Origin of the sequence: Agrobacterium leguminum (assembly GCF_005144435.2) — a bacterium.
Lineage (GTDB): Bacteria > Pseudomonadota > Alphaproteobacteria > Rhizobiales > Rhizobiaceae > Agrobacterium > Agrobacterium leguminum.
Genome location: NZ_CP120212.1, coordinates 344,384 through 573,108 on the forward strand (window position 1 = coordinate 344,384; position 228,725 = coordinate 573,108).

204 protein-coding genes, 1 pseudogene and 1 riboswitch (2 of these 206 running past the window's edge) are annotated in these 228,725 nt (G+C 60.7%); of the genes and pseudogenes, 84 read left to right on the plus strand and 121 right to left on the minus strand.

The annotated features are described in order from the left end of the window. Positions 1 to 368, plus strand: partial view of a hypothetical protein gene (locus CFBP4996_RS16095; protein ID WP_035262271.1) — the 3' portion only. Its footprint begins 127 nt before the window's first position; the window shows 368 of its 495 coding nt (coding positions 128-495); its start codon lies beyond the left edge, outside the window; the stop codon is at positions 366 to 368. 78 nt (positions 369 to 446) lie between these two features. On the opposite strand, the gene CFBP4996_RS16100 is transcribed toward CFBP4996_RS16095, so the two are convergent. The 4 genes from CFBP4996_RS16100 to CFBP4996_RS16115 all read right to left on the minus strand — a co-directional run bounded on the left by CFBP4996_RS16100 (position 447) and on the right by CFBP4996_RS16115 (position 5,064). After that, entirely contained in the window at positions 447 to 1,757 is a 1,311-nt protein-coding gene (locus CFBP4996_RS16100) for an O-antigen ligase family protein (RefSeq protein ID WP_080854557.1), read from the minus strand. 7 nt (positions 1,758 to 1,764) lie between these two features. Then, positions 1,765 to 3,021, minus strand: a complete 1,257-nt coding sequence (locus tag CFBP4996_RS16105; RefSeq protein WP_080854556.1) for a polysaccharide biosynthesis/export family protein — start codon at positions 3,019 to 3,021, stop codon at positions 1,765 to 1,767. A 194-nt stretch (positions 3,022 to 3,215) separates the two neighbouring features. Next, on the minus strand, positions 3,216 to 3,896 hold the full coding sequence (locus tag CFBP4996_RS16110) for a sugar transferase (RefSeq protein WP_003523803.1): 681 nt from the start codon (positions 3,894 to 3,896) through the stop codon (positions 3,216 to 3,218). Positions 3,897 to 4,515: 619 nt separating this feature from the next. After that, on the minus strand, positions 4,516 to 5,064 hold the full coding sequence (locus CFBP4996_RS16115) for a cupin domain-containing protein (protein ID WP_003523802.1): 549 nt from the start codon (positions 5,062 to 5,064) through the stop codon (positions 4,516 to 4,518). Between the two features lie 145 nt (positions 5,065 to 5,209). Here CFBP4996_RS16115 and aptA point away from each other — a divergent pair, with 145 nt between their 5' ends. Further along, positions 5,210 to 6,544, plus strand: a complete 1,335-nt coding sequence (gene aptA / locus CFBP4996_RS16120; protein WP_059758580.1) for an omega-aminotransferase AptA — start codon at positions 5,210 to 5,212, stop codon at positions 6,542 to 6,544. A 52-nt stretch (positions 6,545 to 6,596) separates the two neighbouring features. Here the strand turns inward: aptA and CFBP4996_RS16125 are convergent, their stop codons facing one another. The 3 genes from CFBP4996_RS16125 to CFBP4996_RS16135 form a co-directional block, all read right to left on the minus strand. After that, positions 6,597 to 7,382 (minus strand): L,D-transpeptidase, encoded by a 786-nt coding sequence (locus CFBP4996_RS16125; protein ID WP_080854554.1) that lies wholly within the window; start codon positions 7,380 to 7,382, stop codon positions 6,597 to 6,599. 19 nt (positions 7,383 to 7,401) lie between these two features. Continuing rightward, positions 7,402 to 8,457, minus strand: a complete 1,056-nt coding sequence (locus tag CFBP4996_RS16130; protein WP_162936098.1) for a L,D-transpeptidase family protein — start codon at positions 8,455 to 8,457, stop codon at positions 7,402 to 7,404. A gap of 205 nt (positions 8,458 to 8,662) precedes the next feature. Continuing rightward, the gene (locus CFBP4996_RS16135; protein WP_162936097.1) at positions 8,663 to 9,046 is read right to left on the minus strand and encodes a hypothetical protein; all 384 of its coding nucleotides are present in this window, start codon (positions 9,044 to 9,046) and stop codon (positions 8,663 to 8,665) included. A gap of 97 nt (positions 9,047 to 9,143) precedes the next feature. Between CFBP4996_RS16135 and CFBP4996_RS16140 the strand changes: the two genes are divergently transcribed. Then, the gene (locus CFBP4996_RS16140) at positions 9,144 to 9,725 is read left to right on the plus strand and encodes a DNA-3-methyladenine glycosylase (protein WP_080854552.1); all 582 of its coding nucleotides are present in this window, start codon (positions 9,144 to 9,146) and stop codon (positions 9,723 to 9,725) included. Here CFBP4996_RS16140 and CFBP4996_RS16145 read toward each other — a convergent pair. The 3 genes from CFBP4996_RS16145 to CFBP4996_RS16155 all read right to left on the minus strand — a co-directional run bounded on the left by CFBP4996_RS16145 (position 9,694) and on the right by CFBP4996_RS16155 (position 11,503). Beyond that, positions 9,694 to 9,888 (minus strand): hypothetical protein, encoded by a 195-nt coding sequence (locus CFBP4996_RS16145; protein WP_080854899.1) that lies wholly within the window; start codon positions 9,886 to 9,888, stop codon positions 9,694 to 9,696. The genes CFBP4996_RS16140 and CFBP4996_RS16145 overlap by 32 nt on opposite strands. A gap of 229 nt (positions 9,889 to 10,117) precedes the next feature. Beyond that, positions 10,118 to 10,315: a hypothetical protein gene (locus CFBP4996_RS16150; RefSeq protein WP_003523793.1), complete on the minus strand. Its 198-nt coding sequence runs from the start codon at positions 10,313 to 10,315 to the stop codon at positions 10,118 to 10,120. A 174-nt stretch (positions 10,316 to 10,489) separates the two neighbouring features. Further along, entirely contained in the window at positions 10,490 to 11,503 is a 1,014-nt protein-coding gene (locus tag CFBP4996_RS16155) for a substrate-binding domain-containing protein (RefSeq protein WP_020811486.1), read from the minus strand. A gap of 268 nt (positions 11,504 to 11,771) precedes the next feature. Here CFBP4996_RS16155 and CFBP4996_RS16160 point away from each other — a divergent pair, with 268 nt between their 5' ends. The 6 genes from CFBP4996_RS16160 (at position 11,772) to CFBP4996_RS16185 (ending at position 17,844) form a co-directional block, all read left to right on the plus strand. Continuing rightward, the gene (locus CFBP4996_RS16160; protein WP_065656297.1) at positions 11,772 to 13,037 is read left to right on the plus strand and encodes an ABC transporter substrate-binding protein; all 1,266 of its coding nucleotides are present in this window, start codon (positions 11,772 to 11,774) and stop codon (positions 13,035 to 13,037) included. Positions 13,038 to 13,101: 64 nt separating this feature from the next. Beyond that, positions 13,102 to 14,076 carry a carbohydrate ABC transporter permease gene (locus CFBP4996_RS16165; RefSeq protein WP_059758565.1) on the plus strand — a complete coding sequence of 325 codons (975 nt, stop codon included), beginning with the start codon at positions 13,102 to 13,104 and terminating at the stop codon, positions 14,074 to 14,076. Continuing rightward, positions 14,073 to 14,906, plus strand: coding sequence for a carbohydrate ABC transporter permease (locus CFBP4996_RS16170; protein WP_003523786.1), 834 nt, complete (start codon positions 14,073 to 14,075; stop codon positions 14,904 to 14,906). Before CFBP4996_RS16165 ends, CFBP4996_RS16170 begins: the two co-directional genes overlap by 4 nt. A 10-nt stretch (positions 14,907 to 14,916) precedes the next feature. Further along, positions 14,917 to 15,945 (plus strand): ABC transporter ATP-binding protein, encoded by a 1,029-nt coding sequence (locus CFBP4996_RS16175; RefSeq protein WP_080854551.1) that lies wholly within the window; start codon positions 14,917 to 14,919, stop codon positions 15,943 to 15,945. A gap of 57 nt (positions 15,946 to 16,002) precedes the next feature. Continuing rightward, the gene (locus CFBP4996_RS16180) at positions 16,003 to 16,788 is read left to right on the plus strand and encodes a ThuA domain-containing protein (RefSeq protein WP_046801358.1); all 786 of its coding nucleotides are present in this window, start codon (positions 16,003 to 16,005) and stop codon (positions 16,786 to 16,788) included. A gap of 6 nt (positions 16,789 to 16,794) precedes the next feature. Beyond that, entirely contained in the window at positions 16,795 to 17,844 is a 1,050-nt protein-coding gene (locus CFBP4996_RS16185) for a Gfo/Idh/MocA family protein (RefSeq protein ID WP_080854550.1), read from the plus strand. Positions 17,845 to 18,037: 193 nt separating this feature from the next. Here the strand turns inward: CFBP4996_RS16185 and queE are convergent, their stop codons facing one another. The 3 genes from queE to queC are packed head-to-tail and all read right to left on the minus strand — an operon-like array spanning position 18,038 to position 19,856. Continuing rightward, positions 18,038 to 18,793 carry a 7-carboxy-7-deazaguanine synthase QueE gene (gene queE / locus CFBP4996_RS16190; protein ID WP_080854549.1) on the minus strand — a complete coding sequence of 252 codons (756 nt, stop codon included), beginning with the start codon at positions 18,791 to 18,793 and terminating at the stop codon, positions 18,038 to 18,040. After that, positions 18,790 to 19,146 carry a 6-carboxytetrahydropterin synthase QueD gene (gene queD, locus CFBP4996_RS16195; RefSeq protein WP_080854548.1) on the minus strand — a complete coding sequence of 119 codons (357 nt, stop codon included), beginning with the start codon at positions 19,144 to 19,146 and terminating at the stop codon, positions 18,790 to 18,792. The genes queE and queD overlap by 4 nt, the downstream gene beginning before the upstream one ends. Further along, positions 19,146 to 19,856 (minus strand): 7-cyano-7-deazaguanine synthase QueC, encoded by a 711-nt coding sequence (gene queC / locus CFBP4996_RS16200; RefSeq protein ID WP_080854547.1) that lies wholly within the window; start codon positions 19,854 to 19,856, stop codon positions 19,146 to 19,148. Before queC ends, queD begins: the two co-directional genes overlap by 1 nt. 224 nt (positions 19,857 to 20,080) lie before the next feature. Here queC and CFBP4996_RS16205 point away from each other — a divergent pair, with 224 nt between their 5' ends. Beyond that, the gene (locus CFBP4996_RS16205) at positions 20,081 to 20,218 is read left to right on the plus strand and encodes a hypothetical protein (RefSeq protein ID WP_162934174.1); all 138 of its coding nucleotides are present in this window, start codon (positions 20,081 to 20,083) and stop codon (positions 20,216 to 20,218) included. After that, on the plus strand, positions 20,211 to 20,381 hold the full coding sequence (locus CFBP4996_RS16210) for a hypothetical protein (protein ID WP_020811473.1): 171 nt from the start codon (positions 20,211 to 20,213) through the stop codon (positions 20,379 to 20,381). Before CFBP4996_RS16205 ends, CFBP4996_RS16210 begins: the two co-directional genes overlap by 8 nt. Before the next feature lie 97 nt (positions 20,382 to 20,478). On the opposite strand, the gene CFBP4996_RS16215 is transcribed toward CFBP4996_RS16210, so the two are convergent. From CFBP4996_RS16215 to CFBP4996_RS16240, 6 genes are all read right to left on the minus strand, one after another. Then, complete coding sequence (locus CFBP4996_RS16215) at positions 20,479 to 21,612, minus strand: Gfo/Idh/MocA family protein (protein WP_080854546.1); 1,134 nt, start codon at positions 21,610 to 21,612, stop codon at positions 20,479 to 20,481. 23 nt (positions 21,613 to 21,635) lie between these two features. Beyond that, entirely contained in the window at positions 21,636 to 22,400 is a 765-nt protein-coding gene (locus CFBP4996_RS16220) for a sugar phosphate isomerase/epimerase family protein (protein ID WP_080854545.1), read from the minus strand. Between the two features lie 59 nt (positions 22,401 to 22,459). Then, the gene (locus tag CFBP4996_RS16225; RefSeq protein WP_080854898.1) at positions 22,460 to 23,548 is read right to left on the minus strand and encodes an ABC transporter ATP-binding protein; all 1,089 of its coding nucleotides are present in this window, start codon (positions 23,546 to 23,548) and stop codon (positions 22,460 to 22,462) included. Between the two features lie 5 nt (positions 23,549 to 23,553). Further along, positions 23,554 to 24,495, minus strand: coding sequence for a carbohydrate ABC transporter permease (locus CFBP4996_RS16230; protein WP_003525110.1), 942 nt, complete (start codon positions 24,493 to 24,495; stop codon positions 23,554 to 23,556). After that, the gene (locus CFBP4996_RS16235; protein WP_080854544.1) at positions 24,488 to 25,390 is read right to left on the minus strand and encodes a carbohydrate ABC transporter permease; all 903 of its coding nucleotides are present in this window, start codon (positions 25,388 to 25,390) and stop codon (positions 24,488 to 24,490) included. Before CFBP4996_RS16235 ends, CFBP4996_RS16230 begins: the two co-directional genes overlap by 8 nt. 143 nt (positions 25,391 to 25,533) lie before the next feature. Then, the gene (locus CFBP4996_RS16240) at positions 25,534 to 26,766 is read right to left on the minus strand and encodes an ABC transporter substrate-binding protein (protein WP_080854543.1); all 1,233 of its coding nucleotides are present in this window, start codon (positions 26,764 to 26,766) and stop codon (positions 25,534 to 25,536) included. Positions 26,767 to 26,987: 221 nt separating this feature from the next. Between CFBP4996_RS16240 and CFBP4996_RS16245 the strand changes: the two genes are divergently transcribed. Beyond that, positions 26,988 to 27,710 carry a CPBP family intramembrane glutamic endopeptidase gene (locus tag CFBP4996_RS16245; RefSeq protein WP_080854542.1) on the plus strand — a complete coding sequence of 241 codons (723 nt, stop codon included), beginning with the start codon at positions 26,988 to 26,990 and terminating at the stop codon, positions 27,708 to 27,710. A 66-nt stretch (positions 27,711 to 27,776) separates the two neighbouring features. Here CFBP4996_RS16245 and CFBP4996_RS16250 read toward each other — a convergent pair whose 3' ends face one another. Both CFBP4996_RS16250 and CFBP4996_RS16255 read right to left on the minus strand, forming a co-directional pair. Beyond that, complete coding sequence (locus CFBP4996_RS16250) at positions 27,777 to 29,207, minus strand: mannose-1-phosphate guanylyltransferase/mannose-6-phosphate isomerase (RefSeq protein WP_080854541.1); 1,431 nt, start codon at positions 29,205 to 29,207, stop codon at positions 27,777 to 27,779. Between the two features lie 283 nt (positions 29,208 to 29,490). After that, positions 29,491 to 31,920, minus strand: a complete 2,430-nt coding sequence (locus CFBP4996_RS16255; protein WP_080854540.1) for a glucose/quinate/shikimate family membrane-bound PQQ-dependent dehydrogenase — start codon at positions 31,918 to 31,920, stop codon at positions 29,491 to 29,493. Positions 31,921 to 32,245: 325 nt separating this feature from the next. On the opposite strand from CFBP4996_RS16255, the pseudogene CFBP4996_RS16260 reads away from it, so the two are divergent. The 8 genes and pseudogenes from CFBP4996_RS16260 to CFBP4996_RS16295 all read left to right on the plus strand — a co-directional run bounded on the left by CFBP4996_RS16260 (position 32,246) and on the right by CFBP4996_RS16295 (position 42,123). Beyond that, positions 32,246 to 33,222, plus strand: a pseudogene (locus CFBP4996_RS16260) (LysR family transcriptional regulator). Between the two features lie 159 nt (positions 33,223 to 33,381). Further along, positions 33,382 to 35,670 carry an NADP-dependent malic enzyme gene (locus tag CFBP4996_RS16265; RefSeq protein ID WP_020813293.1) on the plus strand — a complete coding sequence of 763 codons (2,289 nt, stop codon included), beginning with the start codon at positions 33,382 to 33,384 and terminating at the stop codon, positions 35,668 to 35,670. 399 nt (positions 35,671 to 36,069) lie between these two features. Then, positions 36,070 to 36,906, plus strand: a complete 837-nt coding sequence (locus CFBP4996_RS16270; protein WP_080854539.1) for a transporter substrate-binding domain-containing protein — start codon at positions 36,070 to 36,072, stop codon at positions 36,904 to 36,906. 195 nt (positions 36,907 to 37,101) lie between these two features. Beyond that, positions 37,102 to 37,845, plus strand: a complete 744-nt coding sequence (locus tag CFBP4996_RS16275; RefSeq protein ID WP_003524557.1) for an amino acid ABC transporter permease — start codon at positions 37,102 to 37,104, stop codon at positions 37,843 to 37,845. Then, positions 37,842 to 38,624: an amino acid ABC transporter permease gene (locus CFBP4996_RS16280; protein WP_080854538.1), complete on the plus strand. Its 783-nt coding sequence runs from the start codon at positions 37,842 to 37,844 to the stop codon at positions 38,622 to 38,624. The genes CFBP4996_RS16275 and CFBP4996_RS16280 overlap by 4 nt, the downstream gene beginning before the upstream one ends. Positions 38,625 to 38,636: 12 nt before the next feature. Further along, complete coding sequence (locus tag CFBP4996_RS16285; RefSeq protein ID WP_080854537.1) at positions 38,637 to 39,437, plus strand: amino acid ABC transporter ATP-binding protein; 801 nt, start codon at positions 38,637 to 38,639, stop codon at positions 39,435 to 39,437. A gap of 4 nt (positions 39,438 to 39,441) precedes the next feature. Next, positions 39,442 to 40,788 (plus strand): MmgE/PrpD family protein, encoded by a 1,347-nt coding sequence (locus tag CFBP4996_RS16290; protein WP_080854897.1) that lies wholly within the window; start codon positions 39,442 to 39,444, stop codon positions 40,786 to 40,788. 18 nt (positions 40,789 to 40,806) lie between these two features. Beyond that, a complete protein-coding gene (locus CFBP4996_RS16295) occupies positions 40,807 to 42,123 on the plus strand; it encodes an LLM class flavin-dependent oxidoreductase (protein WP_162936096.1) in 1,317 nt (438 codons plus the stop codon). Between the two features lie 83 nt (positions 42,124 to 42,206). Here the strand turns inward: CFBP4996_RS16295 and CFBP4996_RS16300 are convergent, their stop codons facing one another. Continuing rightward, positions 42,207 to 43,943 (minus strand): methyl-accepting chemotaxis protein, encoded by a 1,737-nt coding sequence (locus CFBP4996_RS16300; protein WP_080854536.1) that lies wholly within the window; start codon positions 43,941 to 43,943, stop codon positions 42,207 to 42,209. A gap of 318 nt (positions 43,944 to 44,261) precedes the next feature. Here CFBP4996_RS16300 and CFBP4996_RS16305 point away from each other — a divergent pair, with 318 nt between their 5' ends. After that, complete coding sequence (locus CFBP4996_RS16305) at positions 44,262 to 45,515, plus strand: NAD(P)/FAD-dependent oxidoreductase (protein ID WP_080854535.1); 1,254 nt, start codon at positions 44,262 to 44,264, stop codon at positions 45,513 to 45,515. A gap of 15 nt (positions 45,516 to 45,530) precedes the next feature. On the opposite strand, the gene CFBP4996_RS16310 is transcribed toward CFBP4996_RS16305, so the two are convergent. Then, positions 45,531 to 46,064, minus strand: coding sequence for a hypothetical protein (locus CFBP4996_RS16310; protein WP_170988580.1), 534 nt, complete (start codon positions 46,062 to 46,064; stop codon positions 45,531 to 45,533). 69 nt (positions 46,065 to 46,133) lie between these two features. Further along, a complete protein-coding gene (locus tag CFBP4996_RS16315) occupies positions 46,134 to 46,358 on the minus strand; it encodes an aa3-type cytochrome c oxidase subunit IV (RefSeq protein WP_003524572.1) in 225 nt (74 codons plus the stop codon). 414 nt (positions 46,359 to 46,772) lie between these two features. On the opposite strand from CFBP4996_RS16315, the gene CFBP4996_RS16320 reads away from it, so the two are divergent. Together CFBP4996_RS16320 and CFBP4996_RS16325 are read left to right on the plus strand one after the other, a co-directional pair. After that, entirely contained in the window at positions 46,773 to 47,312 is a 540-nt protein-coding gene (locus tag CFBP4996_RS16320) for a TRAP transporter small permease subunit (protein ID WP_020813285.1), read from the plus strand. 32 nt (positions 47,313 to 47,344) lie between these two features. Continuing rightward, positions 47,345 to 48,814 (plus strand): TRAP transporter large permease, encoded by a 1,470-nt coding sequence (locus CFBP4996_RS16325; RefSeq protein ID WP_003524574.1) that lies wholly within the window; start codon positions 47,345 to 47,347, stop codon positions 48,812 to 48,814. Between the two features lie 385 nt (positions 48,815 to 49,199). Here CFBP4996_RS16325 and CFBP4996_RS16330 read toward each other — a convergent pair whose 3' ends face one another. Continuing rightward, the gene (locus CFBP4996_RS16330; RefSeq protein ID WP_003524575.1) at positions 49,200 to 50,297 is read right to left on the minus strand and encodes a TRAP transporter substrate-binding protein; all 1,098 of its coding nucleotides are present in this window, start codon (positions 50,295 to 50,297) and stop codon (positions 49,200 to 49,202) included. A 304-nt stretch (positions 50,298 to 50,601) separates the two neighbouring features. On the opposite strand from CFBP4996_RS16330, the gene CFBP4996_RS16335 reads away from it, so the two are divergent. After that, positions 50,602 to 51,357 carry a gamma-glutamyl-gamma-aminobutyrate hydrolase family protein gene (locus CFBP4996_RS16335; RefSeq protein WP_020813283.1) on the plus strand — a complete coding sequence of 252 codons (756 nt, stop codon included), beginning with the start codon at positions 50,602 to 50,604 and terminating at the stop codon, positions 51,355 to 51,357. Between the two features lie 81 nt (positions 51,358 to 51,438). Here the strand turns inward: CFBP4996_RS16335 and CFBP4996_RS16340 are convergent, their stop codons facing one another. The 3 genes from CFBP4996_RS16340 to CFBP4996_RS16350 form a co-directional block, all read right to left on the minus strand. Continuing rightward, complete coding sequence (locus CFBP4996_RS16340; protein WP_003524582.1) at positions 51,439 to 52,470, minus strand: ABC transporter permease; 1,032 nt, start codon at positions 52,468 to 52,470, stop codon at positions 51,439 to 51,441. A 32-nt stretch (positions 52,471 to 52,502) separates the two neighbouring features. After that, positions 52,503 to 54,044 (minus strand): sugar ABC transporter ATP-binding protein, encoded by a 1,542-nt coding sequence (locus CFBP4996_RS16345; RefSeq protein ID WP_059753249.1) that lies wholly within the window; start codon positions 54,042 to 54,044, stop codon positions 52,503 to 52,505. Between the two features lie 239 nt (positions 54,045 to 54,283). After that, positions 54,284 to 55,213: a sugar ABC transporter substrate-binding protein gene (locus tag CFBP4996_RS16350; protein ID WP_003524584.1), complete on the minus strand. Its 930-nt coding sequence runs from the start codon at positions 55,211 to 55,213 to the stop codon at positions 54,284 to 54,286. A gap of 94 nt (positions 55,214 to 55,307) precedes the next feature. On the opposite strand from CFBP4996_RS16350, the gene CFBP4996_RS16355 reads away from it, so the two are divergent. Beyond that, positions 55,308 to 55,511, plus strand: a complete 204-nt coding sequence (locus tag CFBP4996_RS16355; protein ID WP_121490340.1) for a hypothetical protein — start codon at positions 55,308 to 55,310, stop codon at positions 55,509 to 55,511. 218 nt (positions 55,512 to 55,729) lie between these two features. Here the strand turns inward: CFBP4996_RS16355 and CFBP4996_RS16360 are convergent, their stop codons facing one another. The 16 genes from CFBP4996_RS16360 to CFBP4996_RS16435 form a co-directional block, all read right to left on the minus strand. Then, on the minus strand, positions 55,730 to 57,172 hold the full coding sequence (locus CFBP4996_RS16360) for a M20 family metallopeptidase (RefSeq protein ID WP_080854533.1): 1,443 nt from the start codon (positions 57,170 to 57,172) through the stop codon (positions 55,730 to 55,732). 126 nt (positions 57,173 to 57,298) lie between these two features. Beyond that, complete coding sequence (locus CFBP4996_RS16365) at positions 57,299 to 58,843, minus strand: ABC transporter substrate-binding protein (RefSeq protein WP_121490339.1); 1,545 nt, start codon at positions 58,841 to 58,843, stop codon at positions 57,299 to 57,301. A 36-nt stretch (positions 58,844 to 58,879) separates the two neighbouring features. Further along, positions 58,880 to 59,716 carry a serine hydrolase gene (locus tag CFBP4996_RS16370; protein ID WP_162936094.1) on the minus strand — a complete coding sequence of 279 codons (837 nt, stop codon included), beginning with the start codon at positions 59,714 to 59,716 and terminating at the stop codon, positions 58,880 to 58,882. A 13-nt stretch (positions 59,717 to 59,729) separates the two neighbouring features. Beyond that, a complete protein-coding gene (locus tag CFBP4996_RS16375) occupies positions 59,730 to 61,364 on the minus strand; it encodes an ABC transporter ATP-binding protein (protein ID WP_080854531.1) in 1,635 nt (544 codons plus the stop codon). Next, positions 61,361 to 62,179, minus strand: coding sequence for an ABC transporter permease (locus tag CFBP4996_RS16380; protein ID WP_080854530.1), 819 nt, complete (start codon positions 62,177 to 62,179; stop codon positions 61,361 to 61,363). The genes CFBP4996_RS16375 and CFBP4996_RS16380 overlap by 4 nt, the downstream gene beginning before the upstream one ends. Continuing rightward, positions 62,176 to 63,120 carry an ABC transporter permease gene (locus CFBP4996_RS16385; protein WP_003524593.1) on the minus strand — a complete coding sequence of 315 codons (945 nt, stop codon included), beginning with the start codon at positions 63,118 to 63,120 and terminating at the stop codon, positions 62,176 to 62,178. Before CFBP4996_RS16385 ends, CFBP4996_RS16380 begins: the two co-directional genes overlap by 4 nt. A 180-nt stretch (positions 63,121 to 63,300) precedes the next feature. Beyond that, positions 63,301 to 64,206 (minus strand): LysR family transcriptional regulator, encoded by a 906-nt coding sequence (locus tag CFBP4996_RS16390; RefSeq protein ID WP_080854529.1) that lies wholly within the window; start codon positions 64,204 to 64,206, stop codon positions 63,301 to 63,303. 115 nt (positions 64,207 to 64,321) lie between these two features. Continuing rightward, complete coding sequence (locus CFBP4996_RS16395) at positions 64,322 to 65,266, minus strand: isoaspartyl peptidase/L-asparaginase family protein (RefSeq protein WP_080854528.1); 945 nt, start codon at positions 65,264 to 65,266, stop codon at positions 64,322 to 64,324. A 45-nt stretch (positions 65,267 to 65,311) separates the two neighbouring features. Further along, on the minus strand, positions 65,312 to 66,850 hold the full coding sequence (locus CFBP4996_RS16400) for a hydantoinase/oxoprolinase N-terminal domain-containing protein (protein WP_080854527.1): 1,539 nt from the start codon (positions 66,848 to 66,850) through the stop codon (positions 65,312 to 65,314). Next, on the minus strand, positions 66,847 to 67,923 hold the full coding sequence (locus CFBP4996_RS16405) for an S-methyl thiohydantoin desulfurase family protein (protein WP_080854526.1): 1,077 nt from the start codon (positions 67,921 to 67,923) through the stop codon (positions 66,847 to 66,849). Before CFBP4996_RS16405 ends, CFBP4996_RS16400 begins: the two co-directional genes overlap by 4 nt. 117 nt (positions 67,924 to 68,040) lie before the next feature. Further along, positions 68,041 to 69,636 (minus strand): ABC transporter substrate-binding protein, encoded by a 1,596-nt coding sequence (locus tag CFBP4996_RS16410; RefSeq protein ID WP_162936093.1) that lies wholly within the window; start codon positions 69,634 to 69,636, stop codon positions 68,041 to 68,043. A 43-nt stretch (positions 69,637 to 69,679) separates the two neighbouring features. Continuing rightward, entirely contained in the window at positions 69,680 to 70,813 is a 1,134-nt protein-coding gene (locus CFBP4996_RS16415) for an S-methyl thiohydantoin desulfurase family protein (protein ID WP_059753279.1), read from the minus strand. After that, positions 70,806 to 72,362, minus strand: a complete 1,557-nt coding sequence (locus CFBP4996_RS16420; protein ID WP_080854893.1) for a hydantoinase/oxoprolinase N-terminal domain-containing protein — start codon at positions 72,360 to 72,362, stop codon at positions 70,806 to 70,808. Before CFBP4996_RS16420 ends, CFBP4996_RS16415 begins: the two co-directional genes overlap by 8 nt. Before the next feature lie 17 nt (positions 72,363 to 72,379). Beyond that, entirely contained in the window at positions 72,380 to 74,026 is a 1,647-nt protein-coding gene (gene nikE / locus CFBP4996_RS16425) for a nickel ABC transporter ATP-binding protein NikE (RefSeq protein ID WP_080854525.1), read from the minus strand. A gap of 4 nt (positions 74,027 to 74,030) precedes the next feature. Next, positions 74,031 to 74,912, minus strand: coding sequence for an ABC transporter permease (locus CFBP4996_RS16430; protein WP_080854524.1), 882 nt, complete (start codon positions 74,910 to 74,912; stop codon positions 74,031 to 74,033). Continuing rightward, on the minus strand, positions 74,912 to 75,940 hold the full coding sequence (locus CFBP4996_RS16435; RefSeq protein ID WP_059753288.1) for an ABC transporter permease: 1,029 nt from the start codon (positions 75,938 to 75,940) through the stop codon (positions 74,912 to 74,914). The genes CFBP4996_RS16430 and CFBP4996_RS16435 overlap by 1 nt, the downstream gene beginning before the upstream one ends. Before the next feature lie 136 nt (positions 75,941 to 76,076). Between CFBP4996_RS16435 and CFBP4996_RS16440 the strand changes: the two genes are divergently transcribed. Next, positions 76,077 to 78,428 carry a helix-turn-helix transcriptional regulator gene (locus CFBP4996_RS16440; RefSeq protein WP_162936092.1) on the plus strand — a complete coding sequence of 784 codons (2,352 nt, stop codon included), beginning with the start codon at positions 76,077 to 76,079 and terminating at the stop codon, positions 78,426 to 78,428. Between the two features lie 3 nt (positions 78,429 to 78,431). On the opposite strand, the gene CFBP4996_RS16445 is transcribed toward CFBP4996_RS16440, so the two are convergent. The 10 genes from CFBP4996_RS16445 to CFBP4996_RS16490 are packed head-to-tail and all read right to left on the minus strand — an operon-like array spanning position 78,432 to position 89,336. Beyond that, positions 78,432 to 79,142, minus strand: a complete 711-nt coding sequence (locus tag CFBP4996_RS16445; protein ID WP_020813265.1) for a ribonuclease activity regulator RraA — start codon at positions 79,140 to 79,142, stop codon at positions 78,432 to 78,434. Positions 79,143 to 79,176: 34 nt separating this feature from the next. After that, positions 79,177 to 79,974, minus strand: a complete 798-nt coding sequence (locus CFBP4996_RS16450; protein ID WP_080854523.1) for an NAD-dependent epimerase/dehydratase family protein — start codon at positions 79,972 to 79,974, stop codon at positions 79,177 to 79,179. An 11-nt stretch (positions 79,975 to 79,985) separates the two neighbouring features. After that, positions 79,986 to 81,710 (minus strand): L-arabinonate dehydratase, encoded by a 1,725-nt coding sequence (gene araD, locus CFBP4996_RS16455; protein ID WP_080854522.1) that lies wholly within the window; start codon positions 81,708 to 81,710, stop codon positions 79,986 to 79,988. A gap of 37 nt (positions 81,711 to 81,747) precedes the next feature. Continuing rightward, positions 81,748 to 82,827, minus strand: coding sequence for an ABC transporter ATP-binding protein (locus tag CFBP4996_RS16460; protein WP_080854521.1), 1,080 nt, complete (start codon positions 82,825 to 82,827; stop codon positions 81,748 to 81,750). A 22-nt stretch (positions 82,828 to 82,849) separates the two neighbouring features. Then, the gene (locus tag CFBP4996_RS16465) at positions 82,850 to 83,893 is read right to left on the minus strand and encodes a carbohydrate ABC transporter permease (RefSeq protein WP_003524615.1); all 1,044 of its coding nucleotides are present in this window, start codon (positions 83,891 to 83,893) and stop codon (positions 82,850 to 82,852) included. Continuing rightward, positions 83,886 to 84,854: a carbohydrate ABC transporter permease gene (locus CFBP4996_RS16470; RefSeq protein WP_003524617.1), complete on the minus strand. Its 969-nt coding sequence runs from the start codon at positions 84,852 to 84,854 to the stop codon at positions 83,886 to 83,888. The genes CFBP4996_RS16465 and CFBP4996_RS16470 overlap by 8 nt, the downstream gene beginning before the upstream one ends. Positions 84,855 to 84,911: 57 nt before the next feature. Beyond that, entirely contained in the window at positions 84,912 to 86,183 is a 1,272-nt protein-coding gene (locus CFBP4996_RS16475) for an ABC transporter substrate-binding protein (protein ID WP_080854520.1), read from the minus strand. Positions 86,184 to 86,204: 21 nt separating this feature from the next. Continuing rightward, positions 86,205 to 87,278, minus strand: coding sequence for a Gfo/Idh/MocA family protein (locus CFBP4996_RS16480; RefSeq protein WP_080854519.1), 1,074 nt, complete (start codon positions 87,276 to 87,278; stop codon positions 86,205 to 86,207). Continuing rightward, positions 87,275 to 88,291 carry a Gfo/Idh/MocA family protein gene (locus CFBP4996_RS16485; RefSeq protein ID WP_080854518.1) on the minus strand — a complete coding sequence of 339 codons (1,017 nt, stop codon included), beginning with the start codon at positions 88,289 to 88,291 and terminating at the stop codon, positions 87,275 to 87,277. The genes CFBP4996_RS16480 and CFBP4996_RS16485 overlap by 4 nt, the downstream gene beginning before the upstream one ends. Beyond that, positions 88,284 to 89,336: a Gfo/Idh/MocA family protein gene (locus CFBP4996_RS16490; protein WP_080854517.1), complete on the minus strand. Its 1,053-nt coding sequence runs from the start codon at positions 89,334 to 89,336 to the stop codon at positions 88,284 to 88,286. Before CFBP4996_RS16490 ends, CFBP4996_RS16485 begins: the two co-directional genes overlap by 8 nt. Positions 89,337 to 89,439: 103 nt before the next feature. Here CFBP4996_RS16490 and CFBP4996_RS16495 point away from each other — a divergent pair, with 103 nt between their 5' ends. Further along, positions 89,440 to 90,153 carry a GntR family transcriptional regulator gene (locus tag CFBP4996_RS16495; RefSeq protein ID WP_035240481.1) on the plus strand — a complete coding sequence of 238 codons (714 nt, stop codon included), beginning with the start codon at positions 89,440 to 89,442 and terminating at the stop codon, positions 90,151 to 90,153. A 33-nt stretch (positions 90,154 to 90,186) separates the two neighbouring features. Then, the gene (locus tag CFBP4996_RS16500) at positions 90,187 to 91,107 is read left to right on the plus strand and encodes an SMP-30/gluconolactonase/LRE family protein (protein ID WP_162936091.1); all 921 of its coding nucleotides are present in this window, start codon (positions 90,187 to 90,189) and stop codon (positions 91,105 to 91,107) included. Between the two features lie 24 nt (positions 91,108 to 91,131). Here the strand turns inward: CFBP4996_RS16500 and CFBP4996_RS16505 are convergent, their stop codons facing one another. From CFBP4996_RS16505 to CFBP4996_RS16550, 10 genes are all read right to left on the minus strand, one after another. Further along, complete coding sequence (locus tag CFBP4996_RS16505; RefSeq protein WP_080854516.1) at positions 91,132 to 92,445, minus strand: HlyD family type I secretion periplasmic adaptor subunit; 1,314 nt, start codon at positions 92,443 to 92,445, stop codon at positions 91,132 to 91,134. Then, positions 92,432 to 94,279: a type I secretion system permease/ATPase gene (locus CFBP4996_RS16510; protein ID WP_080854515.1), complete on the minus strand. Its 1,848-nt coding sequence runs from the start codon at positions 94,277 to 94,279 to the stop codon at positions 92,432 to 92,434. The genes CFBP4996_RS16505 and CFBP4996_RS16510 overlap by 14 nt, the downstream gene beginning before the upstream one ends. Before the next feature lie 14 nt (positions 94,280 to 94,293). Then, a complete protein-coding gene (locus CFBP4996_RS16515; RefSeq protein WP_080854514.1) occupies positions 94,294 to 95,049 on the minus strand; it encodes a hypothetical protein in 756 nt (251 codons plus the stop codon). Positions 95,050 to 95,153: 104 nt separating this feature from the next. Continuing rightward, positions 95,154 to 97,925, minus strand: a complete 2,772-nt coding sequence (locus CFBP4996_RS16520) for a TonB-dependent receptor (RefSeq protein WP_080854513.1) — start codon at positions 97,923 to 97,925, stop codon at positions 95,154 to 95,156. Positions 97,926 to 98,074: 149 nt separating this feature from the next. Beyond that, positions 98,075 to 99,070 (minus strand): FecR family protein, encoded by a 996-nt coding sequence (locus tag CFBP4996_RS16525; RefSeq protein ID WP_080854512.1) that lies wholly within the window; start codon positions 99,068 to 99,070, stop codon positions 98,075 to 98,077. A 111-nt stretch (positions 99,071 to 99,181) separates the two neighbouring features. Beyond that, on the minus strand, positions 99,182 to 99,682 hold the full coding sequence (locus CFBP4996_RS16530) for an RNA polymerase sigma factor (RefSeq protein ID WP_003524633.1): 501 nt from the start codon (positions 99,680 to 99,682) through the stop codon (positions 99,182 to 99,184). A 188-nt stretch (positions 99,683 to 99,870) separates the two neighbouring features. Further along, complete coding sequence (locus CFBP4996_RS16535; protein WP_003524635.1) at positions 99,871 to 100,623, minus strand: ABC transporter ATP-binding protein; 753 nt, start codon at positions 100,621 to 100,623, stop codon at positions 99,871 to 99,873. Beyond that, entirely contained in the window at positions 100,617 to 101,684 is a 1,068-nt protein-coding gene (locus CFBP4996_RS16540) for a FecCD family ABC transporter permease (protein WP_020813248.1), read from the minus strand. Before CFBP4996_RS16540 ends, CFBP4996_RS16535 begins: the two co-directional genes overlap by 7 nt. Next, the gene (locus CFBP4996_RS16545) at positions 101,681 to 102,820 is read right to left on the minus strand and encodes an ABC transporter substrate-binding protein (RefSeq protein ID WP_080854511.1); all 1,140 of its coding nucleotides are present in this window, start codon (positions 102,818 to 102,820) and stop codon (positions 101,681 to 101,683) included. Before CFBP4996_RS16545 ends, CFBP4996_RS16540 begins: the two co-directional genes overlap by 4 nt. A gap of 96 nt (positions 102,821 to 102,916) precedes the next feature. Beyond that, positions 102,917 to 104,050 carry an ABC transporter substrate-binding protein gene (locus CFBP4996_RS16550; protein WP_035262089.1) on the minus strand — a complete coding sequence of 378 codons (1,134 nt, stop codon included), beginning with the start codon at positions 104,048 to 104,050 and terminating at the stop codon, positions 102,917 to 102,919. A 113-nt stretch (positions 104,051 to 104,163) separates the two neighbouring features. Here CFBP4996_RS16550 and CFBP4996_RS16555 point away from each other — a divergent pair, with 113 nt between their 5' ends. Then, a complete protein-coding gene (locus CFBP4996_RS16555) occupies positions 104,164 to 104,994 on the plus strand; it encodes a class I SAM-dependent methyltransferase (RefSeq protein WP_080854510.1) in 831 nt (276 codons plus the stop codon). A 117-nt stretch (positions 104,995 to 105,111) separates the two neighbouring features. Here CFBP4996_RS16555 and CFBP4996_RS16560 read toward each other — a convergent pair whose 3' ends face one another. The 5 genes from CFBP4996_RS16560 to CFBP4996_RS16580 form a co-directional block, all read right to left on the minus strand. Next, complete coding sequence (locus CFBP4996_RS16560; RefSeq protein WP_080854509.1) at positions 105,112 to 105,591, minus strand: pseudoazurin; 480 nt, start codon at positions 105,589 to 105,591, stop codon at positions 105,112 to 105,114. Beyond that, positions 105,588 to 106,388, minus strand: coding sequence for an ABC transporter ATP-binding protein (locus CFBP4996_RS16565; protein ID WP_080854508.1), 801 nt, complete (start codon positions 106,386 to 106,388; stop codon positions 105,588 to 105,590). The genes CFBP4996_RS16560 and CFBP4996_RS16565 overlap by 4 nt, the downstream gene beginning before the upstream one ends. Then, a complete protein-coding gene (locus CFBP4996_RS16570; protein WP_080854507.1) occupies positions 106,385 to 107,413 on the minus strand; it encodes a FecCD family ABC transporter permease in 1,029 nt (342 codons plus the stop codon). Before CFBP4996_RS16570 ends, CFBP4996_RS16565 begins: the two co-directional genes overlap by 4 nt. Further along, complete coding sequence (locus CFBP4996_RS16575) at positions 107,410 to 108,441, minus strand: ABC transporter substrate-binding protein (RefSeq protein WP_080854506.1); 1,032 nt, start codon at positions 108,439 to 108,441, stop codon at positions 107,410 to 107,412. The genes CFBP4996_RS16570 and CFBP4996_RS16575 overlap by 4 nt, the downstream gene beginning before the upstream one ends. A 158-nt stretch (positions 108,442 to 108,599) precedes the next feature. Continuing rightward, positions 108,600 to 108,834, minus strand: a riboswitch (cobalamin riboswitch). A gap of 39 nt (positions 108,835 to 108,873) precedes the next feature. Beyond that, positions 108,874 to 109,752 carry a GNAT family N-acetyltransferase gene (locus tag CFBP4996_RS16580; protein ID WP_080854505.1) on the minus strand — a complete coding sequence of 293 codons (879 nt, stop codon included), beginning with the start codon at positions 109,750 to 109,752 and terminating at the stop codon, positions 108,874 to 108,876. 203 nt (positions 109,753 to 109,955) lie between these two features. On the opposite strand from CFBP4996_RS16580, the gene argE reads away from it, so the two are divergent. The 9 genes from argE (at position 109,956) to CFBP4996_RS16625 (ending at position 121,139) form a co-directional block, all read left to right on the plus strand. Continuing rightward, positions 109,956 to 111,080, plus strand: coding sequence for an acetylornithine deacetylase (gene argE, locus CFBP4996_RS16585; RefSeq protein ID WP_080854504.1), 1,125 nt, complete (start codon positions 109,956 to 109,958; stop codon positions 111,078 to 111,080). Between the two features lie 23 nt (positions 111,081 to 111,103). Next, positions 111,104 to 112,027 (plus strand): 2-hydroxyacid dehydrogenase, encoded by a 924-nt coding sequence (locus CFBP4996_RS16590; RefSeq protein WP_080854503.1) that lies wholly within the window; start codon positions 111,104 to 111,106, stop codon positions 112,025 to 112,027. A 26-nt stretch (positions 112,028 to 112,053) separates the two neighbouring features. Further along, positions 112,054 to 112,410: a cupin domain-containing protein gene (locus CFBP4996_RS16595; RefSeq protein WP_035264219.1), complete on the plus strand. Its 357-nt coding sequence runs from the start codon at positions 112,054 to 112,056 to the stop codon at positions 112,408 to 112,410. Continuing rightward, the gene (locus tag CFBP4996_RS16600) at positions 112,407 to 112,862 is read left to right on the plus strand and encodes a GNAT family N-acetyltransferase (RefSeq protein WP_080854502.1); all 456 of its coding nucleotides are present in this window, start codon (positions 112,407 to 112,409) and stop codon (positions 112,860 to 112,862) included. The genes CFBP4996_RS16595 and CFBP4996_RS16600 overlap by 4 nt, the downstream gene beginning before the upstream one ends. Before the next feature lie 128 nt (positions 112,863 to 112,990). Then, positions 112,991 to 115,033, plus strand: coding sequence for a hydantoinase/oxoprolinase family protein (locus CFBP4996_RS16605; protein ID WP_080854501.1), 2,043 nt, complete (start codon positions 112,991 to 112,993; stop codon positions 115,031 to 115,033). Between the two features lie 3 nt (positions 115,034 to 115,036). Further along, on the plus strand, positions 115,037 to 117,004 hold the full coding sequence (locus CFBP4996_RS16610) for a hydantoinase B/oxoprolinase family protein (protein ID WP_080854500.1): 1,968 nt from the start codon (positions 115,037 to 115,039) through the stop codon (positions 117,002 to 117,004). Positions 117,005 to 117,145: 141 nt separating this feature from the next. Beyond that, complete coding sequence (locus tag CFBP4996_RS16615) at positions 117,146 to 118,609, plus strand: aldehyde dehydrogenase family protein (RefSeq protein WP_080854499.1); 1,464 nt, start codon at positions 117,146 to 117,148, stop codon at positions 118,607 to 118,609. A gap of 13 nt (positions 118,610 to 118,622) precedes the next feature. Next, a complete protein-coding gene (locus tag CFBP4996_RS16620; RefSeq protein ID WP_080854498.1) occupies positions 118,623 to 119,666 on the plus strand; it encodes a tartrate dehydrogenase in 1,044 nt (347 codons plus the stop codon). Positions 119,667 to 119,681: 15 nt separating this feature from the next. Next, on the plus strand, positions 119,682 to 121,139 hold the full coding sequence (locus CFBP4996_RS16625; RefSeq protein ID WP_080854497.1) for an NAD-dependent succinate-semialdehyde dehydrogenase: 1,458 nt from the start codon (positions 119,682 to 119,684) through the stop codon (positions 121,137 to 121,139). A gap of 226 nt (positions 121,140 to 121,365) precedes the next feature. Here the strand turns inward: CFBP4996_RS16625 and CFBP4996_RS16630 are convergent, their stop codons facing one another. From CFBP4996_RS16630 to CFBP4996_RS16640, 3 genes are read right to left on the minus strand one after another with little or no spacing between them, the layout of a single operon-like run. Then, positions 121,366 to 122,640, minus strand: a complete 1,275-nt coding sequence (locus CFBP4996_RS16630; protein WP_080854496.1) for an NAD(P)/FAD-dependent oxidoreductase — start codon at positions 122,638 to 122,640, stop codon at positions 121,366 to 121,368. A 15-nt stretch (positions 122,641 to 122,655) separates the two neighbouring features. After that, the gene (locus tag CFBP4996_RS16635; RefSeq protein ID WP_080854890.1) at positions 122,656 to 123,324 is read right to left on the minus strand and encodes a haloacid dehalogenase type II; all 669 of its coding nucleotides are present in this window, start codon (positions 123,322 to 123,324) and stop codon (positions 122,656 to 122,658) included. A 7-nt stretch (positions 123,325 to 123,331) separates the two neighbouring features. Continuing rightward, positions 123,332 to 123,682, minus strand: a complete 351-nt coding sequence (locus CFBP4996_RS16640; RefSeq protein WP_137396266.1) for a hypothetical protein — start codon at positions 123,680 to 123,682, stop codon at positions 123,332 to 123,334. On the opposite strand from CFBP4996_RS16640, the gene CFBP4996_RS16645 reads away from it, so the two are divergent. The 7 genes from CFBP4996_RS16645 to CFBP4996_RS16675 all read left to right on the plus strand — a co-directional run bounded on the left by CFBP4996_RS16645 (position 123,647) and on the right by CFBP4996_RS16675 (position 132,095). Further along, entirely contained in the window at positions 123,647 to 124,483 is an 837-nt protein-coding gene (locus tag CFBP4996_RS16645; RefSeq protein WP_080854495.1) for a GNAT family N-acetyltransferase, read from the plus strand. The genes CFBP4996_RS16640 and CFBP4996_RS16645 overlap by 36 nt on opposite strands. Positions 124,484 to 124,498: 15 nt before the next feature. Beyond that, complete coding sequence (locus CFBP4996_RS16650; protein WP_080854494.1) at positions 124,499 to 125,872, plus strand: aspartate aminotransferase family protein; 1,374 nt, start codon at positions 124,499 to 124,501, stop codon at positions 125,870 to 125,872. 256 nt (positions 125,873 to 126,128) lie between these two features. After that, positions 126,129 to 126,842 (plus strand): HAD-IA family hydrolase, encoded by a 714-nt coding sequence (locus CFBP4996_RS16655; protein WP_080854493.1) that lies wholly within the window; start codon positions 126,129 to 126,131, stop codon positions 126,840 to 126,842. Between the two features lie 93 nt (positions 126,843 to 126,935). Beyond that, positions 126,936 to 128,546, plus strand: a complete 1,611-nt coding sequence (locus tag CFBP4996_RS16660; RefSeq protein WP_080854492.1) for an ABC transporter substrate-binding protein — start codon at positions 126,936 to 126,938, stop codon at positions 128,544 to 128,546. Between the two features lie 92 nt (positions 128,547 to 128,638). Beyond that, on the plus strand, positions 128,639 to 129,589 hold the full coding sequence (locus CFBP4996_RS16665; protein ID WP_003524664.1) for an ABC transporter permease: 951 nt from the start codon (positions 128,639 to 128,641) through the stop codon (positions 129,587 to 129,589). Continuing rightward, a complete protein-coding gene (locus CFBP4996_RS16670) occupies positions 129,589 to 130,440 on the plus strand; it encodes an ABC transporter permease (protein ID WP_059753371.1) in 852 nt (283 codons plus the stop codon). The genes CFBP4996_RS16665 and CFBP4996_RS16670 overlap by 1 nt, the downstream gene beginning before the upstream one ends. Beyond that, a complete protein-coding gene (locus CFBP4996_RS16675; protein WP_080854491.1) occupies positions 130,440 to 132,095 on the plus strand; it encodes an ABC transporter ATP-binding protein in 1,656 nt (551 codons plus the stop codon). Before CFBP4996_RS16670 ends, CFBP4996_RS16675 begins: the two co-directional genes overlap by 1 nt. Before the next feature lie 217 nt (positions 132,096 to 132,312). Here CFBP4996_RS16675 and CFBP4996_RS16680 read toward each other — a convergent pair whose 3' ends face one another. Next, positions 132,313 to 132,789 (minus strand): Lrp/AsnC family transcriptional regulator, encoded by a 477-nt coding sequence (locus tag CFBP4996_RS16680; protein ID WP_003506856.1) that lies wholly within the window; start codon positions 132,787 to 132,789, stop codon positions 132,313 to 132,315. Between the two features lie 230 nt (positions 132,790 to 133,019). On the opposite strand from CFBP4996_RS16680, the gene CFBP4996_RS16685 reads away from it, so the two are divergent. Continuing rightward, positions 133,020 to 134,345 carry an NAD(P)/FAD-dependent oxidoreductase gene (locus CFBP4996_RS16685; RefSeq protein ID WP_080854490.1) on the plus strand — a complete coding sequence of 442 codons (1,326 nt, stop codon included), beginning with the start codon at positions 133,020 to 133,022 and terminating at the stop codon, positions 134,343 to 134,345. A gap of 7 nt (positions 134,346 to 134,352) precedes the next feature. Here CFBP4996_RS16685 and CFBP4996_RS16690 read toward each other — a convergent pair whose 3' ends face one another. From CFBP4996_RS16690 to CFBP4996_RS16700, 3 genes are read right to left on the minus strand one after another with little or no spacing between them, the layout of a single operon-like run. Beyond that, positions 134,353 to 135,504, minus strand: a complete 1,152-nt coding sequence (locus CFBP4996_RS16690; protein ID WP_080854489.1) for an NAD(P)/FAD-dependent oxidoreductase — start codon at positions 135,502 to 135,504, stop codon at positions 134,353 to 134,355. Beyond that, the gene (locus CFBP4996_RS16695; RefSeq protein WP_080854488.1) at positions 135,497 to 136,879 is read right to left on the minus strand and encodes an FAD/NAD(P)-dependent oxidoreductase; all 1,383 of its coding nucleotides are present in this window, start codon (positions 136,877 to 136,879) and stop codon (positions 135,497 to 135,499) included. The genes CFBP4996_RS16690 and CFBP4996_RS16695 overlap by 8 nt, the downstream gene beginning before the upstream one ends. Further along, complete coding sequence (locus CFBP4996_RS16700) at positions 136,858 to 137,169, minus strand: (2Fe-2S)-binding protein (RefSeq protein WP_080854487.1); 312 nt, start codon at positions 137,167 to 137,169, stop codon at positions 136,858 to 136,860. Before CFBP4996_RS16700 ends, CFBP4996_RS16695 begins: the two co-directional genes overlap by 22 nt. A 113-nt stretch (positions 137,170 to 137,282) precedes the next feature. On the opposite strand from CFBP4996_RS16700, the gene CFBP4996_RS16705 reads away from it, so the two are divergent. Continuing rightward, positions 137,283 to 138,206, plus strand: a complete 924-nt coding sequence (locus tag CFBP4996_RS16705) for a LysR family transcriptional regulator (protein WP_080854486.1) — start codon at positions 137,283 to 137,285, stop codon at positions 138,204 to 138,206. 67 nt (positions 138,207 to 138,273) lie between these two features. Here the strand turns inward: CFBP4996_RS16705 and CFBP4996_RS16710 are convergent, their stop codons facing one another. From CFBP4996_RS16710 to CFBP4996_RS16740, 7 genes are all read right to left on the minus strand, one after another. Beyond that, positions 138,274 to 139,209: an ABC transporter substrate-binding protein gene (locus tag CFBP4996_RS16710; RefSeq protein ID WP_020809916.1), complete on the minus strand. Its 936-nt coding sequence runs from the start codon at positions 139,207 to 139,209 to the stop codon at positions 138,274 to 138,276. A 125-nt stretch (positions 139,210 to 139,334) separates the two neighbouring features. After that, on the minus strand, positions 139,335 to 140,273 hold the full coding sequence (locus tag CFBP4996_RS16715; protein ID WP_020809915.1) for an ABC transporter substrate-binding protein: 939 nt from the start codon (positions 140,271 to 140,273) through the stop codon (positions 139,335 to 139,337). Between the two features lie 23 nt (positions 140,274 to 140,296). Continuing rightward, on the minus strand, positions 140,297 to 142,093 hold the full coding sequence (locus CFBP4996_RS16720; RefSeq protein WP_080854485.1) for an amino acid ABC transporter permease/ATP-binding protein: 1,797 nt from the start codon (positions 142,091 to 142,093) through the stop codon (positions 140,297 to 140,299). Between the two features lie 13 nt (positions 142,094 to 142,106). Next, positions 142,107 to 142,664 (minus strand): GNAT family N-acetyltransferase, encoded by a 558-nt coding sequence (locus CFBP4996_RS16725; protein ID WP_080854484.1) that lies wholly within the window; start codon positions 142,662 to 142,664, stop codon positions 142,107 to 142,109. 21 nt (positions 142,665 to 142,685) lie between these two features. Then, positions 142,686 to 143,873, minus strand: coding sequence for a M20 aminoacylase family protein (locus tag CFBP4996_RS16730; RefSeq protein WP_080854483.1), 1,188 nt, complete (start codon positions 143,871 to 143,873; stop codon positions 142,686 to 142,688). A gap of 82 nt (positions 143,874 to 143,955) precedes the next feature. Next, positions 143,956 to 145,296: an LLM class flavin-dependent oxidoreductase gene (locus CFBP4996_RS16735; RefSeq protein WP_080854482.1), complete on the minus strand. Its 1,341-nt coding sequence runs from the start codon at positions 145,294 to 145,296 to the stop codon at positions 143,956 to 143,958. 22 nt (positions 145,297 to 145,318) lie between these two features. Next, a complete protein-coding gene (locus CFBP4996_RS16740; RefSeq protein ID WP_162936090.1) occupies positions 145,319 to 146,323 on the minus strand; it encodes an LLM class flavin-dependent oxidoreductase in 1,005 nt (334 codons plus the stop codon). A 302-nt stretch (positions 146,324 to 146,625) separates the two neighbouring features. Here CFBP4996_RS16740 and CFBP4996_RS16745 point away from each other — a divergent pair, with 302 nt between their 5' ends. Further along, positions 146,626 to 147,075, plus strand: a complete 450-nt coding sequence (locus CFBP4996_RS16745; RefSeq protein ID WP_059753414.1) for an RrF2 family transcriptional regulator — start codon at positions 146,626 to 146,628, stop codon at positions 147,073 to 147,075. Between the two features lie 31 nt (positions 147,076 to 147,106). Here CFBP4996_RS16745 and CFBP4996_RS16750 read toward each other — a convergent pair whose 3' ends face one another. The 7 genes from CFBP4996_RS16750 to CFBP4996_RS16780 all read right to left on the minus strand — a co-directional run bounded on the left by CFBP4996_RS16750 (position 147,107) and on the right by CFBP4996_RS16780 (position 153,635). Continuing rightward, on the minus strand, positions 147,107 to 148,051 hold the full coding sequence (locus CFBP4996_RS16750) for an acyl-CoA dehydrogenase family protein (protein WP_080819230.1): 945 nt from the start codon (positions 148,049 to 148,051) through the stop codon (positions 147,107 to 147,109). A gap of 50 nt (positions 148,052 to 148,101) precedes the next feature. Continuing rightward, on the minus strand, positions 148,102 to 148,647 hold the full coding sequence (locus CFBP4996_RS16755) for a flavin reductase family protein (RefSeq protein WP_080854480.1): 546 nt from the start codon (positions 148,645 to 148,647) through the stop codon (positions 148,102 to 148,104). A 189-nt stretch (positions 148,648 to 148,836) separates the two neighbouring features. Further along, complete coding sequence (gene ssuD / locus CFBP4996_RS16760) at positions 148,837 to 150,006, minus strand: FMNH2-dependent alkanesulfonate monooxygenase (RefSeq protein ID WP_080854479.1); 1,170 nt, start codon at positions 150,004 to 150,006, stop codon at positions 148,837 to 148,839. A 167-nt stretch (positions 150,007 to 150,173) separates the two neighbouring features. Then, positions 150,174 to 150,371, minus strand: a complete 198-nt coding sequence (locus CFBP4996_RS16765; protein ID WP_080854478.1) for a hypothetical protein — start codon at positions 150,369 to 150,371, stop codon at positions 150,174 to 150,176. Positions 150,372 to 150,579: 208 nt separating this feature from the next. Further along, positions 150,580 to 151,761, minus strand: a complete 1,182-nt coding sequence (locus CFBP4996_RS16770; protein WP_080854477.1) for a YeeE/YedE family protein — start codon at positions 151,759 to 151,761, stop codon at positions 150,580 to 150,582. Positions 151,762 to 151,839: 78 nt separating this feature from the next. After that, positions 151,840 to 152,769 carry a sulfurtransferase gene (locus tag CFBP4996_RS16775; protein WP_080854476.1) on the minus strand — a complete coding sequence of 310 codons (930 nt, stop codon included), beginning with the start codon at positions 152,767 to 152,769 and terminating at the stop codon, positions 151,840 to 151,842. A 263-nt stretch (positions 152,770 to 153,032) separates the two neighbouring features. Beyond that, on the minus strand, positions 153,033 to 153,635 hold the full coding sequence (locus CFBP4996_RS16780; protein ID WP_080854475.1) for an alpha/beta hydrolase: 603 nt from the start codon (positions 153,633 to 153,635) through the stop codon (positions 153,033 to 153,035). 400 nt (positions 153,636 to 154,035) lie between these two features. On the opposite strand from CFBP4996_RS16780, the gene CFBP4996_RS16785 reads away from it, so the two are divergent. Then, a complete protein-coding gene (locus CFBP4996_RS16785) occupies positions 154,036 to 155,106 on the plus strand; it encodes an LLM class flavin-dependent oxidoreductase (RefSeq protein WP_080854474.1) in 1,071 nt (356 codons plus the stop codon). Between the two features lie 60 nt (positions 155,107 to 155,166). Here the strand turns inward: CFBP4996_RS16785 and CFBP4996_RS16790 are convergent, their stop codons facing one another. From CFBP4996_RS16790 to CFBP4996_RS16800, 3 genes are all read right to left on the minus strand, one after another. Next, the gene (locus CFBP4996_RS16790; RefSeq protein WP_080854473.1) at positions 155,167 to 156,345 is read right to left on the minus strand and encodes an acyl-CoA dehydrogenase family protein; all 1,179 of its coding nucleotides are present in this window, start codon (positions 156,343 to 156,345) and stop codon (positions 155,167 to 155,169) included. Next, positions 156,342 to 157,373, minus strand: a complete 1,032-nt coding sequence (locus CFBP4996_RS16795) for an ABC transporter substrate-binding protein (protein ID WP_080854472.1) — start codon at positions 157,371 to 157,373, stop codon at positions 156,342 to 156,344. Before CFBP4996_RS16795 ends, CFBP4996_RS16790 begins: the two co-directional genes overlap by 4 nt. A gap of 69 nt (positions 157,374 to 157,442) precedes the next feature. After that, positions 157,443 to 159,050 carry an ABC transporter substrate-binding protein gene (locus CFBP4996_RS16800; protein ID WP_080854471.1) on the minus strand — a complete coding sequence of 536 codons (1,608 nt, stop codon included), beginning with the start codon at positions 159,048 to 159,050 and terminating at the stop codon, positions 157,443 to 157,445. A 269-nt stretch (positions 159,051 to 159,319) separates the two neighbouring features. On the opposite strand from CFBP4996_RS16800, the gene CFBP4996_RS16805 reads away from it, so the two are divergent. From CFBP4996_RS16805 to CFBP4996_RS16835, 7 genes are all read left to right on the plus strand, one after another. Continuing rightward, positions 159,320 to 160,309 (plus strand): ABC transporter permease, encoded by a 990-nt coding sequence (locus tag CFBP4996_RS16805; RefSeq protein WP_080854470.1) that lies wholly within the window; start codon positions 159,320 to 159,322, stop codon positions 160,307 to 160,309. Continuing rightward, positions 160,306 to 161,301 (plus strand): ABC transporter permease, encoded by a 996-nt coding sequence (locus tag CFBP4996_RS16810; RefSeq protein ID WP_035221195.1) that lies wholly within the window; start codon positions 160,306 to 160,308, stop codon positions 161,299 to 161,301. Before CFBP4996_RS16805 ends, CFBP4996_RS16810 begins: the two co-directional genes overlap by 4 nt. After that, entirely contained in the window at positions 161,298 to 162,296 is a 999-nt protein-coding gene (locus CFBP4996_RS16815) for an ABC transporter ATP-binding protein (RefSeq protein WP_080854469.1), read from the plus strand. The genes CFBP4996_RS16810 and CFBP4996_RS16815 overlap by 4 nt, the downstream gene beginning before the upstream one ends. Next, the gene (locus CFBP4996_RS16820) at positions 162,274 to 163,209 is read left to right on the plus strand and encodes an ABC transporter ATP-binding protein (protein WP_080854468.1); all 936 of its coding nucleotides are present in this window, start codon (positions 162,274 to 162,276) and stop codon (positions 163,207 to 163,209) included. Before CFBP4996_RS16815 ends, CFBP4996_RS16820 begins: the two co-directional genes overlap by 23 nt. 18 nt (positions 163,210 to 163,227) lie before the next feature. Beyond that, positions 163,228 to 164,283, plus strand: coding sequence for an aldo/keto reductase (locus CFBP4996_RS16825; protein WP_003524705.1), 1,056 nt, complete (start codon positions 163,228 to 163,230; stop codon positions 164,281 to 164,283). A 69-nt stretch (positions 164,284 to 164,352) separates the two neighbouring features. Next, positions 164,353 to 165,591 (plus strand): acyl-CoA dehydrogenase family protein, encoded by a 1,239-nt coding sequence (locus CFBP4996_RS16830; protein ID WP_080854467.1) that lies wholly within the window; start codon positions 164,353 to 164,355, stop codon positions 165,589 to 165,591. Between the two features lie 37 nt (positions 165,592 to 165,628). After that, entirely contained in the window at positions 165,629 to 166,600 is a 972-nt protein-coding gene (locus tag CFBP4996_RS16835) for a LysR substrate-binding domain-containing protein (RefSeq protein ID WP_080854466.1), read from the plus strand. Between the two features lie 16 nt (positions 166,601 to 166,616). On the opposite strand, the gene CFBP4996_RS16840 is transcribed toward CFBP4996_RS16835, so the two are convergent. From CFBP4996_RS16840 to CFBP4996_RS16880, 9 genes are all read right to left on the minus strand, one after another. Continuing rightward, the gene (locus CFBP4996_RS16840) at positions 166,617 to 167,969 is read right to left on the minus strand and encodes an LLM class flavin-dependent oxidoreductase (protein ID WP_080854465.1); all 1,353 of its coding nucleotides are present in this window, start codon (positions 167,967 to 167,969) and stop codon (positions 166,617 to 166,619) included. Positions 167,970 to 168,017: 48 nt separating this feature from the next. Further along, positions 168,018 to 169,613, minus strand: a complete 1,596-nt coding sequence (locus CFBP4996_RS16845; RefSeq protein ID WP_080854464.1) for an ABC transporter substrate-binding protein — start codon at positions 169,611 to 169,613, stop codon at positions 168,018 to 168,020. A gap of 39 nt (positions 169,614 to 169,652) precedes the next feature. After that, positions 169,653 to 170,003 carry a DUF3088 domain-containing protein gene (locus CFBP4996_RS16850; protein ID WP_080854463.1) on the minus strand — a complete coding sequence of 117 codons (351 nt, stop codon included), beginning with the start codon at positions 170,001 to 170,003 and terminating at the stop codon, positions 169,653 to 169,655. Positions 170,004 to 170,098: 95 nt separating this feature from the next. Then, a complete protein-coding gene (locus CFBP4996_RS16855) occupies positions 170,099 to 170,305 on the minus strand; it encodes a hypothetical protein (RefSeq protein WP_137396268.1) in 207 nt (68 codons plus the stop codon). 140 nt (positions 170,306 to 170,445) lie between these two features. Further along, positions 170,446 to 172,035: an ABC transporter substrate-binding protein gene (locus tag CFBP4996_RS16860; RefSeq protein ID WP_162936089.1), complete on the minus strand. Its 1,590-nt coding sequence runs from the start codon at positions 172,033 to 172,035 to the stop codon at positions 170,446 to 170,448. 34 nt (positions 172,036 to 172,069) lie between these two features. After that, positions 172,070 to 173,269: a M20 aminoacylase family protein gene (locus CFBP4996_RS16865; protein ID WP_080854461.1), complete on the minus strand. Its 1,200-nt coding sequence runs from the start codon at positions 173,267 to 173,269 to the stop codon at positions 172,070 to 172,072. 91 nt (positions 173,270 to 173,360) lie between these two features. After that, the gene (locus tag CFBP4996_RS16870; protein WP_035221209.1) at positions 173,361 to 174,545 is read right to left on the minus strand and encodes an LLM class flavin-dependent oxidoreductase; all 1,185 of its coding nucleotides are present in this window, start codon (positions 174,543 to 174,545) and stop codon (positions 173,361 to 173,363) included. After that, the gene (locus tag CFBP4996_RS16875; RefSeq protein ID WP_080854460.1) at positions 174,536 to 175,426 is read right to left on the minus strand and encodes an NmrA family NAD(P)-binding protein; all 891 of its coding nucleotides are present in this window, start codon (positions 175,424 to 175,426) and stop codon (positions 174,536 to 174,538) included. The genes CFBP4996_RS16870 and CFBP4996_RS16875 overlap by 10 nt, the downstream gene beginning before the upstream one ends. Before the next feature lie 7 nt (positions 175,427 to 175,433). Beyond that, complete coding sequence (locus CFBP4996_RS16880; RefSeq protein WP_080854459.1) at positions 175,434 to 176,501, minus strand: ABC transporter substrate-binding protein; 1,068 nt, start codon at positions 176,499 to 176,501, stop codon at positions 175,434 to 175,436. A 360-nt stretch (positions 176,502 to 176,861) separates the two neighbouring features. Between CFBP4996_RS16880 and CFBP4996_RS16885 the strand changes: the two genes are divergently transcribed. Next, positions 176,862 to 178,169: an NtaA/DmoA family FMN-dependent monooxygenase gene (locus tag CFBP4996_RS16885; RefSeq protein WP_080854458.1), complete on the plus strand. Its 1,308-nt coding sequence runs from the start codon at positions 176,862 to 176,864 to the stop codon at positions 178,167 to 178,169. A gap of 86 nt (positions 178,170 to 178,255) precedes the next feature. Here CFBP4996_RS16885 and CFBP4996_RS16890 read toward each other — a convergent pair whose 3' ends face one another. Then, positions 178,256 to 179,284 carry an LLM class flavin-dependent oxidoreductase gene (locus tag CFBP4996_RS16890; RefSeq protein WP_080854457.1) on the minus strand — a complete coding sequence of 343 codons (1,029 nt, stop codon included), beginning with the start codon at positions 179,282 to 179,284 and terminating at the stop codon, positions 178,256 to 178,258. A gap of 434 nt (positions 179,285 to 179,718) precedes the next feature. Here CFBP4996_RS16890 and CFBP4996_RS16895 point away from each other — a divergent pair, with 434 nt between their 5' ends. The 3 genes from CFBP4996_RS16895 (at position 179,719) to CFBP4996_RS16905 (ending at position 183,183) form a co-directional block, all read left to right on the plus strand. After that, a complete protein-coding gene (locus CFBP4996_RS16895) occupies positions 179,719 to 180,867 on the plus strand; it encodes a mandelate racemase family protein (RefSeq protein ID WP_059753476.1) in 1,149 nt (382 codons plus the stop codon). A gap of 6 nt (positions 180,868 to 180,873) precedes the next feature. Next, on the plus strand, positions 180,874 to 181,503 hold the full coding sequence (locus tag CFBP4996_RS16900; protein ID WP_080854456.1) for an SGNH/GDSL hydrolase family protein: 630 nt from the start codon (positions 180,874 to 180,876) through the stop codon (positions 181,501 to 181,503). Positions 181,504 to 181,584: 81 nt separating this feature from the next. Further along, positions 181,585 to 183,183: an ABC transporter substrate-binding protein gene (locus CFBP4996_RS16905; RefSeq protein WP_080854455.1), complete on the plus strand. Its 1,599-nt coding sequence runs from the start codon at positions 181,585 to 181,587 to the stop codon at positions 183,181 to 183,183. Between the two features lie 386 nt (positions 183,184 to 183,569). On the opposite strand, the gene CFBP4996_RS16910 is transcribed toward CFBP4996_RS16905, so the two are convergent. Genes CFBP4996_RS16910 through CFBP4996_RS16925 form a run of 4 tightly spaced genes read right to left on the minus strand, consistent with a single transcriptional unit; the run spans position 183,570 to position 187,078 of the window. Then, positions 183,570 to 184,328: an ABC transporter ATP-binding protein gene (locus CFBP4996_RS16910; RefSeq protein WP_080854454.1), complete on the minus strand. Its 759-nt coding sequence runs from the start codon at positions 184,326 to 184,328 to the stop codon at positions 183,570 to 183,572. Further along, on the minus strand, positions 184,328 to 185,164 hold the full coding sequence (locus tag CFBP4996_RS16915; RefSeq protein ID WP_080854453.1) for an ABC transporter ATP-binding protein: 837 nt from the start codon (positions 185,162 to 185,164) through the stop codon (positions 184,328 to 184,330). Before CFBP4996_RS16915 ends, CFBP4996_RS16910 begins: the two co-directional genes overlap by 1 nt. 4 nt (positions 185,165 to 185,168) lie before the next feature. Beyond that, positions 185,169 to 186,056 carry an ABC transporter permease gene (locus CFBP4996_RS16920; protein ID WP_080854452.1) on the minus strand — a complete coding sequence of 296 codons (888 nt, stop codon included), beginning with the start codon at positions 186,054 to 186,056 and terminating at the stop codon, positions 185,169 to 185,171. Beyond that, the gene (locus CFBP4996_RS16925; RefSeq protein ID WP_080854451.1) at positions 186,056 to 187,078 is read right to left on the minus strand and encodes an ABC transporter permease; all 1,023 of its coding nucleotides are present in this window, start codon (positions 187,076 to 187,078) and stop codon (positions 186,056 to 186,058) included. Before CFBP4996_RS16925 ends, CFBP4996_RS16920 begins: the two co-directional genes overlap by 1 nt. 316 nt (positions 187,079 to 187,394) lie before the next feature. Between CFBP4996_RS16925 and CFBP4996_RS16930 the strand changes: the two genes are divergently transcribed. Continuing rightward, positions 187,395 to 188,027 (plus strand): LysE family translocator, encoded by a 633-nt coding sequence (locus CFBP4996_RS16930; RefSeq protein ID WP_080854450.1) that lies wholly within the window; start codon positions 187,395 to 187,397, stop codon positions 188,025 to 188,027. Positions 188,028 to 188,044: 17 nt separating this feature from the next. Here CFBP4996_RS16930 and CFBP4996_RS16935 read toward each other — a convergent pair whose 3' ends face one another. Both CFBP4996_RS16935 and CFBP4996_RS16940 read right to left on the minus strand, forming a co-directional pair. Further along, entirely contained in the window at positions 188,045 to 188,776 is a 732-nt protein-coding gene (locus CFBP4996_RS16935) for a FadR/GntR family transcriptional regulator (RefSeq protein ID WP_080854449.1), read from the minus strand. 96 nt (positions 188,777 to 188,872) lie between these two features. Further along, a complete protein-coding gene (locus CFBP4996_RS16940) occupies positions 188,873 to 189,859 on the minus strand; it encodes a GlxA family transcriptional regulator (RefSeq protein ID WP_080854889.1) in 987 nt (328 codons plus the stop codon). Positions 189,860 to 189,989: 130 nt separating this feature from the next. Here CFBP4996_RS16940 and CFBP4996_RS16945 point away from each other — a divergent pair, with 130 nt between their 5' ends. The 7 genes from CFBP4996_RS16945 (at position 189,990) to CFBP4996_RS16975 (ending at position 194,880) form a co-directional block, all read left to right on the plus strand. After that, positions 189,990 to 190,817, plus strand: coding sequence for an alpha/beta fold hydrolase (locus CFBP4996_RS16945; RefSeq protein WP_003524728.1), 828 nt, complete (start codon positions 189,990 to 189,992; stop codon positions 190,815 to 190,817). Positions 190,818 to 190,843: 26 nt separating this feature from the next. After that, entirely contained in the window at positions 190,844 to 191,635 is a 792-nt protein-coding gene (locus CFBP4996_RS16950) for an SDR family NAD(P)-dependent oxidoreductase (protein ID WP_080854448.1), read from the plus strand. A gap of 13 nt (positions 191,636 to 191,648) precedes the next feature. Next, the gene (locus CFBP4996_RS16955; RefSeq protein WP_080854447.1) at positions 191,649 to 192,134 is read left to right on the plus strand and encodes a hypothetical protein; all 486 of its coding nucleotides are present in this window, start codon (positions 191,649 to 191,651) and stop codon (positions 192,132 to 192,134) included. A gap of 265 nt (positions 192,135 to 192,399) precedes the next feature. Beyond that, positions 192,400 to 193,695, plus strand: coding sequence for a bifunctional sulfur transferase/dioxygenase Blh (gene blh / locus CFBP4996_RS16960; RefSeq protein WP_080854446.1), 1,296 nt, complete (start codon positions 192,400 to 192,402; stop codon positions 193,693 to 193,695). Further along, positions 193,689 to 194,042 carry a sulfite-sensing transcriptional repressor BigR gene (gene bigR, locus CFBP4996_RS16965; RefSeq protein ID WP_080854445.1) on the plus strand — a complete coding sequence of 118 codons (354 nt, stop codon included), beginning with the start codon at positions 193,689 to 193,691 and terminating at the stop codon, positions 194,040 to 194,042. Before blh ends, bigR begins: the two co-directional genes overlap by 7 nt. Next, positions 194,039 to 194,446, plus strand: coding sequence for a YeeE/YedE family protein (locus CFBP4996_RS16970; RefSeq protein WP_121490338.1), 408 nt, complete (start codon positions 194,039 to 194,041; stop codon positions 194,444 to 194,446). Before bigR ends, CFBP4996_RS16970 begins: the two co-directional genes overlap by 4 nt. Then, entirely contained in the window at positions 194,443 to 194,880 is a 438-nt protein-coding gene (locus CFBP4996_RS16975; protein ID WP_080854444.1) for a YeeE/YedE family protein, read from the plus strand. Before CFBP4996_RS16970 ends, CFBP4996_RS16975 begins: the two co-directional genes overlap by 4 nt. 75 nt (positions 194,881 to 194,955) lie before the next feature. Here CFBP4996_RS16975 and gpmI read toward each other — a convergent pair whose 3' ends face one another. From gpmI to CFBP4996_RS17005, 6 genes are all read right to left on the minus strand, one after another. After that, entirely contained in the window at positions 194,956 to 196,473 is a 1,518-nt protein-coding gene (gpmI, locus tag CFBP4996_RS16980) for a 2,3-bisphosphoglycerate-independent phosphoglycerate mutase (protein WP_080854443.1), read from the minus strand. A gap of 347 nt (positions 196,474 to 196,820) precedes the next feature. Beyond that, positions 196,821 to 198,071: a dihydrolipoamide acetyltransferase family protein gene (locus CFBP4996_RS16985; protein ID WP_080854442.1), complete on the minus strand. Its 1,251-nt coding sequence runs from the start codon at positions 198,069 to 198,071 to the stop codon at positions 196,821 to 196,823. A gap of 2 nt (positions 198,072 to 198,073) precedes the next feature. Beyond that, entirely contained in the window at positions 198,074 to 199,087 is a 1,014-nt protein-coding gene (locus CFBP4996_RS16990; RefSeq protein ID WP_059753514.1) for an alpha-ketoacid dehydrogenase subunit beta, read from the minus strand. A gap of 2 nt (positions 199,088 to 199,089) precedes the next feature. Next, positions 199,090 to 200,328 carry a 3-methyl-2-oxobutanoate dehydrogenase (2-methylpropanoyl-transferring) subunit alpha gene (locus tag CFBP4996_RS16995; RefSeq protein ID WP_080854441.1) on the minus strand — a complete coding sequence of 413 codons (1,239 nt, stop codon included), beginning with the start codon at positions 200,326 to 200,328 and terminating at the stop codon, positions 199,090 to 199,092. A gap of 44 nt (positions 200,329 to 200,372) precedes the next feature. Further along, the gene (locus CFBP4996_RS17000) at positions 200,373 to 201,500 is read right to left on the minus strand and encodes an acyl-CoA dehydrogenase family protein (protein WP_080854440.1); all 1,128 of its coding nucleotides are present in this window, start codon (positions 201,498 to 201,500) and stop codon (positions 200,373 to 200,375) included. Between the two features lie 12 nt (positions 201,501 to 201,512). Then, positions 201,513 to 202,676, minus strand: a complete 1,164-nt coding sequence (locus tag CFBP4996_RS17005) for an acetyl-CoA C-acyltransferase (protein ID WP_080854439.1) — start codon at positions 202,674 to 202,676, stop codon at positions 201,513 to 201,515. 183 nt (positions 202,677 to 202,859) lie between these two features. Between CFBP4996_RS17005 and CFBP4996_RS17010 the strand changes: the two genes are divergently transcribed. The 8 genes from CFBP4996_RS17010 to panB all read left to right on the plus strand — a co-directional run bounded on the left by CFBP4996_RS17010 (position 202,860) and on the right by panB (position 211,749). Then, a complete protein-coding gene (locus tag CFBP4996_RS17010) occupies positions 202,860 to 203,333 on the plus strand; it encodes an Lrp/AsnC family transcriptional regulator (protein ID WP_035221263.1) in 474 nt (157 codons plus the stop codon). An 80-nt stretch (positions 203,334 to 203,413) separates the two neighbouring features. Further along, positions 203,414 to 204,586 carry an isovaleryl-CoA dehydrogenase gene (locus tag CFBP4996_RS17015; protein WP_080854438.1) on the plus strand — a complete coding sequence of 391 codons (1,173 nt, stop codon included), beginning with the start codon at positions 203,414 to 203,416 and terminating at the stop codon, positions 204,584 to 204,586. Positions 204,587 to 204,595: 9 nt separating this feature from the next. After that, complete coding sequence (locus CFBP4996_RS17020; protein WP_080854437.1) at positions 204,596 to 206,197, plus strand: carboxyl transferase domain-containing protein; 1,602 nt, start codon at positions 204,596 to 204,598, stop codon at positions 206,195 to 206,197. Positions 206,198 to 206,204: 7 nt separating this feature from the next. After that, on the plus strand, positions 206,205 to 208,196 hold the full coding sequence (locus CFBP4996_RS17025) for an acetyl/propionyl/methylcrotonyl-CoA carboxylase subunit alpha (RefSeq protein ID WP_080854436.1): 1,992 nt from the start codon (positions 206,205 to 206,207) through the stop codon (positions 208,194 to 208,196). Between the two features lies 1 nt (position 208,197). Then, the gene (locus CFBP4996_RS17030; protein WP_080854435.1) at positions 208,198 to 209,124 is read left to right on the plus strand and encodes a hydroxymethylglutaryl-CoA lyase; all 927 of its coding nucleotides are present in this window, start codon (positions 208,198 to 208,200) and stop codon (positions 209,122 to 209,124) included. Then, the gene (locus tag CFBP4996_RS17035; RefSeq protein ID WP_080854434.1) at positions 209,114 to 209,884 is read left to right on the plus strand and encodes an enoyl-CoA hydratase-related protein; all 771 of its coding nucleotides are present in this window, start codon (positions 209,114 to 209,116) and stop codon (positions 209,882 to 209,884) included. The genes CFBP4996_RS17030 and CFBP4996_RS17035 overlap by 11 nt, the downstream gene beginning before the upstream one ends. Before the next feature lie 150 nt (positions 209,885 to 210,034). Continuing rightward, on the plus strand, positions 210,035 to 210,913 hold the full coding sequence (panC, locus tag CFBP4996_RS17040) for a pantoate--beta-alanine ligase (protein ID WP_080854433.1): 879 nt from the start codon (positions 210,035 to 210,037) through the stop codon (positions 210,911 to 210,913). Then, a complete protein-coding gene (gene panB / locus CFBP4996_RS17045; RefSeq protein WP_065657128.1) occupies positions 210,910 to 211,749 on the plus strand; it encodes a 3-methyl-2-oxobutanoate hydroxymethyltransferase in 840 nt (279 codons plus the stop codon). Before panC ends, panB begins: the two co-directional genes overlap by 4 nt. A 173-nt stretch (positions 211,750 to 211,922) precedes the next feature. Here panB and rhaI read toward each other — a convergent pair whose 3' ends face one another. Both rhaI and CFBP4996_RS17055 read right to left on the minus strand, forming a co-directional pair. Further along, positions 211,923 to 213,215: an L-rhamnose catabolism isomerase gene (gene rhaI, locus CFBP4996_RS17050; protein WP_080854432.1), complete on the minus strand. Its 1,293-nt coding sequence runs from the start codon at positions 213,213 to 213,215 to the stop codon at positions 211,923 to 211,925. Between the two features lie 233 nt (positions 213,216 to 213,448). Further along, positions 213,449 to 215,545, minus strand: a complete 2,097-nt coding sequence (locus CFBP4996_RS17055) for a bifunctional rhamnulose-1-phosphate aldolase/short-chain dehydrogenase (protein WP_080854431.1) — start codon at positions 215,543 to 215,545, stop codon at positions 213,449 to 213,451. Positions 215,546 to 215,745: 200 nt separating this feature from the next. Here CFBP4996_RS17055 and CFBP4996_RS17060 point away from each other — a divergent pair, with 200 nt between their 5' ends. The 7 genes from CFBP4996_RS17060 to CFBP4996_RS17090 all read left to right on the plus strand — a co-directional run bounded on the left by CFBP4996_RS17060 (position 215,746) and on the right by CFBP4996_RS17090 (position 223,111). Continuing rightward, positions 215,746 to 216,576, plus strand: a complete 831-nt coding sequence (locus tag CFBP4996_RS17060; RefSeq protein WP_003522575.1) for a DeoR/GlpR family DNA-binding transcription regulator — start codon at positions 215,746 to 215,748, stop codon at positions 216,574 to 216,576. 47 nt (positions 216,577 to 216,623) lie between these two features. After that, the gene (gene rhaS, locus CFBP4996_RS17065; RefSeq protein WP_080854430.1) at positions 216,624 to 217,634 is read left to right on the plus strand and encodes a rhamnose ABC transporter substrate-binding protein; all 1,011 of its coding nucleotides are present in this window, start codon (positions 216,624 to 216,626) and stop codon (positions 217,632 to 217,634) included. Between the two features lie 213 nt (positions 217,635 to 217,847). Next, positions 217,848 to 219,383, plus strand: a complete 1,536-nt coding sequence (locus CFBP4996_RS17070; RefSeq protein WP_162936088.1) for a sugar ABC transporter ATP-binding protein — start codon at positions 217,848 to 217,850, stop codon at positions 219,381 to 219,383. 13 nt (positions 219,384 to 219,396) lie between these two features. After that, positions 219,397 to 220,398 carry an ABC transporter permease gene (locus CFBP4996_RS17075; protein WP_059753699.1) on the plus strand — a complete coding sequence of 334 codons (1,002 nt, stop codon included), beginning with the start codon at positions 219,397 to 219,399 and terminating at the stop codon, positions 220,396 to 220,398. Continuing rightward, positions 220,395 to 221,405, plus strand: a complete 1,011-nt coding sequence (locus CFBP4996_RS17080) for an ABC transporter permease (protein ID WP_080854429.1) — start codon at positions 220,395 to 220,397, stop codon at positions 221,403 to 221,405. Before CFBP4996_RS17075 ends, CFBP4996_RS17080 begins: the two co-directional genes overlap by 4 nt. Before the next feature lie 3 nt (positions 221,406 to 221,408). Further along, complete coding sequence (gene rhaM / locus CFBP4996_RS17085) at positions 221,409 to 221,732, plus strand: L-rhamnose mutarotase (RefSeq protein WP_080854428.1); 324 nt, start codon at positions 221,409 to 221,411, stop codon at positions 221,730 to 221,732. Further along, the gene (locus tag CFBP4996_RS17090) at positions 221,729 to 223,111 is read left to right on the plus strand and encodes an FGGY-family carbohydrate kinase (protein WP_080854427.1); all 1,383 of its coding nucleotides are present in this window, start codon (positions 221,729 to 221,731) and stop codon (positions 223,109 to 223,111) included. Before rhaM ends, CFBP4996_RS17090 begins: the two co-directional genes overlap by 4 nt. Positions 223,112 to 223,166: 55 nt before the next feature. On the opposite strand, the gene CFBP4996_RS17095 is transcribed toward CFBP4996_RS17090, so the two are convergent. The 4 genes from CFBP4996_RS17095 to CFBP4996_RS17110 form a co-directional block, all read right to left on the minus strand. Further along, complete coding sequence (locus tag CFBP4996_RS17095; protein WP_035262524.1) at positions 223,167 to 224,003, minus strand: alpha/beta fold hydrolase; 837 nt, start codon at positions 224,001 to 224,003, stop codon at positions 223,167 to 223,169. 247 nt (positions 224,004 to 224,250) lie between these two features. After that, positions 224,251 to 224,946, minus strand: coding sequence for an FkbM family methyltransferase (locus tag CFBP4996_RS17100; RefSeq protein ID WP_003522567.1), 696 nt, complete (start codon positions 224,944 to 224,946; stop codon positions 224,251 to 224,253). A gap of 161 nt (positions 224,947 to 225,107) precedes the next feature. Next, positions 225,108 to 227,030: a putative bifunctional diguanylate cyclase/phosphodiesterase gene (locus CFBP4996_RS17105; protein ID WP_233283561.1), complete on the minus strand. Its 1,923-nt coding sequence runs from the start codon at positions 227,028 to 227,030 to the stop codon at positions 225,108 to 225,110. A gap of 21 nt (positions 227,031 to 227,051) precedes the next feature. Continuing rightward, complete coding sequence (locus CFBP4996_RS17110; protein ID WP_003522565.1) at positions 227,052 to 227,558, minus strand: putative pterin-binding protein; 507 nt, start codon at positions 227,556 to 227,558, stop codon at positions 227,052 to 227,054. 617 nt (positions 227,559 to 228,175) lie between these two features. On the opposite strand from CFBP4996_RS17110, the gene CFBP4996_RS17115 reads away from it, so the two are divergent. Continuing rightward, positions 228,176 to 228,725, plus strand: partial view of an NAD-dependent succinate-semialdehyde dehydrogenase gene (locus CFBP4996_RS17115; protein ID WP_080854426.1) — the 5' end (the start) only. 887 nt of this gene lie beyond the right edge of the window; 550 of the gene's 1,437 nt are visible here — the first part of the coding sequence; it begins with the start codon at positions 228,176 to 228,178; the stop codon falls past the right edge of the window.

The window sequence follows — 228,725 nt, forward strand, 5'->3', positions numbered from 1 at the left end:
TGTTCCTGACGCTCAACACCACGCGGGCGCGCATGGATCTGATCGAGCGCCTGGCGAAGCTTCCCTCCACCGATGCGAAGGACCGCAAGACCATCCTCTCCATCATGGCGCGGCTGAAGAAGGAAGCGAAGACGCGCAACAAATATAATCACTGCATCTATTCCTTCGACGAAAAAGGCGAAATCGCCAGCACGCAACTCATGCGGCTGGTGGAGGATGACAGCCAGGTGCGCTATGGCAAGGTGGAGCGCATGGACGAGAAGGAAATCGGACAGCTCGAAAAATCGATCGCCGACATCGTCGAGGTCAGCAAGGACATGTGGAGTTTCATCCATGCCAGTCCGCATGTCTCGGCGGATTATCTCTAAAACCACCTCGCCTTCATCATTCCGGCCTTGAGCCGGAACCTAGCCGACGCGGCTTGCGCGCGGCGAAGACGAGTTCCTTCAGCCCAAGGACTTGGGCTGGCTGGATTCCGGCTCAAGGCCGGAATGACGGAGAGAGAAACCGCCACGAACTCCAGTTAGGTGAACGCTGCCCTCCGCAGCCCTTGCCGGAAGGCACAGTTTACCGGCTGCGAAGTAAAGCAGGAACGAGCCGATCTGGTAGGGGAAGATGATGTCGATCTCCACGAAGGAACGCACGACAAACAGGGCGCATATCGCAAAAAGGATGACGCCCTGCGGATCGCTCTTGCGCATCAGCACCGAGCGCAGATGCCCGAGCAGCGTTCCGTAAAGCACTATGCCAAGCAGCAGCATGCCGACGAAGCCGTTTTCCACCACGGTTTCGATATAGGTATTATGGAAATGGAAGCCGCTGCGGCCGGTAATGAAGAAATCGTTCCACAGACGTTCGGCATCGGGAAAACCCGCGACCCAGAACCCCTGATAACCGACGCCGAGGATCGGCGTCTGTTTCGCCGCCTCGATGCCCTGCTGCCAGAGGTAAGTTCGGCCGGTCAGCGTCGAATCCTTGCCGAAAATGCCGAGAATTGCGTCCAGCAGGCCGAATTGCAGGGATGCGACAGCCAGCAATGCGCCGAGACCACCGAGCACAAAAAACGTCATCTTTCGGTTCGCCGGCGAAAGCATGCCGATGGGAATGAAACCGATGATGAGCGCGACCACCGCCGCCGTGGTAATAGTGGATGTGGCCGATTGGGACGCAAGGAGGCTATAGGCCGACAGGAGCCCGGTGACGCCGGCAATCGGCAACCAGATGCCCCTTTGCTTGAGCACCAGCACCGATGCGGCGGCGAAAATGACACCGAGCGAGGCATAAAAGCCGAGCTGGTTCTTGGAAGAAAAAGCGCCGACGAAACTATAGGTGCCATCCAGCGCATCGAAGAGATAAATGCCGAATAGCAGCGAATAGAGCAGAACGACGGCGATGCCGATCAGCGCACCGCGCGTCAGCGTCCGGATGGAGATCACCCGCATGGCGATCAGCGCGCAGACGATATGCGTCATATACTGGATGGAGGCGCGCATGGTCACCGACGCCGCTTCCGACCAGAAGCTGGACAGAACCGTCAAGATGCCGAAGGCGAATATCCAGAGATAGCGCGGATAATTGCCGAGCACGCGCCGGTAATCGACCACCACCAGCGGCAGCCACATGCCATAATAGGCCAGAACCGAGATTTGCCCGAAACGCGACGAGTAGGCGAAGACGAAGAATGACAGCGCAACCGCCGCCATTCCGTAAATCTCATTGCGTTCGGGATCGATCAGCGCCGATTTGGCGATCCGCATTGAAACCTCACTGCATCAGGATTTCAGACGAGACCTTGATGACATCGCCGGGCTGGAGCATGGCGTTTTCATCCACCTTCAGCTCCTTCGGCTTGCCGTTTTCCTCACGCACCACGACATAGCCGATCGTCGCGGACTTGCCCGACGGGTCGAAACGGATCGCTTCGGCCGATTGCGCCAGCGCTTCCGACATCAATTCACGGCTGGTGGTCAGTTGCAGATTGAGCTTGTCCAGCTCCGCTTCCGTGTCCTGCAATTCCTTGGAGCGCTGCGCCACCCAGTCGTTACGCAGATTGATCTCGTCCTGGGTCGCCTTGTTGATATCCTGTTTGGCGCGCAGCGACTGCGTATCGATATCGAGCAGGTTGGATTCCACTTCCGCCGCGCGTTCTTCCGCGGAAATACGCCGCTGCGACAGCGCAAGCCCCTGCTCGTTCAGCCGGTTGACGCGGTCGCGGTCCTCGTTGGCAAGCTGGAGCTGACGATTCTGCGTCTCCGATTTCTTCTTCAGGGATTCGACTTCGCTCTGCAGAAGGGCGTGCAGGTCCGTCAGCGCCTTGAGCTGCAGGGTGTAACGTTCGGTGCGCGATTTCATCAGCGCGCTTTCGCTGGCCAGCAGCACGTCGATCTCGCCGATCTTTTCCATTTCAGGCGTCTTGGCGATGGTCGCGTCACCCTTGACCTCGGCGACCAGCCGCGCCTGGCGGGCGAGCAGCCTTGCACGCTGGTTGTCATAGACGGCGGCGTCACCACGGGCATTGATGAAGTCGCGGGCAAAACGCTGCCCGGCATCGGAGCGCCGCAGGCCGCCGGCAAGGCTGACCGCCTTCAGCACCGTGAGATTGGCGGCATAGGGATATTCGCCCGGCGTCTGCACGTCGCCGCTCAAGAAGATCGGCCGGAACTGCGCGATCTCGACGGAGGCCGAAGGCAGGTTGCGAAGGGCGAACTTGCTCTGAAGCTGGGCTCCAATTTGCTCGCTAACCTCCGATGGGGTCTTGCCCGCAACATCCAGCTGACCGATGAAAGGCAGAGACAGCGCCCCCGACGGACCGACGGAATAATCGCCGTTGATCACATCCCAGTTGCGGATGCTGCCATCCGCCGGCTGCCATTCGGCAACGCGGATACGCAGCTTGTCAGCGGTACCGAGCTTATATTGAGCGCCATCCGCAGCCATGGCGGAGAGCGGCGCGGCAAGAGCGACGGAAGCGGCAAATACGAAGGCCACAAACGGGCGGCGGGCGGCAGACAAGCCGTTCATCGGGAAACTCCCTGTTAGCGGATCGCCACATGGGCGATCCGGCCGTCGCGCAACTGGGCAAGGCCGGCTGCACAGCGCCGCGAAAAGCGGCCGGTATGATTAGCACCAATGACGCACCCAAAGACCGGACTTGGGATCCCGGTCGGGGTGCGTGTCGAAACGAAGATCGATAAAGCCGAACTCAATATCGGTTTTCAGTAGCTTCCGCGTGAAAGGCACACGGCGGGAATGGTCTTGACGATGATGAAGACATCCTGCCGCATCGACCAGTTCTGCACATAGTGCGTGTCGAAAGCGACGCGGGTCTTGTAAGATACGTCGTTGCGGCCGCTGATCTGCCACAGGCCGGTCAGGCCAGGGCGGGTGCTGAGATAATAAGCGGCAGCGCTTTCATAGTAGCTCAGTTCCTCATCGACGACCGGGCGTGGGCCAACCACGCTCATTTCGCCGCGAATGATGTTGAGGAGCTGCGGCAGTTCGTCGAGCGAGAGCTTGCGCAGCACGGCGCCGACAGCGGTAACACGCGGGTCGTTCTTGAGCTTGCGGGTGGCGCGCCATTCTTCGGCGGCTTCCGGATTGGCGGCAAGATATTGCCGCAGAATCTCATCGCCGTTCATCGCCATCGTCCTGAATTTCAAGCAATGGAAATAGCGGCCATTATGTCCCACACGCCGGTGGCCATAAAAGATCGGGCCGGGATCAGACAATTTCACCAGCGCGGCGATCAACAGGAATATCGGGCTGAAGATGAGCAGCGCAAGCGCAGCCGATGTCATATCGAAGCTGCGTTTTGCGATGCCCCCGATAGGGAAACTGACATCGAAGTCTTCGGAGCTGCTGAGTGTCTGTTCAGCCGATTGGGTCGCGGACTTCATAGAGAGAACTCCATTTATGTTTTGCGATTGGTCGGTGCCCGGAGGCGCGTCTTTCCGTCTAAAAGAGATAACAAGTCTGTGTTCGGAATTTGATGCTAATGGATTTTTTGTAAGGCACATTGGCCATGACCGTCTATGCGATTTCTTGCGCGAGCGGCCGATCAACGTCCGGGCAATATTAACGGTTGCATAAAAAAGCAACAAATGTGCCGACGGCCATGTGTTGAGAGCATGGGTACCGCCCCGGCATGTATTGGGTTTTGTGCCAGCGACAGTCTTTTCTTATGTGTTTCTTATGACTTGGCGAGATGAGACAGGAACGTTAAGAACAGCCCCGTCTGTAACAGAATATAAAAATTTTTTGCATCGCAGCAAGATTGTGGCAATGCATATAAAATTTGACATATCCGTAGGGATTTTTTTGCCTGACATTGCCAGGCCGCCAAGAAAAAGCGATGGAAAAATTGCTAAAAGGGCGCAAACACGGCAAAAGAGTGGCGAGAAACTGCATTCTAGTCATGGCAGCCACGCAAAATTGCCGTAGCTGCCGGCCATTTTTTACCGAATTGCCCCGACTTGACCGTTCTAAGAGCGTTACGAGGCGCAAAAACCGCTGGAATCAGAAGGTTGGCGGTGTGCAGGCGCTGATGACCTCACAGGGCACGGGACCGACGCAACGGAAACGATGCGGCCTGCGGCTTTCGAAATAATAGGCATCCCCCGGCCCGAGCACCCGTCTCTCCTCATCGACCGTCACCTCCAGCCGTCCGGAGAGGATGATTCCTCCTTCCTCGCCATCGTGAACCAGCGGCACCTTGCCGGTGTCCGCTCCCGGCTGGTAGCATTCCTTGAGGATTTGCAGGCTGCGGCCGAAGACATTCTCACCCACCTGCCGGAAGGAGATCGGCCCCTTGCCGATTTCAACCAATTCATCCGCCCGGTAAAAAGCCTTACGGCTCGTCTCCGGCTCGAAAGCGAAAAACTCGGCAAGGCCGATCGGTATGCCGTCAAGAATGCGCTTCAGCGCGCCGACGGAAGGGTTCGAGGTATTGGATTCGATCAGAGAAATCGTCGAATTGGTGACACCGGCACGCCTCGCCAGTTCCCGCTGGGAAATATTGTGGCGCAGCCGCAAATGGCGCAAACGCCCGCCTATATCCACCGACATGCCTGAGCCCCCGTTGCCCTTGTTCGAAATATCGAAAACCCGAGTTCAGGCCTATAGCATTTTCAATGGCTTGGCCACAGAGAGAAAAGGGCTTGTTCAGTCGCGAAAATAGCATTCAATCACCGGCAACGAACAGGAGACCACCATGGACAACCCGAGCCGATCCAATTCCACCTCTCTCGACAGCTACTGGATGCCGTTTACCGCCAACCGGCAGTTCAAGGCCAATCCCCGCCTGCTGACGAGCGCCGAAGGCATGTATTACACCAGCAATGACGGCCGCCAGGTTCTCGACGGCACGGCTGGCCTTTGGTGCGTCAATGCCGGCCACGGCCGCCAGCAGATCGCGTCTGCCGTCAAGCACCAGCTTTCGACGATGGATTACGCGCCCTCCTTCCAGATGGGCCACCCGGTTGCCTTTGAATTCGCCGAGCGGCTGGCGGAGATTGCGCCCGGCCCGGAAGGTGCGAAACTGGACCGTGTCTTCTATACGGGCTCCGGGTCGGAATCGGTCGATACGGCGCTGAAGATCGCCATCGCCTATCAGCGCGCCATCGGCCAGGGCACCCGCAGCCGGTTGATCGGTCGTGAGCGCGGTTATCATGGCGTTGGTTTCGGCGGCATCTCCGTGGGCGGCCTCGTCAACAACCGTCGCGTTTTCCCGCAAATCCCCGCAGACCACCTGCGTCATACCCATGATCCGGCGAAGAACAGCTTCGTGAAGGGCCAGCCCGAGCACGGCGCCGAGCTTGCGGACGATCTGGAACGTCTGGTCGCCCTGCATGGCGCGGAAACCATCGCAGCCTGCATCGTCGAACCGGTCGCCGGCTCCACCGGCGTGCTGGTGCCGCCGAAGGGTTATCTGGAGCGCCTGCGCGCCATCTGCGACAAGCACGGCATCCTCTTGATCTTCGATGAGGTCATCACCGGTTTCGGCCGCATGGGCTCCACCTTCGCCACCAACTATTTCGGCGTTACGCCCGATATCGTCACCACCGCCAAGGGACTGACCAACGGCGCAATCCCGATGGGCGCGGTCTTCACCAGCCGCAAGGTGCACGATGCGCTGATGCATGGGCCGGAAAACCAGATCGAGCTGTTCCACGGCTATACCTATTCCGGTCACCCCGTCGCCTGCGCCGCCGGTATCGCGACGCTCGATATCTATCGCGATGAGGGCCTTTTCACCCGCGCGGCCGAATTGCAGGATGTCTGGCACGACGCCATCCATTCCCTGAAGGGCCTGCCGAACGTCATCGATATCCGCACCATCGGCTTTATCGCCGGCATCGAGCTGCAATCGCGCGACGGTGCTGCTGGCGCACGCGCCTATGATGTCTTCGTGGATTGCTTCGAGCGCGGCCTGCTTATTCGCGTTACCGGCGACATCATCGCCCTTTCGCCGCCGCTGATCGCCGAAAAATCCCATTTCGACGATATCGTCTCGATCCTCGGCGATGCGCTGAAGCGCGCGCAGTAAAGACCATGCAAACAAAAAGGCCGCGCCTGGAAGCGCGGCCTTTTTTACCTTGTCAGTAGGCCTGCATCGGTTGCGAGAGGCCGTCGCCGATCACGCCGTTACCATATTGCGCCACGGGCACACCTTCCTGGCCAATCGGCGCGCCCTGCTGTGCGGGGCCGAGCGCCGTCACCACGATCGGCGTGCCATCGGGCACACGGTTATAAAGGTCGATGATATCCTGGTTCAACAGGCGCACGCAGCCGGAGGATACCGACTTGCCGATGGTCCACCATTCCGGCGAGCCGTGCAGGCGGTAGATCGTGTCCTTGCCATCCTTGAAGATATAGAGCGCACGCGCACCGAGCGGGTTCTTGAGGCCCGGCTCCATGCCGCCATTGCGGCTGCTATAGGGTTCCAGTTCCGGCTGGCGCGCGATCATCTCATCGGGCGGCGTCCAGCGCGGCCATTGCCGCTTATACTGGATGACGCCGCGACCGGCCCATTCAAAGCCCGCGCGGCCGAGGCCGACGCCATAACGCATGGCCTGATTGTTCTCATAGGTGAGATAGAGGAAATGATTGGCGGTATCGACAACGATGACGCCGGGGCGTTCACCCGTCGGGTTCGCCACCATCTGCCGCAGGAACTGACGCGGAATCCGCTTGTAGGGGATTTCCGGCAGCGGGAACTGCTCGTCCGGCTTGGGGCCGTACATCAGGGCATACATCGGATCGTCAGCGGGTGCTGCAGGCCGGGCGGCCTCACGCGCGGTTGTGTTGCAGCCCGCAAGGCCGGCAAGCGCCAGTCCACCTGCTCCAAGCAGGAAACCCCGCCGGGTCGTCGTCGTCTCGTTCAATTGAAAAACCTCATTTACGTCATCTCACGCCGGCAAAGGGATCTGCCAGCGCCGCCTCTGGGCGGCTGATAGGGTACTTCGTGCCGGAAACCTGCGATGCCATGGCCTTGGCGCCGTTCGATTTCAAAATGGCCCGGAAGCTCGGATGCATACCGCCGTCTACATACGCGCTGAGCGGGCTGGAAGTTCCCTCACTCATGGCGGCGGCAAATTTTTGTTGCTCTTCGGCCAGTTTCGAAGCCACCAGCGGATCCTGCTGGTTGATGGCCGGCGGGCAGGCCGCCAGCGGATCGGCAGGCTCGCCTTCGGCAAATTCACTGTTGAAGACATAACGACGGCCGCAGACGGAAACCTTGGGCTGCCGGCGCGTCACTTCGAAATAGTCGTAGCCTTCCTTCAGCGTCTTCCAGAACGGCATGTTGGGGTCGTCCCGATGTGCCACCATGTTCCTTGCGCTCATGCGGAAGGGATAGGCCTGCACCTGAAAGCGGTCCTGCCCGCCCTGAAGCGCACGCGCGACGATGGCGTAAATCTCGCCCACCTGGGCATCCGTCATGGCATAGCAGCCCGAAGAGGAGCAGGCGCCATGCACCATCAGCGCCTCACCGGTGTAACCGAGCGCCGATTCCAGCCGGTTGGGATAACCGAGATTGAAGGAGACGTAATATTGTGAGTTCGGGTTCAGCATGCCGGCCGAGACATGATAAAAACCTTCGGGCGCCTGCCGGTCGCCCGTCTTCATCTTGGGGCCGAGCTTTCCGGACCAGCGGCACATGGGATAGGCCTTGAGCAACGCGTAATTTCCGGCCTTGTCGACCTTCCAGACCTCAAGCTCGCTTTCCTGCTTGAAAATGCGAACGAGGACAGGGCTTTCCGGGCGCATGCTCTTGGCCGACATCTGCGCCATCATCTTGGACGACAGTTTCGGCGGGTCTTTCTTGACGCTATCGAGCCCCATGGAAGTGCACGCGGCAAGGCTGCCACCGATCGCAAAGATCGCAGCCATTCTTGCCCCTGCCCTTACCTTTCGCCGCAACCCCGCAACCGCGAAATCCAGCAATGCCTGCATGCCCATGGATCGTTCTGCCCGCCTGATTTGCCCGCCTTTCCGGCAGACGCTTAACTATCGAAGGTGGCCACAACACGGCAACCTCGCCCATGGACAAAGTCTCGTGAACAGACGTTACCCATTCGTTAATCATAAGGACACAAGCCCGTGAGGAGCTTGCAATCCTTGCGCCAATGCCGGAACCGGGCGTGATGTGCTCCTGAAACAAATGTCACGACCCTGCTTTTCGGGAGGCGATCGAAGTGACCGTCGCCGAGACGGGGTCGCTCGCCGGAAAACTGTCCTCAAGCCCCTCTTCCAGTTCTTCCTCCAGAACCGCGCGATCCCTGGCGGTGCGGGCGCTCGCCAGCCCGTGCGGCCCCTCCTCCTGCGCCGTTCCGAGAGCGGAAAATTGCGAAGGCGCATCCGCACCATGGCGCGTTCCGAACGCGGTCAGTTGCACCATCACCGCGCTCGCCCGCTTGATGGCCTCGGCATCGTCGATCCCTTCAAGACCGTCGGCGAGGCGAACCGAGACCTGCTCGCCGTCGTTGCCGACGAACTCGACGGAGATAACCCCGTTATTGCGTTTTACATAGGTCGTCGAAAGTTGCATGACATGCCCTCCGGCTTGGAAAGCACCGGTACGAATCCGATGCTGGAAAACGGTTAGAACCTGAATTCACAACGACGGCAGAGCGGAAGGGTTCCAGATGGATCAGGCCTTTGGCCCGGAAATGCAGGAGAGTTTCTTCCTGCACGATGCGCTGGATGTGGCCCGCGCCCTCATCGGCGCGGAGTTCCGCATCGGCAATACCGGCGGCATCATCGTGGAGACCGAAGCCTATCATCCGGACGACCCAGCATCCCACAGTTTCAACGGGCAGACCCCGCGCAACAGGGCAATGTTCGGCCCGGCCGGCCGTCTTTATGTCTACCGGTCCTATGGTATTCACTGGTGCGCCAACTTTGTCTGCGCCCCGGGTTCCGCCGTGCTTCTGCGCGCCATCGAACCCCTGACCGGCATAGACATGATGAAACTGCGACGGGGAACTGACAAGCCGAAACTTCTCTGCTCAGGTCCGGGCAGGCTCTGTCAAGCGCTGGCGATTACGGGGGAGATGGACGGCGCGCCGTTGAACGCAGCGCCGTTTTTCCTGCGGTTGCCGAAAGAAGCCGCCGCCGTCACCAGCGGCAGACGAATCGGCATCAGCCGCGCGACGGAATATCCGTGGCGCTTCGGGCTCAAGGGCTCGGCTTTCGTCAGCAAGAAATTCGAGAACGGAGAGGCATAAAAGACGAGAGCACCTTTGGCGGCCCGTCATTTTCGTCGGGGTTGGGTGTCGGCGCCTCGTCCGGCAACCGGTCAGGTTCCGGCTCTTCCACCGGCGGAATATCCGGCTGCGGCGGCACGGGCATCGGCGGTTCGGGATAGGGTTCGACGGGAACGGCTGGCATCGCGGCCTCCTGATAAACACGCTTTGCCACAATCGGCACAAGCTGCGTTTTTATCTCGTGGGACAGCGCCTTTGCGCTGTCGCCAATCAGGCGGCGCAACACCCAATTCGCCCATCGGTCAAATGCCGGTCAGGTCCCTTCGGTCCGGTTGCGCCGCCCTGCGGGTCGTACAGGGAAAACGCGGGCACGGCCTGTCCGTTCCGTTTTTTAGGAAGGTTTTTGCGATGGCTCAGGCGAAACCGAGCGCGCTGCGGGAAATATCGCGATTTTCGCAATAGTCGCGGGAGTGGGCCTCGTGACCATGCTCGCGAGCGGTCGAACGGTTAAGTTCCGGGCTCGGAACGTTGAGCAGCGCATCGGCATAGGTGCCGGTCGCCTCGACATCATCGATCACAGTCTGCTGTTGCGGTTTTAAAAATTCAAACATCCGTCCACCTCCTTCGACACGTCCCCTCAACGCGCCGGCCCGGGTCCTGTTCCATAACGCCCGTGACTGTTCCGATTATACATGAGACGGCGCGGACGTATAGATGACGAAAGGCGAACGTTATCAACTGACGTTCACAAAATGGAGTGGAATCAGTGAGCTATGCCGACAAGTTCAGGCAGGGCCGACCGATTCCCGCAAGATCAGCTCGACCGGCCACAATTCCTGAACCTCGCGGACGGGACGGCCGCCGATGATTTGCAAAAGCAGGTCCGTCACCCGCATGCCCGCCATGCGCATGGGCGAGCGGGTGGTGGAAAGCGGCGGCATCATGCTTTCCGGCGTAAGGTAAGGAAACACGTCGTCATGGGCGATGACGGAGACATCCCTGCCGATCGTCAGCCCCATCTGCGTCGCGGCGCGATAGACACCCTGCGCCGTCATCATTGCACCCGCCACAAAGGCCGTTGGGCGCGGCGTCTGTTCCAGCAGCGAGCGGGCGAAACGAAAGGCCGTCTCTTCGCTGAAGTGCTCGTTCATCATGAAACGCGGATCCGGCGTAATGCCGTGCGTCGCCAGCGCCTCGCGAAAACCCTGCTCGCGGTCCTGCACGAAGGTGCGGCCGACCGGACCATTGATAAGGGCGATGCGCCTGTGTCCGCGCTCCAGAAAATGAATCGTCGGACGATAGGTGACGTCGTGATTGTCGATATCGAGCCAGGCATGTTCGAAAGGCGTCTTTGAGCGGCCATGCACGATGAAGGGCACGCCCAACCGGTTGAGCAGCGCGATACGCTCATCCTCGGGGCGGGGGGAATGCACGATGATGCCATCCACCCGGCCGCTCGACGCCAGCCGGCTGAAAATCGCCAGTTCCTCATCGAGATTATTGTCGACGGTGACGCTGACGAGAATGTCGGTCTCTTCCCGTTCCAGCCGGGTCGCCATGCCGCCCATGAATTCGGAAAAGAAATGCCCGCCGCCCGATCGGCCCATGACAACGCCGATGGCGCCTGCCCTGCCCGTCGCCAGCCTGACAGCGTTTGCATTCGGCCGGTAGCCGTATTTCAGCGCAGCCTCCATCACCCGCTGGCGCGTTTCCTCGCGCACCTCGGGGTAGCCGCCCAGCGCCCGGCTGACGGTGGTGGGCGAGAGCCCGACTTTCTCTGCGAATTCCTTGAGCTTCATAATTTTTTGCCAATTTGCCCCTGCATGCGTCGCCGCCGCGGATTTTTCAAGCCGACAAAAATTGAAAACGATTTCAATTTTCCCCACCTGAAACCTTACAGTTGATCATTCCCAAAGGCAAACGCCGAAAAATTGCAGGCGAAAACAGCCGATTTCCGGAGGATTAGAAAGAGTATTGACAGATTGCTCGGCTTTTGAGAGCCTCGCGTCAGTCAAAAGCGCTTTCAATTTTGAGGACAATCGGAAGCGTCAACGGAGGAGTTTGACAATGAATATTTCCATGAAGACTTTGTTCCTGTGCGGAGTGGCGTTTTCCGCCGCCGTTTCGGCCGAGGCGGCCGAGCTTTCCATCGCCGCCAATTCGACCGGCAAGAACGTCGCGTTCTTCCGCGAACGGATCGCCGCCTTCGAGAAAGAGACCGGTCACAAGGTCAATCTCGTCACCATGCCGTCATCGTCCAGCGAACAGTTCAGCCAGTACCGGCTGTGGCTTGCCGCCGGCAACAAGGATGTCGACGTCTACCAGACGGACGTGATCTGGGCGCCACAGTTGGCCGACCAGTTCGTGGATCTGACCGCAGCGACAAAGGATGTCATCGGCGATCATTTCCCTTCCATTGTCGCCTCGCAGACGGTTGACGGCAAGCTCGTCGCCATGCCGATGTTCACCGACGCGCCGGCGCTCTTCTACCGCAAGGACCTTCTGGAAAAATATGGCAAGCAGCCGCCGAAGACCTGGAAGGAACTGAGCGAGACCGCCAAGGAAATCCAGGACAAGGAGCGCGAAGGCGGACAGAAGGACCTCTGGGGCTTCGTTTTCCAGGGCAGCGCCTATGAGGGCCTGACCTGCAACGCGCTGGAATGGATCGCTTCCGCCGGCGGCGGCCATATTGTCGAGACCAACGGCGATATCTCCGTCAACAATGAGAAGGCCGCAGCCGCCATCGAAACCGCCAAGGGCTGGGTCGGCACCATCGCGCCGCAGGGCGTACTCGCTTATAAGGAAGAGGAAGCGCGCGGCGTCTGGCAAACCGGCAATTCCGTCTTCATGCGCAACTGGCCTTATGCATATGCACTGGGTAATGGCGACGACAGCGCCATCAAGGGCAAGTTCGGCGTCACCCCGCTGCCAGCTGGCGCGGAAGGCGAAGCCCCTGCTTCGACACTCGGCGGCTGGAATCTCGCCGTTTCGAAATATTCCGACGATCAGGAAGCGGCCATTCAGCTCGTGAAATTCCTGGCGTCGAAAGACACCCAGAAGATGCGCGCGATCCAGCTCTCCAACATGCCGACGATCGCATCCCTCTACGACGACAAGGATGTCGCCGCCGCGCAGCCCTTCATGCCGACATGGAAGCCGATCTTCCAGACCGCCGTTCCCCGTCCTTCCGCCTCGGCGAAGGTGAAGTATAACGAGGTTTCCGCCAAGTTCTGGGGCGCGGTGCACAACACGCTCTCCGGCAACGGCACGGCGGCTGAAAATCTCGAACTTCTCGAGGTTGAACTGACCGATCTCAAAGGCAACGGCTGGTAATCCGGCCCGCGCGGGAGGCGGTCTCGCCTGATCGTTTCCCGCGCCCCAACCGCGAGATATCCCCATGAACGACATAGCCCTTCAAAGACCGGTCGCGGCATCCGGCACCGGCTCCGACCTGCAGTCGGAACGACTGAAATCTGCCTGGCTGTTCCTTGCCCCCACATTTCTGGTGCTGGCGCTGGTGGCGGGCTGGCCGCTGGTGCGCACCGTGTGGTTCAGCCTCACCGACGCCTCGCTCACCAATCTCGACGGGGCGCAGTTCGTCGGCCTCAAGAACTACCTCACCTGGATCACGCTCAGCAGCGGCCGCACCATCTATCGCGGCCTGCTTGCCGATCCCGCATGGTGGGGCGCGGTTCTCAACACCCTCAAATTTACCATCCTTTCCGTCAGCTTCGAAACCGTGCTCGGTCTCATCGTCGCGCTGGTGCTGAATGCCGAATTCAAGGGACGCGGCCTCGTGCGCGCCGCGATCCTCGTGCCCTGGGCCATTCCCACCATCGTTTCGGCGCAGATGTGGGCGTGGATGCTGAACGACCAGTTCGGCATATTGAACGACCTGTTCCTCAATCTCGGGCTGATCTCCAGCAAGATCGCCTGGACTGCCAATCCCGAGACCGCGATGATCGCCGTGCTGATCGTCGATATCTGGAAGACCACGCCCTTCATGGCGCTGCTCATTCTCGCCGGCCTGCAAATGGTGCCGAAGGACATGTATGAGGCGGCAAAGGTGGATGGCATTCATCCCGTCAAGGTATTCTTCCGCGTCACTTTGCCGATGATCCGCCCGGCCCTCATGGTCGCCGTCATCTTCCGCATGCTGGATGCGATGCGCGTCTTCGACCTCATCTATATCCTGACGCCCAACAACGCCCAGACCCGCACCATGTCGGTGCTGGCGCGCGAGAACCTGTTCGATTTCGACAAGTTCTCCTACGGTGCTGCAGCCTCCACCATGCTGTTCCTCATCATCGCCTCGATCACCGTCATCTACATGTGGCTCGGGCGCGTCAACACCGATGGAGCCGCGCGATGACCCTGCCAAGCATCCTGAAAACCACCGCTTTTTATGCGCTGGTCGCCATCATCATGGTGATTTCGGTATTCCCTTTCTATTATGCGATCCTGACGAGCCTGAAATCCGGCTCGGCGCTGTTCCAGGTCAATTATTGGCCGCGTGATTTCTCGCTGACCAATTACAGCTTCGTCATCGGCAACGGCACTTTCCTGCGCAATCTCGGCAATTCGCTGTTCGTTGCATCTTCCGTCGTCATACTCTCGCTGTTCCTTGCGGTAACGGCGTCCTATGCTCTTGCCCGCGTCCGCTTCCGGGGTCGCGCGCTGCTTCTGCTCACCATCCTGTCGGTTTCGATGTTCCCGCAGATCGCCGTTCTCGCCGGCCTGTTCGAACTGATCCGCTGGGCGGGCATCTTCAACACGCCGCTCGCGCTGATCTTTTCCTACATGATCTTCACCCTGCCCTTCACGGTCTGGGTGCTGACAACCTTCATGCGTGACCTGCCGATCGAGATCGAGGAAGCGGCTATCGTCGATGGTGCAACGCCGTGGGTCATCATCACCCAGGTGTTCATGCCGCTGATGTGGCCGGCACTCGTCACGACAGGGCTTCTCGCCTTCATCGCGGCGTGGAACGAGTTCCTCTTTGCGCTCACCTTCACCTCATCGAACGAGCAGCGCACGGTGCCTGTCGCCATCGCGCTTCTGTCGGGCGGCTCGCAGTTCGAAATCCCCTGGGGAACGATCATGGCCGCATCCGTCATCGTCACCGCACCCCTCGTTGTCCTCGTTCTGATCTTCCAGCGACGCATCATCTCCGGCCTCACCGCCGGCGGCGTCAAAGGCTAGGAGAAAACAAATGACCACCATTCAACTGCGCGATCTTCGCAAATCCTTCGGCGCCTTCGATGTCATCAAGGGCATCGACATGGACATCCGCTCCGGCGAATTCATGGTCTTCGTTGGACCTTCCGGCTGCGGCAAGTCCACGCTTTTGCGCCTCATCTGCGGGCTGGAGGAAATTACCGGCGGCACGCTTTCCTTCGACAGCGAGACGGTGAACCGCCTGCCGCCCGCCAAGCGTGGCGTCGCCATGGTCTTCCAGTCCTATGCGCTTTATCCGCATATGACCGTGTTCGAAAACATGGCCTTCGGCATGAAACTGTCAGGCGCGGACAAGGAACAGCGCAGGAAGCGCGTCGAAGCCGCCGCCGAGATGCTGCAGCTCACGCCCTATCTGGAACGTCTGCCGAAGCAGCTTTCCGGCGGCCAGCGCCAGCGTGTCGCCATCGGCCGCGCCATCGTGCGCGATCCGAAGGTCTTCCTGTTCGACGAACCGCTCTCCAACCTCGATGCGGCATTGCGCGTCGCCACGCGTCTCGAAATCGCCAAGCTGCATCGCTCGATGCATGACACGACGATGATCTACGTCACCCACGACCAGGTGGAGGCGATGACGCTCGCCGACCGTATCTGTGTGCTGCGTGACGGCCGGGTCGAGCAGATCGGCACGCCGCTGGAGCTTTACGAAAGTCCGGTCAACACCTTCGTCGCCGGCTTCATCGGCTCTCCGAAGATGAATTTCCTCACCGGCAAATATGCGGAGGCCGAAGGGGCGAAAACCATCGGCATCCGTCCTGAACACATCACCATCGCCACCGATGGCAGCGGCTGGAGCGGCGAGATCGTGCATTCGGAAATGCTGGGATCGGACAGCTACATCTATGTCGAGATCGGCGCGGATGAACCCGTCGTCGTTCGTGAAGAGGGCGTGACCGGCCGCACGGCCGGTGAACGCATCGCCATCGCGCCGGATGCGACGCAGATACATCGTTTCGACGCCGAGGGCCGGGCGCTTGCCCGCAACCCTGCCCGGGGTGCCGCCTGAACATTCAACTTTCGCCGGGCTCACCCAAGGTCCCGGCTTTCACCGAGGAGCATGACAATGACCATCAACACCGTTGTATGGGGCGAAAATATCCACGAACACATCAATGAGACGGTGCGTTCGATCTATCCGAACGGCATGCACAACACCATTGCCGACGCGCTGAACCAGAATCCTGAGATCAACGCCACCACCGCCACGCTGCAGGAGCCGGAACACGGGCTTTCGCAGGAGCGCCTCGACAAGACCGACGTTCTCGTCTGGTGGGGCCACAAGGACCATGGCGCGGTGCAGGACGAGATCGTCGAGCGTGTCGCCAAGCGCGTCTGGGAAGGCATGGGCCTCATCGTCCTGCATTCCGGCCATTTCTCCAAGCCGTTCAAACGCCTGATGGGCACGCCCTGCGCGCTGAAATGGCGTGAGGCGGGTGAACGCGAGCGCCTGTGGACCATCAATCCGCGCCACCCGATCGCCGCCGGCCTGCCGGAACATTTCGAGCTGGAAAACGAGGAAATGTATGGCGAGCAATTTTCCGTGCCGGAGCCTCTGGAAACCGTCTTCATCTCCTGGTTCCAGGGCGGCGAAGTCTTCCGGTCCGGTCTCACCTGGCGTCGCGGTGCGGGCAATATTTTCTATTTCCGCCCCGGCCACGAGACCTATCCGACCTATCACGACGCCAATGTCCAGAAGGTCATCAGCAACTCGGTGAAATGGGCCTATAATCCCGTTGGCGCACTGAAAAGCATTCACGACGCCCCTAATGTTCCCGTAGACAAGGCTCTGGAGCCCATCGAAGAACGCGGCCCCAAGCTGCACAAGGCAGGCGAAGCAGGTTACAGGTAACAAGCCATGAGACTTCTCATTCTCGGAACCGGCGGCATGGCCAACAACCATGCCACATATTTCTCTGAAATCCCCGGCGTCGAACTCGTCGCAGCGGTGGATGTGGACGATGTGGTGGTGCGGGGCTTTGCGCTGCGCCACAGCATTCCGCTCTCCTTCACCTCGCTGGATGATGCGATTGCTTGGGGTGAATTCGACGCGGCGGCAAATGTCACGCCGGACGCGATCCACCATCCCACCAGCCTGAAGCTTCTGGCGGCCGGCAAACATGTCTTCTGCGAAAAGCCGCTGGCGGAAAACTACGCCAAGGCCGCCGAAATGGCCGATGCCGCCGAAAAGGCCGGCCTCGTCGCCATGGTCAACCTCACCTATCGCAACGTCGCACCCTTGCAGGCGGCGCGCGAGATGGTGCTAGCCGGCAAGATCGGCAAGGTGCGACATCTCGAAGCCTCCTATCTCCAGAGCTGGCTCGTTTCCAAAGCCTGGGGCGACTGGATGACGGAGAGCAAGTGGCTGTGGCGGCTTTCCACCAAGCATGGCTCGAACGGTGTGCTGGGCGATGTCGGCATCCACATTCTCGACTTCGCTTCCTATGGCGCGGGCAGCGATGTGGAGCGCATCTTCACGCGGCTGAAGACCTTCGACAAATATGAAGGCAACAAGATCGGCGTCTACGACCTCGATGCCAATGACAGCTTCACGATGACCGCCGAACTGGAAAACGGCGCCATGGGCGTCATCCACGCCAGCCGCTGGGCGACGGGGCATCTGAACGAACTTCGCCTGCGCATCCATGGCGACAAGGGCGCATTGGAAGTGATCCACACGCCGGATTATTCCAGCCTGCGCGCCTGCATCGGCGAGGATGTGGAAAAGGCGATCTGGAAGACAATCGATGTCGACCCCGTGGCAACGAATTACGAAAAATTCGCCAGGGCCGTCATGGAAGGCGGCCCCGCCGATCCGGATTTCCGTCATGCGGCCAATCTGCAGAAGGTGCTCGATCTGTCGATCATCGCGGATCGGGAGAGGCGCGAGCTGGCCGTTTCGGCCTGATTTGCGAAAGTGCGGCGGCACAAGCCGCCGCATGGATTGCTGCAAAGGGCTCCTCGCTCTCCGTCACCCCGGACTTGATCCGGGGTCCAGCGCGATCAAGTCTTTGATCGCAATAGACTCTTTTCACGGCTCAGACGCGCCGTGGCTGGATGCCGGATCAAGTCCGGCATGACGGAGGGAGCTTATAACTGCCTCAAACCCCGCGCTTATTCCCCCACAACAGCACATGAAGCTGCGGCAGCACCCGGGCGGAAAACCAGCGATCTTCGCTGACCTTGCCCACCAGCCACAACATCCGGTCCATCACCCCATCGATATCCACACGTGCATCGTCGTCATCGGGCGGCGGCGGGGTGTGGTTGCCGGGCTGGAGATAGACCGGCAGATGCGGGAAACGCGCGGATGCCGCCTTGGCATAGGCATAATCCGCATCGTCGAACACCACGATCTTCAGCGCCACCTGCGGTCCATCGCCGGCGGCGGCAAGACAGTCTTCGAAGGCCTGCCAGTCCGTTTCCATGCCGCTCGATGGCGGCTTGGGGCTCAGCACCAGATGGTCGAGAGCAGCAAACCAGTCTTTGGCGATGCTGCCCTGCGTTTCCAGCGCGAAACGATACCCCTCGCCCTGCCCCTTCGCGATCAAGGCCGCGAACGGTTGAATGGCCGGATTGCCGCCTGAGAGCGAGACCGTCAGCGGCACGCCGCCGGAAAGCCGTCGCACCTCCTGCCAGATCACCTCGACCGGCATCGGTTTCCACGTGTCGCGGTACTCGCTGTCAACGGCATGCAGCGTATCGCACCAGGAGCAGCGGTAATCGCAGCCGCCGGTACGCACGAAGACTGTCGGCAGACCGATCAACACGCCTTCGCCCTGAATGGTCGGTCCGAAGATTTCGCTGATGCGGATCGTGGTTTCCTTCGCTGCAATCTTGTGTGCAGCCGCCGTCATGGCCGGTATTCCGCCCAGGTCTTGGCGGTTTCGCTGACGCGCACGGCGCTGGTTTCCGGCAGGCGGCCCTTGCACCAGTCATAAAAATGCTTCGCCAGGCATTCCGCCGTCACCCGGTCATGGCCGAGAACGTCGTTCAGGTGGCGATGGTCGAAATGATCGTCGATATAACGCTTCAGCGGTGCAAGCTCGTGATAGTCGCGCACGAAACCATGCTCGTTCAACGCTTCGCCCGCAAGCTCGATCTCGACGATGTAATTATGCCCGTGGAGGCGATTGCACTGGTGATCCGACGGCAGGCTTTTCAACTGGTGCGAGGCGGAGAAGTGAAATTCCTTGGTGATGCGGAACATCAGCGCACCTCCTGCGCCGCATAGGCATGGGTGGCCGCCACCCAGAAATCCGGGTCCTCATAGTCGGTCGGATCGGTGACACCGGCCAGATGAAAGGCCTCGCGCCGTTCCACGCAGGTGCCGCAGCGGCCGCAGTGGCGCAAGCCGCCCTTGTAACAGGACCATGTTTCGCCAAAGGGCGTGCCGTATTTCGCACCATCGGTCACGATCGCCGCCTTGGAAACGGTGACATAGGGGGCAAAGAGCTTGACGTCGGCATAACCTTCCAGCGCATGCGCCTGCATGGCGTTGAAACTGTCGATAAAGCCCGGCCGGCAATCGGGATAAATGAAGTGATCGCCGCCATGCACGGCAATCGCCACCGCATCCGCCTGCTGCGCGGCGGCCAGCCCGAATGCGATGGTGAGCATGATGGCGTTGCGGTTCGGCACCACGGTGGAGCGCATGGTCTCTTCCGCATAATGCCCGTCCGGCACCTCCACGTCATCGGTTAGCGCCGAACCGGTGAGATGGGCGCCGATGGTTCTGATATCGATGACATGATGCGGCACGCCGAGACGCCTTGCGCAATCGGCCGCGTATTCCAGCTCCTTCCTGTGGCGCTGGCCATAATCGAAGGAGACGAGAGCGAGAAGTTCGTGTTCCGCCGCGATTTTATGCGCAAGCGAAACGGAGTCCAATCCGCCGGAGCAGATGACGATGGTTTTCATAATTTGGGATCCCTTGTTTTGACCGGGTGGGCTGCGACCGGATTACGGGGAGCGGCTTTAAACCAAACCGACGGGCTTGTGAAGGGCCTTGCGGAAATCGCGCAAAGCCGCGCCATCACGAAAATGCCCCGCGGCAGCAACAAGACGAAACAATCGGGACATATGCGGGAAACCGGCACGATTTAGAACGATGCAAAATCTGCTGTTTTTGAAGGGTCTTGCCAATGGTGGCGGCTGATACATTTCTGTTTTCGCTGAGCAACCTCAGCTCTCTCGGCACCGGCCTGCTGATGGCGATGGCGGGCATGCTTTATGTCACGCTCACCATTCGCGGGCTGATCACCGCCATACGCCATGGATAGAGCACTCGAGCCGAAACGTCACCGGTTCAGGCGCAATCTCACAACCGGCCTCCTCGTCGCTTCTGCAGCGCTCGTCACCGCCACCGGCATAGCTTCGTTCGTGTTCCTGATCTGGATGGTCAGGACCGTTGCGCGCTGGCTGGGTCTTTTTGTCGGCCTATGAAAATCTGATGAACACGCGACGCTCGCCACTAAATGGCTGAGCGGAAAAGGCCCGGCGAACTGGCAGTGCGCCGGGCCTTTTTTCGTTGGCTTTGGGCTCAGCGCAGCAGCGCCTGCGCCTCCTCGATACCGAGTGCTGCCGGCTGGGTGCAGGTCGTCGTCATTTCGATGAAACGGCCCTCCTCCCCGGATTTGAGGATCGAGGTCATCACATCGATGCCGTGCAATGAGCGGTCAAGTGAGCAGCGGGCATCACGCCCCTCCAAAATCGCAATAGCCATATCGGCAAGGCCCGCCGTGCGGTAATTGGCGCGCGGGCCATTGGGGCTTTCCTGATTGGCGATGCCGAAAGGATGCGCCCAGTCTTCCAGCGGCTGGATGTTCTTGTCCCGCCCGCTCGCTTCCACCACACCGCCGAAGAAGTTCGGGTCCGGCACGTAGATCGAGCCTTCCGTGCCATAGAGCTCCATATTGGCGTGGCGATGCGACCAGACATCCCAGCTTGCCGAAAGCGTGATCGTCGCACCGTTCACGAATTCCAGAAGGGCATGAATATTGGTCGGTGTTTCAACTGGGATGATTTCGCCGTTCAGCGGCTGGCTGGTCACCGTACGGGTCGGATTGGCCATGGTTGTCAGCGCGCCGACGCGCTTCACCGGACCGATGAGGTTGATGAGATTGGCGACGTAATAGGGGCCGAGATCGAGGATCGGCCCGCCGCCCTTCAGGAAGAAGAAGCCCGGGTTCGGGTGCCACATTTCCATGCCGGGGCTCATCACATGGCAGGTGCCGGAAGTGATGCGCCCGACCTTGCCGTCATCGATATATTGCCGGGCAAGCTGATGCGCGCCGCCAAGGAAGGTATCCGGCGCGCAGCCGACGGAGAGGTTCTTCTCCCGGGCGATGCGCCGCAGCTCCTCGCCTTCCTCCAGCGAAAGCACCAGCGGCTTTTCCGAATAGACGTGCTTGCCCGCCTCAAGGGCGGCTTTCGACACCGGAAAATGCGCGGCGGGAATGGTGAGGTTCACCACCACATCGATATCCTTGTTGGCGAGCAGTTCCTCGATGGACTGCGCGACAACACCGAATTCTTCCGCCCTCAGCTCCGCCGCATTGCGGTTGAGGTCGGCGCAGGCAAGCACCTTGATGCCCTTGAAGAGCGGTGCCAGCGAGAAATAAGCAGACGAGATATTGCCGCATCCGATGATGCCGACGCCAAGATCCCTGGCCATGATGCAAACTCCGAAATTGAAACTTAGTAGGTTTTGAAAGATGCGATCGAGCGGGTTATCAGCCGGTCGATATCCTTCGGGTTGTCGTGCTCAACCACAAAATGTTTCGTGGCGGATTTCGCCTTCAGCGCCGCGACGAGGCCCTTCCAGTCAACTGTACCGTGGCCGACATCGGCCCAGCCATCCTCATCCGCATTCTCGCCTGCTGGTGCGATATCCTTCACATGTACCGCAGTAATGCGTTTGCCATAGCTTTCGATCCATGCAAGCGGATCGGCATTACCTCTGATAATCCAGGCGATATCCGCCTCCCATTTCAAATCCGGCCCACCGGCAAATATCTGCTCCTGCGGTGTGGAGCCATCGCCAAGCGTCTTGAACTCGAAATCATGGTTATGCCAGCCGAAGGTCAGCCCTGCATCCACGAAGGGCTTTCCGGCTTCCTGCAGGCGCTTGCCGAAAGCAAACCAGCCTGCGGCATCTGTAGGGCGCTGGTCAGGCATCAGATAAGGGCAATAGATCGCCTCCACGCCCAGAACCCTGGCAATATTGAGCGCCTTTTTCGGATCGCCTTCCAGAAGATCAAGGCCGAAATGACCGGTCGGCATGGCAAGGCCATTGGCGTCGAGTTCGGCGCGCAGGCCTTTCAAACCGGCGTCATCCAGCGAAGCGTACATCGCGCCATAACCTTCGACATGTTTATAACCCGCCGCCGAAAGCTTCTTCAGAATATTGGAAAAAGGCTGGAAATTACGGGCGCTGTAAAGCTGGAAACCGAGTTCTGTCATTGTCTCCTCCATAGAGATCTGGGTCTTGGGATTGTGTGTGGGGGTAAATCGAAGCTGTTCTAGAGCCGGTCCTCGCTTTGCGCGTCGAACAGTGAGGCCATCGTCATGTCGAGACCGAGGCGCACCTTGGTGCCGGGTGAAAACCGCCTGTGACCGCCGACACGCACGGACATGGTATACCCGGCATGTTTCAGCCAGATCAGATTGTCCGCACCCATCGGTTCTTCGATATCGACCACCGCCTCATGCACTTCGCCGCCAACGATATCGGCATCGACGCGCACATGTTCGGGGCGGACACCCAGAACCACGGCACGGCCGGCGGCGAGCGTCGTTTCCGGATGATAACCGTCCAGCGCGAAAGTCACGCCATTGGTGGTGAAGACCACCTTGCCGTCCTTTTCGATCAACTCGCCGCGCAGGAAATTCATCGACGGCGAGCCGATGAAACCGGCAACGAAGAGGTTTCGCGGCTTGTTGTAGATAGTGACAGGATCGGCGAGCTGCTGGATGACGCCGCTTTTCATGATGGCGATGCGATCCGCCAGCGTCAGCGCCTCGATCTGGTCATGCGTCACATAGATCATGGTGTTCTTCAGCGACTGGTGCAGCCGCTTGATTTCGACGCGCAGTTCCGAGCGCAGCTTGGCATCGAGGTTGGAGAGCGGCTCGTCGAACAGGAAAACATCCACATCCCGCACCAGCGCCCGGCCGATGGCCACGCGCTGACGCTGGCCGCCGGAAAGCTCGGCGGGCTTGCGTTTCAGCAGCGGCTCGATCTGGAGTATGCCGGCCGCCCTTTTGACACGGCGGTCGATCTCCTCCTTCGGCACCTTGGCGACCTGAAGGCCGAAGGACAGGTTTTTCTCCACCGTCATCTGCGGATAAAGCGCATAGGACTGGAACACCATGCCAATGCCGCGATCCTTCGGCTCTTCCCAGGTGACGTTGCGGTCCTTGATGAAGATTTGTCCGTCGGTCGGCTCCAGAAGGCCGGCAATGCAATTGAGAAGGGTCGACTTGCCGCAGCCGGAAGAGCCGAGCAGCACGAGGAATTCGCCGTCGTAAATATCGAGATTGAGGTCTTTCAGCACGGTAACGGCGCCGAAGGACAGGGAAAGATCGCGAATGGAAACGCTTTTGTTCATATAGCTCAACCTTTTACTGCGCCAGCAGCAATGCCGCGGACGAAAAGCCTGCCGGAGACGAAATAAACGATCAGCGGCACGGCCCCGGTCAGAAGCGTGGCGGCCATGTTGACGTTATATTCCTTCACGCCCTGCACGGAGTTGACGATATTATTGAGCTGCACCGTCATCGGGTAATATTCCGGCCGCGTGAACACCACGCCGAACAGGAAGTCGTTCCAGATGCCGGTCACCTGCAGGATCATCGCGACAACGAAGATCGGCAGCGACATGGGCAGCATGATGCGGAAATAGATCTGCCAGAAATTGGCGCCATCGATGCGCGCCGCCTTGAAAAGTTCCTCCGGCAGCGAGGCGAAATAATTGCGGAACAGCAGCGTCAGGATCGGCATGCCGAAGATGGTGTGCACGATGACGAGGCCGGTCAGCGTGCCATAAACGCCCATTTCGCGCAGCACGATGACGATCGGATAGATCATCACCTGATAGGGAATGAAAGCCCCGATGATGAGGATCGAGAAGAACAGCTCCGATCCCTTGAACTTCCAGTTCGCCATGGCGTAGCCGCTGACGGAAGCGACGACGATCGAGATCACCACCGAAGGCACGAGGATGCGCACCGAATTCCAGAAGCCGCGTGAAAGCCCGTCGCAGTTCAAGCCCGTGCAGGCATTGGCCCAGGCCTTCACCCAGGGTTCGAAAGTGATTTCCACCGGCGGTGCAAAAATGTTGCCAAGCCGGATTTCCGGCATGCCCTTCAGCGAGGTGACGACCATTACGTAAAGCGGCAGCAGGTAATAGGCGGCAGCAACGAACAGCGTGCCGTAAAGAATGATGTTGCGGCGCGAAAAGGTTTTCCTCGGCTTTCTGCCGCGCGGGCCGGAAAGGTCTTTGGCAACCGCATCGGTGGCGGCCACGACCGTGTTTAATGTGCTGATATTAGCCACGCTTCTTGCCTCCGAATTCGAGGTAGGCCCATGGAATGATGATGATCGCAACCGTCAGAAGCATCATGGTCGAGGCCGCGAAACCCTGCCCCAGATTCTGCGCCTGAAACATATAGTCATAGACATATTTCGCCGGTACTTCGGACGCGATACCCGGCCCGCCGCTCGTTTGCGCCACCACCAGATCGTAAACCTTGACGATGCCGCTGGCGATGATGACCAGCGTGGTGATGAAGACCGGCCGCATCATGGGAATGATGATGAGAATATAAGTCTTCCACATCGGAATGCCGTCGACACGCGTCGCCTTCCAGATGTCCTCATCGATACCGCGAAGACCGGCCAGCATCAGGCACATGACGAGCCCCGTGCCCTGCCAGAGCGCCGCGATCAGAATGCCATAAATGACGATCTGGGAATTATAGAGCGGATCGAAGGTAAAGCTCTCCCAGCCCATCGAGCGAACCACGGACTGGATGCCGAATTCCGGGTTCAGCAGCCATTGCCAGACGAGGCCTGTGACAATGAAGGACAGGGCGAAAGGATAGAGGAAAATGGTGCGGAAGGTGTTTTCGAAACGGATTTTTTGATCCATCAGCGCCGCCAGCACGAAGCCTATGACGAGGCTGAAGATCAGCGACAAAATGCCGTAGATCGCCAGATTCTGGATGGACACGATCCAGCGTGGTGCTGCCCACAAACGCTCATATTGATCGAAACCGATGAAGCTCGCGCGCGGCAGAAGCTTTGAATTGGTGAAGGAATAAACCACGGTCCAGATCGTTCCGCCGAGGAAGATCACCATGGCGGTCAGTATCATGGGAATGGAGGCAATCTTGGAATTGAGATTGCGGAAAAGCTGGTTGGGGCGCCCCGAGCGCGCTTGACCTGCCATGTTACCTCCTCCTGTAACGTTACAGTCAACGGTCAGGCAAAAGCCTCACCGCATGAAACCCCTGCCCGTGCTGATGATTGTTGCACAGGCAGGACGCTGGAAAGGAAAGCGGCGAACCGCTTTCCCACCCGGAGAGATCACACTCAGTCCGCCGAACCGATAATGTCCGCGAAGCGCTTCTGCCCGTCTTCCGCCGACATCGAGCCCGCGAAGAATTCCGCCATCAGGTCTTCCTTCTGTTTCTGCGTATCGGCAGAAATCAGCTGGTCGGTGCTGGTCAGCGCATTGCCCTTGGCCAGAATTTCGAGACCCTTCTTCATGCAGTCATTGGCGGCGTTGAGATCGACGTCGCCACGGATCGGCAACGAACCCTTCTTGAGGTTGAAAGCAACCTGGGTTTTCGGATCGACGATGGTTTCGGCCAGCACATCCTGCGCCTTGGATTTCGCCTCATCCTTCAGGAGCGGGAAATAGAAAGCGTCGCCGCCGGTGGTGATGTAGTCGTTGAGGCCGAGACCCGGCAGGCAGGTGTAATCCGTGCCGGCCTTCTGGTTTGCAAGCTGGAACTCACCCTGCGCCCAGTCACCCATGATCTGCCCGCCAGCCTTGCCGGTGATGACCATGTTGGTGGCCTGGTTCCAGTCCTGAACATTGGTGCCCTTGGCCATATCGCGCGCCTCGACGGCAGCCGTGAAAATCTTCGCCATCTCGGGTCCGGCTGCCGCTTCGGCATCCTTGTCGCCATAGACTTTCTGATAAAGGTCCTTGCCGCCGATCGAAAGCGTCAGCGTGTCGAACAGGCCGTTGGCCTGCCATGCCTGCCCACCGAGCGCGAGCGGCTGGATGCCAGCCTTTTTCAGCGCCGGCGCGGCGGCAACGAATTCCGTCCAGTTCTTCGGAACTTCGACGCCCGCCTTCTTGAAGGCTTCATTGGAAAGCCACAGCCATTGCCAGGAATGGATGTTTACCGGCGCGCAGTAAATCTTGCCGTCGATAGTGCAGCTGTCGAGCAGGCTTGCCGGCTTGATGACGTCCTTCCAGTTGCCCTTTGCGGCAACATCGGACAGGTCGCGCATCAGGCCTGCCTGAACAAGCTCTTCCGCCTGACGACCGTGGTTGAACTGGGTCGCGCCCATCGGGTCGCCACCGGTGATGCGGCTGATCATGATCGGACGGGCCGTACCACCCGAACCGGCAATCGCGCCATCCACCCATTTGTTACCGGTTGCGTCGAAAGCCTTGGCCAATTCAGCCACCGCGGCGGCTTCGCCGCCCGATGTCCACCAATGGGTCACCTCAAGATCGGTGGCCCCGGCGATACCCGCCGGAATCATGACGCTGGCCAAAAAGGCCGCAGAAATAACACGCATTCGCATGAGTCTCCTCCCTCACTGAAACGTTGCAGTTGGAACGTATGCGAAGATTTTTGATTAGGCAACCGCCTAAAATACGAATCTCACAGCGCCCTCAGGAGGCATTTCGAACGATTGGAAAATGCGCCGGACAAGCTTGCGACACAGGGGATTGCGCTGCGTAATCCACACGCAATGCCAGTCGCTTACAAAACGTCGCAGCGAGGAAAACAGGTGAAGAGACTATGAAGCGCTGGCATATTCTTTTGGTCATTGGACTAGCCGGCGTCGCATCGCTTTTATTGGCGACATTTGAGCAGCTTGTACCGGGACAGCAACTTTCATTCGGAATGCGCCTGCTGATCCTCATCCAGCCGGCAATGCTGACCATTGCGGCGGTTGCAACAGGTCAGGCTCTGGCCGCAAAACTCGGACTTGGCGCGCCCTTGGTCGATAGCTGGCTGACGGGCGGCAACCCGCGAGCGGTGCTGCGAACACAGGTGCCGCCCGCGCTGGCGGTGGGCATTGCCGTCGGCCTGCTGATGATCGCCTATTCATCGGCGATCCTGCCAGCGGTCGCGGATGCGGCCGCCGTGGCAAAAATGACCGCTTTTAATGTCCCGCTGGTGACCCGGATTCTCTATGGCGGGATCACGGAAGAGCTATTGACCCGATGGGGCCTGATGTCGTTTTTCGCCTGGGCGTTCTGGCGCATGACAGGAAGAGGACAGATTCGACCGGTGATTTTGTGGGCCGCCATTCTTATGGCGGCGGCACTCTTCGCCTCAGGTCATCTGCCGTTTCTGTTTGCGATTGTCGCTCAGCCTCAAACGGCGCTGATCCTTGCAGTCCTGCTCACCAATTTCATTCCCGGCCTGCTGTTCGGATGGCTGTTCTGGCGTCGGGGGCTGGAGGCGGCGATGCTTTCCCATGCCCTTGCCCATTGCGTGAACGCGCTGATCGCCTGAGCCGAAAAAGCGAGCCGAACAACTATCCGCCTCACCTTCTCCAAACCTTAAGCGCTGGCGGCAATTCTATTGCCTTTTATAATCGTCCTCGATGCGGATGACATCGTCCTCGCCGATATAGGCTCCGGTCTGGATTTCGACCAGTTCGAGCGGGATCTGCCCCTCATTGGCAAGCCGGTGCGGCTGGCCGATCGGGATATAGACCGACTGGTTCTCCGTCAGCAACTTCGTCTCTTCGCCGATCGTCACCGTCGCCGTGCCCTTGACGACGATCCAGTGTTCCGAGCGGTGATAATGTTTCTGGAACGAGATGCGGTGGCCGGGATCGACCGTGATGTGGCCAACCCGGTAACGCTCGTCCACATACATGTGTTCGATATAACCCCAGGGGCGATAGACGCGCTTGTGGCTTTGCGTCTGCGGTGCGTGTTCGCCGTCCTTCAGCGTCTCCACCAGACCCTTCACATCCTGCACCCGGTTTTTCGGCACCACCAGGACCGCATCCTTGGTGGCCACCACCACCATGTCCTTCGCGCCCACCACCGTCGTCAGCAATTGCGTCGAATGGATGAGGCAGCCTTCGGAATCGATGAAGACGCCGTTGCCTTCCAGCGCATTGTCGTTGCCGCGCTTGTCGGCAATTTCCCAGATCGCGTCCCAGCTGCCGATATCCGACCAGCGGAAATGGCCATGCACCACCGCCATGCGTTTGGTCTTCTCGATCACCGCATAGTCGATGGAGTTCTTCGGCGAGGCCTCGAAGCTTGCCTGATGCAGGCGCACGAAACCGAGGTCGCTTTCATATTGCTCGACCGCCTGCGTCACCGCCGCAAGAATCTCCGGGGCGAAGGCCTTCAGTTCGGCGATCATCACATCGGAGCGGAACAGGAAGTTGCCGGAATTCCAGAGATAACCCTTTTCCAGATAGGAGATCGCCGTCTTCATATCCGGCTTTTCCACGAAGGCGTCGACGATGCTGAGGTCTTTTTCGCCATCGATCGCCTCGCCCGGCTTGATATAACCGTAGGAAGTGCGCGGTTCGGTCGGCACCAGGCCGAAGACGACGATATTGCCCTGATCGGCGGCTTTTGCGCCAAGCTTCACGGCGTCGGAGAACTTGTCGGCATCGAGCACCACATGATCGGCGGCAAGCGCCAGCACCAGGCATCTGGGCTCACGGCGCTCGGCCAGCACGGCGGCGGCGGCCATGGCGGCGGCGCTGTCGCGGCGGGCGGGCTCCAGCACCACGGTTGCCGGCAGATCGATCTCTTCGGCCTGACGGCGGGCGAAGAAACGGAAATCCTCATTGGTGATGACGAGCGGCTCGGCATAAAGGCCCTTGTCGCCCACCCGCTGCAGCGTCTGCTGATAGGTCGAAAGATTGCCGACCAGCGGCTGAAACTGCTTGGGCAACTGATCGCGCGATACCGGCCAAAGCCGCGAACCAGCACCGCCGGCCAGAAGAACCGGCGTGATCTTTCGAGAGTGTTCCTTCACAACAAAACCTTTCCAACTCTAAAAATTTCCCGGCGCGCCGGACAATATACATATTTCGAAATACCGCCATCATCGGTTCACGGGCGGACAAGCGCAAGCTCATAAATTCGCCTTGTGAAAGCTTGGTGAACGGCGGGGAGTATTTGCCGGCAGGCCCGTTTTCCTAACGCAAGGGGGAGTGCGAGGTTCCGCACGGAATGGCCGCTCCGCCGGTCAAGGGCAAAGAAAAAGCCCCGGGGGATCATGCCCCGGGGCTCCTTTTCAAAACGATGAACCGTCCAGATCAATCCGGCAGCGCATAGGCGATCACATAATCGCCGCGATCAGGCGACTGGCGTGCGCCGCCAGCCGAGATGACCACATATTGCTTGCCGGTCTTCGGAGACTTGTAGCTCATCGGGCCGCCCTGGCTGCCGACCGGAAGGCGGGCCTTCCAGACTTCCTTGCCGGTCGCCGTATCGAAGGCGCGCAGATAATAATCCTGCGTGCCGGCAATGAAGACGAGACCGCCCTGTGTGGCAAGCGTGCCGCCGAGCGTCGGCATACCGATCGGGATGGGCAGACCCATCTTGATGCCGAGCGGACCCGTATCTTCAACGGTGCCAACAGGCACCTGCCACTTGATTTTCTGGGTATTCATATCGATGGCCGTCATCGTGCCATAGGGCGGAGCCTGGCAGGGAATGCCGAGAGCCGAAAGGAAACGGTTCTTGTCGACGGCATAGGGCGTGCCCTTCATCGGCACGAGGCCCATGCCGGTATTGACGCTTTCGCCGCCGCTTGCCGTCGCCTTGCTGGGCGCGGCTTCCTTCATCTGAATCCAGAGGCCGAGGCGCATGTCATTGACGAAAATGGTGTTCGTCGTCGGGTCCGTCGAGAGACCGCCCCAGTTCATGCCGCCGAGCGAGCCCGGGAACGACAGGGAGAGGTCCGTACCCGGCGCCGTATAAAGCCCTTCGTAGCGCATGCCCTTGAAGGCGATACGGCAAAGAAGCTGGTCAAATGGGGTAGCACCCCACATGTCCGCTTCCGTCAGAGTCTGCGCGCCGATCTCGGGCATGCCGACCGAGCGCGGCTGTGTGGGCGCGTAGGGCTCGTTCGGAATATTGGCAGGCTTGACGGGAACCTCTTCCACCTTGGTCAACGGTTGGCCGGTCGCCCGGTCGAGGACATAGATCTGCGCCGCCTTGGTGCCGAAAACCAGTGCCGGAACAGTCGTTCCATCCGCTTTCGGGAAATCGATGAAGCTTGGCTGCATCGGCACGTCGAAATCCCAGAGGTCGTTATGAACCGTCTGATAGACCCATTTTTCCCGACCGGTGGTGGCATCGAGCGCCAGCATCGAAGCACCATATTTATGGTCGAGCGGCGTGCGCGTCGCGCCGTACAAATCCACCGAAGGGCTGCCGACCGGCATGAAGACGGTGTTCAGCTCCGGATCGTAGGACATGGATGCCCAGACGTTGGGTGTGGAGCGCGTGTAGGTCTGCCCTTCGGGCGGCAGTCCGGTGATCTCCGGGTTGCCGGGGTCGAAGGCCCAGCGAAGCGCGCCGGTCACCACATCGAAACCGCGCATCACGCCGCCGGGCATGTCCACCTGCACATTGTCAGCGATACGGCCGCCGACAACGACGGTTGTTCCCGCCAGCGTTGGTGCGGAGGTCAGAACATATTGCGGGTCCGGCGCGTTTCCGAGGCCGATCTTCAGGTCGACGCGGCCATTGGTGCCGAAATCCGGGCAAAACGCGCCGGTGTCTGCATCGAGCGCGATCAATTCGGCATTGATGGTGTTCATCAGAATGCGGCGCTGGCAAAGCGCGCCTTCAGCCACCACCGCTGGCGTGACAGGTGTTGCGCCGGGCGCGGTCGGCTGCTTCAGCGGCGCCTTCGCATCGAAATAGGCAAGACCGCGGCAACGCATCCAGACGGAGGATTTCGCGTTGATTTCCGTCTTCCACTTCTCAGCGCCGGTATCGGCATCGAGGGCGATGACATTATTGTGCGGCGTGCAAAGGAACACGGTGTCGCCAACCTGCAGCGGCGTTTCCTGATCTTCCGCACCATTCGCGCCGGGGCTGATCGGGGTGTCGCCGGTATGATAGGTCCATGCGACTTCAAGGTTTTTGACATTGTCCCGTGTGATCTCGTCAAGCGCGACAAAGCGGCTGCCGCCGGATGTATTGCCGTAATGTTCCCAGTTCTTCTGCTCCGTTTCCGGGGTTACCGGCGTCAGCGCGGCCGCCTCGCCATTGAAGGCGACGGTCGGATGCGGCACGAACATGCCGGCAAAACCGGCACCGGAAGCGATGGCGAGAATGGCGGCGATGGCGAAAGAAGAGCCATATGCCGGGGCCTTGCCTGCCGCGCGGCGCAAGAGCGGATAGGAGAGCGCAACGACCGTGGCGCCGACACCCATCGCCAGAAGACGGGAAATGAGCGGCCAGAAGTGTAGCCCGACTTCCCACACCGCCCAGACGCCGGTGAGAACGAAGACAAGGCCGAAGAGAAGCGCACCGGCAGGCTTGCGCAGCAGGATGAGCAGGCCAGAGACAATCAGCCCGATACCCGCCGCGATGAAATAAAGGCTGCCGCCGAGGGCCACGAGCTGGCCGCCGCCAATGGCAAAGAACAGGCCTGCGGCAACGATGACCGCGCCGAGCACCAACAGCCATAATCTGGCCGGGAACGATAATGAAGTTGCTGGATTACCCATGAAAGAATGTCCGTTTGGAAGAGCCGCCTAGAAGGCTGAAGCCCGATGATCGTTCAATGTCCGGCAAAGCCGGACAGTCCGCCGCCACTGCGGCCAGACGAAGATGCGCCAGAGGCGGCGCGGCTGAACGGGGAACAATGGTGGGGAAGACTTCCGTCGTGACTGTCATTTTGACCCATTCACTGCAGGTAACCGCCGGCCTCATGGACGGCGGACAAGGTGCTTGAACAAATCCTCCCCGGTTCGCATCGCCAAAATCCCGCATAAGCGGCAAAGACGACCGAAACACTGGCTGCGGTATAACGTCGCCTGCGACAAGATGACAATGCGCAAGATGGGCAATTTTGATAAGCTATACTTATACCATATCAAGCCCCTCAATACAAAGACCTGTCCGCCGATGGATATTCGCCAGCTCACAATATTCGTGGAAGCCGCAAGGGCCAGGAACTTTCGCGCCGCCGCCCTGCAGCTCGGCATCGCCCAGCCCGCCGTGACCCAGCGTATCCGCCAACTGGAGGAAAATCTGGGCTTCACAAGCTCTTTCACCGCATCAATCGCGGTGTCGAACTCACCCCGGCCGGTCAGTCCATGCTCATCGAGGCCGAAGAAATCCTCGCCCGCACCAAAGGCGCGCTGGAAAAGGCGCAGCAGATCAGGCGCGGCCAGCTCGGCACGCTGCGCATCGGTTACGGCACCAGTGTCATGGCGGAGCGCAAACTTCCGGCGCTGATCACCCGTTACGGCGATGAACACAGGGATGTGACGCTGGAACTGCTGCCCGGCATGACGATGGAACAGCTGATCGAGCAGGTGGCGACACGCAAGACTGACGTCGCCTTCATCCGTGCCCCTCTCCCCTCGCTGCCGCAGACCCTGCGGGCCATGCCCTTCGATCGCTCGAGGCTTTGCGTCGCCCTGCCGGAACGTCACGCACTCGCCGGACGCTCCCGGATTTCGGTCAACGATATCGTGCGGGAAAAACTGCTGCTGCCGGTTGACGAGATCGGCCTTGGCCTCAGCAGCAGCGCACTTTCGCTTTTCGAGGATGCCGGCTGTGCGCCGGAAATCGGCATGCGCATCGCCAACGTCAATACGATCCTCGCGCTCGTGGAGGCCGGTGCTGGCATTTCCATCCTGCCGGAAACCACGGTGCGCTCCACACGGGGCATTGTCGGCTTGCCGCTGGAAAGCGCCGATGCATGGTCCGATTGTGTGCTGATCGTCAGACGCGGCACCCTCGCCCTGCATGTCGAAGCCTTCGTGAACATGGCCCGCCAGGCCTATCGTCCGAGCCTCTGATGCGAACAAGGAGAATTAATCGATTGAATCGGCCGCAAATTTCATCACGCTTAAATTTGCTGCACTGAACAACATTCAAGACTTGGCAGGCGCGCGAAAAATACAATAACAACGGCGGATATTTTTACACTGTTATCGACACGAAAGCACGCTCAGCCCATGTCCGACACGACGAAACCCGCCAGCACAAGAACATCGGTTACGGATCAGGAAGCCCTGGATTTCCACGCGGAAGGCCGACCGGGGAAACTGGAAATCACCCCGACCAAACCGATGGCGACGCAGCGGGACCTGTCGCTCGCCTATTCGCCGGGCGTGGCCGTGCCGGTGAAAGCCATCGCCGAAAATCCGGCGACCGCTTACGACTATACCACGCGCGGCAACATGGTTGCGGTCATTTCCAACGGCACCGCCATCCTCGGTCTCGGCAATCTCGGCGCGCTCGCCTCCAAGCCGGTCATGGAAGGCAAATCCGTTCTCTTCAAGCGGTTCGCCGATGTCGATTCCATCGATCTCGAGGTCGATACCGAAGACGCCGATGAGTTCATCAATTGCGTGCGTTACCTCGGACCCTCCTTCGGCGGCATCAATCTGGAAGACATCAAGGCGCCGGAATGTTTCATCATCGAAAGCCGCCTGCGCGAGCTGATGGACATTCCCGTTTTCCATGACGACCAGCACGGCACCGCCATCATCGCCGCTGCCGGCCTCATCAACGCCATCGAGCTGACGGGCCGCGACTTCAAGACCACCAAGCTGGTCTGCAACGGCGCGGGTGCTGCGGCAATCGCCTGTATGGATCTCATCAAGGCCATGGGGTTCAACCCTGAAAACATCACGCTCTGCGATACCAAGGGCGTGATCTATCAGGGCCGTACCGAAGGCATGAACCAGTGGAAATCCGCCCACGCGGTGAAAACCAACAACCGCACGCTGGCGGAAGCCATGAAGGGCGCTGACGTGGTATTCGGCCTGTCGCAGAAGGGCGCTTTCAGCGAAGAAATGATCCGCTCCATGGCGCCGAAGCCGATCATTTTCGCCATGGCCAATCCGGACCCGGAAATCACCCCCGAGGAAGTGTCGCGCATCCGCGACGACGCCATCATGGCGACCGGGCGTTCGGACTACCCGAACCAGGTCAATAACGTCCTCGGCTTCCCCTATATCTTCCGCGGTGCTCTCGATGTTCGCGCCAGCCAGATCAACGACGCGATGAAGATCGCGGCGGCACAGGCGCTCGCCGATCTTGCCCGCGAAGACGTGCCTGACGATGTGGCCGCCGCCTATCAGGGCAACCGCCCGCGCTTCGGATCGCAATATATCATTCCGGTTCCCTTCGATCCGCGCCTGATCTCGGCCATTCCGGTGGCCGTGGCGAAAGCCGCAATCGAAACCGGCGTCGCCCGCCGGGAGTTGCCCGATCTCGACGCCTATGCCCGCGAACTTTCCGCCCGCCGCGACCCGATGGCTTCCACCACGCAGCGCCTTTACGAGCGGGTGCGCCGCTCACCGAAGCGGGTTGTCTTTGCGGAAGCCGAAGAAGAACAGGTTATGCGCGCGGCGATTTCGTTCACCGCGCAGGGCCTCGGCACCGCCATCCTGCTCGGCCGTGACGATATCATCAAGGCCAATGCGGAACGCGCGGGCATCGATCTCGACCGCGCCAATATCGAGATCACCAACGCCCGCCTTTCCAGCCGCGTCGATGCCTATGTCGATTATCTTTATGCGCGTCTGCAGCGCGGCGGTTTCCTGCTGCGCGACGTGCAGCGTCTGGTCCACAACGACCGCAACCATTTCGCCGCCTGCATGGTGGCGATGGGCGATGCGGACGCCGTGGTCACCGGCGTTACCCGCAACTACTCCACGGCGCTGGAGGATATCCGCCGCTGCATCAACACCAAGCCCGGCCATCGCGTCATCGGCGTTTCGCTGGTCGTCTCACGCAACCGCACCGTCTTCGTGGCCGATACCGCCGTGCACGACATGCCGAATGCAGAAGACCTTGCCGATATCGCCGAAGAAGCAGCCCACCTTGCCCGCCGTTTCGGTTACGAGCCGCGCGTTGCCATGCTCGCCTATTCCACCTTCGGCCAGCCGACCGGCGAACGCTCCGACAAGGTGCGCGAGGCGGTGAAAATCCTCGACAGGCGCAACGTCAATTTCGAGGTCGACGGCGAAATGTCGGCCGATGTGGCGCTGAACCATCACCGCATGCAGAGCCAGTATCCCTTCGCCCGGCTTTCCGGCCCGGCCAATGTGCTGGTCATGCCCGCCATCCATTCCGCCTCCATCTCCACCAAGATGCTGCAGGAACTGGGCGGCGCGACCGTCATCGGCCCGCTTCTCGTCGGCCTCGACAAGTCGGTACAGATCACCTCGATGGGGGCGAAGGACAGCGATATCGTCAATATGGCGGCAATTGCGGCCTATAATGCCGGACGGTGACGGCAGGGGCGGAACGTTTCTTCTCCCCGCCGGGGAGAAGGTGGCCCGAAGGGTCGGATGAGGGGGCGACGTTAGCGATAAACCGAGAGCTTGCCCCCCTCATCCCGCTGCCGCGGACTTCTCCCCGGCGGGGAGAAGAAACAAGCGGCATTCGCTCGCTCTCCCTGTGGCCATTTGGCCCACACACGGCGTCTTGATTATCCTCCCGCCCTCACGGCCAGACATAAAATAGCGGAAGCAAAGAACAAGATTCTACGATCTCAAATTATTAGGATAATTTTTCCCTCCAAAAGATTTATTGGAACCGGATTTTATTCATACTATTTTTCACGCAATGCCAATTCTCGCTCTTGGCGGGTGCCTCATGTAGTTTCCACCTACAATCAAAAGGAAATACCCATGGCCCTCTCTTTCTCCAAATTTGCCGCAAAACTCATTGCCGGAACCGTCGTCATCGCTTCGATGGCCACTGCCGCTTACGCGGATGCAACGCTCGACCGGATCAAGGGTCGCGGCAAGCTCACTGTCGGTGTTATCCTTTCCGGCGCGCCTTTCGGCTTTATCGATCCGAAGACGCAGGAGCAGAAGGGTCTCAACATCGACGTCGCCAAGGCGCTGGCCGCCGGCCTCGGTGTCGAGCTGGTCACCGAAACCGTGACCCCGCCCAACCGCGTGCAGTTCCTGCAGCAGGGCAAGGTCGATATTCTGATCGCCAACATGCAGTACACGGAAGAGCGCGCGAAAACGCTCGATTATGTTCCGACCCCCTATGACCGCCAGGGTGGCGCCGCCATCGGCCGCAAGGACAGTGGCATCAAGGACTGGCCGGACCTGAAGGGCAAGATCGCCTGCGTTTCGCAAGGCTCGAACTACACCCAGCCGCTGATCGAACAATATGGCGCGCAGGTTAAGGCGCTGCCGAGCCAGCCGGAATCGCTGCTGGCGCTCAAGGGCGGCAATTGCGACGTCTCCGTTCACGTCAACGGCACGCTCAGCCTGATGCTTCAGGACCGCGCCGATGAGTGGAAGGATTACGGCATCCTCATCCCGACCGACCTCATCCCGTCTGATTCCGTGATCTGGCTGCGCAAGGGCGAAAGCGACACGCAGGCCGCTCTCGACAAGATCGTCAAGGAATTGCACGCCTCCGGCAAGATGCTCGAATTCGCCAAGGCCAACCGTCTGCCGAGCATCGGCTATATGGAAGAGCAGCAGAAGAAGCTTTCGGCGCAGTAAGACAGGCGCAGGGTCTCTCCGTTCCTTGCCTGTCCTCACCGCAGGGTGAGGATGATGCCGAACAGGCGGAGTGATTTCCTATGACCATCAGGAACGGCCGGTTTCGCCCGCCGTTCTTTTCTGCTTTAAAGCAAGACAGGTCATTCTGGCGCCGCCTGCAGGGCGGCGCACCCGCGACAACAGCATGGATTTCCGATGCAGGATGGATTTACAGCGCGCTTCATAGAACTGGCCGCGCATCTCGGCCTCAACTATGACTTTCTGAACAGCGGTTACGAGGTTCAGATCTGGCTCGACGGCATGAAGATGACGCTGATCCTCGTCGCCGTCACTTTGCCGCTCAGCCTCGTCTTCGGCTTCATTTTCGCGGCCATGCTGACATCGGGCAAGGTCTGGCTCGCCGGCCCCGTGCGCGCCTATGTGGAACTGACGCGCAACACGCCGACGCTGGTGCAGCTGATGTGCGGTTTCCTTGTGCTCAACATGCTGATTTCCAATGCGCTGGGCGGCGCGCAGAACAATCCGCTGACACCCTTTTTCTGGGTCGTCGCCATTACCGGCCTGCACATTGCCGCTTTCCACGCGGAGGCCTTGCGCGGCGGTATCGAAGCGGTACCGGCCACCACCATCGAGGCGGCGCGCGCGATCGGTTTCAGCTCCTTCGAGATTTTACGCTATGTGGAGTTTCCGCTGGCCATCCGCACGGCGCTGCCCTCCATCATCAACAACCTCGTCAATCTGGTGAAGCTCACCACGGTCGGCTCGGCAATTGCGGTGGGTGAAATCACCTATGCCTCGATCCTGATCTGGACGCAGCGCGACAATGTGGTCGAGCTGATGATCGTCATCCTGATCTTCTTCAGCGTCATCAATTTTATCGTCGCAAGGGCCGGTCTCTGGCTTGAACGGCGTCTTGCGGTTCCGGGGTTCGGTCAATGAGTGCGGTGGTTTCTCCAACACAGGCGGTGAAGAAGCCGCCCTTCGGCACCATTCTGTTGCTCGGCGTGCTGATTGCCGTCATTCTGTGGCTGATCCTCGATCCTTCGCTCGGCCAGGTGCTGCTGCAATGGCTGCCCTATCTGGCCAAGGGTTTTGCCATGAACGTGCTGATCAGCATCCTTGCGATCGCCATCGGCACCTTCATCGGCGTCCTCCTCGGCATCATGGAGCTTGCGCCCTATCGCCTCGTGCGCGCGCCGGCGCTCACCTATGTGCAGATATTCCGCAACGCCCCGCATCTGGTGCTGATCTTTGCCGCGACCTACATCTTCCCCTTCGAGATCGTCGCCTTCGGCAACTACATTCCCTTCCCGGACTGGATCAAGGCCGTGGTCGGTCTCGCCATTCCGGCTAGCGCCCATATCGCCGAAATCACCCGCGGCGCCATCCAGTCCATTCCGACGGCACAATGGGAAGCGGCGCAGGGGCTGGGTTTTTCGCGCAACCAGACACTGCGCTGGATCATCCTGCCGCAATGCGTGAAGCGCTCGCTGCCGCCATGGATGAACCTTTATGCGTCGATCACCATGGGTACGGCGCTCGCCTCGCTGGTCGGCGTTCATGAGCTTCTTCATGCCGCGACGGACGCCAGCACCGCCGTTCAGCGCAACGATTTCACCGTCGTGGTCTATCTCACCGTTCTGATGGCGTTCTTCCTGTTCTGCTATCCCGTCTCCCGTTTCACGCAGCGCCTCGAGCGGCGCTTCGCTTCCCGCTGATTGGAACAAGCCATGTCCGCACCCGCACCACAAACCGCCGCAAAAGCTCTGGTTGAACTGGAAGGCATACACCTGTCCTTCGGTGACAATCAGGTCCTGAAGGGCATCGACCTTACGGTGAACAAGGGCGACGCCGTCTCCATCATCGGCCCTTCCGGCTCCGGCAAGTCCACCATCCTGCGCTGCATCAACGGCCTGCTCATCCCGCAATCGGGCAAGATCACCGTCGGCGGCACGCGGGTGGACCAGCTTAAGACCGAGGCTGAGCGCATCGCGCTGCGCAAACGCATCGGCATCGTGTTCCAGCAGTTCAACCTCTTCCCGCATCTAACGGTGATGGAAAACATCACCATCGCGCCGATCAAGATTCTCGGCACGCCGAAGGTGGAAGCCGAGCGCCATGCCCGCGAATTGCTGGAAAAAGTGCGTCTTTCCCAGAAGGTCGATGCCTATCCCGGCCAGCTTTCCGGCGGCCAGCAGCAGCGCGTGGCGATTGCCCGCGCGCTTGCCATGCGGCCGGAACTGGTGTTGTTCGATGAGGTCACTTCCGCGCTCGACCCCGAAACCGTGGGCGAAGTGCTCGCCGTTATCCGCGATCTCGTCAATGATGGCATGACCAGCATTCTCGTCACGCACGAAATGCGTTTTGCCGAAGAAATCAGCGATAATGTCGTCTTCACCGAAAACGGCCTGATCGTCGATCAGGGCACGCCGGAGCACATCTTCTACAAGTCGACCAATCCGCGCATCAACGCCTTCGTCAAGGGTCTTGGCGGACAGGTGGCACGGGTCAATGACGGCGAAGGAATCTGATGCCATGGCCGTCGACGAAAAACTCACCCTTCATCTCGCCGAAGCGATTGCCGCTTCCGATCCCCTGCGTGACGAGGAGGCGGTGGCCATCGCCCGCACGGCGCTGATCGATTTTTTCGCCTGCGTACTGGGCGGCGCTGCCGACAGAAGCACGAAAATCCTGATCGACAGCTTCACACCCGGCACGTCAGGCACGGCGGGCATTATCGGCCACGATCTGCGCACGGATGCCTTTACCGCCGCCCTCATCAACGGCCACGCCGGGCATGTGCTTGATTATGACGATGTCCATGGCAGTGTGCGCGGCCATCCGACCGTTGCCATCATTCCCGCTTTGCTGGCTATCGCGGTCGAAGAGGGCTCCACGGCCGATGCCTTCATCGCCGCCTATATCGTCGGGCTGGAAACCATGGCGCGTCTCGGCCTCTCGCTCGGCACCAGGCACTACGAAAACGGCTTCCACGCCACCGCCACGCTCGGCCCCATTGGCGCCGCGGCGGCGATTGCCCATCTCCTGAAATTCGATCCGCAGACCACGGCCGTGGCGCTCGGGCTTGCCGCCACCCAATCGGCCGGGCTTCGCCTGCAATTCGGTTATGACGCCAAGCCGCTGCATGCCGGGCTTGCCACGCGCGCCGGCCTTACCGCCGCGCGGCTGGCGCAATCGGGCTTTCAGGGCGCGCCGGATTTTCTGGAAAACCCCATCGGCTTTTATTCCGCCTACGCCTTCGGCGCCGAGCAGCCGAAACGTGTTCTCTCCGGCTGGGGCGCACCTTGGCAGATCGTCTCGCCCGGCCTCACCCTCAAGGCCTTTCCCTGCTGCACCGCCAGCCATCCCGTTGCCGTCGGCGCGCTGGCGCTGCGCAACAGCCATGATCTGACGCTGGACGAGATCGAGACGGTCACCATCACCTTCCCGCCGGGCGGCGACGCCGCCCTCGTTGGGCCCGCCACACCCACGACCGGCATCGACGCCCGCTTCAGCGCCGAATATGTCTTTGCCGCAGCGCTGACGGATGGAGCACTCGGCATCGGCCATTTCGATGAGCGCCCGACGCGCACCGATCTGCTTGCCCTTTCCGCCAGAGTCTCACGCCGGCATGACGAAACCGCCCGCCGCCTCTCGCCCGATCCGACCACCCGGTTCGTGGTCATCGACGTGACGAAGAAGGACGGCACGGTGCTGTCGCGCCGTGTCGACGGCCTTCCTGGCATCGATGACCCGACGGAAAAATTTGCCGACGCGACCGGCGGCAATGAGAAATTCGCCGGCATTCCGGCACTGGTGCGGTCCATGAAGACCGCAGCCGACCTCAGAAAGCTCGAAACGCTTCTGGTATCGCAAATATAACTCGACCGACATGAAGGCATGATCCCCATGACCACCACGACACGCAAAAGACAGATGCATCTCGGCCTTTTCCTGCAGGGCGCCGGGCACCACGTTTCCGGCTGGCGTCACCCCGATGCCGAAGCCGGCAGCGAGAATTTCGATCTGCTCACCCGTGTGACGAAAATGGCCGAAGCGGCGAAGTTCGACATGGTATTCCTCGCCGATGGCCTGACCAGCGGCGTCGACGCCCATCCCTCGATGATCGCGCGTTTTGAGCCGCTGACCCTGCTTGCCGCACTGGCCATGGTCACCAACAAGATCGGGCTCGCCGCCACCGCCTCCACCACCTATGGCGAGCCCTACCACACCGCCCGCGCCTTCGCTTCCATTGATCATCTCAGCCACGGCCGCGCGGCGTGGAACATCGTCACCACATCCTATGCCCGCACGGCGGCGAATTTTTCCAAGGACCATCCCGAGCATGACGAACGTTATGCGGTGGCGGAAGAATATGTGAATGTCGTTCGCGGCCTGTGGGACAGCTGGGATGATGACGCCTTCGTCAAGGACAAGCAGGCGGGCCGTTATGTCGATCCGGAAAAGGTCCATATCCTCAACCACGAAGGCAAATATTTCACGGTCAAGGGACCGCTCAATATTCCGCGTTCGCCGCAGGGCCACCCGGTTCTCATCCAGGCCGGATCTTCCGGTCCGGGGCAGGATCTCGCCGCCCGCACCGCCGATATCGTCTTCACCGCCCAGCAGGCGATTTCCGAAGCGCAGGCCTTCTATAAAAGCCTCAAGGCGCGCGTGGAGAAGTTCGGCCGCGACCCGGCCAGCGTCGCCGTGATGCCCGGCTTCATGCCGATCATCGGCAGCAGCTTCGAAGAGGCCGGCGAAAAGCTGAAAGAATTGAACCGGTGGACGGACATCAAGAGCGCAATGCCGCTGCTTGAAGAACGCATCGGCCACAACCTCACTGATTACGATCTCGACGGCCCGCTGCCGGACCTGCCGATTTCCGACCAGCTGCGCAGCCGCGCCGAACTTCTGACCGAACTGGCGCGCCGCGAAAAGTTGACGATCCGGGAGCTTGCGCTGCGCGTCGCCGCCGGCCGCGGCCACCATATCGTCATGGGCACAGCGAAGGATGTGGCGGACCGAATGCAGGAATGGTTCGAAAACGGCGCGGCCGACGGCTTCAACGTCATGCCGCCCTTCTTCCCCGGCGGGCTGGAGGAATTCAATCGCGAGGTCGTTCCGCTCCTGCAGGAGCGCGGCCTGTTCCGCAAGGACTACGAAGGCTCGACGCTGCGCGACCATCTCGGTATTGAACGACCGGCGCTGCGGTGAAAAAGCCATGCGGATGCCCGTTCAAAGGCATCCGCATCCACCGAATCTCATTTTCAAGTTGAAGCGGGCCTGAGCCTGCTCCTTTACGCCGCCGCCCGTGCCGACGTTTGGTCGCGCCGGGCCGTATTCGGGGTATCCGAGCGGGTGGACGATCCGTCTTCCCGTTGAACCGTACGGCGGTTCAGCTTGAACAGGCTGACAAGCTGCGCCAGCGCATCCGCGCCCTGCGCCAGCGTCGTGCTGATCACCGTGGTGCGGGCGCTCATCGCCGCATTCTCCTGGGTCATCCGGTCGAGCCGGTTGACCGCCTTGTTGATCTCGCTGATGCCGACGGCCTGCTCGTCCGCCGCCTTGGCGATCATGTCGACATTGCCGTCAATGTGCCTGACCAGCGCGTCGATCTGCTTCAGCGCTTCGCCGGTTTCGCCCACCAGCCTGACGCCTTCCAGAACCTCGGTGCCGGAATTGTTGATCAGCGCCTTGATTTCCTTCGCGGCATTGGCGGAACGCTGCGCCAACTCGCGCACTTCCTGCGCCACCACCGCAAAACCCTTGCCCGCTTCACCCGCACGTGCAGCTTCCACGCCGGCATTCAGCGCCAGCAGGTTCGTCTGGAAGGCGATTTCGTCGATCACACCGATGATCTGGCTGATTTCCCGCGAAGCCGTCTCGATACGCTGCATGGCATCGACGGTTCGCTCCACGACCTCGGTGGAGGCCACGGTGGATGTCCGCGCGCTCTGAACGAGCTTGCGTGTCTCTTTCATATTTTCTGTCGACGAACGGACCGTCGCGGTGATTTCTTCGAGTGCTGCCGAAGTTTCCTCAAGCGCCACCGCCTGCTCACGCGAACGTTCGGCGAGATTGACGGAGGCTTCGCTGACTTCCTGGCTGCTGCGGGTCAGGTCTCCGGTCTGCCCGAGAACGTTTTCCAGCGTCTTCTGGAATTCGGCGATGGATTTATTGAAATCGCAACGCAGCCGTTCGAACTCGCCGACAAAAGGTTTGTCCAGCGTAATACGGATATTGCATTGGGAAAGCCGCTCGAGCGCAGCACCAAGTTCCTCGACCGCATGCATCCGGTCCGTCACATCGAAAGCGAATTTCACTACCTTGAAGACGCGGCCCCGATCATCGATGATCGGATTATAGGAGGCCTGAATGAAGACGCGTTTGCCATCCTTGCCAAGGCGCATAAACTGCCCCGTCGAGAAATGGCCCTTTCCGAGTTCCTTCCAGAAATCCCGATAGTCCTGGGACTGGACATAGGCCGGCTCGCAGAACATCGAATGATGTTTGCCGACGATGTCTTCCGCCGTGTAACCGAGCGTCGAGAGGAAATTTTCGTTGGCGCTGAGGATTTTTCCGTCCGGCGTAAATTCGATCATGGCCTGCGCGCGGGAGAGCGCCGCCAGTTTCCCGTCATCCTCGGCGCTCTTGCGCTTGATCGAGGTGATGTCGGTTGCAATCTTGACCACCTTGTAGGGCTTACCGAAACGGAACACCGGATTGTAGGAAGCTTCGATCCAGATTTCGTCGCCATTCTTGGCCCGACGTCGATACTGACCCTGATCGTATTCGCCACGCGACAGCTTCGCCCAGAAGCTCTTGTATTCAGGCGAGGCCGCATCTTCGGGAGACAGGAACATGCTGTGGGTACGCCCAACGATTTCAGACTGCTGATAGCCGACGGCCTTGCAGAAATTATCGTTCGCTTTCAAAATCTTGCCGGTCAGATCGAACTCGATGATGGCCTGTGAGCGGCTCAGCGCATCAAGCACCGCAGAAGCATCCAGACCGAGTTTGGAAAAGTGAGACATCTTTTTGAACCCTCAAACAGTAATCCATATGCAGACCTGTTCCACCCTCGAAATATAGAGATGAAAAACGGTCGGCCCGCCTGCACGCGAAACTAGCCGGACACCGTTAAATTGCGATTAATAATGAACTATAACTATTGATCCGGAGCCTCAATCGACTGCCGGTATGCTTCATCACGAATATATTCGCCTTGTCTATTTCGGACCGCTTATTTGCCACAGTGCTGATATTTCTGCGCCGGCAACACGATACGGCCTTTCATCGGGGCGGCATTCATTGTTATGCGGGGTTGAAAGATTTGTGTTGCAGGAGCGCCGATGACCAAAACCCTGAAATGCGATGTGCTGGTGATCGGCACCGGCATTATCGGTTCCATGGCGGCGCTTTATCTGCAGAATGCCGGACGCGAAGTGGTGCTGCTGGAACGCGGCGAGGTTGCCCGGGGCGCGAGTTCCGGCAATGCCGGCATTCTGGCCTTCCCCGAAATCATCCCCATTCCCGCTCCCGGCATCATGAAAAAAGCGCCGCGCTGGCTGTTCGATCCGCTCGGCCCGCTCAGTGTGCCGCCCGCCTATGCGGCAAAGATCGCACCCTGGCTGTGGCGTTTCTGGCGCGCGAGCGCCGAGCGTAATTTTCGCCATGGGCTGAAGTCACTCACCGACATCAACCGGCTGGCTGCCGTGGAAATGACCCATGTCGCTGCGATGCCGGAACTTTCGCACCTCGTTTCGAAAACCGGCACGCTCGATCTTTATGACAGCGAGGCAAGTCTCAATGCCGCCCGCAGGGACTGGGACGAAAAGGAAAGCGCAGGCTTCACCTTTCAGCGAGTCAGCCGCCCCGAAATCGAGGAACTGCAGCCGGGTCTCGCGCCCCAGTTCCGCCATGCCATCTTTTCACCGGATGGCCTGCAAGTCTCCGACCCTTACGATTTCACCCGCGCCATTTTCGATCTGGTAATCGCCCGCGGCGCCAGCCTGCGCAAGGGCGAGGCCGAACGCATCGACGCCGTCGGCGAAAGTACGATCGTAACGCTGGAAAATGGCGACAAGATCGATGCCGACAAAGTGGTGATCGCCTGCGGCGCCTGGTCGAGAAAACTCGCCGCGACGCTTGGCAACATCGTGCCGCTGGAAACCGAACGTGGTTACAATACCACGCTTTCCCCCGAGGCTTTCAACTTGACGCGCCAGCTTTATTTCAACGACCATGGCTTCGTCGTCACCCCGCTATCGACGGGTATCCGTATTGGCGGCGCGGTCGAACTCGGCGGGCTGGAACTGAAGCCGAATTTCCGCCGTGCGGAAGCCATGCTGAAGAAAGCAGGACGCTTCCTGCCCGGCCTCAAACTGGAAGGCGGGAAACAATGGATGGGGTTCCGCCCGTCCATGCCGGACTGTCTTCCCGTCATCGGCACGGCACGCGCCACGCCCTCCGTCATCTATGCCTTCGGCCATGGCCATCTGGGGCTGACACAATCGGCAGCAACCGCCCGTCTGGTGACGCAACTGGCCAGCGGCGAGGAGACGGAAATCTCGGTCGATCCTTTCCGGCCGGGACGTTTTTCCTGAGTTCAGGAAGACGGGCTACTTCACCGGCTGCATGGAACCGTCGGGAAACACCACCTCGGCGAAGGACGGATAGACCTTGCGCAGGATCGTGACCTGCTGCTGGTCGCTTACCCGCAGCAAATACCAGTCGGCACCGTCCATCAGCGCCAGCGTGTGGGATTTCGCCTCGATCGTCTGGCCGCCGGTTTCCATCACCGTCCTGGTCGGAATAAGTGCATAAGGCGTTCCATCAGACGTTTGCGCAAGGCTGATCGCCTGCGTATCCATGGTGAACTCGGTTATCTTGACCGCCGCGAGCGCCATCTGCATCTGCGCGGTCAAAGCACCGCGCAATTGCTCCACGGTAATACCCGCTTCGCCTGCGATGAATTCAAAGATTTTCGGCGGCACCGTCTTGCCGACGACATCGAAATCCTGTGCACTCAAAGCCGTCTGAAATCGCTCTATCTGCGTGCGAAGACTATCCTGCTCGGCAGGTGAGAGATCGCGTGACAAAGCGGGATGCGCAATCGCCACCAGCAGAAACAGACAATAGAACAGACGCTTCATGGCTTGGCCTTTCCGGTTATCCGGCATCGCCCGGTCCCCGCAACAGGAACCGCTCATGAACGGGATCGTTCAGCGCAGCAAGAAGAAACCCGCAGCCGACAGCACGACGAAGACGACCAGGCCACCAAGGAAGCCGGCGGTGGTGAAGAAACCCGCGACCATGGCCAGCATCAGCACGCACAGCATCATGGTGCCGTACTTCGTCAAGGCCAGAAAACCGTTATAGGTCTTTTCGTGCTCGGCGTAGTTCATCTCGGCGCCGACTTCGACAGGACCCGTGTGGTGTTCGCTCATTCCGCTTCCCCTTGTGCTCCATCCGTCATGCCCGTTGTGCGGGAAAATCTGCCCGCGAACGATCACGGGCCCATGCCGGATTCTCCGTAGCCAGAGGTAACATGAAGTCGCCGAAAAGCGCAATGCGTTCTCAGCGAAAGAACGGCAGCGCATGCATCGCGGCCGCTCAACCGGGCAAAACATGTCATAGGGCAACATTCTTTCGCAAACGGTTGAAAAGGGCGGTCCGCCAAGCCGTTTCATGGTGGTTTTGGTTGCTTTTCGAACCGCCTGACCATACACGGGATTCTGTGGGGAGGAACTCTGGAACCTGTGGCAGCGGAAGCACGTGGAGGCGTGGCCGCAGCAGGGGTGCCGGGCTTTGCTCTCCGCCATAAACCCGCAAAGGGCCCGAAAAGGGAAGAGGGGAAAGTTATGAAATCGCTTTTAAAACTAAGTGCGCTGATAGACCTTGCAAGCGAAGCTCTGGGCAAGGTTGCCGGTTATCTCGTGCTCATCTGCTGCCTCGTCAGCGCCGGCAATGCCATGGTCCGTTACGCCCTGAACTACAGTTCAAACGGCTGGCTGGAAATCCAGTGGTACATGTTCGCTTTCATCGTGCTGATCGGCGCATCCTACACGCTGCGCATGAATGAACATGTGCGAGTGGACATCATTTATGGCGCGATTTCACCGCGCAGCCGCATCTGGGTGGACATTATCGGCATCGTGCTGTTTCTGCTTCCCGGCTGCTTTTACCTCGCCTGGCTTTCCTGGCCCATGTTCACGCTATCCTGGCATCAGAGCGAAATGTCCTCCAATGCCGGCGGCCTCATCCGCTGGCCGGTGAAATTCATCATCTTCGCCGGTTTCGCCCTTCTGGTTCTTCAGGGTTTTTCCGAACTCATCAAGCGCATAGGCGCCCTCAACGGGCTTTATGCGCTCGATACGAAGTACGAAAAACCCCTGCAATGATCGCACCGATCTGAACCTTCAGGATATTTCCCATGTTCGAATATGGTATTCTTCCGCCACTGATGTTCCTCGGCATGATCATCTTCATGCTTTACGGATTTCCGGTTGCTTTCTCGCTCGCCACCGTCGGTCTCGTTTTCGGCGTCATCGGCATCTTCACGGAGCATTTTTCGCCGGCCTTTCTTCAGGCCCTGCCGCTGCGCATCTTCGGCATCGTCTCGAACGACCTTCTGCTGGCCATCCCCTTCTTCACCTTCATGGGCGCGATCCTCGAGCGATGCGGGCTTGCGGAAGATTTGCTTGAAGGGACGGGCAAACTGTTCGGCGCCATTCCCGGCGGCCTCGCTTATGCCGTCATCATCGTCGGCGCGATCCTCGGTGCGATTACCGGCACGGTTGCGGCTTCCGTCATCACCATGGGCGTCATCTCGCTGCCGATCATGCTGAAATATGGTTACAATCCGCGACTTGCCACCGGTGTCATCGCCGCATCGGGAACGATCACGCAGGTCATCCCGCCTTCGCTGGTGCTGATCGTGCTTGCCGACCAGCTCGGCAAATCCGTGGGCGACATGTATCTGGGCGCCATCGGCCCCTCGATCCTGCAGGTCGCCATCTTCATGCTCTTCATCCTGTTCATGTCGGTCGTGCGGCCGAAGGACCTGCCGGCGCTGCCGCCGGAAGCGCGGGGAGAACTCAACCGGGCGCTGGTGTTCCGCGTGCTGGCAGGCATGATCCCCTCCATCGTGCTGATCTTCCTCGTGCTCGGCACCATCTTCCTCGGCCTCGCAACGCCCACCGAAGCCGGTGCGCTCGGGGTCGTGGGCGCCATGGCGTTGGCCGCCGCGCACCGCCGCCTCACCTGGGACCTCATCAAGCAGGGCATGCATTCCACCATGCATATCACCTCCATGGTGGTGTTCATTCTGGTCGGCGCCACCTGCTTCTCCCTCGTCTTTCAGGGCATGGATGGTTCGCTCTGGATCGAGCATATGCTGTCGGGCATTCCGGGCGGCCCCATCGGCTTCCTGATCTTCGTCAACATCTTCATCTTCTTCCTCGCCTTCTTCCTCGATTTCTTCGAAATCGCCTTCATCGTCATTCCGATGCTGGCGCCGATCGCCCAGTCGCTCGGCATCGACCTCATCTGGTTCGGCGTTCTGATCTGCATCAACATGCAGACGAGCTTCATGCACCCGCCCTTCGGATTTGCTCTGTTCTACCTGCGCTCCATCGCGCCGCGCACGGTCAAGACATCGGATATCTACATGGGCGCCATCCCATGGCTCGGCATGCAGCTCATCCTCGTCGCCATCGTGATCTTCTGGCCGGAATCCGTCACCTACTGGCTGGACAAGGCGCCCGAGGTCGATCTGAATTCCATCAAGATCGAAGTGCCCGCCTTTGGCAATCAGGGTGGCAACACCATGCCCAATTTCGGCCAGCCGGGTGGATTGCCGGGCATGCCGAATCTTGGCGAGCCCCCGAAGATCGGGCCCTGATCGGCGTCTTGTAAGGACTGGGCGAAACGCTTATGATTGCGGAGTGGAAGACAGGGTTGCGCCCCTGCCTTCCGTTTATTCTCTTTAGAAATGGAACCGGACAGTTACTGACCAGCCTGTCCGGTTTTTCCTAATGACGAATGCAATGCTCAGCGTTTTCCACATCGCATCACCTCCACAGTTGAGAGCAAGGCCTTTTGCCGAGGTCGACGTGGCCAATCCCCGCCGACACTCCGGCTGGTCGCGGAGCCTGCTGCTTTTGCCCACAACGGAATTGATCGTAAATCATTCTTTGTTGTCGGATGCGTGAAGGCATGCGCGCGCAACAAAAACCCCGGAGACCGAAATCCCCAGGGCCTTTGCTCGGTCCGCCGTCACCGAATAATCAGAGCTTGCCGTTACGTTGCTGGATCATCATGAAAGTATCGAACGTGTATTCCGCAAGCTGCATCCACAGATAACCTTCGCGCTTGAAGGCGACCTGATCTTCGTAGATCTTCTTGAAGTCCGGATTGGAGGCCGAAATATTGGCATAGACTTCCAGCGCGGCCTTGTAGCAGGCCTCGAGGATTTCCTGGCTGAACGGCCTGAGCACCGCACCTTCAGAGACGAGCTGCTTGATGGCGATCGGGTTTTTCGCGTCGTATTTCGCCATCATGCTGGTGTTGGCGAAGGCGCAGGCGTCCTGAAGCGCCGTCTGGTAGTTTTTCGGCAGGCTGTTCCACTTCTCCAGATTGACGAAGGAATGGATGACCGGGCCACCTTCCCAGAAGGCGGGATAATAGTAATATTTCGCCACCTTCTGGAAACCGAGCTTGTGGTCGTCATAAGGGCCGACCCATTCCGCCGCGTCGATGGTGCCTTTTTCCAGCGCCGGATAGATATCGCCGCCGGCGATCTGCTGCGGCACCACGCCGAGCTTTTCCACCACCTTGCCGGCAAGACCGGCGATGCGCATCTTCACGCCCTTGAAATCGTCGACGGTATTGATTTCCTTGCGGAACCAGCCGCCCATCTGCGCACCGGTATTGCCCGAAATCATGCCGTAGAGATTGTGCTTGGCGTAAAATTCGTTGAGCAGCTTGTTGCCGTTGCCTTCATAGAACCATGAGTTCGTGAGGCGGGCATTGAGGCCGAAAGGTATCGCCGTGCCGATGGCGAAGGTCGGATCCTTGCCGACGTAATAATAGGAGCAGGTGTGGCACATTTCCACCGTGCCGGATGATACGGCATCGGCCGCCTGCAGGCCTGGCACGATTTCACCGGCGGCAAAGGGCTGGATGGTGAAATTGCCGTCGGTTGCGGCGGCGACATGCTTGGCAATATCTTCCGCGCCGCCATAGATCGTGTCGAGCGATTTCGGAAACGACGACGTCAGGCGCCAGTTGATCTTGGTATTCTGCTGTGCAATGGCGGGCGCGGCCAGCGCTGCCGTGGCAGCTCCCGCAAGCGCACCTTTTTTCATAAAGGAACGGCGATCCATCTATATCCTCCCAGATATGAACGCTGCCCGCAGCTTTGAATTCCCCTCGTTGCTGTTCAGGCATCGCAGCAAAGTAAGCACGGTTACGGCCCGGCTGACAAGCACCCGCACCAAGAATTAATCGCGGAAAAACCGGCCTTTCCGGGAATTTTTGGAAACTCTGCTTCGTATTTTATTTTCAACTGAAATATCCCGGCATCGCCTTATACTTTAGGCGCATAAAGGATCGTCAGAACGCAAAACGCGTGCTTGACTTGGCCAGCCGGCAGTCGCACAAATTTCGAAGATTCGTCCCGGAGCCACCATGCCAAAACCCATTATCGCCGTTCCCGCCGACATCCGGCATTTCACCGGAGCCGACTGGCACGCCGCGCAGAACCAGTATGTTTCCGCCGCGCTGAAAGTGGCTGGCGTCATGTCCTTCATCGTCCCGGCCTTCGAGGACGGAAACGAGGTCGACGCCATTCTCGACCGGGTGGACGGCCTGCTCGTGTCCGGTTCCGCCACCAATGTGCATCCTGCCCTTTACGGAAAAGAGGCGCAGGAAAGCGACGGCCCGTTCGATCAGGCCCGCGACGCCACCAGCCTGCCGCTCATCCGCCGCGCCATCGAACGCGGCATCCCGATGCTGGCCATCTGCCGCGGCATTCAGGAGCTGAACGTCGCGCTGGGCGGCACGCTTGCGTCCGAAATTCAGGAGCAGCCCGGCATATGGGACCATCGCAAGCCGGAACATGACGACCGCGACGTGGCCTTCGCCATCCGCCAGCCGGTACATGTGCGCGAAGGCTCCTGCATTGCACAGCATCTCGGCATGTCGGGCGAAATCCAGATCAATTCGCTGCACCGGCAGGCGATCGCCGAGACCGCGCCACGCCTGCAGGTGGAGGCGACAGCGGCGGACGGCACCATCGAGGCCGTTTCAGTCATCGATGCCAAGGGATTTGCCGTCGGCGTGCAATGGCATCCGGAATATTGGGCTGAGACCGACGCCCCGTCGCGCGCTTTGTTCGAGGCCTTCGGCAAGGCCGTCCACGACTATCGGAACAGCAAGGCATGAACCGCCGTTAATCCCCGCGGGCTCACAGGAACACAAAAAAGGGGCAAGCCTGAAGGCCTGCCCCAAGTCTGGGAGGAGGATTTAGCGCTTTGCGCGTTTCTTCTGTCGGTAGACGTCGGCAACGACCGCGGCCACGATGATCAAGCCCTTGACGATTTCCTGATAATAGGCGTCCACCCGGAGGAAGGTGAAGCCCGACGTCATGACACCGAGGATGATGGTGCCGATCACCGTTCCGGTGATGCGGCCGGCACCGCCGGCGAGCGATGTGCCGCCGATGACGGCTGCGGCGATGGCGTCGAGTTCATACATCACGCCCATGCCGGCCTGCGCCGTCTGTGCGCGGGCGGCGGTGACAACACCGGCGAGACCGGCGAGCAGGCCAGCAATGGCATAGACCTTGATCAGATGCGCCTCGATATTGATACCGGACACGCGGGCCGCCTGCTGGTTGGCGCCGATGGCATAGGTAAACTTGCCGTAGCGGGTGTAACGCAGCGCCACGTGGAAGATGACGGCGACGACGAGGAACACCACGACCGGCCAGATGCCTGTGCCGATGAAGTTGAAACCGTCCGTCAGACCGGAGATCGGCTGACCCTTCGTATACCACTTGGAAAGACCACGCGCCGTCACCATCATGCCAAGCGTTGCGATGAAGGGCGGAATTTTGGTGCGGGCGATGAGTTGCCCGTTGATGAAGCCCGCAAGGGCGCCAGCCAATATGCCGACGGCGAGCGGTATGAAGAAGGGCAGATCGGTCAACCCCGGATAAAGCGCCCGCGGCCATGTGGACGATTGCGCCACGCTGGCGGACAGCATCGCCGTCAGGCCGACGACGGAACCGGAAGAGAGATCGATACCGCCGGTGATGATGACCTGGGTGACACCAACCGCGATGATGCCGATCACCGAGACCTGCAGGATCATGATCGTCAGGCGCTGCTGGTTCATCAGGAAGCTCTGGCCGATGAAAATCCAGCCGAGAATTTCATAAACCAGCGCGATGCCGATCAGCACGAAAAAGATATTGGCCTCCGGCGGGATGCGCCGGTGCGGCTTGCGTCCGGATTTTGCGTCCAACTCTGTGTTGGCGGCGGCGTTCGTATTCATAGTCATTCCTCCTCGAGAAATCCCGGCGCGCCTCACCGCGATGCGAGATCCATCACTTTAACCTGCGTGGCTTCACTTCTATCGAGGAAGCCCGTCACCCGACCTTCATGCATGACCATGACACGGTCGCTCATACCCAGAACCTCCGGCATTTCGGAGGAAATCATGATGACGGCGACGCCCTGGCGCGCCATCTCGCAAACCAGCTTGTGAATTTCCGCCTTGGCCCCGACATCGATGCCGCGTGTCGGCTCATCCAGAATGAGAATACGCGGCTTGGTCAGCATCCAGCGGCCGATCAGCACCTTTTGCTGGTTGCCGCCAGACAGGTTCTCGATGCGCTCGTAAAGATGCGGCGTCTTGACCCGGAGCTTGCGGCACATCTCCTCGCAGGCATCCGACAGCGCATTTTCCTGCACGAAGCCATTGGCGACATATTTGTCCTGCAGGACGGCGATCTGCATGTTCTCCAGAATATTCAGGATCAGCAGGCATCCCGTATCCTTGCGATCCTCGGTCAGAAACGCCATGCGGTGACTGATAGCCTTCGTCGGGCTGTCGATCGAAACCGGCTTGCCGTCGATTGCAATCGTGCCCGAGGATGCGGGCGTTACACCGAACACCGTTTCCGCCACATTGGAGCGGCCCGATCCGACAAGGCCGGCGACGCCGAGAATTTCACCGGCGCGCACCTCGAAGGAAATGTCATGGAAAACGCCGTCGAGCGTGAGATTCTTGACCGAAAGCACCACATCGCCGATCGGAACCTCTTCCTTCGGGAACATCTGGGTGATTTCACGGCCCACCATCATGCGGATGATGTCGTCACGCGTTACATCGGTCGAGGCGTGGGTGCCGATATATTTACCGTCGCGGAAAACCGAAAATTCATCGGCGATCTCGAACAGCTCGTTCATCTTGTGGGTGATGTAGACGATACCGATACCGCGTTCCCGGAGATCGCGGATGATGCGGAAGAGATGCTCCACCTCGCGCTCCGTCAGCGCAGATGTCGGCTCGTCCATGATGAGAACATCGGAATCATAGGAAACCGCCTTGGCGATCTCGACCATCTGACGACTTGCCACCGAAAGCTCGCCGACGCGGGTTTCCGGGTCGAGATCGATGCCGAGCCTTTCCAGCAGCGTTTCGGTGCGGCGATACATTTCGCCGTGATCGATAAGGCCCAGCCGGTTTTTCGGCTCGCGGCGTATCCAGATGTTTTCCGCCACCGTCATATAAGCCATCAGGTTCAGTTCCTGATGGATCATGGCAATGCCGTTTTCCAGCGCATCGAGCGGGGAATCGAGACGTATATCGGCGCCTTTCAGGCGAATTTCGCCACTGTCCGGCTGGTAGATGCCGGCCAGTATCTTCATCAGCGTCGATTTTCCAGCGCCATTCTCGCCCATCAGCGCATGCACGGTGCCGCGCTTCAGCTTGAACTGCACATCATCAAGCGCCACGACGCCGGGAAATTCCTTGCGTATGCCTTCCGCCGCGAGAAGATACTCCGCATTCGGCACGGCTCCGCTGGCGCGCACGGCGGCCATTGTCGATGGACTGACGACCATCTCATCCTCCACAATAGACAAAAATGACCGGAAACAGGCTTCGCCAGACGGCGCACCTTGCCTCCGGGGAGGCTTGCAGCGCCATGTCGATCACGACATGAAAGGCGCTGCAACACTTTGAATTCACTGAAATTCAATCGTAATCCGCTCGCGCACCGAAGCTTGTCTTCGGCGCCGTCGGAAACCGGCATCTGCCTCCAATATCGATCTGAACGGGCGCAGATGCCGGAAGGCGGCCGTTAGTTCTTGGCCACGTAGTCCTTGACGTTTTCAGGCGTGACGAGCTGGAAAGGAATGTAGACCTTCTTCTCCACCTTGTCGCCCTTGACGAGCTTCAGCGCGGCATCGAGAGCGCCCTTGCCCTGCCCTGCCGCATCCTGGAACACCGTCACATCCAGATCGCCCGCCTGCATCGCGGCAAGGGCGTCCTGCGTGGCGTCAACGCCGGCGACGACATAGCTCTTCATGTCCTTGCCTGCGGCCTTCAGGGCCTGGATCGCGCCAATCGCCATTTCATCGTTGTTGGCGATGACGGCATTGAATTCGATGCCGCTGGAAAGCCAGTTGGTGACGAGGTCGGAACCCTGCGTGCGCTGCCAGTTCGCGGTCTGCTCTTCAACAACCGAAATGCCCTTGCATTCGTCGGTCTTCAGAACGTCCTTGGCAGACTGCGTGCGCATGCGTGCCGCCTGGTTGGAAAGCTCACCCATCATGATGACCGCATTGCCCTTGCCACCGAGAAGGCGGCAAACTTCTTTCGCTTCAAGCGTGCCAGCCACCGTCTCGTCGGAGGCGACGAATGCCTGGCCGTCCGGCAGGCTATCGACGTTCACCGGCTGGCGGTTGACGTAAACCAGCGGAATCTTGGCGTCGGCGGCGAGCTTCGACATGGCCGCCGTCGCATCCGTATCAACCGGGTTGACGATGATCGCGTCGACCTTGGACGCGATGAAATTCTGGATCTGGCTCTGCTGCTTGGCAACGTCGTTCTGGGCGTCCTCGACCTGCAGGGTCACGCCCTTCAGTTCCTTGGAATAATCCTGCATGCCGTTGCGCAGCACGGTCAGGAAGTTGTCGTCGAACAGCGCCATCGAGACGCCTACGGTCTCCGCATGCGCCGCCGTGCCCAGAAGCACAGACATGGCTGCGCCGATGATAAATTTCTTCATTGTTTTCTCCTCCTCGGTGTCCGGCGCCACCTCTCCCAGCCGGAGGCGAACCCGAGAGCCCGCCGCTACCTCCTCACAAACAGAAAACGGAATAATGAAACCGATTTTCTGTCTGTTCGATATATTTATTCCATTTTTGGTCCGAACGTCAATGCTTTCTTCGCAGCAGGGCGGCGAAGCGGCACACAAGGCGGTGATTAAGGAGGATTTCAGGAGGAAGGAGTTCCGGGGCGGACTGCCGGGAACCGCGCCGAAGCTTTTTCAACGTTACCCCCACTCCTCAGGCGAGGATCGATAAGCTGTTGAAATCATGGATCCTCGGGCCGAAACCGAGGATCACGAGGAATATGGCGGAACGTCCGTTTTCAATGCCGGACCCGCAGACCCCGCCATTGGCAAGGCCACCGGCAGATCACATCTTTTAGCTTGCCGCGCCCAGTGAGGCACCATTCCACCGGCGAAAATACGCGGTAAGGAAACGGGTTCAGCAGAATGGGCGTGTTGGTGCAGCACGTTCTATCGATGGGAACCGGGCATGACATCGGCGGGAATCGGGCAGACATATTTGCTGCCTTCGGTCTTTTCCTGCCATTCCCTTTTAGCATTGGCGAGCAGTTCCGGCGAGGCCATCAGTGCAAAGCCGGTCGATGCGAGCGCTTTGGCGGCATGGGCCATGGCCTTGTGAGCGGCGGGGCTTTTGCCCTGCGCCACCACCTGCCAGGTATGCGGATTGGTGCCGATCGCCCAGGCGGGCGTCCAGCACTGTGCGGTTGGCGTCACCCAGCTCACATCACCGACATCGGTGGAACCCGCCCTAAAATGCGACTGGCCCTCGAAATCGCGCAGGCCGAGATGCAGTGGTGTCGATCCGTCGATCTTCTGGTTGGAAAAGACATCGCCCTTGATCTGGTAGAGCCGGATGCTGCTTTTGATCGCCTCGTCAGTGAAAGTGTCCTGAATGCGTTTGGCAAAAGCGATATCCGCCTCGTCGAAGGCGATGGGGCCTAGCGCCACCATATTTTCATGCATCGCCGTCTCCAGCGTGATGTTGGGCAGGAGATTGGTGGAGGCAGTATCGAAGACGATTTCCACCTCTGTTTCGGTCATCATCGCCGCGCCGCGCGCAACCTTGTCCACCCGTGCAGCAAGATCGAGCGCCTGGCGCATTTCCGGGGCACGGATCAGATAGAGCACTTCCGCCCTGGCCTGCACCACGTTCGCCGCCTTGCCGCCGGTATCGGTGATTGCATAATGCACCCGGCAGTCCTGCGGCATGTGTTCGCGCAGGAAATTGACGCCGACATTCATCAGTTCGACGGCATCGAGCGCCGAACGCCCGAGATGGGCAGCGTTGGAGGCATGGGCCGCAACGCCCTTGAAACGATAAAAATATTCCAGCACGGCCAGATTGTTGGTGGAGCGTACGCCGTTGAAGGGCGCAGGATGCCACGTCAAAGCCGCATCGACATCGTCGAACAGCCCGGCGCGCACCATGAAGGTCTTGCCGGAACCGCCCTCCTCGCCGGGGCAACCGTAATAACGCACGGTACCGGGCAGATTATTGGCTTTCAGATGCCGGGCGAGCGCAATAGCAGCCATCAATGAGCCGACGCCAAGCAGGTTGTGGCCGCAGCCATGGCCGGTGGCGCCCGCCTCGCGCGGCTGCACCTGCGCCACATCGGCCACCTGACTCATACCGGCCAGCGCATCGAATTCACCGAGAAAAGCGATGACCGGCTTGCCGCTGCCGAATTCGCCTATGAAGGCCGTTTCCATACCTGCCACTCCACGGCGAACCGCAAAGCCGTTTTCCTCAAGCGTGGCTGCCAGAACGCCGGCAGATTGCTGCTCCTCGAATTTGAGTTCGGCAAAATCCCAGATGCTGTCGCTTAAGGTGGTGAAATCGGGCTTCATTGCCTCGATTTCGGCGGCAATCGACATCACGGCGTCACGGTTCATGGCTTGTCCTCGCATTTCCGCCCTTTTCGGGCACGCGCAAGCGCTTCGGCGGATGCACCGCCAAATCCTTGCACCCTATGATGGAAAGCCCGCGCCGGGGTCCGCCTCCGGCGCGGGCATAGTGGATCAGTTGTCGACCGAGACTTCCCAGAGACGGGCGTTCGACTGCCAGACCGGCTGGCCTTTCAACTTCTTCGTCGCGCCCCATACATCGACCATGTCGTAGAGGAAGATGCCCGGCATTTCCTTCAGCATCAGCTCGTGGAACTCGTCGAAAATCTTCTGGCGCTTTACCTGGTCGGCCTCGACATAGGCCGCCTTCATCAGCTCGATCGCCTTCGGATCGTCCCACATCAGGGAGGCGTTCTTGTCCTTGTTGCCGACATAGAAGGCATACATCAGGGCCGGGTCGAGACGCGGGGCGACCGACTGCGAGATCACCTGATAGTTGCCGGAACGGCGGCGATCCACCTGCGTGGCATAGTCCAGCACCTCGATCTGCACATTGAGGCCCGCCTGCTGCATCATGGCCTGCGCCATGACGGCGGCCGGGAAGCTCGGCACGTTGCCGCGCTTGTTGGCGATGATGGAGATCGGCTCGCCCTTGTAACCGGCGGCCTCCAGCTCCTTCTTCGCGGCCTCGACATCATAGGCCGGGCGCTTCTTCTGGGCCTCGTCATAATAAACCGAGTCCTGTGAGACCATCGAGCCGTTGGCTTCACCCGTGCCGTTCGATGCGGCGGCGACCAGTTCATCGAGATCGAGAGCCATCGCCATGGCGCGGCGCACGCCGGGATTGCTCAGTACCTTGTCGCGGGTCTGGATATAGAACAGGTTTTTGCCGTTGTTGCGGGCAACGATGAGCTGCATCGTCTCGTTGGTTTTGAACTCCGGAATGAGATCGGGCGAAATCTCGGCCGTGTCCAGCACGCCGGATTCAAGACCCGCCTTCACCGTCGAAGCATCTGGAATGACCATGAACTTGATGCCATCGGCGAGCGGCCGCTTCGAGCCGACCATGCCGTCCGGCTTGCCGTCATTTGCCGGCGAAACATAATCGGCAAATTTGGCGAGGCGGATATATTCGCCTTTCTTCCACTCGTCCCACTGGAACGGCCCGGTGCCGATGGGCTTGGCGAAGCTGCCATCGGCAGCAACCGATTCCGGCGAGATCATGCCGGTATAACCGCATTCCGGCCGCGACATGAGGCCGAGGAAAACGGCGGAGGGTTTTTCGAGGGTAATCTCGACCGTCGATGCATCCGTGGCCTTGACGCCGGTGACGTGTGCTGCCCCGCCCTCAGCAAAATCGTTGAGGCATGCCCATTTGGTTTCCGGCTTCAGATAGCGCGTCCAGTTCCAGACGACATCCTCTGCGGTGAGCGGCTTGCCATTGTGGAACTTCACATCCTTGCGCAGCTTGAACGTATAGGTCAGGCCGTCGGCCGAAACATCGACGCTTTCGGCGAGAAGCGGCTTCACCTCTCCGGCATTGTTATAACCGACAAGGCCCTCGACGATGTGCAGGATCACCCCGTCCGTATTGCCGTCGCGGTTCACGCCGGGATTGTTGCTGCGCAGATCCGAACTTTGGGCGATGGTGATATCGCGTGCTGCGGCCATATTGGCGGTCACGAGCAGGGCAACGCCTGCGAGAAGAAGTTTTTTCACTGTTCTACCCTCTTTGTTGTCGTTGATTGTGATTGATTAAAAACCGTCCCAGCAGGCCTGTGCCAGCCGACCGATCGTTTCGAGCGCGATGGTGTATCCCGGCGTGCCGTCAGGCATCACCTGCGGCACCTCATCGGTATAGGTGGTGATGATGAAGGACGGCGCGCCGTTTCTGTAGACGATGCCGGCATCCATGCGCCCGCGCTTGCCGCGACCGCTCTTGCTGGCCACCACGGCCTCGAAAGGCAGGCGGGAGCGGATTCCATAACGCAAAATCTGGTTCTTCAGCGTCTGCATGGCCCATTCGCACAATTGCGGGCTGCAACCGAGTTTCGCCTGCGCATCAGGTGAGGATTGCGCATCGAGAATGGTCTGCAGCAGCAGTACCTGATCCGCCGCCGAGGTGGTGGTGACGGTCTTCAGCGGATGGTCAGCCGCCAGCGCCAGCGGTGGAATGAGGAAACGGTGGTGGGTATTGGCCATGCCGAGCGATTTGCAATAGCCGTCCACCTCTTCCAGCGTCAGCCTCTCCAGCACCATCTTGGTGCAGACATTGTCGCTCAGCACCATCATGCCGGCGACGGCATCGCGCAGCGAAATGACGATACCCGGCGTCATATAACGGAACATGCCGCTCGCGACCTCTTCCGCCAGCCGCTTTTCATAGGTGACGGGCTGGTCGAGATCGATCCGCCCTTCGCTGGCGGCCTTGAGCACGGCCATCATGATCGACGTCTTGCGGGTGCTGCCCGATGGCGTCTCCTCGTTTTCTCCCCGGCCGATCTCTTCGCCGGTCAGGAGATTGCGCACCATGAAGCGCGTCACGAAAGGCTGTGCATCACAGATCGCATTCAGTTGGGCAGCCACGGTCATAGTCATCTTCCTGTTAAACTTCATCTTCGAGACGCCATTTGAGTGTCACGCCGCCCTTTTCATTCTGGTCGAGGGCGGGAATGGCCGAGAGCAGCCGGCGCGTATAGGCCTCTCTCGGACTGTCGAAAATCGTGTCGCGATCACCCTCTTCGATGATGCGGCCGTCCTGCATAACGACGACACGGTCCGCCACCTGCTCCACCACGCCGAGATCGTGGCTGATGAAGAGGCAGGAAAAACCGTAACGTTTCTGCAGATCGGAAAAGAGATCGAGCACCTGCGCCCGCACTGTCACGTCGAGCGCGGAGACCGGCTCGTCGGCGATCAGGAACCGCGGGCGGCGGGCAATGGCGCGGGCAATCGCTACGCGCTGGCGCTGGCCGCCGGAAAGCTCGTGCGGATAGCGGGCGGCAAAGTCGGCGCCGAGCCCCACTTCCTCCAGCGTTTCCAGCGCCCGCTTGCGCTTGGCGGCTTGATCGAGGTCAGGCACGAGGCGCAGCGCCTCCTCCACCAGCGCCAGAATGGTCATGCGCGGATCGAGCGAGGAATAGGGATCCTGAAATACCATCTGGCAGTTGAGGCGATAATCCTTCCAGTCCTCGTTGCGCTCGCGGCCCTGAAAGCGGATATGTCCTTCGCTTTCCTGCACAAGCCCCGCAATGGTGCGGCCAAGCGTCGTTTTGCCGGAACCGGAACCGCCGACGAGCGCCACGACCTCGCCCTCATGAATATCGATGCTGACGCCATGTAGCGCCCGCTTCGGTTTGGCCTTCTTCAGCAGCGATTTGCGGCCGGCATAATCGACAACGATATCGCGGGCCGAAACCATCGGCGCCTTGGATGTATCGATGCTGCGCGGCTCGCCGCGGAATGGCAGGGAGGAAAGCAGTTTTTTCGTATAGGGGTGCTGCGGGGCATCCAGCAGATCCTCGGTGCGGCCCTGCTCGACAATTGCGCCTTTTTCCATCACCACGATGCGGCTGGTATAACGCACCACCATCGGCAGATCGTGGCTGATGAGGAGAACGGCAGTGCCTTCCGCCCGCGTCAGCTCCACCATCAGCTCCATGACATCGCGCTGGATGACCGCGTCCAGCGCCGTTGTCGGCTCGTCGGCAATCAGCAAAGCGGGTTTCAGCAGCATGACCGAGGCCAGCATGATGCGCTGGCGCATGCCGCCGGAAAACTCGTGCGGATAGGCCGTCAGCGCGCCTTCGGGATCGCGGATGCCGACCCGGCGCAGCATGTCGAGAATTCTCTCACGCCGCTCTTCGGGCGACAATTTCGTGTGAAGGATCAGCCCCTCTTCCAGCTGCCGGCCAATTGTCATCGATGGGTTGAGGGAGGTCATCGGCTCCTGAAACACGACGCCGATCTCCGCGCCGCGCAGACGCCGAAGCTCCTTCACCGGCAGGGACATGACATCCTGCCCCTTGTAGATGATCGATCCGCCGGTGACGGCGATGGCCGGAGGCAGAAGCGAGATGAGCGCGCGGGTTGCGAGCGTCTTGCCCGAGCCGCTTTCGCCGACGATGCCGAAGATTTCGCCCGCGGCAATGTCGAAGGAGACATCCTTGACCACCCGGTGGCCGGTTCTGGCGACTTCGAGCGAAAGGCCGCGAACGGTGAGAAGTGTATTATCCGTCATTTGAGACCTCTCATGCGCGGGTCAAGCCTGTCGCGCAGGGCATCGCCCAGAAGATTGATGCCAAGCAGCGTCAGTGCGATGCAGAGACCGGGGAAAAGCCCGAGCCACATGGCCTGCTGGATGAAGGGCCGGCCGGCGGCCAGCATGTTGCCCCATGTGGGCGCCGGCGGCGGCACGCCGAGGCCGAGGAAGGAGAGCGCGCTTTCCGAGAGGATGGCCCAGCCGAACATGGAGGTGGCAAGAACCGTGATCGGCGCGATGCAATTGGGCAGGATGTGGCGGAACATGGTGTAGATCTCACCATTGCCCATTACCAGCGACGCCTCGATGAATTCCCGCTCACGCAGAGAAAGCACCGCGCCGCGCACCACACGCGCCATGGATGGCGTATAGGCGATGCCGAGCGCGAAGATGATGCCATACTGGTTGGCGCCGAAAACCGCGAGCAAGCCGAGCGCCAGCAGAATGCCCGGAAAGGCGAGAAGCGCATTGTTGATGGCCATGATGACGCCATCCACCCAGCCGCGTGCATAACCGCTGACGAGGCCGATCAGCGTGCCGCAGATCGTCGCGAAGCTGACCGTCAGGAAGCCGATCCAGACGCTGGCGCGGGCACCGACCATCAGACGGCTCAAAACATCGCGTCCGAATTCGTCGGTGCCGAGAAGATGGCTGGCGCTTGGGCCGGCCAGACGCGAGGCAAAGCCGAGCTTCATCGGGTCATAGGGGGTCCAGAACAGGCCGGTCACGGCGGTGATGAGCAGGAGGGCGATGAGAAAGCCGCCGATAAGCCCGTTAAGTGTGAACTTTTTCATTCGGCAACCACACGCGGATCGAAGAGGGGATAAAGAAGGTCGACGAAGAGGTTGACCAGTACATAGGACAGGGAAACGAACAGCAGGCAGCCCTGAATGACGGGGTAATCGCGGGCGAAAATACTGTCGACCATCAGCCGTCCGAGGCCGGGAATGGTGAACACCGTCTCGATGACGGCGATGCCGCCGAGGAGATTGCCGAGGATGAGGCCGATCATCGTCCATGTCGGGCCGAAGGCGTTCTTGAAGGCGTGCCGCCAGAGAACGGCGCTTTCCGAAAGGCCCTTGGCGCGGGCATGGGTGATGTAATCCAGCCGCAGCACTTCCAGTGTCGAGGCGCGCGCCATGCGGATCAGAACGCCCATTTCATGGATCACCAGCGTCATGACAGGCAGGACGAGATAGAGCATGCCGCCGACGAGATTGTCGCTGATCGACACATATCCCAGCACCGGCAACCAGCCGAGCTTGAGGCCGAAAAACAGAAGAAGCAGCAGGCCCAGCCAGAATGTCGGAATGGACAAAAGCAGGGTCGCCGTTCCCACCAGCGCAAGATCGGTCAGGCTGTTCTGTTTCCAGGCGGCGATCACACCGGCCGGAACCGCAATCAGGCTGGCGAGCAGCACCGCGACCACGACGATCTCGGCGCTGACGAGAAAACGCGACACGACCAGCGGCAGCACCGCCTCATCATTGACGATGGAGCGGCCGAAATCTCCCTGCACCACATTGCCGGCCCAGATGAGGAACTGTTGCGGCATGGATTTGTCGAGGCCGAGTTCGGTCCTCATCGCCTCTATCTGCTCCGGTTGCGCCATGTCGCCCAGCATCAGGGCAGCCGGATCGCCCGGAATGAAGCGGATGAGCGCAAAAACCGTGATCGACACGAATGCGATCGTCGGCAGCGCCATCAAAAGACGGCTCAGTATGAATCTTATCATCGGTTCCCCACGATTGATGGCAGGGAATGGTATCCCGCCTCTATCGGTTTCGTTGCTGGTGACTATGACGGATTGATAAATAAGGCGCAATATTATGCATAAACGTCATATATCTATGCAGAATGACGGCGCGTTTCATCCTGATGAGGACAATGAGATTTTCCGCCCAAAATCCCGTTTTCAGTCGATTTTTTGCGAAAGCTGGATTTCCCGCTTCAAGGCATCGCTCAGCGCCTGCGCGGCGATGGACAGCGGTGCGCCGGAAGCACGGGCTAGGCCGAATTCCTGCGTCGCCTGCGGAACGAATGGCCGGGCGGCGACCGGAAGGTGCCGGTAAAGATTCGCATAAAAACTGCTGATGATCGTGACCCCCAACCCATGCGCGACATAGGCGCAGGCGGAACTGTTGGTGTGGGTCTCGATCTTCACCATCGGCTTGACGCCGGCCTTCTTGAAAACCTGATCGAGCGCCATGCGGTTCGGCCGCTGCCGGCCGATCAGGATGAGCGGAACATTGCGCAGGTCCTTGACGGTGATTTCCTCAAGCCTGGCCAAGGGATGATCCTCCCGCACCACACAGACGCTCTTGCCGGTCGCAACACGCTCCACATCGATGCCCGGCCCGATCTCTCCTTCCATCCGCAGGAAACCGAGATCGATCACCCGCTCGCCGACGAGCTTGTTGATGGCGGTCGTCGTTTCGAAAAAAGTCTCGATGCGAACGCCGGGAAAATCCCTGACATAGTCGATCAGCATGGCGGGCGCGAAATTTTCCCACATGCTGCTCGGCAAGCCGATGCGGACGATTTCCGGACCGGCCGCGCCATTGCGCAAATCCTCGGCGTGGCCGGACATGCGGTCCACGGCAAGCAGCACGCTTTCCGCATCCCGGGCGAGAAGCACCGCCTCCGGTGTCGGGATCAATCGCCCCTTGTCACGGGCAAACAGCGTCAGCGACAAATCCGCCTCGAGCTGCGCCAGAAGCCGGCTGATACCGGACTGGCTGAGCCCCATGGCCTTGGCGGTGGCGATGGTGGAGCCGGTGGAAAGAAGCGTGCGCAGAACTTCGAGCTGCTTGATGTTCATGAGGCCAGCACCATGGGTGAAGAGACGAGCCGGTTTCGGTTCAAACGTTTTGCCGCCGATAGACCTTGATGTCACCGTTTTTTTAACGCCGCCACTTGGCCGGCACGGTCGCCGGTTACAATTCCACCTCATAGACCGTGTCATGGGTGGCCACACGCACCTCTCCCGATGGCGTCACCCAGCCGCGAAACATGCCTGATGTATTGTATGGCGCGGATATGCCGCCTTCGGCATCGATTGCGACGAGACCCGCGCCGATATCGTAGGGTGCCAAATCCTTATGGACGAGATTCCCGGCGGCGGTCTCCAGATCCTGCCCGAGATAGGCAACGCGGGACGCGATCTCGTGGCCGACGACATAACGGATGAAAAACTCGCCCTTGCCGGTGCCGGAAACGGCGCAGGCCCCATCCCGCGCATAGGTGCCAGCCCCGATCACCGGGCTATCTCCCACCCGGCCATCCGGCTTGTTGGTGTAGCCGCCGGTCGAAGTGGCCGCCGCGAGATGACCCATCGCATCGAGCGCAACTGCGCCGACGGTTCCGTGCTTTTCGTTTTCCGTCGCCTCCGTGCCGGTGGCGGCATGGCGCTTCATTGCCGCCAGCGCCTCAAGGCGCTTTTGGGTGGTGAAATAGGATTGAGGCTCGGTGGTGAGCCCCTTTTCCTTCGCAAAGCGGTCGGCCGCCTCCCCCGTCAGATAGACGGCACGTTCGTCCGCCATCAGCGCGCGGGCCGCCTTTACCGGGTTGCGGATGGCGCGGGAGGCGCTGATCGCACCCGCCGCCAGCGTTTCACCATCCATGATCGAGGCATCGAGTTCGTGAATGCCGTTTTCATTGAGCGCCGCCCCGTGGCCGGCGTTGAAATGCGGACTGTCCTCCATGACGACGACCGCCGCCTCAACCGCTTCAAGCGCGGTTCCGCCAGCCTTCAGCACGCCATAACCGGCGCGCAGCGCCGCTGCCAGATCGTCGCGCGCGGCAGCCCACTCCCCGGCCGTCATGCTGTCTTCCGGCATCACGCCGCAACCACCGTGAATGGCCAGTGCGATCTTCGTCATGTGCTCACTCCCTCGTCGCCCCGCCAGCGGCAGGGCCTCTTATCATCAATGAAAGGCGATATCGCCGATGACCCGCACCCGGACCCGCCGCGCGCCGCCCGGCAGATAGGCGATCGGAATATCCTCCACCTCAAGCGTCTTGAGGCTCGCCCGCTCCGCACCGGATGCGACCGCGGCGTTCTGCGCCTCGGTCTCGGCTTTCGCAAGGGCCTCGTCTCGGCTCAGGCCGGAAAAGACTTGATCCACCTCGCCGGAAACCTGCGCCATCGCCGCACCCAGCGCATTGGCAACGCCAGCATTTTCCACGCGCAACACTTCCGACGCACCCGGAACCGTCTCGGGGATCAGGAACGCCCCGCCGCCGACCGCAACCAGCGGCACGTCTTCGGCTGATGTCTTCATCTGGTCGAAACTGTCTGCCACCATATCGCGAATGCGTTGAAGCGTCGCCTGTACGAAGGCCGGATCGAGGTCTTTCACACGGTCGCGGTCACCCATCTCGATCAGGCCGGCGGCAACGGCGATATCCGATGTCGTCAGCGTCTTACCGCCGAAAACGCGGGCTTCCGTCAGGATGCGATAACCGACCGAGCGAGGACCGATCTTGCCCGTCTCAGGGTCGACGATAGTACCGCCGCCGAGCGCAATTGGCAGAAGATCGGGCATACGGAAGAGCGTGCGCACCCCGCCAATATGGACGATATTGTTCGCCTCGCGCGGAAAACCGCCGACAAGGCAGCCAATATCGGAGGTGGTGCCGCCGACATCCACCACCATGGCATCGGAAAGACCGGTGAGGAAGGCCGCACCGCGCATCGAGTTCGTCGGGCCGGAAGCGAAGCTGTGCACGGGGTTGGCGGCGGCCACATCCGCAAGCGCCACGGTGCCGTCATTCTGGGTCAGATAGAACGGCGCCTTCACGCCCGCTTCGCGCAGCGCATCCGAGAATGCCTGCACCGTGGTCTTGCCGAGCGTTTGCAGCGCAGCGTTCAGGAGGGCGACGTTTTCGCGCTCGAGAAGCCCGATGCGGCCAAGCGTATGGGAAAGCGTGATGCGTGCATCAGGGATCACCGAACGGACGATTTCCGCCGCCCGCACCTCGCACTCCGTCGTCAGCGGCGAGAAAGTTGCAGAAATGGCAATGGAGGTGATGCCCGCATCGCGGATTTTCATCGCCGCTTCGCGGATTTCATCGGGAACCATGGGCACCAGCGGACTGCCGTCATATTCATGGCCGCCATGCACCATGAAGATCAGCGGATCGACGGCATCGCGCAGATCTTTCGGCCAGTCGCACATCGGCGGCAGTGAAGAACCTGTTGGCAATGCGATGCGGATCGCCGCAACCCGCTCCAGCCGTGCGCGCTCCACCACCGCATTGGTAAAGTGCGTGGTGCCGATCATCACCGCATCAATCGGCCGGTCCGCCGCGCCTACGTGGCCCGCCACATGGGCAAGCGCCGCCTTTACGCCGGAGAGGACATCCTGCGTGGTCGGAACCTTGATGGAAGCGACGATGGTGTCTCCATCGATCAGAACGGCATCCGTATTGGTGCCGCCAACGTCAATACCGATGCGTTTCATGGGAATACCGATCTGAAATCAATGTCATAACCGAAGGCGCGCGGGCCGACGGCGGCGATGCCGGCAGGTGTTGTCAAAAGCTCCGGCGCCGGCAGGGCGACAACCGTGACGCGTTGGCCGTAACGCACCGATTCCGTACCGATGGCGCCGCCGGAAACCGTGTCGAGAAGGCAAAGCAGGTCGGGCGTCATGGCGACCGGCTGGCCATCGCGGAAGGCAACCGCCCATTCGTTCTGGAAGGCCAGCTCCATGCGCGAACCGCGGTCGGCATCGATACCTTCAATGGTCGTGCTGCCGCGCAGGAAACCACCGGTAGTCTCACGCGCCACATCCACCACCTTGCCACGGAACAGCTGCTTGCCGCCCTCGTGGTCGAGAACCGCCTGAACCGGATCGTCGTGGCGCGCACGTGCTGCCATCACCGCGCGCCCAAGTTCGGTCGCCTTGGTGACGGTGTAGTGAATGCCCCACTCCTTCACTTCCTTGCCGGTGCGGGGCGCCTTGCAGGTGGCGGCGGTGGAACCGACTTCGGTGCAGACCTTGCGCGAGATGCGCTCCATCCATTTCCAGGAGGCAGCCCGCGTGACGATCACCTCATTGTCGCGCACATCGACCAGCGACAGCGGGAACATCGGCAGGTTGCCGATGGCGAAGGATGTCATCTGCGCTTCGGGATAGGCGCGTCCCATGGCGTCTGCATTCACGACCGGCCGGTCGAGCACGGCCGCGGCGAGGAAGGACGACAGCGCATTGGAACCGCCGATTTCGACGCTCATGATCGCCCGAAACGGCTTGCCGAGATAATCTTCCATCACCTCGACAGCGCGGGCGAGATGCACGGGATCCCCCAGCCGCTCCTGACCGACAAGCGGCGCACCCATCTTGGAGACGACGGCAACCATGTCGTCATCGGCAAGCGCCATGGGATCCATGACCTTTACCCGCCTGCCCTCGGCATAAAGACGGCGCAGGTTGAGCGTCGATATATAGGGGCTGCCGCCGCCGCCGGTTCCAAGAATCCAGGCGCCGGTGGCCAGAGGTTCGATATCGTCTTCGGAAAATTCCTGGATCATGCGTCATCCTCGGGCATGCCGCAGCCTTTCCGGCCGCAGGCGATGCTCCTTCCCTTTGAAGTTCCAAGTCTCGCCAACCCCGCCTTTGTGGCGGGGCCGGTTTTCATGAGGCGGAGATCACTCCGCCTTGCAGTCCCAATGGAAATTGGAGAAGTTCAGGTCCCAGCTCTGCATGGGAATGAACTCGTAACCCTGAAGGCACTTGTTCGCCGCATAACGGCGGTTCGGCGCAACCGCCCAGACGTCAGGCTGAAGATCGGCGATCTTCGTCTGCAGTTCCTTGTAGGTTGTGTTCTGTTCGTTCACATCGGTGGTGGCGCGAACCTTGTCGATCAGGCCGTCGATTTCGGCATTCTGCAACCATTCCATCGACATCCAGGTGCCTGATGCCTTGGAGTGATACTGGTTGTAGAACATCGAATCCGGCGACGGATAGGTCGGCGAAATATTCACCTGCGTCGACGCAGGCGTCGTTTCCGGCTTGGAGGAAAGCTCGACGATGCGGTTCCACGGCTCCGGCTTAATATCGAGCGTGATGCCGATCTGCTCGAGGCTGGATTGCAGAAGCAGCGCCACTTCCGCCTCGAAGGCCAGCGAAGCGACATAGCTGTTGACCAGCGTGATCTTCTGGCCGGCATATTTCGACTTCGCCAGCTCTTCCTTGGCTTTTTCCAGATCGTAGACGCCTGGCTGGATATCGCCATTATGCGCATCCTTGAACGCGTCGGAGAGCGGTCCCTTCATGTCGAAACCGGGATAGATCACTTCCTGGATCGTCTTGTAGTCGGTCGCATAGGCGATGGCGCGGCGAACGTGCACGTCGTCGGTGGGATAGACCTTGGTGTTGAGCTTGATGACGAAACCGCCGGCGGTGCGGGTCTGGATCAACTTGTAACCCTTCATCCGGCCGATGGATTCATAGGTGTCGTTGCCAAGCCCGTGCGAGGAAAGGCCGAGTTCACCCTTTTCCGCCAGCGCCTTGACGGTGGCGTCGTCGCTGGTCTGCACGAAGCGCACTTCGTCAATCGGCTTGCCCTTGGTCCAGCCGAGGAAATAATCGGCATTGCGGGCAATGACCATATCGGCGGAACGGTTGTAGCTGACGAGCTTGTAGGGGCCGGAACCGGCGGAATGTTCGCCGACATAGGCCTCGCCCCATTTATCTTCGGGCTTGGCATTGGCCTCGATCAGCGTCTTGTTCATCGCCATCATCAGCGGCGTCGCCGCCATGAAGGGCGAGAACTGGCGCTCGATCTTCATGACCAGCGTGGCATCGTCAGGCGCGGTCACGTTTTCGGGCTTCAGCACGCCGACGATGAGGTTCGAAGGACCCTTGTTGATGCCGAGCAGGCGCTGGATCGACCAGGCAAGATCGGCAGCCTTTACCGACGTACCATCCTGGAATTTCGCATCGTCACGCAGGTGGAAGGTGTAGGTCAGGCCGTCTTCCGAAATCTCCCAGGATTTCGCCAGATGCGGCACGATTTCGCCCTTGGCGTTCACCGTGGTCAGGCCGTCATACATGTTCACGATGGCCATGTAGCCGGTATAGTCCGTCACCTTCGCAGGGTCGAGCGAGCTGAATATCTGCATGGTATTGACTGCGACCGATACCTTGTCTTCCGCAAGGGCTGCGGAAGAAACAAGCGGCAACGCAAGCGCCGTGCCAAGCGCCAGCGCGGCGAGACGGGAAGAGAGTACAGGCATTTTCATTATCGTTCTCCTCTTTATTGCGGGGCATTGACCCCGCTTATGGTTAGGCAGCCTTGCTGACCGGAACGGGCAGCGGTGAGAAAGGAATGTCCGGATAACCGAAGGCCGCCGGCCCGACGACCTCAAGCGCGCGGGCGCTGCGCAGCAGGTCGTGACAAGGGATGGCGATGACGGCCACGCGCTGGCCATAGCGCAGGACTTCGGTGGTGATCGGATAACCGGTGTCGACATCGAGCAGGACGATCAGGTCGGGAACCGTCACTTCCACCTTGCCGTCACGGGAAAACAGCAGGAATTCGTTCTGGATGGCGACGCCCGCCGTCTGGCCGGCGCAATCATCGAAGCCGGAGAGCGTGAGATCGCCGACCGCAAAACCGCCACGCAGGTGGCGCTTCAGATCGGTGATCTTGCCGTTGAAGATGCGCTTTCCGCCTTCCAGCGCGCAGACTGCGGCAATCGGGTCCTCCTGCTGCTTGCGGGCGCGGATCACTGCCTCACCGATGGCGATCGCCTTGGTGTAGGTTTTCGGAATGCCATACTGGTGCACGTAATGCGCCTGCATCGGCGCGGTCGCCAGCATCGCGCCGCCGCCCTGCGAAACGACGCAGGCGCGCGCCATACGCTCGTGCCAGACTTCGGAAACGGCATGACTGAAAATGACGGCATTGCCATGCAGATCGCACATCACCGACGGCGTGGAACTATGACCATAGATGGAGAAGGTGGTCATCTGCATTTCCGGGAAAGCCCGGCCCATGCCGTCGCAATCGAGAATCGGCAGGCCGCCCAGCGCCGCCGTCACCAGCGGGTTCATGGAATTGGAACCGCCGATTTCCTCGCAGACAATGGCGTCGACAGGCGTGCGGATCAGCTCTTCCATCGCCCGCAGGCAACGCAAGCCTTCGCGGCCTTCGCGAATGCGTTCGACACCAACGACAGGCGCGCCGATGCCGCCGATCGACATGCAGAGCGCGTCCGGCTCAATGGCGTCGGTTGCGAGGATTTTCATCTCGTAACCGGCCTTCATGGCTTCCAGCGCCAGAAGCTTACCGAGATAGGGATTGCCGCCGCCGCCCGTGCCGAGGATGCCAGCGCCGATTTCCAGCGCGTCGAGATCTTCACGGGTCAGCGTCCGCAATGCCGCTTCGTCATATTTCAGCTTGCGTGTCTCAGCCATGATTGGCTCCCATTTCTCCAACAACTTTCACATGAATGCGGGTGGCGTTACCGGGCAGGTAGGCAAGCGGCATATCCTCGCGCTCGATGACTTCCAGCGTTTCGGCAATCGCGCCGGCGGCAATCGCCTTTTCGCGTGCCTCCGCTTCCGCCTCGGCCAACGCGCTCTCGCGCGTGCGTCCGTCCACCAGCGAGAAGACCCGGTCGGTCTCGCCGCTGATCTGCGCAATCGCCGCGCCGACGGCATTGGCCACCGCGAAATTCTCAGGTCGGATGACCTCGAGGTCACCGATACGGTCCGGCATCAGGATGGAACCGCCGCCAACGGCAATCACCGGCACGGGCGACGACGAGATGCGGCTGCGCTCCACGCAGGCCTCGAGCATGTCGTTGATCTTGTCGACCGCCGAATCCACGAGCTTTTTGTCGAGGCTGGAGACCAGCGCCTTTTCGCCCACATCGGCCTTGCCGGAGGCAACGGCGATATCTGTCGCCGTGAGGGTAGAGCCACCGAAGCAAAGCGCCTCGCGGCGAACACGGTACCCGACGGATTTCGGCCCGACGGTCAGGCCATGGTCGCCATTGACCACCAGCGAACCGCCGCCGAGACCGATGGAGAAGACGTCCGGCATGCGGAAATTGGTGCGCACGCCGCCAATATCCACGGTGGTAGAGGCCTGACGCGGGAAACCATGTGACAGTGAGCCGACATCGGACGTAGTGCCGCCGACATCCACAACGACGGCATCTTTGAGACCGGTGAGGAAGGCCGCACCGCGCATAGAATTCGTCGGGCCGGAAGCAAAGGTGAGCACGGGGAAACCGCGCACCACATCCGCCGCCATCAGCGTGCCGTCGTTCTGGGTGATATAAAACGGGCAGGTGATGCCCGCAGCCTTCAACGCCTCGCCGAAAGCCGCAACGGTGCGGTCGGCAAGTGACAGCAGGCTGGCATTCATGATTGCAGCACTTTCACGCGCAAGCAGACCGTGACGGCCAATATCCTTGGACATCACCACCGGCAGGCCGGGGCAGCGTTCCTGCAGGATTTCCTTCGCCCGCAGCTCCATCGCTTCGTTGATGCCGCTGAAAACGCAGGTGACGGCAGCAGCCTTTAAGCCCTTGGCGCGGATATCGGCGGCGATGCGGACGATCTCGTCCTCATCGAGCGGCGAAATTTCGCGGCCGTCGAATTCGTAACCGCCACGCACCTGATAACCGTGGTTGCCGACGATTTCCCGGAGATCGTCCGGCCAGTCGACCATGGGCGGCAGGCCGGCGCCGGACGGCAGGCCGAGACGGATCGCGGCCACCTCATCCATATGCCGGCGCTCGATCACTGCATTGGTGAAATGCGTGGTGCCGATCATCACGGCGCCGATGCGCGCCCTGTCGATGCCCGAAGCCTCGATGACCTTTTCAAGGGCTTCGATGACACCGGACGTCACATCCTCTGTCGTGGAGGCCTTCACCCCCGCCAGAACGGTTTTATCCTGCAACACAACGGCATCGGTATTCGTGCCGCCGACGTCAATTCCAACGCGATACACGTCAGGCTCCTCTTTCATCAATCGGTCGTTTTTACGAGGAAGCGCATGCGCTCTTCCTCCGTCACGGTGGGTTTGAGACGTTCTTCCTCGTCGGTGACGACGGGGATGGCCGCGATCAGGGCGCGGGTATAGGGATGGGTCGGCTCGGCGAAGACCGCCGATGTCACACCCTCCTCGACAATCTCGCCGCGCAGCATGATGGCGATGCGCGAGCAGAAATTACGCATCAGCGACAGGTCGTGCGAGATCATCAGATAGGTCAGGCCAAGCTCCTCGCGCAGCTGCAGCAGAAGGTCGATCACCGTCTTCTGCACGGAAACATCGAGTGCCGCCGTCGGCTCGTCGAGGATGAGGATTTTCGGTTCTGCCGCGAGCGCCCGGGCAATCGCCACGCGCTGCTTCTGGCCGCCGGAAAGCTCATGCGGATATTTGCCGAGATAGGATTGCGGCAGCCGCACCAGCCCCATCAGTTCCTGCATGCGGCTTTCACGCGCCTGCCCATCCATGCCGATGGATTTCAGCGGCAGGGCAAGCGTCTGTTTCACCGTGCGCTTCGGATTGAGCGAGGTGCCCGGATTTTGATAGACGATCTGCGTCAACCGCTTGCCGCGCTCAGGCGCCGGGGCGTCGATCACGAGATTACCAGACGTGGGACGCGAAAGGCCCATGATCATGCGCGCAACCGAGGTCTTGCCGGAGCCGGATTCACCCGCAAGGCCGAAAACCTCGCCTTCCTTCAGCGTCAGGTTCACATCCCGCACGGCGTGATAACCGTTGCGCCTGCCGTAAATCTTGTTCAGCCCTTCAATCGTCACGATGGGCGAGCGCGTGCTTTGCGCCAGATCGGTGACGCGTGGGCCATAAAGCGGCGGCACGGCATCCAGCAGCGAGCGCGTGTAATCTTCGGCGGGGGTATGCAGGATTTGCGTGCATGGACCGGTCTCGACGATATCGCCGTGATGCATGACCACGACCCGATCCGCCACCTTGCGCACGACGCCGAGATTGTGGGTGATCATCAGCAGCGCCATGTTTTCTTCGGCAACCAGCTGGTTGATGAGGTTGAGGATTTCATCCTGCGTCGTCACGTCGAGCGCCGTGCCGGGCTCATCGGCGATCAGCAGTTTCGGCTGGTGCAGCAGCGCAAGTCCGATCAGCACGCGCTGACGCATGCCGCCCGAAAGCTCGGACGGATAGGCGTTCATGACCCGCTCGGTATCGGCAAGCTGTACCCGGCGCAAAACGGCTGCGATGCGGTTGCGGCGCTCCGCCTTGGACGAGTTGATACCATCGCGTTTGTCGGCAAAGCGCATGACATCATCGAGATGCGTGCCGATCTTGAAGACCGGATTGAAGGACGAGAGCGGGTCCTGCATAATCAGCGAAAACGCCGTTCCTTTCAGGGCCTCGCGCTCCCTGCGCGGCAGGGCAAGCACATCCCGGCCATCGATGACGATCGCACCTGACGTGATCGCGGCATTCTTCGGCAAAGTGCCGATGATCGCCTTGGCGGTGACGGACTTGCCCGATCCGGTTTCACCGATCAGCGCCACGCGCTCGCCGGCGGCAACGGTGAAGGCGACATCGCGCAGAACCTGCCGCGTGCGGCCGTAATTGGTGAAGGTGACGTTGAGGTTTTCGACCTTGAGAAGCGGTTCAGTCATGGCCTTAGCTTTCTACGTCGAACATGTCGCGCAGGCCGTCGCCCAGCAGGTTGAAGCCCAGCGTCACGTAAAGCACGGCCGCACCGGGGCAGAGCACTTCCCACCAAAAATCCGGCATGAACTGGCGCCCGTCGGCAACCATCGATCCAAGGTCGGGGGTCGGCGGTTTGACGCCGAAACCGAGGAAGCTCAGCGTCGCGCCGAACAGAATGACGAAGGCGGCATCGAGCGTCGTCTTGACCGATATGACCGAGACGCAATTGGGCAGGATTTCGCGAAAGAGGATGTGCAGCGGGCCGGCACCGGCAAGACGCGCCGCCTCGATATAGTCTTCGGACGCAATGGACTTCGATACCGAATAGATCAGCCGCGCATGCCAGGTCCACCACAGCAGCGTGATCGCGATCATGGCGTTCATCAGCGTCGGTTCCAGCAGGTTGGAGACCGCGAGCGCCATGACGAGCGGCGGCATGGCCAGCATCACATTCGTCAGGCCGCTGATGAGCTTTTCAGTCCAGCCACCGAAATAACCGGCGATGAGGCCAAGCACGGCTCCGACCGGCACCGAAATGCCGAGCACGCCGATGACAAGAAGCAGCGAGACCCGCAGCCCAAAGATGGTACGGGAAAAGATATCGCGGCCGGCCTTGTCGGTGCCGAACCAGTGCTCCAGATCCGGCGGCATATGGCGGGCGCGGAAATCGACGACCGCGCCGATATGTTTCGGATAGGGCGTGAGCCATGGTGCGAAGACCGCCAGCACCAGCACCGATAGCAGGATCAGCGAGCCGATGACCGCCGCCGGATTGCGGCTGAAGCGATACCACATCATGTAACCGGCGCTTAGGCCGCGATCGGCGGGTTCGAGCATTTTCATATCAGCCATCAGCGAGCCTCCTTGCGGCGCAGGCGCGGGTCGATGATCGAGATCAGGACATCCACGATCAGGTTCGCAACGATGAAGAACAGGCCGGCGACCAGCACCACGGCGGTCACGGCATTGAGGTCTTTCTGCAGGATGGCGTTCAGACCGTAGGAGGCGAAACCGCCCCAGGCGAAGACCATCTCGATGACGAAGGCATTGCCGATCAGCGACGCGAATTCGAGACCCATGATCGTCAGCGGCGCGATGGAAGAGAGCTTCAGCAGGTAACGGAAGATGATGACCCGCTCCGGCACGCCGAAGCTTTGCAGGGTCAGCACATGGTCCTTGCGCTGGTTTTCAATCATCGAGGAACGCGTGATGCGGGTGATCTGGCCGATGCCTGCCATGGAAAGCGCAAATGCCGGCAGTGCAAGGTGTTTCAGCGCATCCAGCACCACATCGAACCGTCCGGCCAGCGTGCCGTCGATCAGGATGAAGCCCGTCGGGCCGCCCTGCCAGCCAAGCCCGTGGTCGAGCCTGCCGATGATCGGCCAGCCGGAGAGAAAGCGCGCGGCCAGCAATTGCAGCGTGATGGCGAAAAGAAAGCTCGGGATCGTGACCCCGGTGAGCGACAGGATGCGACCGATATGGTCCAGCGGGCGGTCGCGATAATGTGCCGTGATGACGCCGAGCGGGATGGCGACGGCAAACATGAAGATGACCGAGACCAGCACCAACTCGACTGTCGCAGGAACGGTCTGCGCCAGATCGGTAGTCACCGGGCGTTGCGACACCAGCGAGAAACCAAGATCGCCGTGCAGGGCATTGCCGATATAGTCGAGGTATTGGACGGCGAGCGGCTTATCGAGGCCCATCTCGCCGCGCAGCGCATCCACCTGCTCCTGCGTTGCCGCAGGCCCCAGCGCCATGCGGGCGGGATCGCCGGGCACCACGCGGGCCAGCACGAAAATCATGATGGACAGGGCGATCATGACCAGCACGAAGGTGCCGAGCCTGTTCAAAATCGCGACCAGCGGATGTTGCTGCATCGGTGGGACGTTCCTTGTGCATCGGTTGCGTGAGCACAAGTTTTCACCACATGTCCGTTTGAACAATTGCCGAAAGGTATAGTTTTTTGAAAGATGAGTATAGGTTTTTAGGCTTAAATCCCCTATGCCTTTGCGAATGACGCTCCTGCCACGCACCCGTCTTTGCCGCCGCATCGCCAGCGAAACCGCCGGCGTGATCTTTCTGCGCGCACCTGCGGGTGCGGGAAAAAGCGTGCTGTTGGAAATGCTTGCAAAAGAGCTCGAAACGCCGGTGTGCCGCACGCACCAGCCGCGAAGCGACGAGACCGCAAATGGCTGTCTCCTGTGGGACGTGCCGGTTTTCGCACGGGCGGCGCGCATGCCGGCCGCCATTCTGGAGACGGTGCGTTTGGTGGTCATCGCCTGCCGGCCAGATCAGCGGATCAGCGGACTGGCCCGGCAAATCCTGCATCGCGGTTCGCTCACCATCGGACCGAATGAACTGCTTCTTAGTGAGGATGAGGTGGAGGACCTGCCATATGAGCAGAAACGCCTCGCCCTTCACGACTATGCGGGTTGGCCGGCTTTTCTGTCACTGGCGCGTTTTCCGAATGAAACGCTGTGTGCCGACTATCTGCGGGAAAACTACCTGCCGCATCTCTCTCCCGCCCAGACGGTTGAACTTTCGTTCTGGCTGGAAAATCCCTCTGCGGAGCCAGAGGCGGACTGGACCGAACTGCTGCCGCCTTTCCTGACCGGAAATCCCGAAAATCACCCCACTCTGATACGGCTTCTGAGCGTGTCTGCGCGGGAACGTCTTGCTACCCTGCAGGCCGGCAGCGCCGTGGTGGAGGTCGCATCGGCTTTCGAAAAGGAAGGGCGGGCGCTTGCGGCCATGGCGATGCTGCTCGACCGCGGTTACGAGACCCATGCCGCGCAAATCCTGGAACGCGCCCATGGCCGTGAACTGATCTATCGAAGCAGCGTCGACAGGTTTCGCGAGATCATCATGCGGTTTTCGCAGGATATGATCGCAACGAATGAAACCGTGCTCTTCGCCGTTACCCGCGCCCTGCTGAAACAGGGGGAGTTGCAGCGCGTGCGTCATCTGCTCGGCAAGAGCCTTGGGTCTGATTATCTCGATCCACTGAAAGTACTTGCCCGTGGCTCACGCTTTTCCTTCGCCGCCCGCACCTTCCGGCTGAACCTGATGATTGCCGAGGATCTGACCCCCAATGACGCGGTAATCACGCGTCTGGGGGAATTCATGGCCGACTATCCCATGAACGATCACGGCAAATGGGCAGCCTATTACAATGCGTTGCTGGAATTCGAAATCCGCCGCCGCAATTTCCGCGAGGCGGAGGCCGCCGCCGCACGCGCTCTGATCTATCTGCGCAAGATGGGCGGGCAGCCCCTGCTCGAATTTTTCATCCATCTGCACCAGATCGTGTTGCGGCTGATGAGCGGCGACGTGCTTCTGGCCCGTCGGGCGGCGCAGGAGGCGCGCACACGGCTGGAACAGGTGCCGCATGATGCTGCGCAGGAGTTCCGGATGTTGCGGCTGGCGGAAGCCTGTCTTGCCTATGAGGCGGGAAAGCCGCGCGACCTGTTGCATTTCGTCGAGCACGAATTTGATCACTTCGCCGCTGCCGAAATCTGGCCAAGCCTGATGCAGTTTGCCCTGTTTTACGCCTCGCAGGTGTTGATCGACCATTTTCCGATGACCGTTCGACCGGGCTTTCTCGACGGCCTGTGGATCCACCTTTCGGAAGGGCTGCAATTCCATGCGATGATGGAGATCAGGACGGCCATCGCCTATCAGAACGCCAACCGCTGGGCGGATGCGGCCGCAACGCTTTCGGCGATCCGCATGCCCATGGGCCGCAACTGGGTGGAGAGCGCGCATGATGATCTTTCCCGGCTGACGCGCCGCGATGAAATCGCCTATGTCATGGCCTGGCTGCGCGATGCGGTGCATCTTTTCACGCCCCGCGCCTATCTCTCCCGCCAGATCGACGCGATGATCGCCAATCCCAAAGTCACCAACCGCGAAAAGGTCGCGCTGCGAATCTGGCAGAGCTACGCCGCGCACCAGCGCCGCGACAACGCCGCCGCCCGCGCCCATATCCTCACCGCCCTTGAATCGGCGACCCGCCTTGGCTGCAGCGGCGTCCTGTCGGAGGAGCGCGTCTTCCTGTCCCCGCTTCTGAACAATCGCCGCATCCGCAGCTTCATCGAGACCTCTTCCGATGTGCGCTCCGCACTGTCGATTTTCGCCGCCTCGGTGAATTCACCGCAGGCGCGCGCCCTGCATGGCGGGCTTTCGCAGCGGGAAGCGCAGATGTTGCAACTGCTCGCCAGCGGCATGTCGAACAAGAAGATCGCCCAGACGCTCAACATCTCGGAAGTGACGGTGAAGTTTCACCTCGGCAACCTGTTCCGCAAGCTGGATTGCAAACGCCGCGCGGAGGCGATCCGCGCGGCGAAAGCACTGGGTTGGCTGTAAGGTTCAGCGGTTGTTCTTCTTGCGCCATTCGGCAAAAGCCGTCTGGTGCTCTTCCTTCGTGCAGGGGTAAAGCCCGATGATCGTCTGGCCGGCCTTGACCTGTTCCACCACGAAATCCTCGTAAGCCGTCATTTCCACCGCCTCGGTCGCCACGTCGTCGGCAATGCCCGCGGGGATGACGATGACGCAATCGGCGTCGCCGACGATGATATCGCCCGGGAACACCGGCGCATCGCCGCAGCCAATCGGGCCGTTTATTTCGATTGCCTCGTGTTTGGTGAGGTTGGTGGGGCTGGAAGGGCGGGTGTGGTAGGCCGGGATATCCAGCTCGGCAATGGTGGCCGCATCCCGGAAACCGCCATCGGAGACGATGCCGGCACCGCCGCGAACCATCAGGCGGGTCACCAGAATATCGCCGGCCGAGGCGGCGGTCGCATCCTTGCGGCTGTCCATGACAAGCACATGGCCCGGCGGGCATGTTTCGATGGCGACGCGCTGCGGATGGGCGGGATTGCGGAATTCAACAAGCTGGTTGCGGTCTTCACGGGCCGGCATGTAGCGCAGGGTAAAGGCCGGGCCGACCATGTTCTTGCCCTTGTAGCCCAGCGGGCGCACACCCTGAATGACCTGGTTGCGCAGACCCCGCTTGTAAAGCGCCGTCGCCAGGGTAGCGACGGAAATCGTCAGCAGTTTTTCGCGCGTTTCATTGTTCATGTCTATCTCCTCGCAATGGGCGTATGGATGTGTTTCAAGTCCGGTGAATGGGCTCGTCTGTGAAGACGCCGCCCTGATATTTTGCGATCGCGGCCTCGGGATCGGGGCGCGGCACATCGCGTTCGATTTCCGCACGGTAGCGCGCGGCATTGTCGCGGCGCTGCCAGCCGAGAAAATCGATATGGGAATTATCCCACCAGCTATCGTCATTGGCGGAAACGCCCCAAATGACCGGGCATCCGAGTTTCTGCACCCGAAAGACGGCATCGATCAGCGAGACGAAGTCGCCGTAGCTGAGCCAGGTCGACAACATCCGCCAGTTGGAGGGCTTTTCTTCGCACGACCCGATACGGACGATGGCCGTTTCCTGGCCGAATTTGGAGTGGTAGAGGCTTGCCATGGCCTCACCGAAAATCTTCGAGACGCCGTAAAGGCCGTCCGGCAGAAAGGGCGTTTCCGGCTCGAGCTGCTGTCCCTGCGGGTAATAACCGATCGTATGGTTGCTGGAAGCGAAGAGAATGCGCGGCAGGCCGTTTTGCCTCGCCGCCTCGTAAAGATTGTAGACGCCGCGAAGATTGGCGGCCTCGATGGGATCAAAAGCCTTTTCCACCGAAATACCACCGAGATGGACGATGCCGTCACAGCCCTTCACCAGTTCATGAACCGCCGCCTCGTCTTCGAGCCGGCAGCGAAAAAGCTCCTCATGGGGGGCTGCCTCACCGAGATCGATGACATCGGAAAGGCGGATGGTCTCGGCGACATGGCCGAGCCGCCCGCGCAGCATGCTGCCCAGCTTGCCGCCGGCACCGGTGATGAGCAATCGCTTCAACATGATAGCGCCTCTCAGAAAATATCGGGCTCGCCGGCGGTGCGGCCGAAATCCGTCTGCAGGAAGTCGAAATCGCAGCCTTGATCGGCCTGGGTGACATGCTTGGAGAAGAGATAACCATAACCGCGTTCATAACGCGGCGCGGGCGCCTGCCAGGCGGCGCGGCGGCTGGCGATTTCCTCTTCGCTGACCAGCATGTCGAGCCGACGTTGCGGCAGGTCGAGGCGCACGATATCACCGGTTTTCAGGAGCGCCAGCGGGCCGCCGACGAAGCTTTCCGGCGCAACATGCAGCACGCAGGCACCATAGGAGGTGCCGGACATGCGGGCATCGGAAATGCGCACCATATCGCGATGGCCCTTCTTGATCAGCGCCTTGGGGATGGGCAGCATGCCCCATTCCGGAAAACCGGGACCGCCGAGCGGACCGGCATTGCGCAGCACCAGCACATGATCCGGCGTGACATCGAGGTTTTCGTCGTCAATTGCCTTCTTCATCTCCGGATAACTGTCGAAAACCAGCGCCGGGCCTTCATGGATATGGTATTTCGGATCGCAGGCGGCAGGCTTGATGACGGCGCCGTCCGGGCAAAGATTGCCGCGCAGCACCGCAAGCGAGCCTTCCGCATAAACGGGATTATCGAGCGAGCGGATGACGTCGTCATTATAGACCTTCGCGCCTTCCAGGTTTTCGCCCATGCTGCGGCCGGTCACGGTGAGCGCCGAACAGTCGAGACGGCTTTCGAGCTGCTTCATCAGCGCCCGCAGGCCGCCGGCGTAATAGAAGTCCTCCATCAGATAGTCTTTGCCGGAGGGCCGGACATTGGCGATGAGCGGCGTGACCCGGCCAAGCTCGTCCAGCTCATCGAGCGTCATCGGCACGCCGGCGCGGCGGGCCATGGCGATCAGATGCACGACGGCATTGGTGGAGCAACCGGTCGCCATGGCGACGATGGCGGCATTGCGAAAGGCGGTCGCGGTCAGGATACGGTCCGGCGTCAGCTCCTCGGCCACCATTTCCACGATACGCCGGCCGCAACCTGCCGACATGCGCTGGTGTTCGGCATCCACCGCCGGAATGGAGGAAGCTCCTGGCAGGGTGAGGCCAAGGGCATCGGTGATGGCGGTCATGGTCGAGGCGGTGCCCATGGTCATGCACACACCGGCAGAGCGGGCGATGCCGCCCTGCACGCCGCGCCATTCCTCGTCGGTTACGTTACCGGCACGGCGCTCATCCCAATATTTCCAGGCGTCCGAACCGGAACCCAGCACCTTGCCGGCATAGTTGCCACGCAGCATCGGCCCGGCCGGCAGATAGATCATCGGCACACCGGCCGAGATCGCGCCCATGACGAGGCCGGGGGTCGTCTTGTCGCAACCGCCCATCAGCACCACACCGTCGAGCGGATGCGAGCGGATCATTTCCTCCGTCTCCATCGCCAGCATGTTGCGGTAGAGCATCGATGTCGGTTTGGTGAAGCTCTCATCCACCGAAAGCGACGGCATTTCGACGGGGAAACCGCCAGCCTGCAGCACACCGCGTTTCACATCCTGCACGCGCTCGGGAAAATGCGAGTGACAGGTATTCAGCTCCGACCAGGTGTTCAGGATACCGATGACGGGTTTGCCGACAAAATCCTCCTCCGCATAACCGAGCTGCATCATGCGTGAGCGGTGGCCGAAGCTGCGCAGGTCGTCGGGAGCAAACCAGCGGTCGGAACGGAGTTTTTTATCGGTCATGTCAATGGTCCTGCGTTGCGGGTTGCGCCAAAGGCTGTCAGTCCTGCCGGAGCGTCAGCCCGCTCGTCGTATCGAAAAGGTGGATGTGTTCCAGCGGCGCCGACAGGCGAATGACTTCGTCAGCCGATGTCGAAGTCTGGCCGGAAAGATGCAGCGTCACCCGGGTGCCATCCCCGAGAGTACCGTAAAGATAGGACTCGCCGCCCAACTGTTCGGCGGTGCGCACCGACATGGTCAGTGCGCCTTCGCCACCCGCCTGCACATGGTTCGGGCGGATGCCGAGCGTCACTTTCTGACCGGGCTTGTAGGCAAAACCGGTCTGCGGCAGCGGGATCAATTCGCCGGTGGCGATCTTCAGGAACGGCGTTGCATCCGAGGTCACTTCGCCTGCAAAGAAATTCATCTTCGGCGAGCCGATGAAGCCCGCCACGAAGAGATTGGCCGGGCGATTGTAAAGATCGAGCGGCACACCGAATTGCTCCAGCTTGCCGGCGCGCAGAACGGCGATCTTGTCGGCCATGGTCATGGCCTCCACCTGATCGTGCGTCACATAGATCATGGTATTGCCGAGACGCCGGTGCAGGCTGGAAATCTCGCCGCGCATGTCGACGCGCAGCTCCGCATCAAGGTTGGAAAGCGGCTCGTCGAAAAGGAATACGCGCGGCTCGCGCACCACCGCGCGGCCGATGGCGACGCGCTGGCGCTGGCCGCCCGAGAGATCCTTGGGACGACGCTCCAGAAGCTGATCGATCTGTAGCATCTTGGAAACCTGGGAAATCTTTTCGGCGATATCCTTTTTGGAGGTGCCAATGTTCTCAAGCCCGAAGGACAGGTTTTCGCGCACCGTCATATGCGGATAAAGGGCATAGGACTGGAACACCATGGCAAGGCCGCGATCTGCGGCTGGCACTGTGTTGACCACATCACCGCCGATGACGATATCGCCGCCGCTCAGTTCTTCGAGACCGGAGATCATGCGCAGCAGGGTCGACTTGCCGCAGCCGGAAGGGCCGACGAAAACACAGAACTCGCCGTGTTTGATATCGAGATCGACACCCTTGATGACATCGAGGGCACCATATGTCTTTTTGACCTGACGAAGCTCTATACTTGCCATTGTCGTGTTTCCTCCCTGAGGATTATTTGCCGCCCGTCGATGCAATGCCGGTGGCGATGTATTTTTGCAGGAACATGAAGACCAGCGCGATCGGGGCGAGTGTCAGCACCGTCATGGCCAGCAGGTTGCTCCATTCCGTCGTCATCTCCCCCTGGAAGGAGTTGAGCGCCAGTTGCAGTGTGAAGTTGTCGTTGCGGGTCAGCACGATCAGCGGCCAGAGGAAGTCGTTCCAGCGCCACATGATCGCAAGGATCGCAAGAACGGCAAGCGCCGGGGCCGAAAGCGGCAGGATGATGCGCCAGTAGATCTTCCACTCGCTCGCCTTGTCCATGCGGGCCGCATCAAGGATTTCATCCGGGATCGTCAGCATATATTGCCGCAGCAGGAAGACGCCGGTCGGTGTCGCTGCTCCCGGAATGATGACGCCCCAGAGACTGTTGATCATGCCGAGCTGACTGGTGATGAGAAACAGTGGGACCAGCACGACGGTCTGCGGGATCATCAGCGTGCCGACAACCAGCGCCAGCACCACGCCCCTGCCCTTGAACTGGTATTTCGAGAGCGCGAAGGCGGCCATGGAATTGACGATCAGCATGATGATGGTAGACGTCACCGTGATGAAGGTCGAGTTCCAGAAATAGAGCGGGAAATTGAAGCGCTGGAAAAGCTCGGTGTAGTTTTCCGTCGCCAGCGCCACCTTTTCAGCCGGCTTCAGCTCGTTGAACGGCATCTTCAGGACTTCGGTTGGCTTGGCCGGGTCGACCACCTGGGCCACGAGACCGATGCGGCGGACCATGCCGAACTTGCGGCCATCCTTGTCGACATAGGCCGGCAGCGGTGCTGCCTGCCCGTCCACCACCACGGTTTCCTGCGTATAGGGCAGGAGGCGCGGCGGAAAGCGCTGAAGATCGGCCTCCGTCTTGAACGAGGAGAGCACGAGCCAGACGACGGGACCGAACATCATCAGCACGGCCACACCGAGATAGGCGTAGGACAACCAGTCGGTCCAGTGCAGCTTGCCGTTTCGGCCGCGGGTACGGGTCAGAAATGCGCCAATCCTAGCCATCGACCTTGCTCCTGTTTGCCCGGAATTGCAGGGCGGTCAGCACCACGAGCACCACGGCGAGCAGCAGCGAAGCGGCAGCCGCAAGGCCGAAATTGCGGGGCGTCCCGGCAAAGCCGGTCTGATAGATGAACTGAATGATGAAGGTGGTCGCCGAACCGGGGCCGCCACCCGTGAAGGCAAAGACTTCATCGAAGGTCTGCACGCCCTTGATGAGCGACAGGACGAGGACGACGAGCATGGTGGGTGCCAAAAGCGGCAGCGTGATGCGCCGGAAGATGCGCCAAGGGCTCGCCTTGTCGAGCTGCGCCGCCTCATAGACATCACGCGGGATCGCCTGCAGGCCGGCCAGAAGAATGAGCGTGTAAAAGCCCATATGCGCCCAGACCGACAGGAAGACCGACCAGCCGAAGGCAAGGTTGGCTTCGAGCAACCAGTCGACCGAGCCGAGTCCCAAGCCTTCCATCGCCGCGTTGAGAACGCCGAAACGCTGGAGAATCCACTTCCAGATCAAGGCCACAACGACGGGCGACAGCAGCACGGGGAAAAAGAAGACGGCACGGAAAAACCCGCGTGCCCGGATATCGCGGTTGAGCACGATGGCTGTGATGAGCGAAAAGCCGACCATGAAACCAACCTGCAGCACCACGAAGAAAACCGTATTCCAGACTGAGCGCCAGAACAGGTCGCGCTGACAGGAATTGGGGTCGAGGTAATTCTGACAGGAAAGAAGGACCGAAAAGTTTTCGCCGCCCACCGAAGGGCGCTCAGAAAGCAATATGTGTTCGCTGCCGGTCACGGAATAGGCCATGTTCAGCACGATCGGCAGAAAGGCGAAGACCGCAAACAGGATCAGGTTGGGTGTAAGAAACACCCAGGCGATCCGCCGATGGCCGAGAACCTTCTGCAGGAAGGCGAAGGGCAGTTCGACGATGCCCATGACGGGCGCAAGAAATTTATACATGAGGGTCCTCCTTCGATCCGGCGCGGCGCGGCATGCGCCGCACCGGAAGGCGATGGATCACTTCGCCTGTTTCAACGCTTCCTCGAGGTCCGTCTTCGCGCGGGCCATGGCCTCATCGACGGTGCTTTCACCGACGATGGCCTGCGTGATGCGCTGGACGGAGATGTTGAACATGGCGCGATTGTTCTTGTAACCCTGATAGGTGTAGGCAATCGGGCTGAGGCCGGGGATCTGGTCCAGCCAGGCGTTCATGGCCTTCTGCGTCGCCGGCGTCGCACCCGTATAGGTCACGCCCTTGTCAGCCACGGCCTTGTGGGCCGGAACGTTGCGGGTGCGCACGGTGAAGTCGAGATAATTCTCGTCCTGAGCGAGGAAGTTCAGGATATCGGCAACGATTTTCGGGTTCTTGGTCTGCTTGAAGCCGACAACGCCGGTGCCGCCCGGCATGCCGGTGCAGGCAGCGCCGCCGCAGGGCTGCGGCACGACTTCCCAGTCGAACGCATCGCCGACCTGGCTGTCGAAACGCGCGGTCTGCCAGCTGCCCGAGTAATAATAGACGAGCTGGCCGTTGATGAATTCCTGCGCGGCGTCACGATAGGTATTGCCGCCCTGCCCGGCCCAGACGTCACGCGCCATGGTGCCGTCCTTGTTCCACTCCACGAATTTCTTCACGAAAGTCGTGAAACCTTCATCGACGAGAATGGGCTTACCATCAGCATCGAAAATCTTCGCGCCGTAGGAAATGGCCGGGCCGGCAATACGGTGGCCGGAACGGTCGATGGCCATCGGGTAAGGCGTGCCGGTTGCCTTGGCGACGGCATTGGCAGCCTTCGCCCAGTCATCCAGCGTTGCATCCTTGCCGGGTACGGCCACATTGGCCTGATCGAACAGGGTGCGGTTGATGAAGGCGCCGGTGATGGTGAGCTGGGTATGCATGCCGTAGATGCCCTTGTCGTCGGGGCCGCTGCGGTACCATTTCAGCACGTTGGAGAAATTATCTTCCCAATATTTCGCGTCCACATAGGGCGTGAGATCGAGATAATAGCGGTTGAGACCGCCAAGGTCGGTCACGGTTGCGAAATCCGGGCCGCTGCCGCCGGCGAGCTGCACGGGCAGGCCTTCCAGCAGCGCCTTGTAGGGCACGACGTCGGTGACGATCTTCACGTCCGGATGCTGCTTTTCGTAACGCGCGAGAATGTCTTTCAGGATTTCGCAGCCGTTGCCGTCATAAGCGCAGGTGAAGCGCACTTCCTGGGTCGCCTGAGCGGCGCCTGCAAAGGACGCCGCGCCAATGGCGAGCGCCAATGCCATGCTATATTTACCGATCATCTCTTTTCCTCCCTTAGATGATTATGCGTTGGCGGATGCGCGCGGAGCCCAGCCCTTGATCCATTCGCCTTCTGCGGCGTCGGACAGGCGGACCGGCTTTCCTTCCCGCACCGAGCGGTAGATGGCGGTGACGAGTTCGATGGACTGCAAGCCATCGTTCACAGTCACTTCCTTACCGCCGCGTCCTTCCATCGCGTCGGCAATGGCCTCGACAAAACCGGCAAAGCCGTTTTCGCCATCAGCAACCGTCGCCAGAACGGCGTCGATCTGGTCCTGCGTGGTCGGTGCACGGGCGATGAAACGCCATGTGTCTTCGGCCGGGCGATAGGGCAGCGTGCCGCTCTCGGCGGTGAAGCCTTCGAAGCAGAAACGCAGGCGGGACGTATCTTCGGCGGCACCGAGCGTCACCGAACTCGTCGCCAGCGCACCGCTTTTCATGCGGAAGCTGAGCGCCGCGCAGTCTTCGGTTTCGATCGTGTTGACGCGTGTATCGGCCATGGCGAACACTTCGTCGACCGGGCCGAGAACGTGGCAGAGAAGATCATGGGCGTGGATGGCGTGGCCGAGGATCGCGCCGCCGCACTCGCCCTTCCACGTACCGCGCCAGGGAATGTCGTAATAGCTGGCGCCACGGTTCCAGTGAACTTCCGAACTCGCGACAAAGGCCCTGCCCGCAAGGCCGGCATCGATGAGCGCACGAAGCTGCCGCATCGCATGTCCGAAACGGTACTGGAAGACCGGAAACACGCCACGGCCGGTCTTTTTGACGGAGTCGATCAGCGCATTGGCCTCTTCAAGCGAGCGGACCAGCGGCTTTTCGCAGACCACATCCTTGCCCGCCGCATGCGCCTTCAGCGTCACGGGGAAATGCAGGTGCGGCGGCAGGCAGACGTCGATGAGCTGGATGCTCTCATCGGCCAGAATCTCATCGAGATCGGTCGTCAGGCGGATGGACGTATCCTCACCCGCCACGGAGCGGGCGCGCTCCAGATCGAGATCGCAGATCGCCTTGACGGAGAAGCGCTCCGGCAACGCCTGATAACCCTTCAGATGCAGGGCGCCGATGCCGGCACCAACGATTGCGACGCCAATCATGCCTTTGCTCCTTCGGCCTTGGCCTGCGCCTGCAGCGACAGGTCGCATACCTTGAACACATGTTCCTGCGTCATCGCCGTTTCCGTGCGGTTGCGGATGTCGTCGCACAGGCGGCCGAAATAGGGCAGGCCGGCACCGGAAGCGTCGATATATTCGCAGCGGTCGCCATTCACGAGAATGAGGCGGTCGGTGCCTTCCTTGTTACCGACATCGACATATTTACGCAGCTCGATGTAGCCCTCGGTGCCGAGGATCGTCAGGCGGCCGTCACCCCAGGTCGGCAGCGCATCGGGCGTGTACCAGTCGACGCGGATATAGCCGTGGCCCTTGTCGCCGCGCAGCACCACTTCGCCGAAATCCTGCAGGCCCGGATCGCGCGGGTTGGCATAGTTGGCAACGGTGGCAGCCACGATCTCCACTTCGGTCGAACCGGTGAAGAACATGAACTGGTCGATCTGGTGGCTGGCGATATCGGTGATGATGCCGCCGTAAGCTTCACGCTCGAAGAACCACTTCGGACGGATTTGGCGGTTCAGACGATGCGGGCCGAGGCCGACGGTCTGGATCACACGGCCAATCGCACCCTGCGCAACGAGTTCAGCGGCCTTGGTCACGCTCGGAACTTCAAAACGCTCGGAGAAATCGACGGTCCAGATGCGCTTGGTCTTCGCCACGGTCTGGCGAAGGCGATCGAGCTGTTCAAAGGTGGTGCAGCCGGGCTTGTCGGACATGACGTCCTTGCCGGCTTCCATGGCGGCGATGGCGAGATCGGCGCGCTTGGAGGGAATATCGGCGATCAGCACGAGATCGATGCTGCCATCGGCCAGCAGAGCTTCCTTGGAGGCCGCGCGCGGCACATCCGGGAAGCGCTTGACGAAGCCTTCCACCACGTCTGGCTCGCCTTCGGTCCACCAGCCGGCGAATTCCGCGCCGGCATCCAGCATGTTCTGGGCCATGCCGAAAATGTGCCGGTGCTCTATGCCGAGAGCGACGAACTTGATTGCTTTAGTCATCCTGCAGTTCCACTTCCTTGCCGGTGTCGGCCGAGTTGATGATCGCGTCGATCAATCTGTGAGACAAATGAGCCGCTTCACCGGTGACGACCGGGGGGCGCCCTGAGGAAATGGCGTCTGCGAAATCTTCGAAGACGCCCTGATGCCATTCATGCGTGAAAGCCATGGGGTCGGCGCCGCCGCCCGTGCCGGATGCCGCGCCGCCAAACGTCTCCTGCCGGCCATCGCGCCAGTCGACATGCAGGAGGCCCGAAGCGAGCCGCAGGCTGGCATTGTCGAAATGCAGGACAATCGATTCCGGGGCACCAGGAAAACTCGCGGTGCTTGCAACAAGCGAGCCGACGGCGCCATTCTTGAAGCGCAGGCCGGCCGCGACATAATCCTCGGTTTCCATGCGATGAAAACGCGTCGTCGCCGCCATGGCCTGAACGCGCGAGACCGGTCCGGCAAGGCTGAGCGCCAGATCGATGGTGTGGATTGCCTGGGAGATCAGAACACCGCCGCCGTCGCGCGCCAGGGTGCCGCGGCCGGGTTCATCATAATAGGATTGCGCGCGCCACCACGGCACGGAAATTTCGCAAAGACCGAGCGCTCCGAGCGTCCCGCCATCGACCAACTCACGGGCTTTTTGCGATGCAGCCCGCATGCGGTGCTGGAAGATGATGCCGAGCGTGACGCCGGCGTCACGACAGAGGGTGACAAGACCGCCGGCCTCCTGCGTATTACGGGCGACGGGCTTTTCCATCAGAATGTGTTTGCCCGCCTTTGCGAGCTGTCCGACGATATCGATGCGGGCATTCGGCGGCGTTGCGACGATGGCGAAATCGACATCCGCATCGCGCGCTGCTTCCTCGACCGAGGAATAAACGACAACCTCATATCCGGCGTGTTTCGACGCTTCGGCGGCCAGCGCCCTGGCGCGACCGGAGCCGCCATCGACCAAACCCTTCAGGCGAATTTTTTCCGGGCTTGCCGCACAGGCGAGCACATGCGTCTTCGCCACCATTCCGGCGCCAACGATGACGCAGGTCTTGATATTTTGCATTTCGGGAGCCTCCTTCCCAATAAGCGATCATTTGCATACCGGTATGCCGGTTGTCAACAGACTTGTGTTCCGGTATACCGGTTATGAAAACGCTGGAGGGTATATGCCGAAAATTCCCGTAACAGGTGGCACCGTGCCGACAATGGAACGACTGGACCTTAACCGTCCGGTCGTGGACCAGATCTATTCCGCGCTGAAATCGGCCATCCTTTCCCGGGAGCTTTTTCCCGGCCAGGCTGTTTCGGAAAACGAGATCGGACAGTTGTTCAATTCCAGTCGAACGCCGGTGCGCGAAGCGCTGAGCCGCCTGCGGGATGACGGCCTGATCGTCACCCTGCCAAGCCGCGGCACCTATGTCTCCAGATTATCGGAAAAGCACATTCGCAGCGCGCAATTCATCCGCGAGGCGCTGGAGGTCGCTGCGGTTTGCAGGCTGTGCCAGATCGGCATAACGGCGGAGGCCGAGCAGGAGATCGAACACGCCCTCACCGGCCAGCGCGCAGCCATGCACCGCGGAGACAGAAAGGCTTTTCGCGTGCATGACGACCAGTTCCACAGCGCGCTTGCCGCCGCGACGGGGCTTGAGAGGCTGGAGACGCTGTTGATCCGCGAGAAGGCGGGGCTGGACCGCCTGCGCGCGCTCGCCATCACCGACGAGGCGCATATGGCGCGGCTGCTCTCCGAACATGAGGCGGTTTACGATGCGATCAAGGCCGGGGACGAAGCCCGTGCGACCGATGGTTTGCGCAAGCACCTGAGACGCGTCCTCGGCATTCTTTCGCAGGTTTTCGAGAACCACCAGGACTATTTCGAATAATTATGTGCCATCATCTTCAACGGTTCGAGCATCATGAATACGGCAACTCCCGAAAAAGCGCTTGCCATGTCGCAGGCGAAACTTCTGTGCGACACGATGAGCACGCTCGCGGAATCCCCTGTCTGGGATGAGCGGCGACAGGTGCTTTTCTGGTGCGATATACTCGGCAGGACGGTGCGGTCCGCAGCGCTCGAGCCCGGCCTCTATCGCGAATGGGCGTTTCCCCATACGGTCTCGAGTCTCGGTCTCTGTCGGAACGGCGACCTCATCGTCGCCTGCGGCATGGATATCGTCATCCTCGATCCGGATAGCGGCGAAACACGCCTTCTCCACTCCCTCCCGTCACCGGACGGCATTCCTTGTCGGCTGAATGACGGACGGGTCGGCCCCGACGGCGCCTTCTGGGTGGGAACCATGCACAATGTGCCACTCACGGACATGGAGCCCCATGGTGAACTTTGGCGGATCACCGAAAAAAGCGCCGAGCGCATGCAGACCGGCCTGACATGCCCGAACGGCCTCGCCTTTTCCCCGGACGGCTCCATCATGTGGCAGAGCGATTCCGTCCAGAAATGGATACGCCGGCGAAAATTCGACAGCAGAAACGGCACATTCGATGAGGGCGTGCTGGTGGCCCGGATGACGGAAGAGACGGGAAGACCGGATGGCGGCTGTCTCGACAGCAGCGGCACCTATTACAGCGCGGGCGTTTCCGCCGGCCTGTTGAACGTTTTCACGCCCGATGGCAAGCATGCGGATGTGATTGCGACCCCTGTGCCGCACCCCACAATGCCGTGCTTCGGAGGACCTGATTTCAGCCTCCTTTTCCTGACGTCACACCGCCACAACATGTCCGAAAACCGGCTGGCAAAAGCACCATTTTCGGGCGGCGTCTGGGCGATCCCAACACAGACGAAGGGCTTTGCCGCCTTCCGTTTTGGCGAAGGTGGATAGAACCCGGAAACCGGACCCAGATTCCTACTCCTCGCGGAAGGCGCGGCTGATCTGGTCGGTCAGCGGTTTGGCGATATAGGACAGCGCCGTCCTTTCGCTGGTCTGAATGAACGCCTCGGCCGGCATGCCCGGCACCAGCGGCGCATTGTTCAACTTCTGCCGCGCAGAAACCGGCACGGAAATCCGCGCGAGATAATAGGAGAGACCGCTGCGCTGATCGGTGGTGATATCCGCCGCGATGCGGCTGACATGGCCTTCCAGTTCCGGCGTGACACGCTGATTGAAAGCGGTCATGCGCAGCATGGCCTTTTGCCCCACCTGAAGCTGATCGATATCCTTCGGCACGATCTGCACCTCCAGCGCCAGCTCGTCTCCGTCAGGCACGATGAGCATGATCGGATCCGCCGGCGTCACCACGCCGCCCACCGTATGCACGGCCATTTCATGCACCATGCCGGATTGCGGCGCGACGATATCGATGCGTTTCAGCTCGTCTTCGGCGGCAACCTTGCGCTCGACGAATTCGCCCATCTGCGCCTGTATCTCCCGCAGCTCTCGCCCGACCTCGGTGCGCAATTCCTGATCGATCTGCAGGATTTGCAGCCTGGTTTCGGTGATGCGCCCCGCCGTCTGCGCCTGATAGGCGATTTTTTCGCCGCGCTCGCCGCCGAATGTCGCAGCCTGCGTCTGCAGGCTGTTCAGCCTCTGCACCGAAACGATACCCTGTTCGCGCAGGGATTTCTGCGAGGTGATTTCAGCCTCCAGCACGGCAAGGCCGTTATCATAGGCGACTTCCTGCGCCTTCAGCCCTTCAATCTCATGTTCGAACTGGGTGATGCGTTCGGAAAGCTGTGCTTTGCGCCCTTCGCGATAGGATTTGCGGAATTCGAACAGCTTGGTCTCGCTGCGCATGGCGGAGGCGACATCGGCATCGTCTTTTCGCGCCATCAACGCCTGCGGAAAAACGAGTTCCGGCAGATCGTCGCGCTCGGCCTCCAGTCTTGCCATGCGCGCATTCAGCTCATCCAGACGCTTGGTCACGATGGCGAGATTGGCGCGGGTCTGGGTCGCATCAAGGCGCATGACCACATCGCCGGCCTTCACCCTGTCGCCCTCATTCACCAGAATTTCGCCGACGACACCGCCGCTCGGGTGCTGCACCTTCTTGCTGTACGAATCCACCACCAGATGGCCGGAGGCGACAACCGCGCCGGCTAGATTGGTCGTCGCAGCCCATCCGCCGACGCCGGCCAGCAGCGCTACACCCGCAGCAAGGCCGGCAACAAGATGTTTGCGGATGGAGCGGGACACATGGCTGCGCTGGTCAATGTTTGACATCCGCATCTCCTTCCTGGCTGTTCTCTTCACGGACGTCTTCCAGCACCAGCGCCTGCGGCTGGGTATTGGCGACGACGCGCAGCGGCGAGATCGTCTGGGCGGATGCGGTAAATCCCTTGGCCGCCTGCGTCTGCGGAACGCGCAGTACCTTCGACAGAACCTCGTCGCGCGGGCCGAAGGCCTTCATCCGCCCCTCTTCCATCATCAGAATGAAATCGACAGCACCGATGGCGCTCGGTCGGTGGGCGACGACGACGGCAATGCCGCCCCGCGCCTTGACAGAGGAAATCGCCTTGACCACGGCGGCTTCGCCTTCCGCATCGAGATTGGCGTTGGGTTCGTCCAGCACGACGATGAAGGGATCGCGGTATAGCGCGCGGGCAAGGCCGATGCGCTGGCGCTGCCCGGCGGAAAGCGCCGAACCCGCCTCGCCGATATCGCTGTCATAACCCTTTTCGAAACGCAGGATCAGTTCATGCGCGCCCGCAGCCCTGGCCGCCGCGATGATAGCGTCAGGATCGGGATTATCCTCGAAACGGGAGATATTTTCACCGATCGTGCCGTCGAACAGCTCCACGCCCTGCGGCAGATAGCCGATATGGCGACCCAGCGCCTCACGGTCCCACTGCTCGAAACTTGCACCGTCCAGCCGTACCTTGCCGGCCGCCGGCATCCACGCGCCGGTGAGAATGCGCGCGAGCGTGGATTTGCCCGAGCCGGAGGGGCCGATGACGCCGAGCGCGTTTCCGGCGGTCACGATGAAACCAAGGCCGGTGACGGTCGGTTTTCTTTCCCCCGGCGGAACGATGGTGACGTTTTCGACCCGCAGTTCCTTTTCAGGCTTCGGCAGGGCCATGGCGGCGGCATTGGCCGGCATCTGCGCAAAAAGCTCCCTCAGCCGTGCCCAGCTCTGCCGGGCGGCCACGAAGGACTTCCAGTTGGAAATGGCAAGATCGACGGGCGCCAGAGCCCTGCCCATCATGATCGAGCTGGCGATCATCACGCCGCCGGAGGCCTCCTGATTGATGACGAGCCACGCGCCGACCGCCAGAATGGCCGATTGCAGCACGACCCGCAAAGACTTTGCGATGTTGCCGAGACCGCCGGCCACATCGCCCGCCTTGCGATTAGCGGCAAGATAGGCCTCGTTGGAAATTTGCCAGCGTTTTCCGAGCCGGCCGCCAAGCCCCATGGCCTGCACGACTTCGGCATTGCGGCGCGAGGCCTCCAGTTGCCGGTTGCGCGCCATGTTTTCTACCATGGTGTCGCGGATAGGCTTCTGCGAAAAGATATTGGTGAGGATCGTCAGGGAGACAAGCAACATCGCGCCGGCAAGCGCCGTCACGCCGATCCAAAAATGAAACAGAAAACATATGCCGAGATAAAGCGGCATCCACGGCAGATCGAAAAAGGCCGTCGGCCCCGTACCGGAGAGAAAACCGCGCACATTGTCGAGATCGCGCAGCGGCTGCAAACCGTCGCCCGGCATGCGGTTGACGAGCGGCAGGCGCACCACGGCATCATGCACCCTGCCGGAATAACGCATGTCGAAATCTTCACCAATGCGGATCAGAACGCGGGCGCGGATAATATCGAGCAGGCACTGGAAGCCGTAAAGGCCAAGCGCGAGAATGGCGAGCCCGACCAGCGTCGGCAGGCTGCCGCTTGCCAGAACCCGGTCATAAACCTGCAACATGAAGAGCGGCGACGTGAGCGCGAGTATATTGACCACGCCACTGACGAGCGCAACGCCGAGAAATGTGCTTTTAAGGGGCGAAACAACCGCCGCAGTGAGGGACTGCGGCGGCGTCTGCTGGTGGTTTTGAAAGCCCACAGCCTGATTTTCCTTTACGCGGCAAGCGCCGATGCGCTGGCGAAAATGAAGTCCGATGCGTCGAGCACATTTGCATCGACGCCATTCAGTGTGACGGAGACGGACGTGTCTGTGGCAGAAACGATAACGGCATTTCCGTTATCGTTATACCACAACAAATCGTCCACCGAAGTTGCGCCCCAGGCGGAGACATCGAGCGTATCCGTGCCGTCCTGATAGCCGTAGGTTCCGGTCGGGCCGGCCTGTACGACATCGTTGCCGCCGGAGAATACGAAGGTGTCTGCGCCGGCAAAGCCGGTCAGGGTGTTGGAGGCAGCCGTGTCCTCGATCACCGTGCCGGTGGCGGCAAAGTAATCATAGAAGCCGGCCAGCGAGCCGAAGCGGGCAAGCTGGTAGACGGCGAGATCGAGAAGATCGCGGGCACCGGCGAGCGAATAGGCGCTGTCGGGATCGATCAGCAGTTCCTGCTGGCTGACGGCGATGCCGCTGGTGGACTGGCTGTAGCCGGTGCCCAGAACGATGCTGTCGACCGAACCCGTCAGGTTGCCCTGGGAGTACTGCAGAGCGCCGCTCATGACGATGCCCTTGCCGCCGGTGCTGCCATCGCCCCACGCCTCATAGGTCGTGTTCGGATCGATGGTGGTGGTGGCGAGAGAGCTGGTCTGAGCGTCGTAGAACGCACCATAGGTCGAACCGAAACCGCTCGTCCAACCGTTGAGGTAGCCGATCAGATCGGAGGAAGACTGCGTCAGTTGAATTGTGGTAGCCATAGGTGTACTCCTTTGCTGGCCAATATCGATACCTTCGTCCTGTGGCGAAGGCGTTTCATCTCCGGGACGGGCTGCAACCCAGCCCGGAGAATTTCTTCCACGGTTCAGAACTTCACGTTCATCGTCGCGATAAAGGTGCGGCCCGGCGCCGTGTAAGCGCTTGCTGCCGGGATGTATTTGCGGTCCGTCAGGTTGTTGACGGCGAAGCGAAGCGTGGCCTTGTCGTTGAAGGCATAGGAACCGTAGAGATCCACCGTCGTGTAGGGATCGGTCACCTCGCGCAGATTGCCTTCCGTATCCAGCGTGCGCGACTGCGTCGGCGTAACGTGGTTGAGCCTTGCGCCCAGCGAGAATTTTTCATCGAAGAAACGCATGCCGCCATCGAGCGTCAGCTTCACCTTGGGCGCGACGTCGCCCGGCCAGGCAACGATTTCGCCCGTTGTGGTGGTCGTGCCGTTGGAAAAAACCTGTGTCTTTTCAGGCCATTCTGTTTTCAGAAATGTTGCCGAGCCGCCGATCCAGAAACTGCGGGCATCGTAGTTGCCCTCGAACTCAAGCCCGCGCATATAGGTCGTGCCGTCCAGATTGACGAAGCTGGTATAGGTGCGGTCGAGAACCTGATCCGTAACGAGATAACCGAGCGCGATATAGTCCTTCACCTCGCGGCGAAAGGCAGCCATTTTGATGCGAATGGAATCGTCGTCCAGCAGCACGCCGTCGAAGCTCATATTCGCGCCGACTTCGTAGGTCGTCGCCTTTTCGGCACGCAGGGCCTGGTTCGGAGCGTATTCGTATCCGGGGCTATCGCCCGGACGCGCACCGGCGAAAAATGCCTCGAGAATTGTCGGCGGACGCAGGCTCTGGGAATAGCTCACATAGGGGCGGAACCAGTCGACGGGTCTCAGTTCAATGGTGGCGGAGGGCAGCCAGGCGCTATAGGTGCGATCGATATCGACATTGTGCTCAGGGTATTCGGTGACCGGTATCGGCGGCGTGGTTGTACCCGTTCCAGGCATGCAGCCCGCCGAAGCATTAGGCCAGGCACGCGCGAGATAGAGCGCGTAGCGCGTAGCCCAACTCGGGTTGGCGGGAAGGAACACCTGATTGAAATAGTCGAGCGGCGTGTAATGGTTGCGCACCGGGTCGCAAGGAACAGAGGTGTCAACGAGATAGCTGCGGGTGCTGTAATAAGTGGCAGATCCCTTCAACCGCGACCAGTCGTAACGCACACCGCCACTAAGCGTAATCCAATCGGCCGGCTCCAATTCCCCGTTTAAAAACAGGCTGGCGACATCGCGCCGTCCGGCGGGACTGAAAGCCGTATAGCTGGTGGCATAGGAAGGATTCTCCGCGATTTTGGAACTCGTCGCAACGGACGTGGCGATGTCACGGAAAGCTTCTGCCCCATAGTTCAGACTGAGTGCGCCTACCGCAGTGTCGAAACGACTGGTATTTTCCAAGCTGCCACCGAAGCTGCGCAGACCCATATCGAGGTTCGTCTCCACCGCATATTTGCGCGCCGCACGCAGTTCATGCGTCATATTATCGTTCAGCCACAGCGACGACTTGAAGTCGATGAGTTCGCTCTCCGGGTCCCAGTCCAGCTTCGCAACGACGCTGTCGTTTCGCACGCTTTCCCGGTCGATCACCTCAGATGCGCCCTGAACGAAATCATTCTCCTGATGCATCCAGGACAGCGAAGCCTTCACGTCGCCGAAGTCGCCTTCGCCCTTGAAAAAGGTCGACCAGCCGTCGCGGCCGAGCAGATCCTTCATTGTCAGCGCGGTGCTGCGGGCCTCGCCTTTTGTGCCGACCTTGTATTCATCCATAATCGTGCGGCTGTAGCCGGCGACGAAGGAGAGAGGACCATCCGGCGAGCGGACGGCGCCGAGAACCGAGCCCTGAAAATCATAACCATTGGTGCCGCGGGAAACATTCACTTCCCCGCCCTTGTTTTCACCCTCGGCAATCAGATCATCGGCGCTGACGGTTCGGAACTCGACCTTGCCGCCCAGAGAGCCGGCATTGCCTGAGCGCGCATTGGTTATTTTCTCGATCTCGACGGCACGGATGAAAGCGACATCCACATAACCCTGCCCGGCACTTGCGGTGTAGCTCGTGGCGCCGCCGAAGGCCGCACCACGCTGCGCATTCTGCCGCGCCCCGTCAATGGAGACGACCACGCGGCCGCTTTCCTGCAAACCGCGCACATTGGGCGAAACGGTTGGGAAGCTGCCGTTGCCCTCGCCGGCATAAACACCGGAAACCCGGTTGAAAACATCGCGCGTGTTGCGCACCCCGGCCGACTGGATCGCCTCACGGCCGACCACGCTGACGCTGGCGGGCGTTTCATAAACCCAGTCGGGCGTCCCCTGATAACCGGAACCGGCAATAGAGTTGCGCCCGGTCTTGCCGGTCAGGGTAATGGTTTCCAGAACCGTCGTACCCTCCGCCGCGGAAAGATCGACGGTCGATTGCCCCGTGCCGATGACGACGGTTCTGCCATTGCCGGCGATACGGAAATTGACGCCCGTTCCCGCCAGCAACCGCGACAGCGCCTCCCGCACCGTGAAACTGCCGGTGACGGCATTGGTGCGCACATTGCCCGCCGCCGGCGTGGCAAGCGTGACCTGAAGGCCGGATTGCCGCCCGAAAGCACCCACGACCGATGACAGCGACTGGGCGGGAATATTGAACGGCCGCGTCGCCCCCTGCTCACCGCCTGGACGCTGGGAATTGGCGGTGTCAGCTCCGGTCTGGGCCAGAACGGGCGTCGCGAATGAAACGGCGACCGCCGTTGTCGCCAGCAGCACGGCCCTGCGAGCCTGCTTTGCTGCTTTTTCCCCTGAACCGGTCTTGCATGTCTGGAGGCGCATATTGCTTTTGTCTTCCTGTCTTTAGCTCCGGATATATCTTGACCGGATTACTCAACAAAAAGACGATTGCCTCGTCGATTTTTTTCAGGCTTTCGGAAGAAATTTTATAAATTACTGAAAATAAATATGATTTTTTGTTTCGGAATGTCTCAGAAGCGGGTGATGATGCGGGCGCTGCCGCCAATCGCATGCACCTTACCCTTGTAGGGTTCCACCAGGGCTTCCAGCGCGCGATCCGGATCGCGCAGATCGTAAAATCCTGTCACCCTCTGCTCGGCAAGCCGCTTGTCGGCCATGGTCAGCCATGCCGGATGGTAACGCTGGATCTGCTCCACGACCGAGCCTATCGTCGCATCGACCACATAGAGTTCACCGTTGCGCCAGCCGCCAATATCCTCGACGGAAACAGTCTCTTTGCGGATCGCGCCGGAAGCGTCGACAATCAGCATCTCGCCCGGCACCAGCCGCGTTGGCGGCGCATTGCGGAAAGACGCCTCCACGGAACCGTGCGCCAGCGCCACCTGGGTTACGCCATCCGTCAGGTCGACGTCGAAAGCCGTGCCCAACACCTGAACGGTCACGTTTTTTGCCTCCACGACGAAGGGACGCGTTTTGTCCGGCACGACGTCGAAAAAGGCTTCCCCCTTCAGCACCGTCACATTGCGACGGCCATTCGTAAAATCCGTTGAAAGCGCGCTCGCGGCGGCAAGCTGCACTTTGCTGCCGTCTTCGAGGGTGATCGTGCGGCTTTCGGCGGTGGTGGTCTGATAGTCCGCCTCCAGGCGAACGAAAAATGTCGGAACGAACAGCACCGCAAGACAGAGGGACGCCGCCGCCACGGCCGCGCCGGCATAATGCCGCACGGACCAGCGCCGCCGCTGCGGCTTTGTCGCGGCCTTGCCGGGCAGATGCGGCGCATCTTCCCAAAGGTTCTTAAATTCCGGCTCCACCAGGCCGAGATTGCGCCACGTCTTGCATGTTCGTTCCCAGGCAAGACGGTTTGCCGGCGCTGCCGCCAGCCATTGCTCGAATTCCGTCTTCAGCCGCGGTTCCGCTGAGCCAGCCTGCAAGCGCAGCAGCCAGTCGGCCGCCTCTTCCGCCTTACCGGCCGGCAATTCAATTTTTTTCTCTGGATCAATGGTCATTGAACCGGGCCAGTTCCTTTGCGGGGCGGAGGAGAAGCGTCGTCTTCTGCATTGCTATAAAGACGTTTGAGGAAGAGATTTTTTTCACAGGGCGGGACAATCGGGACTATTTTACTTCATTTCTTTGGTAATCGCGGCAATGCTGCCCTTGATCAGACGATGTGCGCTGGCCACGGACACGCCAAGGTGACGCGCAATCTCTTCCATATTGTAACCACCGAATCTGTGCATTTCCAATGCCACCCTTGCCTGAACCGGCAGGCCGGCCAAAATAGTCCGCATCTGCCGGACTTCGTCGCAGAAAAGGGCATGCTCCTCCGGCGTACCATTGTCCTGCGGCACGCCCCAGAACGGCGTATCGTCCGGCCGTTCCCGAAGGTCCTGGCGGCTGCGCCGGCGATTGTCGAGCGCAAGATTGCGAACGATGCGGAAGAGATAGGATTTGAGGTTGGAAGGATTGCCGGAGGCCTCCGGAACGAATTTCAGGAAGGCTTCCTGAACCACGTCCTCCGCATCCGCCCGCGACCCCAGAATGAGGGTGGCGTATTTGATCAGGTCGACCCTATGCGCGACGTAAGCGTTATAACGCTTGTCATCTTCCCGTATGCCCATGTCTCAACCGAGAGAAATTTCAAGGATCGACGAAACCTGCCGCCCCCGAATGGCCGCGCAGTTCTGCCACTCAAAGCTCTAGCATCCAAACCGTGGATCGAACAGATATTTCATGACTATTATCATCAAGAATTTGTGCAGGCCGCATCGAGCAGACCCGGCAGCAAGCGCGGCCGGGTCTTGACCTGTCAGATGGCCCCGTCGACGATGACCATCGGCCTGCCCTGCGAGCAGGGCTCGATACGGGCATCGATGCGATAGATATCGCGCAGCATCTCCGGGGTTATCACCGCCTCCGTGCTACCGCTCACCACCATTTCACCGCGCGCGATAACCATCGTATTTGCGCAATAACGAAGCGCATGGTTGAGGTCATGCAGGGCGATCAGCACGATCATACCGGTCTTCTGCGCCAGATCGGTAACGAAGCCCAGAACCTCGATCTGCCGGTGAAGATCGAGCGCGGATGTCGGCTCGTCCATCAGCAGCACTTCCGGCTTGCGCGCCAGCGCCTGCGCCAGCGAAACAAGCTGGCGTTGACCGCCGGACAATTCGCCAAGCCCGCGGAAAGCAAGGTCATGGATTTTCAGCGCCTTGAGAATGGCGTCGATCTCGAAAAGCTCATCGTCATGGACCCGCCAGCCGCCGCCCTGCTTGGCGGAAAGAAGCACGGATTCATAGACGGTCAGAACGGCATTGGCGCCGGTATCCTGCGGCATGTAGCAGATGGCGCGGTTGCCGCGAGCCGTATCGGAGAGCTCGACCAGTCCGGGACCGGAAATCAGGCTGGCAATGCGCTTGAAAAGCGTGGACTTGCCGGCGGCATTCGGGCCGATCACCGCCGTCACACTGCCGCTTTCCAGCGTATCGATGCCGACCTTGGAGAGAACCGTGATGCGCCCATAGGCGGCGCCGACATCTTTCAGTGCGAGCGCTACCATGCGCGCCTCCTGTTGCCGAAAATAAGCGCGAAGAAGAACGGAACGCCGACGAGCGCCGTGATGACGCCGATCGGCAGGATAGCGCCGGGAATGAGAATCTTGCTGATGACCGAGGTTGCCGACAGAAGCAGCGCGCCACAGATCACCGAGCCGGGCAGGAAGAAACGCTGGTCCTCACCCACCACCATGCGGGCGATGTGCGGACCGACCAGCCCGACGAAACCGATTGTGCCGACAAAGGAAACCGGAATGGCCGCCAGCAGGCTGACCGTCAGCATGGTCGTCAATCGCAGCCGCCGGACATTGATGCCCATGCTGGCCGCCTTGTCATCGCCGAGCCTCAGCGCCGTCAGCGCCCAGGCATTGCGCATGAACAGCGGCACGGTGACGAGGAGGATGGCGGCGGTGATATAGACTTTGTCCCAGGTCGCCTTCGTCAGGCTGCCCATGGTCCAGAAAACCACGGCGGCAAGCGCCTGTTCGGAGGCCAGATATTCGAGCAGCGACAGCGCCGCATTGAAGGTGAACACCAGCGCGATGCCGAGCAGCACGATGGTTTCGACCGTCACCCCGCGAAGCGTCGAGGCGAAATGGATGAACAGAGCTGCGACCATGGCCATGATGAAGGCGTTGATCGGCACCATGTAATGCACGGCGCCCGGAAAGATCGCCACGCCGCCAACCAGCGCCAGCGCCGCACCGAAACTTGCCGCAGCCGAAATGCCGAGCGTGAAGGGGCTGGCGAGCGGGTTCGACAGGATGGTTTGCATCTGCGCACCTGCAACCGAAAGCGACGCTCCCACGGTCACCGCCATCAGCGCGATCGGCATGCGAATATCCCAGATCACCACCCGAAGCTGGTTTCCGACGGCGGCCGGATCGGCAATCGTCGCCAGAACCTCGGAGAGCGTGTAGCGCGCTGGACCGAGCGCCATATCGGCGGCCATGCTGAAACACAGCGCGATAAAAAGCCCGAAGAGGATGATTATCCTGCGCGCGGCAAGGGCGCGATATTGATCGCGCCCACTGATGCCAACCGCGCTTTCATTCAGCGAACTCATTGGTTCAAACCTTTTTCGAGCGAGGCGAAATAGCCCGGCTTGTAGGTGACGGGCAGGAATTTGCGGTGAAATTCCTCAAAATTCTTTTCCGGATCGAGATCGGCGAAGAGATCGGGATGGAACCACTTGGCGAATTGCTGGATCGGGAAGAATTCGTAGGGCGCGCCATAGAACTGGTGCCAGACGGCATGGACATTGCCTTGCTTCACGGCCTTCAGTTCCGGAAACGGCGTGCGCTTCATCAGATTGGCCAGTCGCTCACGCGAGAGAGCCATATCCGCCCCGCGTCCGACCGGAACGAACTGGTTGATGTCGGATTCGGCGGCCCAGTTGGAACCGGTGACGATGACGTGGTCCGGATCGGCAACGACGAGCTGTTCGGGATTGAGATCGCCGAAGGTCGTCTTGATGATGCCATCGGCAATGTTGTGGCCGCCGGCGAGATCGACCATTGCGCCGAAATTGACCGGTCCGAAAGTGCGGCAGCAATTGTTTTCGCCGGAAATGCCGGGCGCGCGTTCGATGAAGACGTTCGGGCGCTTCAGGTCCTTGACGCTGGCGAGCCGGTCGGTCACGCGGGCGATTTCGGCGCGGCGATAGGCGATGAATTCCTTCGCCCGCTCTTCGGCGCCGAAGAGTTTGCCGAGAATTTCGACCGAGGCTTCGCTGTTCTTTTCAGGATCGATGCGGAAATCGAGATAGATGATCTTGATGCCGGCGGCGGCGGCCTTTTCTTCGAAACCGCTCTCCTTGGCGGATTTCTCCGCTTCCAGATTGAGGGTGATCACATCGGGCGAGAGGGTGATGGCCGTTTCCAGGCTGAAATCGCCCTGCGGCACATAACCGAAGCGCGGCAGTTTCTCGATCTGCGGAAAACGCTCGACATAGGCGGCGTAGCTGTCGGGATCCTTCTTGAGAAGATCGTCACGCCAGCCGACGATGGTGTCGAAGGTCTTGTCGCCCTTGAGCGCGGCAATGACATGCACCTGGCGCGCCTCACCGACGATGACGCGTCTGGCCGGCAAATCCAGCTCGACTTTGCGACCGGTGACATCGGTAATCTCGGCAGCCAGAACCGGCACGGCGAGAAGGGAGAAAGCCAGCACCGCAAGATGCCTGAGAGCGTTGAGCCGCATGAGAAGTCCTCATTGAGTTCCAAAACAAAGCGATAAAGCCGCATGGCTGCGGCTTTATCCATCGGTCGGACGGCGCTCCCCTTCACCGTCCCTTTATTACCTGGCGTCCTTCAGCGAAACGAAGTAGCCGGGCTTGTAATCGAGCGGCAGGAAGCGGGCATGCAGTTCCTTGAAGGTCGCCTCCGGGTCGAGGTCCTTGAAGAGGTCCGGATGCAACCACTTGGCAATTTCCTGAACGGCCACGAACTGATAGGGGTTGTTGTAGAACTGATGCCAGATGGCGTGGACATTACCGTCCTTCACCGCCTGCACGCCGGTGAAAGCCGGGCGCTTGGTCAGGTTTTCAAGCTTGCGATGGGCTTCCTTCAGATCCGCGCCATAACCGACACCGACCCAGTTGCCGCCCGGAACATAACCGTTCCAGTTGCCGCCGGTGATGATGATCTGCTCCGGGTTGGAGGCAATGATCTGTTCCGGATTGACGGTGCCGAAAGTGCCGGGAATGATGTCCTTGGCCATGTTGACGCCGCCGGCAAGCTCCACCATCTTGCCGAAATTCTCGTTGCCGAAGGACATGCAGCAATCGTCGGAGTAACCGCCGGCGCGCTCCATGAACACGACAGGCTTCTTCGGATTGGCCTTTTCAAGCGTATCGGTAACCTTGGCAATGGAGTCGGCGCGGAACTTGATGAAGTCCTCGGCGATCTTTTCCTTGCCCGTCAGCTGGCCCATGAGGCGCATGCTCGGCTCGGTATTTTCCATCGGCTTTTCACGGAAATCGACGTAGACCAGCGGAATGCCGACCTTGGCGAGCTTTTCGATATAGCCCGCTTCTTCGGTCGCCGTCTTGGCGTCGATATTCATCAGGATCACATCAGGCTTCAGGGCGACAGCCTGCTCTATGTCGAAAGTGCCGTCCTTCATGCCGCCGAAAGTCGGCAGCTTGGCGATTTCCGGATACTTGGCGAGATAGGCCGCATAGGTTTCCGGGTCGGCTTTCGTCAGATCGTCGCGCCAGCCAACCACATGCTGGAAAGGGTTTTCCTTGTCGAGCGCAGCCAGGAAATAAATCTGGCGACCTTCACCGAGGATGACGTGCGATACCGGCACATTCACCTCGACATCGCGGCCCGTCACATCCTTGACGGTGACCTTTTCGGCAAATGCCGGCCACGCGGCGGATACGAGAAGGCCAAGGGCAAGTGCCGCAGATTTGGCTGAGATGCGCATCGGATATTGCTCTCCAGTGTTGACTGGCGCGGCTGTATTATTTTCTGACTATACTAGTCAACATTTATGTTTTAGAGCCATTCTTAACTGACCGGTACATGAGTTGAAGACCGATGATCGACACAATCCAATATGGCAAAAACGACAGTCTGCGAGACGAAATCAAATCCTATTGGTCCGGCCGCGCCGCGACTTTCGACCTTTCCCCCGGACATGAAATTTTCTCCGAAGACGAGCGCGAGGCCTGGCACGCGCTTATCCTGAAACATCTCGGCCGCGGAGAAGGCCGCAGGGCGCTCGATCTTGCCAGCGGCACCGGCGTCATCTCGCACCTGATGGACGATCTCGGTTTTCAGGTCACCGGCATGGACTGGTCGGAAACGATGCTGGCGCTTGCTCGTGAAAAAGCGAAAAGTCGTGGCCGCAACATCCGCTTTTTCGTCGGCGACGCCGAAAACACGATGGAGCCGGATGAAAGCGCCGATGTCATCATCACCCGTCATCTGGTCTGGACGCTGGTGGACCCGCAGGCAAGCTTTGCCGAATGGTTCCGCGTTCTGAAACCCGGCGGACGGCTTCTGATCGTCGACGGCGATTTCGTGAATACCGGCTGGCGCGAAAAACTGGTGAAGAAACTGGCGGCCAGCCTCGAAAGCATCGGCCTCGTCAAAGCGGACCAGCCGCACAAGCCGGCGGACCCAGAAAACACCTTCAACAGCATTCTTTCCCGCGTTTATTTTTCGAAGGGCGCAAGGGCCGGCGATGTCGCGGCGCTGTTGCGTGCGACCGGCTTCGAACCTGTCGCAATCGATCAGGAGCTTCAGGCCATCCACCGTGCCCAGGCGAAAAATTTCAGCCTGCTGAAAGGCATTCTGCGCGGGCTGCAGCATCGTTATGCGGTGTGCGCAGTGAAGCCGGGGAACTACTCCGTCACCCCGGACTAGATCCGGGGTCCAGTGCGATCAAGTTCTTGATCGCGAGAGACTCTTCCCGCGGCGCAGACGCGCCGTGGCTGGATGCCAGATTAAGTCCGGCGTGACGGATGAGAGCTCAATGCAGCCTCATTTTTCCGCCTGCTCGAAGAGGTCCTCGAACCTTGGCTTCGCCCGGCCGGGCACGTCCACCGTGCGGTAGCTCTGCGGCAGGGTCGCCTCGCCGACCTTGATCAGCATGACCATGCCCATGCCGTAATGCGGCGAGCATTTGATGCCATAAAAGCCCGGCTTTTCAAAGCCGGTCTCGAATTCGTCATTGATCCGGCTTTTGAAACCTTCGACACCTTCCGGGATCATGCCATCGATGGTCGCGGCATTGTGGCTCTTGTGGGTAGGCACAAAGCGCACGCGGTCGCCGGGCGCTATTTCGAGAAAATCGGGCTCGAATACCATCGGGCCTTTTTCGCCCCGGTTCAGCATTTTCACCTCGAAGGTCTCGGCTGAAGCCTGAAGCGGAAATCCCGTGAACGCCACGGCAATGACGGCAGCGGCCCAAAACAGTCTGGTCCTTGCAGCGGCGTTTGCGAGCGTCGTCAATGTCATCATCGTGCCAGTACTTTCCTTGGATGCTTGGCCCGCCCGTGGGCCGGCAGAAAACGAATATGGGAAAAGCCGCCCTCATCCGTGGTGACGACGCATTCCACCCCGAAGACGGCGGCTATTCTCGCCGGCGTCAGAACCTCCCGCGGCGGACCGACCGCAATCATCTCGCCCCGATGCATGATGGCGACGCGATCGCAGAACATGGCGGCGTGATTGAGATCGTGCAGCGCCGCCACAACGGTCAGGCCCTGCCGGCGCACCAGATCGAGCAGGCCGATCTGGTGACCTATGTCGAGGTGATTGGTCGGTTCGTCCAGAAGCAGGATATGCGGCTCCTGCGTCAATGCCCGGGCGATATGCAGGCGCTGGCGTTCGCCGCCGGAAAGATGGTGCCAGTTGCGCTCCGCCTTGTCGGCCATGTCGACATTGGCAAGTGCTGCATCAACGATGGCGTCATCCTTCTGCGACCAGGCGGAAAGCGGCCCAAGATAGGGCGTGCGCCCAAGCTCCACCGCCTGTCGTGCGGTAATGCGTTCGGTGGTTTCGGCCTGCTGCTCCACGAAGGCGAGCCGGCGGGCAAGGTCTCGCCGTCCCAATGAGACAAGCGGCTCACCCCCGAGCGTAACGTGCCCCCGGCGTGGTTTACGAATGCCCGCCAGCATGGAAAGCAGCGTGCTTTTGCCGGAACCGTTCGGTCCGATGACGCCGAGAAACTCACCGGAACCGACATCGAGCGAGACCCCGCGCACAATGTCGATATTGCCGGCGTGAAAATGCAGGTCGTGGGCGGATAATTTCATGAACGCCCCCTCTTCTGCCCAAGGATGAAGGCAAAGGCGGGCGCGCCGACGAGCGCGGTGATGACGCCGATGGGCAGCACCTGCCCCGGAATGACGATGCGCGAGAGAATATCCGCGACGATCATGAAAACCGCGCCGGTCAGCGCCGTCACCGGCAGCAATATACCATGGCGAACGCCGACGAAGATGCGCGCGGCATGCGGAATGACGAGGCCCACGAAGCCGATGGAGCCGACCAGCGACACCATCGCAGCCGTCATGATCGCCGAAACGGAGATCAGCACCGCATAGACCCAGCGCACCGGAATACCGAGCGAGGCAGCAGCCTGACCGCCGAAGGCGAAGGCATCGAGCGCCCGGGCATACCAGAGACACACCGCAAGTCCCGCAAGACTGACCGGCAGCGCCAGCCAGACATCCGGCCAGCGCACGCCCGAAAGGTTGCCCAGCAGCCAGAACATGATGCCGCGCGCCTGTTCGGCATTGGCGGATTTGGTGACGATGAAAGAGGTCATGGCATTAAACAGCTGCGACCCGGCCACCCCGGCCAGAATGATAGCGCTGTTGCCATGTCCCGCCCGCACTGCCAGAAGGCTGACCAGCGAAAACGCGACGAAAGCACCGATGAGCGCCCCGGCCGGCATCGTCAGGAACCCCGCTCCGAAGCCAAGCAGCGCGACAGCGACGGCACCGGTGGAGGCGCCGGCGGAAATGCCGAGAATATAAGGATCGGCAAGCGGATTGCGCAAAAGCGATTGCAGCACCGCCCCGGCCAGCGCCAAAGAAGCGCCGCAACAGGCGGCGACGACGGCGCGGCTGAGGCGGTAACTCCAGACAATGCCCTCATCCAGCGGTTCCAGCGGATAGGTCGCATGGAAGACGCGGTTGGCGATTGTTTTCGCCACGACGTCAAAAGGAATGGCAGTCTCGCCGATGGCCGCCCCGGCCATCAGCGCGACGAGCAGCAGGGCGAGCGCGGCAAAAGCCAGCCCTACCCTGCCGAGATGGATGGAAAGACCGTTCACTTGGCGAGGCCGGCAGCCGAAATCGCCTCGGCCAGCGTTTCGATGCCTTCAATGGTGCGAATGGTCGGGTTCATCGCCTGCGCATCCATCTCGAACACATGACCTTCCTTGACGGCTGGCATGATGCTGGCCACGGGATCGGTGGCGAGGAACTTCAGCTTGACGGCGACATCGTCAGCCGGGAAACGGCGGCGATCCATCTTGCCGGCGACAATGATGGACGGATCGGCCTTGGCGATGGTTTCCCAGCCGACGGTCGGCCATTCTTCATCGCTTTCGATGACGTTCTTCAACCCCAGCGCGGACATGATGTAGCCGGGAGCGCCATTGCGGCCGGCCACATAGGGATCGATATCCAGCTCGGCGCTGGAGAACCAGAAGACGGCCGAAAGCTTGCCGTTGGCGGAGGCGATCTTGGCGCGGGCGGCTTCTTCACGCTTCTTCAGGTCGGCAACGACCTCTTCACCGCGATCCTGCACGTTGAAGATTTTGGCGAGATCGCGGATTTCCTGGTAGATCAGATCCATGGTGAAGACGGTGTTGCGCACGCCGTCACCGCCGCCGGAATTGTCCTTGCCCATGCAATCGGCGGGCGAGGTATAAACGGGAACGCCAAGCTCGGCGAATTGCGCCGGTGTTCCGACAACGCCTTCCGGGCCGATCTGCCACTGGAACTGCGTCGTCACGAGGTCCGGCTTCTTGCCGATGACCGCCTCGAAGCTCGGATCATTGTCAGCCAGACGCTCGACCCTGGCATTGGCCTCTTCGTAGCCCTTCAGAACCGGACCGATCCACAGCGCCGTGCCGACCACCTTGTCGGCGAGGCCGAGGAGGTAAAGAACCTCGGTTGTGCTCTGGCCGACGGACACGGTGCGGGCGGGCGCCTGCTTGAAGGTGATCTCCTGACCGCAGCTGTTGATCGTCAGGGGATAGGTGGTTTCGGCAGCATTGGCGCCGGCGACAGGCAAAACCGCAAGCGCAGCGGCCAGAAAACCGGCATGGACCGGCAGGCGTCTAGAATGAAACATGTGTTCTCCAGTCGAAAGTAAATCTTATTCCAGAGCAGCAGGCGTCAGAACGCGCAGCAACAGCGGGACGTCTTGTACGGAGAACGGTAATAGGACGCAAACGAAATGTTATGAAATAACATTACAATCTCCTCTTCCGGGCTTCCCCGCCCGTAACGATGGTTTATATTTCGACGGCAGGTCTCCTGGCTCACGGATTTGCGTCACTCATCTGCCTTCCCGCATTCCGGAGAATACAGTGGCATGACGCCTTGAAGCGTCACGGGGATGAACGACAATCCGCTTACAGTTGCGGGGGCAGCCACGGCATTGGGCGAAAAAGATCGCCCGCACCATGTTCCCTATTAATCCCTTCGCCTTTCGGCTGCAGGAACCGTCGCTTTCTCACATAAGGGGCAAGAGGCGGGGCGTCAATTGCGATAGTGCCGCACCTCAGCACAAAGACGGGCCCGCCAGGGCGAAAATCTTTGCGGAACCGGAGCCTGCCGGTTGCGGCGCGCCTTTCGACATGGCGGTGAGCGTTTCGATCACCACCAGCCCGGATTGCGCCAGGAACTCGGTCAGAAGACCGCTATCCCGCACGGCATCGAGACGGACAAGCTGATCGTCGAGATCGGAAAAATGTCGCCTCACCAGCGCAATCGCATCCGCCTCGTCACCGGCGACGACCGGGCCGACAATATGGCCCCGCCCCGCCGCACGCCGCAATGCAAAGGCGGCAAGACGATCGGCCTCGAACAGACCGTAACCCGTATTTTCCCGGAGAAGGCGTTGCAGGACGCCCCGGCGCGAAACACCGAAAGCCGTCCGATCCAGATCCGCCACGGCGGACAAATGATCCTCGGACAGCGGCTCAATTCTCTGTTTTCTTCCAAGCGTCGGTATCTCGGCAGGGCAGCGCGCCTTGCCGCGCAGGAGATGTACTTTTTCGGTATCTCCGGAAAAACCCAGCCGTGCGAAAAGCCGTCGCGAGGCTTCCGTGGCGTTCAACCGCAGGGCGGCTTCAGGGTAGCCCGCAATGAGCTGGCCCACCAGCCATGGTGCGACGCCCTGCCCCTGCAAACGCGGGGAAACGATGACCATGCCGACCGTCGCGAAAGCCTCATCATAGGGAAACAGCATTGCCGTTGCGACAACGCGATCGATTTCGTCAAGCGCGGCAAGGCCGACGCCGCACTGCCGCAGGAAACACCATTCATTCGCGTGATATCGCCATCCGACAGCCATGGACAAAGCATGCAGATGATCGGCCTCCACATCGGCGATATCCACTGTCCGCAACTCGAAACTATCGACTTTGAGCAGCTCCATGACAAACGGCTCTCATTCCCTCCGGCACGGAACCTTGATCCCCGCAGCCCAGCTCACGACATCCGAAGATAACCAGCCTCGTCAGCAGGAATTTTCCGAAAGCGCTGGAAGGACACAACAATCTACTGAAATCACCCGTATTTCAGCAGATAAACACCGCAGGCCGCTCTAAGCTTTTCGGCGTTGAAGCGACGGAGACAGCCATGAACGCAATCGACATTCTGGAGCGTCTTGTCGGCTTCCCGTCGGTGGTCGGAACCGCCAATGGCGACATTGCCGGATGGATCGCCGATTATCTGGAAAGCCACGGCGCGAAAGTATCGCTGCTTGCCGGCCCGGAAGGCGACCGCGCCAATCTCTTCGCCAGCTTCGGCCCGACCGATGCCAGCGGATACATCCTGTCCGGCCATATGGATGTGGTGCCTGCCGGTGAGCCGGAATGGTCCTCCGATCCCTTTACCCTCAGAGCCGAAGGCGAGCGTCTCTACGGACGCGGAACCACCGACATGAAAGGGTTTCTGGCCACGGTTCTCGCCGCAGCACCGGCATTTTCACGCATGGCGCTGAAGCGGCCCGTTCACATCGCCTTTTCCTATGACGAGGAGGCGGGCTGCCGCGGCGTTCCGCATCTCATCGCCCGATTGCCGGAACTATGCGCAAAACCGGCGGGCGCGATCATCGGCGAACCGAGCAATCTGCGCGCCGTGCGCGCCCACAAGGGCAAGGCCGCCGCACGCATCACCATTCGCGGTCGCTCCGGCCATTCCTCGCGGCCGGATCAGGGCGTGAACGCCATTCATCTGATGACCGGCATCATGGCAAAGGCGGTCGAGACCGCGCAGGCTCTCACCGAGGGTCCCTTCGAAGCGACGTTCGAGCCGCCCTATTCCTCCCTGCAGATCGGCACGGCGAAAGGCGGACAGGCGATCAATATCATCCCCGATCTCTGCGCCATCGAACTGGAGGCGCGGGCGATTGCTGGCGTGTCGCCACTCGCCCTGCTCCAGCCGGTGCGCGACGGCGTCGAAGCGCTCGCCGCCGAGGGCATCGACATAGAATGGACGCCGATGAGCGATTATCCGGCGCTGTCCCTTGCCGCCGATGCGCCGCTCGTGAAACTTATGGAAGAATTGACCGACGCGCCCTGCATCGCCGCCGTCAGCTATGGCACGGAGGCCGGGCTTTTTCAGGCGGCCGGCATCGACGCCATCATCTGCGGCCCGGGCGATATTGGCCGCGCCCATAAACCGGACGAATTCATAACGGCCGGCGAATTGTCGGCCTGCCAGTCAATGCTGGAAACACTGGCGAACCGCTGCACGGTTTAAACCTTCGTAACCACGGATTTCAGATGACTTTCTTCTTCAATTCCGACGCGAAGCGCGGCGAGATTTTCCGGCAGGCTCTGGCCCGCGAGCTGCCGGAACTGCCCTTTTCGATGGATGCCGAAAGCGTCGATCCGGATGCGGTTCGATACCTCATCACCTGGACCGTGCCGGAGGATATCGGCCGCTACCGCAATCTCGAAATCCTGTTTTCCATCGGTGCGGGCGTCGATCAGTTTCGCATCGACACCGTCCCTGCGCATGTAAAAGTCGTGCGCATGGTGGATGAAGGCATCATCCGCATGATGCAGGAATATGTGAGCCTCGGCGTGCTGGCGCTTCACCGCAACCTGCCGGTCTATTTGAAGCAGCAGCGCCAGCAACTCTGGAAGGCCTTGCCGCAGCATCAGGCGGAAGACTGCCGGGTGGGCGTTCTCGGCCTCGGCATGCTGGGCGTTGCGGCGCTGGAACGGCTGAAACCCTTCGGTTTTCCGCTTTCCGGCTGGAGCCGTTCACCGCGCGAGATCGATGGCGTGACCTGCCATCATGGCGAAGCCGGATTGTCCACGATCCTTTCGACCAGCGATATTCTCGTTTGCCTGCTGCCGCTGACCGACGAAACGACGGGACTTCTGAATGGCGAACGCCTGGGGATGCTTCCCGAGGGTGCGGGGCTGGTTCACGCCGGGCGCGGCAAACAGCTCGACCACGACGCCCTCATCGATGCGCTGGACAGCGGCAGGCTTTCGGGTGCCGTGATCGACGTCACCGATCCGGAACCGCTTCCGGAAGACCATGCCTTCTGGACGCATCCGAAAATTCTCCTGACGCCGCACATCGCCAGCGTCACCCAGCCGCATTCGGCAGCGCGCACCGTTGTCGAGAACATCAAACGATACCAGTCCGGCCTCGAGCCGCTCGGCCTCGTCGACCGCAATCGCGGATATTGATCATACCGTTCCAGGAAAGGACACCCATGCCGCTTCTCAAGACCATCGACACGCACCCCGCCTTCGAACCGAAAGCCTCCAAGGCCCTGCCGGAACGCCTCATTTCCGGCGATCCGTCCTTCAAGACCTGGCCGCTGGACGAAGCCCGCAACGGCACCGTCCACACCGGTATCTGGGAAGCGACGCCGGGCGAAAGCCGTTCGATCAAGGGCGAAACCTTCGAATTCTGCCATATCCTCGAAGGCGTCATCGAAATCACGCCGGAAGGCGGCGAACCGCTGCGTTATACGGCTGGCGACAGTTTCGTCATGAAGCCGGGCTTCGTCGGCGTGTGGAAAACCATTGAAACCGTCCGCAAGATCTATGTTACGGTGAACGGATGAACTGGGAACCGGCCATTTTCGAAATCACCCGCGACGGCTATTTGCTGAGCACCGATCCGACACGGGTGGATTTCGATCTGGTCCATGGTTTTCTCGCCCGCGATTCCTACTGGGCGCAGGGAATGACCGCCGACCGGCTGAAGCGGGCGCTTTCGCATTCGCTGCCGGTCGGCGTTTACGCCCCTGACGGCTCCATGGCCGCCTTCGCCCGTCTGGTGACGGATTATGCCGTTTTCGGCTATCTGCGCGATGTCTTCACGGTGGAGGATCATCGCGGTCGCGGCCTTGCGTCCTGGATCGCCACCGAGATACGCAAACACCCGGAGCTTTCGACGGTATCGAGCTGGATGCTGGCGACCCGCGACGCCCATGGCGTTTACGAAAAGGCCGGCTATCGCGCAGCGCCGCATCCCGAATATTACATGACGGTGCCGAAACCCGGCGAGGGTTGAACAACCCTCCCTATGGGCCATCTCGGCCATCCTCATAACCTGGGGCTATGACCCTTACCCCATAAATGCTTGGCCCTTTTCCGGTCCCGATGACAGCATCGTCCGCACTGGAAAAGGAGACGGAAGAGATGGGATATCGCATTGGCGTCGATGTGGGCGGGTCGTTTACGGATTTTGCCGTGTTCGACGATGGGACCGGCGCGCTTTCCACCCTGAAGGTGTTTTCCCGCCCCGATGCGCCCGGAGAAGAAATCCTTCTCGCGCTCGATACGCTGAAAAAGCGCGACGGCATCGAAGCGAAGGACGTCTCCTATTTCACCCATGGAACCACCGTCGGCGTCAACACCGTGATCCAGCGCAACGGCCAGAAGGTCGCGCTGTTCACCACCGAAAATTTCGAGGACGTGCTGGGCGTTGCACGCCTGAAAATACCGCAGATCCACAATCTCTATTCCGTGCGGCCGGAACCGCTCATCCCGCGCGAACGGGTTTTCGGTATCGCCGAGCGCATGCTGGCGACCGGCGAGGTAAAGCTCGCTCCGAACGAAGAGAATGTGGCACAGGCTGTCGCCGGCGCCCTTGCAGCCGGTTGCGACGGCATCGTGCTCGCCTTCCTGCATTCCTACCGCAACCCTGAAAACGAACGGGCCGTGAAGGCGATGATCGAACGCATCGCGCCGCAATTGCCGGTGGTCTCCTCTGCCGAGACATGGCCGATCATCCGCGAATATGAGCGCACCGTCACCGCCGTCATCAGCGGTTATGTCCAGCCGCGCGTCGCACATTACCTCGACCGTTTCGAAACGGTGCTGCGCGGGCAAGGCATTGCCTGCCCGCTGCTCATCACCAAGACCAATGGCGGTGTCATGGGCATCGATCAGGCGCGGCGGGAATGTGTGCAGATGATCCTCTCGGGCACCGCTTCCGGCGTCATCGGCGCGGGTTATCTGGCAAAGGCCAGCGGCTTTGAGCGAGTGATGAGCCTCGATATCGGCGGCACCAGCGCCGATGTGGCCGTGATCCTTGATGGCGAGGCCCAATATGGGGTCGGCGAGCTGATCGGCGATTTCCAGATTCATGTCCCCTCCGTTTCGGTCAGCTCCGTCGGCCAGGGCGGCGGCTCGGTCGCATGGGTCGACAGCCTCGGGCTGTTGCAGGTCGGGCCTGAAAGTGCCGGCTCGACGCCGGGGCCGGCCTGTTACGGACGCGGCGGCGACCGCCCGACGATCACGGATGCCATGGCGGCCGCCAATCTCATCGGCCATATGCCGCTCGGTTATGGCGCGGTGACCGTCGATCACGCCGCATCGCGCGCCGCGCTCTCGCCGCTCGCTGAAAAACTCGGCCTTTCCGTCGAGGCGCTCGCCGGCAACATCGTCGATATCGCCGTCTCCGGCATGTATGCGGAGGTGAACGCCCTCACCTCCCGTTTCGCCATCGACCCGCGCGAATTTCACCTCTTCGCTTTCGGCGGCGCCGGCGCGATGCTCGCCTGCTTCCTCGCCCGCGAGCTGGACATGAAGGGTGTGGTGGTGCCGCCCACCCCCGGTGTCGTTTCCGCGCTCGGCGGCCTGATTGCCGATCTGAAGAACGATTTCATCCGCACCACCTATTGCGATGTGAACGACAGGGAGGCCTCCGATCTCGCCCCCCTTCTCGCCAAAATGCAGGAAACCGGCCGCAACTGGCTGAAAGAACAGGGTTTTAACGGCGATTGCGAGATGCGGCTTTCCGCCGACATGCGCTATCGCGGCCAATCCTACGAAATCGAAACAACGCTCCAGCCGGAATGGCTGGGCAGCGGCGACGCCGGCGCGATAAACAGGGCTTTCCATGAGGAACATGCCCGCCTCTACGGTCATTCCGATGAACGGGCGGCCGTGCAGATGGTCAATCTCAGGCTTGTCGTCTCCGGGAAAACACCGAAGCCGCCGCTTCGCGAGACAGGCGCGGCCACTGGCCCCGCAACGCCGCGCTTTCACACGAAAGGCTGGTTTGGCGGCATGGAACACGACTTGGCGATCTATCACCGTGACAATCTGGCGGCCGGTCACGATTTCGACGGCCCCGCCATCGTCCTTCAGGACGATACCACCACCGTCGTGCCGCCCGGCTTTACGGTCCATGTGGATCGTTTCGGCAATCTCGTCATCACCAAGCGGGAGTTTTGACCCATGACCATCGATCGCCGCAATCTCAAGGTGCTCGCCAATTTCTGCTCGGCCGCCGCCGACGCCATGGCCTTTACGCTGATGCGCACCGCCCACTCCGCCTTCGTCAAGGAAACCGAGGATTTTTCCTGCCAGGTGGTGACGCGCGAGGGGCTGGCCTTCGCCAATCCCCGGCAATTCGGCGCGCCCTGGTATAGCGGTATCGACTACGCGCCGCTGCTTTCCATGTTCGAGGAATATGAAGAGGGCGATATCTGCATCACCAACGATCCCTATAGCGGTTTCGTCGCCACTCACTCTCCAGATATCCACATCTGGAAACCGGTCTTCCATGAGGGCAAAATTGCCTGTTTCGTGGTTGGACACATCCACAATACCGATGTCGGCGGCGCGGTTCCCGCCTCATTGTCCCGCTCGCTTTCCGAAATCGAGCAGGAAGGCCTGCGCATCCCGCCGGTCAAGCTCGTGCGCAAAGGCAGGCTCGATCCCTTCATCATCGACATGATGAAGGCCAATGTCCGCATGCCGGAGCAGAATATCGGCGACCTCCACGCCCAGATCGCCTCCGTCAATATCGGCGAACGCAAGATGCAGGAGATCATCGCCCGTTTCGGCTTTGACGATTTTCTGGACGGTGTGCGCCAGATTTTCGACTATGCGGAAGAGCAGACCCGGCAAATCCTCACCCGGGTGCCCGATGGCGACTATTTCTTTGCCGATTATGCCGATGAGGATTCCGTCGGGGGCCGGCCATGCCGCGTGGCGCTGACGCTGAAAATCCGAGGCGGCGAAGCCGTCCTCGACTATACCGGCAGCGATCCGCAGCTCGGCTCGTCGCTGAACATGCCGACCGGCGGCCGCGAGCGGCATTCACTCGTCATGGTCGGACTGACCTATGTGCTTTATACGCTCGATAACAGCCTGCTCCTGAATGCCGGCACGCTGCGCCCGGCGCGGGCCGTGCTGCCGGAAGGCACGATCGTCAATTGCCAGCGCCCGGCCGCCGTCGGCATGCGTTCGCTGACCTGCGCCATGACGCAGATCGTCACCATCGGCGCTTTTGCAAAGGCGCTGCCGGAGCTTATTCCCGCCGCCTCACCCGGCGGAAACGCCATCATGAACATCAAGACCAGCGACAGGAACGGCCGCCCGGTCATGGCCTCCATCGGCCCGGTCGGCGGCGGCGGCGGCGGCACGCCCTTCTGCGACGGCAGCGACGGCGCCGGCGGCGCCACCGGTTTTCTGCGCAACACGCCGATTGAAATCAGCGAAGCGGAAGTACCGATCCTTTTCCGCCGTTATGGGCTGCAACGCGACACCGGCGGGGCGGGCCGTTTTCGCGGCGGGCTTTCGGCTGTCATGGAGTTTGAAATATCCTCCCCGGAAACGGTGGTCACGGCCCGCAACCGCAACCGTTCGGTGATGGCGAGCTGGGGTGTCAATGGCGCAGGTCCGGGGCTGATTTCCCGCTTCCTCCGCAATCCCGATACCGAGGGCGAAATCTCGCTCGGCAATACCGATATCGTCCATTGCGGTCCGGGCGATGTCATTCGTGTCATAGGACCGGGAGCCGGCGGTTACGGCGACCCCTTCACCCGCCCGCAGCTGGCCGTGCTGCGCGATGTGAGGCGTGGTGCGGTCTCGGCAGAAAATGCTGCGAGACACTATGGGGTGGTGCTCAACGGTGACGAGATCGATGAGGAGGCAACGGCTGCCCTGCGCGCCGTGCCGCGCCGGAAGACGGACGATATCATCAGCTACGGACCGGAGCGGCTCGCCTTCGAGGCGGTCTGGACCCCGGAACGTTATGATCTCCTGACGCAATTCCTGCAAAAATCGCCGGTGGGATGGCGCTTCTTCCTAAAACACCGGGTATTTGAAGCGGTCGAAAACGAGGGCGATGATCCCCGCCCCCTTAGCGAGCGGATGGCCGGGATTTTCGACCGTATAAGCGCCCGCTACGGCGTTTGACCTGCGGCATATACCGGCCGCCGAAGATTGCGCTGTCTGCCGGTGGCAAAACAGGATTTTCATTCACCGCCCGCGCCGCAGTCGGTCGATGCTGCTTGCCATCAGGGATTAGCGTTGGGGCATATCCAAAGAGGATTCCACATGACGCTCAGCTTCGATCCAGACAGCTTATCCCTGCCGATCGGCCACTTCATCGGCGACCGGCTGGTTCCAGCGGCAAACGGCATCGACATGCACCGCCCTTCGGACGGCATAGAATATGCCGGTTGCCCCAAGGCGGATGCGGCGCTGGTCGATGAGGCGGTGCAGACTGCCAAGGCCGCGTTGAAGAGCAGCAACTGGGGCGGCGTGCGCCCGCGCGAGCGCACAAAGGTCTTGCAGCGCTGGGCCGACCTGATCGAACAGGAAGCCGAGACGTTGGCGAAAATCGAGGCGCTGTCCTCGACGCGGCCGGTGGGCCAGCTCATCGCCGGCGATATCGCCGTCACCGCCGAACAGATCCGCTTCTTCGCCGAATTCGCGGACAAGGAAGGCGGCGATCTGGTGCCGACCGACGATGCAAGCCTCGGCATGATCATGACCGAACCCTATGGCGTCGTCGGCGCCATCACGCCGTGGAATTTCCCCGTCTCCATGGCCGGCTGGAAGCTTGGCCCGGCGCTCGCGGCAGGCAATGCCGTGGTGCTGAAACCATCGGAAATGACGCCCTTCTCCAGCATCTTCATGGCGCAGCTGGCGATCAAGGCCGGATTGCCGGCAGGTCTCATCAACATCGTGCTGGGCGACGGGCCCGTGACCGGCAATGCCATCACCGGCCATCCCGAAATTTCGAAGGTCAGCTTCACCGGCTCCACCGCCGCGGGCGCCGCCATCATGGCCAACATTGCCCGCACCGGTATCAAGCCCATGACGCTGGAACTCGGCGGCAAGAGCCCGCAACTCGTCTTCGCCGATGCCGATATCGAGAAGGCGGCAGCGGCCATCGCCGGCAATATCCTTTCCAATGCTGGGCAGGCCTGTGTGGCGGGCTCGCGCATCATCGTCGAGGAAAGTGCTGCGGATGCCCTTTCCACGGCCATCATCGCCCGCATGAAGGCGGTGAGACCCGGCCCGACCTGGGACGAGACGACGCAATATTCGCCGATCATCTCCGAGGTGCAGCGCAAGCGCATCGACGGCATCGTGCAGGCGGCCGTCGCCCATGGCGGCGAATGCCTGACCGGCGGCGCGATCATGGACGGTCCCGGCTATTTCTACCAGCCGACGCTGATCGCCAATGTCGACCAGACCTCCCCTGCCGTCACTGAGGAAATCTTCGGGCCGGTGCTGACACTGCAGACCTTCCGCACGGAAGAAGAGGCTCTGGCGCTTTCCGACCATCCGACCTACGGTCTGGCGGCGGGTCTTTTCAGCCGTGACGTCTCGCGCGTCATGCGCCTGTCCCGCGCCATTCAGGCGGGCACGATCTGGGTCAACCGTTATGGGCGCTCGCGCGACCATATATTGCCGACCGGCGGTTACAAACGCTCCGGCATCGGCAAGGATCTCGGACGCGAGGCCTATCTCGCCAACCGCAAGAGCAAAAGCGTCCTTATCGGACTGTAACAGGGGAAATGTTTTGAAAACGCATCGCATCGCACTCATTCCCGGAGACGGCATCGGCAAAAGCGTGACGGACGCCGCATGGCAGGTTCTCAACGCCGCCGCCAAAACCTCCGGTTTTGCGCTTGAAGGAACGGAACTCCCCTGGTCCTGCGCCTTCTACAAGGAAACCGGCGCGATGATGCCGAAGGACGGCATCGAAACCCTGCGCGGCTTCGACGCCATCCTGCTCGGCGCGGTCGGCTGGCCGGCGGAAGTGCCGGACTCGGTCTCGCTGCACGGCCTGCTGCTGCCGATCCGCAAGGCTTTCGTACAATATGCCAATATCCGCCCGCACCGGCTTCTGCCCGGCGTGCAGGGGCCTTTGAAGGCCGATGGCTTCGACATTCTCTGCATCCGTGAAAACACGGAGGGCGAATATTCCGGCGCCGGCGGCCGCGTGCATCAGGGCACCGATGACGAAGTTGCGGTCGAAACCTCGATCTTCACCCGCAAGGGCGTGGAGCGCATCCTGCGCTTCGGCTTCGAACAGGCGCAGAAGCGTCGCGGCAAACTTGCCTCCATCACCAAGTCCAATGCCCAGAAATATTCGATGGTGTTCTGGGACGAGGTGACTCACAAGCTCGCTGCCGAATATCCAGACGTCGAGGTTTCCAGCTATCACATCGACGCCATGGCGGCGCGCATGGTTATGGCCCCGGAAAGCCTCGATGTCGTCGTCGCTTCCAACCTCTTCGGCGATATTCTGACAGACCTCGGCGCAGCCATTCAGGGCGGCCTCGGCTTTGCCGCCTCCGCCAATATCAATCCCGACCGCAGCGCGCCCTCCATGTTCGAGCCGGTGCACGGTTCGGCCCCGGACATCGCCCATCTCGGCATCGCCAACCCCATCGCCGCCATCTGGTCCGGCGCGATGATGCTCGAGCATCTCGGTGAAAAAGACGCGGCCGTGCGTATCATGACGGCGCTGGAAACGGCGACCGGCCGGGGTATCGGCACGGTGCCGGGCAAGGACAAGACAGACGCCATCACCGCCGCCATTCTTGCGGCGCTCGACTGATTTCGGAGAATTATGATGCAAGGCTTGAAGGACAAGGAACTCTTTCGCCAGACGGGCTTGATCGGCGGCGCGTGGAAGGCCGCGGCATCGGGCAAGGCGGTCGACGTGATCGACCCGGCGACGCAGGCGGTGATCGGCACCGTGCCGGATATGGACGGCGGGGAAACCCGCGCGGCAATCGAAGCCGCCAATGCCGCCTTCGGGCCGTGGAAAAAGAAAACCCATGCGGAGCGTGCAGCGCTTCTCGAAAAATGGTTCGCGCTGATGATCGACAATGTCGACGATCTCGGCCTGATCCTGACCACCGAACAGGGCAAGCCGCTGGATGAAGCGAAGGGCGAAATTCGCTACGGCGCGTCCTTCGTCAAATGGTTCGCGGAAGAGGCTCGTCGTATCGGCGGCAGCACCATTCCTTCACCGACGCCGGATCGGCGTATCGTGGTGCTGAAAGAACCGGTCGGCGTCTGCGGCATCATCACGCCCTGGAACTTCCCGAATGCGATGATCACCCGCAAGGTCGCGCCCGCACTTGCGGCCGGCTGCACCGTGGTCATCAAGCCGTCGGAGTTCACGCCCTATTCGGCCCTGGCGCTCGGCGTTCTTGCCGAACGCGCCGGCATTCCCGCGGGCGTCATCAATATCGTCACCGGCATGCCGACGGAAATCGGCAATGAAATCATGGCCAACGAGACGGTTCGGAAAATTTCCTTCACCGGCTCCACCCGCGTCGGTTCGCTTTTGATGCGCGGCGCTGCCGATAGCGTCAAGCGGCTGTCGCTGGAACTTGGCGGCAACGCGCCCTTCATCGTTTTCGACGATGCCGATCTCGATCTCGCCATCGAAGGCGCGCTGGTTTCGAAATTCCGCAACGGCGGCCAGACCTGCGTTTGCGCCAACCGCATTCTCGTGCAGTCGAGCGTTTATGACGCCTTCGCCAAAAAACTGGCGGATCGCGTCGACGCCATGCGGGTCGGACCCGGAACGGAAGCGGGCGTTTCCATCGGCCCGATGATCAACGAGCCGGCCATCGCCAAGATTCGTGCCCATATCGATGACGCCGTTTCCAAGGGTGCAAAGATCATCACCAAACCACATGATCTGCCGGAAGGTCCGCAATATACCGCCCCCGTGGTGCTGATCGGCGCCACGACCGGGATGCGGCTGGCAAGCGAAGAAACCTTCGGACCGGTGGCACCGCTCTTCCGTTTCGAGACGGAAGAAGAAGCCATCGCCATCGCCAACGGCACGCCCTTCGGCCTTGCCGCCTATTTCTATACCGAAAGCCTGAAACGCGCCTGGCGCGTGGGCGAGGCGCTGGAATTCGGCATGGTCGGCCTCAACACCGGTGCGATCTCCACCGAAGTCGCCCCCTTCGGCGGCGTCAAGCAATCCGGCCTCGGCCGTGAGGGCGCACAGGTCGGCATCGAGGAATATCTGGAGATCAAGACGTTTCATATTGGCGGGCTTTCCTGAGCCCGCTTCCTTCTCCCCGCCTAAAGGGCCGCTCTGCGGCCCTTCTTTTTGTGTGGAGGCAACAAAAAAGCGGCCTGGAGGCCGCTGGGATATGGAGATGCCCCTCTCCTCCGTCATCCTCGGGCTTGACCCGAGGATCCATTCTTCGCGCGGCCGTGGATCCTCGGGTCAAGCCCGAGGATGACGTCGAGTGTGGGAGCGGCCTCTCAGCGTCGACCCCCGACTTCTACTGAATCTTGTCCAGCATTTTGTAATAAAAGCCGACGAGCGGCAGGAACCACGGCTTGCCGAAATGACCCGGCACCGCCGGCCATTCCAGTCCCTTCAGCGGGTTGTTATCCGGCCGTCCGAGAATGGCGTCGGCCATGATCATGCCGAGATGGGTGGAAAGCTGCGCACCGTGGCCGGAATAGCCCATGGCGTACCAGACGCCGTCATGGAAACCGGCGCGCGGATAACGGTCCTTGGTCATGTCCACCAGACCGCCCCAGCAATAATCGATCGGCACATGGACAAGCTGCGGGAAGATGCGATGCAGGCTTTCCGTCAGGATCGCACCGCTTTTGGCGTCTGAACGCTGGTCCGACGTGGCGGAAAAGCGCGCACGGCCGCCGAAGATCAGCCGGTTATCCGGCGCGAGCCGGAAATAATTGCCGATATTCATCGAGTTGACATAGGTGCGGTTGCCCGGAACCGAGGCCTGAACCTCGGCATCCGTCAGCGGCCGCGTGGCGATGATGAAACTGCCGACGGCGATGATGCGGCGACGGAAATAACCGAAGCCGGACGGCGTGTAAGCGCCGGTCGCCACCAGAACATTGTCGGCCGTCACCTTGCCGCGCGGAGTTTCCAGTTCATGGGTCCTGCCGTTCTGGATGTGCTTCGTCACCGCCGCATTTTCGAAGATCACCGCGCCATGACGGCTGGCGGCTTCGGCAAGGCCGGCCACATAGCGACCCATATGCATCATCGCGCTCTTCTTCGAGAGCATGGCGCCATAAAAGGGCGAGCCGATCTCCGACTTGAGATCGGCCGCGGAAAGAAGCGCCGTATCGGGATCGACCTCGGCATGCAGCGCCTCGAAATTCTTCGCCAGACCTTCGAAATGCTGCGGTTTGGAGGCGAGCTTCAGCTTGCCCGAGCGGCGGAAGTTGCAATCGATGCCTTCCTCCGCAATCAGGCCCTCCAGCGTATCGATGGAGGAATCGAGCGCCCTGTAGAGGGCGATCGCGCGTTCCTTGCCAAGCTCGGCCTTGGCGGAGAGATAGGAATGGGCGAGACCATTGTTGAGATGCCCGCCATTGCGGCCAGAGGCGCCCCAGCCGACCCGCTCCCCTTCAAGAACGACCACCCGCGCGCCGGCCTTGGCAAGCTGGCGCGCGGCCCCGAGACCGGTGAAACCTCCACCGATGACGGCGACATCGTAATGACCTTCGACGGGACCTTGCGCGGCACCTGAAAATTGCGGCGCGGTATCGTGCCAATAGGAGACGAACTTCATGGTCCCGACCTTTCCTTACAATCCAACCACGCCTGCCAGACCGGAAATATCGGCGATTTCGACATAACCGTAATAGGGATTGGCGGGCTCGTGGCCGCGATTGACCCAGACCTTGTTCTTGATGCCGAGATCATGGGCCGACATCAGATCGTAACGGAACGAGGAGGAAACATGCAGCATGTCTTCCGGACCGCAGCCCAGCATGTCGAACATATATTCGAAAGCCTTGAAGCGCGGCTTGTAGGCCTGCGCCTGCTCAGCCGTATAGACAGCGTGGAAGGGCGCACCGAGCTTTTCGACATTCGACATGATCTGCGAATTCATGGCGTTGGACAGGATGACGAGGGGAATTTCCTTCGCAACCTTGGCAAGGCCGGCCGGAACATCGGCATGCGGGCCCCAGGTCGGAACGCGCTCGTAAACGAAGGTGGCATCTTCATCCTTGAAGGCCACGCCATTGCGCTTGCAGCTGCGCGAAAGCGAATTGTGAACCACCTGGGCATAGGGCTTCCAGTCGCCCATGATCTCATCCAGACGATAGGCCGCAAAATTCTTGATGCACTGCTGCATCTGCGCTTCATCGAGACGATCGCCATAAAGATCGCGGGCGGCCTCTGCCATCTGGAAATTGATCAGCGTGCCGTAGCAATCGAAGGAGATGTATTTCGGGCGGAAGATGGTCATGTCGTCGTCATCCTTGCTTGGGGATCGGCCGTGCCGGAATGAATTGATCATAGAAAGCCTTTGCCCGGTCGACGCACCGCAATTGCCATTCGCGGAAGCAGATTGTTGCGTATGCAGCCGCCAGTTTGGCAGAGAGTTGCGTTGAGGCAAACCGGAAGCCGCCGCCGGTCCCCGGTTTACGGCCGGGTGAGGACAAGATGCGGCATAAGATGCGGCGGCGGATAAAAGCAACAGCGAAACATATCGAACCTTCCCATTTGTCGGGACAATCTTCTTTCGGCATCGGTCTATCAATGAATAAGCAGAAAAACGGAGTTCCGGCATGCAGGCGAGCCTGATCGATATCCAAACGTTTCAACCGGACCACCTCGACGCGGCCGTTGAACTTTCCCGCCAGGCCGGCTGGCCGCACCGGAAAGAAGACTGGGCGCTGGTCCTTTCCCTGAGCAAGGGTTTCGTCGCGCTGGAAAACGGGCGCGTCGTCGGAACCGCCATGGCGACGATTCTCGGAGACACCTGCGCCACCGTCAATATGGTGATCGTGGACGAGAGCATGCGCGGCCGCGGCCTTGGACGCCAGTTGATGGGCGCGGCAATGGACGCAGCAGAAAATCGCGAGTGCCGTCTTGTAGCCACGGCCGACGGCCTGCCCCTTTATGAAAAGCTGGGCTTCGCCGCCTGCGGCGAAGTGCTCCAGCATCAGGGCATTCCGGCCGCAACCGACAGGCCGGAAGGTGTCACCTGGGCGGAAAGCATTGATCCGGCCGAACTCGCCGCGCTCGATGCGCAGGCTTTCGGTGCGGATCGCACGGCCCTCTTTGCAGCACTTTCCGAAAGGGCGCGTTTCGCACTCGTGCAGGACCAGGGGGTCATCAAGGGCTTTGCAGCACTTCGCGCCTTCGGACGCGGCGAAGTCATCGGCCCGGTCGTGGCGGAAAATGCTGAAATCGCGAAAGATCTGATCGCATTCGTGTTTTCTGAACGTCCCGGCGCATTCCTTCGTGTGGACACAACGACCGATACGGGCCTTGCCCCCTGGCTTGCCGAACGCGGTCTTGGCCATGTCGGCGGCGGCATCGCCATGCGCCGGTCGAAAACCGAAATCCCCGCTGACAAAAAACTGAAAACATTCGCATTGACCAGCCAGGCGCTGGGCTGAATCCGGAGAGACCCCATGTTAAGCAATTCACTGATCGAACTGGATCGCGCCCATCTGGTGCACCCTGTCTCCTCCTTCCGCGGCCATGAGAAGCTGGGCGTGCGGGTGCTGCAATCGGCACGGGGCGCCACCGTCACCGATATTACCGGCCATCAGCTCATCGACGGTTTTGCCGGCCTGTGGTGCGTCAATGCCGGTTACGGCCATGACAGCATCGTCGAGGCGGCGGCAAAGCAGATGCGGGAATTGCCCTATGCGACGGCCTATTTCGACATTGGCAGCGAACCGGCGATCCGGCTTGCCTCGGAACTCGCCGACCGCGCACCGGGCGATCTCAACCACGTCTATTTCACGCTTGGCGGTTCCGATGCGGTGGACAGCACCATTCGGTTCATCCGCTATTACTGGCATGCCAAGGGCCAGCCACAGCGCGACCAGTTCATTTCCATCGAACAGGGTTATCACGGCTCCACCACCGCCGGTTCGGGCCTCACCGCCCTGCCCGCTTTCCATGCCGGTTTCGGCGTGCCCTACGACTGGCAGCACAAAATCCCGTCGCACTACGCCTACCGTAACCCGGTGGGAAGCGACCCGGCCGCCATCATCGCATCCTCCCTGCAAATCCTGAAGGACAAGATCGAGACGATCGGTCCGAACCGCGTCGCCGCCTTCTATGCGGAGCCGATCCAGGGTTCCGGCGGGGTTCTCGTGCCGCCTCCCGGCTGGATCAAGGCCATGCGCGACCTCTGCCGGTCCTATGGCATCCTTTTCGTCGCCGACGAGGTCATTACCGGCTTTGGCCGCACGGGGCCGCTGTTTGCCTGTGCCGACGAGGATATCGTGCCGGACTTCATCACCACCGCCAAGGGTCTCACCTCCGGCTATGTGCCGATGGGCGCCGTCTTCATGGCGGACCACGTCTATGATACAATAGCCGACTTCGCAGGCGAGGCCGCAATCGGGCATGGCTATACCTATTCCGCCCATCCCGTCAGCGCCGCCGTCGGTCTCGAAGTGCTGAAACTTTACGAGGGCGGGCTGCTGGAAAACGGCCGCCGCGCCGGTCAAAGGCTGATGGCGGGGCTAGAGAGCCTGAGAAGCCATCCGCTGGTCGGCGATGTCCGGGGGCGCGGCATGCTCGCCGCCGTCGAACTCGTGACCGACAAGGACAAGAAAACGCCGCTGCCGGCCGCTGCGGCCCCCGCACGCAAGGTTTTCGACCGCGCCTGGGAAAACGGCCTGATCGTGCGCGCCTTTGCGAACGGTATTCTGGGTTACGCGCCGCCGCTCTGCTGCACCGACAGCGAGATCGACGCCATCATCGAGCGGACGCTGAAGACCCTCGACCAGACGCTCGAAGACCCCGCGGTACGGGCCGCCATGGCCTGAGGCGATAGCCGGGTGGCGTTGCGGCACCCTCTCGAAATGTCGCAATGCACCGCATATTCGCAATATTCTGCCGAAGAGCCGATCCATTTCGGCGAATCCGGCGTGCCGAAAGTGCCAAACTATTAATGCAAACGGCACTAAACGCCATAAAAAAGGGCGTAATCGCAAATGGGAACGGGGCAAGGATCCCGTCCGGGAACAGAATAATCTGCCGCAGGCTCCCCAAGAGGCCGAGGCGGCAAAGCGGAGACCGACATTGCCCAAAAAACTGAGCGACTTCAAATATATGAGCTTCGACGTGGTGGGGACCCTCATCGATTTCGAAGGCGGCCTGAAATCGACGCTGGCCGCAATCGGCGCGGAAAACGGCGTGGACGTCGATGGTGAAAAGGCGCTCGCGCTTTACCGCGCGGCCCGTTATTCCGACGCGACCGACCTGTTTCCGGACGACCTCGTCCGCGTATACCTGATCATCGCTCCCGAACTCGGCCTGCCGGCGGAACGCGCATTCGGTGAACGCCTGCGCGATGCGGCAAAAAGCTGGAAAGGCTTTGAAGACAGCCGCGCCGCAATGGCCGAGCTTGCCAAGACGCATCGCCTCATCGCCATGACCAACGCCCAGCGCTGGGCCTTCGAATATTTCTCGAAGGAACTCGGCAATCCCTTTCATGCCGCTTTCACGGCAGATGACACCGGCACCGAAAAACCCGATCCCGCCTTCTTCGAAAAGGTCTTTGCCTTTGTGGAAAGCGAAGGCGCATCGAAGGACGACATTCTGCACGTCGCGCAAAGCCAGTACCACGATATCGGCATTTCCCGGAAACTGGGCATGACAAATTGCTGGATCGAGCGTCGCCACGCCCAGAAAGGATATGGCGGTACGATCGAGCCGGAAAACTTTACCGAGCCGGACTACCACTTCACCTCCATGGCCGGCCTTGCCGAAGCAGTGAAACAGACGGGCGGCTGAGCCGCCCCGCCAATGGCGTGCCGCGAACTGGGATGCGGCATGCCGGAAATTTCTTCAGACGCATTTCAACAAATCATACAAAAGGGGAAGACCATGAGTGACAGGATTACAAACTGGACCCGCTCCGACGACACCGCCGTTGAACAGGCGATCCGACGCGGCGCAACGCGGCGTGAGCTGCTTCACATGCTGCTGGCGGGCGGCGTCGCCCTTTCCGCCGGTTCGGCCATCCTCGGCCGCGCCTCTGGCGCCGTGGCCGCAACGCCGGTATCCGGCGGCACGCTGAAAGCTGCCGGCTGGTCCTCCTCCACCGCCGATACGCTCGATCCGGCGAAGGCCTCGCTGTCGACGGACTACGTCCGTTGCTGCGCGCTCTATAACCGCCTGAGCTTCCTCGATGCTTCGGGCACGCCACAGATGGAGCTGGCCGAGTCGATCGAATCAAAGGACGCCAAGACCTGGACGGTGAAGCTGCGTTCAGGCGTCACCTTCCATGACGGCAAGTCGCTGACCGCCGATGACGTGGTCTATTCGCTGAAGCGCCATCTCGATCCGGCCGTCGGCTCCAAGGTCGCCAAGATCGCCGCCCAGATGACCGGCTTCAAGGCTGTCGACAAGAGCACCGTCGAAATCACGCTGGCCAGCGCCAATGCCGACCTGCCGACGATCCTTGCCATGCACCATTTCATGATCGTCGCCGACGGCACGACCGATTTTTCCAAGGGCAACGGCACGGGCGCCTTCAAGATCGAAAAATTCGAGCCGGGTGTGCGCTCGATCATGGCCAAGAACACTAACTACTGGAAATCGGGCGGGCCGCATGTGGACAGCTTCGAGTTCTTCGCGATCTCGGACGACAATGCCCGCGTGAACGCGCTTCTTTCCGGCGACATCCAGCTCGCGGCCTCCATCAACCCGCGTGCGCTGCGCCTGCTCGACAAGCAGGACGGTGTCGTTCTTTCCAAGACGACATCCGGAAACTACACCAACCTCAACATGCGTCTCGACCAGGCGCCGGGCAACAATGCCGATTTCATCGCCGGCATGAAGTCGATCGTCAACCGCGAACAGATCGTCAAGGCGGCGCTGCGCGGTCTGGGTGAAGTCGGCAACGACCAGCCGGTTCCGCCGATGAACCCCTACCACAATCCGGACCTGAAGCCGAAAGCCTTCGATCCGGACAAGGCGAAGTTCCACTTTGAAAAAGCCGGCCTCATCGGCCAGTCCATTCCGGTCATCGCATCGGATGCGGCAAGCTCTTCCGTCGATATGGCGATGATCATCCAGGCTTCCGCCGCCGAAATCGGCGTCAAGCTGGATGTGCAGCGTGTGCCTTCGGACGGTTACTGGAGCAATTACTGGCTGAAGGCGCCGGTCCATTTCGGCAACATCAACCCGCGCCCGACGCCGGACATCCTGTTCTCCCTGCTCTATGCTTCCGACGCACCGTGGAACGAAAGCCAGTACAAGTCGCCGAAATTCGACAAGCTGATGCTCGAAGCACGCGGCATGCTCGATATGGACAAGCGCAAGCAGATCTACTTCGAACTGGAAACGATGATCGCCGACGAAGCCGGCACCATCATTCCCGCCTATATTTCGAACGTCGACGCCATCACCTCCAAGCTGAAGGGGCTGGAAGCCAATCCGCTCGGCGGCATGATGGGTTATGCCTTTGCGGAATACGTCTGGCTCGAAGCCTGATAGACCATGGAGCCGGGCGCGAAAATGCGCCCGGCAGCCTTTCCGTCGTTGCGGAAAGCCTCCACAATCAGGCACGTCGCAGGAGCATGTGAATGAACAGCCGGATATTATCCCTTATCGCCAGGCGGCTGGTCGTCATGCTGACGACGCTGCTTATCGTGTCGTTTATCGTCTTTTCCGCTACCAGCCTGCTGCCCGGCGACACGGCGACGATCCTGCTTGGCCAGGCGGCGACGCCGGAGGCCGTGGCCGGCCTGCGCACCGCCATGCATCTCGACGATCCCGCCCTTCTGCGTTTCGTGCGCTGGCTTCTCGGCCTGCTGCAGGGCGAACTCGGCACGTCCTACGCCAACAACATGGCGATCGCCGATCTTATCGGTCCGCGCTTCGTCAACTCCATGAAGCTTGCCGGCATTACCACCATCATCGCCGTGCCGCTGGCGCTGACCCTCGGCATCAGCTCCGCCATGTTGCGCGGAACGCTTTATGACCGGGCCGTCACCGTGCTGACCATCGGCGTCATCTCGGTGCCGGAATTCATGATCGCCACACTCGCCGTGCTGCTTTTCGCCGTCTATCTGAAATGGCTTCCGGCGCTGTCGCTGGTCAGTGAGGTTCACACGCTTTTCGATGTTCTGCGGGTCTATGCCATGCCGGTCATCACGCTGACCTTCGTCGTTTCCGCACAGATGATCCGCATGAGCCGCGCTGCCGTCATCGAGACGCTCGATACGCCCTATGTGGAAATGGCGCTTTTGAAGGGTGCACCGCGCATGCGCATCGTGCTTCGCCATGCGCTTCCCAATGCGCTCGGCCCCATCGTCAATGCGGTGGCGCTGTCGCTTTCCTATCTCGTCGGCGGCGTCATCATCGTCGAGACGATCTTCAATTATCCCGGCATCGCCAAGCTGATGGTCGATGGCGTCGCAACCCGCGACCTGCCGCTGATCCAGAGCTGCGCGATGATCTTCTGCGTCGGTTATCTCCTCCTCATCACGACGGCGGATATCATCGCCATCATGTCCAATCCGAGGCTGCGCTGATGGCCGACAATATCAAAACAACTTCGGGGACCTCGCGTTTGGGTTACAAGATCAACGCAGTCGGCGTTTTCGGCTTTCTCGTCATTTTTTTCTGGGCCATGGTCGCAATCTTCGCGCCCTATCTCATTCCACATCCGGTCGGTGAGATCGTCGATCTCGATTATTTCGGGCCGATGACCTCCGATCTCTGGCTCGGTTCCGATTATCTCGGTCGCGACGTGTTTTCCCGCATTCTCATGGGCGCGCGTTTCACGGTCGGCATATCGCTCGCCGCCGTCACCATCGCCTGCACCTCCGGGGTCGTGCTCGGCATGTGCGCCGCCGTCATCGGCGGCTGGTTCGATGCGGCGCTCAGCCGGTTTCTCGACGCGGTGAATTCCATTCCGAGCAAGCTTTTCGGCCTCGTGGTCGTGGCCGCCGTCGGCTCTTCCATTCCGGTGCTGATCATCACGCTCTCGGTCATCTATACGCCGGGCGCCTATCGTTTCGCCCGGGCGCTCGCCGTCAATGTCAACACCATGGATTTCGTCACCGTCGCCCGGGTGCGCGGCGAAAGCCTGTTCTACCTCATCGGCTCTGAAATCCTGCCAAACATCGTCCGGCCCGTACTGGCCGATCTTGGCGTGCGCTTTGTGTTCATCGTGCTGCTTCTGTCGGGCCTTTCCTTCCTCGGCCTCGGCCTGCAGCCGCCGAATGCGGACTGGGGCGCGCTGGTGCGCGAGAACATCGGCGGCCTGCCGTTTGCGGCCCCCGCCGTCATCTTCCCGTCGCTGGCCATTGCCAGCCTGACGATCAGCGTCAACCTGCTGATCGACAATCTGCCGCAGAAAATCCGCGACAGGAGCGAATAATGAGCAATCTCGTTGAAATCCGTGGACTGAAAGTCGAGGCCACCACCGATTCCGGCCGCCGTATCGACATCATCAAGGGTGTGGACATCGACATCGCCGATGGCGAAATCGTCGCACTGATCGGCGAAAGCGGTTCCGGCAAGACCACCATCGCGCTAACCCTGATGGGCTATGCCCGGCCGGGCTGCCGCATTTCCGGCGGCAGCGTCAAGGTGGCGGGCCAGGACATGGTGCAGCTTTCCGAGGCCGAACGCGCCAAAGTCCGCGGCACAAAAGTGGCCTATGTGCCGCAAAGCGCCGCCGCCGCCTTCAACCCGGCGCAGAAAATCATCGATCAGGTCATCGAAGTCACCCGCATCCACCATCTGATGCCGCCGCAGGAAGCACGCACACGGGCGGTGGAACTTTTCAAGGCGCTGTCGCTGCCCAACCCCGAGACCATCGGCGAGCGTTACCCGCATCAGGTGTCCGGCGGCCAGCTTCAGCGCCTCTCCGCCGCAATGGCGCTGATCGGCAACCCGAAGCTGGTGATCTTCGACGAGCCGACCACCGCGCTCGACGTCACGACCCAGATCGAGGTGCTGCGCGCCTTCAAATCGGCAATGCGCAAGAACGGCATAGGCGGCGTTTATGTTTCGCATGATCTCGCCGTCGTCGCCCAGATCGCCGACCGGATCGTTGTGCTGAAAGGCGGCGAGGTTCAGGAAACCGGCACGACCACGGATATCCTCGAAAATGCCCAGCATCCCTACACGAAGGAACTGCTGACGGCCTTTCATGACAAGGCGCGCGTCATCACACCCGCCAAACAGGAGCAGGCAACGCCGCTGCTGGATATCGAAAAGCTGATCGCCGGTTACGGAACGAAGGGCGAAGACAAGATGCCGCTGGTGCGCGCGGTGGATAGCGTCAGCCTTTCGGTCTATCCCGGTCGCAATCTCGGCATCATCGGCGAGTCCGGTTGCGGAAAATCGACGCTGGCGCGCGCCATCGCCGGCATTCTGCCGGCGGCCGGCGGCCATGTCATCTTCGAAGGCCGGGAACTGGATGCGGATGCCCGGCGTCGAACCGGTGACCAGCTGCGCCGGATGCAGATCGTGTTCCAATATGCCGATACCGCACTCAACCCGTCGAAACCCATCGAGGATATTCTCGGCCGGCCGCTGACCTTCTATCACGGCATGAAGGGCAAGGCGCGCGACGCCCGGATCGATCAGCTTCTCGATATGGTGAAGCTGCCGCGCTCGGTGCGTCATCGCCACCCCTCCGGCCTTTCCGGCGGGCAGAAACAACGCGTCAATTTCGCCCGCGCACTTGCCGCCGAACCGTCGCTCATCATCTGCGATGAAATCACCTCGGCGCTCGATACCGTGGTCGCGGCCGCGATCATCGATCTTCTCGGAGAACTGCAGCGCGAGCTGAACCTCTCCTATATCTTCATCAGCCACGATCTTTCGGTGGTGGAGACCATCTGCGACGAGATCGTCGTGATGTATGGCGGGCAGAAGGTGGAGCATCTGGAAACCGAAGCGATCAAATCGCCCTCCCACCCCTATTCGAAACTGCTGTTCTCCTCTGTGCCGAAACTCGACCCGACATGGCTCGACAATCTCCAGCAGGATGCGGAACTGGTGCGGGCGTTTTCGAAAAGGTGATCTGGACGAATGCCAAACAGGTAAGAGAACCTCTCCTCCGTCATGCCGGACTTGATCCGGCATCCAGCCACGACGCGTCTGCGTCGTGAAATGAGTCTCATGCGATCAAAGACTTGATCGCGCTGGACCCCGGATCAAGTCCGGGGTGACGGAATGTGAATGCAACGCCCGTGCCAAATCCATCGGTTCTGCGGATGTCTGAGGCCCTCCCTCCACCTCAAAGCGGAAACAGGCTGGTCAGCGGCATATGCGATTTGATGATCGGCGATTTCAGCACCACGAAGCTGAAATATTTGTCGATGCCCACGTCCATATCGGTCAGCCGCTCCATGATCGACTGGTATTCGACGATGCCAGAGGTGACGAATTTCAGCAGGTAGTCGTAACCGCCCGAAACAAGGTGGCATTCCACCACCTGGTCGATCTTTTCGACAACGCCGAGGAAGCGGGCGAAATCGATCTGGCGATGGTTCTTGAGCGTGATTTCCGTAAACACCGTCAGCGTCTGGCCGAGCTTGTTGATGTTGATCTGCGCCGAATAACCCTCGATATAACCTTCCGCCTGCAGCTTCTTCACCCGCATCAGGCAGGGGCTTGGCGACAGATTGACAAGCTCCGCCAGCTCGACATTGGTGATGCGACCGTTTTTCTGCAATTCGTAGAGGATCTTGATATCGATCCGGTCAAGTTTCATCACGTGCGGAACCCCTTTTTTGTTTTTTGAACACGCGGCATAAAATTCTGGCGCGGCAAAGGAAATCTTACCACATGGGCGAGCCCTGTCGACGTGGGGATATTTTTTTGATGCAGCATAAAGAGTTGCAGAGGCGTCGCCCAACAGCAGGAGATTCCGGCAACAGGCCCAGTCTGGCAGCGTTTACACGCCGGCTGAGGTAAATTAGGACGAATACAAGGAGTCCGACCATGCCCGCCCCGCTGCAACAGATCACGACATCGCCGGAACTGCCCACATCCGCAGACGCCGTCATTATCGGCGGCGGCATCGTCGGTGTCTTCGCCGCCTATTATCTCGCCCGACGCGGCCTGAAAGTGGCGCTGGTCGAGAAAGGCCTGATCGGGGCGGAGCAATCCAGCCGCAACTGGGGCTGGTGCCGCCAGCAGAACCGCGACGCCCGCGAATTGCCGATTTCCACCAAGAGCCTGGCGCTCTGGGAAGAGTTTGGCGCAGAGAGCGGCGAGGACACGGGTTTTCGTCGCTGCGGGCTGTTTTACCTGAGCGACAATGAGGCCGAACTTGCCGGCTGGGCGCGCTGGCGCGACTTTGCCATTACCGCAGGGGTGACGACCCATATGCTGAGTGCCGATGAAGCGAGCGAACGCGGCCGATCCACGGGAAAGCGCTGGAAGGGCGGCGTATTTTCGCCGACCGACGGCACGGCCGACCCTTCCATGGCGGCGCCCGCCGTGGCGCGCGCCATCATCAAGCTGGGCGGCACGGTGCATCAGAATTGCGCCGCACGCGGGCTTGAGACGGAAGGCGGCCGGGTCAGCGCCGTCGTCACCGAAAAAGGCACGATCCGCACCAAAACCGCCATCATGTCCGGCGGGGCCTGGGCGTCGTCCTTTTGCCGGCAGCTCGGCATTCGTTTCGCGCAGGCCTCCGTCCGCTCTTCCATCCTCTCCGTCACACCGGGTGCGGAGGGGCTGCCGGATGCGCTGCACACCGCCGCGGTTTCGGCAACGAAGAGAAAAGACGGCGGCTACACACTCGCCATCAGCGGGCTGGGGCGCATCGACCCGACGGCGCAGCAGATGCGGTTTGCCCGTGAATTCATCCCGATGTTCCTCAAGCGCTGGCGAAGCCTGCGGCCGGGCGGGCTGGAAGGCATTCGCGGCGGTCACGAGACGCTGAAACGCTGGCGGCTCGATGCGCCGACACCGATGGAACGGGTTCGTATTCTCGACCCGAAACCCAATGCCGCCGCCATCCGCGAGACCCATAGAAGGGCGCTTGAACTTCTACCTGCCCTTCGCAACACGCGGATTTCCGCCGCCTGGGCCGGTTTCATCGACAGCACGCCCGATGGCGTTCCCGCCATTGGCGAAACCAGCGAATTGCCCGGCTTCATCCTCGCCGCCGGTTTCAGCGGCCACGGTTTCGGCATAGGGCCGGGCGCCGGCCATCTGATCGCCGATATCGTGACGGGCTCGAACCCGATCGTCGATGCCGCCCCCTATCACCCCAGCCGTTTCCTAAATTCGTCCTGGGGCAAGGTCGCGGATTTCTAACCCTCCCTTAATGGGATGCGACAGGCTCACCGCGACGGAAACGGCCGATGTGAAAATCCGCAATCGGCGTCGTGGTCTTTCCGGTCGCTATCAGCTCCGCCATCACGTCGCCGACACCCGGGCCGATCTGGAAACCGTGGCCGCTGAAGCCGAAAGCGTAATAGAGGCCGGAGGTTGCGGTACTGTCTCCCATGACCGGCAGATCGTCGGCCATATAGCCTTCCACGCCGGACCAGGTGCGGATCAGCCGGGCATGGCGCAAGGCGGGCGCCAGCCGCAGAAGCTGACGCAACTGGGCATCGAGCCCGGCGGGATCGTATTTCGCCCGGCGTTCGTCCAGCGCGGCGGCGCATCGTTTCACCCCGCCAAAAATGACGTTTCCGCGCGGGATTTGCCGCATATAGATCACTTCGCCGGGAATTTTGGTGGAGACGCCAACGACCGGGTGAATGAACCATTGCAAGGGTTCCGTCACGCCCATTTGCGGGCCGGCAACCTCCAGCGGCACCGCCTCCCCCAAAGCGCCGGCAAACCCGCCGCCCCATGCGCCGCTGGCGACCAGCACCACGGGCGCGCGATAATCCCCTTCCGCCGTCGTCACCCGGAAATCCTCGCCGGCCTTTTCGATGGCCAGAACCTCGCAATTTTCCACGATTGTTGCACCGTCCCGCCGCGCCGCACGGGCGAAGGCGGGCGCGACGAGGCGCGGATTGGCGTGACCATCATGCGGCGACCATGATCCGGCAACCGCTTCCGGTCCGATGAAGGGAAATTTCTGCCGGATGACCTCGCGCGGGAGGACATGCAATTCCAGACCATATTGCGCGGCATCGTCGCGGTATTTCTCGACCGTGGCGATCTGTTCTTCCGTCCAGAGAAACCGGATATGGCCGACGGGCATGAATTCCACATCCGCACCGGTCAGTTGCGGGATGCGACTCCAGATATCCCGCGATCTGTTGGCGAGCGGAAGCTGCCCGAGGTAACGGCCCTGACGGCGGACATTGCCGAAATTGGTGCCGCTCGCCTGCTGGCCGACAAGGAAACGCTCCAGCAGAATGACGCTGACGCCCCGTTGCCGCAGGAAAAACGCCGTGGCGGTTCCGACAATGCCGCCGCCGACAATAATGACATCCGCCTCCGCAAGCGCGTTACGCATCATCGTCTCCCCTCGCAATCGTCAGCGGCAGCGGTTTTACCGGTGCCTGCCCGCGCAGCCGTCCCGCCGATTCCACCGGCAAACCAGAGGCGGCGGCGACAATCTCCTGCCCTGCCTGCCCGCAGAACCGCCCCTGGCACCGGCCCATGCCGACCCGCGAGAAAGCTTTCGAGCGATTGACCTCCGTTGCGCCCTTCCCGGTCACGCTCGCGCGCAGCTCTCCCGCCGTCACCACCTCGCAGCGGCAGATGATCGTGTCGTCGGCAAGCGCCTGCGCCAACTGATGCGGCCAGGGGAAGGCTCGGGCCATTCCCTGCGCAAAGCGTCTCGTCGCTTTCAATTGTTTCCGGCAGCGGCCGATCTCCACGCGGGATGGCTTCAAGCCTTGATCCTCAAGGAGCGCGAAGGCGGCAAGCCGACCGGAGGCTTCCGCACCATCTGCACCGAGAATACGCGCGCCATCGCCCGCCAGATAGACATTCGGCACAGAACTGCGTCCCATATCGTCCACATCCGGCAACCATTGCCGGATCGGCGGATGAAAGGAGAAGCGACAACCGGCAAGATCGGCAAGCTGGCTTTCCGCCCGCAGATGATAACCCATACCGACCGCATCGCAGGCGAGGCGTTTTTCCTCACCGGACGCATCCCGATAGCAGATACCGGTCACGCCGCTCTCGGCGTCACCGAGAATCTCGAACGGCACGATACACCGCTCGATCCTCACCCCGCCAGCCAGCAGGGCCCCAACGAGCCGCATGCCCTTGAGGAGCTGCGCCGGCCGCGCCATCATCCCCGGCAGCCCCTTGATCTGCGTGGAAAACGGCGTGGTATCCAGCACCGCCACGGGGGCCGCACCCGCCTTCATATATTGATAAGCCACGAGATAAAGCAGCGGTCCCGTGCCCATGAAAACCACCCGCCGGCCTATCGCACAGGCTTGCGCTTTCAGGGATATCTGCGCAGCGCCAAGCGAAAAACATCCCGGTCTCGTCCAGCCCGGCAAAGGCATGATGCGGTCGGTCGCACCCGACGCGATGATAAGGGCATCGAAATTGAGAGCTTCGGCTGTCTCGGCGCGCTGAATATGAATGCGATTGTCGCGGATTGCCCATGCGAGGGTCTGCGGCCGGTAATCGATGTGGTCTGAAAGTCCGTCGAATGCCTCGTGCAGAGCCTTCGCCTTATCCGCTTCCGTGCCGTAAAGGGCCGTATAGGAACGCCGGAAATTTTGCGGCTGGCGGCGATAGATCTGGCCGCCGCTGCGATCTCCCTCATCGATGACGACGGGGCGGAGCCCCGCCCGCACCAGCGTCTCCGCGGCACGCGTACCGGCGGGGCCGGCGCCCACGATCACGACGCGCAAATCTGCCATAACCCCTCCGGAACCTCGGTTCTGATATCCATGCCCGGGAGTACGGCAGTGGAACAGGCGCGCAGCCGCTCGCCGTCACCTGTCCAGACCCAGCAATCCTGACAGGCGCCCATCAGACAGAACCCCGCCCGCTCGCCATCGGCGAACTCGGACAAACGGGCAAAGCCGCGCGAGAGCATCAGCGCCGTCAGCACTGTGTCTCCCTCCAGCGCCTCGACCGGCATGCCGTCGATCAGGACAGGGCAAGCCGCGCGTCGCTCTTCGGCAATGCGCCTGAATCTGGCCAGCATCCGCGTTTCCTTTCCCGAAACCTTCGCAGGCACCTCTCCTGCACCCTCACAGATTTCCACGGCAGAAGGTTTGCCGCCAATCGCAAATGGTCGCTTGAACAGAACCTTGGGTTATGGAAGAGATGACGCCGGAGGTTTCCATGAACGCCCGACAGCTTGAAATTTTCCGCGCCATCATGCGCGACGGCTCCGTGACGGCGGCCGCCAATTCGCTTGCCGTTTCCCAGCCCGGCGTCAGCAAGGTGCTGCATCATCTGGAAAGCCAACTGGGCTACAAGCTGTTCGAGCGCATTGGCGGGCGGCTGGTGCCGACGATGGAAGCGCATCTAATCTATGAGGATGCCGACCGGGTTTTTCGCGAACTTGAAGTTCTGAAAAAGCTGACGCGCACCATCGGCGAGCGCAAGCTCGGCCTTCTGCGCATCGGGGCCAGCCTGCCGGTCACCTATTCCGTGCTGCCGGAGGCGCTGCTTGCCTTCCGGCAGGCGCATCCGACCGTCAAAATCCACCTCAACGCCCTGCCCAAAAAAGAGATTGCCGAACAATTGCTGCTGGGCGACATCGATTTTGCGGTAACGCTCTCCACTATTCAGGCGCCGACGGTGCGCAGCGAAATTCTCGCCTCCGTACCGGTCGTGGCGGTGATGCGGCATGATGATGCCCTGGCCGAAATGATGACGGTGACGCCCCGCGACCTCGCCGGCAGGCCGCTGATTTCCTATGGCAACCATGCGGACGAGATCGGCCCGCAGCTGAACGAGGTCTTCGAACGCGACGGGCTTATACGGGACGTCTCGGTGCAGGTCACCTCATCGGTCGGTGCCGTGCCGCTGGTGCGCGGCGGCATCGGCATCGCCCTTGTCGACGGCCTGGTGCGCTGGAACAGTTTCGAGGGGGTGACGGTGCGCCCTTTCATGCCTGAAGTGACGATGAATGTCGCCGTTTCCACCAACACGGCCCGGCCGCTCTCGCGCTTCTTCAAACCCTTCGTCGGTGAATTGCGAAAGCTTTTCCGCGCCCTTCCCGCGCAGAATTGACGGACAAAACAATACCCGCAAGGCCTGAGCCTGCGGGTATTGCAGTCCGCCGCATGTGTTCGAACGGTCAGCTTTTCGGCAGGCCGGGCGGGTTGGTCCGCGATTCCGGCAGGGCTTCTTCCGATAGCTGCCAGCGATCCAATATCTTCGCGTAAGCGCCGCTCTTGATCAGATCGTTGGTGGCAAGCGTCAGCGCATCGGCCAGTCCCGACCCTTTGCGGGTGGTGATGGCAACATCGGAACGCTCCGGCCAGCCGGCGGAAAGGGTCCCGACACGCTTGATGGTCTTGTCGCGCGCGGCGATGAAGACCAGCTGCGCATGCGGCTGAACGATCACATCCGCCCGCCCCGCTGAAAGCGCCACAAGCCGGGTGGCTTCATCATCGTAATATTGCAGCTCGATCGGTTTCAATCCGGCGGCGACGTTTTCGTCGCTCCATTTCAGCAGAATACGCTCCTGATTGGTGCCGGCGCCGACGATGATCCTCAGGCCGGCCGCGTCCTTCGGCTCGCGGATGGCGGTTATGCCGCTGTCTGCCTTGACGAAAAATCCGTGCAGGCCCTGACGATAGGTGGAGAAATCGAACTTCTCCTTGCGCTGCTCGGTAACGCCCACATTCGAGATCACCGCATCGTATTTGCCGGAGGCGAGCCCCAGCGGCCAGTCTGCCCAGGCAACCGCCACCAGTTCCAGCTCCAAGCCGAGGCTGTCGGCCACCGCAAGGGCGTAATCGGGATCTGCGCCGACCACCGTTTTTGCATCCGTCGCATAGGTTGCGAGCGGCGGTCCGCCGGGTGCGACCGCGACCGTGAGTTTGCCCGGCGTGACGAATTTGAAATCCTTCGGAACGGCGGCAATTGCGCCGGGGTCTTTTTCGACCCGGATGCGGCCGGGCTGATCCGGCGACAGGTCGAAGACATCGGTTGCGAAAGCCGACCCAAGACCGACGATGGAGAAAAAGGCGCCGAGCGTGGCCGTGGCGAGACGAGAGGTGAAGGTCATTGTGGTTTCCCGATAGAATGCCCGATAGAATGACTGCGGGACGGAGGTAGCGCGGACGGGAGGATGCCCGCGCTACCGGCTGAGTGATGTCCCACCTTCAACTCAGCTTTTTCGAAAATCTGGCCTCAGCTCTTGGGCAGGCCGGGCGGATTGGTGCGGGATTCGGTGATGGCTTCGGAACCGAGATTCCAGCGAGCGAGAACCTTGCCGTAATTGCCGTTCTTGATCTGGGCGTTCAGCGCGGCGGTGATGGCCTCGGCTATGCCTGCGTCCTTTTTCGAAGCGACGGCGATCTCGGCCGCTTCCGGCCAGCCACCGGAGAAGGTGCCGACAAGCTTCGTCTTCTTCTGGCTTGCCGCCTGAAAGGCAGAGGTCGCGTTGGGGCCGAGATAGGCATCCGCGCGGCCGGATTGCAGGGCGACGTCAAGCACGGCCTGATCGTCGTAATATTGCACCTCGGTATCCGCCAGTCCCTTCGCCTTGTTGTCCTTGATCCATTTCAGCAGGATCTGCTCCTGATTGGTGGCGGCTCCGACGATGACCTTCAACCCTGCGACATCCTCCGGCTTGCCGATGGACGTGACCTTGCTGTTATTGCCGACGTAGAAGCCGAGCAGATCGTTGCGGTAACTGGAAAAATCGAACTTTTCCTTGCGGGCTTCCGTCACCGTGATGTTGGAAGTAACGGCGTCATATTTGCCGGATGCAAGACCGAGCGGCCAGTCCGCCCAGGCGATCGGAACAAGCTGCAGCTCAAGGCCAAGGCTGTCGGCGACCAGCTGGGCGATGTCCGGCTCCACGCCGATCGGCGTCTTTGTGTCGCTCGCATAATCCACCAGCGGCAGGCGGAAGGGAACGGTCGCGACCGTCAGCTTTCCGTCGGCAATGAACTTGTGGCCGGCGGGCAGAAGCTTGATTGCCTCTTCCACTTTTTCGGCGCGCACCCGCCCCTTCTGTTCGGGCGACAGGTCAACCTCCTGCGCATGCGCGGCCGGGATGAGCGCAGCGGTGGCGGTGAAAAGACCGCCGGCAAGCAGGGACAATAATTTCGATGAAAATGCCATGTGAGTGTTTCCTTTGTTGTTGATTAGAGAACTTTTGCGAGAAATTCGGCCGTGCGCGGGTGGTCCGGCTTGTTGAACACCTTCTCCGGCGTGCCCGTTTCGAGAATACGGCCCTGTTCCATGAAGACGACCCTGTCGGAGACTTCGCGGGCAAAGCCGATTTCGTGGGTGACGATGATGAGGGTGACGCCGGAGCGGGACAGCTCCTTGATGACATCCAGAACCTCATTGACCAGCTCCGGGTCGAGCGCGGATGTCGGCTCGTCGAAGAGCAGCACCTTCGGCCGCAGCGCCAGAGCCCGGGCAATCGCCACACGCTGCTGCTGCCCGCCTGAAAGCTGGCGGGGATAAGCGCCTGCCTTTTCGGCCAGACCGACGCGGGCCAGAAGATCGCGCGCCTCGGCTTCCGCCTGTTCTTTCGATATGCCGCGAACAACGACGGGCGCTTCGGCGATGTTTTCAAGCGCCGTCAGATGCGGGAACAGGTTGAAGCTCTGGAACACCATGCCCACTTCGACGCGGCGCTTCAGAATGTCCTTTTCCTTCAGCTCATAAAGCGTGTCGCCTTTCTGGCGATATCCGACCAGTTCACCGTCGATGGCGATGAAGCCGTCGTCGACACGCTCCAGATGGTTGATGGAGCGCAGCAATGTGGACTTGCCGGAGCCGGACTGGCCGAGAATGGTGGTGACGCTGCCTGCCGGAATGGAGAGCGTGACATCGTCCAGCACCTTCAGTGTTCCGAAGGACTTGGAAACGCCGGCGATATTGACCGAACCGCCACGATTGCCGAGCTGGAAACTTCCCGTCCTGGCGGCAGCCGGTCTTTCAATGGGGGGCGCTGGCGTCTCCACCGCTTCCGGCAAAGGCGTGCGCGGCAGGAATGTGCGATAGAGCGTGGCAAACAGCGAGGGCGGCGGATTGCGCAGCGCACCGCGCGAGAAGTGGCGTTCGATGTGATGCTGAACAATGGAAAGCGCGGTCAGGATCACCAGATACCAGACGGTGGCGACCATCAGCAGCGGGATCACTTCCAGATTGCGGCGATAGATGATCTGGATCGTATAGAACAGCTCCGGCAGCGCGAGGATATAGACCTGCGACGTGCCCTTTGCGAGGCCGATAATATCGTTGAAGGCCGTGGGCAGGATAGAGCGCATCGCCTGCGGCAGAACGATGCGGGACGCCTGCCGCCTGCGCGGAAGACCGAGCGCGGCGGCGGCTTCGAGCTGACCCTGATCGACTGAAAGGATTCCGCCGCGAACGATTTCGGAGGCGAAGGCGGCCTGATTGAGCGTCAGCCCCAAAACGGCCGCTGCAAAGGGCGTCATCAGCTGTGTCGTATTCCAGCTGAAGAAATTGATGCCGGTATAGGGCACACCGATTGTCACGGTTTCATAGAGATAGCCGAGATTATTGAGGATCAGCAAAAGCACGATCAGCGGGATGGAGCGAAAAATCCAGATATAGGTCCAGGAGACAGCGACCAGCAGCGGAGAACGGGAAACACGGGCAAGCGCCAGCAGGGTTCCCAACACAAAACCAAACAACGCACCGAGCGCGGTCAGGAGCAGCGTCCGGCCGAGACCGACCAGCACCGGTTCGGCGAAGAACCATTCGGCAAACACATCCCAGCCCCAGCGCGGGTTGCCGAAAACGGAATGCACGACGGCGGCAATGATGAGGACGGAGAAAACCGTGCCCACCGTCCGCAGCGGGTAGCGGGCCGGAACGATGCGGAAATGGGAGTAACCGCCCGTGATCGGTTCACTCTTCTTGTCGCTCACGGCGAGATGCGGAAAATCAGAGGCTATCGTCATCGGAAAAAGCCTTTCACGGATGGGCGGAAGAGGGTTGCGGCCGGACAGTCGCTATCGGCGCTCCTCCCGGAATCGAGGCGGATACGGGTTCGGAAAGAAATTTTTCGAAGGGCAACGACCGGATCGTCTCGGGATCGGCCGCGGTATCGAACAAGGCGCGATAACCATTGGTGAGATAAAGGCCGACCGCTTCCGGCTGACGGAAGCCGGTGGTCAGATAAACCCGGGCATAACCCTGCCGGATCGCCTGCTGCTCCAGTTCCCGGAGCACGATTTTCGCAAGCCCCTGCCGGCGATGGGCGGAATGGGTCCAGACCCGTTTGAATTCCGCCGTTTCGTCGTCGTAGCGCATGAAGGCGCCGCCGGCGATCGCTTTCCCGTCACGCAGGAGCAGCAGGAAATTGCCCGATGGCGGGCTGAAGGCTTCCGGCGGATATTTGTTCAGCTCCGCCTTGGCCCCTTCCGCACTGAAGAACGTGCCGTAACGGCTGTCATATTCGAACAGCAACTCCTCCAGAAGCGGCGTTGCGAGCGGATCCTTGACCGATGTGTAGAAAAAACTGTCGCTCATGTCCTTGTCCTAATTTTCGCGTCAGGAGAGATAGGCTTCCGCCAGCCGCACCCAGAAGCGTGCTGCCGGCGCGATGATCGCGTCGTTGAAATCGTAGTGGGGGCTGTGCAGCGGCGCGCTGTCGCCATTGCCGACGAAGAGATAAGAGCCGGGCCGCTCCTGCAGCATGAAGGCGAAATCCTCGCTCGCCGTGCGCGGCTGGAACGCTTCGGCGATCTGCCCGGCGGCGAAATGCCGTTTGGCGACATCGCGGGCGAAGACCGTCTGAGGGGTATGGTTGATGACAGGCGGGAAACCGCGGGAATAGGCGACCTCGGCCTTCGCGCCGAAGCTCTCGGCCTGCGCTTTGGCCAGCGCCGGAAGCCGCTCCTCCAGCCTGTCACGCACGGCAGGCGAAAAAGCCCGGGCGGTGATCTGAAGCTCGACGCTCTCGGGAATGACGTTGGAGGCGGTTCCGCCATGGATGGAACCGACCGTCAGCACCGCCATCTCGCGCGGATCGACATTGCGCGAAACGATGCTCTGCAGGGCGGTGATGAAACTGGCCGAGGCGAGAACCGGATCGACCGTCTCATGCGGCGCGGCGCCATGCCCGCCCTTGCCGACGATCCGCACCTTCGCCTTGTCGACGGAGGCCATGGCGGGGCCTTCGACGAAACCGAACTGCCCGGTGTCGACACCCGGCCAATTGTGCAGCCCGAAGACCGCATCGACCGGAAACCGCTCGAAAAGCCGGTCCTTTATCATCGCCCTTGCCCCGGCGCCGATCTCCTCGGCCGGCTGGAAGATCAGCGTCAGCGTGCCGGAAAAATTCGATGTTTCGGCAAGATACCGGGCAGCGGCAAGCAGGATCGTCGTATGGCCATCGTGACCGCAGGCATGCATGACGCCCTGCGTCTGGCTGGCATAGGCAAGGCCGGTTTCCTCGACAATCGGCAGCGCATCGATATCGGCGCGAATACCGACGCGCTTGTCGCCATGACCGCGTTTCAACGTGGCGACAACGCCGTGGCCGCCGACACCTTCCGTCACCTCATATCCGAACGACAGCAGATAGCGGGCGATGAGCGCCGCCGTGCGTTTTTCCTTGAGCGAAAGCTCTGGATGCCGGTGGAGATCATGCCGGATGGCGATGCTCTCATCGATGAAGGCAAGGATTCCCCGTTCGGCGTCGTCCTGCGGACGCGCGCCGTCAATGCGGATATTCATGGTTCTGTCTCCTGCGCGGCTCGCTACGCGCCGCGTCTTGAAATCTGCACCGGGCGGCAATCGTCTCCGCCCGGCTGCAAGCTCAGGCGATGGCCTTGTCCGACCCGTTTTCGCGGCGGGAATAGACGCTTTCCCTGAAAGGCAGGCCGAGATGGTCGCGCAGCGTCGCCCCTTCCAGATGCGGATCGAAATAACCGCGCCGTTGCAGCACCGGGATGACGAGGCGGATGAAATCGTCCAGTCCCTCGGCAATCACCGGGAAGCCCAGAATGAAGCCATCGGCCGCATCGTGCTCCACCCAGCGGATGATTTCGTCGGCCACCTTGTCCGGCGTGCCGATGAAACCTTCACGCGGGGTCGCTGCCTCCAGCGCCGCCTCGCGCAGCGTCTGGTTCTTTTCCTTGGCGCGCCGCTTGATGCGGTCGGTCGTGGAGCGGAAACTGTTCTTGCCGATCTCGCCGAGTTCGGGGAAAGGCTCATCCAGCGGATAGACGCTGAAATCATGATGATCGAAGAAACGGCCGAGATAGGCCAGCGCATCCTCGATGGTGATGAGGTTGCGGATGAGGTCGTATTTCGCCTCCGCTTCCTCCTGCGTCTCGCCGACAATCGGGCCGATGCCGGGGAAAATCTTCACATCGGCAGCCGACCTGCCCTGCGCGACGGCGCTCTGTTTCACACGCTTGAGGAAGGTCTGATTTTCCTCAAGCGAAGCGGAATTGGTGAAGACGGCATCCGCATGTTTGCCCGCAAGACCGATGCCGGCATCGGAGGAGCCGGCCTGGAATACCACCGGCTGCCCCTGCGGCGAACGCTGGATATTGAGCGGGCCTTCCACCTGGAAGAAACGGCCCTTATGGCCGAGCGTGTGGAGTTTAGCGCGGTCGAAGAACTGTCCCGTCTCGCGGTTGCGCAGGAAAGCGTCGTCGTCCCAGCTATCCCACAGGCCCTTGATCACTTCGAGATATTCGTCGGCAATCTCGTAGCGCAGCGCATGTTCGGGGTGGTTGCGGCTGTAGTTCTTCGCCGTACCTTCGAGCGGCGTCGTCACCGCATTCCACCCGGCGCGGCCGCCGCTCAGCAGATCGAGCGAGGCGAACTGGCGGGCAATGGTGAAGGGGTCGCTATAGGAGGTCGAAACGGTGCCGGCGAGACCGATCTTCGAGGTCACGGAGGCGAGCGCCGAAAGGATCGTCAGCGGCTCGAACCGGTTGAGGAAATGCGGGATCGACTTGTCATTGATATAGAGCCCGTCCGCCACGAAAGCGAAGGCGATGCCCGCCGCTTCCGCCTTCAGCGCGGTCTTCCTGAAGAAGTCGAAATTGACGCTGGCATCCACCGGGCTTTTGGGGTGCCGCCAGGCATTCATGTGCCCGCCGGGGCCCTGAAGCATGATGCCGAAACGGATTTTCTTTCTCGTCATGTCATTCCCTCCTCAGAGAAAATTACGCCGCCCGGGAAAGGCGATGCGTGGCAAGCAGTTCTATCGAGGCAAGCCGCTGATCGGCCCCGACATGCGGCGGCTCGATGATGAATTCCTTGATGCCGTGCTCCTCGGAAAGCGCACGAAGCGCCTTGTGAATATCCTCCGGCCCGCCATGCAGGACGTTGGGTTTTCGCTCTTCGATGCGGTAATCGGTATCGCCGGACTGGCGGGCGAATTCCTCCGCCTGTTCTCGGCGGCCGAGGTTGAACGCCCGGCCGTCGCTGAGGAATACCCGGTAGATGCGCTGACCTTCCACCTGTCTCGCAGCATGGGCGGGGTCACTGGCCGCAAAAGCCGACAAAGCAAGGATCGGAGCGCTTCCGCCGCTTTCTTCCCGGAAAGCCGAGAGGCTGCGACGAAGAACCTCCGCATCGCCATTGAGGTGGCCGGCAAAGACGAAATTCCATCCCCTTGAAGCCGCAAGCCTTGCGCTTTCCGGGCTGGCGCCGAGCAGGAATCGTTCCGCAGCGACCGGCGGCGCAGGTGTTGCCCGCAGCCCGGCCTGTGCGTGGTCCTGCGGCGCGGCGCCGGACAAAAACGTGGTGAGTTCACTAAAGGCCGTTTCGAAATCCGGTTTACGGGCGGGATCATAGGCCTGCTGCAAGGCCGACGTCGCCAGCGGCAACCCGCCCGGTGTCTTGCCGATGCCGAGATCGACCCGGCCGGGCGCGAGCGACGACAGCACGTTGAAAACCTCGGCGACCTTGTAAGGGCTATAGTGCTGCAACATGACGCCGCCCGAGCCGACGCGGATGTGGGAGGTCTTCGCCAATATCCACGCAACCAGCGCTTCCGGTGCGGAACCGGCAAGCTCCGGCGAATTGTGATGTTCGGCCACCCAGAAACGGCGGTAACCCAGCTCTTCGGCGCGTCTGGCAAGATTGATCGTGTCGCGGAACGCACTCGCCGCGTCCTCACCCGTTGGAACCGGGCTCTTGTCCAGCAAACTGAGCGTATACATCATCACCTCGCGTGTCTTTGATGCATACTTTGTCTACCGATTTTATATTCTAATAAAGGATGATCGTTCCACGTTGCAGCGCGATCAGAGAAAATATTGTTTTCAGTGATGTTTTCGGAAGCCAGCCCTGACAAAGCCATCGGTAAAGCCGAAGGAAAGGCCCAAAAAGGCTGCAACAAGCCGTTTTCCGCGCCACACCCGGACGAAACAGGCTTGCGCCAGAATTCGCTAAAAACTACTTAGTAAGTTAGGAATAATATGGCCCGGCGCCGTAAAACGTGCCGACTCTCTTTTCGGATCATGCGATGTTGACCAAAAAAGGCAAATACGGATTAAAGGCTCTTGTCGATCTGGCGCGGCTGCCCCAGGGCGAGACCGCCTTCGTGACCGAAATTGCAACCCGCAACAATATCCCGAAAAAATTCCTGGATACTATTCTTCTGGAGCTGCGCAATAGCGGTATTCTGCGCTCCAAGAAGGGTCCGAATGGCGGTTATTCGCTGTCGAAAATGCCATCCGAAATCATGATCGGGCAAGTCATCCGCACGCTGGACGGACCTCTGGCCCCCATCCGCTGTGCAAGCCGCACGGCCTTTGAAGCCTGCGACGACTGTGACGATCCGGAGACCTGTCAGGTCAGGGTTTCGATGACGGACGTGCGTGACGCCATCGCAACCATTCTGGACAATATGACGCTTGCGCAATTCGTGGCCAAGGACGGGCAGAACGCCCGCTCCATTCCGGCCGGCGAATAGGATTCCGCACGGCCCTTCATTCGAGCTTTGCTTATTGCCTGCGCAGATCGTCGTCCAGAGACGCGATCAGCCCGGCTTCACTGACGCCTTCGACAAGGCCGAGGCGCGCCATCAGGATTTCAAGCGTGATGGCATTGTTGCGAACCGAACGAAAGGTGACGTTTTCCGCTCCCACCTGCGCCGCATCGATATTGGCCGCAAGGCTGGATATCTGCGCCTTCAGGAGTTCGATGGCGAGAAATATTTCGCCTATCACGGGTCGCGCCGCGCCATCGCCGGCCAGCCTGTCGATCAGCAGCGCCGAAAGTTCACGCTGCTTCTGCCCCAGAGCCACGGCGGCTTTCAAAAGGGTAGAAACGGAAACGGCCAGATTTCCGGCGCCCTGAGCCAGGAAGACCACCTGATCGGCGCGTAACAGACCTTCCCATGACGTATTGGGGCGGTTGCGCAGAACGACAAGCAAAGGCTGCCCGGCCGTGTTGACAGCCGGCACGACAATCCAGTCCGCGTCGCCCCTCACCGACCCCGCAACGTCATCGGGAAGCCGCAGGGCGTAGTCGTCTTCCGTCACCGTAACCGCCTGATCCAGATCCGCGGCAGATATTGCCAGTGCGAAGGTCTCGCCAAGATCGAGACGGGCGAAGAGCGCCTTGCGCTGGTCTTCGCTGCCCGCATTCCTGATGAATTCAAGCGCGGTGAAATGTTCAACGAGATCATGCGCCGCCGCCGCATCGGCTGCGGAAATGATGGCGAGCGCCTGCGAGAGAACATCATTGGTGATGTCCGTCCCGCCCAGTTCCGTTGGAACGGAAAGAGCAAGAAGACCGGAACGGGCGATCCGCGCATGGATTTGCCCGGGACTTTCAACGGCGCAGTTTTCGGCGATCGTGCGGGCAACGGTCAGCACATCGACATCCGCGCCGAGGCGTGGAGGAACAAAACGAAGTCTTTCGCCGAGAGGCGTGACGGATCCCATGCTCAACTCCCTCAAACAATGACAAAGTGAAAGCGCCGAACGACCGGCGCTCAGTCCAGAGAATGATAACGCCCGTTTTGATAGAGCAGCGAATGGCCGGAGCCGATACGGATCGCCTCAACCTTGCCGATGACGATGACGTGGCTGTGCCGTTCGATCGTCTCTTCAATGGTGCAATCGATCGCGGCAACAGCGTCTTCGAGAATGGGCGCACCGCTCGACAGCCGTGTCCATTCCGCACCGCGATACCGCTCCGGGCCCTTCAGGCCGCCGATGCCGGCAAACTGATTGGCAACGAACTGGTGGTTCGCCCCGACGATGTTGACGGCGAAATGACCGAAACGCTGCACCACCGGCCAGGTGGATGAGGAGCGGTTGAGCGCCACCAGAATGCGCGGCGGATCGACCGACAAAGCGGTGGCCGAGGTCACGGTCGCGCCCGTTCGCTCGTCGCCCTCACCCGCCGTAATCACGCTGACACCGCCGCCCAGCGTTCTCAGCGCCGCCTTGAGACTGTCGGCATCCGCCGCCTTGCCGGCGACCGGGTCGCGGAGGTTGATGAATTGTTGATCCTTGGCCGCATATTGCAATGTCATCGGGTTGCTCCTGAAAACAGCTGAATTGTTCAATAGCTAGCAGCGGCGGCGGGGGGTGAAATAGACATCGTTTTCCATAATGATAATATTCTATAGAAATAATGTTTTATGTGCCGCCGTCCGATTTCGTCCCGCCGCAAGGATATCTGCCGAAAAGGTGGGAGGCACAGGTCGCCTCCCGTCGAAGGATCAGGATCCGGACACCAGCTTGACGTTGCCGCCATGACCGCCGCCACCGAAAACCTGTTTCGCGCCGAAAGAAGATCGTATCTGGTTGCGGGCCCCGCCGAGCCCGATTTCCGGAAACAGCAGTTCGGATAGCCGATAGGCTTCCTCCAGATGCGGATAACCCGAGGCGATGACGGTATCGATGCCCAGCGCCTGATATTCCCTGAGCCGCGCCGCCACCGTCTTCGGCGAACCGACCAGCGCCGTGCCCGCACCCGAACGGACGAGACCGATGCCCGCCCACAAATTCGGAGAGACTTCCAGCCGGTCGCGCCGGCCATTGTGCAGCGCCTGCATTCTCGCCTGGCCGACGGAATCCGAAGCCCTGGAGAAGACCTCCTGAGCGGATGCGATGGTTTCGTCGGAGAGCTTCGAGATCAGCCGCTCGGCATCGGCCCATGCTTCCTCGTCGGTTTCACGCACGATGAAATGCAGACGGATGCCGAAGGTAACCTTGCGCCCCTTTTTGGCGGCGGCGGCGCGCACCTTGGCGATTTTTTCCGCCACCTGCGCCGGCGGTTCGCCCCAGGTGAGATATTTGTCGGTGATACCGGCTGAAAACTCGATGCCGGCATCGGAAGAGCCGCCGAAATAAAGCGGCGGGCGCGGTTCCTGCACCGGCGGCAGCCCGAGTTTCGCGTCCACTGCCTTGATATATTTGCCGTCGAGGCTTCCCTTGCCGGTTTCGATCAGCGAATTGAACACCTTGAAGAACTCATCGGCGTGATCGTAACGCTCGTCATGCGGCAGGAAAATGCCGTCACCGGCCAATTCCTGCGCGCTGCCGCCAACCACGATGTTGAGAAGCAGCCGGCCATGGGAAACGCGATCGAGCGTCGAAGCAAGCCGCGCATAATAGGCGGGCGAAGCGACGCCCGGACGGATGGCGACGAGAAATTTCAGCTTTTCGGTATAGGCGGCGAGATTGGCCGCAAGGATGAAGGATTCTTCGCAGGCGACACCGGTGGGGATGAGCACGCCTGAATAACCGAGCCGATCGGCGGCCTGGGCTATTTCCCGAAAATAGCCGGGATCGGCAGGACGCGAAAGATCATCCGAGCCGAGATAGCTGCCATCGCCTGAGGTGGGTATGAACCACAGAAAATCGAGTGGTTTATCGGATGTGCTCATCGGCAGGTCCTTTGCAATCTGCCCTCGGGCAATGCGCTTGATGATAAAAGGGTAGCCAATTCCCCGGCGCGTTTAAGAAATTTTGTTCCAATTTCCATCCGGCGAGGAGAGTTTCTCTCCCGGATAAACGGCGCTGCGAAGGGAAAAGGAGCCCTCGCTGATGGTCGTCAGAAGACCGGATAAAGGCCGAGCATCGCAAAGTTCATTTCGCAAATCTCTTCCCGTTCGAGTTCGAGATCGCTTTTCTCCTGCCTGATACGTCCGGAATGATCCAGAGGATGAAGGCTGACCTGTTCCTCGTCCCGCGGCTGACGCCGGGTCAAACCGAACAGATCGAAAGTAAACGCATGAAGTCCCTGCGGCATGTGCGCCTCCTTTGCTCAACTCCCCTTATCCTCAGGCGACCGCCCGAAATCGTCAATATTTTCCATAAAATTACTATTCTATAATTGGAGGATCGCCGGCAAATGTGGACTAAGGTTGTGGCGGCGGGAAAAAATCCGTTTCCGGCCACCGATAATGGGGCCATCGCCGCTTCATCTGGCGACGGCGGTAATTTTCAGGTGTCCGGCCTCACGGCAAGACAAACCGGCGCTTGAGAAAAAGGCCGGCAAATGCGCCCAAGCCGCAAAAAACAAGAAATACCCAGCCGGAAAGCGCGCCCGCATGGATGCCCGACAGCAGCACGCCAATGGTGCAGCCAAGCGCGGTCATACCGCCCCAGCCCATCAGCACGCCACCGGCAAACCGTGTTGCCAACCCACCGGCGGAAGGCCATGCGGGCTGAAATTTTCCTGATGAAAGCGCAGACGCGAGACTTGCAAATATCAGTCCCGAAACGAAGAGGCCGTTCGGCGACAGGATCGTCGTCTTAACGGCACTGATGCATCCCCGCACCGTGTCCAGCCCCGCGAGCGTTTCCGGCACCCAGCCCGCCGCAGCCCCTGCCGTTCTGACGATGCTGCCGAGTTCGGCCGTCACCCCAAGCGGCGCGACACGGAAATAGGAAAAGGCGCTGATGGCCGCGACGAGAACCCCTGTGACGACGGGCGGCCAGCGGTCGATGAAGACGCTTCGGAATGCCTGTTGCAGCCGGTTTTCCGGGGCCTCGTCCGCAGAAGCGGGGGCGGTTTTATCGAAAAACAGAACGAGAAGGATCAGAATGGCCAACACAGTGCAGGCGATCAGCAGCGCCGGGCCATATCCCAGATGATGCGGCAACCAGATGGGCCAATCGTCGAAAATGCTGACCGTATAAAGAAAATTCCAGCTCAGAAACGCCAGCAGGAAACCGACCCCCGCTCCCACTATGGCAAGCACGGAACCGAAGGCCCCCTCACCCAGCCGATAAAAATGCCCTGACAGGCAGGAGCCGGAGAGCGCTGCGCCGAAACCGAAGACGGTCGCCGCCACCGCCAGAATCCAGCCGACGGGACCGATATGCGCATTGGGCGGCAGGCGGCCGGGTTGCGGCACCGGCATCCACGCCGCGGTGACGATCTGGTAAAACACCACGCCCGCCAGCAGAGCGACAAGAATGGCCACAACACCGTCCGAACGCCTGCCGTCGATAAAATCGCGAAAATTGCAGAGAAAGCAGAACCGTCCGCGCTGCATCACGATGCCTAAAGCGGCCCCGGCCAAAAGAGAAAATGCAAGCGACCTGCCATTCTCAAGCAGCTCCAATCGATAAGCAGCAACCATCAGGGCGCATAAGATGGCAAGCGCCACGAGGCGGGAAAGGGTCAAGCGCATGGAATACCGGCGATGTCGGAAGAATAGATGCCGGCGCGCCACCCGACGCGCCGGCTCACGGATGAAGGCAGCTAAGGCTTATTTGCCCGTCCAGACCGTTCCCGTCGGATTGCTGATCGGCACACCGACCGCATTTCCGTACTCGGTCCAGGAACCGTCATAATTGCGGACGTCGTAACCGAGGATTTTTTTCAGCGCGAACCAGGTGTGGCTGGAACGCTCGCCGATGCGGCAATAGGTGATGATGGGAGCCGAGCCGTCGACGCCCTTCTCGGCATAGATCGCCTTGATCTCTTCGGCCGATTTGAAGGTTCCATCCTTGTTGACGATTGTGCCCCAAGGAACATTGACGGCGCCGGGGATGTGGCCGGCCCGGACGGAAAGCTCCTTGACGCCATCCGGCGCGAAAATCTTGCCGGAATATTCATCCGCCGAGCGGATATCCACCAGCTTGATGTTGTGCTTGCCCTCGGCCACCGCAACGACGTCCACAAAGCGCGCCCGGACCGAGGTGTCGGGCTCGGCAAGCTTCAGTTTCGTTTCGGCCGTTGCCGGTGCGGATGTGTCGAAAGGCAGTCCCTGCGCTTCCCAGAGCTTGCGGCCGCCATCCAGCAGTTTCACCCGGTCGCCCAGACCGTAGGTTTCGAAAATCCACGCCCCCCAGGCGGCAAACCAGTTGTTGTTATCGCCATATAGAACGATCGTCGTATCGTCACCCACGCCGGCCTTCTGCAGCAGGGACTGGAAATTGTCGCGCGCGGCAATGTCGCGTTTTTCCTTGTCGACGAGATCCGTATGCCAGTTGAGGTTCACCGCACCGGGAATATGCCCGCGCTCATAGACGCCCGTATCGACGCTGACTTCAAAGACCCGAACTTTCGGATTGTCGAGATTTTCCTTCAGCCAGTCGGCCGTTACCAGCGCTTCCGAAGCCCCAGCCGTGGCCAACGATACCGCCGACAACAACAACCCGCCGAGAGCCGACGTTACAAGCTTGATCCTGGACATTTCCTTACCCCTTTCCCTGATTTGATGACCAATGAAAGGTGACGGCAAAACCGACCGGAGCGAAGAAATGCTTTTCTATATTTTTTATAGAAAATAAATGCGGCCACTCAAAAACAATCTTCAGGCGAAATTCAAAATTCCATCGGTAAAAATCGCCAATAAAGCGCCCAAAGGTTGTAAACGATGCCGAAACCAAAAGAAGCGATCAACCAACCCGCACTCATCCCATGCGCCAAGGAAGACTGGAAAGCCCTAGCCTTTCTCTAAAAATGCGCGTCGCCCAGGGCAGCCAATCTGCGCAGCCGCGATCCGGCCACCGCCTTTGCAGGTGCGCCATCTGCCTTCAACCGTTCGAGAAGAGCATAACCCTCAGGCCATCGTCCGTAGCCGCTGGCAATATTGATATGTCCGACGGCGCCGAGATTGATGAGATCGCTCCCCCACAGACTTGCACTGCGCGCGAGCTCCTCGCAATCCATATAGGGATCGTTCATGCTGCCCACGACGAGGCTGGGAAACGCAAGCGGTTGCTGCGGAAACGCGCCGAACCGGACGATACAGGGATGCATCGCCTCCACGCGATCGAGATGAGCGGGTGCGACCAGAAGCGCGCCCTTGATTTTGGCGGCCGAGGGGCGAGACGCCATGTTCGCTACCAGCAGACAACCGAGGCTGTGGGCGACGATATAAGCGCTTTCGACTGTCGCCAGCGCGGCCTCGAGACGATCAAGCCAGTCCTCGAGAACCGGGCATTGCCAATTGTCCTGATCGACCAGCCGCGAGTCGGGATCATCCAGCAACCAGTGCCGCTGCCAATGTCCTTCATCCGAACCATTCAGGCCAGGGACAATCAAGGTGGTACACATGCCTGCTCCATGGGTTGTGGGCGGTATGTCGCAAGCATGGTGAATTTCGCGATTTCCGTCGACTATTGCCTTGCTCACCTTTCGAAGCCTCGCGAAAAATCGATCCAGACAATTTCGATCATGCAGAAAATGCGTTCTCCATGGCGGAAATAATTTCGCCCAGAGGGAATCATTTCCTCAAATTTTTTATATAGAAAATATATGCAATATAGGCTTTCCAGATGGAAAGCTTTTCCTCCACCGCATGACAAAAGAAACGTCGCTGCTTCGCCGGGCCGCCGCCGCTTTGCCATTCTCGCAGCAGCGGAGGTTTGCGCCTCCCGGGAGCCACAAGCGGTGAAGGCCAAACGTCAGCAGGGCCATTCCACCGCACCATAAAACGAAAATTCAGGCGGATAATGTGAGCAGCACAAGCGAATTTCTCTGGTACATCCCCAATGACGTCAAACCCGGCCACCGGGGCGACGCCGTCAGCGAAGACCACAATAGTCTCGATACATTGACGAGCCACGCCAAAGCGCTTGAAACCCATGGCTGGAAAGGCGCGCTGCTCGGCACCGGCTGGGGACGTCCGGATACATTTACGGTGGCGGCGGCGCTTGCGGCCCGCACCACCGCATTCGAGCCGCTGATCGCTATCCGCCCCGGCTACTGGAAGCCTGCCAACCTCGCATCGGCCGCCGCCACGCTCGACCAGCTTTCCGGCGGTCGAGTTCGGATCAACATCGTTTCCGGCAGGGATGAGCTTGCCGCCTATGGCGATGAAGAAGGCGATCAGACGCAGCGTTATGCCCGCACGAAAGAATTCATGCGGCTGGTGCGGCGGCTCTGGACCGAGGAGAACGTCACTTTTAATGGCGATCATTTCCGGGTCACGAACTCCACCGTTTCGCCACGCATCGCCGCGCGCGAAGGCAGGCCGCATCCCAAACTCTATTTCGGCGGCGCTTCCGAAGCAGCCGAGCAGGTTGCCGCAACCGAGGCCGACGTGCAGCTTTTCTGGGGAGAACCGCTCGCCGGCGTGCGCGAAAGGATCGAGCGGCTCAGGCACTTCAGTGAAAAGCTCGGCCGCGATCTGCCGCCGCTGCAATTCGGCCTGCGGATCACCACGCTGGTGCGCGAAACCACAGCCGAGGCATGGCGCGATGCGGAAGCGAAAGTTGCCGAAATGGCCGCAAACAATGGCGTACGCTGGAACGACCATCTTCAGGCCGTGGCGGTCGGCCAGCGCCGCCTGCTGGATTTGCACCGTCAGAGCGACGTGCTGGACGACAATCTTTACACCGCACCGGGCAAATTCGGCGGCGGCGGGGCGGGAACCACATGGCTTGTCGGTTCGGCGGAAGATGTCGCGGCGTCACTGCGCAAATACCGCGCGCTGGGCATCAGCCATTTCGTGCTTTCCGACACGCCCTATCTCAAGGAAATCGAACGGCAGGGCGAGAGCTTGCTGCCGCTGCTGCGGGACTGATGGGCGTGACTTGAACATGGGCGGCCCGCCTTGGACAAGGCCGCCCTTTTGTTTCTTCGGTCAACCGCCCGCCGCCTTGATGCTCTGACGACCGAGAATCGTTCGGATCATATGGCTCTGCGGCGCATGCGCCCTCGCCGTTATGGCATCGCGGTGATGGCGCTCAAGGTCGTAATCCCGGCGCAGGCCGCGATTGCCGCCAAGCTCCAGCGCCAGATCCGTCACCGTCACCGCATTGTCGATGACCACATGGCGAACAGCCAGCGCATCGGTTCCCACCCGCTCCCCCGCATCGACATCGCGGGCGACGGAGAGAAGGAGGCGTCGGTTCGCCGCAAGCAGCACCTCGATCTGGCCGAGACCTTCCTGAATGCGGGGGATGGAGGACAGAGGTGCGCCAAGACTTGCCGGAACATGGCCATTCAGATGGCGCAACAGATCGTCCCGCGCCGAAAGCGCGACACCGTGATAGACGGAAGCCAGTAGCACGAAGAAATTATACCCGTCCTCCTCATCGCGCCGCAGCGGCTCATCCGCCGGCTGCTCGGCCACAATGTCGGCAAGCGGCACCTGCACGTTTTCCAGCACCAGATCATGGCTGGCTGTGGCGTACATGCCGGTCGCCTCCCATGCTTTTTCCTGGGCGATGCCAGCCGCATCGAGAGGAACAAGAAGCTGGATGAGGCGCGGCGTCTCTTCCGTCGTCACGGCAAGCACGATCGCCCATTTCAGGCCCGGCAGGCCGGTGACGAAGCTCTTGCGGCCATTGACCACCCAGACATCGCCCTCGATCCGCGCCGTCGTTTCCGGCAGGCCGCCATGGGCGGGCGAACCGACACCCGGCTCCGCCTGCGCATTGTTCAGGAGCGCCGGTTCCCTGCTATTGGCGGCCAGTACCTTTGCAGCAAGTGCTGCCGGCCACTTGCCGCGCCGGATCGCGGCATGAACGCTGTAATGCATGGCGAGGATGAGGGCGGTCGATGGATCGCCCCTGGCAATGGCCGTAATGACGGCATGTGCCGTTTCCATGCCCTCGCCCCAGCCGCCATCCTTTTCAGCCGTGACGAGACCCAGCAGGCCGGACTTGAAAAGCGCCCCGAAATTACCGGCGGCGAATTCGCCGCTTTTATCGTGGTCCGCTGCGGTCAGGCTGAAATCCCCGGCCAGCGCGGTTGCAACGGCGACGGGATCTGGCCGCTGCGCCGGCGCGTTCGCAACGGCGGAAAATGCAACGCTCATGCCACCGCCCTTTCATTTGCCGGAACGAAACGGTCGTCGATCCAGTCGCCAAGATCGAAGTCGTTTTCAAGGAAGCCCCACTGATGCAGGAAGTCCTTGTAGTGGCCGACGGCGCCGACAAGATCGGCATCGAGGCCGAGGCCGAGATGGCGGTGAACCTCCGCGCCATTGGCGGCCAGAACCTGTTCCTCCGTCGCACCGGCCTCGCGCGCGATGAAACGACGCGTCTCTTCCGGGTGCTGTTCCGCCCATAGCGAGGCCCTGCCGATGGCGCCAACCAGCCGCTGCACCAGATCGGGGCGCTCATCGGCAAGCCGTCCGTCAACCGTCAGCACCCGTGGCGAACCGGAATTGATGCGGATCTTCGGGTCGGGGTGAAAACCGAACTCAGCCACCTGCACCGCACCGATCAGGTTCGCGGCGGCAATACCAGCCGTTCCCTTCACGAAAATCGCATCGACCTCACCCCGCAACAGCGCGATGATCTCCTCACCGAAGGATTGCCGGCGCTTCAGGCCGAATAGCGACGGCCCTTCCTGCGAGGCCAGCACCGAATCCTTGATGACGATGTCCTTGAGCTCGACATCCTCGACCTTTAGCCCTTCCAGCGAAAGCGCCGAAACAATGCCCTTCAGCGCCGTCGCGCGCATGAAATCGACAATGCCTTCCGGTCTGCGCGGCACGCCGAAACGGCGGCCGACGAGATCGGCAGCAGAGCGGATACCGGTCTCCGGCAGGGTGATGATTGCCTGAAACTCATCCGTCCACGTCACCCCGATGAGACGCGTATTGCGCCCTTCCGAGCGGGCGCGGATGGGCGGCACATTGCCGCCGTGGCGGAAGGACCATTCCAGCGTGTGGTTGAAATGGCTTTGGCGGACGGAACGGTCAGGCGAATCGATGATGGATTTCAACGCTATGCCAACCTCCTCGAAAGTCTCGCCGAGATAACCGAGCTGTGCCGCCAGCCCTACGGGCGTGGGCACCGGGCAGCGTGTGTACCAGATTTCAGAAAGTGTCGTGCTCATGGCTTTGGCCTCGATGAAAGGGAAAGGTCCCGGCCCGCCGCAAGGGGCGAGCCGGGTCTGGCGAAACGATCAGGATGCGGCGATATGCGCGAAGGCGAGGCTTCCCGCCACACCTTCCGCGCCGATGGTGTGATCGGCGATACGCTTGTTGAAGATGGTAATTTCTGGTGCCGCGACGATGTCGATTGCCGGCACGTCTTCAACGAGAATCTGCTGGATTTCCTTCCATTGCGCGACGCGCTTGTCCGGATCGATCTCGATGGCTGCGGCTTCGAGAAGCGCATCCACTTTAGGATTGCTATAGGCAGCGCCATTGGAGAAGGGCACGCCCTTCTTGAAGTTCTTCGACCAGTAGAGCCGCTGAACGCCGACGGTCGGATCGAAGAGATTGCTCATGCCCTCATAGGCAAAATCGAAATCCCGATCCGTGTAGATACGCTTTGTATAGGTGGCGAAATCCTGCGTCCGCACCGTCACATCCACGCCGACCTTCGCCAGCGCCTGGCGAATATAATCCGCACCGCGCGGATAGGCCTCGGTGCTCGGCACATAGTCCAGATTGAGCTTGAAACGGATGCCATCCGCACCGCGCTTGTATCCGGCCTCATCCAGCAGCGCTTCCGCCGCCTTCAGATCGATCGGATAGGTCTTCAGATCGTCCACGAACCATTTGGTCAGCTTCGGGTTGATCGGCCCGGTGATCGTCGCGCCATAACCGAAATTGACCGTGTTGAAGATGACGTTGCGGTCAATCACATGCGCGAAGGCGCGGCGAACGCGGACATCCTTGAACACGTCCTTTTCAAGGTTGAATTCCACGCGGCTGATCGAATTGGTATATTGATAGCCGTTGGTCTCGAAGCCGAGGCTCGGCAGTTCCTTCAGCCGGTCGAGATCGCTATAGGCGACCGGCGTGCTGGGCGCGAGATCGATTTCACCGGTTTCGATGGCAATCGCCCGGGCCGAAGCATCAGGAATGAAGCGAACGATGAGCTTGTCGAGATAGGGGCGCGGCGCATCCCAATAATCGGCATTGCGCTCGAAAACGATATGGCTGCCGCGCACCCATTCCTTGAACTTGAACGGACCGGTGCCGATGGGTGCGAGATTGACCGGATTTTCGGTCACTTTCGTACCCTCATAAAGATGTTTCGGCACGATGGGCGTTTCGGCGGCGGCAAGCGCCGTGATCAGATAGGGCGCGGGTTTGGAAAGAACCAGAACTGCCGTCAACTCGTCCGGCGTCTCGACAGCAATGAGGTTCAGGAATGTATTGCGGCCGCGCGGATGCACTTCCTTGATGGTGTTGATGGAAAAGGCCACGTCGGCGGAGGTGAAAGGCTTGCCGTCATGCCATTTCACGCCGGGCCTCAGCTTGAAGCTGTAACGCAGACCATCCGCGCTCACTTCCCATGATTTGGCCAGCAGCGGCTTGGGATTGAGGTCGAAATCATAGGTCAGCAAACCTTCGGTGACCTTGGGCGATATATAGACGGAATTATAGGCTGTGTGCGCGATCGTCGTCAGCACCGGCGGCTCCGATGAGATGAGCAGGGTGGCCGTGCCACCGCTTGCCGGCTCCGCCGCGTTGAGCTTCAGCCCCGGCAGCGACACCACGCCAAGCGCCACGGACGCCAGCAGAAATCCACGCCGCGTCGTCTGGTTGAAAATAGTCATGCGATACCCTCTCCTTGATTGAACCGGCGAAAAACCGGCAAACTGAACGGCCGCGTTTAGGAAGAAGTTTGTTCCGCAGACGAGAGCGAGCTTGGCATGAAGAACCAATCATTCTCATAAACAGGAATTATCTTTTCTTTATGGCGCATATTTCCGTAAATTTCAGAAAATAATTCTATTACTCTTTGACAAATTCCATAAAATTAGTCAACTAATACCAGCGCCTTCAGGGGCCGATTTCATATTTCCACGCTTACGGACTGGAGCCGATGTCGAATTCGAAACGGATTTTATCGCAGGCAAGGCGGGTTGCCATTCAGGCCATTCCGACGGTTCTCGGTATCGTCATCCTGAACTTCTTCCTGCTGCAGCTGGCGCCCGGCGATGCCGCCGATGTGCTGGCTGCGGAAGCGGGTTCAGCGACCGTCGAAACCATGGCGGAAATCCGCAATCGCTTCGGGCTCGATCTGCCGGTTCTGCATCAGCTGATGAATTATCTCGGCAATCTCGCGCAATTCAGCCTCGGCTTTTCGCCGCGTTACGGCATGCCGGTGGCAGACCTCATCGGCCAGCGTCTGCCCGGCACACTCGCCCTGATGGGCGCAGCACTTGGCATTGCGATTTTCGTCGGCGTGTTCCTCGGCTCGATCATGGCGCTTTTTTCCGGCAAGCTGCCGGACCGGATCATTTCCATCGGCTCGCTGATCTTTTATTCCGTGCCGGGTTTCTGGATCGGCCTGATGCTCATCCTGACCTTCTCAGTGAAGCTCGGCTGGCTTCCCTCGGGCGGCGACAGCACCATCGGCAGCAGCCTCACCGGTCTCGACGCCCTGCTGGACCGGCTGCGTTATATCGTTCTGCCCGCCCTTTCGCTGGCGCTCTATTTTCTGGCGATCTATGCCCGCCTTACCCGCGCAGCGATGCTGGAAGTGAAATCCCAGGACTATGTGCGCACGGCGCGCGCCAAAGGCGTTTCTCCGCTCCGGCTCACGACGCGCCATATCCTGCGCAATGCGCTCATCCCCATCACCACCATGGCCGGCATGCATATTGGCGGCCTGCTCGGCGGCGCGGTCGTCGTCGAAACTGTCTTTAGCTGGCCGGGTCTTGGCCGTCTTGCTTTCGAAGCCGTCATGGCGCGGGATTTCAGCGTGTTGCTCGGCATTCTGCTTCTCTCCTCCCTCGTCGTCATCATCGTCAATGCAGCCGTGGACCTGTTGCAGGCCTGGCTCGACCCCCGCATCGGAGAAAGCCGATGAATTCCTCCCAGACCACCGCTGTCCTCGACACGGCCGAACTCGGCGTCGAAGACAACAATCCCAAACCGAAGAAACCGGAAGAAAAAGCCTGGCCCTATATCCATGCGCCGGATGCGCTTTCGGCCCGTTCCGTCTCCGTGCCCCGGCGCGGCCTGCGGCGGGAACTGAAAATCTTCCTTACCAATCCCAACGCCATCGTCGGGTTGCTGTTTCTCGCAACCGTCATCGTCACTGCCCTGATCGCCCCCTTGATCTATCCCGGGGATCCCCTGGAAATGGTGGCGCGCCCGTTCCTGTGGCCCGGCCAGAATGCCGCCTATCCGCTCGGCACCGATTCCATGGGCCGGGATGTTCTGGCCGGCATCGTGCACGGCGCGCGCATCTCGCTCACGGTCGGGGTCGTCGCGACGCTGATCGGGCTGACGATCGGCATCGCGGTCGGCGCATTCGCCGGTTATTTCGGCGGCGTCATTGACGATATCCTCGTCAAGCTGATTGAAATCTTCCAGACCTTGCCGAATTTCGTGCTGCTCGTCGTGCTCGTCGCCATCGCCCAGCCTTCGGTCACCACGGTCACATCGGCCATCGGCATCATCACCTGGCCGCTCGTTGCACGCCTGACCCGCGCCGAGTTCCGCGCCATCCGCGAGAAGGACTATGTGCTCGCCGCCCGCAGCCTCGGTTACGGCCATGCGCGCATCGTCTTTCAGGAAATCTTGCCTAATGCCCTGCCGCCGATCATCGTCACCTCCTCGGTCATGGTGGCAGGCGCGATCCTGATGGAGGCGGCACTGTCCTTCATGGGGCTTGGCGATCCAAACCGGGTTTCCTGGGGGTCAATGATCGGTTCGGGCCGTGATGTCATCCGCACCGCCTGGTATCTGACCGCCCTACCCGGCCTTGCCATCGTCTTCACCGTCATTTCGCTGAACCTCATCAGCGATGGCCTCAACGATGCGCTCAACCCCCGTTTTTCGGAGGAACGCCGATGAGCAAACTGATTGAAGTCCATGATCTCTCCGTCAGCTTCGGCTCCGCCCAGCCGGTCAAAGGCGTCAGTTTCGATGTCAGCCCCGGCGAAATGCTCGCCATCGTCGGCGAAAGCGGCTCCGGCAAATCCCTGACCGCGCTCGGCCTGATTGGCCTCCTGCCCTCCCACGCCAAGACCGGCGGGCGGGTTCTGCTTGAGGGTCGCGACCTGCTGCCGCTTTCCGAGCGGCAATGGCGCGGCATTCGCGGCCGGGATATCGGCATGATCTTTCAGGAGCCGATGACCTCGCTCAACCCCGTGCTGACGGTCGGCGAACAGATCATCGAGGTGCTGCGCATCCACGAGAAGATCGACCGGCATCAGGCGCGCAAACGCGCCATCGAGCTTCTGGACCTCGTCAACATTCCCGATGCCGGCCGCCGGGTGGATGATTATCCGCACCAGCTTTCCGGCGGCATGCGCCAGCGCGTGATGATCGCCATCGGCGTCGCCTGCAACCCGAAACTGCTGATCGCCGACGAAGCGACGACGGCGCTCGACGTGACGATACAGGCGCAGATCCTGCAGCTGCTCGACAATCTGCGCCGCGATCTCAACATGACCGTCATCCTCATCACCCACGATCTTGGCATCGTGGCGCAATGGGCGGACCGGGTGATGGTGATGTATGCCGGCCGCAAGGTGGAAGAGGGATTGCCGGAACCGGTTTTCTCAAACCCCTACCATCCCTATACGCGCGGCCTGCTTGCCGCCTCGCCGCGTGCGGAAGACGGGCAGCATTATCGCGACGGGCCGCTCATCGAGATTCCGGGCTCCATCGTTTCCGCCACGGGGGAACGCGGCTGCGCTTTCCGGCCGCGCTGTCCAAGCGCCCGCGGTTTCTGCGGGCAGTTCGTACCGCCGCTGCGGCAAATCTCGCAAGGCCGTTACGCCGCCTGCCCCTTCGTTGCTCCCATATCCCACGAGGTATCCGATGGCGCTCTTGTCAGTGCATAGTCTTTCCACCCATTATGCGGGCGGACGCGGCACCGTGCGCGCTGTCGATGACGTTTCCCTCGATATCGAGGCGGGCGAGACCGTGGCGCTGGTGGGTGAATCCGGCTGCGGCAAATCCTCGCTCGGCAAATCGCTGATGCGGCTGGTCGAGCCGTCTTCCGGCCGGATCACCTTCAAGGGCGCCGACGTCACGGCAATGACATCGTCCGAACTGCGCGGCATCCGCCGCCGCATCCAGATGATCTTTCAGGACCCCTTCGCCTCGCTCAACCCGCGCCAGACGGTGCGCACCATCCTCACCGGCCCGCTGAAAGTGCATGGCATCGGTGATCGGGCGCGCCAGCGGGAGATCGTCGAGGCCATCGTCGCGCAGGTGGGCCTGCCGGCGGATTCGCTCGACCGTTATCCGCATGAATTTTCCGGCGGCCAGCGTCAGCGCATCGGCATTGCCCGCGCGCTGGTTCTGGAACCGGAACTGGTGGTCTGCGACGAGCCGGTTTCGGCGCTCGATCTTTCGATACAGGCGCAAATCCTCAACCTTCTGGTGGAGATGAAGAAGCGGCTTTCGCTGTCCTATCTCTTCGTTTCCCACGACCTTTCCGTAGTGCGTTATTTCTCCGACCGCGTGCTGGTCATGTATCTCGGCAAGATCGTGGAAAGCGCGCCGACATCGGAACTCTGGGCTTCCCCGAAACACCCCTATACGCGTGCCCTTTTGGCCGCCGTTCCCGATCCCGCTCGCCGCAAGCAGGCCGCGCCGATTTCCGGCGACCTGCCGAGTCCGCATAACCCGCCATCCGGCTGCCGGTTTCACACACGCTGCCCGCTCGCCACCGATCTCTGTCGCGAAAAAGCGCCTGACTATACCCTTTTCGGCAAGAACCACGCCGTGGCCTGCCACCATGCCCAATAACTTAAAGGAGCAACCATAATGGTCGACTATCGCTATCTCGGACGCAGCGCGCTGAAAGTTTCACCGCTAAGCCTCGGTACGATGATGTTCGGAGGCCCGACACCGGATGACGTGGCCTTCCGCATCATCGACAAGGCGCGCGAGCAGGGCATCAATTTCATCGACACGGCCGATGTCTATCACGACGGCAAGTCGGAAGAAGTCGTCGGCCGCGGCATCAAGGCTAGCCGCGATCACTGGGTTCTGGCGACGAAATTCGTCAATTCCCACACCAAGGGTCCGAACCTTGGTGGCCATTCACGCAAATGGGTGATCGAAACGGTCGAAAATTCGCTGCGCCGCCTCAACACCGACTATATCGACATCCTCTATTTCCACCGCGCCGTCTTCGATGCGCCGCTGGAAGAGCCGGTACGCGCTATCGCCGATCTCATCCGCGCCGGCAAGCTGCGTTACTTCGGCGTGTCGAACTTCCGTGGCTGGCGTATCGCCGAAATTTCGCATCTGGCCGACCAGCTCGGCATCGACAGGCCGGTTGCCAGCCAGCCTCTCTACAACATCGTCAACCGCACCGCCGAAGCCGAGCAGTTGCCGGCGGCCAATCATTATGGCCTTGGCGTGGTGTCCTATTCGCCGCTCGCACGCGGCGTGCTGACCGGGAAATACCAGCCGGGCGAACAGCCGGGCGCAGATACCCGCGTTGGCCGTGGCGACAAGCGTGTTCTGGAAACGGAATGGCGTCCGGAATCGGTCGAAATCGCCCAGAAGGTCGCAGCCCATGCCGCTTCGAAGGGTGTTTCGGCGGCGGATTTCGCGCTTGCCTGGGTGCTGAACAACAAGTTCGTCACCGCCGCCATCACCGGCCCGCGCACCGAAGAGCACTGGGACGGATATATCCGCGCGCTCGATGTGAAGATCGATGCGGAAGATGAAGCGCTGGTCGACAGCCTCGTCACCACCGGCCACCCCTCCACCCCCGGCTTCAACGATCCGAGCCATCCCGTCGAAGGCCGCGTGCCGCGCAATCTCGAACCCGCACACCGCCCGGCACTCAAGCCGCGCGCGGTCGCCTGATCGTCCAGAAGACCACGCCTGCGGCGCACCCGTGCCGCAGGCCCTCACATCCGCTCAGGGAAAACCGCAATGTCCAATCCGAAACTACAGACAACCACCACCGACAATGCCGGCGTACCGAGCCGTGACGAGATTCTGGCCCGGGCAAAGGACATTGCGGCCATCGCGGCCAGGGATGCCGCCCGTCGCGAACGCCAGCGGGAACTTCCTTTCGATATCTTCGCCCTCATCAAGGAGGCGAAGATCGGCACGCTGCGCATTCCCGAAGCCAAGGGCGGACCGGGCGGTTCGATTGCCGACTATATCGAAGTGCTGATGATCCTCGGCGAAGCCGACAGCAATATTCCACACGCGCTGCGCAGCCATTTCAATTTCACCGAAAACCTCGCTCTCGCACCCATTGAGCTGGAGGACCGGCGGCATCTCGAACATGTGCTTGCCGGCAAGCTCTTCGCAGGCGCCAGCACCGAACAGGGCACCAAACGCCCCGGCGAAATTACCACACGGCTGAGTGCGGATGGTGACCGCTACCGGCTGAACGGCCGCAAATGGTATGCGACAGGCACGGCCTTTGCCGATTTCGGCACCTTCAGCGCCATTGGCGATGACGAGCAGCCGATCGGCGTTCTCATTCCGCTCGATCGCGCCGGCATCACCATTCTCGACGACTGGGACAGCATGGGCCAGCGCATGACGGCGAGCGGCGGTGTTCTGCTGGAAAATGTCGAGGTGCTGCCGCATGAATTGACGACGCGCAAGCTCGGCACCCAGATCGGCCGCCACAGCTCGGCCATGCGGCAGCTACACCTCGCCGCCTCGGCGGCCGGCGCCGTTCAGGGCGCGCTGAAGGACGGCGTGGAATATGTTCTGCGCCAGGCGCGCACCACGCTTCACAGCAGCGCCGAAACCGCCAATCAGGACCCCTTCGTGCAGAAGATGCTCGGCGAAATCAGCGCTGGCGCTTTCGCGGTGAAGACCCTGATCCGCGAAGCGGCGAGAACGCTCGACCGCACCGCCGCCGCCTTCGCCACCGGCGACGAAGAGGCGATAGAGGCGGCCCTGCTGGAAGGCTCGCTCGCCACAGCCCGCACCCAGATCATCGCTTCTCAGCTTTCGCTGACGGTCGCCACCAATCTTTACGAACTCGGCGGCGGCTCGGCGACATCGAGCGAGCGGAATTTCGACCGCCACTGGCGTAATATCCGCACGGTCTACAATCACAATCCGCTCGCCCACAAGGCGCGAGTGATCGGTGATTATTACCTGAACGGCACCACGACCCACCTCAGGGAAGGCCGGGTGTTCTGACTATGCGGAAGATGCAGGCGGCAAAGGAGGAACAGCAATGAGACCGGAGTTTATCGCTCCCGCCGCGAGCCGGGCAGCTTTTCGCCTGCCCACACTTTCCCGGCTGCCGCCGCTGACCGCCTTGCGCGCCTTTGTCGTCGCCGCCCGCCACGCGAGCTTTTCGCGGGCGGCGGAGGAGCTGCATGTCTCCACCGCGGCCATCGGACAGCAGGTGCGAATTCTCGAAACCCATCTCGGCCAGCCGCTTTTCAGCCGCCAGCGCGGTGAATTGCTGCTGACCGATGCTGGCAGCGCACTTTATCCCGGCCTTGCCGATGCTTTCGAGACAATGATCGGCAGTCTTTCCGACCTGATGGTTTCGAACGCCCGGCCGCAGCTGAAGGTTCTGGCGGAAGGTTGCTTTGCCGCCCGCTGGCTGGCGCCGCGGCTGGGCAGCATCGTTCCGGCGCTCGGAGACGTGGAGCTTTCCATCGAATCCCTAGAGAGCGAAACCATCGATCTCACCCATTTCGATGCGGATTGCGCCATCGTCGCCACTCATGCGCAGATTCCGGGCTTCATTCATGAGCCGCTTTTCGCCGATACCGTCAGCGCCGTCTGCACCCCGGAATTCACTATCCGTCATGGGCTTACAGAAGAACCGGAGCGCTTGCGGGATCTCGGCTTTGCGATGTTGCGTGGCAATGGCCTGGACCCGGCCTTCGAATGGGCGAACTGGCTTCGCGCCTGCCGCATTCCGCTCAGGCTTTCGGCAAGCGGCCCGCGTTTTTCACGCCAGACGGCGTTGATAGAGGCGATCTCATCCGGCCACGGTATCGGCCTCGTGCGCCATTCCCTGATTTCGGAAGAGCTGAAAAACGGCCGGCTGATCGCACCCTTTGGCGCACCGCAGCCGACCGCCAGCCGTTATCACCTGCTGACCAGTCCTGACAGGCGGCGGCTGCCGGAGGTCGCATCTCTACTCGCTTTGTTGCGCGAGGATATGCGTTCTCTCGAGGCCGCCGCCTGAACACGCCCGTCCCACCTCAGGCGCGTTCCCTTTGCAACTCTCTGGCCGCGTAGATATTGTCCAGCCGGGGCAGGCCGTAGTGATCTCGCAGCGTGTCGCCCTCATAATCCTCGCGGAACAGCCCACGCTGCTTAAGGATCGGCACAACCCCGTCGACGAAGTTATCGAACCCGCCATTCAGCCATGGCGGCATGATATTGAAGCCGTCGGCCGCACCCTCACGGAACCAGGTCTCTATCCAGTCCGCCACCTGTTCCGGCGTTCCGGAAATCACCTTGTGGCCGCGCCCGCCGGCAAGCCGGTGCAGCAATTGTCGGATCGTCGGATTTTCCCGGTCGATGACATCGAGAACCAGCTGATGGCGGCTGCTATCCGCCTGCGCGCGTGTCGCCTCCACGGCCTCCTTCGGCAAGGGCTGGTCGAGATCGGCCGATGAAAGATCGATGCCGGTGATGCGCTGCAATTGCCCGAGCGAAAAAGCCGGCTGGATGAGATCGTTGAAAGAGGCCTCGAGCCTCAACGCCTCCTCTTCGGTTGACGCGATGAAGGGGCTGATGCCCGGCAGGATTTTCACATGGGCGGGATTGCGCCCCGTGGCCGCAACGCGCCGCTTGATGTCGGAATAAAAAGACCGCGCACTCTCCAGAGTCTGATGCGCGGTAAAGATTGCCTCGGCATAATGGGCGGCGAAACCGCGCCCTTCCTCCGAGGAGCCGGCCTGCACATAGACCGGCCGGCCCTGCGGTGAACGCGGCACGTTCAGTGCGCCCCGCACCCGATAAAATTCGCCATCGTGATTGGCAGGATGGATGCGGTCGGTATCGGCGAAAAGGCCGCTTTCCTTATCCGCAACAATGGCGTCATCTTCCCAGCTGTCCCAGAGCTTCGTCACCACATCGACGAACTCGATGGCCTGACGGTAACGGTCGGCATGCGGCGGATGCTTCTGGAGATTGAAGTTGCCGGCAGCCGCATCCGCCGAAGTCGTCACGATGTTCCAGCCCACCCGGCCGCCGCTGATATGATCGACGGACGCGAACAGCCGCGCAAGATTATACGGCTCGTAATAGGTGGTGGAGGCCGTGGCGATGAAGCCGATCTTTTCGGTGACGGCGGCAAGGGCCGCCAGCATGGTGATCGGCTCCAGCCGGTGGCGGGCGGCATAACGGATATTGGCGTCCAGCACCGGCGCATCGGCAAAAAAGATGGCATCCAGCTTGGCCGCCTCGGCCTTGCGGGCGATATCCTGATAGAGCTTTATATCGGTGACGCGATGCGGCTCGGAGTCCGGATGCCGCCAGGCCGCCTCGTGATGTCCGCCCGGATAGATGAAGGCATTGAGAACCAGCTTCTCGGATTTTCTGCTCATGGAAATGACCTCTTATTCGCTCTGATGCGGCTTGAAACCGAAGGAGGCTCACGCCTCCTTCGTCACCCAGGCCTTGGCGAGATTGCCGTTCAGCCCCTCCGCCCCGGTCGCATAATCCTTGATGCGCACGTTGCCGACGACCGGCTGGATGGGGGAGACGAGATTGATGACGGGAAGATCTTTTGCGATAACGGCCTGAAACTCCTTGAAGAAGGCGGCGCGTTTTTCGATATCCGGCTCCACCGCCGCCGCTTCCAGCAGCCGGTCCACTTCCGGATTGGCGTAGTGGCTGGCATTGGAGAATGGCAGGCCGATCTTGAAATTCTTGCTCCAGTAGACGCGCTGCACGCCCGCTGTCGGATCGAAGGTGTTGGAGAGGGATTCCACCGAAAGATCCCAGGCGCGGTCGGTATAGACCACCTTCACATAGGTGCCGAAATCGAATTTCTGGATATCCGCCTCAATGCCGATTTTCGACAGCGCCTGCGCGATGAAATCCGAATAGGTCTGCGGGTTGAACGGGTTGGTGGTAACCCGGAGCTTGATGCGCTTGCCGCCATCCTTGCGCGGGAAACCGGCCTCATCCAGCAGCTTTTCAGCCTGTGCGACATCGAACTTGGCGAAACCGATATCCGGATTGTGGAACTTCGCAAGGCCGGGGCTGATCGGCGTTGGCGACGGGACGGCATAACCATAAAGCACGGTATCGATGAGCGCCGGAACATCGATGGCATGGGCGATGGCCTGCCTGACCTTCAATTCCTTGAGATATTCGTTCTCAAGGTTGATCACCAGCTGGTTCTGCTGGCCGGCATAGGCATAGATGCGGTCATCCACCTTCAATGTGGGAATGGATTTCAGCCGCTCCAGATCGGCAAGCGCCACAGGGTTCGGGCCGATATCGCCTTCCCCGGTTTCCAGCGCCGCCGCGCGGGCGCCCGCATCGTTGATGAGGCGGATGATGACGCGGTCGAGGTAAGGGCGCGGCGCGTCCCAGTAGTCCGCATTCTTTTCCAGAAGAATATGACTACCCGGCACCCATTCCTTCAGCACGAAGGGGCCGCTGCCGATGATCTGGGCGGGTTTCGGATTATCCGTCGGCTTGAAGGTCTCGAAGATGTGCTTCGGCACGATGGGCGATTCCGACGAGGCGAGCGCGGTGATCAGGCCCGGCGCCGGCTTGGAAAGCTTCACTTTCGCGACCAGCGGATCGGAGGCATCGACACTTTCAACATGCGAGAAAGTGGCGCGACCGCGCGGATGGGCTTCCTTCAGCCGCAGAATGGAAAATTCCACATCTGCCGATGTCACCGGTTTGCCGTCATGGAACTTCGCCTTCGGCTGCAGATGGAAGACATATTCCAGCCCATCGGCCGAAACGCTCCATTCCCTGGCGAGGCTCGGTTTGGGCGAAAGCTCGTAATCATAGGTCAAAAGCCCATCGTAAATCTTCGAGCCGATAAACTGCGGACCGCCCGCACTGGTATTGATCGCCACGAGCTGGGTCGGCTCGGGAAAATAAACAATCTTGAGCGTGCCGCCCGAAACTGGCTCTTCGGCAGCGGCAAACGAACCGCCCGGAAGGGCGACGAAAGCGCCGGCGGCAAGTGCAATTTTGTGAAACTGGCGTCTGGAAATGGTCATGTCTATCTCCGAAAAAATCCGATATGCGGGCGTGGCAATTCAGTGCAGCTGCGGGAACCCGTGGCGCTCGGCGAGGATTTGCAAAATGCGTTTGGTGTCCTGAATGAAATGCGTCTCGCCTTTGGCCGTAGCGTCGCTGGGTGCGTCGCCGGCAAAGATGAACAGCGGCAGCGACTGATTTTCCTCGCCCACGGCTGCGATGACAGCCTCACGCGGGCGCTGGAAACCGACGCGGCAGATATCGATACCGGCGGCAAGATCCGGAAAGGCGGCAAGCAGGCCTTCGATCTGGTTGCAATGCGGGCAGACGAAGCGGACACCGGGGTGCTTGGGGTCTTCAAAACCGGGGGCGATCAAAAAAAGCGTATCCTTGGCCATGGCATCCATCATGTGAGGGTGAGATTTCCAGCTCACAGTGCAGGCCGCCAAAGCACGGGTCCAGAAAGCAATTTTTGCTTCGCGGCGAAGAATTGCTTTTCGCTAAATTATTGATGAAACTTATTTTTTCGAAATTTTCGCAGATGGCATCGCTGTTTCGCCCGACCTGTTTCATGCGCAAAGTTTTTCCCTGAAACGGGCTTGCCGCGCGAAGGTGCAAAAAAGGATGGAAGGTGGATTTCGGCAATAAAAAACCCGGCAGAATTGCCGGGTTCTGGTGAGATGCTGTTGGCGTAAAACCTCTCCTTCGTCATGCTCGGGCCTGTCCCGAGCATCTGCAACCTACAAGGCGAGGATGCCCTGGCAGATCCTCGGTACAAGACCGAGGATGACGTCGAATGCGGAGGAAAATTCGTCACAACTCTCGCGCCGCAGGATCGCCGGATTTCTGTCCTCACTCGCCTTTCCAGGCCGTCGCCAGATCGCCATAAGCAATGTCGATGGTCGTCACGAGCGATTTCAGGCTGGTATTTCGCAGAATGACGGTCGGCAGGGCTACGATAGAGAAATTCGGCAGATCGTCGCCGGTGATTTTCTGGATATCGTGGAACTGCCCGGCCCGTTTCGTTTCGTCCACTTCAATCGCGGCCGCACGGAAAAGATCATCCACCTTTGGATTATTGTAATGGGCCGCGTTGACATAGGGCGCGGGTTTCTTGATCCCGTCAGACCAATAGAGGCGCTGCACGCCCGCCGTTGGATCGAACAGCCGGCTGATGCCATTCACCGTCAGGTCAAAACCGCGCTCCGTATAGACCCGCTTGATGAAGGTGGCGAGATCGCCTTCGACAATATCCACCTTCACGCCGAGTTTGCCGAAGGATGAGCGGAGATATTCGGCGGTTTTGCGGAAGACGTCGGAAGGCAGGAAGGCCAGCCGCAGCGAAAACCGGGTGCCATCCGCACCCTTCGGATAGCCCGCTTTGTCCAGCAGCTCGTTCGCTTTGGCGAGATCGAAGGCATAGGTGAAAGGCTTCTCGTCATTATAGGCGGTGAAGACAGCCGGAATGTTCGAACCGGCAGGTTTCGCCGTCCCGAAGAAAATGGCGTCGTTGATGAAATTGCGGTCGATGGCATGGGCCAAGGCATGCCGGACTTCCTTTTTCGCAAGGATCGGATTTTCGAGATTGAATTCGAACACGGCGGCATTGTTGAGATAGGAGTCGGTATAGACCTCCACCGCAAGCTTCGGATTTTGCCGCAGACGCTCCAGATCGCTATAGGACACATCGGCAGTATAATCCGCCTCGCCTGTTTCCACGGAAATGGTGGTGGAAGCCGAATCGGCGACGAAACGGGCCACGAAACCGTCGAGATAGGGAAGATCGGCCTGCCAGTAGTTCGGGTTCTTCTTCAGCTTCACATAGCTGCCGCGTTTCCATTCCTCGAAGACGAAGGGGCCGGTGCCGACTGGCGCGTTACCATTGGGACTTTCGTTATAATTTTCCGAAGCATAGGCATGGGCCGGCAGAATGGGCGTTTCGCCGCCTGTCAGCGCCCGCAGGAGATAGGGCGCGGGCTTGGAAAGCACCACCACGGCCGTCAGCGGATCGGGCGTTTCGATATCGGCAACATTGGCGAAGGTGATGCGCCCGCGTGGACCGACCTTCTTGAAGGCCAGCAGGGAAAATTTGACATCCTGCGACGTGAAATCCTTGCCGTCATGCCATTTGACGCCCTTGCGCAGCTTGAAAGTGTGGCGCAGCCCGTCGGCCGATGTTTCCCAGCTTTCGGCCAGAACCGGGTGCGGTTTGAATTCGCTGTCGAACCGTACCAGCCCTTCGAGGATTTTCGTGGAAATGGCGCGGGTGCGCGTATTGGAATCGGAGAGCGGCACCAGCGTCGTCGGCTCGCCAAGGCCTGCAAGGGTGACGATGCCGCCCTTTTTCGGCGTTTCGTCCGCCAAAGCCGGCAGGGAGGGCAACAGCATTGCCCCGGTTAACGCTGCACTCAAAAGCAATGTCTTACGTCTTGTAATATCCATGGATGTTTCCTCTTGCAGGCTTGTTTTCAAATGTTCACGCAGGTTTCAGCCGGGTTTCCACCAGCCGGGCAAACAGAGTGGCGCCGACGGGCAGGATGGCATCGTCGACGATGAAACCGGGATTATGGGCGGGCACCGTGCCGGAATGGCCGAGGGTGAAAAACGCGCCGGGCGCGTGTTTCAGGAGATCGGCGAAATCCTCGCTACCCATGAAACGGCCGGGCTCGGTGGAAACGCGCTCGTCTCCCAGAACCTCACGCGCCACGCCGGCGACGATCCCCACAGATGCATCGTCATTGGTAAGAACCGAGAATATGTCGCGAATATCCACCTCGGCGGTGAGGCCGTGCGCCGCGGCAATGTGATCGGAAATCGTGCGGATGCGCTCTCTTATGGTTTCGCGCACGCTGTCGGAAAAAGCCCGAACCGTGCCTGCAATCGCTGACGTTTCGGGAATGACGTTATAGGCCGATCCCGCCTCGATACGCGTGATCGACAGGACGGCAGGATCGGTCGGCGACACATTGCGGCTGACGATGGTTTGCAGTGCCTGGATCAGTTCACCCGTCGCCGGCACCGGATCACGCGAAACATCGGGGTGAGCAGCGTGGGCACCCCTGCCCTTCAACCGGATGTCGAAGAAATCCGCCCCCGCCAGAATGGTGCCGGGCGAAACCTTCAAATGATTGGGCGCGGCATGGGAGGAATTGTGCAGCCCGTAAATCTCGTCGACGGGGAAATCCTTGAACAGCCCGTCGGCGATCATGGCACGCGCGCCGCCGAGACCTTCCTCGGCAGGCTGGAAAATGAACACCACCGTGCCGGCAAAATCGCGGGTTTCCGCCAGATAACGGGCGGTGCCGAGCAGGATGGTGGTGTGCACATCATGCCCGCAGCCATGAAACTTGCCGGGATAGACCGACGCATAGGGCAGACCGGTTTCCTCCGGCATCGGCAGGGCATCCATATCCGCCCGCAGCCCGATGGAGCGATTGCCCGCATGGCGGCCGCGCAGCACGCCGACCACGCCGGTCTTGCCATAACCGCGATGCACCTCAATGCCCCAGGAGGCGAGCTTTTCGGCGACAATGCCGGAGGTGCGGACCTCCTCGAAACCGATTTCCGGATGCTGGTGCAGATCATGGCGGATGGAGACGAGCTCGGGAACATAGGTCCCGATCCGGTCTATGATTTTGGGTGCGGGCGCTTTGACGGGATCGACGGCGATATTCACGGTATCTCCTCAGGGCAAAAAATATCGTTCTCGCAATCTCGGCGATTGCGAAGGCTGGGTTTCGGGACTGGAAAATGCAGCGGGAAAGGCGTCAGAGCCTCAGGCCCGCCTCCTTCATCAGCGGCAGAATGCGCTCGGCGAAATAATCGAGGTCCTCGCGGAAATCGTAGAAATTCAGCTGAACCCCATCGATCCCGGCCTTTTTCAGGCCGACAAGCTGCTCGACCACCTGCTCCGGCGAACCGATGATCTCGATATTGCCGCCAAGATTGCGCCCCTGCTTGTGGCGCGCATCGCCACGGCCGCGCCAGGCATGGGCGTCGCTGTCGTAATTATTGGTGGCGAAGGCGCGGGTGCCGGGCTGCGGTTTTCCGGCCTCGATGGCATCCGCATAGGCGATCGCCTCCTTCTCCGTATCGCGGCTGACGATGATCGGATTGATGATCGTCTTCACCTGCCGGCCATAGGCCTTGGCGCGGTTCTTGATGTTCGCGACATGATCGGGAAGCGTTTCCAGCGCGCTGTCTATATGCGCGCCGCCGGGCGAGGTGACGAAAACCAGATCGGAATGACGGGCGGCGAAATCGATGCCGGCGGGCGAACCTGTCGCGGTCACCAGCGGCGGGCGTCCGAAAGCAGGCTTCGGCGTGATCCAGCCATTGTTGATCGCCCAGGGATTGAGCTTGCCTTCATAGGAAAAATTCTCGGTCTCGCCCCACAGGCGATGGAGAACATCGAACAATTCGCCAGCCATGTCGTAGCGCTTGTCGTGGTCTATACGCTGCCAGCCAAACATTTCATGCTCGATGGCGCGGTGGCCGGTGACGATATTGATACCCCAGCGCCCCTTGGCGATATGATCCAGCGTCGCACCATATTTGGCGAGATGCAGTGGATGCAGCGGCCCATAAAGCACATGGATGGTGGAGATCAGCAGAATGTTCTTCGTGACCGCCGCCATGGCGCCAAGCGCGATGAAACTGTCGAGCGAGGATTCACCGTCATAACCGCCCTTGGGCAGCCATTGTGTGCGACTGAAGGCGATTTCGAAACCAAGCTCCTCCGCGCGCTTCACCAGTTCGACATTATAATCGAAGGTCCAGCTGTTGCTGGTCGGCAGGCTGGAGAAATTGATGTCCTGCAGATTGAGGAACAGGCCCAGCATCAGCGGCTGCTTCACCGCCCGGCTGAGCGGGCTGTCTTCGAAATCGGCCGGGCTTTTCAGGTCGAGACCTTTCAGCTCGGAACCTTCAGGCAGCGGAACAGTCAGCGCCATGTCTTTTCTCCCTCGGAATGATCCTGCGGGGTGGTTGCCAGCCGCACGCGCAGATAGTCCTCCACGCTGCGGGGCGACCGGCCGGTAATCTGCTGGACGGTATTGTTGACGGACGCCGCAAAGCCTTTGCGAATGAGTTGGCCAAACTCGCCGATCGCCTTCTGTTCAAACGCACCGATATGCGGCGGAAAGGCCAGGGCGGCATTGTCCGAAATTCCCACGGGCCGATGCTGGATGCGCGCCGCGATGCGGGCGATTTCCAGTGCCGACAAGGCTTCACCACCGGTCAGCACCAGGGCGCCGGAAACAGGCGCGCTTGTGGTGAGCGCATGAACCGCGACATCGGCAATATCGTCCGCATCGATGAAGGAGACGGCCGCGTCGCCAAAGCGGGCGGGTACATCCTCCCCCTTGCGCAGCGCGGCAACAACGGGCTCCAGCGCAACCTGCATCCAGGCATTCGGCCGCAGCACCGTATACACGATACCGCTTGCGGCCAGATGCCGTTCCACCTCGGCATGCGCCGCCCCCGAAATGGAATGTACGGCATTCTCAATGGTCCAGTCGGAGCCGGATATTTTCACGATCCGCGACGCACCGGCTGAGAGGGCGGCATCGATGACCGCATTCTGGTCCGCCGCCAGCGTTTCACCGATGGGGGAAAGCAGAAAGACGGTCTCGATACCGCGCGAGGCCTCCTTCAGGCTGGCCGGATCGGAGAAATTTCCCTCCGCAATTTCGACCCTGTCGCCCCAGAGCTTGAGCGCATCCTCGCGCCTGCGGGTCAGCACCCGAACCTTCGCCTCTTTCTGCAAGAGACGGCTGACGACACGTCGGCCGAGCTTGCCGGTTGCGCCCGTTACAAGAATGGTGGCTGTCATGACGCCCTCACTTTCCCGCACTGCGTTGCGCAGCATCTTGCTGTGAAGAAAGGGCGCGTGGATCGGCCCAGTCCTGCACATCGAAATTCGCCGGAATGAATTTCCATTCCAGCAGGAAATCCTTGAAGTGGCTGAGCGCATCCAGCTCGGCCGGATCGAGATCGAGCCGCAGATTGCGGTGTACATCCGGGCCATTCGCAGCCAGAACCGCCTCCTCGCTGACGCCGATCTCGCGGGCGATGAAACGCACGGCTTCCGCCGGATTGTCATTTGCCCATTGGGCAACCCGCTGTACGGTGGCCACCAGTTCCGCCACCAGATCGGGCCGCTCATCGGCAAAGGTGGCGTCCACCGTCAAGGGGCGCGGCGTGCCGTTGTTGATGCGAATTTTCGGATCTGGGTGGAAACCTGTCGACACCACGACCTGCGCACCGATGAGATTGGCGACGGTGACACCTTCCGCCCCCTTGACGAAAAACGCATCGATCTGGCCCCGATGCAGCGCTGCAATCTCCTCGCCATAGGGAAACCGCCGGCGCAGACCATGGAACCTGTCGTCAGAGGGATCGAGCAACACCGGCTCTTTCGCCGTGAGATCGACAAGCTCGACATCCGCAACGGCGAGGTCCGAAACCGTCAGCGCCGACACGATGCCCTTCAGGGATGTGGCACGCTGGAAATCGATGGTTTCATTCGGCCGTTTCGGCAGGCCGATGCGCCGTCCCTTCAGGTCGCTGCCCCTGCTTATTCCGCTTACTGGCAAAGCGATGACGGCCTGAAACTCATCAGTTCTCGTCAACCCCACCAGCCGTGTTTTCCGGCCGCCGGATTTCGCCCAGATCGGCGGAATATTGCCGCCCTGACGGAAGGACCAGTCCAGACGATGATCGAAATGGCTCTGGCGAATGGCCGGATCGGCCGCGTCGCGAATGGAGGAAACAGAGATGCCATGAGTGGCGAAACTGTCCTCGATCCAGCCCATTTGCGCCGCGATGGAAAGCGGCGTGGGCGCCGGGCAGCGTGTGTACCACACGGTTACGGGTTGGGTTATCTGGCGAAGGGCGGCATCAGCCATGGCGTTCGTCCTCGAAATTGCGATCTGGACGGCACGCTACACGCCATAAAATATTTTCTATAGATAAAGTGTACTATTTCAGACGCGATTGAGGAAATTCGTTTCCATCTTACGAACGATACGCCGGAGTAACGGAATATCCTTTCGATAATAGCAAGACTTTGGGTGGCATCCCCCACCCCACCTCACCCGTTATCTCCCTTTCAACCGCCGCTTGGGGCGCTGCTACGGATGAAAGTTTTTCTTCTCCGCACAGCAAGGATTTTTAACTCGCGACCGGACCTCCGGCTGTTACGCTTCCTGCAATTGCGCCGGTCATACAGGCCGGCAATCCAACAGACCTGAAAGAAACGTGGCAGCATGAGCAAGACCAAACGCCGGCTTAATCTCAATGTCGGCATCAACACCACCGGATACCTCGCCAATGCCTGGAAATACCGGAGCGGAGACCGGCACGACATCAACAACATAGGCTATTATCGCCGGCTGACTGAACTGGCCCATAAGGGCCGGTTCGACGCCGTTTTCCTTTCCGACCACCCCGCACTGCTGACCGACCCGGCAAGCCGCCCGTTTCACACCATCGATCCGCTCATTCTCTCGACATCGCTTGCCGCACAGGTGCCGGATATCGGCTTTGTGGCAACGGTATCCTCCACCTATAATTCGCCCTATAATTTCGCCAGACGGACGCAATCCATCGACCTCGTCACCGGCGGCCGGCTGATCGTCAACATCGTTTCTTCCTTCAATCCCAATGTCGCCGCCAATTTCGGCAACGATCCGCTGCCGCCGCGCAGCGAGAGATATGCCAAGGCCACCGAATTTCTCAACGTCGCGAAAAAGCTCTGGTCGAGCTGGGATCCACGCCGCGAAGGCGAGGTGCCGGAAGAGCGTTTCTGGGATGCGGCGACCGCCGAAACCATCGATCATGAGGGGCAATATTTCCATGTCAAAGGCCCGCTCAACGTTCCGCGTGGGCCGCAGGGGCATCCCGTCATCGCACAGGCCGGCGCCTCCGAAGGCGGCATCGATCTGGCGGCACGCCATGGCGAGATCATCTATTGCAACATCCTGTCACGACCGGCAGGTCAGGCCTTCGGCAAGAAGGTCCGCGACCGCGCCGTCTCCCTCGGCCGCGATCCATCCGGCATCCGCATCGTTCCTGGCCTCGTCGTCATTCTCGGCGAGACCCGTGAGGAAGCGCTGCGCAAGCATGAACTCTTCAGCGGGACAGGCTCGGAAGACGGTCTTCTGGTGCGTTTCGCCAAAGAAAACGGTATTGATCCGCGCGACTTCAACCCGGATATAAAACTCGATGGCGAGCGCTTCATTCCCGACCAGAACCGGCAATGGGCCGTTGGCATGGGACTTGGCCTTTCCGAACTGCTGACCCACGAAAAGCTCACCGCCCGTGAGGCCGTGCGCCGCTCCGAGGGGCACCACCGGCTGCTGCTTGGTACGCCGGAAGAGGTGGCGGATGGCATTATCGACCTCTGGCAGGACGGCACGGTGGATGGTTACACCCTGCAGCCGCCGCGAGCACCCGACGACATTGCTGAATTCGTCGAGAAGGTCGTGCCGGTGCTGCAGGATCGCGGTGTTTACCCGCGCGAATATGAAGGCGCGACAATACGTGACCGCTATGGCCTGCCTTATCCAGATTGAACGGCAGATACGGCACTGTTGAAGGTGTCATATACCCATCTCCCACCACTTCCCGCTTCCAGCGGGAACGACGGGAACGGGACATATTATTGGCCCATCGCCACTTTCAAAACCGGCCGCCCGCCGGAAAGCTGCGGCAGGGCGGAGGCGAAATCCGTGACGATCTGGCGGTAATCTTCCGGCTGGAATTCATAGGGCAGTTCGAGGCGGAATTCCGAGACGTGCGGCAGAACGGGATCCCGCGACAGTTTCTCCAGAATTTCGTCCGTCGTGCCAACGATATCGGGCAGGAAAAGCGTGCGACGTGCGCCATGCGGCGTGGTCGTGCGCTTGTCGCGCTCGGCGGCGAATTCCGCGTAACGGCGGCGGGTCGCGGGGCTTGCGCTATCGGTCGGCAGGATCACGCGGCCAAGAGCGACGCGCGGTTGGCGCTCATGCCCCCATTCCTGCCGGAAGCGGCTGACCAGTGCCGCCTGCGCGGTCAGAAAATCATCGGTATTTTCGCCGCTGACGATATTCCCTGTCAGAAGATTGAAGCCAGCCTTGCCGGCCCAGCGCGCGGAATTCTGCGATCCGCCGCCGTACCACAGCCGGTCAGTCAAACCCCTGGCGACTGGCCGCAGGCGTGGCACCTGCGCACCGGCCGCATTGCCCGCTTCCGTCTCGCTGGACAGCGGTTCCGATCTCAGGGCCCTTGCCAGCTTTTCGGCGCGGGCGTGGCTGTGATCGACGTCGGGAACCGTATCGACATAATCCGAAATAAGATGGGCAAAGGGCGGTGCGCCCACCGAAACCCCGACATTCAACCGCCCGCGCGACAGGACATCCACGGTGGCCAGATCTTCCGCCAACCGGAAGGGATTTTCGTAACCAAGCTGAATGACGGCGGTGCCGAGGCCGATCCGTTTCGTGCGCTGCGATGCCGCCGCGAGGAAAGTGGCCGCCGATGACACGCCCCGTTCCAGATGGCGCTGGCGAACCCAGGCGCTGTGATAACCCAGCGCCTCTCCGGCTTCGAAAAGCTGCAAGGTTTCTTCCACCCCTCGTGCCGGATCGTCGTCCTGATAGTTGCCGGGAACGAGAAAGGCCAAGTGGGAGATATGGGAAAGGGGCATGGCTGTACATCCGGAAACGAGTGTTGAAGCTCAGCAGCGCAGATGCAGCCATCCCTGTTTCGGACAACCGTTCAATGCGGCGCATACCCACGCAGAATGCATGATGAGGGGCACGGCTGGCACGGCATGTTCGTTTATAGTGCCGGCCTTTGTTGAAAGATCATTGCGCGATTCAATAGTCCACTAAAATTATGGATTACATTCCATTTGGCATAGCCGCGCTCACGCCTCCCGTCAGATTTTCTTCCGCCAAGACGCAAAATCTCCCTCTGGAGCCCAGTCTCACCGATGACCTGTGCAACACCGTGTGCAAATGGCCTTGATTTTCCACACCAACATGTAATACAGATTATCATACATGTTGACAAATAACGCATACATGTATGACATTGCAGCAACCACAAACGCTGCCATACCTGCATGAGGGAGGAATTATGATCATCACCGACGTCGAGGTCCGTGTTTTCCGCACGACGACCCGTCGGCACTCGGACAGTGCCGGTCACGCGCATCCGGGTCCGGCCCATCAGGTGGAACAGGCCATGCTGACCATCCGCACGGAAGATGGGCAGGAAGGCCACTCCTTCACCGCGCCGGAGATCGTTCGCCCGCATGTCATCGAAAAATTCGTCAAGAAAGTCCTGATCGGCGAGGATCATCGCGACCGCGAACGGCTATGGCAGGACCTTGCCCACTGGCAGCGCGGCTCGGCCGCGCAGCTGACCGACCGCACGCTGGCGGTGGTGGATTGCGCCCTGTGGGACCTTGCCGGCCGCTCGCTCAATCAACCTGTATACAAGTTGATCGGCAGCTATCGCGACAAGGTGCTCGCCTATGGCTCCATCATGTGCGGCGACGAGCTTGAAGGCGGGCTGGCGACGCCGGAAGATTACGGCCGCTTTGCCGAAACGCTGGTGAAACGCGGTTACAAGGGCATCAAGCTGCACACCTGGATGCCGCCCGTCAGCTGGGCGCCGGATGTGAAAATGGACCTCAAGGCCTGCGCCGCCGTGCGCGAGGCGGTTGGCCCCGATATTCGCCTGATGATCGACGCTTTCCACTGGTATTCCCGCACCGATGCGCTGGCGCTGGGGCGTGGCCTCGAAAAACTCGGCTTCGACTGGATCGAGGAGCCGATGGATGAGCAGTCGCTGTCTTCCTACAAGTGGCTTTCCGACAATCTCGATATCCCTGTCGTCGGCCCCGAAAGTGCGGCCGGCAAGCATTGGCACCGGGCCGAATGGATCAAGGCCGGCGCCTGCGATATTCTGCGCACCGGCGTCAACGATGTCGGTGGCATCACTCCGGCGCTGAAGACCATGCATCTGGCCGAGGCCTTTGGTATGGAGTGCGAAGTCCATGGTAACACGGCCATGAACCTGCACGTTGTCGCCGCCACCAAGAATTGCCGCTGGTATGAGCGCGGCCTGTTGCACCCCTTCCTCGAATATGATGACGGCCACGATTATCTGAAATCGCTGTCCGACCCGATGGACCGCGACGGCTTCGTGCATGTCCCTGATCGGCCGGGCCTTGGCGAGGACATCGATTTCACCTTCATCGACAACAACCGGGTGAGGTAACGGGCGATGAAAACGGTGCTCGCCTTCGGAGACAGCCTCACCTGGGGTGCGGACCCGGCAACGGGTCTGAGGCACCCCGCCGAACACCGCTGGCCGGAGGTGCTGGAGGCCGCGCTTTCCGGAAAGGTGAAGGTCCACCCGGAAGGGCTTGGCGGGCGCACCACCTGCTACGACGACCATGCCGGCCCGGCCTGCCGCAACGGCGCGCGGGCGCTGGAGATCGCGCTGTCCTGCCACATGCCGCTCGATCTCGTCATTGTCATGCTTGGCACCAATGACATCAAGCCAGTGCATGGCGGGCGTGCGGAAGCCGCGGTTTCCGGCATGCGGAGGCTGGCGCAGATCGTCGAGACCTTCATCTACAAACCGCGCGAGGCCGTGCCGAAACTGCTGATCGTCTCCCCGCCGCCCTGCGTCGCAGGCCCGGGCGGCGAACCTGCCGGCGGGCGGGATATCGGGCAATCGCTGCGGCTTGCGCCGCTTTACAGCAAACTCGCCGTCGAACTCGGACATGCCTTTTTCGATGCCGGATCGGTCGCCAGCGCCTCACCGGTGGATGGCGTGCATCTGGATGCGCCGGCAACGGCGGCAATCGGCCGGGCGCTCGCAGCTCCGGTCAAAGAGATTCTTGGCTGATCCTGCAACGCCCGAGGAGGAACCGGGCGTGTGGATCGAAACGTGGAAAGGCCGTATGAACCGGCCGCATTGGGAGGAAAGATGAAACATTTTCTTGCAACCGCAGCACTTGGCGCCCTGCTGATCGGTGCTATGCCGCTCAGCGCCTTTGCCGAAACGCCGAAGGACCAGCTCATCGTCGCCACGACCATGAGCAACATCCTCACCCTCGATCCCGCCGCCATTACCGGCCGCGAGACCGTGCAGGTGCTGAACAATGTCTATGACACGCTGGTGGTGCTTTCCCCGAAAGATCGCAGCGTTCAGCCACGCCTTGCCGAACGCTGGGAAATTGCCGAGGACCGGAAATCCATCCGCTTCCATCTGCGCGCCGATGCCAAATTCGCGTCCGGCAATGCCGTGACGGCAAAGGACGTAGCGTGGAGCCTGAAGCGGCTGCTCGCCCGCAACCTGGCGCAATCGTCCTTCCTCAAAACACGCGGTTTCAAGCTGGAAGAGGCCGACAAGCTGTTCGTCGCCGAAAACGACCAGACCTTCGTGCTGAATATCCCGAAGCCCGACGACCCCAACCTTCTGCTGATGATCCTTGCGCAGAACGGCCCCGGCTCGATCATCGACAGCAAGACGGCGCTTGAGAATGAAAAGGACGGCGATCTGGGCGGCGCATGGCTGACGCTGAATTCCGCCGGCTCCGGCCCCTTCAAGCTGACGCAGTGGAAATCCAACGAATATATCATCCTCACCCGCAACGACGATTATTGGGGTGAGAAGGCAAAGATGAAGCGCATCCTGATGCGCCATCTGCCGGAATCGCAGTCGCAGCGGCTAATGCTGGAAAAAGGCGATATCGACGTTGCCTATTCCCTGCAGGCCCCGGATCTGAAATCGCTAGAGGCCGACAAGGCCGTTACCATCGAATCCACACCCGGCTCCGGTTTTTATTACCTCAGCGTTTCGATGAAGGATGAGAAATTCGCAAACAAGAAGGTGCGCGAGGCTCTGCGTTACCTGATCGATTACGACGGTCTCGACAAGGCGGTCATGCCCTATTACGGCAAGCTGCATCAGCGCTCGCTCAGCACCGGCGTCATGGGTGCGCTGCCGGACCAGGGCTACAAGCTCGACATCGAAAAAGCCAAGGCGCTTCTGGCGGAAGCCGGTTATCCGAACGGTTTCAAGACGACACTGCGGGTGCTTTCGGAAGACCCCTTCATGAAGGCGGCAACGGCGATCCAGAACACGCTGGCGCAGGCCGGCATTCAGGCCGAACTGATCAGCGGCTCCGGCGACCAGATTTATGGCGCCATGCGCGAGCGGAATTTCGAACTGCTGCTCGGCCGCGGCGGCGGCGGCCAGCAGCCGCATCCGGACAACAACCTGCGCTCCATCGCCTATAATCCCAACAATGCCGATGACGCCAAGCTCACCAATTACCAGAGCTGGCGCACCAGCTTCTTCGATGAGAAGCTGAACAAGATGATCGAGGCGGCGCTGGTGGAGCGCGACGTGGCGAAACAGACGAAGCTTTATGAGGACCTGCAGGGCTATATGGACGAGATCGTCATGTCCATTCAGCCCTTCTCCGAAGTCATCGACACCGCCGCCTTCCGCAGCGATATCAAGGGCATGATCGTCAGCCCCTGGCTTTCGCGGTTTGAAGAGGTGAGCAAGGAGCGGTGAGCCCGCTGCGTATTCTCGAATAAGAAAAGGCGCGGCTAACCCCGCGCCTTTTTGCTGTAACAAAGCCCCGCTCACCCAATGTGTCAGGCGCAAGCGAAGCCTCCGCACTCCGTCACCTCGGACTAGATCCGGGGTCTAGTGCGATCAAGTCCTTGATCGCGAGAGAGTCCATTCACGGCGCAGACGCGCCGTGAATGGATGCCGGATCTAGTCCGGCATGACGGAAGGCGGGTCTCGCACTATGTCAGCAGCCTAGGCGTAGTTTGCGGCCCACCATCCCCGCCGTAGCCATCCCAAAAAAAAAGCCCGGCAGGGAGGCCGGGCAAGGAAGGAGGATGTTATTATCCGTGACGCCCCGGAGGAGGACGGTCACGTTCTTGGAGCCGTCACGCGCCTTCATATTCCAGCGAGGCGTCGATTAATTCGCGCGCATAGGGATGCGTCGCGCCATTGCCGGCAATGGCCTCGCGCGGCAGGATTTCGGTAATTTCACCACGCAGCATCACGGCGAAACGGTCGCACATGTGATCGACCACGGCGAGATCGTGGGTCACCATGATATAGGTGAAGCCGCGCTCTTCCCGCAGGCGCTGGAGGAGGTTGAGGATTTCCGCCTGCACCGAGACATCGAGCGCAGACGTCGGCTCATCGAGCAGTAACAGTGACGGTTCGAGGATCAGCGCCCGGGCAATCGCCACGCGCTGCCGCTGGCCGCCGGAAAGCTGGTGCGGGAAGCGATCCAGAAAGGCGACGGGCAGGCCGACATCCGTGATGACCTTGCGCATGCGCTCTTCCCGGTCGCCGAGCTTGTGGATCGCAAGCGATTCCGAAAGCACGGTGCGCACCGACTGGCGCGGATGCAGCGACCCGTATGGGTCCTGAAACACCATTTGCAGCATGCGGCACCGCTCGATCAGCGGCATATCGCGCACCGACCTGCCGTCGATGAGAATATCGCCGGTCCAGAAATCGTTGAGCATGGAGACGCAGCGAAGCACGGTGGATTTGCCCGAGCCGCTTTCGCCGACCAGCCCGAAGCACTCGCCCGGCTCGACGCGGAAAGACACCGAAGGCAGCACTTTCAGTGCTGTATGGCCGCTGCCAAAGGTGATGGAAAGATCGCGGGTTTCAACGGAAACGGCCATTACACTTTCTCCTCCAGCCATTCGGGGCGGCGATCCAGCACCGCAAGCGGCGCACGCGTGCCACCGATGCGTGGCTGCGCCGCCAGCAGGCCGCGCGTATAGGGGTGCTGCGCCTGATCGAGATCGCGTGCGGCGAGCGTTTCCACCACCCGGCCGGAATACATGATGAGCACGCGGTCGCAGAAATTGCGCACGAGATTGAGGTCGTGGCTGATCATGATGAGGCCGATGCCGCGATCCCGCACCAGACCGTCGAGAATATTCAGCACCTGCAGCCGCACCGTCACATCAAGCGCCGAGGTCGGCTCATCGGCAATGACGAGATCGGGGTCGGCGAGCAGCATCATGGCGATCATGACACGCTGGCCCATGCCGCCGGAAATCTCGTGCGGATATTGCCCGTAAACACGGGCGGCATCGCGGATTTTCACCGCATCGAGCATGGCCAGCGCCTTTTCCCGGGCCTCGGCTTTCGACGCCTTGAAATGGCGCAGATAGGTCTCCGTCACCTGATCGCCGACCCGGCGGATGGGGTTGAGGGAGAATTTCGGATCCTGAAGGATCATCGACATGCGCCGACCGCGGACCTTCAGCATCTCCTTCTCATCGAGCGAAAGAAGATCGAGGCCATCGAAATCCAGCCTGTCGGCGGTGATTGTCGCCGACGGCAGAAGGCGCAGCAGGGCGCGGCCGACGGTGGATTTGCCCGAGCCGCTTTCGCCGACGATGCCGAGCCGTTCCCGGCCGAGTGTGAAGGAGATGCCGCGCACCGCCTCAATGGGCGAGCCGCCATAGCGGATGCGGAGATTTTCGACGTCGAGGATTGGTTTTTCCATGGCCCTATCTCCGGTTCATCTGCTTCGGATCGAGCGCATCCCGCAGGCCGTCGCCGAGAAGATTGAAGGCAAGGCTGACGGAGAGGATCGCAATGCCGGGGAAGGTGACGAGCCACCAGCTATCCAACATGTAACGCCGGCCGGTGGCGATCATCGCTCCCCATTCCGGCAGCGGCGGCTGCGCGCCGAGGCCGAGGAAGCCGAGGCCGGCGGCGGTGAGAATGACGGTCGCCATGTTCAGCGTCAGGCGGATGAGGACCGAGGGCAGACACATGGGCATGATCGACTTGACGATGATGCGCAGCGGCGATGCACCCTGAAGCCGCGCGGCGGCAATGTAATCCGCCTTGCGGAAGGTCATGGCTTCGGCGCGGGCAAGGCGCGCAATCGGCGGCCAGGAGGTGAGTGCAATCGCGATGATCGCATTGTTGAGGCTCGGGCCGAGTGCTGCGACGAAGGCGAGCGACAGGATGAGGCTCGGGAACGACAGGAAAATATCCGTGATGCGCATCATCACCGTATCGAACTTGCCGCCGAGATAACCCGACGCCGTGCCGACCAGAAGACCGACCGGGCCGACGATGATCGACACCAGCGAAATGATGGTGAGAGTAATGCGCGCGCCCCAGAGAAGGCGACTGTAGATATCGCGCCCCAGCTCGTCCGTGCCGAAGAAATGACCGTTGCCCGGCGGCTGTAGCGTCCTGCCGAGATCCTGCACGTAAGGGTCGTGCGTCGCAAGCCAGGGCGCGAAAATCGCCGCGATGACGAGAAGCAGCAATATCAACAGGCCGAATGCCGATGTCGGGCTTTTCAGCAGGAAGACGATGATGTTCTTCAGCGCGTTTAATGGCACAGGAAGACGGAAGGAGGTTTCTGCACGAGCCGTCATCAGCGTGTCCTCGGATCGAAAAAGCGGTAGAGAATGTCGGACAGGAGATTAAGCCCGATGAAGATGACACCGACGATGAGCACGCAGGTCATCACGGCATTCATGTCGCCGATGATAAGATTGCTGGTGAGATATTGGCCGAAACCCGGCCAGGCGAAGACAGTCTCGATAAGGACAGCACCTTCCAGCAGCGAGCCGTAAGCAAGCGCAATGATGGTGACGAGCTGCACGCGGATATTGCCGAAGGCATGCAGCCACACCGTTTGCCGTTGCGACAGGCCTTTGACGCGCGCGGTCGTCACATATTCCTGGCCGAGCTGGTCGAGCATGAAGCTGCGCGTCATGCGGGTGATATAGGCCGAGGAGGAATAACCGAGCAGAGCGGCGGGCAGGATGAGGTGATTGACGGCCGACCAGAAGACTTCCATATCGCCCGCAAGCAGGCTGTCGATCAAAAGGAAGCCCGTTCGCTCTTCCACGAGGCCGATATAGAACTGGTCCATGCGGCCACCGCCGCCGACAAGGCCGAGATGGGCGTAAAAAACGATCAGCGCGATCATGCCGGTCCAGAAGATCGGCATGGAATGGCCGAACAGGCTGAGCACCCGCACGAGATGGTCCTGCCAGCGGTCTTTCTTGACGGCGGCGTAAACACCCATGGGAATGCCAAGGCCGGCGCCGATCAGGATCGCGAAGGTCGCAAGCTCCATCGTCGCCGGCATGACGCGTATGATGTCCTCGATGACGGGGCGGCCCGTGCGGATCGAGGTTCCGAAATCGCCGGTGAAGACATCGCCGAGATAATAGATGAATTGTTGCCAGAGCGGGCGGTCGAAGCCGAGCGCGTGGAAAACCTGCTCATAGGTTTCACGGGTCGCGTCCTCGCCGACGATCGCCCGCACCGGATCGGCGGGCATCAGGCGGCCGATAAAAAAGGTCAGCAGCAGCAATCCGAGCAGCGTGACCGCAATACTTCCGATCTGGCCGGACAGGCCATACAGCGAAAGGCGTCTTTTTGGCATGATTCCTCCCTTGCCAGAAGTCGACCGCGCAAAAGAACAAAGACGCAATCCTGTCTGACAACTATTCGCAAGTTGTCACAGGTGTTTAAAGCTGTCAAGCATATGCCGGTAAAATTGGTACTGCGGCGGGGGCTTGAGAATTCAGAAAACGGGCAGCGCCCACTCTCCGGAGCCGAAGTTTCATCGGGAAGCCAGCCGTTCTTTCCTTCGCCGGAAAACAGATCACACACGTTGCCGCGATTGAAAAAGCCTGTCATCTTCCGCTTCGAGATGCCGATCCGGCACCGGCCACATTGTACTTCCGGGGGAGGACGAAATGGCGGAAATGACGCTTCTGGCATTTGCCTTGGTCGCCTTTATCGGCATTGCCACGCCCGGCCCGACCGTTCTGCTGGCGCTTGCGAATGGCTCCCGTTTCGGGGTCCGTCGCGCCTTGACCGGCATGGCCGGGGCGGTTCTGTCCGATTTCGTCCTGATCGGCGCGGTTGCGCTGGGATTGGGAGCCCTGCTCGCCGCCTCGGAATTCTGGTTCGGCGTCGTCAAATGGGCCGGCGTTTGTTATCTTGCCTTTCTGGGCGTCATGCTTTTGCGCTCCCGGGGTTCGCTCGATGGCGCTCTTCAATCGACAGATACGGCCGAGACTATTTCCGCCCGCTCGATTTTCCTCAAGAGCTTCCTTGTGGCGGTGACCAACCCCAAGGGATATCTGTTCTTTTCGGCTTTCCTGCCGCAATTCATCGATCCGGCGGCACCGCAGTTCCAGCAATATGCGGTGCTTGCACTGGTTTTCGCCGGTATCGATTTCATGGTGTTCGGATATGCCCTGCTCGGCTCGCAGGCCGTCAGACTATTGCGAAAATCAGGAGCTCTATGGCTCGACCGGATGTGCGGCGGCGCTCTTTTGACACTTGCCGCCTCCCTGGCCTTCTATCGACGGGCAAGCGCGTAACCTATTGAGAAAGCCGGTCATTCAGCGGCGGTGCGGGAGCGCAGAAGCACCTTGTAGCGTTCAAGACTGCCGCGCAGATGCGCCGCCATATATTGGCGTGCGGCATCGGCATCGCCTTCGATGATGGCGTCGACGATCCTCGCATGCTCCTCCTGGAGGTGAAGGTTGTAGTCCTTCGGGCGCGAACCGGGTGCTGCCCCCTGCAATTCGCCACGGGGAATGATGCCGGAGCGGATGAGTTGAAGAAACTCGGGAAAACGCCGGTTCTGCGTCGCCTGCGCAATCGCCAGATGGAACTCGAAATCGGCGTCCCGCGTCGGCAGGCCGGCGGCGAGACAATCACCGACACGCCGGTGCGCATCCACAATCGCCTCCACCTGCACGGCGGAACGGCGCGATGCCGCAAGCCCGGCGGATTCGACCTCGAAAACGGTGCGCAATTCCAGCAATTCGATCACCGAGGAAATTCGCCCCACGGCCAGATCGTTAAAGGGCAGCTCCTTGGCCGGTTTTACTTCGACGGCGAAAACGCCCGCACCCTTGCGGGCTTCAACGAGGCCATCGGCGCGCAGAATGGCGATGGCCTCGCGCACCACGGTTCGGCTGACGGAATATTCACGCGTCAGTTCGCTTTCGCTCGGAAGACGGTCGCCGGGGCGGAACACACCCTCCGACAGATCCCGCCGCAATGCCGAACTGATTTTCGCCGCGAGCGATACCCCCTGCTTCGTGCTGCTCTCAACGTCCATTCCGGCCCACCTGTTTCAAACTTGTCTGGCATGTTAGCAAACACCCGCTACATTGCAAGGGCCGGGCCTCTGCCCCCCCCGGACGATTGGCCGCCCTCACGCCGCAGCCATGGCCGAACTGCTGGAAAAGCGGCTTCTATATTCACCCGGTGAGAGGCCAAGAATGCGGTGAAACACCCGGCGAAAGGCGGCGGCATCCTCATAACCCACCGACCATGCGATCTGATCGACCGAACGACGGGTGAATTCCAGCAATTCCCGCGCCTTGCCGACCCGCAGATGCTGGACATATTCGATGGGCTTCATGCCGGTGGCGGCCTTGAAGCGGCGTAGGAAGGTCCGCTCCTCCAGCCCGGCATGGCCGGCCATGTCGGTAACGCTCGTCGCCCGCCCGGCGCGGGCCTGCAGCCAGTGCTGCACCTTCAGGATCGGCTCATCGCCATGCGTCAGCCTTGGGGCGAAGCTGCTATAATGGCGCTGTTCACGCCCCGAAGGGTCGATCAGCAGGAATTTGCCGGTCTCTATCATCACCGAAGGTCCGAGCAACCGGTCGACGATGCGCAGGCCAAGATCGGTCCACGCCATCAGCCCGCCAGCCGTGATGATATCTCCATCCTCGATGACGATCTTGTCGATCTCCAGCCGGATATCGGGAAAACGGTCGCGGAACCGCTCGGCAAACAGCCAGTGGGTAGTGGCCGGGCGGCCGGACAAAAGACCCGTTGCGGCGATGATGAAGGAACCGCCGCAACTGGCGGCCAGCGTCGCCCCCTGGGCATGCCGATCCAGCAGCCAGCGGGCGTAGGGCTCCGCCTCGTCGATTTCGGCCGGCCCCGTCAACCGGCCGGGTACGACAAAAATGCCGGGATGTCCCGGCCTGCCTGGCTCGGTGTCGTGACAGCGAGAAAATTCACCGCCCTCGCCCATGCTCCAGTGGCTGACCCGCAATTTCGGCCCGCCGCGATCCTGTGAAAACACCGATGCGATGGCGAAAAGATCGGTGATGCCATGCACCATGGCGATCTGACAGTCCCGATAGAGGACCAGCCCCACTTCCAGCGCGCTTCCCGTTACACCTGCCATGCGCTCCACACCCCGTTTTGTCAGTTTCGGCTCGTTTTCTGTCAGAAGCGCCAATCCAGCCCCGGCGGCCTCCAGAGTATCTCTATTCCCACGGGACGCAAGCAAGCTCCCTGCAACAGGAGAGAGAGCCATGACAACGATCACCACCAGAGACGGAACACATATTTTCTACAAGGACTGGGGCCGCAAAGACGGCCAGCCCATCATCTTTTCCCATGGCTGGCCGCTCAGCGCCGATACATGGGATGCGCAGATGGTCTTCTTCGCTAACAACGGTTTCCGCACCATCGCCCATGACCGCCGCAGCCACGGCCGCTCCGATCAGGTCTGGCATAACAATACCATGGATCAATATGCCGACGACCTGGCCGAGCTGATCGAGCAACTCGATCTTCACGACATCATTCTGGTCGGCCATTCCACCGGCGGCGGCGAGGTGACACGCTATATCGGTCGCCACGGCACGGCCCGCGTCGCGAAAATCGCCCTCATCGGCGCGGTTCCGCCGCTAATGCTGAAGACGGAAAGCAATGCCATCGGCCTGCCGATCGATGTTTTCGACGGTATCCGCAAGGGCACCTATGACAATCGCAGCCAGTTCTTCAAGGACCTGACCATTCCCTTCTACGGCTATAACCGCGAAGGTGCCGTGATATCCGAAGGCATCCGCGACGAATTCTGGCGGCAGGGCATGATGGGCGGCCTGAAAGGCCAGCTCGACAGCATTCGCGCCTTTTCGGAAAGCGATTTCCACCAGGACCTGAAGGCCTTCGACAAACCGACGCTGGTTCTGCACGGCGATGACGACCAGATCGTGCCTGTCGGCGCATCCGCGCTTTCCACGGTCAAAATCGTCAAACACGCGGTCCTCAAAATCTATGAGGGCGCCGACCATGGCCTGACGCAGACCCATCAAGACCGGTTCAACGCCGATCTTCTCGCCTTCATCAACGCCTGAAACCGCCAGACACAGGAGACACGGACATGACACAGAATACATTTCTCATCACCGGCGCATCCGACGGCATCGGCGCGGTCTATGCCGAACGTCTGGCAAAACGCGGCCATGATCTCATCCTGGTGGCACGGCGTGCCGAAAAGCTGAAGGCGCTCGCCGTACAGCTGGAAAAGGATCATCACATCGCAGTCGAGGTTCTCTCCGCCGATCTTTCCAGGGCGGAAGACCTCGAAAAGGTGGAGGCGCGGCTGCGTGAGGACCGGCGGATTACCGGCCTCGTCAACAATGCCGGCATTGCCGGTGAGGGCGCGATCACCGCGCTGGACCCGGCCTATGTCACGACGATGATCAACCTCAACATTCTTGCCGTCACCCGGCTTGCGGCGGCCATCGCACCGCGCCTTGCCGCCGATGGCAGGGGCACGATCATCAACATCACTTCGGTCACGGCGCTGATGCCGGCGGCGTTTACCGCCGTCTATCCGGCGACCAAGGCCTTCGTGCTCGCCTTCACCGAGGCGCTGCAGGCGCAGCTTTCGCCTTCCGGTGTGCGGGTTCAGGGCGTTTTGCCGGGCATTACCCGCACGGCGATCTGGGAGGAGGAACGGCTCGACGCCATTCCGGCCGCCATGGTCATGGATGTTTACGAGATGGTGGATGCGGCCCTGGCCGGTCTCGATCTCGGCGAGACGCTGACCATTCCTTCCCTGCCGGATACGGCCGATCTTGAAAATTTCCTTGCCGCCCGCGCGGCATTGAGGCCCAATCTGTCGCATGCACTTGCCGCCAGCCGGTATCGTGCAGCCAAAACCGAATAGAGGGAGACGCATCATGATCCTCGGACTGACCATTCCCCAATTCACGGCATTGCATGTGGGCTTAAGCTTCATCGGCATTGCCACCGGACTGATCGCCCTGCCCGCTTATGCGGCGGGGCGGTGGATGCCCCGCATGATGGCGATTTTCCTCGTCACCACGCTCGCCACCACGCTTACCGGCTTCCTGTTTCCAATCGGAAATTTCACACCGGCACTCGGCGTCGGCATCATCTCGACCCTCGTTCTGGCGATCGCACTGGTTGCACTTTATGGATATGGTCTGAATGGCAGAGCGCGCATCATTTATACGATCACCGCCACGATCAGCCTTTATCTCAATATGTTCGTGTTGATCGTTCAGGCTTTTCTCAAGGTCGAAACACTCAACAACCTGGCGCCGAACGGCAATGAACCGCCCTTCTTGGTCGCCCAGACGGTTCTGCTTGTTGCAGCCATCTGTCTTGGCTGGAAGGCGACGCGCCGCAGGCTCGCCGTCTGAAGCGAGCCTGAATTCGAACCGCTTTTCGCGAACATGCCTTGTGCCCCAATATTTCGGGCGCAAGGCATGTTTTTGCATGTCAAATACAGGCAATCTCCGCCCACCCGTCACAAAACGAAGAAATCCCGTCTCTAGGATTTCCTTCCGAACCTTTCCTGAAAATACGGCAGGAGACATTCGGAAACGAAGGCGGTCCGCGCCCTTGCAAACACACAATATACATTATATAATAATATATATTAAATTATTACAACAGGAGGTGCCGATGAATGCCGTGAAGATCAACGCGCGTCTGACAGTTGCGGGCCAGCCGATGATCGCCGATTTCCCATCGCTCTCCGCCCAGGGTTATAAAAGCGTCATCAACGCCCGGCCTGATGGGGAAGAGCCCGGCCAGCCGGGCAATGCGCAGGAAAAAAGCGCCGCCAGCGCGGCGGGCATGGATTATGGTTTCATCCCGGTCAGCGGCCCTACCATCACCGAAGCCGATATCCGCGCCTTCCAGCAGAAGATGGCGGAAGCGGAAGGCCCCGTTTTTGCCCATTGCAAGGGCGGCACGCGCGCGCTCACGCTTCATGTTCTCGGGGAAGCGCTGGATGGGCGCATCGAAAGGGACAATATCGAGACTTTCGGCAAGGCGCATGGCTTTGACCTTTCCGGCGCCACCCGCTGGCTGGAACAGCACGCAGCGGCGGTTCCGCACGTCAAGGCATTCTTCGATCCGCGCACATGGAGCGTGCAATATGTCGTGTCCGATCCCTCCACCGGGCGCTGCGTCATTATCGACCCGGTCTATGATTTCGATGAGAAATCCGGCGCGACCGGAACGATGAATGCCGACGCCATTCTGGACTATGTGGAGAGCCAGGGCCTGTCGGTGGAATGGATTCTCGATACCCATCCGCATGCCGACCATTTTTCCGCCGCCCACTATCTGAAGCAGAAGACCGGCGCGCAGACGGCGATCGGCGCGAAAGTCACCGGCGTGCAAAAGCTCTGGCAGGAGAAATACAACTGGCCGGATTTCAAAACCGACGGCTCGCAATGGGACCGGCTGTTCGAGGCGGGCGACAGGTTCAATATCGGCTCCCTTGAAGCGCGCGTGCTGTTTTCGCCCGGCCACACGCTCGCCTCCGTGACCTATGTGGTAGGTAATGCCGCCTTTGTGCACGATACGCTTTTCATGCCCGATTCCGGCACCGCGCGCGCCGATTTCCCCGGCGGCAGCGCCAGAGAACTCTGGGCGTCGATCCAGGACATTCTCGCCCTTCCCGACGAAACACGGCTTTTCACCGGCCACGATTATCAGCCCGGCGGCCGCGCGCCTAAATGGGAAAGCACGGTGGGCGAACAGAAACGCAGCAATCCGCATCTTGCCGGCATGACGGAGGAGGGTTTCATCCACCTCAGGGAAGCGCGGGATCGCACATTGCCGATGCCGAAGCTCATTCTCCACGCCCTGCAGGTCAATATTTGCGGCGGCCGCCTGCCGGAGCCGGAAGCGAATGGCAAGCGTTACCTGAAATTCCCGCTCGACGTGCTGGAGGGCAGCATATGGTAAAGGAAAACGCGCTGGAAAAGCCCCGGCATATTGCAGAAATCCCTCTCCCCGCCATGGAGGAACGGGCTGTCGAGGTCGCGCTGCTTCTGAAAACGCTTGCCCATCCCGCGCGGCTGATGCTCGCCTGCACGCTGGCGCAGGGAGAATTTTCCGTCGGAGAACTGGAGGTCAAGCTGGATATTCGCCAGCCGACGCTTTCCCAGCAGCTGGGCGTCCTGCGGGAAGCCGGTGTGGTCGAAACCCGGCGCGATGCCAAGCAAATCTTCTACCAACTGAGCGAAGCGAAAGCGGCGCAACTGATAGAGGCCCTTTACACCATATTCTGCGCGCCGGAGGAGACCCCGTGAGCCCCTACTGGCCCTCTCTTTTCGGCGGCATGCTGCTCGGTCTTGCCTGCATTCTGCTGTTTCTTTTCAACGGCCGTATTGCCGGCATCAGCGGGATAATGGGCAAAATGCTCGGCAGGGAGCGGCGTTTTACCGATCTCGCCTTCGTCGCCGGCTTGCTGGCCGGGCCATATCTCCATGCCGCCGCATTCGGCCGGCTGCCTGCCGTCACCATAGTTTCACCATGGCCGCTCATCCTCATTGCCGGCCTGCTGGTGGGTTTCGGCACGCGCATGGGCTCCGGCTGCACGTCCGGCCATGGCATCATGGGTCTGGCGCGATTTTCCAGGCGCTCCATCGCCACGACCGCCACCTTCCTGATCACCGGCATTTGCGCCGCGACGATAACAGGAGCCCTGTCATGAAAAATCCAGCCGTGGCGCGTGTTTTCCTGGCATTGGTCGCGGGAGCGCTGTTCGGCTTCGGCCTTTCGCTCTCCGGCATGGTCGATCCGGCCCGCGTTTCCAGTTTTCTCGACGTGGCGAGCGGCCATTGGGACCCGAGCCTGATGTTCGTCCTCGGCGGCGCGGTAATGGTCGCCGTGCCGGGTGTGCTGCTCAGCCGACGTCTCGCCAAACCGGTGCTCGCAGAAGGTTTCAGCCTTCCGGCAAAAACCCGCATCGACCGACCGCTCATAACAGGCTCGGCCATTTTCGGCGTCGGTTGGGGGCTTGCCGGTTTCTGCCCCGGCCCGGCACTATCGGCTCTCGCCCTCGGGCTGATGCCGGTCGTTCTTTTCGTCAGCGCCATGATTGCCGGCATGCTGCTCCACGACCGCCTCTACGCAAAGCAGCCATAACGCAAACGTTCGTTCGGCACGCGGGGAACGAGCAGTCGCGCGGGGGCTGGAACGCTCCCGCGCGACGGCGTGTGATTAGAGGTCGATCAGGCTCTTGCCCGTCATTTCCGGCGGCAGCGGCACATTCATCAGTTGCAGCAGGGTGGGCGCGACATCGGCGAGAATGCCGTCATGCAGCTTGGCGCCTTCCGGGCCACCGAAAAGGATCACCGGCACCGGATTGGTGGTGTGGGCCGTGTGCGGACCGCCGGTCACCGGGTCGACCATGGTTTCGCAATTGCCATGATCGGCAATGACAAGCATCGCGCCACCCACTTTTTCGAGGGCGGCAACGACCGCACCAAGCCCGCGATCCACGGCTTCACAGGCCTTGATTGCGGCCTGCAGATCGCCGGTATGGCCGACCATATCGGGGTTGGCGTAATTGGTGACGATCAGATCGTAACCCTTGCCGATTGCCTCGACGAATTTTTCCGTCACTTCCGGCGCACTCATCTCCGGCTGCAGATCGTAGGTCGCAACCTTCGGGGATTTCGGCATGAAGCGGTCTTCGCCGACTTCCGGCTCTTCCTTGCCGCCATTCAGGAAGAAGGTGACGTGCGGATATTTTTCCGTCTCGGCGAGGCGGAACTGCGTGAGCCCCTGCTTCGCCACCCATGCGCCCAGCGTATTGACGATATCGCGCTTGGGATAGGCCGTCGCCATGAAATCATTGTGCCGGGTGGAATATTCCACCATGCCGAGCAGCGCCGAAAGGACCGGCTTTTCGCGCGAAAAACCGTCGAAATCGTCCGCCCCTATGGCAAGCAGGATTTCACGGGCACGGTCGGCGCGGAAATTCAGGCAGAACAGGCCGTCGCCGGCCTTGAAGCCCTCATAGCCGTCGATCACCGTCGGCAGGATGAATTCGTCGGTGACGTTGTTTTTGTAGCTCTGGGCAACGGCGCTCACCGCATCGCGCGCATGTTCGCCTTTCGCCAGAACCATGGCGTCATAGGCTTTCTCGACGCGCTCCCAGCGATTGTCGCGATCCATCGCATAATAGCGGCCGATCACCGTGCCGATGCTTGCTCCCTGCGGCAGGCTTGCCACCAGCGCCGCCACAAATTCTTCAGCCGATTGCGGCGCGACATCGCGGCCGTCGGTGATGGCATGTACCACCACCTTCAAGCCGTGGCTGATCATCAGCCTCACCGCCGCCTGGCCGTGGAGGATATGGCCATGGACGCCGCCATCGGAAACGACGCACATCAGATGCGCCACACCGCCCGCGGCCTTCACCGTGGCGGCGAAATCAAGCATCGCCGCATTGCGGAAAAAGCTGCCATCCTCAATCGCCAGATCGATCTGGCCGAGATCCATGGCGACGATGCGGCCGGCGCCGATATTGGTGTGGCCGACTTCCGAATTGCCCATCTGCCCGGTGGGCAGACCGACATTCGGGCCGAATGTGGTGAGCCTCGCATTCGGGCAGGTGGCGAAAAGCCGGTCCATGGTGGGCGTATTCGCCAGCACCGGCGCATTGCTGGATGTGTCCTCGTTCAGCCCCCAGCCATCGAGAATAGTCAGGACAACGGGTTTGGGAGTGCGCATGGGAGGACCTTCTTCTTCATTCGGTTGCCGGCGGAGGGCGGACCGCCGGGCACCGGAGCGCCCTCTTCCGCCACTATGATCATGATGAGAAAACATGCTTCTCGTTCTTCTCTTCTATACCCGAAGATGACGAACGCAAGCCTATACCGACAGCGAAACAGTTCCGTGAAGGTCGAAAACGCGGGCTAAGAAATGCGGGCATGACACGCATACGCCCTCATTCCTGTGCTCATCACAGGAATCCGGCCGACGCGCGTCTGCGCGGTGGAGAGAGCCCTTTCAGCCCAAAGACTTGGGCGGGCTGGATCCCTGTGACGAGCACAGGGAAGAGAGAGCACGGATCGCCTTCACTCGATGAAAATAAGCGCGGGCTTCTCCAGCAATGCCTTGACGGCCTGGATGAAGACCGCCGCATCCCACCCATCGACAACCCGGTGATCGAAGCTCGAGGAGAGGTTCATCATCTTGCGCGGCACAAACCGCGTCCCATCCCACACCGGCCGCGTCATGATCTTGTTGACGCCGATGATCGCCACCTCCGGATGATTGATGATGGGTGTCGAGACCACACCGCCCAAGGCTCCCAGCGAACTGATGGTGATGGTGGAGCCCATCAGCTCTTCCCGATGCGCCGTGCCGGTGCGGGCGGCTTCGGCGACGCGTGCGACTTCGTCCGCGCATTCCCAAAGACCGAGCGTTTCCGTGTGGCGCACGACCGGAACGGTGAGGCCCGACGGCGTCTGCGTGGCGATGCCGATATGAACCGCTTCATAGTGGCTGACGACCCCTTTGTCGTCGTCAAAGGTGGCATTCATGCCGGGATGATCGGCAACGGCTTTCACCAGTGCGCGCATCAGGAACGGCAGGATCGTCAGCTTCGGTTGCCCGGAACGGCGATTGCCGTTCATGGTCGCGCGCAAATCCTCCAGATCGGTCACGTCGACTTCCTCGACATAGGTGATGTGGGGAATGCGGGAGGCGGAAAGCACCATCTTCTCGGCAATCTTGCGCCTGAGCCCGGTCACCTTCACCTCCTCGACAGCGCTATCGTGCGGCGCTATGGGCTCGGGGCGTTCCGGCCGTCCCCGCACGGTTAAAAACCCGTCGAGATCGGCATGGGTGATATGCCCGTCCGGCCCCGTTCCCTTGACCTTGGTGAGATCGATATCGAGATCGTCGGCGCGCTGGCGAACGGCGGGAGACGCCAACGGTTTATGATGCGGTTCGGCGGCGGGCGCCGGCGGCGCCTCCTCGGCCTCTCGCGCCGTCGGCTGGGCTTCAACAGGTGGCGGCGTGTCCGTCATGTCGGCAGGCGCTTCCGCTTCCGGCACGCTGCCATTGGGAGCGGCGGCCGCGACATCGGTTTCGATGCGCAGAAGCGGCGCCTTCACCGGCACGGTGTTTCCAACCGTCACGGCGAGCCAGGTGACGACGCCCGCCACCGGGGATGGGATTTCCACCGTCGCCTTGTCGGTCATCACCGCGGCCAGCACCATGTCCTCATGGACGAGATCGCCCGGTTTGACGTTCCATTCCACCAGTTCGGCTTCCGCCACACCTTCACCGACATCGGGCATCGTGAGAACAAATTCCGCCATAATCAGGCCTCCATGACTTCGACAAGGGCGCGCCCGACACGGGCAGGTCCCGGAAAATAGTCCCACTCCTGCGCATGGGGATAAGGCGTATCCCAGCCCGCAACGCGGACGACGGGGGCCTCAAGGTGATAAAAACAATGTTCCTGCACCAACGACACGACTTCGGCCCCGAAGCCGGAGGTCAGCGTCGCCTCATGCACCATGACGCAGCGGCCGGTCTTGGAAACGGACTTCACGATGGTATCGAGATCGAGCGGCAGCAGGCTGCGCAGATCGATGATCTCGGCATCCACGCCCGTCTCTTCCGCCGCCGCCAGCGCCACATGCACCATGGTGCCATAAGCGATGACGGTGACAGCGTTTCCGGGACGGCGTATCTCCGCCTTGCCGATGGGAATAGTGTAGTGCCCTTCCGGCACTTCCCCCATCTCGTGTTTGGACCAGGGCGTTACCGGCCGGTCGTGATGGCCGTCGAAGGGGCCGTTATAAAGCCGCTTCGGCTCCAGAAACATCACCGGGTCGGGGTCTTCGATGGATGCGATCAGCAGTCCCTTGGCGTCATAGGGATTGGAAGGAACCACCACTTTCAGCCCGCAGACATGGGTGAAAAGCGCTTCCGGGCTCTGGCTGTGCGTCTGCCCGCCAAAAATGCCCCCGCCTGTCGGCATTCTGAGAACGATGGGGCAGGTGAAATCGCCATTGGAGCGATAGCGGATACGCGCCGCCTCCTGGGTAATCTGGTCATAGGCGGGATACATGTAATCGGCGAACTGGATTTCGACACAGGGGCGCAGGCCATAAGCGGCCATGCCGATGGCCGTGCCAACAATGCCGGATTCGCTGATCGGCGCATCGAAACAGCGGGTCTTGCCGTATTTTCCCTGCAACCCCTGCGTGGCGCGAAACACGCCGCCGAAATAGCCCACATCCTCGCCGAACACCACCACGTCGTCGCTGCGTTCCATGGACACATCCATGGCGCTGCGGACGGCTTCGATCATCGTCATTCTTGCCATGGTTACCACCCTGCCTTCTGGCGCTGGCGGGCGAGATGCGGCGGCATCTCGGCGTAGACGCCTTCGAAAATATCCTTTTTCGGCGGTTTACCGCCCTCATGCAGCGTGCCGTGGCTTTCTGCCTCGCGCTGCGCCTCAAGCACCTCATCGGCGATTTCCGCCTCCGTCTGCCGGTGCCGTTCCTCCGACCAGACGCCGCGCAGGATGAGGTGTTTTTTGAGCCTCAGAACCGGGTCGCCCAGCGGCCATGCCTCGGACTCCGTCTTGGGACGATAGGCGCTCGGATCGTCCGACGTGGAATGGGCGCCGACACGATAGGTCACATATTCGATCAGCGTCGGGCCGAGATTGCGGCGCGCCCGTTCCACCGCCCAGCGCGCCACGGCATAAACGGCGAGATAATCATTGCCGTCGACCCGAAGTGCGGGGATGCCGAAGCCCAGGCCGCGCGCCGCAAAGGTGCCGGAGCCGCCGCGCGCGATGCCCTGAAAGGTGGAAATCGCCCATTGGTTATTGACGATATTGAGAACCACCGGAGCCTTGTAGGTGGAGGCAAAGACCATCGCCGAATGAAAATCGGACTCCGCCGTCGAGCCGTCGCCGATCCATGCTGCAGCGATCTTCGTATCGCCCTTGATGGCCGAGGCCATCGCCCAGCCGACCGCCTGCACATATTGCGTGGCGAGATTGCCGGAGACGGTGAAGAAACCATGCTCCTTCGAGGAATAGAGCACCGGCAATTGCCGCCCGTGCAGCGGATCCAGCTCGTTGGAATAGATTTGGTTCATCATGGTGACGAGCGGATAATCGTCGGCGATCAGCAGACCCGCCTGCCGATAGGTCGGAAAATTCATGTCGCCTTTGGAAAGCGCCTTGCGGAAGGCGCAGCTCACCGCCTCTTCGCCCAGATGCTGCATGTAGAAGGAGGTCTTGCCCTGCCGCTGCGCCATGAGCATGCGGGCATCGAAAGCCCGAAGCCGCATCATGTTTTTGAGGCCCACCAGCAATTCCTCATCCGAAAGCAGCCCGGCCCAGGGTCCGACGGCCTCGCCCTGATGATTGAGGACGCGGATGATCGAATAAGCGAGATCGCGCATGCTTTCCGGCGCTGCGTCCACATCCGGGCGCGGCACGGTGCCGGCCTTCGGTATCTTCACATTGGAGAAATCCGGCTCCCCGCCGGGCCGCACCGCAGGCTCCGGAACATGCAGGCTGAGATGTGGCGTTTCGGTTATATCCATTCTACTCCTCCCGTCACGGTCTCCTCCAGACCGCGAAACAATCCTCAAAGGTTTCTTGCGATCACCATGCGCTGGACATCGCTTGTCCCCTCGTAAATCTGGCAAATGCGCACATCGCGATAGATCCGCTCCACCGGATAATCCGCCATGTAACCGTAACCGCCGTGAATCTGGATGGCGTCCGAGCAGACGCGCTCGGCCATTTCGGACGCGAAGAGTTTTGCCATCGAGGCCTCCGAAAGACAGGGTTCACCCGCTTCCTTCAGCGCCGCCGCATGCAGCACCAGCTGCCGCGCCGCCTCAATGCGCGTCGCCATATCCGCAAGGCGAAACGCCACCGCCTGATGCTCCACGATTGCCTGCCCGAAGGCCTTGCGCTCGCGGGCATAATCCCGTGCCGCCTCGAAGGCGGCCTGCGCCATGCCGACCGCCTGCGCGGCGATGCCGATGCGGCCGCCTTCCAGATTGGCAAGCGCGATGCGATAACCCTGCCCCTCTTCGCCAAGCCGCAATTCGGCCGGCACCGCCATGTCGGTAAAGGCAATCTGGCAGGTATCCGAAGAATGCAGCCCGAGCTTTTCCTCGACCCTGATCACCTCGTAACCCGGCGTATCGGTCGGCACGATGAAGGCGGTGATGCCTTTCTTGCCCGCCGCTGCATCGGTGACGGCAAAAACGATGACGACATCGCCATTCTTGCCTGATGTGATGAATTGCTTTGCGCCGTCGAGAATGTAGCGGTCGCCATCGCGCCGGGCGCGGGTTTTGAGGTTGGACGCATCGGAACCGGCCTGCGGTTCGGTCAGCGCAAAACCACCGATCCATTCGCCGGAGGCCAGTTTCGGCAGAAAACGCTGCTTCTGGTCTTCGGTCCCGAATTTCAGGATCGGCACGCAGCCTACCGAATTATGCACGCTCATGATGGTGGAACAGGCGCCGTCGCCGGCAGCGATTTCCTCCAGCGCCAGGGCATAAGCGACGGCACCGGTTTCCGACCCACCATAGTCTTCTGAGACCAGCATTCCGAGGAAGCCGAGCGCGCCCATCTCCTTCAACTCGTCTTTCGGGAACCGGCTTTCCCGATCACGCGAAGCAGCCCCGGGGGCGAGCCGCTCGCGGGCGAAATCGCGGGCCATGTCCCTGATCTGCTGCTGGGCTTCGTTCAGGATCATCGCCGCCTCCCCTTAATATCGCTCTATGCCGAGCGCGGTTGCTTCACCGCCGCCGATGCAGACGGCGGCCACGCCGCGTTTCAGCCCGTGGCGCTGCAGGGCGGCCAGCAGGGTAACGACGATCCTCGCGCCGGAAGCGCCGATCGGATGGCCGAGCGCGCAGGCGCCGCCATGCACATTCACCTTCTCATGCGGCAGATCGAGATCGCGCATCGCCGCCATCGCCACTACGGCAAAGGCCTCGTTGATTTCGAAGAGATCGACATCCTTCGCCACCCAGCCGGTATTTTCGAACAGCTTTTTCATCGCGCCGATGGGAGCCGTTGGATATCCGGCGGGTGCATCCGCATGGGAGGCCTGACCGATAATGGTCGCCAGCGGTGAAAGGCCCCGCCTTTCCGCTTCGGAGCGACGCATGAGAACAAGAGCGGCCGCACCATCGGAAATCGAACTGGAATTGGCCGCCGTCACCGTTCCGCCATCGCGGAAGGCGGGCTTCAGTTGCGGGATTCTTTCCGGCTTCGCCTTGCCCGGCTGCTCGTCCACGGCAACATCGCCGAGAGGCGCGATCTCCGCTTCGAAAGCCCCCTCGGCGATGGCGCGACGAGCACGCTCCAGCGAGGTCAGCGCATAGTCATCCTGCATGGCGCGGGTGAATTGGTAGGCTTCAGCACAATCCTCCGCGAAAGTGCCCATCAGCCGGCCCTTGTCATAGGCGTCCTCGAGGCCATCCAGAAACATGTGGTCAGTGAGCTTGCCGTGGCCGAGACGATAGCCGTTTCGCGCACGGTCCAGCAGATAGGGCGCATTGCTCATGCTTTCCATACCGCCCGCAAGCACGATGGAAGAACTTCCCGCCGCAAGCTGGTCATGCCCCAGCATGATCGCTTTCATGCCCGAGCCGCACATCTTGTTGATGGTCGTCGCGCCAACCGAGTTGGGAATGCCAGCGGCAATGGCCGCCTGTCTGGCCGGAGCCTGCCCCTGCCCGGCCGTAAGCACGCAGCCCATCAGCACATCGTCAATATCAGAAGGCGGAACCGCAGCCCGTTCGACGGCCGCGCGGATCGCCGCCGCACCGAGATCGGGCGCGGCCACCGATTTGAATTCGCCCTGGAACCCACCCATAGCAGTACGGGCGGCCCCGACGATCACGACAGGGTCATGCACAGCCAAACTCACCTCCCTTGGCCATTCTCCCGCTTGAGAAAACAACCGTCATCGCGATCTCCTCCAGATCTCGACTGACATGAACGCTATCACCAACTCGAATTCATTTCAAAGCTATTTTGATTGACAGTTTTTTGATTGGCGATATCTTTGATCCAATAAATAGTCATATCATAGAGCAAATGATCCATGATTGAGCTCGACAGTTTCGACCGGAAGATTCTGCATGTGCTCGGCGATGACGGGCGGGTGAGCTGGCGTGATCTGGCAGCGCGGATAGGTCTTTCCTTCACGCCGACGCTGCGGCGCGTGCGCAAGCTGGAAGAGGAAGGCATCATTCGTGGTTATACCGCCGTGTTCGATGAGAACCGGCTGCTCGGCAATATGGGCGTCTTCATCTCCGTCACGCTGGAACGGCAGATCAAGGAAGCGCTGACGACCTTCGAGCACCATGTCGCTTCCATTCCCGAAGTGGTGGGCGGTTACCAGACCAGCGGCAGTTCCGATTATCTGATCCATGCCATGGTGCGGGATCTGCCGCATTATCAGGAACTTCTGGATTTCCTGACCACGGTTCCCGGCGTGTCGCGCATCCAGTCCAATTTCGCCATCAAGACATTCGTGCGCCGTTCCGCCGCTTTCACCGGGGGTGACGCGCCGTAATCGAGGGCTGCCGGCGCGGAGGAGGTGCTGGCTGCTGACAAAAGGGACGGCAGCAAAGGCCGTCCGGAGGAGGAGACGCGATGAGTTTGAACCTCGCCGCCATTTTCGATGCCGATCTCGGCCCGGAAATCGCAGCATTGCGCGACAGCGCAAGCGCATTCGCAGACGATAAAATCGCGCCGCTGGCGGCGGAGATCGACCGCGACGACCGTTTTCCACGCAAGCTCTGGCCGGAAATGGGCCAGCTCGGTCTGCACGGCATTACCGTTTCGGAAGAATTCGGCGGCGCCGACATGGGCTATCTCGCCCATTGCGTGGCGATGGAAGAGATAAGCAGGGCTTCCGCTTCCATCGGCCTTTCCTACGGCGCCCATTCCAACCTCTGCATCAACCAGATCCACCGCTGGGGAACGCAAGAGCAGAAGCACAGATATCTGCCGAAACTCGTCTCCGGTGAACATGTCGGTTCGCTCGCCATGAGCGAGACGGAAGCCGGTTCGGATGTCGTGTCGATGCGGCTGAAGGCGGAGCGCAAGGGCGACCGCTATGTGCTGAACGGCGCGAAAATGTGGATCACCAATGGCCACGAGGCCGATACGCTGGTGGTTTACGCCAAGACGGATATGTCGGCCGGCGCGCGCGGCATCACCGCCTTCCTTATCGAAAAGGGCTTCAAGGGGTTTCGCCCAGCCCAGAAACTCGACAAGCTCGGTATGCGCGGCTCGCCCACCTCGGAACTGGTATTCGAGGATTGCGAGGTGCCGGAAGAGAACATTCTCGGCGGCTTGAATGACGGCGTGACGGTGCTGATGAGCGGGCTGGATTACGAGCGCGCCGTGCTGGCCGCCGGCCCGGTCGGCATCATGCAGGCGGCCATCGATCTGGTGCTGCCCTATGCCCGCGAGCGCAAGCAATTCGGCAAGCCTATCGGCGAATTCCAGCTGGTGCAGGGAAAGCTCGCCGATATTTATTCGGCCATGAATGCGTCGCGCGCCTATGTCTATGCCGTGGCGCGGGCCTGCGACAACGGCCGCATCACAAGACAGGACGCGGCGGGCGCGATCCTTTTCGCCGCCGAACGGGCGACACAGGTGGCGCTGGATGCCATCCAGCTTCTCGGCGGTTCCGGCTATGTCAATGAAAGCCCGGCCGGACGGCTGCTGCGCGACGCCAAGCTTTATGAGATCGGCGCGGGCACCAGCGAAATCCGCCGGATGCTGATCGGCCGCGAGCTGGTCAAGGGCAACGGGTGAGGACACGCGATGAAGCTTACATCCAGTCTTAACCGCGATCCAACCTTTGCCGCCAATGTGGAATTCATGTCGGGTCTGGTGGATGACCTGCGGCAGCACGTCGAAAAAATCTCCAGAGGCGGCGGCGACAAGGCCCGTGAACGGCATCTTTCCCGCGGCAAATTGCTGGCGCGCGACAGGATCGAAGCCCTTCTCGATCCCGGCAGTCCATTCCTGGAGTTCTCGCAATTTGCAGCTTACGAGGTCTATGACGAACCCGTTCCCGCCGCCGGCATCGTCACCGGCATCGGCCGGGTCTCTGGCCGCGAATGTGTGATCGTCGCCAATGATGCGACGGTGAAAGGCGGCACCTATTATCCGCTGACGGTGAAGAAACATCTGCGCGCGCAGGAGATCGCCACGGAGAACCGCCTGCCCTGCATCTATCTGGTGGATTCCGGCGGCGCCAACCTGCCCAATCAGGACGAGGTGTTTCCCGACCGCGATCATTTCGGCCGCATCTTCTACAATCAGGCCAATATGTCGGCGGAAGGCATCGCCCAGATCGCCGTGGTGATGGGCAGTTGCACGGCGGGCGGGGCCTATGTGCCCGCGATGAGCGACCAGTCCGTGATCGTCAAAAATCAGGGCACGATCTTCCTCGGCGGCCCGCCGCTGGTGAAGGCCGCGACCGGCGAGGTGGTGAGCGCGGAAGAGCTGGGCGGCGCGGATGTGCATTCCCGGCAATCCGGCGTCACCGATCACTACGCCAATAACGACCGCCACGCGCTGGCGCTGACCCGGCGGATCGTTTCCACCCTCAATCGCCGCAAACAGGTGGAGCTGGATATTCGCGAGCCGGCGGAGCCGCTTTATCCGGCTGAAGAGCTTTATGGCATCGTTCCCGCCGATACGCGAAAACCCTTCGATGTGCGCGAGATCATCGCGCGTCTGGTGGACGGTTCCGAATTCGATGAGTTCAAGGCGCTTTACGGCACCACGCTGGTCTGCGGTTTCGCCCATATCCACGGTTATCCTGTCGGCATCATCGCCAATAACGGCATTCTGTTTTCGGAATCGGCGCTGAAGGGCGCGCATTTCATAGAACTCTGCTGCCAGCGCGGCATTCCGCTGGTCTTTCTCCAGAACATCACCGGCTTCATGGTCGGCAAGGCCTATGAGGCGGGCGGCATCGCCAAGGACGGCGCCAAGCTCGTTACCGCTGTCGCATCGGCTAAAGTGCCGAAATTCACCGTCATCATCGGCGGCTCCTTCGGGGCCGGCAATTACGGCATGTGCGGGCGGGCCTATTCACCGCGCTTTTTGTGGATGTGGCCCAATGCCCGCATTTCCGTGATGGGCGGCGAACAGGCGGCATCGGTTCTGGCGCAAATCCGCCGCGACGGCATCGAGGCTGATGGCCGCCACTGGTCGAAGGAAGGGGAAGAGGCGTTCAAACAGCCGATCCGGGAAAAATACGAGCGGGAGGGACATCCCTATTATGCCAGCGCCAGACTTTGGGACGATGGCATCATAGACCCGAAGGATACACGCCTCGTGCTCGGTCTCGGTCTTTCCGCCGCGCTCAATGCACCGATAGAACCCACCCGTTTCGGCATATTCAGGATGTGAGGCGACCATGTTCTCGAAAATACTGATCGCCAACAGGGGCGAAATCGCCTGCCGCATCATCCGCACCGCCGCCAAGATGGGTATCCGCACCGTCGCAGTCTATTCGGACGCCGACCGTGACGCCATGCATGTGGCGCTTGCCGACGAGGCCATCGCCATTGGCGCAGCACCCGCGCGAGCCTCCTATCTCGACGGCGAAAAAATCATCGCCGCCGCAAAAGCCTGCGGCGCGCAGGCCATTCATCCGGGTTACGGTTTCCTTTCGGAAAATGCCGGTTTCGCCGAAGCCTGCGCCGCCGCCGATCTCGTTTTCATTGGCCCTCCAGCAGCGGCAATCCGCGCCATGGGCGGGAAAAGCGAGGCAAAGGCGCTGATGGCAAAGGCCGGCGTTCCGGTCGTTCCCGGCTATCACGGTGACGAACAGTCCGAAAAACGACTGGCAAGCGAGGCGGACAAGATCGATTATCCGGTGCTGCTCAAGGCCTCAGCCGGCGGCGGCGGCAAGGGCATGCGTATCGTCCGGCAAAAGCGCGACTTCGCAGCGGAGCTTGCGGGCGCAAAACGCGAAGCGCTGGCCGCCTTCGGCAATGACCGCATGCTGATCGAAAAATATCTCGAGCGGCCGCGCCATGTGGAAGTGCAGGTTTTTGCCGATGGCCACGGCAATTGTGTTTCGCTTTTCGAGCGCGATTGCTCGATCCAGCGCCGGCACCAGAAGGTCATAGAGGAAGCCCCTGCCCCCGGCCTGCCCGATGCGCTTCGCCAGCGCATGTATGAAGCGGCGGTCGCCGCCGCCCGCGCCATCGATTATCGCGGCGCGGGAACGGTGGAATTCCTGCTCGACCCTTCCGGCGACTTCTATTTCATGGAAATGAATACGAGGCTTCAGGTCGAACATCCGGTGACGGAGTATATTACCGGCCTCGATCTGGTCGAATGGCAGATCCGCGTCGCCAACGGAGAGCCCCTGCCGGAAGACTGGACCGGACTCAGCATCAACGGCCACGCCATCGAGGCGCGGATTTATGCCGAAGACCCGACGCATGATTTCCTGCCGTCGATCGGCGCGGTCAGCCATCTCGTTTTTCCCGATCAGGGCCCTCACGTCAGGATCGACAGCGGCATCCGCGCCGGTGACACCATCACCGTGCATTACGATCCGATGATCGCCAAGCTGATCGTCTGGGACCGTGATCGCCCCTCGGCGGTGCGGCGTCTGCGGTTGGCGCTCGAAAATCTGGCGATCTGCGGCGTCACCAGCAATGCCGCCTTTCTGACGCGGCTTGCGGGACTGAAGTCCTTCTCGAACGCCGATCTCGACACCGGTTTCATCGCCCGTAACGAAGCGGCGCTGTTTGCTCCGGCAGCAACGGACGGGAACGAGGTAGCCATGGCCGCGCTTGGCCTGCTGCTTGCGCGGCAGAAAAACGGAAAGCCGGGTTCGCAGGCCGATCCCCATAGCCCGTGGAACATGACGGCCGCCTTCCGCCTCAACGCGCCGGCAAGGGAAACGCTGTATTTTGTGTTTGACAACCAGCCGCTTAACGTCGGCGTCACGCATGAGGCGGACGGCTTTTCGCTGGAGATCGATGGACGGGCAATCAGCGCCCATGGCGGCCTCTCGGACGATGGTAAATTCCAAGCGACCGTGGAAGGCAGGAAAAGGCAGGGCCATTTCTTTGCTGAGGATGGCCGGTACGCGCTTTTTCTGGATGGCGAACATTATCGCATCGGCCAGCCGGATCCCGTCGATATCGCGGATTCCGCTACCCATACCGGCGGTCTGGAAGCACCCATGCCCGGCGTCATCCGCGCCTTGCTGAGCAGCAACGGTGCTGCGGTTGAGGCCGGCGAGGCACTTGTGGTGATGGAGGCGATGAAAATGGAACACACGATCCGCGCGCCGGCGAAAGGCACCGTCACGGCCATCAATTGCATTGAGGGTGATATGGTCGCGGCCGGTGCGGTGCTGGTGGATTTCGAGCCGGAGGGCGGGTGAGATGAGCTGGCCCCGAACCGTCAAAATCGTCGAAGTGGGTGCGCGTGACGGCCTGCAAAATGAAACTGCGCAGGTTTCCACCGCCATCAAGATCGAGCTGATCGAACGACTGGCTGCGGCCGGACTGGCCGCTGTAGAGGCGGGAGCCTTTGTTTCACCCAACAAAGTTCCGCAAATGGCAGGTTCCAAAGATGTGTTTCAGGGCATTAGACGCCGACACGACACGACCTATCCTGTGCTTGTCCCCAATATGAAAGGTTTCGAAGCCGCCATTGAGGCTGGCGTCACCGAGATCGCGGTTTTCGTCTCCGCATCCGAAGGGTTCAGCCAGCACAATATCGGCTGCTCGCGCGCCGAAAGCCTTGAGCGTCTGCGCGATGTCGCATCAGCCGCGGCCGGCCGGAACATCCTCATGCGCGGTTACGTCTCCTGCATAGCCGGCTGCCCCTATGACGGTACGGTTGCACACGATGACGTGGCGGCGATGGCCGAAGCGCTCATCGCGCTTGGTTGTTACGAAATTTCGCTCGGCGATACGATCGGCGTCGGCACGGCGGACCAGATCCGCAATCTCATCAAGCGGGTGTCTGCCCGCATCCCGCGTGAAAAACTCGCCATGCATTTCCATGATACCTATGGGCAGGGCGTCGCCAATGTGCTGGCCTCGCTGGATGAAGGTATCTCCGTCTTCGACAGCTCCGTCGCCGGGCTGGGCGGTTGCCCCTTTGCGCCGGGCGCCAGCGGCAATGTCGCCACCGAAGATGTCGTTTATCTGCTGCAGGGGCTTGGCATTAAAACCGGTATCGACCTGATGGCGGTGGCGAAAACCGGAGACTGGATCAGCCGGCATCTCGGCAGACCGAATGCGGCCCGCGCCGGCAAGGCGCTGCTTGCGGCAAGACAGGAGGGTGACGCGCATGGCGGATGAATTGCTGAGCGAAAGGCGCAAGGACGTTCTCTGGCTGACGCTCAACCGGCCGGAAGTGCACAATGCCTTGAATGCCGCGATGACGGACGCCCTGACGACGGCCATCCGCGCGGCATCTGGCAACCACGCCCTGCGCGCCGTGGTGATAACGGCCGCGGGAGACCGCAGCTTCTGCTCCGGGGCCGATCTGAAGGAGAGCGCCGGCGGCATGTTCCTCTCGCGGGATGGAACCAACCCTATTGCCGATGTGATGCGTGCCATCGAGGGCTGCGACAGGCCCGTCATCGCCCGCATCAACGGCCGGGTTCTGGCCGGCGGGCTTGGCCTCGTCGCCGCCTGCGATCTCGCCTATGCCGCCGATCATGCCGAATTCGGCCTGCCGGAAGTCCGTGTCGGGCTTTTCCCGGCCATGGTGGCGGCGAAGCTTCTGGCGAAGATACCCCTGAGCCAGCTTCAGGAAATGGCCTATCTTGGGGCAGCGATAAACGCCGCTGATGCCGAGCGTCTTGGCCTCGTCAATGGGGCTGTCTCGTCGGCCGAACTCGATGGCGTGGTCGAGGATGTTCTCGCCCGGTTGCGGCAGAATGCACCGGGCGCCATCGCGGCCGGAAAGGCGGCGTTGCTGAAAATGCGCGATATGCCATCCAGCGAGCGGCTCACCTTTGCCGAAAACGTCATCGCCACGATCAGCGGCAGCAACGAGGCGCAGGAGGGGCGATTGGCCTTTGCCGAAAAAAGGAAACCGCTCTGGGTGGAGTGATCGCCGCCATCTGTCCGAGCACCGGTTTTCTTAAAAGTCGTCATAGGGTTAATCGATATAATCCCGATGCGTCCGTTGACCCCGTTCGGCAAATCGAGTTCTATCCAGCACCTTTCGCCGGGCGGTGATCGGGGAAGCCGGAGGAGACCCATGCAGCTTGTAAAAACCGTCGCCGAATTGCGGGATGCTACCGCTACTTTTCGCCGTGCGGGCAAAACCATCGGCTTCGTGCCGACCATGGGCTTTCTCCATATCGGCCATCTGACGCTCGTTGCCCAATCCAAGGCGGAAAACGACGTGACGGTGGTTTCGATCTTCGTCAACCCGCTGCAATTCGGCGCGAATGAGGATCTGGCCCGTTACCCCCGCGATCTCGCCCGCGACAGCGCATTGCTGGAAGAGGCGGGCATCGACATTCTTTTCGCGCCAGAAGTCTCCGAGATGTATCCGCGCCCGATGCAGACCGTCGTGGATGTGCCCGAACTGGGAAGTCAGTTGGAAGGCGCGGTGCGTCCGGGGCATTTCGCAGGTGTTACGACGGTCGTGACCAAGCTTTTTAACCTCGTCCAACCCGACGCCGCCTATTTCGGCGAAAAGGATTATCAGCAGGTGACACTGATCCGCCGCATGGTCGAGGACCTTGCCCAGCCGGTCCGTATCGTCCCAGTCCCCACCGTGCGCGAGGCGGATGGGCTGGCCTGCTCCTCGCGTAACGTCTATCTGAGCCAAGCGGAACGCGCCGCCGCCGTGATCGTGCCGCGCGCGCTGGACGAAGCGGAACGGCTTTATGGCGAGGGCTTCGACGACCCCGCCGCATTCGAGGCGGCCATAGAAAAATTCATCGCCGCCGAGCCGCTGGCCTCACCGGAAGTCGTCGCGGTACGCGATCCCGATACGCTCGCCCCCGTTGCTTCATTGCAGGCGGGGCCGGTGCTGGTGGCGCTGTTCGTCAGGCTCGGCAGCACCCGGCTCCTCGACAACCGCGTCATCGGCCTCGACAGGATCAATCAACGGGAGGCGGCCGAATGAGCGCCCATGGAAAACACAAGCGGCTGACGACGGCCTCCATCCGGCAGATGAAAGGCGAGGCGCGCATCGTCTGCCTGACCGCCTATACAACGCCGATTGCCCGCCTGCTCGATCCGCATTGCGATCTGCTCCTGGTCGGCGATTCCCTCGGCATGGTGCTTTACGGCATGGACACGACGGTCGGCGTCACGCTGGATATGATGATCGCCCATGGCCGAGCCGTCATGCGCGGCGTCGAACATGCCTGCGTCATTGTCGATCTTCCCTTCGGCACCTATCAGGAATCCAAGGAACAGGCGTTCCGCAATGCCGTGCGACTGATGCAGGAAACCGGCTGCGACGGCGTGAAGCTGGAAGGCGGCGAGGAAATGGCCGAAACCATCGCCTTTCTGGTGGCGCGCGGCATTCCGGTGTTCGGCCATGTCGGGCTGATGCCGCAGCTGGTGCACACCGCCGGCGGCTTCCGCTCGCTCGGGCATTCGGATGCGGAAACGCAGAAGATCTGGCGCGATGCGATTGCGGTGGATCAGGCAGGCGCCTTCGCCATTGTCGTGGAAGGTACCGTCGAGCCGCTCGCCCGCGAACTGACCGAAAAACTCGCCGCACCCACGGTTGGCATCGGCGCATCGCCGGCCTGCGACGGGCAGGTGCTCGTTTCCGACGACATGCTTGGCCTTTTCACCGATTTCAAACCGAAATTCGTCAAGCGTTTCGCCGATCTGGGCCCGACGGTCTCGGAAGCAGCGGCCGCCTATGCCGATGAAGTTCGCTCGGGGGCGTTTCCCGGGCCGGAGCATACGTTTCAGGTGCGACGGCAATCGCCTTCGGGGAAGTGACACTATTTCCGTCATGCCGGTCCCCGGAACAAGCCCGAGGATGATCCGGCATCCAGCCACGGCGCGACTGCGCCGTGAAAGACTCTTGCGCGATCAAGGACTTGATCGCACTGGACCCCGGATCAAGTCCGAGGTGACGGGTGTGGGGGACGTCCCCCCAAAAAACAACGCCCCTATACAATCCCGCCGCTGCCGCCAACCGAAGCCGGGCGCTTCGCCGCAACATGGCTGCGATAGCCGCTCGCACGATAGGTCGCGACCGGATCGATAGCGCCGCCCGCCAATTGCCGCGCCTGGGCAAGAATCGGTTCCACATCGGTGCGATAGGCCCGCTTCAGCATATCGGAAGCCATCAGCGCATCATTGTCCTGCTGGTAGCCGTCGAGAGCAGCGCGGTCCACCAGCAGCGCCTGCGCATAGGCGCGGCGGATTTCGTTGGCGCTGGAAATCAGGCTTTCTATCGGGTCCGTCACATTGTGCGACTGGTCGATCATATGGGCGGGATGGAAACCCTTCACACCGCGATACTCGGCATCCACCAGCTCGTTGAAAACGAGGAACAGGCGGTATGGCTCGATTGAACCGGCATCCAGATCGTCATCGCCATATTTGCTGTCGTTGAAGTGGAAACCGCCAAGCTTGCCGAACTGGATGAGCCGGGCGACGATCATCTCGATATTGGTGTTCGGCGCATGGTGGCCGAGATCGACGAGGCAGAAGGCCTTTTCGCCGAGCGTATTGGCGATGAGGTAATTGGTGCCCCAGTCCTGCACGACCGTGGAATAGAAGGCCGGCTCGTACATCTTGTGTTCGGAAAAAATGCGCCAGTCATCCGGCAGCGCCTTGTAGATATCGGCCATGGCGGCGAGATAACGCTCGAAACTTCTGGTGAAATTGCTCTGGCCGGGAAAGTTGGAACCATCACCCACCCACACCGTCAGCGCTTTTGAGCCGATGGCATTACCGATCTCGATACATTCGATGTTGTGCTCGACGGCCTGCCGGCGCGTGGCGGCGTCCGTGTGGCTGAGCGAACCGTATTTGTAGGAATGGCTCTGGCCCGGCGCATCCGAAAACGTGTTGGAATTCATGGCGTCGAAGCCGAGACCCAGCGCATCGGCATGGGCCTTCAATCGCTTCGGGTCTTCCTTGTCCCACGGAATATGCAGGGAAACGTTGGGCGTCGCCCGTGTCAGCTGGTTGATGACGGCGCAATCATCCAGCTTGTCGAAAATGCCGCGCGGCTCGCCCGTGCCGGGAAAGCGGGCAAAGCGGGTGCCGCCGGTGCCAACGCCCCAGGAGGGAACGGCGACGAAAAATTCCGCGACCTTGGCCGTGACGGCCTCGATATCGATATTGCGGCGCGCAAGCTGGTTGCCCAGCGCCTGATAATCGTCCTTCAGCGCAGCAGCACGCTTGTCGTTTTCCGCCGCGATGACATCGGCAGCGATTTTCGTCTCGGTCATTTTTTCCTCCCGGGCAATGAACACAACAGGTGCTTCGGCCCGCGACGCCACCACCCCGTCATTCCGGCCTTGAGCCGGAATCCAGCCAGCCCAAGTCTTTGGGCTGAGAAAACTCTCTCGCCGCGCAGACGCGCGGCTGCTGGATTCCGGCTCAAGGCCGGAATGACGGAGGTGGGACTTTCGCCACTTCTCAAAGCATCGTGTCTTTTTATATGTCGGTATCCACCGACACCCTACCGCGTAAAACTCTGCGCATTGCCGGCATCGACATTGATGATGTTGCCGGTCGACTTGGCGGAGGCGTCGGACGCCAGGAAGTAGATCGCCTCGGCGATATCTTCCGGGAAGACATTGAGCTTCAGCATCGAGCGCTTGCGGTAATGTTCCTCAAGATCGGTCACTTCAATTTTGGAAGAGGCCGCGCGCTGCTCGCGCCACTCGCCGCTCCAGATTTTCGAACCGCGCAGCACGGCATCGGGATTGACGGTATTGACGCGAATGCCCGCTTCCGCCCCTTCGAGCGCGAGGCAACGGGCCAGATGAATTTCCGCAGCCTTCGCCGTGCAATAGGCGGAGGCATTGGGCGAGGAAGCGAGACCGTTTTTCGAGGCGACGAACACCACGTTGCCGCCGAGATTCTGACGCCGCAGCAGTCGGAAAGCCTCCCGCGAAACGAGGAAATAACCCGTCGCAAGAATGTCGATATTCTTGTTCCACATGGCAAGCGTCGTGTCTTCCACCGGCGCGGAGGAAGCGATACCGGCATTGGAGACGAGGATATCCACGCCGCCGAATTCGACGCTCGCTTCCGCGAAGGCGGCGATGACGGCATCCTCTTTCGTCACATCCAGCTTCACGCTACGCACCGCGTCAGCGCTGTAGCGCTTAACGAAATCGCCCTTGGCGGCTTCCAGCGCCGCCTCGTCGATATCCGCCAGAACCACGCAGGCGCCCTCGTCCGCCAGCCTTTCCGCCGTTGCCCGGCCGATACCGCCAGCACCGCCGGTGACGAAAGCCACCCGGCCGGCAAGGCTCTTAGGCTTCGGCATGCGCTGCAGCTTTGCCTCTTCCAGCAGCCAATATTCGATATCGAAGGCCTCCTGTTCGGGAAGGCCCTGATATTCGGACACGGTGGAAGCACCACGCATGACGTTGATGGCGTTGACGTAAAATTCGCCGGCAATGCGGGCGGTGGCCTTGTCTTTGGCGAAGGACAACATGCCAACGCCGGGGATCAGAAAAATCACCGGATTCGGATCGCGCATCTTCGGCGAATTATCGTGGCGGCAGGCCTCGTAGTAGCGGGTATAATCGGCGCGGTAAGCTTCAAGCGCCTTGTCGAGACCGGCCGTCAGCGCATCCACATCGGGATTGGCCGTATCGAGATCGAGGATCAGCGGGCGGATTTTGGTGCGCAGGAAGTGATCCGGGCAGGATGTGCCGAGCGCACCCAGCGGCTTCAGGTCCTTCGAGTTGACGAATTCGAGAACCGCGTCCTGATCGTCGAAATGGCCGAGCTTGCGTTCCTCGCGGCCGATGCGGCCACGGATTTCCGGCATCAGTCGGGCGGCGATGGCGCGGCGTTCGGCAAGCGGCAGGCTCTTCGCCACCGCGCCGCCAAAAATCGTCTTGCCTTCGGTCTTGGCCGCAAACCATTCGATCGCCTTGTTGATGATGGCGAGCGTCAGCTCGTAACACGCCTTGGCGTCGTTATCCCAAGTGAACAGGCCGTGGCTTTCCAGCACGACGCCCTTGGCCTTCGGGTTGACCTTGACGAAAGCTTCGAGATCGAGACCGAGTTGGAAACCGGGGCGACGCCAGGGCAGCCAGCCAATATCGTCACCGAATATCTGCTGCGTCAGCTCTTTCGAATTCTTCGAAGCGGCAATGGCGATGATTGCATCGGGATGCATATGGTCGACGTGATCATAAGGCACGAAACCGTGCAGCGGCGTATCGATGGAAGCCGCGCGCGGATTGAGGTTGAAGGTGCAATGCGGCAGGAAGCCGACCATGCGGTCTTCATCCGCAACGCCCTTGTAAATGCCCTTCAGCGCTTCCAGCTTGTCGAGATAGAGCGTTGCAAAACCATCGAGCTTGATGGTGCCGACATCGCCGCCGGAGCCTTTCACCCACATGACGCGGACCTTCTCGCCCGTCAGCGGATCGGCCTCAAGCACCTTTACGGATGTATTGCCGCCGCCATAGTTGGTGATGCGCTTATCGGCACCGAGCAGATTGGAGCGATAAAGCAGCTTGCCCGGCTCATCGAGCGTTTTGGCATAGGCATCGTCCCAACGGCTTTCGAGAAGGCGGGATTTTCCCGTCATGTCTTCCTCCCAATATCTGTCTGCATTCGCGGAGCCGATACCGGCCCGCCTCCTTTGATGGCAGATATCGCGCATCCAAAAGCATAATGTCAATCAAAAACGATCATAAATTTTCATGTTGCAGCGCGATATTGATTAATTTGATCGTTCTTGATTGACAACGTAAAGAGATTGCGAATAATCACGATCAGGAGGACCCCATGCACGAACGCGAACGCCATCGCATCATCTTGAGCGCCACGCAGGAAAAAGCTGTTGTGACGGTGCAGGATATTGCCGAACTGACGGATGCGTCGGAAGCGACGATTCGCCGGGATATCGCGTCTCTGCATGTTCAGGGCAAGTTGCGCCGCGTGCGCGGCGGGGCCGAAGCGGTGCATCCGCCGCAGCTCGGCAATCTGGCCGCCCGGCCGTTCCGGGTGTCCGAATCGGTCAATATCGACAAGAAACGCGCAATTGCGCGCAAGGCGGTCGATCTCTGCAACGATGGCGACGCAATCATCCTGAATGGCGGCACGACGACATTCCAGATGGTGCATTACATGGCGGCGCGACGTCTGCAGGTGATGACCAATTCCTTCGCCATTGCCGAGCATCTGGTCAAACATTCCAAATGCAATGTCAGCGTGCCGGGCGGCGCGATCTATCGCGACCAGAGCCTCATCCTGTCGCCTTTCGAGAACGATGCGATCCGCAATTTTTATGCGCGGCGTATTTTTCTCGGTGCGCAGGGCGTGGGCGCGCTCGGCATCATGGAATCCGACGCGCTGGTTATCCAGAGCGAGCAGAAGCTGATGCGGCAGGCGGAAGAGCTGATCGTGATGGTCGATTCTTCGAAATTCAGAAAGCGATCCAGCCTCATTTTATGCCCGCTCGAAAATGTCTCGACCATCATTACCGATGACGGGATTTCCGATGAGGCGGCGAGGATGGTGGAAGATGCCGGCGTCGAATTGCTGGTCGTCGGCGCGGTGAGGGATGGCAAGACAGCCGCCCCGCCGGATGAAGAGGATTCTTCTTCGGTCGCCTGAGGAGCGCCGGAGAGAGGAAAAAGGTTCAAAACGGGAGGAAAAGGGACATGAAACTTACACGCAGAACATTGACGAGCGTTCTGGCGCTCAGCGCGGCGCTCTCCGTCGCGGGACTGGGCAGCGTTGCCCAGGCCGCCGATGTGAAGATCGCACTTGTGGTCAAATCGCTCGGCAACGGCTTTTTCGAAGCCGCCAACAAGGGCGCGCAGGAGGCCGCAAAGGACCTCGGCGGCGTCGAGATCATCTATACCGGCCCGACCAGCACCACGGCGGAAGGCCAGATCGAAGTCATCAATTCGCTGATCGCGCAGGGCGTCGATGCCATCGCCATCTCCGCCAATGACCCCGATGCCGTGGTTCCGGCGCTGAAAAAGGCGGCCCAGCGCGGTATCAAGGTCATCTCCTGGGATTCCGGTGTTGCGCCGGAAGGCCGCATTCTCCAGCTCAACCCCTCGTCCAACGCGCTGATCGGCAAGATGTGCCTGCAGCTCGCCGCATCGCATCTGGAAGGCGGCAAGGGCGATTTCGCCATTCTTTCGGCCACCACCACCTCCACGAACCAGAATATCTGGATCGACGAGATGAAAAAGCAGCTGAAGGATTTCCCCGGCCTCAACCTCGTCACCACGGTTTACGGCGACGACCTGGCCGACAAGAGCTATCGCGAGGCGCAGGGCCTGCTCTCCTCGCAGCCGAATGTGAAGGTCATCGTCGCGCCGACAACGGTTGGCGTTCTCGCCGCCTCGCAGGCGGTGAAGGATGCGGGCAAGATCGGTCAGGTCTATGTGACCGGCCTTGGCCTGCCGTCTGAAATGGCCGGCGCCATCAAGTCGGGCGCAACCAAGGAATTCGCCATCTGGAACCCGATCGATCTCGGTTACTCCGCCACCCAGATCGCCTATCGCCTGGTGAAGGGCGAAACCGATGGCAAGCCGGGCTCGGAAATCGAAGCCGGCCGCATGGGCAAGATCAAGGTTGGCGAAAACAGCGAAGCGGCGATGGCCGATCCGTTTGTTTATGATGCGAAGAATATCGATCAGTTCTCGAAGATTTTTTGATCTGAGTAGCAACTGACGGCGGGTGGAGGGTTACCCCCCTCTGCCCTGCCGGGCATCTCCCCCTCAAGGGGGGAGATCGATATGCCGCCCCCGCTCGATCCATAAGGCAGGGTGCTATCCGCTTGCCGATCTCCCCCCTTGAGGGGGAGATGCCCGGCAGGGCAGAGGGGGGTGCCCCTCGCCGCTTCAATCAAAACAGACCGGTAAGACGGAATGATGCGTGCTGAAACCCAAACCATAGACATCCCAGCGACTTCCAGCGGCACGCCCATTCTCGAAATGCGCGGCATCAGCCAGATATTCCCCGGCGTCAAAGCCCTGGATAGCGTCGATATCGCGCTTTATCCCGGCAAGGTCACCGCGCTGATCGGCGAGAACGGTGCGGGAAAATCCACGCTCGTCAAAATCCTCACCGGCATCTATCGCCCCAACGAGGGCGAAATCCTTCTCGATGGCCAGCCCGTCCATTTTCACAGCGCACAGGACGCCATCGATGCCGGCGTGACCGCCATTCATCAGGAAACCGTGCTGTTCGACGAGCTTTCCGTCGGTGAAAACATCTTCCTCGGCCATGCGCCGAAGGGTCGTTTCGGCCTGATCGACTGGAAGACCATCAACACACGCGCCAGAACCCTGCTGGAACAGCTCGAAAGCACCATCGATCCGACGATCCGGCTGAAGGACCTGTCCATCGCCCAGCGCCATCTCGTGGCGATTGCCCGGGCGCTATCGGTCGAGGCGCGCATCGTCATCATGGACGAGCCGACGGCCGCCCTTTCCCGCAAGGAAATTGACGATCTCTTTCGCATCGTCGAAAGCCTGAAGCGGCAGGGCAAGGCGATCCTCTTCATCAGCCACAAGTTCGACGAGGTCTATGAGATCGCCGAGAACTACGCCGTGTTCCGCGACGGCAGGATGGTTGGAGCGGGCAATCTCACCGCCACGCCGCAGGATGAAATCGTGCGGCTTATGGTCGGCCGTGACGTGACGAACGCCTTTCCCAAGCAGGCCGTGCCCCTTGGCCCGACGATTCTTTCGGTCCGTGACTATTCGCATCAGACGGAATTCCGCGATATTTCGCTCGAACTGCGCAAGGGCGAGATTCTCGGCCTTTACGGGCTGATCGGCGCCGGCCGCTCCGAACTCTGCCAGTCGCTGTTCGGCATTACCCGGCCGGCTTCAGGGCAGGTATCGCTGGAAGGCCAGCCGCTTTCCATCCGCTCACCGGAAGACGCGATCCGCGCCGGCATCGTTTATGTGCCGGAAGAGCGCGGCCGCCACGGGCTAGCGCTGGACATGCCGATCTACCAGAACATGTCGCTGCCATCGCTCACGCGCACCTCGCGCAAGGGGTTTCTGGCCGCCGCCAATGAATTCGCGCTGGCGCGCAAATACGCCTCGCGGCTCGATCTGCGCGCGGCCGCCCTTTCGGTGCCGGTTGGCACGCTTTCCGGCGGCAACCAGCAGAAGGTGGTGATCGGCAAGTGGCTCGCCACCCAGCCCAAGGTCATCATTCTCGATGAACCCACCAAGGGTATCGATATCGGCTCCAAGGCCGCCGTGCACGGTTTCATCAGCGAGCTTGCCGCCGAGGGGCTCTCCATCATCATGATTTCATCCGAACTTCCCGAAATCCTCGGCATGTCCGACCGCGCCATCGTGATGCGCGAAGGCCTGATGGCGGGCCAGTTCGAACGCGCCGATTTTTCTCCGGAAAAGCTGGTGCGCGCCGCCACCGGCAATGCCTGAGAGGGGCAAAACCATGCAACGTCTACTTAAAAATCGCGAATGGCTGCTGGCGGGTATCATCCTCATCATGATCGCCGGTTTCGCGCTGCGTGCGCCCGGTTTCAGCCGGCCCGGCAATCTCGTCAATATCTTCAACGATACCTCCATCCTCATCATTCTGGCGCTCGGCCAGATGGCGGTCATTCTCACCAAATCCATCGATCTTTCGGTTGCCGCCAATCTCGCCTTCACCGGCATGGCGGTGGCGATGACCAATGCCGCCTTTCCGGGTATTCCCCTGCCGCTTCTCATCGTCATGGCGGTCGGCATCGGCGCATTTCTCGGCTCGCTCAACGGCGTGCTGGTCTGGTGGCTCGGCATTCCGCCCATCGTCGTCACACTCGGCACGCTCACCATCTATCGCGGCATGGCCTTCGTGCTGTCCGGCGGCGGCTGGGTGAATGCGCATCAGCTTTCGCCGACCTTCCTCAACGTGCCGCGCACCATGATCCTCGGTATGCCGGTGCTTTCATGGGTGGCGGTCCTCATCATCGCCGGCGCCTGGCTGGTGCTTAGCCGCACCTCCTTCGGCCGCTCGGCCTATGCGTCGGGCGGTAATCCGAGTGCCGCCGTCTATGCAGGCATCGATGTCGGCCGCACGCGCTTCTTCGCCTTCGTACTCTCGGGCGCACTCGCCGGTCTCGCCAGCTATCTCTGGGTATCGCGTTATGCGGTTGCCTATGTCGATATCGCCGCCGGTTTCGAACTGGACAGCGTGGCGGCGAATGTGATCGGCGGCATCTCGATTGCCGGCGGCATCGGCTCGGTGGCGGGTGCCGTGCTCGGCGCACTGTTCCTCGGCGTCATCAAGAACGCCCTGCCCGTCATCGGCATTTCACCCTTCGCACAGATGGCGATTTCCGGCGTGGTGATCGTGCTCGCCGTCGTCTTTAATGCCCGTGCCGAAGCTCGAAAAGGCCGTATCATCCTGCGTGACCGCGCAGCAAGCGATCAGGCCAGGGAGGCCGCAGCATGAGCAAGCCATCTCAACCGGTACAGACCGCACGCGTCATTCCAGACAAGCTCGGCACGCCGCTACGCCGCATCATGGCCAGCTGGGAAGTGCTGCTGCTCGGCGTTGCGATCCTCATCTTCATCGCCAACTCGCTGGCCTCGCCCTATTTCCTCAATGCGTGGAACCTGTCGGATGCGACCTTCAATTTCACGGAAAAGGCGATCATCGCCTTCGCCATGGCGCTGCTGATCATCGCCGGTGAAATCGATCTTTCCGTCGCCGCCATCATCGCGCTCGCCTCCACCGCCATGGGCGCTGCGGTGCAGATGGGGGTCGGCACGCCCGGCCTCGTCGCCATCGGCATCGGCACCGGGCTTTTGTGCGGGGCCTTCAACGGCTTTCTGGTCGCAGGGCTGAAGCTGCCGTCCATCGTCGTCACCATCGGCACGATGAGCCTGTTTCGCGGCATCTCCTATATGGTGCTGGGCGATCAGGCCTATGGCAAATATCCCGCCGATTTTGCCTATTTCGGTCAGGGTTACGTTTTCTGGGTGATTTCTTTCGAATTCGTGCTGTTCACCGCCATGGCCATCCTCTTCGCCATTCTGCTGCACGCCACCAATTTCGGCCGGCAGGTCTATGTGATCGGCAATAACCCCTTCGCCGCCCGTTTCTCCGGCATACCCGTCGAGCGGGTGAAGTTCATCCTGTTCCTGCTCACAGGCCTGATGAGCGGCATTGCCGCCGTTTGCCTCACCTCGCGGCTCGGCTCCACGCGCCCGTCCATCGCTCAAGGGTGGGAGCTTGAGGTGGTGACCATGGTGGTGCTCGGCGGCGTCTCCATTCTCGGCGGCTCCGGCACCATCGCAGGCGTCGTCATTGCCGCTTTCGTCATGGGCCTCGTCACCTTCGGGCTCGGTCTTTTGAATGTGCCCGGTATCGTCATGTCGATCTTCGTCGGTCTGCTGCTCATCGTCACCATCGCCATCCCCATCGTTGTTCGTCGCCTTCGGGCCATGAGAAGTTAAGCCATGCCGGAACTTGAAAAACACGCCTTCAAGATGAAACTCTTTGCCGGAAAAGAGGCCGAATATAAAAAGCGCCATGACGAGATATGGCCGGAACTGGTGACGCTGCTGCGCGAGGCGGGTGTGAGCGATTACTCCATCCATCTCGACCCGGAAACCAACATCCTGTTCGGCGTGCTGACGCGCCCGAAGAACCACGGCATGGCGGCCTTGCCCGATCACCCCGTGATGAAGAAGTGGTGGGCGCATATGGCCGATATCATGGAGAGCAATCCCGATAATTCGCCGGTCGCAAAAGATCTTGTGACGGTGTTCCATCTGCCATGAGCGAGAGCATCAAACCGGGCCGCGTCGCGGTCATCGATATAGGCAAGACCAATGCCAAGGTCGTCGTCATCGACACCGGCAGCGGCGAGGAGATTGCCGGCGAGAAACAGGCGAACCCCGTCCTTCGCAATGGAATTTACCCGCATTACGATGTGGAAATGCTCTGGCGCTTCATTCTCTCCGCGCTTCAGCGTTTCGGCCAGAAGCCCGGTTTCGATGCGATTTCCATCACCACCCATGGCGCTTCGGCAGCGCTTCTCGATGGAAACGGCGATCTCGCCATGCCGGTGCTCGATTATGAACACGGCTATCCCGCAGCCATTGAGGAAGCCTATCGCGGCATCAGGCCCGATTTTGCCGAGACCGGCTCACCGCAGCTTCCCGTCGGGCTGAACCTTGGCGCGCAAATCCATTTCCAGAAAGCGGCCTTTCCGGACGATTTCTCCAGAGTGCGCAGCATCGTCACCTATGCGCAATATTGGGCGGGACGGCTGACGGGCATTCAGGCCACGGAAACAACCTCGCTCGGCTGCCATACCGATCTCTGGAACCCGCGGCGGAAAAGTTTCTCCTCGCTCGTTGCGCGTCTCGGCATCGAACATTTGATGGCGCCGGTTCGCTCCGCTTTCGATGTGCTGGGAACAATGCGCCCGTCGCTGGCGATGGAAACCGGTCTTTCACCGCAGATGCCGGTCTATTGTGGCATCCACGATTCCAACGCATCGCTCCTGCCGCATCTTCTGCGCCGGGACGGAGATTTTTCGGTCGTCTCCACCGGCACCTGGGTGGTGAATTTCGCCATCGGCGGCGCGGCGGGTTCGCTCGATCCCACCCGTGACACACTCCTGAATGTCGATGCTTTCGGCCGTCCCGTTCCCTCCTCCCGCTTCATGGGCGGCAGGGAATATGAAATGCTGGCGCAGCAATTCGGGGCAGTGGAAGACGAAGCGATAGACGCGGCCCTCGGCGACGTGGTTGCCAGGGGCATGATGCTGCTGCCGAGCGTCGTCAGCGGCTCCGGCCCATTTCCAGACAAGGCGGCGCGCTGGATTGGCGATGAAAATGCCACAGCGGCGGAACGGCACGCAGCGACGTCGCTTTATCTCTCCCTGATGACGGAATGCAGCCTCTCGCTCATCGGGCGGAAAGGCCCGATCCTTGTGGAAGGCCCCTTCGCCAGCAACGCCCTTTATCTGAAGGCGCTGGCCGGCTTTGCAGAGACCGAAGTAACGGCGGTCGAAGGGTCCACGGGCACCAGCGCCGGTGCGGCCCTGCTCACCGGCATCAAGCCGCTTGCCGGTCGCGAGCGCCATTTCACGCCGCACGACATTCCCGGTCTTGCTTCTTACCGCAATGCCTGGCGAGCCCGTATGGCCTGATGCGAAACGCAAAATGCGGCCGAATGGTCGGCCGCATTATGATTTTGCAGAAGGATCAGCCCTTGATGAAGGCCAGAAGATCGGCGTTCAGCACATCGGCATTGACGGTGAGCATACCGTGCGAGAAGCCGGGATAGGTCTTCAGCGTGCCATTTTTCAAAAGCTTCACCGATTTCAGCGCGGAGTCGGCAATCGGCACGATCTGGTCGTCTTCGCCATGCAGCACCAGTGTCGGAACGCTGATATTCTTCAGGTCTTCGGTCTGGTCGGTTTCCGAAAAGGCCTTGATGCCGTCATAATGGGCCTTTGCGCCGCCCATCATGCCCTGACGCCACCAGTTCTGGATAACGCCTTCATGCACTGTCGCACCATCGCGGTTGAAGCCGTAGAAGGGACCGGCCGGGACATCGCGGAAGAACTGCGCGCGGTTTGCGGCGAGCGACGAGCGGAAGCCGTCAAAAACCTCCATCGGCAGACCTTCCGGATTGGCCGCGGTCTTGAGCATCAGCGGCGGCACGGCGGAAACGAGAACCGCCTTGGCGACACGGCCGGCGGGTTCGCCATGTTTTGCGACATAACGGGCGACTTCGCCACCGCCGGTGGAATGGCCGATATGGACGGCGTTCTTCAGATCGAGAGCTTCGACGACGGCAAAGGCGTCGGCGGCGTAGTGATCCATGTCGTGACCGTCGGCAACCTGGGCGGAACGGCCATGGCCACGGCGGTCATGGGCGACGACGCGAAAACCCTTGGAAACGAAGAACAGCATCTGCGCATCCCAGTCATCGGACGAGAGCGGCCAGCCATGGTGGAACATGATCGGCTGGGCATCCTTCGGGCCCCAGTCCTTGTAGAAGATTTCGGTTCCGTCTGTCGTCTTAACAAAGCCCATGATCGTTACTCCTTCGGTTGCGTTGGCATCTCCGGCGCAGACTGTTGTGCGCCGGTTTGATGGAGGGATGATGACGCAGGATAACGGTTGCAACAATTGCAACAATAATTGGGAATGAATTGCCGTTTATGAAATTATCTTCTCTACCCGCATACCATTGCGGCACATGTGTCGACCCGCTCCGCGCCCTCATACAAGTGTGAGAACGGAGATGACCGGCGGAGGGTTCCGTGAATTCGACGCGGCCTCAGTCCACCTCGGGATCGTATTCTCTCGGGCTCTCGTCCTTCGAGAACAGGACACAGGGCCCGCGTGAACCGCGCGGATCATAGGCATATCCCTTGGCGGTCAGCGCCTGCATGATATCGCGAACCCCGGCGAGACCGTAAAGATGGTCATGCAGTTCCACGAATATCCGCTCCACGCCGGTCAGATCGGCCCTGCCGAGCAGATCGCGTTCCGCACCCTCGATATCCATCACGAGCGCGGTGATGCCCCGGCTGGCGATAAATTCATCGATATTGGCAGAGGAAATTTCGATGCGTTTTTCATAGGGCCCCTGATTTTCGTCCATGGACGACATCCAGAGATCCCTGCGCACGTAAAAAGGATAGGAGCTCGGCTCGTCGGCGGTGAGAAGCCCCTGCGAAAACACGACATTGCCGCGGCAATTGGCCTTGATCACCCGCTCTGCCAGCGCCGCGGTGGAGGGGTTGGCCTCGAAAGCCCAGACGGAAACATCCTCGATGCCGGCGATGATCGAGGTGATGATCCCGATACCGGAGCCCAGCTCCAGTACGCGATCGCCGGGCTTGATGGCTTTCAGGACGCTGCGGGCCTCTTTTGCCTCATAGCTGCCGTCGGTCAGCGCCTGCCAGATGACCGGCGACACCTCATCGGAAGAGAGGGGAAGGGCAACTCCATGAACGTCCAGTATTTCCATGTCTCAAGCCTTTTCGCAAAACCCGGCCGCTTTGTCGCAATGATCCCATATCGACCGGGAATGCTCTACAGCATCGTTGCGGCAACCGGTATCGGTTTTCGCAAGCAACGCTATGACGTGGTAAAAATTCAAGATACGGCCGCCGCCAAAAAAGGCGCGTCTCAGACGGAACTCCAGGCCACAAGCTCCTTGGCCGGCAACGGTCTGCTGATCAGATAACCCTGAACTTGATCGCAGCCGAGACGCCTGACGCATTCATATTGCTCTTCCGTCTCGATACCTTCCGCAATCGTCGTCATCCGCAGACTGCGACCGACGCCGACCACGAATTCCACGATCGCCAGCGCGTCGCGGTCGCTGGTGATATCGCGCAGGAACGAGCGGTCGATCTTGATCTTGTCGAAGGGCACGCCGCGCAAATTGGCGAGCGATGAATAACCTGTCCCAAAATCATCCATGGCGATCTGAATGCCGACGGCCTTCAGGCGCGACAGCGTGTTGATCGTCTGGTCGCTCTTGTTGAGCAGGATCGATTCGGTGATTTCAAGCTCGAGCCGGCTGGGTTCCAGCCCGCTTTTCTCAAGCGCGCCCATGACGTTCTGGATGAGGCTGGTGCTGTGGAACTGAACCGGCGACAGATTGACCGCCACCTTCATGTCCTCGTCCCAGCCCATCGCCTCGCGGCAGGCGGTCTCCATCACCCATTTTCCGAGCGAATGGATGAGACCGGTTCTTTCCGCAACGGGAATGAACACGCTGGGCGGCACATCGCCACGCACCGGATGTTTCCAGCGCAGCAGCGCCTCGAAGCCGCAAAGCTTGCGTGTCTGCGTCGCCACCTGCGGCTGGTAATAGACTTCCATCTCGTCGTTCTGCAACGCGGTCTGCAGATCGGCCTCGAAGGATTTCTTCTCGGTGAGCTGCTTCTGCATGCGGACCTTGAAAACGCTCGCCCGGCCGGGGCCGATGGCTTTCGCCTCATAAAGCGCCAGATCCGCGCGCTTGAACAATTCATCCGCATCGACGGCGCCGTGTGATATGGCGATGCCGATGCAGGTGCCGATTTTGACCTCCTGCTCGCCCAGCTGATAGGTGCGGCTGATCTGGTCGATGAGCTTGGTGGCAAGACGGCGGGCGGCATCCTCGTTCAGATCGTCGGAGACGACGGCAAATTCGTCGCCGCCCAGACGGCAGACCATGTCATAATCGCCGCCGATGCCCGAGAGGCGCTGCGCCACGGCCTGAAGCAGCGCATCGCCGGCATCGTGGCCGAGCGTATCGTTGACGTCCTTGAACCCGTCGAGATCGAGCAGGAGGATGGCTGTCGTTCCAGTCCCGCCGAAGGATCGGCGCAACCTCTCGATCAGTTCCTGCCGGAACAGCGCGCGGTTCGGCAGTCCCGTCAGCGCATCATGATAGGCGTCGTGTTCGAGCCGGACATTCTTCGCCTGCAATTCCAGCGTTGCGGCACGCAGATCGTCCGTCAGGCCGCGCATGCTTTTCTGCGCACGGTTCAGGAGATCGTTCTGGCGAAGCAGCAATATGACAAGCGCGATACCGCACAGGATCAGGCCGCCCGCCAGCGCGGTATAAACGATATGCAGCTTGCGCACATCCTCATGGGCCGTATCGATCAGATTGACGTCATAAGCGACGGAAGACGAGGCAAGCGTCGTCATCGGCGCGTCGAGCGCGCTCATCGTCGCCAGCAGATCCGGAACCTCGGCCGGATTGAGGTTGTTCACCTGCTGCTCCAGACGGGCCAGAACGGCATCGAGGCGGGTTACGAGATCCCGCCATTGCTGTTTTTCATTGATGAAGGCCCCGAGATTGCCCTGCTTCAAAAGCTCAAGGCGGCTCAGCATGATGTCCAGGCGCAGTTGCAGCTCATCCCGGTCGATCTTGCCGGGATTGAGCGCGAACACGGCCAGCTTGTTCTGGAGGCGCAGATATTCGGCTACGGTCTGGCTGACGGCCCAGGAATCATTGTAGCGGGCAAATTTCTGCAGAGCGGTCTGCCGCTCGGCAATGACGAAAGCGATATAGCCCGTTGCCAGGACGAAGCAACAGATGATCACCGCCACAAGTTTTCGCAAACGGCACCTTTATTCCACTATCAGTTTGGCAACTTGCCATGCGGACCGCGAATAATAGGTCTGCTTCTGCAGCTCCGGATCGCTGTCATAGGGATAGATGACGAACAACGGGCCTTTTTCGCGAACTGTCATGTAATTGCCATCCAGCTTGATCGCCAGAATAACGTTAAATTTCTTAAAATCTTCAATCGGTATCGTGCTGACATAATCGTTGAGAGCGACTGCCGTGACGCTGGTGCCCTTTGCGCCGACGACATCCATCAATTTTGCCAGCGAAACACCATCGAAACGGACGCGGCCATCATGCCAGGGCGTCGTCGTCTCCACCGTCACCATGCCGAGCGCTTCCAGCATGTCACGATCAAATACCGCGGCACCCTCGCCATTCGTATTGGCGATGTTTCCGGATATGGTTAATATCGGTTTTCCTTGCGGTTTGGCAATTTCGCCGGCTTCGGCACAGGAAAGCCACGCGAGCGACAAGAACGCACTGAGAAGTACCCGGGCGAAACTCATACTTTTTCTCCATCGATAACGTTCAGGTCGAGGGTTTTCACCAACCTTTGAAGGTCAAGGGAACCGACGCTAGCAATATATATCAGGAATGGATGTTATATCCTCAGTGAGATTTTATCCGTATTTTCTCTAGGTTTTGAGTAAACTCTTTGGATAAGTTTTCCGTCTTATTGTATTTTTTCAGGCCACGCGTCCCATTATGACACAAGCGACAAGCTCCGGAGGCCCCTCCCGATAATTCGTCAGGTGCGACAAAGGCCGAATTGTGGCGAGAGCCTTTCCGTCGTCGCGCAGCTGCATCTGATTCGCCTGAGGCAGCTGGATAAGCGATGCCCCGTCCGCGTGCCAGATTGAAATGACGAATGGCAAATTCTGCGTCACGGAAAAATCATGGCGATTGCCGGAGCGCACGGTTGAAACATACCGCCCGGGCCTTAATATAAAGGCTGTCGTTTCCGTTTCCGACAATTCCAGAAGCCCCCGTCGGAAATATCCAGACACATGTTCCGCGCAGCGAAAGCCGCGATGCCGGATATCGTCCGGCCAGGAAAATTCTGTTCACGTCTCCGGGCCGGACGGCATTTCGCCGTATCGGCCGCATCATGAAGGTAGCCCCTATGCACACCTATCCCGACATCAAACTTCTCATTGATGGCGAATGGCGAGACGCCGTTTCCGGCAAGACGATCGCCGTGTCCGATCCGGCAACCGACGAGATCATCGGCGCGATTGCGCATGCCGAGAAGGAAGACCTCGATCTGGCGCTTGCCGCCGCCGAGCGCGGTTTCAAGGTGTGGCGCGACACCTCGCCCTTCGAGCGCTCGAAGATCATGCGCAGGGCGGCCGATCTCCTGCGCGAGCGCAAGGACAAGATCGCCTACATCATGACCCGCGAACAGGGCAAGCCGCTGGCGCAATCGGGCACAGAGGTCATGGGCGCCGCCGACACCATCGACTGGTTCGCGGAAGAAGCACGCCGCACCTATGGGCAGGTCATTCCGGCGCGCGCAACCGGCGTTTCGCAGCTTGCCATCAAGCTGCCGGTCGGTCCCGTCGCGGCGTTTACGCCGTGGAACTTCCCGATCAACCAGATCGTCCGCAAGCTTTCCGCAGCGCTTGCCACCGGCTGCTCCATCATCGTCAAGGCCCCGGAAGAAACACCGGCGT

Excerpts from the sequence above, each read along its gene's own strand:
- CFBP4996_RS16840 (WP_080854465.1), bottom strand. The coding sequence starts at position 167,969 with ATGAGCAGAAAATCCGAGAAGCTGGTTCTCAATGCCTTCATCTATCCG.
- CFBP4996_RS16225 (WP_080854898.1), bottom strand. The coding sequence starts at position 23,548 with ATGAACAAAAGCGTTTCCATTCGCGATCTTTCCCTGTCCTTCGGCGCC.
- gpmI (WP_080854443.1), bottom strand. The coding sequence starts at position 196,473 with ATGCGCACTCCCAAACCCGTTGTCCTGACTATTCTCGATGGCTGGGGG.
- CFBP4996_RS16220 (WP_080854545.1), bottom strand. The coding sequence starts at position 22,400 with ATGACAGAACTCGGTTTCCAGCTTTACAGCGCCCGTAATTTCCAGCCT.
- CFBP4996_RS16550 (WP_035262089.1), bottom strand. The coding sequence starts at position 104,050 with ATGCGCATCTCAGCCAAATCTGCGGCACTTGCCCTTGGCCTTCTCGTA.
- CFBP4996_RS16495 (WP_035240481.1), top strand. The coding sequence starts at position 89,440 with ATGCCGAAAATTCCCGTAACAGGTGGCACCGTGCCGACAATGGAACGA.
- CFBP4996_RS16645 (WP_080854495.1), top strand. The coding sequence starts at position 123,647 with ATGCAGGCGAGCCTGATCGATATCCAAACGTTTCAACCGGACCACCTC.
- CFBP4996_RS16445 (WP_020813265.1), bottom strand. The coding sequence starts at position 79,142 with ATGAACAATGAAACGCGCGAAAAACTGCTGACGATTTCCGTCGCTACC.
- CFBP4996_RS16930 (WP_080854450.1), top strand. The coding sequence starts at position 187,395 with ATGGCGGAAATGACGCTTCTGGCATTTGCCTTGGTCGCCTTTATCGGC.
- CFBP4996_RS16615 (WP_080854499.1), top strand. The coding sequence starts at position 117,146 with ATGACGCTCAGCTTCGATCCAGACAGCTTATCCCTGCCGATCGGCCAC.
- CFBP4996_RS16810 (WP_035221195.1), top strand. The coding sequence starts at position 160,306 with ATGAATTCCTCCCAGACCACCGCTGTCCTCGACACGGCCGAACTCGGC.
- CFBP4996_RS16155 (WP_020811486.1), bottom strand. The coding sequence starts at position 11,503 with ATGAAGCTCAAGGAATTCGCAGAGAAAGTCGGGCTCTCGCCCACCACC.
- CFBP4996_RS16110 (WP_003523803.1), bottom strand. The coding sequence starts at position 3,896 with ATGAAGTCCGCGACCCAATCGGCTGAACAGACACTCAGCAGCTCCGAA.
- CFBP4996_RS16700 (WP_080854487.1), bottom strand. The coding sequence starts at position 137,169 with ATGCTGGCCAGATTCAGGCGCATTGCCGAAGAGCGACGCGCGGCTTGC.
- CFBP4996_RS16595 (WP_035264219.1), top strand. The coding sequence starts at position 112,054 with ATGCCGCTTCTCAAGACCATCGACACGCACCCCGCCTTCGAACCGAAA.
- CFBP4996_RS16745 (WP_059753414.1), top strand. The coding sequence starts at position 146,626 with ATGTTGACCAAAAAAGGCAAATACGGATTAAAGGCTCTTGTCGATCTG.
- CFBP4996_RS17055 (WP_080854431.1), bottom strand. The coding sequence starts at position 215,545 with ATGACGGGAAAATCCCGCCTTCTCGAAAGCCGTTGGGACGATGCCTAT.
- CFBP4996_RS16555 (WP_080854510.1), top strand. The coding sequence starts at position 104,164 with ATGATCGACACAATCCAATATGGCAAAAACGACAGTCTGCGAGACGAA.
- CFBP4996_RS16565 (WP_080854508.1), bottom strand. The coding sequence starts at position 106,388 with ATGAAATTATCCGCCCACGACCTGCATTTTCACGCCGGCAATATCGAC.
- CFBP4996_RS16285 (WP_080854537.1), top strand. The coding sequence starts at position 38,637 with ATGTCCGCACCCGCACCACAAACCGCCGCAAAAGCTCTGGTTGAACTG.
- CFBP4996_RS16820 (WP_080854468.1), top strand. The coding sequence starts at position 162,274 with ATGGCGCTCTTGTCAGTGCATAGTCTTTCCACCCATTATGCGGGCGGA.
- CFBP4996_RS16145 (WP_080854899.1), bottom strand. The coding sequence starts at position 9,888 with ATGCCAGCCGTTCCCGTCGAACCCTATCCCGAACCGCCGATGCCCGTG.
- CFBP4996_RS16605 (WP_080854501.1), top strand. The coding sequence starts at position 112,991 with ATGGGATATCGCATTGGCGTCGATGTGGGCGGGTCGTTTACGGATTTT.
- CFBP4996_RS17030 (WP_080854435.1), top strand. The coding sequence starts at position 208,198 with ATGAGCTGGCCCCGAACCGTCAAAATCGTCGAAGTGGGTGCGCGTGAC.
- CFBP4996_RS16920 (WP_080854452.1), bottom strand. The coding sequence starts at position 186,056 with ATGACGGCTCGTGCAGAAACCTCCTTCCGTCTTCCTGTGCCATTAAAC.
- aptA (WP_059758580.1), top strand. The coding sequence starts at position 5,210 with ATGGACAACCCGAGCCGATCCAATTCCACCTCTCTCGACAGCTACTGG.
- CFBP4996_RS16780 (WP_080854475.1), bottom strand. The coding sequence starts at position 153,635 with ATGTGTACCACCTTGATTGTCCCTGGCCTGAATGGTTCGGATGAAGGA.
- CFBP4996_RS16635 (WP_080854890.1), bottom strand. The coding sequence starts at position 123,324 with ATGACCATCTTCCGCCCGAAATACATCTCCTTCGATTGCTACGGCACG.
- CFBP4996_RS16935 (WP_080854449.1), bottom strand. The coding sequence starts at position 188,776 with ATGGACGTTGAGAGCAGCACGAAGCAGGGGGTATCGCTCGCGGCGAAA.
- CFBP4996_RS16680 (WP_003506856.1), bottom strand. The coding sequence starts at position 132,789 with ATGAAACTTGACCGGATCGATATCAAGATCCTCTACGAATTGCAGAAA.
- CFBP4996_RS16520 (WP_080854513.1), bottom strand. The coding sequence starts at position 97,925 with ATGCGCCTCCAGACATGCAAGACCGGTTCAGGGGAAAAAGCAGCAAAG.
- CFBP4996_RS17090 (WP_080854427.1), top strand. The coding sequence starts at position 221,729 with ATGAGCGAGAGCATCAAACCGGGCCGCGTCGCGGTCATCGATATAGGC.
- CFBP4996_RS17080 (WP_080854429.1), top strand. The coding sequence starts at position 220,395 with ATGAGCAAGCCATCTCAACCGGTACAGACCGCACGCGTCATTCCAGAC.
- CFBP4996_RS16720 (WP_080854485.1), bottom strand. The coding sequence starts at position 142,093 with ATGACGATAGCCTCTGATTTTCCGCATCTCGCCGTGAGCGACAAGAAG.
- CFBP4996_RS16395 (WP_080854528.1), bottom strand. The coding sequence starts at position 65,266 with ATGACGAAGATCGCACTGGCCATTCACGGTGGTTGCGGCGTGATGCCG.
- CFBP4996_RS16390 (WP_080854529.1), bottom strand. The coding sequence starts at position 64,206 with ATGAACATCAAGCAGCTCGAAGTTCTGCGCACGCTTCTTTCCACCGGC.
- CFBP4996_RS16815 (WP_080854469.1), top strand. The coding sequence starts at position 161,298 with ATGAGCAAACTGATTGAAGTCCATGATCTCTCCGTCAGCTTCGGCTCC.
- CFBP4996_RS16105 (WP_080854556.1), bottom strand. The coding sequence starts at position 3,021 with ATGAACGGCTTGTCTGCCGCCCGCCGCCCGTTTGTGGCCTTCGTATTT.
- CFBP4996_RS17070 (WP_162936088.1), top strand. The coding sequence starts at position 217,848 with ATGATGCGTGCTGAAACCCAAACCATAGACATCCCAGCGACTTCCAGC.
- CFBP4996_RS16860 (WP_162936089.1), bottom strand. The coding sequence starts at position 172,035 with ATGGATATTACAAGACGTAAGACATTGCTTTTGAGTGCAGCGTTAACC.
- CFBP4996_RS17015 (WP_080854438.1), top strand. The coding sequence starts at position 203,414 with ATGAGTTTGAACCTCGCCGCCATTTTCGATGCCGATCTCGGCCCGGAA.
- CFBP4996_RS16835 (WP_080854466.1), top strand. The coding sequence starts at position 165,629 with ATGAGACCGGAGTTTATCGCTCCCGCCGCGAGCCGGGCAGCTTTTCGC.
- CFBP4996_RS16150 (WP_003523793.1), bottom strand. The coding sequence starts at position 10,315 with ATGTTTGAATTTTTAAAACCGCAACAGCAGACTGTGATCGATGATGTC.
- CFBP4996_RS16350 (WP_003524584.1), bottom strand. The coding sequence starts at position 55,213 with ATGAAGAAATTTATCATCGGCGCAGCCATGTCTGTGCTTCTGGGCACG.
- CFBP4996_RS16675 (WP_080854491.1), top strand. The coding sequence starts at position 130,440 with ATGAGCAATCTCGTTGAAATCCGTGGACTGAAAGTCGAGGCCACCACC.
- CFBP4996_RS16480 (WP_080854519.1), bottom strand. The coding sequence starts at position 87,278 with ATGATTGGCGTCGCAATCGTTGGTGCCGGCATCGGCGCCCTGCATCTG.
- CFBP4996_RS16910 (WP_080854454.1), bottom strand. The coding sequence starts at position 184,328 with ATGGCCGTTTCCGTTGAAACCCGCGATCTTTCCATCACCTTTGGCAGC.
- CFBP4996_RS16795 (WP_080854472.1), bottom strand. The coding sequence starts at position 157,373 with ATGAGCACGACACTTTCTGAAATCTGGTACACACGCTGCCCGGTGCCC.
- CFBP4996_RS16990 (WP_059753514.1), bottom strand. The coding sequence starts at position 199,087 with ATGGCAAGAATGACGATGATCGAAGCCGTCCGCAGCGCCATGGATGTG.
- CFBP4996_RS16130 (WP_162936098.1), bottom strand. The coding sequence starts at position 8,457 with ATGGGCATGCAGGCATTGCTGGATTTCGCGGTTGCGGGGTTGCGGCGA.
- CFBP4996_RS16705 (WP_080854486.1), top strand. The coding sequence starts at position 137,283 with ATGGAAGAGATGACGCCGGAGGTTTCCATGAACGCCCGACAGCTTGAA.
- CFBP4996_RS16895 (WP_059753476.1), top strand. The coding sequence starts at position 179,719 with ATGATCATCACCGACGTCGAGGTCCGTGTTTTCCGCACGACGACCCGT.
- CFBP4996_RS16450 (WP_080854523.1), bottom strand. The coding sequence starts at position 79,974 with ATGTTGAAGCGATTGCTCATCACCGGTGCCGGCGGCAAGCTGGGCAGC.
- CFBP4996_RS16735 (WP_080854482.1), bottom strand. The coding sequence starts at position 145,296 with ATGACGAGAAAGAAAATCCGTTTCGGCATCATGCTTCAGGGCCCCGGC.
- CFBP4996_RS16295 (WP_162936096.1), top strand. The coding sequence starts at position 40,807 with ATGATCCCCATGACCACCACGACACGCAAAAGACAGATGCATCTCGGC.
- CFBP4996_RS16775 (WP_080854476.1), bottom strand. The coding sequence starts at position 152,769 with ATGTCCAGGATCAAGCTTGTAACGTCGGCTCTCGGCGGGTTGTTGTTG.
- CFBP4996_RS16405 (WP_080854526.1), bottom strand. The coding sequence starts at position 67,923 with ATGATCCAGGAATTTTCCGAAGACGATATCGAACCTCTGGCCACCGGC.
- CFBP4996_RS16240 (WP_080854543.1), bottom strand. The coding sequence starts at position 26,766 with ATGCGAATGCGTGTTATTTCTGCGGCCTTTTTGGCCAGCGTCATGATT.
- CFBP4996_RS16770 (WP_080854477.1), bottom strand. The coding sequence starts at position 151,761 with ATGCGCTTGACCCTTTCCCGCCTCGTGGCGCTTGCCATCTTATGCGCC.
- CFBP4996_RS16380 (WP_080854530.1), bottom strand. The coding sequence starts at position 62,179 with ATGAAAAAGTTCACACTTAACGGGCTTATCGGCGGCTTTCTCATCGCC.
- CFBP4996_RS16755 (WP_080854480.1), bottom strand. The coding sequence starts at position 148,647 with ATGACATTGCAATATGCGGCCAAGGATCAACAATTCATCAACCTCCGC.
- argE (WP_080854504.1), top strand. The coding sequence starts at position 109,956 with ATGAACGCAATCGACATTCTGGAGCGTCTTGTCGGCTTCCCGTCGGTG.
- bigR (WP_080854445.1), top strand. The coding sequence starts at position 193,689 with ATGGTAAAGGAAAACGCGCTGGAAAAGCCCCGGCATATTGCAGAAATC.
- CFBP4996_RS16875 (WP_080854460.1), bottom strand. The coding sequence starts at position 175,426 with ATGACAGCCACCATTCTTGTAACGGGCGCAACCGGCAAGCTCGGCCGA.
- CFBP4996_RS16255 (WP_080854540.1), bottom strand. The coding sequence starts at position 31,920 with ATGGGTAATCCAGCAACTTCATTATCGTTCCCGGCCAGATTATGGCTG.
- CFBP4996_RS16310 (WP_170988580.1), bottom strand. The coding sequence starts at position 46,064 with ATGAAGCGTCTGTTCTATTGTCTGTTTCTGCTGGTGGCGATTGCGCAT.
- CFBP4996_RS16665 (WP_003524664.1), top strand. The coding sequence starts at position 128,639 with ATGAACAGCCGGATATTATCCCTTATCGCCAGGCGGCTGGTCGTCATG.
- CFBP4996_RS16170 (WP_003523786.1), top strand. The coding sequence starts at position 14,073 with ATGACCCTGCCAAGCATCCTGAAAACCACCGCTTTTTATGCGCTGGTC.
- CFBP4996_RS16185 (WP_080854550.1), top strand. The coding sequence starts at position 16,795 with ATGAGACTTCTCATTCTCGGAACCGGCGGCATGGCCAACAACCATGCC.
- CFBP4996_RS16330 (WP_003524575.1), bottom strand. The coding sequence starts at position 50,297 with ATGGATCGCCGTTCCTTTATGAAAAAAGGTGCGCTTGCGGGAGCTGCC.
- CFBP4996_RS16470 (WP_003524617.1), bottom strand. The coding sequence starts at position 84,854 with ATGTATAAATTTCTTGCGCCCGTCATGGGCATCGTCGAACTGCCCTTC.
- CFBP4996_RS17060 (WP_003522575.1), top strand. The coding sequence starts at position 215,746 with ATGCACGAACGCGAACGCCATCGCATCATCTTGAGCGCCACGCAGGAA.
- CFBP4996_RS16610 (WP_080854500.1), top strand. The coding sequence starts at position 115,037 with ATGACCATCGATCGCCGCAATCTCAAGGTGCTCGCCAATTTCTGCTCG.
- CFBP4996_RS16410 (WP_162936093.1), bottom strand. The coding sequence starts at position 69,636 with ATGAAAATGCCTGTACTCTCTTCCCGTCTCGCCGCGCTGGCGCTTGGC.
- CFBP4996_RS16545 (WP_080854511.1), bottom strand. The coding sequence starts at position 102,820 with ATGCGGCTCAACGCTCTCAGGCATCTTGCGGTGCTGGCTTTCTCCCTT.
- CFBP4996_RS16580 (WP_080854505.1), bottom strand. The coding sequence starts at position 109,752 with ATGGAGCTGCTCAAAGTCGATAGTTTCGAGTTGCGGACAGTGGATATC.
- CFBP4996_RS16650 (WP_080854494.1), top strand. The coding sequence starts at position 124,499 with ATGTTAAGCAATTCACTGATCGAACTGGATCGCGCCCATCTGGTGCAC.
- CFBP4996_RS16300 (WP_080854536.1), bottom strand. The coding sequence starts at position 43,943 with ATGTCTCACTTTTCCAAACTCGGTCTGGATGCTTCTGCGGTGCTTGAT.
- CFBP4996_RS16205 (WP_162934174.1), top strand. The coding sequence starts at position 20,081 with ATGGTGGCGGCTGATACATTTCTGTTTTCGCTGAGCAACCTCAGCTCT.
- CFBP4996_RS16590 (WP_080854503.1), top strand. The coding sequence starts at position 111,104 with ATGACTTTCTTCTTCAATTCCGACGCGAAGCGCGGCGAGATTTTCCGG.
- CFBP4996_RS16915 (WP_080854453.1), bottom strand. The coding sequence starts at position 185,164 with ATGGAAAAACCAATCCTCGACGTCGAAAATCTCCGCATCCGCTATGGC.
- CFBP4996_RS16800 (WP_080854471.1), bottom strand. The coding sequence starts at position 159,050 with ATGACTATTTTCAACCAGACGACGCGGCGTGGATTTCTGCTGGCGTCC.
- CFBP4996_RS16695 (WP_080854488.1), bottom strand. The coding sequence starts at position 136,879 with ATGGCAGATTTGCGCGTCGTGATCGTGGGCGCCGGCCCCGCCGGTACG.
- CFBP4996_RS16115 (WP_003523802.1), bottom strand. The coding sequence starts at position 5,064 with ATGTCGGTGGATATAGGCGGGCGTTTGCGCCATTTGCGGCTGCGCCAC.
- CFBP4996_RS16940 (WP_080854889.1), bottom strand. The coding sequence starts at position 189,859 with ATGGCAGGTGTAACGGGAAGCGCGCTGGAAGTGGGGCTGGTCCTCTAT.
- CFBP4996_RS16790 (WP_080854473.1), bottom strand. The coding sequence starts at position 156,345 with ATGAGCGTTGCATTTTCCGCCGTTGCGAACGCGCCGGCGCAGCGGCCA.
- CFBP4996_RS16340 (WP_003524582.1), bottom strand. The coding sequence starts at position 52,470 with ATGAATACGAACGCCGCCGCCAACACAGAGTTGGACGCAAAATCCGGA.
- CFBP4996_RS16825 (WP_003524705.1), top strand. The coding sequence starts at position 163,228 with ATGGTCGACTATCGCTATCTCGGACGCAGCGCGCTGAAAGTTTCACCG.
- CFBP4996_RS16540 (WP_020813248.1), bottom strand. The coding sequence starts at position 101,684 with ATGAGTTCGCTGAATGAAAGCGCGGTTGGCATCAGTGGGCGCGATCAA.
- rhaI (WP_080854432.1), bottom strand. The coding sequence starts at position 213,215 with ATGACCGAGACGAAAATCGCTGCCGATGTCATCGCGGCGGAAAACGAC.
- CFBP4996_RS16515 (WP_080854514.1), bottom strand. The coding sequence starts at position 95,049 with ATGGCTACCACAATTCAACTGACGCAGTCTTCCTCCGATCTGATCGGC.
- rhaS (WP_080854430.1), top strand. The coding sequence starts at position 216,624 with ATGAAACTTACACGCAGAACATTGACGAGCGTTCTGGCGCTCAGCGCG.
- CFBP4996_RS16290 (WP_080854897.1), top strand. The coding sequence starts at position 39,442 with ATGGCCGTCGACGAAAAACTCACCCTTCATCTCGCCGAAGCGATTGCC.
- CFBP4996_RS16525 (WP_080854512.1), bottom strand. The coding sequence starts at position 99,070 with ATGACCATTGATCCAGAGAAAAAAATTGAATTGCCGGCCGGTAAGGCG.
- CFBP4996_RS16995 (WP_080854441.1), bottom strand. The coding sequence starts at position 200,328 with ATGGATATAACCGAAACGCCACATCTCAGCCTGCATGTTCCGGAGCCT.
- CFBP4996_RS17100 (WP_003522567.1), bottom strand. The coding sequence starts at position 224,946 with ATGGAAATACTGGACGTTCATGGAGTTGCCCTTCCCCTCTCTTCCGAT.
- ssuD (WP_080854479.1), bottom strand. The coding sequence starts at position 150,006 with ATGAGCACATCCGATAAACCACTCGATTTTCTGTGGTTCATACCCACC.
- CFBP4996_RS16560 (WP_080854509.1), bottom strand. The coding sequence starts at position 105,591 with ATGATGACATTGACGACGCTCGCAAACGCCGCTGCAAGGACCAGACTG.
- CFBP4996_RS16305 (WP_080854535.1), top strand. The coding sequence starts at position 44,262 with ATGACCAAAACCCTGAAATGCGATGTGCTGGTGATCGGCACCGGCATT.
- CFBP4996_RS16140 (WP_080854552.1), top strand. The coding sequence starts at position 9,144 with ATGGATCAGGCCTTTGGCCCGGAAATGCAGGAGAGTTTCTTCCTGCAC.
- CFBP4996_RS16500 (WP_162936091.1), top strand. The coding sequence starts at position 90,187 with ATGAATACGGCAACTCCCGAAAAAGCGCTTGCCATGTCGCAGGCGAAA.
- CFBP4996_RS16855 (WP_137396268.1), bottom strand. The coding sequence starts at position 170,305 with ATGACGAAGGAGAGGTTTTACGCCAACAGCATCTCACCAGAACCCGGC.
- CFBP4996_RS17035 (WP_080854434.1), top strand. The coding sequence starts at position 209,114 with ATGGCGGATGAATTGCTGAGCGAAAGGCGCAAGGACGTTCTCTGGCTG.
- CFBP4996_RS16950 (WP_080854448.1), top strand. The coding sequence starts at position 190,844 with ATGACACAGAATACATTTCTCATCACCGGCGCATCCGACGGCATCGGC.
- CFBP4996_RS16975 (WP_080854444.1), top strand. The coding sequence starts at position 194,443 with ATGAAAAATCCAGCCGTGGCGCGTGTTTTCCTGGCATTGGTCGCGGGA.
- CFBP4996_RS16715 (WP_020809915.1), bottom strand. The coding sequence starts at position 140,273 with ATGGCATTTTCATCGAAATTATTGTCCCTGCTTGCCGGCGGTCTTTTC.
- CFBP4996_RS16345 (WP_059753249.1), bottom strand. The coding sequence starts at position 54,044 with ATGGTCGTCAGTCCATCGACAATGGCCGCCGTGCGCGCCAGCGGAGCC.
- CFBP4996_RS16505 (WP_080854516.1), bottom strand. The coding sequence starts at position 92,445 with ATGTCAAACATTGACCAGCGCAGCCATGTGTCCCGCTCCATCCGCAAA.
- panB (WP_065657128.1), top strand. The coding sequence starts at position 210,910 with ATGAGCGCCCATGGAAAACACAAGCGGCTGACGACGGCCTCCATCCGG.
- CFBP4996_RS16335 (WP_020813283.1), top strand. The coding sequence starts at position 50,602 with ATGCCAAAACCCATTATCGCCGTTCCCGCCGACATCCGGCATTTCACC.
- CFBP4996_RS16625 (WP_080854497.1), top strand. The coding sequence starts at position 119,682 with ATGCAAGGCTTGAAGGACAAGGAACTCTTTCGCCAGACGGGCTTGATC.
- CFBP4996_RS16460 (WP_080854521.1), bottom strand. The coding sequence starts at position 82,827 with ATGGCAAGTATAGAGCTTCGTCAGGTCAAAAAGACATATGGTGCCCTC.
- queD (WP_080854548.1), bottom strand. The coding sequence starts at position 19,146 with ATGTTCCGCATCACCAAGGAATTTCACTTCTCCGCCTCGCACCAGTTG.
- CFBP4996_RS16280 (WP_080854538.1), top strand. The coding sequence starts at position 37,842 with ATGAGTGCGGTGGTTTCTCCAACACAGGCGGTGAAGAAGCCGCCCTTC.
- CFBP4996_RS16440 (WP_162936092.1), top strand. The coding sequence starts at position 76,077 with ATGACGCTCCTGCCACGCACCCGTCTTTGCCGCCGCATCGCCAGCGAA.
- CFBP4996_RS16530 (WP_003524633.1), bottom strand. The coding sequence starts at position 99,682 with ATGGGCATACGGGAAGATGACAAGCGTTATAACGCTTACGTCGCGCAT.
- CFBP4996_RS16180 (WP_046801358.1), top strand. The coding sequence starts at position 16,003 with ATGACCATCAACACCGTTGTATGGGGCGAAAATATCCACGAACACATC.
- CFBP4996_RS16600 (WP_080854502.1), top strand. The coding sequence starts at position 112,407 with ATGAACTGGGAACCGGCCATTTTCGAAATCACCCGCGACGGCTATTTG.
- CFBP4996_RS16400 (WP_080854527.1), bottom strand. The coding sequence starts at position 66,850 with ATGAAACGCATCGGTATTGACGTTGGCGGCACCAATACGGATGCCGTT.
- nikE (WP_080854525.1), bottom strand. The coding sequence starts at position 74,026 with ATGACTGAACCGCTTCTCAAGGTCGAAAACCTCAACGTCACCTTCACC.
- CFBP4996_RS16490 (WP_080854517.1), bottom strand. The coding sequence starts at position 89,336 with ATGCAAAATATCAAGACCTGCGTCATCGTTGGCGCCGGAATGGTGGCG.
- CFBP4996_RS16725 (WP_080854484.1), bottom strand. The coding sequence starts at position 142,664 with ATGAGCGACAGTTTTTTCTACACATCGGTCAAGGATCCGCTCGCAACG.
- CFBP4996_RS16360 (WP_080854533.1), bottom strand. The coding sequence starts at position 57,172 with ATGAACCGTGACGCCGTGATGTCGATTGCCGCCGAAATCGAGGCAATG.
- CFBP4996_RS16750 (WP_080819230.1), bottom strand. The coding sequence starts at position 148,051 with ATGGGATCCGTCACGCCTCTCGGCGAAAGACTTCGTTTTGTTCCTCCA.
- CFBP4996_RS16160 (WP_065656297.1), top strand. The coding sequence starts at position 11,772 with ATGAATATTTCCATGAAGACTTTGTTCCTGTGCGGAGTGGCGTTTTCC.
- CFBP4996_RS17020 (WP_080854437.1), top strand. The coding sequence starts at position 204,596 with ATGAAGCTTACATCCAGTCTTAACCGCGATCCAACCTTTGCCGCCAAT.
- CFBP4996_RS16690 (WP_080854489.1), bottom strand. The coding sequence starts at position 135,504 with ATGCGTAACGCGCTTGCGGAGGCGGATGTCATTATTGTCGGCGGCGGC.
- CFBP4996_RS16805 (WP_080854470.1), top strand. The coding sequence starts at position 159,320 with ATGTCGAATTCGAAACGGATTTTATCGCAGGCAAGGCGGGTTGCCATT.
- CFBP4996_RS16215 (WP_080854546.1), bottom strand. The coding sequence starts at position 21,612 with ATGGCCAGGGATCTTGGCGTCGGCATCATCGGATGCGGCAATATCTCG.
- CFBP4996_RS16175 (WP_080854551.1), top strand. The coding sequence starts at position 14,917 with ATGACCACCATTCAACTGCGCGATCTTCGCAAATCCTTCGGCGCCTTC.
- CFBP4996_RS16430 (WP_080854524.1), bottom strand. The coding sequence starts at position 74,912 with ATGGCTGATATGAAAATGCTCGAACCCGCCGATCGCGGCCTAAGCGCC.
- CFBP4996_RS16955 (WP_080854447.1), top strand. The coding sequence starts at position 191,649 with ATGATCCTCGGACTGACCATTCCCCAATTCACGGCATTGCATGTGGGC.
- CFBP4996_RS16370 (WP_162936094.1), bottom strand. The coding sequence starts at position 59,716 with ATGACCGTGGCTGCCCAACTGAATGCGATCTGTGATGCACAGCCTTTC.
- CFBP4996_RS16385 (WP_003524593.1), bottom strand. The coding sequence starts at position 63,120 with ATGATAAGATTCATACTGAGCCGTCTTTTGATGGCGCTGCCGACGATC.
- CFBP4996_RS16900 (WP_080854456.1), top strand. The coding sequence starts at position 180,874 with ATGAAAACGGTGCTCGCCTTCGGAGACAGCCTCACCTGGGGTGCGGAC.
- CFBP4996_RS16315 (WP_003524572.1), bottom strand. The coding sequence starts at position 46,358 with ATGAGCGAACACCACACGGGTCCTGTCGAAGTCGGCGCCGAGATGAAC.
- CFBP4996_RS16730 (WP_080854483.1), bottom strand. The coding sequence starts at position 143,873 with ATGAATATCCGCATTGACGGCGCGCGTCCGCAGGACGACGCCGAACGG.
- CFBP4996_RS17110 (WP_003522565.1), bottom strand. The coding sequence starts at position 227,558 with ATGAGTTTCGCCCGGGTACTTCTCAGTGCGTTCTTGTCGCTCGCGTGG.
- queE (WP_080854549.1), bottom strand. The coding sequence starts at position 18,793 with ATGACGGCGGCTGCACACAAGATTGCAGCGAAGGAAACCACGATCCGC.
- CFBP4996_RS16985 (WP_080854442.1), bottom strand. The coding sequence starts at position 198,071 with ATGGCGGAATTTGTTCTCACGATGCCCGATGTCGGTGAAGGTGTGGCG.
- queC (WP_080854547.1), bottom strand. The coding sequence starts at position 19,856 with ATGAAAACCATCGTCATCTGCTCCGGCGGATTGGACTCCGTTTCGCTT.
- CFBP4996_RS16245 (WP_080854542.1), top strand. The coding sequence starts at position 26,988 with ATGAAGCGCTGGCATATTCTTTTGGTCATTGGACTAGCCGGCGTCGCA.
- CFBP4996_RS16925 (WP_080854451.1), bottom strand. The coding sequence starts at position 187,078 with ATGCCAAAAAGACGCCTTTCGCTGTATGGCCTGTCCGGCCAGATCGGA.
- CFBP4996_RS16870 (WP_035221209.1), bottom strand. The coding sequence starts at position 174,545 with ATGGCGCTGACTGTTCCGCTGCCTGAAGGTTCCGAGCTGAAAGGTCTC.
- CFBP4996_RS16885 (WP_080854458.1), top strand. The coding sequence starts at position 176,862 with ATGAGCAAGACCAAACGCCGGCTTAATCTCAATGTCGGCATCAACACC.
- CFBP4996_RS16135 (WP_162936097.1), bottom strand. The coding sequence starts at position 9,046 with ATGCAACTTTCGACGACCTATGTAAAACGCAATAACGGGGTTATCTCC.
- panC (WP_080854433.1), top strand. The coding sequence starts at position 210,035 with ATGCAGCTTGTAAAAACCGTCGCCGAATTGCGGGATGCTACCGCTACT.
- CFBP4996_RS16535 (WP_003524635.1), bottom strand. The coding sequence starts at position 100,623 with ATGGTAGCGCTCGCACTGAAAGATGTCGGCGCCGCCTATGGGCGCATC.
- CFBP4996_RS16210 (WP_020811473.1), top strand. The coding sequence starts at position 20,211 with ATGGATAGAGCACTCGAGCCGAAACGTCACCGGTTCAGGCGCAATCTC.
- CFBP4996_RS16165 (WP_059758565.1), top strand. The coding sequence starts at position 13,102 with ATGAACGACATAGCCCTTCAAAGACCGGTCGCGGCATCCGGCACCGGC.
- rhaM (WP_080854428.1), top strand. The coding sequence starts at position 221,409 with ATGCCGGAACTTGAAAAACACGCCTTCAAGATGAAACTCTTTGCCGGA.
- CFBP4996_RS16670 (WP_059753371.1), top strand. The coding sequence starts at position 129,589 with ATGGCCGACAATATCAAAACAACTTCGGGGACCTCGCGTTTGGGTTAC.
- CFBP4996_RS16905 (WP_080854455.1), top strand. The coding sequence starts at position 181,585 with ATGAAACATTTTCTTGCAACCGCAGCACTTGGCGCCCTGCTGATCGGT.
- CFBP4996_RS16740 (WP_162936090.1), bottom strand. The coding sequence starts at position 146,323 with ATGATGTATACGCTCAGTTTGCTGGACAAGAGCCCGGTTCCAACGGGT.
- CFBP4996_RS16270 (WP_080854539.1), top strand. The coding sequence starts at position 36,070 with ATGGCCCTCTCTTTCTCCAAATTTGCCGCAAAACTCATTGCCGGAACC.
- CFBP4996_RS16890 (WP_080854457.1), bottom strand. The coding sequence starts at position 179,284 with ATGCCCCTTTCCCATATCTCCCACTTGGCCTTTCTCGTTCCCGGCAAC.
- CFBP4996_RS17095 (WP_035262524.1), bottom strand. The coding sequence starts at position 224,003 with ATGGGCTTTGTTAAGACGACAGACGGAACCGAAATCTTCTACAAGGAC.
- CFBP4996_RS16710 (WP_020809916.1), bottom strand. The coding sequence starts at position 139,209 with ATGACCTTCACCTCTCGTCTCGCCACGGCCACGCTCGGCGCCTTTTTC.
- araD (WP_080854522.1), bottom strand. The coding sequence starts at position 81,710 with ATGACCGATAAAAAACTCCGTTCCGACCGCTGGTTTGCTCCCGACGAC.
- CFBP4996_RS16325 (WP_003524574.1), top strand. The coding sequence starts at position 47,345 with ATGTTCGAATATGGTATTCTTCCGCCACTGATGTTCCTCGGCATGATC.
- CFBP4996_RS16375 (WP_080854531.1), bottom strand. The coding sequence starts at position 61,364 with ATGACGGATAATACACTTCTCACCGTTCGCGGCCTTTCGCTCGAAGTC.
- CFBP4996_RS16275 (WP_003524557.1), top strand. The coding sequence starts at position 37,102 with ATGCAGGATGGATTTACAGCGCGCTTCATAGAACTGGCCGCGCATCTC.
- CFBP4996_RS17075 (WP_059753699.1), top strand. The coding sequence starts at position 219,397 with ATGCAACGTCTACTTAAAAATCGCGAATGGCTGCTGGCGGGTATCATC.
- CFBP4996_RS16945 (WP_003524728.1), top strand. The coding sequence starts at position 189,990 with ATGACAACGATCACCACCAGAGACGGAACACATATTTTCTACAAGGAC.
- CFBP4996_RS17010 (WP_035221263.1), top strand. The coding sequence starts at position 202,860 with ATGATTGAGCTCGACAGTTTCGACCGGAAGATTCTGCATGTGCTCGGC.
- CFBP4996_RS16575 (WP_080854506.1), bottom strand. The coding sequence starts at position 108,441 with ATGTTTCATTCTAGACGCCTGCCGGTCCATGCCGGTTTTCTGGCCGCT.
- CFBP4996_RS16265 (WP_020813293.1), top strand. The coding sequence starts at position 33,382 with ATGTCCGACACGACGAAACCCGCCAGCACAAGAACATCGGTTACGGAT.
- CFBP4996_RS16485 (WP_080854518.1), bottom strand. The coding sequence starts at position 88,291 with ATGACTAAAGCAATCAAGTTCGTCGCTCTCGGCATAGAGCACCGGCAC.
- CFBP4996_RS16355 (WP_121490340.1), top strand. The coding sequence starts at position 55,308 with ATGAAACCGATTTTCTGTCTGTTCGATATATTTATTCCATTTTTGGTC.
- CFBP4996_RS16845 (WP_080854464.1), bottom strand. The coding sequence starts at position 169,613 with ATGACCATTTCCAGACGCCAGTTTCACAAAATTGCACTTGCCGCCGGC.
- CFBP4996_RS17025 (WP_080854436.1), top strand. The coding sequence starts at position 206,205 with ATGTTCTCGAAAATACTGATCGCCAACAGGGGCGAAATCGCCTGCCGC.
- CFBP4996_RS16235 (WP_080854544.1), bottom strand. The coding sequence starts at position 25,390 with ATGGCAGGTCAAGCGCGCTCGGGGCGCCCCAACCAGCTTTTCCGCAAT.
- CFBP4996_RS16320 (WP_020813285.1), top strand. The coding sequence starts at position 46,773 with ATGAAATCGCTTTTAAAACTAAGTGCGCTGATAGACCTTGCAAGCGAA.
- CFBP4996_RS16475 (WP_080854520.1), bottom strand. The coding sequence starts at position 86,183 with ATGATCGGTAAATATAGCATGGCATTGGCGCTCGCCATTGGCGCGGCG.
- CFBP4996_RS17000 (WP_080854440.1), bottom strand. The coding sequence starts at position 201,500 with ATGATCCTGAACGAAGCCCAGCAGCAGATCAGGGACATGGCCCGCGAT.
- blh (WP_080854446.1), top strand. The coding sequence starts at position 192,400 with ATGAATGCCGTGAAGATCAACGCGCGTCTGACAGTTGCGGGCCAGCCG.
- CFBP4996_RS16630 (WP_080854496.1), bottom strand. The coding sequence starts at position 122,640 with ATGAAGTTCGTCTCCTATTGGCACGATACCGCGCCGCAATTTTCAGGT.
- CFBP4996_RS16765 (WP_080854478.1), bottom strand. The coding sequence starts at position 150,371 with ATGCCGCAGGGACTTCATGCGTTTACTTTCGATCTGTTCGGTTTGACC.
- CFBP4996_RS16850 (WP_080854463.1), bottom strand. The coding sequence starts at position 170,003 with ATGATGGATGCCATGGCCAAGGATACGCTTTTTTTGATCGCCCCCGGT.
- CFBP4996_RS16830 (WP_080854467.1), top strand. The coding sequence starts at position 164,353 with ATGTCCAATCCGAAACTACAGACAACCACCACCGACAATGCCGGCGTA.
- CFBP4996_RS16415 (WP_059753279.1), bottom strand. The coding sequence starts at position 70,813 with ATGGCTGAGACACGCAAGCTGAAATATGACGAAGCGGCATTGCGGACG.
- CFBP4996_RS16685 (WP_080854490.1), top strand. The coding sequence starts at position 133,020 with ATGCCCGCCCCGCTGCAACAGATCACGACATCGCCGGAACTGCCCACA.
- CFBP4996_RS16660 (WP_080854492.1), top strand. The coding sequence starts at position 126,936 with ATGAGTGACAGGATTACAAACTGGACCCGCTCCGACGACACCGCCGTT.
- CFBP4996_RS16435 (WP_059753288.1), bottom strand. The coding sequence starts at position 75,940 with ATGCAGCAACATCCGCTGGTCGCGATTTTGAACAGGCTCGGCACCTTC.
- CFBP4996_RS16880 (WP_080854459.1), bottom strand. The coding sequence starts at position 176,501 with ATGGCTGATGCCGCCCTTCGCCAGATAACCCAACCCGTAACCGTGTGG.
- CFBP4996_RS16100 (WP_080854557.1), bottom strand. The coding sequence starts at position 1,757 with ATGCGGATCGCCAAATCGGCGCTGATCGATCCCGAACGCAATGAGATT.
- CFBP4996_RS16465 (WP_003524615.1), bottom strand. The coding sequence starts at position 83,893 with ATGGCTAGGATTGGCGCATTTCTGACCCGTACCCGCGGCCGAAACGGC.